At 71.5% G+C, this 230,686-nt stretch carries 182 protein-coding genes, 1 pseudogene and 2 riboswitches (2 of these 185 only partly in view); of the genes and pseudogenes, 75 read left to right on the plus strand and 108 right to left on the minus strand.

From position 1 onward, the window contains the following. Both Pma05_RS00765 and Pma05_RS00770 read right to left on the minus strand, forming a co-directional pair. Nucleotides 1–422, minus strand: partial view of a CbtA family protein gene (locus Pma05_RS00765; protein WP_203855269.1) — the 5' portion only. Its footprint begins 373 nt before the window's first position; the window shows 422 of its 795 coding nt (coding positions 1–422); its start codon is at nucleotides 420–422; its stop codon lies beyond the left edge, outside the window. Nucleotides 423–435: 13 nt separating this feature from the next. After that, nucleotides 436–639 (minus strand): CbtB domain-containing protein, encoded by a 204-nt coding sequence (locus Pma05_RS00770; RefSeq protein ID WP_203855270.1) that lies wholly within the window; start codon nucleotides 637–639, stop codon nucleotides 436–438. 34 nt (nucleotides 640–673) lie between these two features. Next, nucleotides 674–815: riboswitch (cobalamin riboswitch) on the minus strand. A gap of 141 nt (nucleotides 816–956) precedes the next feature. Between Pma05_RS00770 and Pma05_RS00775 the strand changes: the two genes are divergently transcribed. Then, nucleotides 957–1,709, plus strand: coding sequence for a cobalt-precorrin-6A reductase (locus Pma05_RS00775; RefSeq protein WP_203855271.1), 753 nt, complete (start codon nucleotides 957–959; stop codon nucleotides 1,707–1,709). 153 nt (nucleotides 1,710–1,862) lie between these two features. Here Pma05_RS00775 and Pma05_RS00780 read toward each other — a convergent pair whose 3' ends face one another. The 4 genes from Pma05_RS00780 to Pma05_RS00790 all read right to left on the minus strand — a co-directional run bounded on the left by Pma05_RS00780 (nucleotide 1,863) and on the right by Pma05_RS00790 (nucleotide 5,565). Beyond that, nucleotides 1,863–3,389, minus strand: coding sequence for a precorrin-2 C(20)-methyltransferase (locus Pma05_RS00780; RefSeq protein ID WP_239311462.1), 1,527 nt, complete (start codon nucleotides 3,387–3,389; stop codon nucleotides 1,863–1,865). Then, nucleotides 3,386–3,562 (minus strand): hypothetical protein, encoded by a 177-nt coding sequence (locus tag Pma05_RS42195; RefSeq protein ID WP_239311464.1) that lies wholly within the window; start codon nucleotides 3,560–3,562, stop codon nucleotides 3,386–3,388. Before Pma05_RS42195 ends, Pma05_RS00780 begins: the two co-directional genes overlap by 4 nt. 84 nt (nucleotides 3,563–3,646) lie before the next feature. Further along, nucleotides 3,647–4,276, minus strand: a complete 630-nt coding sequence (locus Pma05_RS00785; RefSeq protein WP_203855273.1) for a precorrin-8X methylmutase — start codon at nucleotides 4,274–4,276, stop codon at nucleotides 3,647–3,649. Then, nucleotides 4,273–5,565, minus strand: coding sequence for a ferredoxin-like domain-containing protein (locus Pma05_RS00790; protein WP_203855274.1), 1,293 nt, complete (start codon nucleotides 5,563–5,565; stop codon nucleotides 4,273–4,275). The genes Pma05_RS00785 and Pma05_RS00790 overlap by 4 nt, the downstream gene beginning before the upstream one ends. A gap of 68 nt (nucleotides 5,566–5,633) precedes the next feature. After that, nucleotides 5,634–5,707, plus strand: a riboswitch (cobalamin riboswitch). A 57-nt stretch (nucleotides 5,708–5,764) separates the two neighbouring features. Between Pma05_RS00790 and cobN the strand changes: the two genes are divergently transcribed. After that, nucleotides 5,765–9,520 carry a cobaltochelatase subunit CobN gene (gene cobN / locus Pma05_RS00795; RefSeq protein WP_203855275.1) on the plus strand — a complete coding sequence of 1,252 codons (3,756 nt, stop codon included), beginning with the start codon at nucleotides 5,765–5,767 and terminating at the stop codon, nucleotides 9,518–9,520. Between the two features lie 9 nt (nucleotides 9,521–9,529). Here cobN and Pma05_RS00800 read toward each other — a convergent pair whose 3' ends face one another. From Pma05_RS00800 to Pma05_RS00810, 3 genes are read right to left on the minus strand one after another with little or no spacing between them, the layout of a single operon-like run. After that, complete coding sequence (locus tag Pma05_RS00800) at nucleotides 9,530–10,924, minus strand: cobyrinic acid a,c-diamide synthase CobB (protein WP_372441407.1); 1,395 nt, start codon at nucleotides 10,922–10,924, stop codon at nucleotides 9,530–9,532. Next, complete coding sequence (gene cobO, locus Pma05_RS00805; protein WP_203855277.1) at nucleotides 10,921–11,535, minus strand: cob(I)yrinic acid a,c-diamide adenosyltransferase; 615 nt, start codon at nucleotides 11,533–11,535, stop codon at nucleotides 10,921–10,923. Before cobO ends, Pma05_RS00800 begins: the two co-directional genes overlap by 4 nt. Then, complete coding sequence (locus Pma05_RS00810; RefSeq protein WP_203855522.1) at nucleotides 11,535–13,715, minus strand: VWA domain-containing protein; 2,181 nt, start codon at nucleotides 13,713–13,715, stop codon at nucleotides 11,535–11,537. Before Pma05_RS00810 ends, cobO begins: the two co-directional genes overlap by 1 nt. Nucleotides 13,716–14,148: 433 nt before the next feature. On the opposite strand from Pma05_RS00810, the gene cbiE reads away from it, so the two are divergent. From cbiE to Pma05_RS42200, 6 genes are all read left to right on the plus strand, one after another. Continuing rightward, nucleotides 14,149–15,429 carry a precorrin-6y C5,15-methyltransferase (decarboxylating) subunit CbiE gene (cbiE, locus tag Pma05_RS00815; protein ID WP_203855278.1) on the plus strand — a complete coding sequence of 427 codons (1,281 nt, stop codon included), beginning with the start codon at nucleotides 14,149–14,151 and terminating at the stop codon, nucleotides 15,427–15,429. Then, nucleotides 15,420–16,172 carry a precorrin-4 C(11)-methyltransferase gene (cobM, locus tag Pma05_RS00820; RefSeq protein WP_203855279.1) on the plus strand — a complete coding sequence of 251 codons (753 nt, stop codon included), beginning with the start codon at nucleotides 15,420–15,422 and terminating at the stop codon, nucleotides 16,170–16,172. Before cbiE ends, cobM begins: the two co-directional genes overlap by 10 nt. Nucleotides 16,173–16,184: 12 nt before the next feature. Next, nucleotides 16,185–16,955: a precorrin-6A synthase (deacetylating) gene (gene cobF, locus Pma05_RS00825; protein WP_203855280.1), complete on the plus strand. Its 771-nt coding sequence runs from the start codon at nucleotides 16,185–16,187 to the stop codon at nucleotides 16,953–16,955. Between the two features lie 25 nt (nucleotides 16,956–16,980). Next, nucleotides 16,981–17,178, plus strand: a complete 198-nt coding sequence (locus Pma05_RS00830) for a hypothetical protein (protein WP_203855281.1) — start codon at nucleotides 16,981–16,983, stop codon at nucleotides 17,176–17,178. 76 nt (nucleotides 17,179–17,254) lie between these two features. Then, on the plus strand, nucleotides 17,255–17,881 hold the full coding sequence (locus tag Pma05_RS00835) for an SRPBCC family protein (RefSeq protein WP_203855282.1): 627 nt from the start codon (nucleotides 17,255–17,257) through the stop codon (nucleotides 17,879–17,881). 629 nt (nucleotides 17,882–18,510) lie between these two features. Next, nucleotides 18,511–18,873, plus strand: coding sequence for a transposase family protein (locus Pma05_RS42200; RefSeq protein WP_239311466.1), 363 nt, complete (start codon nucleotides 18,511–18,513; stop codon nucleotides 18,871–18,873). A gap of 137 nt (nucleotides 18,874–19,010) precedes the next feature. On the opposite strand, the pseudogene Pma05_RS43875 reads toward Pma05_RS42200, so the two are convergent. The 4 genes and pseudogenes from Pma05_RS43875 to Pma05_RS00860 all read right to left on the minus strand — a co-directional run. Then, nucleotides 19,011–19,193 (minus strand): annotated as a pseudogene (locus Pma05_RS43875) (DDE-type integrase/transposase/recombinase); the annotation flags it as partial. 154 nt (nucleotides 19,194–19,347) lie between these two features. Then, entirely contained in the window at nucleotides 19,348–20,712 is a 1,365-nt protein-coding gene (locus Pma05_RS00850; RefSeq protein ID WP_203855283.1) for a golvesin C-terminal-like domain-containing protein, read from the minus strand. Nucleotides 20,713–21,011: 299 nt separating this feature from the next. Continuing rightward, on the minus strand, nucleotides 21,012–21,155 hold the full coding sequence (locus tag Pma05_RS00855; RefSeq protein WP_203855284.1) for a hypothetical protein: 144 nt from the start codon (nucleotides 21,153–21,155) through the stop codon (nucleotides 21,012–21,014). Nucleotides 21,156–21,334: 179 nt separating this feature from the next. After that, nucleotides 21,335–21,640 (minus strand): hypothetical protein, encoded by a 306-nt coding sequence (locus Pma05_RS00860; protein ID WP_203855550.1) that lies wholly within the window; start codon nucleotides 21,638–21,640, stop codon nucleotides 21,335–21,337. Here Pma05_RS00860 and Pma05_RS00865 point away from each other — a divergent pair. The 3 genes from Pma05_RS00865 to Pma05_RS00875 all read left to right on the plus strand — a co-directional run bounded on the left by Pma05_RS00865 (nucleotide 21,606) and on the right by Pma05_RS00875 (nucleotide 22,926). Next, nucleotides 21,606–21,914: a hypothetical protein gene (locus Pma05_RS00865; RefSeq protein ID WP_203855285.1), complete on the plus strand. Its 309-nt coding sequence runs from the start codon at nucleotides 21,606–21,608 to the stop codon at nucleotides 21,912–21,914. The two genes, Pma05_RS00860 and Pma05_RS00865, sit on opposite strands and share 35 nt — an antisense overlap. Before the next feature lie 137 nt (nucleotides 21,915–22,051). Further along, nucleotides 22,052–22,573: a hypothetical protein gene (locus Pma05_RS00870; protein ID WP_203855286.1), complete on the plus strand. Its 522-nt coding sequence runs from the start codon at nucleotides 22,052–22,054 to the stop codon at nucleotides 22,571–22,573. A gap of 59 nt (nucleotides 22,574–22,632) precedes the next feature. After that, entirely contained in the window at nucleotides 22,633–22,926 is a 294-nt protein-coding gene (locus Pma05_RS00875) for an amidohydrolase family protein (protein ID WP_203855287.1), read from the plus strand. Nucleotides 22,927–23,952: 1,026 nt separating this feature from the next. On the opposite strand, the gene Pma05_RS00880 is transcribed toward Pma05_RS00875, so the two are convergent. From Pma05_RS00880 to glyA, 3 genes are all read right to left on the minus strand, one after another. Further along, entirely contained in the window at nucleotides 23,953–24,795 is an 843-nt protein-coding gene (locus Pma05_RS00880) for an aldo/keto reductase (RefSeq protein ID WP_203855288.1), read from the minus strand. A gap of 200 nt (nucleotides 24,796–24,995) precedes the next feature. Then, on the minus strand, nucleotides 24,996–26,174 hold the full coding sequence (locus Pma05_RS00885; protein ID WP_203855289.1) for an acetamidase/formamidase family protein: 1,179 nt from the start codon (nucleotides 26,172–26,174) through the stop codon (nucleotides 24,996–24,998). Nucleotides 26,175–26,213: 39 nt separating this feature from the next. Further along, nucleotides 26,214–27,665, minus strand: coding sequence for a serine hydroxymethyltransferase (gene glyA, locus Pma05_RS00890; RefSeq protein WP_203855290.1), 1,452 nt, complete (start codon nucleotides 27,663–27,665; stop codon nucleotides 26,214–26,216). Nucleotides 27,666–27,823: 158 nt separating this feature from the next. Here glyA and Pma05_RS00895 point away from each other — a divergent pair, with 158 nt between their 5' ends. The 3 genes from Pma05_RS00895 to Pma05_RS00905 all read left to right on the plus strand — a co-directional run bounded on the left by Pma05_RS00895 (nucleotide 27,824) and on the right by Pma05_RS00905 (nucleotide 30,783). Then, nucleotides 27,824–29,119, plus strand: a complete 1,296-nt coding sequence (locus Pma05_RS00895; RefSeq protein WP_203855291.1) for a PucR family transcriptional regulator — start codon at nucleotides 27,824–27,826, stop codon at nucleotides 29,117–29,119. 93 nt (nucleotides 29,120–29,212) lie between these two features. Then, on the plus strand, nucleotides 29,213–30,145 hold the full coding sequence (locus tag Pma05_RS00900; protein ID WP_239311468.1) for a helix-turn-helix domain-containing protein: 933 nt from the start codon (nucleotides 29,213–29,215) through the stop codon (nucleotides 30,143–30,145). After that, nucleotides 30,142–30,783 (plus strand): short chain dehydrogenase, encoded by a 642-nt coding sequence (locus Pma05_RS00905; RefSeq protein ID WP_203855292.1) that lies wholly within the window; start codon nucleotides 30,142–30,144, stop codon nucleotides 30,781–30,783. The genes Pma05_RS00900 and Pma05_RS00905 overlap by 4 nt, the downstream gene beginning before the upstream one ends. Here the strand turns inward: Pma05_RS00905 and Pma05_RS00910 are convergent. Then, nucleotides 30,771–31,916 carry a hypothetical protein gene (locus Pma05_RS00910; protein WP_203855293.1) on the minus strand — a complete coding sequence of 382 codons (1,146 nt, stop codon included), beginning with the start codon at nucleotides 31,914–31,916 and terminating at the stop codon, nucleotides 30,771–30,773. The two genes, Pma05_RS00905 and Pma05_RS00910, sit on opposite strands and share 13 nt — an antisense overlap. 287 nt (nucleotides 31,917–32,203) lie before the next feature. On the opposite strand from Pma05_RS00910, the gene Pma05_RS00915 reads away from it, so the two are divergent. Next, nucleotides 32,204–34,291 carry a right-handed parallel beta-helix repeat-containing protein gene (locus Pma05_RS00915; protein ID WP_203855294.1) on the plus strand — a complete coding sequence of 696 codons (2,088 nt, stop codon included), beginning with the start codon at nucleotides 32,204–32,206 and terminating at the stop codon, nucleotides 34,289–34,291. A 105-nt stretch (nucleotides 34,292–34,396) separates the two neighbouring features. Here Pma05_RS00915 and Pma05_RS00920 read toward each other — a convergent pair whose 3' ends face one another. From Pma05_RS00920 to Pma05_RS00930, 3 genes are all read right to left on the minus strand, one after another. After that, nucleotides 34,397–35,269: a hypothetical protein gene (locus tag Pma05_RS00920; protein WP_203855295.1), complete on the minus strand. Its 873-nt coding sequence runs from the start codon at nucleotides 35,267–35,269 to the stop codon at nucleotides 34,397–34,399. A 125-nt stretch (nucleotides 35,270–35,394) separates the two neighbouring features. Continuing rightward, complete coding sequence (locus Pma05_RS00925; RefSeq protein ID WP_203855296.1) at nucleotides 35,395–36,540, minus strand: phospholipase D-like domain-containing protein; 1,146 nt, start codon at nucleotides 36,538–36,540, stop codon at nucleotides 35,395–35,397. Between the two features lie 121 nt (nucleotides 36,541–36,661). Then, nucleotides 36,662–39,706: an AfsR/SARP family transcriptional regulator gene (locus Pma05_RS00930; RefSeq protein ID WP_203855297.1), complete on the minus strand. Its 3,045-nt coding sequence runs from the start codon at nucleotides 39,704–39,706 to the stop codon at nucleotides 36,662–36,664. A gap of 102 nt (nucleotides 39,707–39,808) precedes the next feature. On the opposite strand from Pma05_RS00930, the gene Pma05_RS00935 reads away from it, so the two are divergent. The 3 genes from Pma05_RS00935 to Pma05_RS00945 all read left to right on the plus strand — a co-directional run bounded on the left by Pma05_RS00935 (nucleotide 39,809) and on the right by Pma05_RS00945 (nucleotide 46,155). Next, on the plus strand, nucleotides 39,809–42,946 hold the full coding sequence (locus tag Pma05_RS00935) for a BTAD domain-containing putative transcriptional regulator (RefSeq protein ID WP_203855298.1): 3,138 nt from the start codon (nucleotides 39,809–39,811) through the stop codon (nucleotides 42,944–42,946). A gap of 130 nt (nucleotides 42,947–43,076) precedes the next feature. Next, nucleotides 43,077–43,700 (plus strand): peptidoglycan-binding domain-containing protein, encoded by a 624-nt coding sequence (locus tag Pma05_RS42205; RefSeq protein WP_239311470.1) that lies wholly within the window; start codon nucleotides 43,077–43,079, stop codon nucleotides 43,698–43,700. Between the two features lie 109 nt (nucleotides 43,701–43,809). Beyond that, nucleotides 43,810–46,155 carry a polysaccharide lyase 8 family protein gene (locus tag Pma05_RS00945; protein ID WP_203855299.1) on the plus strand — a complete coding sequence of 782 codons (2,346 nt, stop codon included), beginning with the start codon at nucleotides 43,810–43,812 and terminating at the stop codon, nucleotides 46,153–46,155. Nucleotides 46,156–46,272: 117 nt separating this feature from the next. On the opposite strand, the gene Pma05_RS00950 is transcribed toward Pma05_RS00945, so the two are convergent. Beyond that, nucleotides 46,273–52,557, minus strand: a complete 6,285-nt coding sequence (locus Pma05_RS00950; RefSeq protein ID WP_203855300.1) for an RHS repeat domain-containing protein — start codon at nucleotides 52,555–52,557, stop codon at nucleotides 46,273–46,275. 217 nt (nucleotides 52,558–52,774) lie between these two features. Beyond that, nucleotides 52,775–56,434: an RICIN domain-containing protein gene (locus tag Pma05_RS00955; RefSeq protein ID WP_203855301.1), complete on the minus strand. Its 3,660-nt coding sequence runs from the start codon at nucleotides 56,432–56,434 to the stop codon at nucleotides 52,775–52,777. Nucleotides 56,435–56,718: 284 nt separating this feature from the next. On the opposite strand from Pma05_RS00955, the gene Pma05_RS00960 reads away from it, so the two are divergent. After that, the gene (locus tag Pma05_RS00960; RefSeq protein WP_203855302.1) at nucleotides 56,719–57,042 is read left to right on the plus strand and encodes a hypothetical protein; all 324 of its coding nucleotides are present in this window, start codon (nucleotides 56,719–56,721) and stop codon (nucleotides 57,040–57,042) included. 71 nt (nucleotides 57,043–57,113) lie between these two features. Here the strand turns inward: Pma05_RS00960 and Pma05_RS00965 are convergent, their stop codons facing one another. Further along, on the minus strand, nucleotides 57,114–57,788 hold the full coding sequence (locus Pma05_RS00965; RefSeq protein WP_203855303.1) for a nucleoside/nucleotide kinase family protein: 675 nt from the start codon (nucleotides 57,786–57,788) through the stop codon (nucleotides 57,114–57,116). A 24-nt stretch (nucleotides 57,789–57,812) separates the two neighbouring features. Further along, nucleotides 57,813–58,094 (minus strand): hypothetical protein, encoded by a 282-nt coding sequence (locus tag Pma05_RS00970; protein ID WP_203855551.1) that lies wholly within the window; start codon nucleotides 58,092–58,094, stop codon nucleotides 57,813–57,815. A 102-nt stretch (nucleotides 58,095–58,196) separates the two neighbouring features. On the opposite strand from Pma05_RS00970, the gene Pma05_RS00975 reads away from it, so the two are divergent. After that, on the plus strand, nucleotides 58,197–59,384 hold the full coding sequence (locus Pma05_RS00975) for a phosphotransferase (protein ID WP_275414632.1): 1,188 nt from the start codon (nucleotides 58,197–58,199) through the stop codon (nucleotides 59,382–59,384). Between the two features lie 225 nt (nucleotides 59,385–59,609). Here Pma05_RS00975 and Pma05_RS00980 read toward each other — a convergent pair whose 3' ends face one another. The 5 genes from Pma05_RS00980 to Pma05_RS01000 all read right to left on the minus strand — a co-directional run bounded on the left by Pma05_RS00980 (nucleotide 59,610) and on the right by Pma05_RS01000 (nucleotide 63,619). After that, on the minus strand, nucleotides 59,610–59,837 hold the full coding sequence (locus Pma05_RS00980) for a hypothetical protein (protein WP_203855305.1): 228 nt from the start codon (nucleotides 59,835–59,837) through the stop codon (nucleotides 59,610–59,612). 190 nt (nucleotides 59,838–60,027) lie between these two features. Continuing rightward, nucleotides 60,028–61,116, minus strand: a complete 1,089-nt coding sequence (locus tag Pma05_RS00985; RefSeq protein ID WP_239311474.1) for a phosphotransferase — start codon at nucleotides 61,114–61,116, stop codon at nucleotides 60,028–60,030. 90 nt (nucleotides 61,117–61,206) lie between these two features. After that, the gene (locus Pma05_RS00990; protein WP_203855306.1) at nucleotides 61,207–61,713 is read right to left on the minus strand and encodes a winged helix-turn-helix transcriptional regulator; all 507 of its coding nucleotides are present in this window, start codon (nucleotides 61,711–61,713) and stop codon (nucleotides 61,207–61,209) included. A gap of 176 nt (nucleotides 61,714–61,889) precedes the next feature. Further along, entirely contained in the window at nucleotides 61,890–62,726 is an 837-nt protein-coding gene (locus tag Pma05_RS00995) for an SDR family NAD(P)-dependent oxidoreductase (RefSeq protein WP_203855307.1), read from the minus strand. Beyond that, entirely contained in the window at nucleotides 62,723–63,619 is an 897-nt protein-coding gene (locus Pma05_RS01000) for an SDR family NAD(P)-dependent oxidoreductase (protein ID WP_203855308.1), read from the minus strand. Before Pma05_RS01000 ends, Pma05_RS00995 begins: the two co-directional genes overlap by 4 nt. A 164-nt stretch (nucleotides 63,620–63,783) precedes the next feature. On the opposite strand from Pma05_RS01000, the gene Pma05_RS01005 reads away from it, so the two are divergent. The 4 genes from Pma05_RS01005 to Pma05_RS01020 all read left to right on the plus strand — a co-directional run bounded on the left by Pma05_RS01005 (nucleotide 63,784) and on the right by Pma05_RS01020 (nucleotide 70,794). Continuing rightward, the gene (locus Pma05_RS01005) at nucleotides 63,784–64,341 is read left to right on the plus strand and encodes a PadR family transcriptional regulator (RefSeq protein ID WP_203855309.1); all 558 of its coding nucleotides are present in this window, start codon (nucleotides 63,784–63,786) and stop codon (nucleotides 64,339–64,341) included. A 206-nt stretch (nucleotides 64,342–64,547) separates the two neighbouring features. Further along, nucleotides 64,548–67,202, plus strand: coding sequence for a hypothetical protein (locus Pma05_RS01010; RefSeq protein WP_203855310.1), 2,655 nt, complete (start codon nucleotides 64,548–64,550; stop codon nucleotides 67,200–67,202). After that, the gene (locus Pma05_RS01015; protein ID WP_203855311.1) at nucleotides 67,199–68,806 is read left to right on the plus strand and encodes a DUF2201 family putative metallopeptidase; all 1,608 of its coding nucleotides are present in this window, start codon (nucleotides 67,199–67,201) and stop codon (nucleotides 68,804–68,806) included. Before Pma05_RS01010 ends, Pma05_RS01015 begins: the two co-directional genes overlap by 4 nt. Beyond that, a complete protein-coding gene (locus tag Pma05_RS01020; protein ID WP_203855312.1) occupies nucleotides 68,803–70,794 on the plus strand; it encodes an ATP-binding protein in 1,992 nt (663 codons plus the stop codon). Before Pma05_RS01015 ends, Pma05_RS01020 begins: the two co-directional genes overlap by 4 nt. Nucleotides 70,795–70,927: 133 nt before the next feature. On the opposite strand, the gene Pma05_RS01025 is transcribed toward Pma05_RS01020, so the two are convergent. Both Pma05_RS01025 and Pma05_RS01030 read right to left on the minus strand, forming a co-directional pair. Beyond that, nucleotides 70,928–73,447 carry a hypothetical protein gene (locus Pma05_RS01025; RefSeq protein WP_203855313.1) on the minus strand — a complete coding sequence of 840 codons (2,520 nt, stop codon included), beginning with the start codon at nucleotides 73,445–73,447 and terminating at the stop codon, nucleotides 70,928–70,930. Next, entirely contained in the window at nucleotides 73,444–76,149 is a 2,706-nt protein-coding gene (locus Pma05_RS01030) for a hypothetical protein (protein ID WP_203855314.1), read from the minus strand. The genes Pma05_RS01025 and Pma05_RS01030 overlap by 4 nt, the downstream gene beginning before the upstream one ends. A 248-nt stretch (nucleotides 76,150–76,397) precedes the next feature. Between Pma05_RS01030 and Pma05_RS01035 the strand changes: the two genes are divergently transcribed. Continuing rightward, nucleotides 76,398–77,549, plus strand: coding sequence for a calcium:cation antiporter (locus Pma05_RS01035; RefSeq protein WP_203855315.1), 1,152 nt, complete (start codon nucleotides 76,398–76,400; stop codon nucleotides 77,547–77,549). Between the two features lie 202 nt (nucleotides 77,550–77,751). Here the strand turns inward: Pma05_RS01035 and Pma05_RS01040 are convergent, their stop codons facing one another. The 8 genes from Pma05_RS01040 to Pma05_RS01075 form a co-directional block, all read right to left on the minus strand. Then, nucleotides 77,752–80,115: a bifunctional diguanylate cyclase/phosphodiesterase gene (locus Pma05_RS01040; RefSeq protein ID WP_203855316.1), complete on the minus strand. Its 2,364-nt coding sequence runs from the start codon at nucleotides 80,113–80,115 to the stop codon at nucleotides 77,752–77,754. An 861-nt stretch (nucleotides 80,116–80,976) separates the two neighbouring features. Next, nucleotides 80,977–81,351 (minus strand): helix-turn-helix domain-containing protein, encoded by a 375-nt coding sequence (locus Pma05_RS01045; protein WP_203855317.1) that lies wholly within the window; start codon nucleotides 81,349–81,351, stop codon nucleotides 80,977–80,979. A gap of 234 nt (nucleotides 81,352–81,585) precedes the next feature. Beyond that, nucleotides 81,586–82,602: a TerC family protein gene (locus tag Pma05_RS01050; RefSeq protein WP_239311476.1), complete on the minus strand. Its 1,017-nt coding sequence runs from the start codon at nucleotides 82,600–82,602 to the stop codon at nucleotides 81,586–81,588. 40 nt (nucleotides 82,603–82,642) lie between these two features. Then, nucleotides 82,643–83,491 (minus strand): sugar phosphate isomerase/epimerase family protein, encoded by an 849-nt coding sequence (locus Pma05_RS01055; RefSeq protein WP_203855318.1) that lies wholly within the window; start codon nucleotides 83,489–83,491, stop codon nucleotides 82,643–82,645. Continuing rightward, nucleotides 83,488–84,864, minus strand: a complete 1,377-nt coding sequence (locus tag Pma05_RS01060; protein ID WP_203855319.1) for a Gfo/Idh/MocA family protein — start codon at nucleotides 84,862–84,864, stop codon at nucleotides 83,488–83,490. Before Pma05_RS01060 ends, Pma05_RS01055 begins: the two co-directional genes overlap by 4 nt. Next, a complete protein-coding gene (locus Pma05_RS01065; RefSeq protein WP_203855320.1) occupies nucleotides 84,861–85,799 on the minus strand; it encodes a carbohydrate ABC transporter permease in 939 nt (312 codons plus the stop codon). The genes Pma05_RS01060 and Pma05_RS01065 overlap by 4 nt, the downstream gene beginning before the upstream one ends. Then, entirely contained in the window at nucleotides 85,796–86,719 is a 924-nt protein-coding gene (locus Pma05_RS01070) for a carbohydrate ABC transporter permease (protein ID WP_203855321.1), read from the minus strand. Before Pma05_RS01070 ends, Pma05_RS01065 begins: the two co-directional genes overlap by 4 nt. Next, a complete protein-coding gene (locus tag Pma05_RS01075) occupies nucleotides 86,719–88,044 on the minus strand; it encodes an ABC transporter substrate-binding protein (protein ID WP_203855322.1) in 1,326 nt (441 codons plus the stop codon). The genes Pma05_RS01070 and Pma05_RS01075 overlap by 1 nt, the downstream gene beginning before the upstream one ends. 164 nt (nucleotides 88,045–88,208) lie before the next feature. Here Pma05_RS01075 and Pma05_RS01080 point away from each other — a divergent pair, with 164 nt between their 5' ends. After that, complete coding sequence (locus tag Pma05_RS01080; protein ID WP_203855323.1) at nucleotides 88,209–89,246, plus strand: LacI family DNA-binding transcriptional regulator; 1,038 nt, start codon at nucleotides 88,209–88,211, stop codon at nucleotides 89,244–89,246. Nucleotides 89,247–89,415: 169 nt separating this feature from the next. Then, a complete protein-coding gene (locus Pma05_RS01085; RefSeq protein WP_203855324.1) occupies nucleotides 89,416–91,239 on the plus strand; it encodes a S8 family serine peptidase in 1,824 nt (607 codons plus the stop codon). Between the two features lie 30 nt (nucleotides 91,240–91,269). Here Pma05_RS01085 and Pma05_RS01090 read toward each other — a convergent pair whose 3' ends face one another. The 13 genes from Pma05_RS01090 to Pma05_RS01150 all read right to left on the minus strand — a co-directional run bounded on the left by Pma05_RS01090 (nucleotide 91,270) and on the right by Pma05_RS01150 (nucleotide 105,430). Next, nucleotides 91,270–92,247: an NAD-dependent epimerase/dehydratase family protein gene (locus Pma05_RS01090; protein ID WP_203855325.1), complete on the minus strand. Its 978-nt coding sequence runs from the start codon at nucleotides 92,245–92,247 to the stop codon at nucleotides 91,270–91,272. Beyond that, nucleotides 92,244–92,549 carry a nucleotidyltransferase family protein gene (locus tag Pma05_RS01095; RefSeq protein ID WP_203855552.1) on the minus strand — a complete coding sequence of 102 codons (306 nt, stop codon included), beginning with the start codon at nucleotides 92,547–92,549 and terminating at the stop codon, nucleotides 92,244–92,246. The genes Pma05_RS01090 and Pma05_RS01095 overlap by 4 nt, the downstream gene beginning before the upstream one ends. A 79-nt stretch (nucleotides 92,550–92,628) precedes the next feature. Beyond that, entirely contained in the window at nucleotides 92,629–92,829 is a 201-nt protein-coding gene (locus Pma05_RS01100; protein ID WP_203855326.1) for an NAD-dependent epimerase/dehydratase family protein, read from the minus strand. Nucleotides 92,830–93,084: 255 nt separating this feature from the next. Continuing rightward, nucleotides 93,085–94,602 carry an aldehyde dehydrogenase (NADP(+)) gene (locus Pma05_RS01105; protein ID WP_239311478.1) on the minus strand — a complete coding sequence of 506 codons (1,518 nt, stop codon included), beginning with the start codon at nucleotides 94,600–94,602 and terminating at the stop codon, nucleotides 93,085–93,087. A 26-nt stretch (nucleotides 94,603–94,628) separates the two neighbouring features. Then, complete coding sequence (locus Pma05_RS01110) at nucleotides 94,629–95,219, minus strand: TlpA family protein disulfide reductase (protein ID WP_203855327.1); 591 nt, start codon at nucleotides 95,217–95,219, stop codon at nucleotides 94,629–94,631. 121 nt (nucleotides 95,220–95,340) lie between these two features. Then, complete coding sequence (locus Pma05_RS01115) at nucleotides 95,341–95,781, minus strand: hypothetical protein (protein WP_203855328.1); 441 nt, start codon at nucleotides 95,779–95,781, stop codon at nucleotides 95,341–95,343. An 80-nt stretch (nucleotides 95,782–95,861) separates the two neighbouring features. Then, nucleotides 95,862–97,904: a M6 family metalloprotease domain-containing protein gene (locus Pma05_RS01120; protein WP_203855329.1), complete on the minus strand. Its 2,043-nt coding sequence runs from the start codon at nucleotides 97,902–97,904 to the stop codon at nucleotides 95,862–95,864. A 338-nt stretch (nucleotides 97,905–98,242) separates the two neighbouring features. Next, complete coding sequence (locus Pma05_RS01125) at nucleotides 98,243–99,247, minus strand: proline racemase family protein (RefSeq protein WP_203855330.1); 1,005 nt, start codon at nucleotides 99,245–99,247, stop codon at nucleotides 98,243–98,245. Beyond that, the gene (locus tag Pma05_RS01130) at nucleotides 99,240–100,136 is read right to left on the minus strand and encodes a dihydrodipicolinate synthase family protein (protein WP_203855331.1); all 897 of its coding nucleotides are present in this window, start codon (nucleotides 100,134–100,136) and stop codon (nucleotides 99,240–99,242) included. Before Pma05_RS01130 ends, Pma05_RS01125 begins: the two co-directional genes overlap by 8 nt. Beyond that, nucleotides 100,133–101,548 (minus strand): FAD/NAD(P)-dependent oxidoreductase, encoded by a 1,416-nt coding sequence (locus Pma05_RS01135; protein ID WP_203855332.1) that lies wholly within the window; start codon nucleotides 101,546–101,548, stop codon nucleotides 100,133–100,135. The genes Pma05_RS01130 and Pma05_RS01135 overlap by 4 nt, the downstream gene beginning before the upstream one ends. Further along, nucleotides 101,545–102,105, minus strand: a complete 561-nt coding sequence (locus Pma05_RS01140; protein WP_239311480.1) for a 2Fe-2S iron-sulfur cluster-binding protein — start codon at nucleotides 102,103–102,105, stop codon at nucleotides 101,545–101,547. The genes Pma05_RS01135 and Pma05_RS01140 overlap by 4 nt, the downstream gene beginning before the upstream one ends. Beyond that, a complete protein-coding gene (locus Pma05_RS01145) occupies nucleotides 102,092–103,288 on the minus strand; it encodes an NAD(P)/FAD-dependent oxidoreductase (protein WP_203855333.1) in 1,197 nt (398 codons plus the stop codon). Before Pma05_RS01145 ends, Pma05_RS01140 begins: the two co-directional genes overlap by 14 nt. Before the next feature lie 108 nt (nucleotides 103,289–103,396). After that, nucleotides 103,397–105,430, minus strand: coding sequence for a metallopeptidase domain-containing protein (locus tag Pma05_RS01150; protein WP_203855334.1), 2,034 nt, complete (start codon nucleotides 105,428–105,430; stop codon nucleotides 103,397–103,399). Between the two features lie 362 nt (nucleotides 105,431–105,792). Here Pma05_RS01150 and Pma05_RS01155 point away from each other — a divergent pair, with 362 nt between their 5' ends. Continuing rightward, entirely contained in the window at nucleotides 105,793–107,025 is a 1,233-nt protein-coding gene (locus Pma05_RS01155; protein ID WP_203855335.1) for a PucR family transcriptional regulator, read from the plus strand. 132 nt (nucleotides 107,026–107,157) lie between these two features. On the opposite strand, the gene Pma05_RS01160 is transcribed toward Pma05_RS01155, so the two are convergent. After that, nucleotides 107,158–109,284, minus strand: coding sequence for a Xaa-Pro dipeptidyl-peptidase (locus tag Pma05_RS01160; RefSeq protein WP_203855336.1), 2,127 nt, complete (start codon nucleotides 109,282–109,284; stop codon nucleotides 107,158–107,160). Between the two features lie 496 nt (nucleotides 109,285–109,780). Here Pma05_RS01160 and Pma05_RS01165 point away from each other — a divergent pair, with 496 nt between their 5' ends. Then, nucleotides 109,781–112,705: a beta-L-arabinofuranosidase domain-containing protein gene (locus Pma05_RS01165; RefSeq protein WP_203855337.1), complete on the plus strand. Its 2,925-nt coding sequence runs from the start codon at nucleotides 109,781–109,783 to the stop codon at nucleotides 112,703–112,705. Between the two features lie 106 nt (nucleotides 112,706–112,811). Here the strand turns inward: Pma05_RS01165 and Pma05_RS01170 are convergent, their stop codons facing one another. Together Pma05_RS01170 and Pma05_RS01175 are read right to left on the minus strand one after the other, a co-directional pair. After that, nucleotides 112,812–113,216 carry a YbaB/EbfC family nucleoid-associated protein gene (locus tag Pma05_RS01170; RefSeq protein ID WP_203855338.1) on the minus strand — a complete coding sequence of 135 codons (405 nt, stop codon included), beginning with the start codon at nucleotides 113,214–113,216 and terminating at the stop codon, nucleotides 112,812–112,814. A gap of 130 nt (nucleotides 113,217–113,346) precedes the next feature. Next, nucleotides 113,347–113,685 (minus strand): hypothetical protein, encoded by a 339-nt coding sequence (locus Pma05_RS01175; protein ID WP_203855339.1) that lies wholly within the window; start codon nucleotides 113,683–113,685, stop codon nucleotides 113,347–113,349. Between the two features lie 271 nt (nucleotides 113,686–113,956). Here Pma05_RS01175 and Pma05_RS01180 point away from each other — a divergent pair, with 271 nt between their 5' ends. Then, nucleotides 113,957–114,301, plus strand: a complete 345-nt coding sequence (locus Pma05_RS01180) for an SH3 domain-containing protein (protein ID WP_203855340.1) — start codon at nucleotides 113,957–113,959, stop codon at nucleotides 114,299–114,301. Nucleotides 114,302–114,394: 93 nt separating this feature from the next. Here Pma05_RS01180 and Pma05_RS01185 read toward each other — a convergent pair whose 3' ends face one another. From Pma05_RS01185 to Pma05_RS01210, 6 genes are all read right to left on the minus strand, one after another. Then, nucleotides 114,395–115,345, minus strand: a complete 951-nt coding sequence (locus tag Pma05_RS01185; protein WP_203855341.1) for an ABC transporter substrate-binding protein — start codon at nucleotides 115,343–115,345, stop codon at nucleotides 114,395–114,397. Continuing rightward, nucleotides 115,327–116,142, minus strand: coding sequence for an ABC transporter ATP-binding protein (locus Pma05_RS01190; protein ID WP_203855342.1), 816 nt, complete (start codon nucleotides 116,140–116,142; stop codon nucleotides 115,327–115,329). Before Pma05_RS01190 ends, Pma05_RS01185 begins: the two co-directional genes overlap by 19 nt. Beyond that, nucleotides 116,143–117,201: a FecCD family ABC transporter permease gene (locus Pma05_RS01195; RefSeq protein WP_239311482.1), complete on the minus strand. Its 1,059-nt coding sequence runs from the start codon at nucleotides 117,199–117,201 to the stop codon at nucleotides 116,143–116,145. Beyond that, nucleotides 117,198–118,244, minus strand: a complete 1,047-nt coding sequence (locus tag Pma05_RS01200; protein ID WP_203855343.1) for a FecCD family ABC transporter permease — start codon at nucleotides 118,242–118,244, stop codon at nucleotides 117,198–117,200. Before Pma05_RS01200 ends, Pma05_RS01195 begins: the two co-directional genes overlap by 4 nt. Before the next feature lie 313 nt (nucleotides 118,245–118,557). Then, entirely contained in the window at nucleotides 118,558–119,580 is a 1,023-nt protein-coding gene (locus tag Pma05_RS01205) for a hypothetical protein (RefSeq protein ID WP_203855344.1), read from the minus strand. Then, nucleotides 119,558–119,926: a hypothetical protein gene (locus Pma05_RS01210; RefSeq protein ID WP_203855345.1), complete on the minus strand. Its 369-nt coding sequence runs from the start codon at nucleotides 119,924–119,926 to the stop codon at nucleotides 119,558–119,560. The genes Pma05_RS01205 and Pma05_RS01210 overlap by 23 nt, the downstream gene beginning before the upstream one ends. Before the next feature lie 112 nt (nucleotides 119,927–120,038). On the opposite strand from Pma05_RS01210, the gene eccCa reads away from it, so the two are divergent. The 3 genes from eccCa (at nucleotide 120,039) to Pma05_RS01225 (ending at nucleotide 124,927) form a co-directional block, all read left to right on the plus strand. Then, nucleotides 120,039–124,055, plus strand: a complete 4,017-nt coding sequence (gene eccCa / locus Pma05_RS01215) for a type VII secretion protein EccCa (RefSeq protein ID WP_203855346.1) — start codon at nucleotides 120,039–120,041, stop codon at nucleotides 124,053–124,055. 167 nt (nucleotides 124,056–124,222) lie between these two features. Further along, the gene (locus tag Pma05_RS01220) at nucleotides 124,223–124,540 is read left to right on the plus strand and encodes a WXG100 family type VII secretion target (RefSeq protein ID WP_203855347.1); all 318 of its coding nucleotides are present in this window, start codon (nucleotides 124,223–124,225) and stop codon (nucleotides 124,538–124,540) included. 90 nt (nucleotides 124,541–124,630) lie between these two features. Then, nucleotides 124,631–124,927, plus strand: coding sequence for a WXG100 family type VII secretion target (locus tag Pma05_RS01225; protein WP_203855348.1), 297 nt, complete (start codon nucleotides 124,631–124,633; stop codon nucleotides 124,925–124,927). Nucleotides 124,928–124,992: 65 nt separating this feature from the next. Here the strand turns inward: Pma05_RS01225 and Pma05_RS01230 are convergent, their stop codons facing one another. Genes Pma05_RS01230 through Pma05_RS01245 form a run of 4 tightly spaced genes read right to left on the minus strand, consistent with a single transcriptional unit; the run spans nucleotide 124,993 to nucleotide 128,125 of the window. Continuing rightward, on the minus strand, nucleotides 124,993–126,264 hold the full coding sequence (locus Pma05_RS01230) for a hypothetical protein (RefSeq protein WP_203855349.1): 1,272 nt from the start codon (nucleotides 126,262–126,264) through the stop codon (nucleotides 124,993–124,995). A 12-nt stretch (nucleotides 126,265–126,276) separates the two neighbouring features. Then, complete coding sequence (locus tag Pma05_RS01235) at nucleotides 126,277–126,687, minus strand: hypothetical protein (RefSeq protein ID WP_203855350.1); 411 nt, start codon at nucleotides 126,685–126,687, stop codon at nucleotides 126,277–126,279. Further along, on the minus strand, nucleotides 126,687–127,748 hold the full coding sequence (locus Pma05_RS01240) for a hypothetical protein (protein ID WP_203855351.1): 1,062 nt from the start codon (nucleotides 127,746–127,748) through the stop codon (nucleotides 126,687–126,689). The genes Pma05_RS01235 and Pma05_RS01240 overlap by 1 nt, the downstream gene beginning before the upstream one ends. Continuing rightward, the gene (locus Pma05_RS01245; RefSeq protein WP_203855352.1) at nucleotides 127,748–128,125 is read right to left on the minus strand and encodes a hypothetical protein; all 378 of its coding nucleotides are present in this window, start codon (nucleotides 128,123–128,125) and stop codon (nucleotides 127,748–127,750) included. The genes Pma05_RS01240 and Pma05_RS01245 overlap by 1 nt, the downstream gene beginning before the upstream one ends. Nucleotides 128,126–128,225: 100 nt before the next feature. Here Pma05_RS01245 and Pma05_RS01250 point away from each other — a divergent pair, with 100 nt between their 5' ends. The 5 genes from Pma05_RS01250 (at nucleotide 128,226) to Pma05_RS01270 (ending at nucleotide 131,317) form a co-directional block, all read left to right on the plus strand. Beyond that, nucleotides 128,226–128,681: a YbaB/EbfC family nucleoid-associated protein gene (locus Pma05_RS01250; protein WP_203855353.1), complete on the plus strand. Its 456-nt coding sequence runs from the start codon at nucleotides 128,226–128,228 to the stop codon at nucleotides 128,679–128,681. Beyond that, nucleotides 128,678–129,070 (plus strand): YbaB/EbfC family nucleoid-associated protein, encoded by a 393-nt coding sequence (locus Pma05_RS01255; protein ID WP_203855354.1) that lies wholly within the window; start codon nucleotides 128,678–128,680, stop codon nucleotides 129,068–129,070. Before Pma05_RS01250 ends, Pma05_RS01255 begins: the two co-directional genes overlap by 4 nt. Nucleotides 129,071–129,232: 162 nt before the next feature. Beyond that, on the plus strand, nucleotides 129,233–129,961 hold the full coding sequence (locus tag Pma05_RS01260; protein ID WP_203855355.1) for a hypothetical protein: 729 nt from the start codon (nucleotides 129,233–129,235) through the stop codon (nucleotides 129,959–129,961). 49 nt (nucleotides 129,962–130,010) lie between these two features. After that, a complete protein-coding gene (locus Pma05_RS01265; RefSeq protein WP_203855356.1) occupies nucleotides 130,011–130,379 on the plus strand; it encodes a hypothetical protein in 369 nt (122 codons plus the stop codon). Beyond that, nucleotides 130,376–131,317 carry a hypothetical protein gene (locus Pma05_RS01270; protein ID WP_203855357.1) on the plus strand — a complete coding sequence of 314 codons (942 nt, stop codon included), beginning with the start codon at nucleotides 130,376–130,378 and terminating at the stop codon, nucleotides 131,315–131,317. Before Pma05_RS01265 ends, Pma05_RS01270 begins: the two co-directional genes overlap by 4 nt. 97 nt (nucleotides 131,318–131,414) lie before the next feature. Here Pma05_RS01270 and eccB read toward each other — a convergent pair whose 3' ends face one another. After that, a complete protein-coding gene (eccB, locus tag Pma05_RS01275; protein WP_203855358.1) occupies nucleotides 131,415–132,887 on the minus strand; it encodes a type VII secretion protein EccB in 1,473 nt (490 codons plus the stop codon). Nucleotides 132,888–132,945: 58 nt separating this feature from the next. Between eccB and Pma05_RS01280 the strand changes: the two genes are divergently transcribed. Together Pma05_RS01280 and Pma05_RS01285 are read left to right on the plus strand one after the other, a co-directional pair. Next, complete coding sequence (locus tag Pma05_RS01280) at nucleotides 132,946–134,199, plus strand: type VII secretion protein EccE (RefSeq protein ID WP_203855359.1); 1,254 nt, start codon at nucleotides 132,946–132,948, stop codon at nucleotides 134,197–134,199. Between the two features lie 84 nt (nucleotides 134,200–134,283). Continuing rightward, nucleotides 134,284–134,991: a hypothetical protein gene (locus Pma05_RS01285; RefSeq protein WP_203855360.1), complete on the plus strand. Its 708-nt coding sequence runs from the start codon at nucleotides 134,284–134,286 to the stop codon at nucleotides 134,989–134,991. Nucleotides 134,992–135,046: 55 nt separating this feature from the next. Here the strand turns inward: Pma05_RS01285 and eccD are convergent, their stop codons facing one another. Next, on the minus strand, nucleotides 135,047–136,426 hold the full coding sequence (gene eccD / locus Pma05_RS01290; protein WP_203855361.1) for a type VII secretion integral membrane protein EccD: 1,380 nt from the start codon (nucleotides 136,424–136,426) through the stop codon (nucleotides 135,047–135,049). 193 nt (nucleotides 136,427–136,619) lie between these two features. Beyond that, complete coding sequence (gene mycP / locus Pma05_RS01295) at nucleotides 136,620–137,936, minus strand: type VII secretion-associated serine protease mycosin (protein ID WP_239311484.1); 1,317 nt, start codon at nucleotides 137,934–137,936, stop codon at nucleotides 136,620–136,622. 123 nt (nucleotides 137,937–138,059) lie between these two features. Between mycP and Pma05_RS01300 the strand changes: the two genes are divergently transcribed. Beyond that, on the plus strand, nucleotides 138,060–139,049 hold the full coding sequence (locus tag Pma05_RS01300; RefSeq protein WP_203855363.1) for a glutathione S-transferase C-terminal domain-containing protein: 990 nt from the start codon (nucleotides 138,060–138,062) through the stop codon (nucleotides 139,047–139,049). Between the two features lie 53 nt (nucleotides 139,050–139,102). Here Pma05_RS01300 and Pma05_RS01305 read toward each other — a convergent pair whose 3' ends face one another. From Pma05_RS01305 to Pma05_RS01330, 6 genes are all read right to left on the minus strand, one after another. After that, on the minus strand, nucleotides 139,103–140,140 hold the full coding sequence (locus tag Pma05_RS01305) for an aldo/keto reductase (protein ID WP_203855364.1): 1,038 nt from the start codon (nucleotides 140,138–140,140) through the stop codon (nucleotides 139,103–139,105). Between the two features lie 8 nt (nucleotides 140,141–140,148). Next, entirely contained in the window at nucleotides 140,149–141,501 is a 1,353-nt protein-coding gene (locus Pma05_RS01310) for an LLM class flavin-dependent oxidoreductase (protein WP_203855365.1), read from the minus strand. Beyond that, entirely contained in the window at nucleotides 141,498–142,334 is an 837-nt protein-coding gene (locus Pma05_RS01315; protein ID WP_203855366.1) for an ABC transporter ATP-binding protein, read from the minus strand. The genes Pma05_RS01310 and Pma05_RS01315 overlap by 4 nt, the downstream gene beginning before the upstream one ends. Then, nucleotides 142,310–143,218 (minus strand): ABC transporter permease, encoded by a 909-nt coding sequence (locus Pma05_RS43335; protein ID WP_275414624.1) that lies wholly within the window; start codon nucleotides 143,216–143,218, stop codon nucleotides 142,310–142,312. The genes Pma05_RS01315 and Pma05_RS43335 overlap by 25 nt, the downstream gene beginning before the upstream one ends. Then, a complete protein-coding gene (locus Pma05_RS01325; RefSeq protein ID WP_203855367.1) occupies nucleotides 143,215–144,306 on the minus strand; it encodes an ABC transporter substrate-binding protein in 1,092 nt (363 codons plus the stop codon). Before Pma05_RS01325 ends, Pma05_RS43335 begins: the two co-directional genes overlap by 4 nt. Before the next feature lie 65 nt (nucleotides 144,307–144,371). Then, entirely contained in the window at nucleotides 144,372–144,893 is a 522-nt protein-coding gene (locus Pma05_RS01330; RefSeq protein WP_203855368.1) for a flavin reductase family protein, read from the minus strand. Between the two features lie 658 nt (nucleotides 144,894–145,551). Here Pma05_RS01330 and Pma05_RS01335 point away from each other — a divergent pair. The 4 genes from Pma05_RS01335 (at nucleotide 145,552) to Pma05_RS01350 (ending at nucleotide 149,159) form a co-directional block, all read left to right on the plus strand. Then, entirely contained in the window at nucleotides 145,552–146,142 is a 591-nt protein-coding gene (locus tag Pma05_RS01335; protein WP_203855369.1) for a TetR/AcrR family transcriptional regulator, read from the plus strand. A gap of 24 nt (nucleotides 146,143–146,166) precedes the next feature. Continuing rightward, nucleotides 146,167–147,210, plus strand: a complete 1,044-nt coding sequence (locus tag Pma05_RS01340; RefSeq protein WP_203855370.1) for an alpha/beta fold hydrolase — start codon at nucleotides 146,167–146,169, stop codon at nucleotides 147,208–147,210. A 124-nt stretch (nucleotides 147,211–147,334) separates the two neighbouring features. Beyond that, nucleotides 147,335–148,459: an SdiA-regulated/phytase-like domain-containing protein gene (locus Pma05_RS01345; RefSeq protein ID WP_203855371.1), complete on the plus strand. Its 1,125-nt coding sequence runs from the start codon at nucleotides 147,335–147,337 to the stop codon at nucleotides 148,457–148,459. 127 nt (nucleotides 148,460–148,586) lie between these two features. Continuing rightward, the gene (locus tag Pma05_RS01350; protein WP_203855372.1) at nucleotides 148,587–149,159 is read left to right on the plus strand and encodes a S1 RNA-binding domain-containing protein; all 573 of its coding nucleotides are present in this window, start codon (nucleotides 148,587–148,589) and stop codon (nucleotides 149,157–149,159) included. Nucleotides 149,160–149,187: 28 nt separating this feature from the next. Here Pma05_RS01350 and msrB read toward each other — a convergent pair whose 3' ends face one another. Continuing rightward, complete coding sequence (gene msrB / locus Pma05_RS01355) at nucleotides 149,188–149,649, minus strand: peptide-methionine (R)-S-oxide reductase MsrB (protein WP_203855373.1); 462 nt, start codon at nucleotides 149,647–149,649, stop codon at nucleotides 149,188–149,190. A gap of 316 nt (nucleotides 149,650–149,965) precedes the next feature. Here msrB and Pma05_RS01360 point away from each other — a divergent pair, with 316 nt between their 5' ends. Then, nucleotides 149,966–151,549, plus strand: a complete 1,584-nt coding sequence (locus Pma05_RS01360) for an alkaline phosphatase D family protein (protein WP_203855374.1) — start codon at nucleotides 149,966–149,968, stop codon at nucleotides 151,547–151,549. 60 nt (nucleotides 151,550–151,609) lie between these two features. On the opposite strand, the gene Pma05_RS01365 is transcribed toward Pma05_RS01360, so the two are convergent. Continuing rightward, a complete protein-coding gene (locus Pma05_RS01365) occupies nucleotides 151,610–154,528 on the minus strand; it encodes an AfsR/SARP family transcriptional regulator (protein ID WP_239311486.1) in 2,919 nt (972 codons plus the stop codon). A 267-nt stretch (nucleotides 154,529–154,795) separates the two neighbouring features. Here Pma05_RS01365 and Pma05_RS01370 point away from each other — a divergent pair, with 267 nt between their 5' ends. The 3 genes from Pma05_RS01370 to Pma05_RS01380 are packed head-to-tail and all read left to right on the plus strand — an operon-like array spanning nucleotide 154,796 to nucleotide 157,067. Further along, complete coding sequence (locus Pma05_RS01370; RefSeq protein ID WP_203855376.1) at nucleotides 154,796–155,185, plus strand: GntR family transcriptional regulator; 390 nt, start codon at nucleotides 154,796–154,798, stop codon at nucleotides 155,183–155,185. Further along, on the plus strand, nucleotides 155,182–156,087 hold the full coding sequence (locus Pma05_RS01375; RefSeq protein WP_203855377.1) for an ABC transporter ATP-binding protein: 906 nt from the start codon (nucleotides 155,182–155,184) through the stop codon (nucleotides 156,085–156,087). Before Pma05_RS01370 ends, Pma05_RS01375 begins: the two co-directional genes overlap by 4 nt. After that, on the plus strand, nucleotides 156,084–157,067 hold the full coding sequence (locus Pma05_RS01380) for an ABC-2 membrane transporter-related protein (protein WP_203855378.1): 984 nt from the start codon (nucleotides 156,084–156,086) through the stop codon (nucleotides 157,065–157,067). Before Pma05_RS01375 ends, Pma05_RS01380 begins: the two co-directional genes overlap by 4 nt. 104 nt (nucleotides 157,068–157,171) lie before the next feature. On the opposite strand, the gene Pma05_RS01385 is transcribed toward Pma05_RS01380, so the two are convergent. From Pma05_RS01385 to Pma05_RS01395, 3 genes are all read right to left on the minus strand, one after another. Further along, nucleotides 157,172–157,558 carry a VOC family protein gene (locus tag Pma05_RS01385; RefSeq protein WP_203855379.1) on the minus strand — a complete coding sequence of 129 codons (387 nt, stop codon included), beginning with the start codon at nucleotides 157,556–157,558 and terminating at the stop codon, nucleotides 157,172–157,174. 285 nt (nucleotides 157,559–157,843) lie between these two features. After that, entirely contained in the window at nucleotides 157,844–158,173 is a 330-nt protein-coding gene (locus Pma05_RS01390) for a transcriptional regulator (RefSeq protein ID WP_239311489.1), read from the minus strand. After that, on the minus strand, nucleotides 158,170–158,670 hold the full coding sequence (locus tag Pma05_RS01395; RefSeq protein ID WP_203855380.1) for a hypothetical protein: 501 nt from the start codon (nucleotides 158,668–158,670) through the stop codon (nucleotides 158,170–158,172). The genes Pma05_RS01390 and Pma05_RS01395 overlap by 4 nt, the downstream gene beginning before the upstream one ends. Before the next feature lie 311 nt (nucleotides 158,671–158,981). On the opposite strand from Pma05_RS01395, the gene Pma05_RS01400 reads away from it, so the two are divergent. Next, nucleotides 158,982–159,491, plus strand: coding sequence for a hypothetical protein (locus Pma05_RS01400; protein WP_203855381.1), 510 nt, complete (start codon nucleotides 158,982–158,984; stop codon nucleotides 159,489–159,491). 73 nt (nucleotides 159,492–159,564) lie between these two features. Here the strand turns inward: Pma05_RS01400 and Pma05_RS01405 are convergent, their stop codons facing one another. The 4 genes from Pma05_RS01405 to Pma05_RS01420 all read right to left on the minus strand — a co-directional run bounded on the left by Pma05_RS01405 (nucleotide 159,565) and on the right by Pma05_RS01420 (nucleotide 165,638). Further along, nucleotides 159,565–161,859: a dipeptide ABC transporter ATP-binding protein gene (locus tag Pma05_RS01405; protein ID WP_239311491.1), complete on the minus strand. Its 2,295-nt coding sequence runs from the start codon at nucleotides 161,857–161,859 to the stop codon at nucleotides 159,565–159,567. Between the two features lie 14 nt (nucleotides 161,860–161,873). Then, nucleotides 161,874–162,797, minus strand: a complete 924-nt coding sequence (locus tag Pma05_RS01410; protein WP_239311493.1) for an ABC transporter permease — start codon at nucleotides 162,795–162,797, stop codon at nucleotides 161,874–161,876. Beyond that, nucleotides 162,794–163,753 (minus strand): ABC transporter permease, encoded by a 960-nt coding sequence (locus Pma05_RS01415; protein ID WP_203855382.1) that lies wholly within the window; start codon nucleotides 163,751–163,753, stop codon nucleotides 162,794–162,796. The genes Pma05_RS01410 and Pma05_RS01415 overlap by 4 nt, the downstream gene beginning before the upstream one ends. A gap of 79 nt (nucleotides 163,754–163,832) precedes the next feature. After that, the gene (locus tag Pma05_RS01420; RefSeq protein WP_203855383.1) at nucleotides 163,833–165,638 is read right to left on the minus strand and encodes a peptide ABC transporter substrate-binding protein; all 1,806 of its coding nucleotides are present in this window, start codon (nucleotides 165,636–165,638) and stop codon (nucleotides 163,833–163,835) included. A gap of 274 nt (nucleotides 165,639–165,912) precedes the next feature. Here Pma05_RS01420 and Pma05_RS01425 point away from each other — a divergent pair, with 274 nt between their 5' ends. The 3 genes from Pma05_RS01425 to Pma05_RS01435 are packed head-to-tail and all read left to right on the plus strand — an operon-like array spanning nucleotide 165,913 to nucleotide 169,550. Next, a complete protein-coding gene (locus tag Pma05_RS01425; protein WP_203855384.1) occupies nucleotides 165,913–167,061 on the plus strand; it encodes an ROK family transcriptional regulator in 1,149 nt (382 codons plus the stop codon). A 12-nt stretch (nucleotides 167,062–167,073) separates the two neighbouring features. Beyond that, entirely contained in the window at nucleotides 167,074–168,543 is a 1,470-nt protein-coding gene (locus Pma05_RS01430; protein WP_203855385.1) for a M81 family metallopeptidase, read from the plus strand. Beyond that, complete coding sequence (locus tag Pma05_RS01435) at nucleotides 168,543–169,550, plus strand: ROK family protein (protein WP_372441421.1); 1,008 nt, start codon at nucleotides 168,543–168,545, stop codon at nucleotides 169,548–169,550. The genes Pma05_RS01430 and Pma05_RS01435 overlap by 1 nt, the downstream gene beginning before the upstream one ends. A gap of 38 nt (nucleotides 169,551–169,588) precedes the next feature. On the opposite strand, the gene Pma05_RS01440 is transcribed toward Pma05_RS01435, so the two are convergent. Then, on the minus strand, nucleotides 169,589–170,320 hold the full coding sequence (locus tag Pma05_RS01440; protein ID WP_203855386.1) for a sulfite exporter TauE/SafE family protein: 732 nt from the start codon (nucleotides 170,318–170,320) through the stop codon (nucleotides 169,589–169,591). After that, the gene (locus tag Pma05_RS01445; RefSeq protein ID WP_203855387.1) at nucleotides 170,320–170,748 is read right to left on the minus strand and encodes a YkvA family protein; all 429 of its coding nucleotides are present in this window, start codon (nucleotides 170,746–170,748) and stop codon (nucleotides 170,320–170,322) included. Before Pma05_RS01445 ends, Pma05_RS01440 begins: the two co-directional genes overlap by 1 nt. A gap of 403 nt (nucleotides 170,749–171,151) precedes the next feature. Here Pma05_RS01445 and Pma05_RS01450 point away from each other — a divergent pair, with 403 nt between their 5' ends. From Pma05_RS01450 to Pma05_RS01460, 3 genes are all read left to right on the plus strand, one after another. After that, nucleotides 171,152–172,153 (plus strand): 2-dehydropantoate 2-reductase, encoded by a 1,002-nt coding sequence (locus Pma05_RS01450; RefSeq protein WP_203855388.1) that lies wholly within the window; start codon nucleotides 171,152–171,154, stop codon nucleotides 172,151–172,153. A 363-nt stretch (nucleotides 172,154–172,516) separates the two neighbouring features. Next, complete coding sequence (gcl, locus tag Pma05_RS01455; protein WP_203855389.1) at nucleotides 172,517–174,241, plus strand: glyoxylate carboligase; 1,725 nt, start codon at nucleotides 172,517–172,519, stop codon at nucleotides 174,239–174,241. Between the two features lie 259 nt (nucleotides 174,242–174,500). Beyond that, entirely contained in the window at nucleotides 174,501–175,262 is a 762-nt protein-coding gene (locus tag Pma05_RS01460) for a GntR family transcriptional regulator (protein WP_203855390.1), read from the plus strand. Between the two features lie 72 nt (nucleotides 175,263–175,334). On the opposite strand, the gene Pma05_RS01465 is transcribed toward Pma05_RS01460, so the two are convergent. After that, nucleotides 175,335–176,093, minus strand: coding sequence for a hypothetical protein (locus Pma05_RS01465; protein ID WP_203855391.1), 759 nt, complete (start codon nucleotides 176,091–176,093; stop codon nucleotides 175,335–175,337). Nucleotides 176,094–176,297: 204 nt separating this feature from the next. On the opposite strand from Pma05_RS01465, the gene Pma05_RS01470 reads away from it, so the two are divergent. Then, nucleotides 176,298–176,459 carry a hypothetical protein gene (locus tag Pma05_RS01470; protein ID WP_203855392.1) on the plus strand — a complete coding sequence of 54 codons (162 nt, stop codon included), beginning with the start codon at nucleotides 176,298–176,300 and terminating at the stop codon, nucleotides 176,457–176,459. Between the two features lie 33 nt (nucleotides 176,460–176,492). On the opposite strand, the gene Pma05_RS01475 is transcribed toward Pma05_RS01470, so the two are convergent. Beyond that, complete coding sequence (locus Pma05_RS01475) at nucleotides 176,493–177,854, minus strand: NAD-dependent succinate-semialdehyde dehydrogenase (RefSeq protein WP_239311495.1); 1,362 nt, start codon at nucleotides 177,852–177,854, stop codon at nucleotides 176,493–176,495. Between the two features lie 319 nt (nucleotides 177,855–178,173). Beyond that, entirely contained in the window at nucleotides 178,174–179,907 is a 1,734-nt protein-coding gene (gene oxc / locus Pma05_RS01480; RefSeq protein WP_203855393.1) for an oxalyl-CoA decarboxylase, read from the minus strand. Nucleotides 179,908–180,563: 656 nt separating this feature from the next. Here oxc and Pma05_RS01485 point away from each other — a divergent pair. After that, nucleotides 180,564–180,773, plus strand: coding sequence for a hypothetical protein (locus tag Pma05_RS01485; RefSeq protein WP_203855394.1), 210 nt, complete (start codon nucleotides 180,564–180,566; stop codon nucleotides 180,771–180,773). A 7-nt stretch (nucleotides 180,774–180,780) separates the two neighbouring features. Here the strand turns inward: Pma05_RS01485 and Pma05_RS01490 are convergent, their stop codons facing one another. The 5 genes from Pma05_RS01490 to frc form a co-directional block, all read right to left on the minus strand. After that, complete coding sequence (locus Pma05_RS01490; RefSeq protein ID WP_203855395.1) at nucleotides 180,781–181,806, minus strand: TerC family protein; 1,026 nt, start codon at nucleotides 181,804–181,806, stop codon at nucleotides 180,781–180,783. Further along, the gene (locus Pma05_RS01495) at nucleotides 181,803–182,387 is read right to left on the minus strand and encodes a hypothetical protein (protein WP_203855396.1); all 585 of its coding nucleotides are present in this window, start codon (nucleotides 182,385–182,387) and stop codon (nucleotides 181,803–181,805) included. Before Pma05_RS01495 ends, Pma05_RS01490 begins: the two co-directional genes overlap by 4 nt. A gap of 46 nt (nucleotides 182,388–182,433) precedes the next feature. Then, nucleotides 182,434–183,942 carry an Nramp family divalent metal transporter gene (locus Pma05_RS01500; protein WP_203855397.1) on the minus strand — a complete coding sequence of 503 codons (1,509 nt, stop codon included), beginning with the start codon at nucleotides 183,940–183,942 and terminating at the stop codon, nucleotides 182,434–182,436. A gap of 153 nt (nucleotides 183,943–184,095) precedes the next feature. Then, nucleotides 184,096–186,261 (minus strand): acetate--CoA ligase family protein, encoded by a 2,166-nt coding sequence (locus Pma05_RS01505; RefSeq protein ID WP_203855398.1) that lies wholly within the window; start codon nucleotides 186,259–186,261, stop codon nucleotides 184,096–184,098. A 113-nt stretch (nucleotides 186,262–186,374) separates the two neighbouring features. Continuing rightward, a complete protein-coding gene (gene frc, locus Pma05_RS01510; RefSeq protein ID WP_203855399.1) occupies nucleotides 186,375–187,604 on the minus strand; it encodes a formyl-CoA transferase in 1,230 nt (409 codons plus the stop codon). A 493-nt stretch (nucleotides 187,605–188,097) separates the two neighbouring features. Between frc and sucC the strand changes: the two genes are divergently transcribed. Both sucC and sucD read left to right on the plus strand, forming a co-directional pair. Next, nucleotides 188,098–189,276, plus strand: a complete 1,179-nt coding sequence (gene sucC, locus Pma05_RS01515; protein ID WP_203855400.1) for an ADP-forming succinate--CoA ligase subunit beta — start codon at nucleotides 188,098–188,100, stop codon at nucleotides 189,274–189,276. Between the two features lie 5 nt (nucleotides 189,277–189,281). Beyond that, nucleotides 189,282–190,157, plus strand: coding sequence for a succinate--CoA ligase subunit alpha (sucD, locus tag Pma05_RS01520; RefSeq protein ID WP_203855401.1), 876 nt, complete (start codon nucleotides 189,282–189,284; stop codon nucleotides 190,155–190,157). Between the two features lie 295 nt (nucleotides 190,158–190,452). Here sucD and fdhD read toward each other — a convergent pair whose 3' ends face one another. Together fdhD and Pma05_RS01530 are read right to left on the minus strand one after the other, a co-directional pair. After that, on the minus strand, nucleotides 190,453–191,301 hold the full coding sequence (gene fdhD / locus Pma05_RS01525; RefSeq protein WP_203855536.1) for a formate dehydrogenase accessory sulfurtransferase FdhD: 849 nt from the start codon (nucleotides 191,299–191,301) through the stop codon (nucleotides 190,453–190,455). A gap of 124 nt (nucleotides 191,302–191,425) precedes the next feature. Further along, nucleotides 191,426–192,799, minus strand: coding sequence for an OFA family MFS transporter (locus tag Pma05_RS01530; RefSeq protein ID WP_203855402.1), 1,374 nt, complete (start codon nucleotides 192,797–192,799; stop codon nucleotides 191,426–191,428). 153 nt (nucleotides 192,800–192,952) lie between these two features. Between Pma05_RS01530 and Pma05_RS43340 the strand changes: the two genes are divergently transcribed. The 3 genes from Pma05_RS43340 (at nucleotide 192,953) to Pma05_RS01540 (ending at nucleotide 195,680) form a co-directional block, all read left to right on the plus strand. Continuing rightward, entirely contained in the window at nucleotides 192,953–193,078 is a 126-nt protein-coding gene (locus tag Pma05_RS43340; RefSeq protein WP_275414626.1) for a hypothetical protein, read from the plus strand. Beyond that, a complete protein-coding gene (locus Pma05_RS01535) occupies nucleotides 193,075–194,334 on the plus strand; it encodes a molybdopterin molybdotransferase MoeA (protein ID WP_203855403.1) in 1,260 nt (419 codons plus the stop codon). The genes Pma05_RS43340 and Pma05_RS01535 overlap by 4 nt, the downstream gene beginning before the upstream one ends. A gap of 92 nt (nucleotides 194,335–194,426) precedes the next feature. After that, the gene (locus Pma05_RS01540; RefSeq protein WP_203855404.1) at nucleotides 194,427–195,680 is read left to right on the plus strand and encodes a sialidase family protein; all 1,254 of its coding nucleotides are present in this window, start codon (nucleotides 194,427–194,429) and stop codon (nucleotides 195,678–195,680) included. Nucleotides 195,681–195,769: 89 nt separating this feature from the next. Here the strand turns inward: Pma05_RS01540 and Pma05_RS01545 are convergent, their stop codons facing one another. The 7 genes from Pma05_RS01545 to Pma05_RS01575 all read right to left on the minus strand — a co-directional run bounded on the left by Pma05_RS01545 (nucleotide 195,770) and on the right by Pma05_RS01575 (nucleotide 204,234). Beyond that, nucleotides 195,770–196,963, minus strand: a complete 1,194-nt coding sequence (locus Pma05_RS01545; RefSeq protein WP_203855405.1) for a glycerate kinase — start codon at nucleotides 196,961–196,963, stop codon at nucleotides 195,770–195,772. A 21-nt stretch (nucleotides 196,964–196,984) separates the two neighbouring features. Then, nucleotides 196,985–197,869, minus strand: a complete 885-nt coding sequence (locus Pma05_RS01550; RefSeq protein ID WP_203855406.1) for a 2-hydroxy-3-oxopropionate reductase — start codon at nucleotides 197,867–197,869, stop codon at nucleotides 196,985–196,987. Between the two features lies 1 nt (nucleotide 197,870). After that, nucleotides 197,871–198,746, minus strand: coding sequence for a hydroxypyruvate isomerase family protein (locus Pma05_RS01555; RefSeq protein WP_203855407.1), 876 nt, complete (start codon nucleotides 198,744–198,746; stop codon nucleotides 197,871–197,873). Nucleotides 198,747–199,153: 407 nt separating this feature from the next. Continuing rightward, on the minus strand, nucleotides 199,154–199,369 hold the full coding sequence (locus Pma05_RS01560) for a formate dehydrogenase subunit delta (protein WP_203855408.1): 216 nt from the start codon (nucleotides 199,367–199,369) through the stop codon (nucleotides 199,154–199,156). 1 nt (nucleotide 199,370) lies between these two features. Continuing rightward, nucleotides 199,371–202,184 carry a formate dehydrogenase subunit alpha gene (gene fdhF, locus Pma05_RS01565; RefSeq protein ID WP_203855409.1) on the minus strand — a complete coding sequence of 938 codons (2,814 nt, stop codon included), beginning with the start codon at nucleotides 202,182–202,184 and terminating at the stop codon, nucleotides 199,371–199,373. Then, the gene (locus tag Pma05_RS01570; protein WP_203855410.1) at nucleotides 202,181–203,761 is read right to left on the minus strand and encodes a formate dehydrogenase beta subunit; all 1,581 of its coding nucleotides are present in this window, start codon (nucleotides 203,759–203,761) and stop codon (nucleotides 202,181–202,183) included. Before Pma05_RS01570 ends, fdhF begins: the two co-directional genes overlap by 4 nt. Beyond that, complete coding sequence (locus tag Pma05_RS01575) at nucleotides 203,758–204,234, minus strand: formate dehydrogenase subunit gamma (RefSeq protein WP_203855411.1); 477 nt, start codon at nucleotides 204,232–204,234, stop codon at nucleotides 203,758–203,760. The genes Pma05_RS01570 and Pma05_RS01575 overlap by 4 nt, the downstream gene beginning before the upstream one ends. Nucleotides 204,235–204,554: 320 nt before the next feature. Between Pma05_RS01575 and Pma05_RS01580 the strand changes: the two genes are divergently transcribed. Further along, nucleotides 204,555–205,109 (plus strand): Dps family protein, encoded by a 555-nt coding sequence (locus Pma05_RS01580; protein WP_203855412.1) that lies wholly within the window; start codon nucleotides 204,555–204,557, stop codon nucleotides 205,107–205,109. A 57-nt stretch (nucleotides 205,110–205,166) separates the two neighbouring features. Here Pma05_RS01580 and Pma05_RS01585 read toward each other — a convergent pair whose 3' ends face one another. Further along, complete coding sequence (locus tag Pma05_RS01585) at nucleotides 205,167–206,858, minus strand: glycoside hydrolase family 99 protein (protein ID WP_203855413.1); 1,692 nt, start codon at nucleotides 206,856–206,858, stop codon at nucleotides 205,167–205,169. A 134-nt stretch (nucleotides 206,859–206,992) separates the two neighbouring features. After that, on the minus strand, nucleotides 206,993–208,876 hold the full coding sequence (nhaA, locus tag Pma05_RS01590) for a Na+/H+ antiporter NhaA (RefSeq protein ID WP_203855537.1): 1,884 nt from the start codon (nucleotides 208,874–208,876) through the stop codon (nucleotides 206,993–206,995). A gap of 341 nt (nucleotides 208,877–209,217) precedes the next feature. Here nhaA and Pma05_RS01595 point away from each other — a divergent pair, with 341 nt between their 5' ends. The 3 genes from Pma05_RS01595 to Pma05_RS01605 all read left to right on the plus strand — a co-directional run bounded on the left by Pma05_RS01595 (nucleotide 209,218) and on the right by Pma05_RS01605 (nucleotide 212,087). Beyond that, nucleotides 209,218–209,340: a 50S ribosomal protein L36 gene (locus Pma05_RS01595; protein ID WP_030490864.1), complete on the plus strand. Its 123-nt coding sequence runs from the start codon at nucleotides 209,218–209,220 to the stop codon at nucleotides 209,338–209,340. 122 nt (nucleotides 209,341–209,462) lie between these two features. Beyond that, entirely contained in the window at nucleotides 209,463–211,262 is a 1,800-nt protein-coding gene (locus Pma05_RS01600) for a glycoside hydrolase family 15 protein (RefSeq protein WP_239311497.1), read from the plus strand. 96 nt (nucleotides 211,263–211,358) lie between these two features. After that, on the plus strand, nucleotides 211,359–212,087 hold the full coding sequence (locus Pma05_RS01605) for a MerR family transcriptional regulator (protein ID WP_203855414.1): 729 nt from the start codon (nucleotides 211,359–211,361) through the stop codon (nucleotides 212,085–212,087). Nucleotides 212,088–212,239: 152 nt separating this feature from the next. Here Pma05_RS01605 and Pma05_RS43345 read toward each other — a convergent pair whose 3' ends face one another. Further along, nucleotides 212,240–213,055 (minus strand): AraC family transcriptional regulator, encoded by an 816-nt coding sequence (locus Pma05_RS43345; protein WP_203855415.1) that lies wholly within the window; start codon nucleotides 213,053–213,055, stop codon nucleotides 212,240–212,242. Nucleotides 213,056–213,566: 511 nt separating this feature from the next. Between Pma05_RS43345 and Pma05_RS01615 the strand changes: the two genes are divergently transcribed. From Pma05_RS01615 to Pma05_RS01625, 3 genes are all read left to right on the plus strand, one after another. Next, the gene (locus tag Pma05_RS01615; RefSeq protein ID WP_203855416.1) at nucleotides 213,567–215,669 is read left to right on the plus strand and encodes a DUF1593 domain-containing protein; all 2,103 of its coding nucleotides are present in this window, start codon (nucleotides 213,567–213,569) and stop codon (nucleotides 215,667–215,669) included. Nucleotides 215,670–216,160: 491 nt separating this feature from the next. Then, complete coding sequence (locus Pma05_RS01620) at nucleotides 216,161–217,276, plus strand: type I restriction endonuclease (protein WP_203855417.1); 1,116 nt, start codon at nucleotides 216,161–216,163, stop codon at nucleotides 217,274–217,276. Between the two features lie 56 nt (nucleotides 217,277–217,332). Next, nucleotides 217,333–217,479 (plus strand): hypothetical protein, encoded by a 147-nt coding sequence (locus Pma05_RS01625; protein WP_203855418.1) that lies wholly within the window; start codon nucleotides 217,333–217,335, stop codon nucleotides 217,477–217,479. Here Pma05_RS01625 and Pma05_RS01630 read toward each other — a convergent pair. Both Pma05_RS01630 and Pma05_RS42230 read right to left on the minus strand, forming a co-directional pair. Next, entirely contained in the window at nucleotides 217,457–220,384 is a 2,928-nt protein-coding gene (locus Pma05_RS01630; RefSeq protein ID WP_203855419.1) for a helix-turn-helix transcriptional regulator, read from the minus strand. The two genes, Pma05_RS01625 and Pma05_RS01630, sit on opposite strands and share 23 nt — an antisense overlap. A gap of 430 nt (nucleotides 220,385–220,814) precedes the next feature. Further along, the gene (locus Pma05_RS42230) at nucleotides 220,815–222,140 is read right to left on the minus strand and encodes a hypothetical protein (protein ID WP_239311499.1); all 1,326 of its coding nucleotides are present in this window, start codon (nucleotides 222,138–222,140) and stop codon (nucleotides 220,815–220,817) included. Between the two features lie 181 nt (nucleotides 222,141–222,321). On the opposite strand from Pma05_RS42230, the gene Pma05_RS01640 reads away from it, so the two are divergent. Together Pma05_RS01640 and Pma05_RS01645 are read left to right on the plus strand one after the other, a co-directional pair. After that, on the plus strand, nucleotides 222,322–224,142 hold the full coding sequence (locus Pma05_RS01640) for a 3-oxoacyl-[acyl-carrier-protein] synthase III C-terminal domain-containing protein (RefSeq protein ID WP_203855420.1): 1,821 nt from the start codon (nucleotides 222,322–222,324) through the stop codon (nucleotides 224,140–224,142). After that, the gene (locus tag Pma05_RS01645; protein WP_203855421.1) at nucleotides 224,139–224,999 is read left to right on the plus strand and encodes a DUF6999 family protein; all 861 of its coding nucleotides are present in this window, start codon (nucleotides 224,139–224,141) and stop codon (nucleotides 224,997–224,999) included. The genes Pma05_RS01640 and Pma05_RS01645 overlap by 4 nt, the downstream gene beginning before the upstream one ends. 105 nt (nucleotides 225,000–225,104) lie before the next feature. On the opposite strand, the gene Pma05_RS01650 is transcribed toward Pma05_RS01645, so the two are convergent. After that, nucleotides 225,105–226,193, minus strand: a complete 1,089-nt coding sequence (locus tag Pma05_RS01650; RefSeq protein ID WP_203855422.1) for a toll/interleukin-1 receptor domain-containing protein — start codon at nucleotides 226,191–226,193, stop codon at nucleotides 225,105–225,107. Between the two features lie 310 nt (nucleotides 226,194–226,503). On the opposite strand from Pma05_RS01650, the gene Pma05_RS01655 reads away from it, so the two are divergent. From Pma05_RS01655 to Pma05_RS01665, 3 genes are all read left to right on the plus strand, one after another. After that, complete coding sequence (locus Pma05_RS01655) at nucleotides 226,504–227,082, plus strand: LURP-one-related family protein (protein WP_203855423.1); 579 nt, start codon at nucleotides 226,504–226,506, stop codon at nucleotides 227,080–227,082. Nucleotides 227,083–227,411: 329 nt separating this feature from the next. Then, nucleotides 227,412–228,707 (plus strand): fibronectin type III domain-containing protein, encoded by a 1,296-nt coding sequence (locus Pma05_RS43350; protein WP_203855424.1) that lies wholly within the window; start codon nucleotides 227,412–227,414, stop codon nucleotides 228,705–228,707. Between the two features lie 276 nt (nucleotides 228,708–228,983). Continuing rightward, nucleotides 228,984–230,686, plus strand: partial view of a fibronectin type III domain-containing protein gene (locus Pma05_RS01665; RefSeq protein ID WP_372441422.1) — the 5' portion only. It continues 928 nt past the right edge of the window; only the first 1,703 of its 2,631 coding nucleotides appear in the window; its start codon is at nucleotides 228,984–228,986; its stop codon lies off the right edge, out of view.

Here is a 230,686-nt window from a genome sequence, read left to right on the forward strand (position 1 = left end):
GTCCGCTGGTCGATGGTGTCCGGGTTGCCGACCGCCGGCGGGTTCGCCGGATACTTGCCGAACGGTACGACGACCGCGCCGAGCAGCGCCGCGCCGGCCAGCAGCAGCGCCGCCCGGCCGTCGTCGGAGGTACGGAGTCGACGGCGCAGCAGGACGTACCCGGTGGCGAGCAGGCCGCCCATCGCGGCGCCGAACAGCCCGGTGGCCAGGAACAGGCCGGCACGCTGACCGTCGCGCCCGACCAGTTCCTCGGCGTGGTGGTCGGCCTCGGCCTCGGGTACGGAGTGGGTCGCCTGTTCCTCGATCGCGATCGCGGCGTCGATCCGCGGTTCGCCGACGAGGTAGGCGAAGGTCCCGGCGATCAGACCGGCGACCAGACCTGCGAGCAGGCCACGCAGCAGTACGGACAGGAACGTCGGCACGGCGGGGAGTCGATCAGTGGCAGGGGACGCCGAGCAGGTGCCGACCGTCGTGCATCAGCTCGTGCAGGTACATGCCGCTGCGCGAGACCGCCCCCTGGTCGAAGGCGACCAGGTAGGTCAGCAGGGCTAGCACGGCGACGACGGCGAGAGCGGTCCACAGTAGCCGGGCGGTGACGACCGGCTGGGCGAGCGGACGGGCCGGGACAGGATTGGACATGCGCGTAGAACCTCCTCGGGGATGACGCGTCCCCGTCGACAGGCTGCGACGACCGAGCGTCCTGGCTCGCGGACCCCGACCGGGTCGGGACCGCTCACAGTGGCGCGACCGCGCCGGACTTTCACCGGCTTCCCTCGTACCGCCGCAGATGGCCAGTCGACCGTAACCGGGCGGTACCCACCGGTCAACCGGGGCACTGGTCGGGCGGCGGGGGTCCGGATCTGCCGGCACGGTGCGCCGTCGGGTCGGGTGTCGGAGGTCACGATCCGACGGTCGCCCGGTTGTCCCGGCCGGAGGCGGCCGATACCGTCGCGCCCGTGACGACCCGGGTACTGCTGCTCGGCGGCACCGCCGAGGCGCGGGAGCTGGCCGCCGCGCTGGCCGGTCGACCCGAGACCGTGGTGGTCTCCTCGCTGGCCGGCCGGGTCGCCGATCCCCGGCTGCCGGTCGGCGAGGTGCGGATCGGCGGGTTCGGCGGACCGACCGGACTCACCCGTTGGCTGCGCGAACACCGGATCGACGTACTCGTCGACGCCACCCACCCGTACGCGACCCGGATCCGGTCGTCGGCGGTCCAGGCGACCGGGGCGACCGGAGTGCCGTACCTGCGGTTGGAGCGTCCCGGCTGGACGGCGGGTCCCGGGGACCGGTGGCACCGGGTGGCGGATCTCGCCGCCGCCGCCGAACTGCTGCCCCGGCTGGGTCGCCGGGCCTTCGTCACCACCGGGCGGCAGGGACTGGGCGCCTTCCTGCACCTGACCGGCGTCCGGCTGCTGGTCCGGGTGGTCGACGAACCGACGATCCCGTTGCCGGAGAACGTCACCGTGCTCCGCGACCGGGGTCCCTATCGGGTGGCGGCGGAGCGGGAGCTGCTCACCGCGCACCGGATCGACGTGCTGGTGAGCAAGGACAGCGGCGGGACGTACACGATGGCGAAGCTGGCCGCCGCCCGCGACCTGGGGCTACCGGTGGTGCTGGTGGACCGGCCGGCGCCGCTCGCCCTGCCGGCGACGGTCACCGAGGTGGCCGCGGCGCTGGCCTGGCTGGAGACGGCGCCGCCGCGCCGATAGCGGCTCACGGGTAGTACTGGACGTACAGGTAGGTGGTCCACCAGCCGTTGTCCCGGCACTGGCAGGTCGGCGGCCGGGCCGAGCCGCCGTATGCCAGGCCGAGCCGCTACGCGCCTGGCGAACCGCCACGCACCTGGCGAGCCGCCGGCGCCGTCAGCCGGGGTAGGTCCGGGGCGTCCAGACCACTGTCGAACCGTCGGCCCGCCGGTCGGTCCGGGTGGTGGACGAGCCGACGATCAGCAGGCAGCGCATATCCACATCGGACGGATCGAGTTCGGCCAGCGGGACCACGGTGATCCGCTCCCCCGGCCGGCCCACGTCCCGGGCGACCACCACCGGCGTATCGGCGCTCCGGTGCCGGAGCAGCACCTTCCGGGCCGCGTCGACCTGCCACCGCCGGCTGGCCGAGGCCGGGTTGTAGAGCGCCAGCACAAGGTCGGCGGCGGCAGCGCCCGCCAGCCGCTGCTCGATCACGGCCCAGGGCTTCAACCGGTCGGAGAGCGAGAGCACCGCGAAGTCGTGGCCGAGCGGGGCACCGATCCGGCTCGCCGCCGCCTGCGCCGCGGTCAGCCCGGGGAGCACCCGTACCGGGACGGTGCCGAACCGGTCGTCGGTGGTGGCGACCTCGAGTACCGCCGTGGCCATCGCGAAGACGCCCGGGTCGCCGGAGGAGACCACCGCCACCCGGGCACCGGCCAGGGCGAGTTCCAGGGCGTGTCGGGCCCGGTCGATCTCGACCTGGTTGCCGGAGGTGTGCCGGTGCTGTCCGGGACGGTGTGGCACCCGGTCGACGTACGGGCCGTAGCCGACCAGGTGTTCCGCCTCGCGCAGCGCCTGGCTGGTCTCCGGGGTGAGCCAGCGGCTGCCGGCGGGACCGAGGCCGACCACGGTCACCCCGCCGGCCGGCACCCCGACCCCGGTCGACGCAGCCGGGACGGTCGACGCAGCCGGGACGGTCGAGGCGGTCGACCCGTCGACGCCGGGCGCCGGGTCGACACTGGCCGCCACGGCCGCGCCGGTGGGGCTGGTCAGCACGGCGAGGGAGAAGTACGGCACCCCGTCCGGGTCGACCTCGGCCAGCGGCAGTTCCCGGCCGGTCTCCGTGGTGGCCCGCTCGACGTACCAGGCGTCGGCCAGCCGCCCGGCGTCGGCGAACGCGGCGCGTACCTGCGGAAACGTCCGCCCCAGTTTGAGTACGGCGGCGGCGTCGGTGTCGGCCAGCCGGCGGGTCAGCTCGTCGGCCGACAGCGTCCCGGGCAGTACGGTGAGCACCTCGTCCCGCTCGACCAGCGGCCGGCCCAGTACGGCGGTGGCGGCGCTGATCGAGGTGACCCCGGGTACCACCTCGGCGGGAAATCGGTGTGCCAGCCGCTCGTGCAGGTACATGTAGGAGCCGTAGAACATCGGGTCGCCCGCGCAGATCACCACCACGTCCCGGCCGGCCGACAGGTGCGCGGCCAGCCGTTCGGCGCTGGCGTCGTAGAACTCGGTGATCGCCGCCTCGTAGCCGCCGGGATGGTCGGTGGTCTCGGTGGTGACGGGATAGACCAGCGGTTCGGTGAGTTGGCCGTCCCGGAGGTAGGGCTCGGCGGTGGACCGGGCGATGCTCCGGCCGTGCCGGGCCGAGTAGTAGGCGACCACGTCGGCGGCGCCGATCAGCCGGGCCGCCTTCACCGTCACCAGTTCGGGATCGCCCGGCCCGACGCCGACGCCCCGCAGCGTGCCCGGCCGCCGAGGTCCCGCAACGCCACCATCCACGCCCGCTCCACCACCACCCGCAGCCGGTCCACCACCACCCACAACCGGTCCACCACCGCCGGCCAGAGCCGATCCGCCACCCACAGCCGATCCACCACCGTCGGCTACAGCCGATCCGCCGCCGTCGACAGCCGGTCCACCACTGGCCAAATCCGATCCACCGTCGTGCCTGGTCGCGCTCATTCGATCTCGCTCGCGATCGCGTTGACGGCGGCGGCGGTGATGGCGCTGCCGCCGCGCCGACCGTGCACCACCAGGTACGGGATGCCGGCGCCGTGCCCGGCCAGCGCCTGCTTCGACTCGGCCGCCCCGATGAACCCCACCGGTACGCCGACGATCGCCGCCGGCCGGGCGGCGCCCTCGTCGATCATCTCCAGCAGCCGGAACAGCGCGGTGGGGGCGTTGCCGATCGCCACCACGGCCCCGTCGAGCCGGTCCCGCCACAGTTCGAGGGCGGCTGCGCTGCGGGTGGTGCCGAGCCGGCGGGCGAGGTCCGGCACCTCGGGGTCGCGCAGCGTGCAGAGCACCTCGTTGTCGCGGGGCAGCCGGGAACGGGTGATGCCGGCGGCGACCATCACCGCGTCGCAGAGGACCGGCGCACCGCCCCGCAGCGCGGCCCGGCCGGCCCGGACCAGGTCGGGTGCGACCTCGACGTCGTCGACCAGGTCGACGCTGCCGCTGGCGTGGATCATCCGGACCACCACCGGCGCGATCTCCGGGGGCAGCGCGGAGAGGTCGGCCTCGGCCCGGATGGTCGCGAACGACCGCCGGTAGATCTCCGCGCCGTCGCGGACGTACTCGTAGCTCACTTCTGCCTTTCTGCCCGTGCGGCCAGGGCGGTCGCCGGGGTGCCCGGTCGGCTGGTGCCGCCGGCCTCGATCCGGTAGTCGGTGCCGGTGGCGACCGCCAGCACGGCCGGTCCGGCCGGTCGGCCGCAGCGGCGCTCGCAGCCCACCACGTGCACCGGAAGCGCCGTACCGCCCGCCGGACCGGCGTCGGCCAGCGCCTCGGTGACGTCCCGCCGCACGTCGGCGAGGGCGCTGGCGCAGCCGGGTCGGCCGGTGCAGGCGGTCACGCCGAGCCAGCGCGACGCCGGGTCCACCAGCAGCCCGGCCGTGGCCAGCCGGCCGACGATATCGGGTCCGCCGGCGTCGAGCACCAGGCTGCGCCACGGGGTGACGATGATCTCGTCCGTGCCGGCGAGGTCGGCCAGCAGGTCAGCCTGGTCGGCGGTCAACCGGCCGAGCCGGGCTCCGGCCACCACGACACCGCCCGGGTGGGCACCCACCACCGGTGCCGGATCCGGCCTGGTCGGTGACGCGACACCGAAGGTCGTGGTCGACGAGGCGATGGTGGGCATCCCGGTCGCGGACCCGACCTGGGATGTCGCGGGCGACGCGGCGGCGGGCGTCCGGGTCGGAGGGTCGAGCGCTGCGGTGACCTGGAACGGGCCGTCCGGCAGGTCCGCCAGCCGCCACAGGTCCCGGCGCTCGCCCCGGACCCGCAGGAAGGCGCGGGCCGCCGCGATCAGCAACTCGACGGCATCGTCCGGGGCGGCCCGCAGCCCGGTGTCGGTGCCGGCCAGCCACAGGGTCTGCGAGCCGCCGGTCCAGCACAGGTCCGCGCCGAGGGCGGCGACGTCGTGCCGGCCGTCGTCGAGGGCGAACAGGAACCGGCCACTGAGCGACGCCAGGTCGGCGGCGCCGCGCAGCGCCGCGTCGAGGTCCCGCACCATTGGGCGTACGTCGAGCCGCCCGGCCCGGTCCCGTCCGCTCAGCGGGGAGGCCAGCAGGTTGCGTACCCGCTCGTGGGTGGCGGTGGGCAGCAGGCCGATCTCGGCGATCCGGTCGGCGACCCGGCGTACCGAGGTGTCGTCGGCGAGGCGGCGGAGTTGGAGGTTGGCCCGGGAGGTCAGCTCCAGCGCGCCGTCGGACTCGACCCGGGCGAGGTCGGCGAGGACCCGCAGTTGGCCGGGGCGCAGTTGACCGCCGGGCAGCCGTACCCGGACCAGCAGCCCGTCGGCGGCCCGATGGGCCCGCAGCGCGCCGGGACAGCGGTCCTCCGGCGGTCGGGGGGACGGGGTGGCGAGGGCGGACACGGGCTCATCGTAGAGTCGGAGTCCTCGGCGCCGGCCGGCGGCGAGAAGAGCATCACGCGGTGGACCCGGAGGAACCCGGTGCGAGTCCGGGGCGGTCCCGCCACTGTCACCGACCCAGGTACGGGTCGGGAGCCAGACACTCCGGACCACCGTCGACACGGACCACGACCACGGGCGCGGACCCGGGGAGGAGCCACCCATGCCTGCGGCGGACGCTGCTGCCACCATCCTGCTTCTGTCCACTTCGGACACCGACCTGCTCTCGGCCCGGGCCAGCGGTGCGGCGTACCGGCTGGCGAACCCGGCCCGCCTCGACCCGGCCGAGCTGACCGACCTGGTCGACGGCGTCGACCTGGTGGTGGTACGCATCCTCGGCGGCGCCCGGATCTGGGCCGACGGGCTGGCCACGCTGCGCGCCGGTACCCGACCGGTGGTGGCGCTCGGCGGCGAGCAGACCCCGGACGCGGAGCTGATGGCCCGGTCCACGGTGCCGGCCGGTACCGCCGCGCAGGCACACGCCTACCTGGCCCAGGGCGGGCCGGAGAACCTGCGCGAACTGCACGCCTTCCTCTCCGACACGGTGCTGCTGACCGGGCACGGCTTCGCCCCGCCGGCCGTGCAGCCGACCTGGGGCGTCCGGCCCCGCCCAGCCGGCTCGGCGGCCGGGCCGGTGGTCGGCATCCTCTACTACCGGGCGCACCAACTCAGCGGGAACACCGGGTTCGTCGACGCGCTCGCCGAGGCCGTCGAGGAGGCAGGCGGCCGGGCGCTGCCGGTCTTCTGCGCCAGCCTGCGTACCCCGGAACCGGAGCTGCTGGCGACGCTCGGTGCGGCCGACGCGCTGCTGGTCACGGTGCTGGCGGCCGGCGGCACCCGGCCGGCGGAGGCCGCCGCCGGTGGCACCGAGGAGTCCTGGGACGTCGGGGCGCTCGCCGCGCTGGACGTGCCGATCCTCCAGGCGCTCTGCCTCACCTCCACCCGACAGTCCTGGTCGGACAGTGCCGACGGGCTCTCCCCGCTGGACGCGGCGACCCAGGTCGCGGTGCCGGAGTTCGACGGGCGGCTGATCACGGTGCCGTTCTCGTTCAAGGAGACCGACGCCGACGGGCTGCCCCGGTACGTGGCGGACCCGGAACGCGCCGCCCGGGTGGCCGGCACGGCGGTCCGGCTGGCCCGGCTCCGGCACACCCCGGCCGAGCGGCGCCGGATCGCCCTGGTGCTGTCGGCCTATCCGACGAAGCATGCCCGGGTCGGCAACGCGGTCGGGCTGGACACCCCGGCCAGCGCGGTACGCCTGCTCCGGGCAATGCGCGACCTCGGCTACGACGTCGGCCCGGTCGACGGCCCCGACGCGCTGCCCGGCCTCGTCCCCGCCCCGCCCGACGAGGCCGCACCCGGCGAGACCAGAGGCGGCGAGACCGAACCCAGCGAGGCCGGGCCCAGCGACACTGGAGGCGGCGGGGCCGGACCCGGTGGCGGGCTGCCCGACGGTGACCGGCTGATCCACGCGCTGATCGCGGCCGGTGGCCAGGACCAGGAGTTCCTGACCGAGGAACAGCTCGCGGCGAACCCGGTACGGATCCCGCTGGCCCGCTACCGGCGCTGGTTCGACGCGCTGCCGGCAGAACTGCGCGAGGCGATGGTCGCACACTGGGGGCCGCCGCCCGGGCAGCTCTACGTCGACACCTCGCGGGACCCGGACGGCGAGATCGTGCTCGCCTGCCTGCGCGCCGGCAACGTGCTGCTGATGATCCAGCCGCCGCGCGGCTTCGGCGAGAACCCGGTCGCCATCTACCACGACCCCGACCTGCCGCCGACGCACCACTACCTGGCCGCGTACCGGTGGCTGGACGAGGAGTTCGGGGCGGACGCGGTGGTGCACCTGGGCAAGCACGGCTCGTTGGAGTGGCTGCCCGGCAAGACCGTCGGGCTCTCCGCCTCCTGCGGCCCGGACGCGGTGCTCGGCTCGCTGCCGCTGGTCTATCCGTTCCTGGTCAACGATCCCGGCGAGGGAGCGCAGGCGAAGCGGCGGGCGCACGCGGTGATCGTCGACCACCTGGTGCCGCCGATGGCCCGGGCGGAGAGCTACGGCGACATCGCGCGGCTGGAGCAGCTCCTCGACGAGTACGCCAACATCGCCGCGATGGACCCGGCCAAGCTGCCGGCGATCCGGGGCCAGATCTGGACGCTGATCCAGGCCGCCCGGCTCGACCACGACCTGGGTCTGGAGCAGCGCCCGCACGACGCCGAGTTCGACGAGTTCCTGCTGCACGTCGACGGCTGGCTCTGCGAGGTGAAGGACGCGCAGATCCGGGACGGCCTGCACGTGCTCGGCGCGCCGCCGACCGGCGAGGCCCGGGTGAACCTGGTGCTGGCGATCCTGCGCGCCCGGCAGGTCTGGGGCGGCCAGCGGGGCGCGGTCGACGGGCTGCGCGCCGCGCTCGGACTGACCGAGGGCGGCGACGAGCAGGGCACCGCCGAGGTGGACCGGGTCGAGGCGGTGGCCCGGACCCTGGTCGAGGCGCTGGAGGCGCGGGACTGGGCCGTCGACGCTCTCCCGGCCGTGCTGGGTGACGTGCTCGGTGCCGACGATCCGCGCGGCGCGGCGGTACGCCCGGTGCTGGAGTTCGCCGCCACCGAGGTGGTACCCCGGCTGGCCCGGACCACCGACGAGCTGACCCACCTGCTGCACGCGCTCGACGGCGGGTACGTGCCGGCCGGGCCGAGCGGGTCGCCGCTGCGTGGACTGGTCAACGTGCTGCCGACAGGCCGGAACTTCTACACCGTGGACCCGAAGGCGATCCCGAGCCGGCTCGCGTACGCCACCGGGCAGGCAATGGCGAACTCGTTGCTGGAGCGGTACCGGCGGGACACCGGGGAGTGGCCGCGCTCGGTCGGGCTCTCCGCCTGGGGCACCTCGGCGATGCGTACCGCCGGGGACGACGTGGCCGAGGTGCTGGCGCTGATCGGCGTGGCACCGACCTGGGACGAGGCGTCCCGCCGGGTGAACGGGTTCGAGATCGTCCCGCTGGCCGAACTGGGCCGGCCGCGCATCGACGTGACGGTGCGGATCAGCGGCTTCTTCCGGGACGCGTTCCCGCACGTGCTGCTACTGCTCGACGACGCGATCCGGGCGGTGGCCGCGCTGGACGAGCCGGACGAGCAGAACTACCTGCGGGCACACGTCCGGGCCGACACCGCGAGGCACGGCGACGAGCGGCGGGCCACCAGTCGGATCTTCGGCTCCAAGCCGGGCGCCTACGGGGCCGGGCTGCTGCCGCTGATCGACAGTGGAAACTGGCGGGACGACGCCGACCTGGCCGAGGTCTACACGGTCTGGGGCGGCTTCGCCTACGGGCGCGGGCTGGACGGGCGACCGGCCCGGGAGGAGATGGCGGACGCGTACCGGCGGATCGCGGTGGCGGCGAAGAACACCGACACCCGGGAACACGACATCGCCGACTCCGACGACTACTTCCAGTACCACGGCGGGATGATCGCCACGGTGCGGGCGCTGACCGGGCAGGCGCCGCGGGCGTACATCGGGGACAGCACCATCCCGGACGCGGTGCGGACCCGGTCGCTGACCGAGGAGACCGCCCGGGTGTTCCGGGCCCGGGTGGTGAATCCGCGCTGGCTGGCGGCGATGCGCCGGCACGGCTACAAGGGCGCGTTCGAGCTGGCCGCCACCGTCGACTACCTCTTCGGGTACGACGCCACCGCCGGCGTCGTCGCCGACTGGATGTACGAGGACCTGGCCCAGACGTACGCCCTCGACGCCGAAAACCAGGAGTTCCTGCGCCGGTCCAACCCGTGGGCGCTGCGGAACATCATCGAACGGCTCTCCGAGGCGGCCGACCGGGGCCTGTGGGCGAAGCCCGATCCGGCGACGATGGCGGCGCTGCGGGAGACGTACCTCCAGCTCGAAGGGGACCTCGAAGACGGCGGCCCGTGACCCTTTCGCTCACCTGACTCCGGCACGGTGGGCTGCCGCCGCGACGAAGCGGGTGGCGAGGGCCGGATGGCCGGCCCAGTGCACGTGCAGGTAGGAGGCGTGCACGTTGCCGTCGACCACGCCCTCCTCGACCGCCGCGCCGAGGCCGTGTGCCCGGGACGGTCGGGGCCGGAACCGCCACGCCGGAACCCGGCCGGGGCCGTACTCGACCTGGGTGCGGTGGAACTCGTGTCCGGTCACCACCGTTCCCGGCTCGGCCAGCGCGCCGGCACCGACCGCGACGCCGTCCCGGTAGCCGAGGGTGAGCCGTCCGGTCATCCGGGCGGACGCGTCGACCACTCCGGTCATCGGCTGGCCGTCGAGGTCACGACAGAGATAGAGCAGGCCGGCGCACTCGGCGAGCACCGGCATCCCAGCCCGGGCCGCTCGGGCCACCGCGTCGCGCAGCCGCGCGTTGGCGGCGAGTTCCGCCGCGTAGACCTCGGGGAAGCCGCCGCCGAGGTAGAGGCCCGCACAGTCGGGCGGCAGGTCCTCGTCGTGCAGCGGATCGACGGGTACGACCCGGGCGCCGGCAGCCGCGAGGAGTTCGTCGGCCTCGGCGTACCGGAAGGTGAACGCCGATCCACCGGCGACCGCGACCGTGGTCGGGGCCAGCCGGGGCACCTCGTCCTCGGGTCGCCACCGCCCGACGGGCAGTGCCGGGGCCCGGCGGGCGACGGCGAGCACCGCCGCCAGGTCCACCGCCCGGGCCAGGTGCTCGCCGAGCGCGTCGACGGTACGCCGCGCCTCGCCCCCGCGTTCGGCGGCGGGCACGAGCCCGAGGTGCCGGCTCGGGGTGTCCAGCGAGCCGTCCCGGCGCAACGCCCCGAGCACCGGTACGCCGGTCCGGGCGACCGCCTCCCGCACCTCCGCCTCGTGGGTCTCCGAACCGACCCTGTTCAGGATCACCCCGGCGATGGTCAGCTCGGGATCGTAGGAGGCGAAGCCGTGCACCAGCGCGCCGATGCTGCGGGAGGCACCGGAGACGTCGACCACCAGCAGCACCGGGCTGCGGGTCAGCCGGGCCACGTGTGCGGTGGAGGCGAAGCCGTCCCGGCCGATCGCACCGTCGTGCAGCCCCATCACGCCCTCGATCACCGCGACGTCGGCCGGCACCGGCACCTCCGCGCCGTGCCGCAGCAGCGGGACGATCCGCTCCTCGCCCTGTAGGTGCGGGTCGAGGTTGCGGCCCGGCCGTCCGGTCGCCACCGCGTGGTAGCCGGGGTCGATGTAGTCCGGGCCGACCTTGTGGCCGCTGACCGCCAGGCCCCGGGCGCGCAGCGCCGCCATCAGCCCGGTCGCCACCGTGGTCTTGCCCTGCCCGGAGCCGGGCGCGGCTATCACCACCCGGGGCAGCGGGGTCACCACTCGATCCCCCGCTGTCCCTTCTGGCCGGTGTCCATCGGGTGCTTCACCTTGGTCATCTCGACCACCAGGTCGGCGGCCTCGACCAGTCGCGGGTCGGCGTCCCGGCCGGTGACCACCACGTGCTGGCCGCCGGGCCGGTTCCGCAGGGTGTCCACCACCTCGTCGACGTCGACCCAGCCCCACTTCATCGGGTACGTGAACTCGTCGAGCACGTAGAGCTGATGCCGTGCCTCGGCGAGCCGGCGCTGTATCTCCCGCCAGCCTTCCAGCGCGTCAGCAGCATGATCGGCCTCGGTGCCGGGCTTGCGGCTCCAGCTCCAGCCCGAGCCCATCTTGTGCCACTCGACCGGGCCACCCGCGCCGGTCTGCTCGTGCACGCCGTTCAGCGCGAGCAGACCGGACTCCTCGCCGACCCGCCAGCGGGCCGACTTGACGAACTGGAATACCGCGATCGACCAGCCCTGGTGCCAGCCCCGCATGGCCAGCCCGAACGCCGCCGTCGACTTGCCCTTCATCGGACCGGTGTGCACCATCAGCAGCGGCCGGTTGCGGCGCTGCCGGGTGGTCAGCCCGTCGGCGGGTACCGCCTCCGGCTGTCCCTGCGGCATCAGGCGGCCCTCCGCCGCCGGCTCCCGATGCTGCCGGGTTCGACCGGAGCGGAGCCGCTGCGGTCGTCCGGCGTCGGGCCGCTTCGGGTACGCACAGCGGTGCGGAGACGTACCGCTCCGGTCAGGGTGCCGGCGGCGACGTGTGCCAGGGGCAGGTGTTCGGCACCGAGTGCTCCGGCCAGTTCGGCGGCCAGGCCGAGCCGGATCCGTCCCGCCTCGCAGTCGACCACCACCGAGCGGACGCTACTGCTGGCGAGCAGCCGGGCGGCGTATCGGGATCGGGGCAGCGCGTCCGGGCCGGCGGTGGCCCGGCCGTCGGTCAACACCACCAGCAGCGGGCGACGGCGCGGATCCCGGATCCGTTCCACCCGCAGCACGGCACCGGCCCGCAGCAGTCCCTCGGCCAGCGGGGTACGCCCCCCGGTCGGCAGCTCGGCGAGCCGGGTGGCGGCGACGTCCACACTGGACGTCGGCGGAAGCGCGAGTTCGGCGGCGTTACCCCGGAAGGTGACCAGGCCGACCTTGTCCCGCCGCTGGTAGGCGTCGAGCAGCAGCGACAGTACGGCGGTCTTCACCTCCCGCATCCGCTGCCGTGCCGCCATCGAGCCGGAGGCGTCGACGCAGAACAGGATCAGGTTGCCCTCCCGACCCTGCCGGATCGGCACCCGGACGTCCTGCGGTCGCAGCTCAAGCCCTGCGCCGCGCCGGCCGCGCGCCCGCTGGTGCGGCGCGGCTGCCCAGAGCGTGGCGACCAGGTGCGGCCGGTTGCCCGCACCCGCCCCGGGTGGCGTGGTCCGGATCGTCTGCCCGACGGCGGTGACCGCCGGTGACCGCCGCCCGGCGACGCCCGCCCCGACCCCCGGTACGACCAGCAGCCGAGCCCGGTACGGCCGCTCGGCGGCAAGCGTCCCGCTGCCGCCGATCGCCCCGCTCCCCGACCCGGCCGGCGCTGCCGAGCCGTGCGGTACGACCGGCACCCGGACCCGGTCCGACTGCTCCGGTCCGGCGCTGTCTCCAGCGCCGTTCGCCGTGCCGTCCGGCGAGGCGTCGACTTCCCCGGGAGAACCGGTGGCCGGCGGGGTTCCGGGTGCCGGGCCGGTGTCGTCGGGTGGCGGTGCACCGCCCGGCCCACCCGGGTCGGGCTGGTCCGGATCGGGGCCCTGCGGCGGGCCGCTACCCGAGGGCGGCTCGGTGCCCCGGTCGAGGCCGGCGTCGGCGAGCGCCTGGTCGAGCCGCTCCTGCTCGATGCCGGGCGGGTCGAACGGGTCACGCCGACGCCGGTGCGGCAACGCCAGCCGGGCGGCGGCCCGAACGTCCACCCCGTGGACCGTGGTACGCCCGCACCAGGCCGCGTGCGCCATCGCGGTCCGCGCGGTCACCAGGTCGGCCCGCATCCCGTCGACCTCGAACGAGGCGCAGACCACGGCGATCCGGTGGAGGGTGTCGTCGTCGAGTCGTACCTCGGGGAGCAGTCGACGGGCCTGCGCGATCCGGGCGGCGCGCTCGGCGTCCGCCGTCTCGTACCGGGCGGCGAACCCGTCCGGGTCGGCCTCGTAGCCGAGTCGGCGCCGGGTCACCTCGGCGCGTACCGCCGGGTCGCGGCTGGCCGCCACCTCGACCGTCAGGCCGAACCGGTCCAGCAGTTGCGGGCGGAGTTCACCCTCCTCCGGGTTCATCGTGCCGACCAGTACGAACCGGGCGGCGTGCGCGACCGAGACGCCCTCCCGTTCCACCGTGGCCCGGCCCATCGCCGCCGCGTCGAGCAGTACGTCGACCAGGTGGTCGTGCAGCAGGTTGACCTCGTCGACGTAGAGCAGTCCACGGTGTGCCGAGGCGAGCAGCCCCGGCTCGTACGCGGTGACACCGTCGCGCAGCGCCCGTTCCAGGTGCAGGGCACCGAGTACCCGATCCTCGGTCGCACCGACCGGCAGCTCGACGAGCCGGGCCGGCCGGGTGGTGGACGGCGTCGCCGGGTCGTGTGGCCCGTCCGGGCAGTCCGGGTCGGGTGCGGTCGGGTCGCAGGAGAACCGGCAGCCGGTGACGACGGTGACCGGTGGCAGCAGTCCGGTCAATGCCCGGACGATGGTGGACTTGGCGGTGCCCTTCTCGCCCCGGATCAGCACTCCGCCGATGGCCGGCGAGACGGCGCTGAGGGTGAGGGCGAGCGCCATGTCGTCCATCCCGACGACGGCGGAGAACGGGTACGACCGCACGGGCCAACCTCCTACCTCGCGGGTGTCCACGCCCGCGACCGGTCCGGTACCGGGCCGCCCGGAGGGCCGACCCGGGACGGGGGCGGAGTGTCTGGCTCCCGGCGCTTCGTACGCCAGTCACAGTGGCGGGACCGCCCCGGAGTCGCCGGTCCTGTCGGACCGACCCACCGGTGTTCCTCGCCGCACCGTCGCCGCCGATGATGACACAGCCGGACCGAAGCGGCACCGGCGGCGGCAGCGGGGCGGCCAGCTCTGCGACGACCCAGCCCGGCCAACCGGGCACCGGCGGCAGCGGGGCAGCCGGCGGCAGGGTGCGGACGGCGGCGCGGTGGGCGGCCGGCGATGACGCGGCTCACCCGGCGGGGCATCGGCGGTGGCGGGTCGGCTAACGTTCCGGCTCGTGACCGCGACGAGTGCCGGACCTGGGCTGACCGTGGTCGGCCTCGGCGCGGACGGTTGGGCCGGGCTCGGCGACGCTGGCCGGCGCGCGTTACGCGCGGCCGAGGTCGTGCTCGGCGGGCACCGGCAGCTCGACCTGCTCCCCGCAGACCTGCCCGCGCAGCGGGTGAGCTGGCCGAGTCCGCTGCTGCCGGCGCTGCCCGGCCTGCTCGACGGGTACGCCGACCGCCGGCTCTGCGTCCTGGCCAGCGGCGATCCGATGTGGTACGGGATCGGGGCGCGGATCGTCGAACTGGTCGGCCCCGACCGGGTGCAGGTACTGCCGCACCCGTCGTCGATCAGCCTGGCCTGTGCCCGGCTCGGCTGGCCGGTCGAACGGGTCACCGTGCTCAGCGCGGTCGGCCGGGACCTGGCCCGGGTACGCCGGGTGCTCGCCCCCGGCCGGCGGATCCTGCTGCTCAGCGCGGACGGGTCGACGCCGTCCGCCCTCGCCCGCCTGCTCACCGACACCGGCTACGGTCCGAGCCCGCTGACCGTGCTGGCCTCGCTCGGCGCCGGGCACGAGCAGCGGCTCGACGGAACCACCGAGAGGCGGCTCGACAGGACTGCCGAGAGGCGGCTCGACGGAACCGCCGAGAACTGGCCGCATCCGCCGGGCGACCCGTTGAACGTCGTCGCGGTGCACGCCGTCGCCGGACCGGAGGCCGTACTCCGATCGACGGTGCCGGGCCTGCCCGACGAGGCGTACGACCACGACGGGGCGTTGACCAAGCGGGAGGCGAGGGTGCTGGCGCTGGCCCGCCTCGCCCCGGCTCCCGACGAGCTGCTCTGGGACGTCGGCGCCGGTTCGGGCAGCATCGGCATCGAGTGGCTGCGGGCCGAGCCGAGTTGCCGGGCGGTGGCGATCGAGGCGAGGGCGGACCGGGCCGAGCGGATCGCCGGCAACGCGACGACGCTCGGGGTACCGGAGCTTCAGGTGGTGGTCGGCCGGGCACCTGCGGCGCTGGTCGGGCTGCCGACCCCGGACGCGGTCTTCGTCGGCGGGGGGCTGGCCACCGAGGGTGTGTTGGACGCGTGCTGGGCGGCGCTGGCCCCGGGCGGCCGGCTGGTCGCGCACGCGGTGACGATCGAGGGGGAACGCGAGTTGACGATCCGTGCCGCGCGGCTCGGCGGCGACCTGACCCGGCTCGGCGTGGAGCGGGCCGCACCGCTCGGCGGCTTCACCGCGTGGCAGCCGGCCCGGGCCCTGGTGCAGTGGGCGGTGGCCAAGCCATGCCGGTGACCTTCATCGGCGCCGGACCGGGCGCCGCCGACCTGATCACCGTACGCGGGCAACGGGTGCTGGCCCGCGCCCAGGTCTGCCTCTATGCCGGCAGCCTGGTCCCGCCGGAGCTGCTGGAGTCGTGTCCACCGGACGCCGACCTGGTGGACACCGCCGACCTCACCCTGGACGAGATCGTGGCCCGGATGGTCGACGCGCACCGGGCCGGTCGGGAGGTGGCCCGGCTCTGCTCCGGCGACCCGTCGATCTACAGTGCGGTGGCCGAGCAGTTGCGCCGGCTCGACGAGGCCGGCGTACCGTACGACATAGTGCCTGGCGTGCCCGCCTTCGCCGCCGCCGCTGCGACGCTGGGCCGGGAGCTGACCGTGCCGACGGTCGGGCAGACGGTGATCCTGACCCGGGCTCGGGCCCGGTCGACGGCGATGCCGGCCAGCGAGGATCTGGCCGTGCTCGGCGCGAGCCGGGCGACCCTGGTGCTGCACCTGGCGGTCGGCCGGACCCGGGAGCTGGTCGGGCAGCTCGTGCCGCACTACGGCGTCGACTGCCCGGTGGCGGTGGTCGCCCGGGCCAGCCGCCCCGACGAACTGGTGCTGCGCGGCACCCTGGCCGACATCGCCGACCAGGTCGAGCAGGCCGGGGTACGCCGGACCGCCGTGATCGTCGTCGGCCGGATACTCGCTGCCCAGGGCTTTCCGGACAGCTACCTCTACTCGGCCGGCCGGGACCGGTCGGCGAAACGCTAGGGGCGCCGAGTCATGCGGAAGATCCTGGTCATCGGCATCGGGGCAGGTGACCCGGAGCAGCTAACCCTGGAAGCGGTCCGGGCAATCGCCGAGGTCGACGTCTTCTTCGTACTCGACAAGGGTGCCGCGAAGCGGGACCTGCTCGGGCTGCGGCAGGAGATCCTGCGCCGGCACCCGACGAAGCCCGGGCACCGGGTGGTGGAGCTGCGGGACCCGGACCGGGACCGTACCGCGCCGGCCTATGTGGACGCGGTGGACGAGTGGCGCCGCCGCCGGGCCGAGCTGCTCCGGGTGCTGCTCCGCGACGAGGTACCCGAGGACGGTCGCGGCGCCTTCCTGGTCTGGGGCGATCCGGCACTCTACGACAGCACTCTCGGTGTGATAGAGGAGATGCTGGCCGACGGGACTGTCGAGTTCGACTACGCGGTGATCCCCGGCGTGAGCAGCGTCGCCACGCTGGCCGCCCGGCACCGGATCGGGCTGAACCGGGTCGGCCGGCCGTTCCAGGTCACCACCGGCCGGCTGCTGGCCGAAGGCTGGCCGTCCGGAGTGGACGACCTGGTGGTGATGCTCGACGCGCACTGCACCTTTGGCCAGGTGACCGAGCCGGACGTGGAGATCTACTGGGGCGCCTACCTCGGTACCGCCGACGAGATCCTGGTCGCCGGCCCGCTCGCGGAGGTCGCGGCGAAGATCGTCGAGGTACGCCGGGCCGCCCGAGAGCGCAAGGGCTGGATCATGGACACGTACCTCCTGCGCCGCCGTGCTCCTCGGATGGAATAGACAGGGTCGCGTTGGTGGATTCCTGATGGCGGTCGCGCTCGTCCTGGCGCTGGTGGCGGGGGCGGTCAGGGTTGGGCCTGGGGCCGTGCCCGGCGGCGCGGCCCGGATCCGCTCTCCGTGCCCGGCCCGGCGGCGTGCCAGTTGGCGGCGGGTGGTCAGTTACGCCGCGCAGGCGTACCGGCCGCGCCGACAGACACTCAGGCTTTATATAAGCTGCTACTGATATATTCGTCCGGTCGGGTTCCCCGTCGACGGTGGGCGAACCCGGCAGGCAACGCGACGACCAGGGAGGACAGCGGATGCGTGACATCGTCGAGCAGGTCAAACAGGTCCACCGTACGGTCGGCCGGGTCGACACCCCGGACGGCGAGGCCCGGACCGTCGTACTGCGCCGTGCCTATCCGGCGCCGGTCGAGGAGATCTGGTCCGCCGTCACGGATCCGGAGCGGATCGGCCGGTGGTTCCTGCCGGTCAGCGGCGACCTGCGGCTCGGCGGCAACTACCGGCTGACCGACAACGCCGAGGGCGAGATCCTGCGCTGCGAGCCACCGCACCTGTTCCGGATCTCCTGGATCTACGAGGGATACAGCGAGGTGGAGGTCCGACTCGCCCCCGGCGACGGCACGGCAACCATCCTCGAACTGGAACACAGCGCCGTGTACGACCCGCAGCAGTGGGCCGAGTACGGCCCCGGCGCTGGTGGCGTCGGCTGGGACATCGGGCTGCTCACCCTCGACCGGTACCTGCGCGGCGAACTCGACGGAGCACCCGAGGAATGGGAGGACTCCCCCGAGGCGAAGGAGTTTGCCCGGCTCGCCAGCGACGCCTGGGGTACCGCCTCGATCGCCGCCGGCACCCCGGCCGAGGAAGCCGCCCGAATGGTCACCAACACCACCGCCTTCTACGCCCCGGACCCGAACGAGTAGTTCGCACGAGATGCGTACGCCCGCCAGACGACGACCTAGAAGCCCGGGCGCACAGCGCAATGCCGGCGGTGGCCGGACCATCCCCGCGTGCGTGGGGGGCAGAGCCGGTCCAGAAGCCGCTGCCGGCCCCGGGCGGGATCACCCCCGCGTGCGCGGGGAGCAGGTCGGCCTGGAGCTCGGGTGGGGCTTCGTGATGGGATCACCCCCGCGTGCGCGGGGAGCAGACTTCCTGACCTGCGACTCACTCTCGCGCGCGTACCGGCGGGGAGCACTTCGCGCTGGAACAGGCGTTGTTGCGGCCGGTACCGAACGAGCCGTTTGAGACCGGCCGGGTCTTCCATCCTCGAGTGGATGTCCGCCGATCCGAGATCTGTGTCCGTATGGGCCGCCATTCGGTGCCGGTACGCCTGGCCGGCCGCATGGTCCGCGTCCTGCTGCACTCCTATGGCTGCTCGTCACATGTGACCGTGCACCCGGCAGGGGCTTTGCGTAGTCGCCTGGGGGTGTTCCTGGCCTGGGCGTACGCGGTGTCGCCGGCCTGACTGGAGGGTGACGTAGGACGGGTGCGGTCCGTCGGTGATCCTGGAGTTGCTGAGACAGCATGACACCGACAAGGACCACACCCGCTCATGCCATCATCGCTGATCGACGTGATCCGTCAGCACGCCCCCGCCCCGACCGACTCCTGGCCCGCTGGCCGCGAGGCGTATGGCCTGTTGACGGCTCTGGCGCGGGTTCCTGACCCGCGTGACCCGCGAGGGGTCCGGTATCCCCTGACGAGCGTGCTCGCGGTGGCGGGATGCGCGGTGATGGCCGGGGCAAGCACGTTCGCCGCGATCGGCGACTGGGTCGATGATCGCGATCCGCCGGGAAACGCAGCCGGGAAACGGTCTCTCTGGTGGCGTCGTTGCCCGCCGCCCACGCCCAACCGGCTGACCTGCAGTAATGGGCCCCCTGGAGTGGCATATCGAGAATCGGCACTGGGTCCGTGACGTGACCGTCGTCTTGACCGTGGCGAAGAACGTTTCGGCGACGGCGTTGTCCCAGCACTGACCCCGCCCACCGACCGACAGGAGCACCTGGTTGCGGTCGGCCAGGCGGGCGCACTGGACGCTGGTGTATTGCTTCCCCGGTCTCTGTGGAAGATCACCTCACCGGTGGGACGGCGGGCGGTGATGGCGTTGGACAACGCTTGGGCGGGCAGGTCGGTGCGCAGGTGGTCGGCGGTGGCCCAGCCGACGACCCGACGTGACGCGATGTCGATCACGGTGGCGAGGTACAGCCAGCCCTCCCATGTGGGGATGTAGGTGATGTCGCCGAGGTCACAGCGTTGTCAACCCCGAAACCGGCCAACCGTGGTCCAACTCGGGACGGTGAAGCTGCGCGCTGGCAGCAACACCATCACCTACCGGCGCCCGGGGTGTACCGGGTCGTGTTTTTGGACACGACCCCGTACACCTCTCTCCTCAGGAGACTCTGGTAAGCCGGATCGCGTCGGCGACGACGTACCCGGTGCCGGCCGTCCAGCGCGACACGCCGACCACGTCGTGTGTCCCGGCGGACATCGGGTACGTCCCCAGGTTCACCCACTTGCCACCGTTGGTCCGCTGGTTGACCTGTACCGTCTGGTTACCAGAGCTGGTCACCACGACGTATGGCGTGCGGTCGTTGTAGCCGGACGTCGCGGGGTACCAGACTTCCACCTTGTACGTTCCGTTACCCGGAAGGTCGGCCGAGTACCACGCCGGGTCGGAAATCGGTTCCGGGTTGGCGAACCCGTAGTCGGCACCGTACCGCTGGGTCGAGTAGCTCGAAACCTGCCAGTTGGCGCTGGCCCGGAACGATGTCGACGTGTTGTCGACAATGACCGACCAGGCGGGTGGGGTGCTGATCAGGTACTGGCTGTTCGCGACGTTCCAGTGGCTGGCCAGCCAGGTGCCGGCGGCCGGTCGCACGTTGTAGTAGTCATCGTGATTGCAGTCGAGCTGATTCTCCGGTGCTCCCGGGCACACCTTGACCAACTGCCCCGGCGGGTTCGGTATTCCGCCGTCGTCGTAGCACATGATGTCCTCGTCGTCCCAACAGTGGCCGTGGATGGTGGCATTCGGCGCCCCAGGCAGCACGGCACCGAGGGTGTGCAGCAGTTCGTGCGCGCTGGGCGCCCAACCCCAGCAGCCGGTACCCACGGTGGCCAGTTCCGGCCCTGAGTTGTACCGGTTCTCCGCACCCGGCCGGGAGTCGTTCGCCCCGGGGCCACCACCGCCGAGTCCGCACCACGAGGTGGTCTCGGCGTACGCGAGGTACTTGCGGCTCGTGCTGTTGTATCCCGCGCTCTTCAGGGCGTTGAAGGTGTTTCCGAAGCCGCCGAGCGTGCCGTTCGGCACTACGACACGGGTCACCGTCGGCACGCAGGATGCGTCGTGCGCCCACCGGACCCGCCGGTACCCGCCAGTGGCCTGCGCGTCAACGAAGAACGCCTCGTCGATCTGGTTTGCCCACTGCCGGAACGTGCTCTGGAACTCGGCGAGCCGGTCGGTCTGGGACGTCTCCCGAACGTACAGAATCTGGACGCGTTTGCCGCTGGTGCCGTCGCCGTCACAGACCACCGTGGCCGGGGCCGCAGTGCTCCGTCCGGCCGGTCCCACGCCGATCCATCGGCTCAGCGGACCAGGGTCCTCTACCGGATCGTCGACACCGGACGCGTTGACCGCGGTCTCGGCGGTGGAGCCATCGCCGGCTGGGCGCGCCACCGCGTTACCGGCGGGGCCCGCCACCGCACCGCCGGCAGTGACCAACCCGGCTACCAACGCCATCAGCGCTCTGCGTTTCATGCCACCACTGTCCTTTCGCTCCCCATCGACATCCATCTTGATCTAGCCTGACCCCGACCTACCATATATGTCGATTTCTCGTTAGACACGAACGAACTGAGCCTCCGGACCCACGCGAGCTTGGGCCCGGAGGCTCGTGGTGGTACTGAAGACCACCGGTGCTGTCCGTCAGCGGACCTGGAACCAGGAATCGGACAGCACCCGAACCTGCTTCCCGGTCAGCGATCCACGAAGCCACCGGTCCTGGTACGGCACCATGTTCGATGCCGCTGGCACGATGCCCTTGACCCGGTGCCGGGTCAGCCGACCTGCGCAAGCTCGTCGCTCCGCGCCGGCCCGGGATCGCGCAAGCCCCGGTGCACCCTGATGGAGAGCAGTACCGCCATCGCGATGCTGGGAAGGATCAGCGCGAGATGGTTCGCCCGGCCCAACGAACGAAGCACCGGGGTCGGTGATCGTGACCTGCAGGGAGCGGGAGTTTGAGGTGACAGTGCCACCGAACGGTGTGCCGGACTTTCGGCTGCCGTGGGCGGCGAAGGTCGACTACTGCACCTCAGAGGGTGGTTCTGGGGCCTTTGTCCATTGTGGGTCTGACTGTTTATGAAGGGCCCTGCTGGTGGGGCTACGGGGACGGCGTCGGTGAGGCGAGTGTGACCAGGCCGGCCTCGGCTTCGGTCAGGATCTGGCGCGCGACGAGGCGTTTGAGCTTGGCGCGGAGGCCTTCGGTGTTCTTCCTGGTGGTGCCGGTGCCGAGGGCGCGGCAGATGTCTTTGGCGCGCATCGGTGCGGTGGCGGCGTGGAAGACGGCGAGGATCTGCTGGTAGGCGGGGCTGGCGACGGTCGCGTCGGCGGGCGTGGCCGGGTCGGTGTGGCCGGTCAGGCTGCGTAGCGTTTTGCGGGGGGGCCAGAGCGCGGGCACGGTCACCATCGACGACAACTTCGACCCCGGCCGCTACCTCTACCGCGGCTCCGGCACGGCCCTCTCCCGCGCCGTCGGCGCCTCACGACAGGAGAAGACGTACACCGACAAGGCCGGCCAGATCATCAAGCAGTCCCTCATCGACAACAAGGGCCGCACCGATCAGCTCAAGGTCCAGGAGGACCTCTCCAAGAACTTCCCCTTCCAGGAGTTCCTCCGCCAGGACGTGAAGTACCCGGTGTACGACTTCTCGCTCTGGCTGGTTTACGCTCCAGCACTGTGACCGGTTCGACGGGAAGTACCCCCCGCCGATCGCGCAGGCGGACATCGAGATCCCCATCAGCGGCACGTTCTGACCTCGCCGACCTGATGCCCCACAGGCGCTCGCCGGGCCGGGTCCTGGTCGTCACGCTGCTCGTCGTGACGACCGGGTACCTGGCCTGGCGGGTCGCCGTCCTCGCGGGCCTGGAGGCCCACTTCGGCAGCGGCTTCGACGAGCAGCGCTTCAACCGGCTGCAGCAGGAGTACGACCGCCGCCAGGACGCCTTCGCCCGGGCCGACGCCCGGATGCGGAAGCTGATCGCGGAACACCCCCGCGCCGAACGCATCGACTGGAGCCGGTACCGGACCTGCGTCCGCGAGCCCGGCCGCCCCTCCGACACGTGCACGACGACGCCCCCGCGCGACCAGAAAGTGTACGACGCCCTCTGGGGCGTCAGCGTGATCCTCTACCAGCCCAAGGACGAGGGCCGCACGTTCTACCGCTTCTACCACGAGGACCCCCCGCGCTACACGATCATGCGCGCCCCCGAGGACACCGCGGAGGAGGCCGAGGAGTACGCGGACGCCCACGGCTTCCGCTCCACCCGCCTCCTCGGGCCCGGCTGGACGATCCTCGGCCCGATCGACGACATCGGCCGCGAGGAGAAGCAGTTCCCGTAGGAGGGCTCGCGGAACGCTTCGCCGGGAAGCAGCAGGCACGAGAGGAGACCCCCACCCCCGTGAACACGTTCCTGATCACCGCCGACCGTGTCATCGCAGGCCCCGCGGACCGGGTGACCGCCGACGGCGCCGTGCTCGTCGACGAGAGCACCGGCGCCGTATCCGCCGTCGGCCCCGCCGCCGAGTTGGACGCGACGGTGGACCCCCAAGTGCCCCGCCTGCGCTGCCCGGGCGCGACGGTGCTGCCCGGCATGACGGACTGCCACGTCCACCTCGCCTTCGACTCCGACCCCGACCCCATCGGCACTGCTCACCGGTCAGGTCACTCGGATACGCCGCACGCTCACCCATGATCAGCCCAACCCGGCCGGGACCCCACCGGTACGACCACGGCTCACATTCATATGCCGGGTCAAACCCACAATGGACGAAAGCTACCGAACCACCCTCTGACAGACGGTCGCGAAGAAGTTGTCCATCGGCCCCGAGTGGTGCGCGTCGGCCATGAGCAGGAGAGTCAGCGCGGCATCATCCTGCGTCACCGCATGCCTCGCGACGGGAGGACATCTCACGCCCGCCCAACAGCAACTCCTGGCCGCCGCGATCGATACACTCCAACACCGCGTTCAGGCCGACCTGTGGCAGGACGACCAGGCCGCCTACTTCCGGGCGCGAGATCTGTTGACGGTCGCTCGGTACGTCCGTGCCGCTGCCGATGCCGTGCGGGGTTCAGGGCCCCCGGATTCGGATCACAGGAGGTAGCGCAAGAAGTAGCGGTCGAAGATGGCCGTCTCCGGGGAATCACAACTGGCCACCAACACCTCCCGGCGTGGGCGGTCCCTGCTGAACCAACCCCAACCCAACCAGCCCCGGTTCCCGCCAACACGCCGACCCACAACACCCTCGGCCATTAGCTCAGATGCTTCCCCATCGGACATCAGTAGTGTCCAGTCGGGACACAACCCGAGCCGCCACCGAGGTGCTCACCCGCCACACACCGAGCATCCCGCCTACGCAGTGAGCAGTAACGGTCCGTAATCCCACCCAGGGCAGTTGCCCGGATCAGCCCGCATACGCGGGGAGCAGCCGGACGACGACGGGTCGGTTTGCTCCCTGCCGGGATCACCTCGGCGTGCGGGGAGCAGCCCGGGCCGTCCGCGCGGAACGGTCCCGGGCGAGATCATCCCCGCGTGCGCGGGGAGCAGCGCGGCGCCTCGCCCCGCTCGATGTCGGTCTCGGGATCACCCCGTGAGCCACTCCTGCCGCGCGGGTGAAGGGCATGAACCCGGACGTCCCGGAGACGAATGTGCGGGACAATCCCTGCCCGTACACCGAATGGGACGCCGGCTCCGCCCGGTGGAAGCGGTGAAGGGCCGGAGTCAGAGCGTCTCCAGCGGCTGCGGGCCGGTCGGCGGCGGAAAAACCGTGTCGAGTACGGCCAGGTCCTCCTCGCCGAGCCGCAGGTCGAGCGCGGCGGCGTTCTCCCGGGTGTGCCCCGGATTCGACGACCGGGGAATGGCGGCGATCGTGTCCTGCCGCAGCACCCAGGCCAGCGCCACCTGCACCGGTGTGACCTGGTGCCGGGCCGCGATCTCGGAGATCTGGGCATCGCCGAGCAGCCGGCCCTGCTCGATCGGCGAGTACGCCGTCACCGGAATCCCGTGCTCGCGCAGCCACGGCAGCAGGTCGTACTCCGGGCCACGCCGGGTCAGGTTGTAGAGGATCTGGTTGGTCGCGCAGGAGTCGCCACCGGCGTCCAGCAGGTCGACCATGTCCGACAGGTCGAAGTTGCTCACCCCCCACTGCCCGATGTCGCCCGCCGCCACCAGCTCGGTGAACGCCTCGATCGTCTCGGACAGCGGATGGCCGCCGCGCCAGTGCAGCAGATAGAGGTCGATGTGGTCGGTCCCGAGCCGTCGCAGGCTCCGGCGACACGCCTGCACGGCGCCCTGCCGGGTGGCGTTCGCCGGCAGTACCTTGTCGACCAGGAAGACCTCGTCGCGGCGCCCCGCGATCGCGGCACCGACCAACTCCTCCGAGAAGCCGCTGCCGTACATCTCGGCGGTGTCGATCATCGTCATCCCGAGATCCAGCCCGGTACGCAACGCCGCGATCTCGTCCTGCCGTTTCCCGGAACTCTCCCCCAGATACCAGGTCCCCTGGCCGAGGACCGGCATCGTCCGGCCCGACGGCAGGGTGATCGCGGGCATCACGACGGTCATCTCCGGCCTCCCGGCAGCGTGGGAAACGCGTGCAGACGATAGCGGGATCGCCACGCGGCGCCGCCCGCCTACCCGCTCTGCGACCGACCAAACCCGCCGAGGCGACCGACGTTTCCCAGATGTCCGCCGGTGCTACCGGAGGGTACGCGTCGGTTCGACCTTCCCGGCGGCGTCCTGACGAGCTGGCGAGGGTGGCCTGCTCATCGCGGCAGGATGTCCTTGTCGAAGATGTCGATCGGCAGGTAGAGGGTCACGGTCGGGTTCGGGATCGTGACGATGCAACTGATGCGTATCTCGACCGGCGCGACGCTGAGAATCGTGTACGCCTGCTCTCCGGAGTATCCGAGTGTCATCAGAAAATCGACGGCCCGGAGCATGGCCTCGCGTGCGGCGAAGCTGGCGTCCTGGTAGCCCTGTTCCTTGCCGGAGAAGCAGAAGCCGTTGAAGCCGAGGTAACGGTCAGCGCCGAAGCGGGCTTCGATCGGCCCGGGCCTGACCAGCGGCGTCGTTATTGCATACCGCTCCATGCCGCCCTTGATCACGTCGAGGCGCAGCCATGTTCGTCCGTCCATCTCCATCGCGTTGAAGCTGCACTCCCCGTCGCCGGCCGACAGGTGGTGGTCACCCAGGGAGAGCAGGCCGCCTTCCACGAAGACCGGGAAGTACACTTTCGCTCCTGGACCCAGTTTGTTGATGTCCATGTTGCCGCCGTTCTCCCGGGGCGGCTGGGTACGAGCGGCAGTGCGTCGAGCCGTCTCGCCCAGGCCCCGCAGCAAGGCGTTGCGGGGTTCCGGCGCGAACGCCCGGCCGTCCGCGAACAGCGGCTCCTCACGTTCTCTCCAGAGCTGCATGAGCGCCAGTGACGGCGCCACTCCCATCGTCCCGGGGTGGGGCTGGGCGGGGATCCTGATCCCAGGCAGGTCGGGAGATTCGGCTATGCCGCCGCGGGCGTGCCAGGTCGAGCGGTAACCATCAGGGAAGATTTCACCGAGTAGTCCGGGCGTCCCTGGCAGAATGTTGGAGAAGGCGATACCACTGAGTGGCTCGACTCCGAGCACCTCGGCGACCAGCAGATCTCCGGGCTCGGCACCATGGACGTGCACCGGGCCGGCGAGAGGGTGCATCCGGGAAAGGTCGACCCGTCGCAGTTCCTCAAGGCTCCCGTTGTCATGGATCTGATAGTCGTCGTAGCCGGGCGCCTCAAGAATCACCTCGCCCATTGGGTCGACGAAGACCGCAGCCGGGATCTCCGGGTGCCAGCGGTTGTGCCCTAGTTGGGGTTGGTGGGCGAGGGGCGATCCGACCTCGCACCTCAGTCGCGGGACATCCAGATAACGGTCACGGAACCGTGACAAGGGTTCGACGTTCTCCGCTTGCATCGTTGCCGCTCCTCGTATTGTGGTGACCGGTGGGACAGGTCATGCGGAAGGCGTGACCGCCTCGGCCGTGTCGGCCGTGAAATGGATACGGGTGAACTGCTTCCGCCAGGCGGTGACCTCTTCGGCGACGGCGGACGGCTCGACGTCGGGGTCCAGCCCGCGGGCGACAAAGGACGCCAGGGCGGTCATATCCTTCTCGGTCATGCCGATCCGGGTGATCTCCGGGGTACCGATGCGGAGCCCGTTCAGGTCGCCGTCGACAGGTTCGACCGGCAGACCGATACCGCTCGTCAGCAGGTTTGCCCGGCGCAACCGACGAGCGGCGCGCTGTCCACCTCCGTACCCGTTGGCGATGACGGCGAACTGGTGTGATCGGGTGCCGCCACGGTCGGCGGCGAAGACCGGTACGCCCAGCGACTGCAACTCCGCGGCCAGTCGGGCGGCGTTCGCGGCCATCGTTTGGGCGTATGCCGTTCCGGAGACCTTCCAGTCAAGCAGCGCGACGGCCAGCGCCGCGGTCTTGCCGACGTCGAAGTTCGCGGTCAGGCCGGGATAGGCGATGGCGTCGAGTCGCCGAGCCAGATCCGCGTCGTTGGTCACGACGAGGCCGCCAGGTGGACCACCGAGGCTTTTGTAGGTGCTCATTGTGACCAGGTGGGCACCCTCGACCAACGGTTGGGGCCACACTCGCCCGGCTATCATGCCGGACAGGTGAGCGGCATCGTAAAGTATTCGCGCTCCGACGGAGTCCGCGATGTGCCGTACCTCGCCGACCGGGTGCGGAAACAGGTTGAGGCTACCGCCGATAGTGATCAGCTTTGGCCGGATCCGCCGAGCCAGTCTCGCCAACTCGGCGACGTCCACCGTGTACGTGTCGGCCGCGACCGGTGCGGGGACGATGGTGAGTCCATAGCGGCCGGCCACCCCGTCGACGTGGTGCGTGACGTGTCCGCCGATGCTTTCCGGAGGAGCGATTATGGTGTCGCCAGGTCGACAGGCGGCCATGAAGGCATAGAGGTTGGCCATCGCTCCGGAACCGACCCGCACCTCGGCGTAATCCGAGTCGAAGACCTGGGCGGCGAGTTCGGCCGCGATGATCTCAATCTGCTCGATAGCCTCCAGTCCCATCTCGTACTTCTCGCCGGGGTAGCCCAGCGAGGCGCGAGTGCCCAGCCGTGCCGACAGCATCGCCTCGGCTCGTGGGTTCATGACGTTCGTCGCCGGGTTCAGATTCACCGACTCGACGTCGTGGATCCGGTGGTTCTCGGCCACCAACCGGTCGATTTCTTCGAGCGTCGCGGACGCGGATCGTCCGGCCAACGCATGCACCACTTCGCGGATTCGGTCCTGACTGCGCGAAGGAACCCACGAACGAGACAGTTGGCTTCGAATCATCACTTCGGCTCCGCATCTCCCGACAGCTCCACTGTGTCGTCGGCCGAGTCGCCAGGCCGTGCCGTACGACCATATGCGCAGGTCAGGGTCGTGCACATCGGATCGGAGCCGAGACCCGCCGACATGATCTACTACAGTTGTCGCAGCGAGGCCGCCGTTGCAGGGCAAACTCCGAATGACATGCCCCGCCGGTGGCTGTCGACTCGCCCGGAGTTTGCCGGGTGGCTCACTCCCAGAGCTATCAGGAGCAGCGCATGGGACCGTTGGATGTGACCCGCACGTTCGAGGAGGGTCTTGACGAGTTCGCCAACCGCATCGGGCACAGCGTCTCCGTCGACGCGCCGGACGGGCGTCTGATCGCGTACAGCGTGCAGGACGGTCACGCCGATCCGGCCCGCGTCGCGTCGATCCTCTCCCGCAGGGTCACGCCCGAGATCCAGGACTGGCAGCTACGGCACGGCATCGCCGAGGCGAGCGGGCCGGTACGCGTACCGGCCAATGTGGAGCTGGGCATGGTCGGGCGGGTCTGCATCCCGATGCGGTCCGGGGATCACTGTCTGGGCTATCTGTGGGTACTGGAGGGTGAACGCGTGCTGACGCCAGCCGCGCTCGACCGGGCCGTCGAGGCCGTCAGCGAACTGAGCCACCTCCTCGAGGCGCAGCAGGATCTTGCCGGGCTGGGCACGTACGACGTCAACACCCTGGTCCGGCTCCTCCTCGACGGCAGTGCGATGGCGGCGAGCGCCCGCGACCGGTTGGCGAGCGCGATGCCGTCGTTGCTCGGTGCCCGGCTGACCGTCTGCGTGGCGGTGCCGACCAACGCAGATCGTGGGGCACTGTCAACTCTCCCGGCCGCCGTCTTCCGCCGCCTCGACGCGTCCATTCCGTCGGCGCTCACGTCGAGTCCAGCCCATGTCGGCTCCTTCGTCGCCACGACTCACGTCGCCGTCCTGCTGTGTCACCGACCGGACCAGCCCCTGCCCACCGGTGCGGTCGACCTACTCGTCCGCACCCTGAACAGGTGCGCTCGACCGGCCAGTCGTACCTTCACGGTCGGAATCAGCAATCCCGGCCCCTTCGACGTCGACTCCGTTCGTGGCCTGTACGGGCAGGCCCGGTCCGCCGCCGACCTGGCCGCTCTCGACCCGGCACTCCCCCGGATCCTGCCCTGGTCGAAGGTGGGGCCCTACCGACTGCTGCTCCAGATGGCTTCGCCCGAGCCGGATCCGGTACTCCAGCGGCTGGATGAGTGCGGCGCCTCCGCCGAGATGTTGACCCGCACGCTGGAGGTGTACCTCGACCTGGGGTGCGACGCGCCACGCACGGCCGACAGTCTCCAGGTTCACCGGACCACGCTCTACTACCGGCTGGCCCGGATCGCGAAGATTCTGGACGTGGACCTCGCCGAAGGACTCGTCCGGCTGCATCTGCACGTCGCGTTGAAGAATCGTCGACTTGCGGCCCGGACCCCTCGTGCCGCGGGCCCGCCGAACCCGGATGTCCGGCCCACGGAAAGGAAACCCGGTTATCCCCGCACCGGAGTTGCCTGACCCGGCCTGCGCTGCGCGGTCCAGGTCGCCGCTTCCGCGAGGCGGTCGGAGCTGTTCGAGGTTTCCACGACAGCTCCGCGAAGGTATCCGTGTTTGGGGCAGGCGGCGGTCGGCGATGGGCGCGACGATGGGTTGGTGATCAGAACAGCAGCGAATGCTCTCGGCGGGTTTCTGCGCAGCCGGCGCGAACGCATGACGCCGGAGGCAGCGGGCATCGCGCCTGGCGCTACCCGTCGGCGAGTCCCGGGACTGCGTAGGGAGGAGCTGGCCGAGCTTGCCGGGGTCAGTGTCGGCTACTACACGCGACTGGAGCAGGGGGTCAGCGGTAGCGCTTCCAGCGCTGTCATCGACGCGCTGGCCGTGGCGTTGCGGCTCGACCCGGCCGAGCACGAACACCTGCGGATCCTCGCCGCTCCGCGACGACCGACCCGCCCGCTTTCCCGCAGAAGCAGGCTGAGGCCCTCGGTTCGCGAGCTGCTCGCCGCCATCCCGGGAACACCGGCGATCGTGATCGATCATCGCGCCGACGTCCTCGGGTGGAATCGCCTCGGTCACGCGCTGCTGGCCGGTCATGTCGACTTCGACGCCCCGGACACGCGGATTCGGCCGAACATCGCCCGGATGCTCTTCGTCGACCCGCACCACCGCGCGTTGTACCGCGACTGGCACGCCAAGGCGCAGGTCACGGTCGCAGCCCTCCACCAGGCGGTTGCCCGGCACCCGATCGATCCGGAGCTTGAACGGCTCGTTGGTCAACTCGCCGTCGACAGCCCGGAGTTCGCCCGAATGTGGGCGCGGCGTCCAGTCCGAACCTGCGCGTACTACCTACGCGAACTCGACCATCCTGTCGTCGGACGAGTGACCCTGGCGAACGAGACGGTCACCCTGCCCGACGACGACCAGCAGATCGGGCTGTTCTACGCGCCTCTCGGCACCCCTGACGCCGACGCACTCACCTTACTGGCACACAGCCTCGAAGAACGCCTCACGCCAGCGACCCCGTCGGAGCAGGAGAACGCACGATGAGGATTGTCGTCGTCGGCGGCGCGGGCACCATCGGACGACGACTGGTGCCCGCACTGCGATCCCGGGGCCACGACGTGGTCGTGGCCGGGCGCACCTCGGGCGACGTCCACGTCGACCTGACCTCGCCCGCCACGATCGAGGCCATGTACCGCAGGGTCGGGGCGGTCGACGGCGTCGTGAGCATCGCGGCGCACGGTGCACCCGACGAGTTCGGGACGCTGACCTCAGACGCGCTGTACGAGAACATGCGGGCCAAGTTCTTCGGGCAGGTCGACCTGGTTCTCACCGGCCAGCGTCACTGTGCCGACGGCGCCTCCTTCACCCTGACATCCGGCATCTTCGCCGACCAGGCATGGCCGCACGTCACCGGCGGCGGCGTCATCAGCGGCGCCCTGCACAGCTTCACCTTGTCAGCGGCGATCGAGCTACCCCGGAAGATGCGGATCAACGTGGTCAGCCCCACGATGGTCGGCGACTCCGTCGACACCTTTGCCGAACACTTCCCCGGCATGCGTCCGGTGCCGATGGACGAACTCGTCGACCACTACCTGCACTGCGTCGAAGACGACAGCACCGGCCGCATCATCCGCGCGTACGGCGGCGTCGGCGCACCCGGCCCGCGCGGTCAACTGTTGTAGCCGGTACGCAACCGCTGGTCCCCCTCCGGGATCGCACACGGCGCCCCGCCCGCGTTGGTGAGCCCTTCCGGCTTCAGCGACCAGGTCGGCAGGGTACCGGTGCCGGCGTAGTTGCTGCCGAGCTCGTTGTTGAAGAACCGGTTGTGGTACGACGCGCACTGCCGGTCCATGTCGTTCTCCACCGCGCAGGCCCGGTCGCAGAACTCGCCCCGGTAGTGCGAGATGCGGCCGGTACGGTTGAACCGGTTGTACTCGATCGTGTTGAAGTTGCTCATGTTACGCACCTTCACCGGGTCACCGCTGATATAGCTGAACGCGTTCCGGTTGATCTGGTTCGACGAGCTGAAGTGCGTCACGTACACCCCGTGGATGTGGTTGGGGTACGGGCTGACGTTTTCGAGGTTCACGAAGTGGTTGTTCTCGATGATGTTGTTTGACGAATTGGTCAGTACGATGGCGCCGTACCCGAAGTGGCCGCCCGTCCACTTGCTGCCCAGGTGCTTGAACACCATGCCGAACACGGTGTTGCCGTTCAACCCCGCACTGCCCTGTACGTGCAGTGGCGGGTCGTACCGCTCGTCGCTGACGTCACGCTCCGAGTTTCCGTAGATGGAGATGGCGCTCGACGAGTAGTACTCGATCTGGAGATAGTAGAAGCGCAGCCCGGAGGTGCCGCCGTTGTAGAGCGGATCCGCGGGGTCCGTGGGCAGCCGGGGTTGGAGCCAGGTGCCGTCCGGGTAGCTGCCGTCGGAGTTGCGCCGGTTCCGGAAGACCGGCAGGCCCGCGATGCCGTCGCGCCCGTCGCCGTACTCGTAGTCGACCGGCATGAACGAGACGGTGTGTCCGGGAACGTAGAACCGCCAGTTGTGCATGGGCGGCGCCTGGTACGTCCCCTGCGTGATCCGGACCTCCACGTCGGTCGCCGGTTTGGCGGCGACGAGCACCTGCTGTACCCGGACCAGGCTCACCACCGGCGTCGCCGGGCTCAGCCCGTCGTTGGCGTCGGAACCGGTCGGTGCCATGTAGACCGTGAAGACGTCGGCGTCGGCCGCCGCGGCCGGCACCCCGGGCAGGGCCGCCGCGAGACAGGCGACCACCGCGGTCACGGCGAGCGCCTGGACTCTGATCCTCATCTCCGCTCCTCATCAGCTCCGTGGGCGCCGGCTATTCCACCGCGACCGGCCGCCACCCGAGCGGGCGGACAGTCCGGATCGCGGGCACCCGTCGCACGAACGCTAGGCGCCCGGCTGCACAGAATCCGCACATGGAACCAGCGCGGAATCAGCCGGTGATATTGAATTGACGGCGGTCGCACCAACGGCATTGAACCTTTCAACCTGAGCCGCGCGGCGCTCACGCACCGCGTCCGGCCCTACGGTCCGCCGGACCGCAGGGGGAGGTTGAAAAGGTTCATTGCGAAATGACGCGAAAGGACGATCCGTTGCAGATGTCCACGACACGCACCGTACGCCGCCGAGGGCGGGCCAGTGCCGCTTTCGCGGCCGGCCTCGCCGTACTGGGTCTGGTCGGCGCGTCCGGCCCAGCGCACGCCGGCCCGGATCCGATTCCCGGGGCCGCCGCGGATGCGACGGACTCGCTCCGGGCTCCGGCGTACCCGATCCCACCCGGTGCGCTGTTCGTCTCGCCGGCCGGCAGCGACAGTGCCCCCGGCACGGAGAGCCAACCACTGCGTACGCTGACCGCCGCGGTCAGCAAGGTGGCCGCCGGCGGGGCGATAGTGATGCGTGGCGGCGTCTACCGGGAGGGGATGGGCGGCGTCAACAAGCGGATCACGGTGCAGCCGTACCCGGACGAGAGTGTGCGGCTCAAGGGCTCGGACGTGATCTCCGCCTGGGTGGCCGACGGCGGCGATTGGCGGGCGGCCACCTGGACCTCACCGCTCTGCCAGACCTGCTACGACGCGGATGCCATCGACCCGGCCTACCCGCTGGCCGGCAAGCCCGACCAGGTGTTCCGCGACGGCACGCCGCTGGACCAGGTGGGATCGCGGGCCGAGGTGGTGCCGGGCACGTTCTTCGTCGACCCGGGCAGCAAGGCGCTGTACGTGGGCGACAACCCGGCAGGCGCGGTGCTGGAGGCGTCGGTCCGGTGGCGGGCCATGCTGCTCAACCCGGCCGCCGCCGGCAGCGTCATCCGCGGCCTCACCTTCACCGAGTACGCGCCGCACTGGAACGAGGACCAGCTCGCGGTGCTGGTCGTGAACGCGCCGGACTCGGTGATCGAGGACAACGTCCTCACCCGCAGCGCGGGCCGGGCGCTCGGCGTCCACAACACCGGGATCACGGTGACCGGCAACCAGGTGGTCGACAACGGCGGCGCGGGCGGAAACTTCAACCGGGCGCATGGCGTGCTGGTCCAGGGCAACACGTTCAGCCGCAACAACACCGCCCGCTTCGCGGTCTCGACCTGCACCTATGCCTGCACCATCGCCGGGCTGAAGATGGCACACACCGCCAACCCGACCGTGCGGGACAACGTCTTCGCCGACAACCAGGGCACCGGCTACTGGTGCGACCTGGGGTGCACCGACGGAACCATCACCGGCAACACCGTCGTGAACAACCCCAACAACGGCATCTACTGGGAGGTCTCGGCCCGCGCCACGATCTCGGGCAACCAGATCGACGGCAACGGGCGGGGCGTCAAGGTGGCCGGCTCCGACCATGTGACGATCACCGGTAACCAGTTCGCCGGCAACCGGACCCAGCTCGGTGTCTACGACGACTCGCGGTCGCCGTCCACCGACTCGTACTCAGCAGGTCTGGGGTTGACCTGGAACACCACCAACACCGTGATCACCTCGAACACGGTGCACGGGACGTCGGCGACCACGCTGTTGATGGAGACGAACCGTACGGCACAGGTCAACGCCGCCCAGATGATCCAGCAGGCGACCGGGAACACCGTGTCGGGCAACCAGACCATCCACTGGTGCCCGTCGAGCACCTGCACCCGCTACCCCACGATCGCGGCGTTCGCCTCCGCCACCGGCATCCCGTTCGGATCCGTCGGCACCCCGGCGCCGACCAACCACCTGGCCGACCCCGGCTTCGAGGCGAACCCGCCGGTGTGGGGCACCTTCGGTCCGGCCACCGTGCTCACCCCGGTCGGCACCGCGCGCAGCGGCTCCCGGGCGCTCCAGATCGGCACCACCGGGACGCCCCCGGTCACCGCCGGGGCCACCAGCCCGAACCCGCAACTGCGGACGGTCGCCGGTCGGACCTACTCGGCGTCCTGTTGGATACGCTCGGCCAGCCCGGTCACCGCGCGCATCCGGGTGCAGGAGTACACCCCGAACTGGCAGTCGGTCACCGGGCCGACCGAGTCGGCGGGGGTGTCGCTGCGCGACCCGAACACCTGGTACCAGGTGACCCTGACGCATACCGCCACGACCAGCGACAATCTGCTGCCGCTGAGCGTCCTCTCGCACGGCCTCACCCCGGGCGGGCACCCGCTGCTCGCCGACGACTGCTCGCTGACCGGGTGATCACAGGCTGTGCTGGGCCGCGAGACCAGTTCCCGGCCCAGCACAGCCAGCCGGCCCGCCGGACGGGATAAGGTATCCCGGCCAGCGCGTCGGCGCCGGGCGGACTCAGGAGGCGAAGCGCTGGGCGAACCGGCTCCGCAGCGTGGTGCTGCCGGAGAGCGCGGGGCAGGACCATTCCGGCTGCACACCCCAGCTGTAGGCGACGTCGAAGACCGGCGAGGGCACCAGGCTGTCCCACCGGGCGAAGATCTGGTCCATCTCGGTCGCCGTGGGCAGCCGCCACTTGCGGTTCCCCGTCGGGATGCTCGAACAGGTCTGACCGAACGCCTGGTAGGTCGGCACGATCGCGGCGAGCGGAATGCCGTTGGCCAGCGTCTGCTGTACCGCCTGGTTGATCAGGCCGTACTCACAGGTCTCGCCGATGCGGCACGGATACGGGTCGAGTCCGATCAGGTCCACCCCGGACCGGGCCGGCGCCAGGGCGGCGGGCGCCGCCTCGCCGTCTCCGCCGCCTGACGCGACGAACGACTTCTGGACTCCACCTGTCCGGGTACGGATGTAGTTGGCCCGCTTGCTGATCAGCGCGAGCAGGGTGGGGCACGCGACGAAGTCCGGCTCGTCCCACAGGTACCAGCCGAAGACCTTCGGGTTCCCGGCCAGGCTGTCGACCAGTGCGTTGAACTGAGCGTCGGTGTACTCGGAACCGCATTGGGAGTTGTCCCCGCCGACCCAGAGGAGGGCCTGGTGGCCGGCCGGCAGCGCGTTGACGTCCCCCGGCCACGGGCCCAGGTCCCAGAGGTTGAAGCCGACGTCCCGAGGCGCCGCCGAGTACCCGATGTTGTTGGCGTAGTGCAGTGATGTCGTGGCCAGCGGTGCGGCCTCGACGGCCACGGCCGGTGTCGCGACGGCGGCCGGTGCCGGACCGGCCGACATCGCCGTCACCACGAGCACGGCCAGCAGTGCCTTTCTCCCGCGCATCTGCGCTCCTCTCCCGATAAGATTCCGCACCCGACGCCCGGGCCGCCGCAGAGCCGGTGACGACGGGCACCGCCGCGCCACCCGAGGCTGACCTCCGGCTGACCGCTCTCCCCTGACCGGCTCCGTCAGCTGATCGGGACGGCGGCGGCCCGCAGCGCCAGGAAGTTCGACCGGTACTGGTCGTGGATGGTTGCCGACTGGATCCGCAGCAGCGCCTCGTCGTTCTCCCGCAGCGCGGCGTTGGAGTAGTTGTGGCTGCCCGTCACCACCCACTTGGTGTCCCGCTGCCCGGCGTACGTCCCCTCGATCAGCAGGTACTTCGAGTGCACGATGTAGTCGCCGCTGATCCGGTACAGCTTGATCCGGCTGTGCCCGGACAGGATGCTCGGCACGTCGGCGTCGGAGTCGGTGTAGACGACCTCCACCCAGCACTTCCGGTTGGCCAGGTCGCGCAGCTTGTTGGCGATCGGGTTGCGGCTGAAGTACCACATGCCGATCCGGATGATGGTACGGCCGGTCCCGGTGCCGACCGAGGTGTTGCCCTCGCAGCTGACGTTCTCGTCGAGCATGTTGTAGATCGTGTCGGTGTCCTGGCTGGTGCCGGCGCGCGGAAAGAAGTACGACTTCGCGTTCCCGCTCGACGTGCTCCGGTAGTAGTCGTTGTTCTTCACCTGGGCGGCCAGGTCGTCGAAGTACTCGACGTACGAGTTGTAGACGGCGGCGTTGCCGACCAGCGTCACCGCGTTGTTCCAGTACCGCTCGGCGTTGCCGCTGGTCAGGTTGGACGAGCTCTGCACGAGCACGTTCGCCGTGCCGGAGGTGTTGGAGAAGAGGAAGAACTTGTTGTGCATGATCGGCGTACCGAGGTTGCCGATGCAGGCCCGCCCGGTGGTGCACACAGTCACCCAGGACGGGGTACTCCGGCTCGTACCCAGCTTGCCGATCAGGCTGGTCACCGCCGGGTAGTCCCGGGACTCGCTGTCGACGACGACCCGCACGTTCACCCCCCGGTCGTACGCCGCGATCAGATCGTTCGACACCCGGGTCAGGGAGAAGTGGTAGATCGCCACCCGAATCGTGGATCCGGCGGCGGCGGCCTGGACCAACCCCTGGATGTGCTCGATGACGGCGTACTGCTGGCTGGCCACGGTGGGGTTGTTGAAGACCGCGCCCGAGGTCACGGCCGCAGCCGCCGGGGCGGTCGGGGCCAGGAAGGCCGCGGTGGCGATGGTGCTCGTGACGAGCAGCCCGGCGATACGACGCAGAAGCATTCGGTCTCCTCGATCGGGTGGAAGTCCGGGACAACCTGGCATCGGCATTGACGCTGCACAGTGTGCCGGCGGTCCGCACAGTTTCCGCACAGGACCCGGCGAACGTCAGGTGGACGCGGCATCAGCTTTCGTCGAGCTGCTGGCGCAGTTCGGCCGCCTCGCGCCGGGCCTGCTCGGCGGCGACGGGGTCGCCGAGGGCGTCGTGCGCCTCGGCGAGGACGCGGAGGCCGGTGGCGAGCCAGTGCGGCGAGCCGATCCGGCGCCAGATCGCGACCGCCTGCCCGGCGCGGTGCAGCCCGAGCCGGGGCCGGCCGGCGGCGAGCTGGGCCACCGCGAGCGCCCACAGTGTGCCGGCCTCGCCCCACGCGTTGGCGAAGTCCCGGTGCACCCACAGGCACCTTGCCAGCAGCCGGCGCCCCTCGCCGGGTCGGCCCAGCCTGACCCGCGTCTCGCCCAGCCAGCACGCCGCATGCGCGGCGGCGAGCCGGTCACCGAGGTTCTCGCTGATCTGCTGGGCGCGCCGAAAGTAGTCGGCCGCGTCGGCGTACCGGTGATCGGCCCGGGCCACGTGACCCAGGCTGCGCAGGGCCTGTGCCTCACCCGGCCGGTAGCCAGCCTGCCGGCTCAGCCGCAGGCACTCGTCGAAGTACGCCGTCGCCTCGGCCAGCCGCCCGCGTTCCAGGTGGACCACGCCGATGCCGTTGGTCGCGTACACCCGCCCGTTGAGGTTGTCGGTGCGCAGGGCCAGCTCCCGGGCCCGGCCGAAGGTGTCCAGTGCGGCGGAGGACTGGCCGCGTAGCCGGTAGAGGTACCCGAGACCGGCGGTGATCGCTGCCTCGTACTCCGGATCGTGATTGGTGATGGCCGCCCGGGCCGCCTCGAAGTGGCCGATCGCCTCGGGATATCGGTCCTGGATCGTCTCCAGCTCGCCCAGGCCGCGGTACAGCTTCACCGCGGTCCGCCGGTCGCCGGCCCGGAGCGCGGCGGCCAGGGCCCGGCTCTGCACCCGCCGCCAGTCGTCGAAGTGGGTGCCGAGCTGGAAGAACGTGGTGAGCGCCGCGGCCAGGCTGCCGGCCAGGCCGGTCGCCCCGACGGCCAGGCCGTCGTCCACCACCGACATCAGGAGGTCGTGCTCCCGCTCGAACCAGGACCGCGGATCGGCGGTGATCCGGTCCACCTCGGCCCGGGGCAGGCTCCACCGGGCCAGCCGGTGCCGGGCCAGGCCGAGGAAGTCCGCGGACAGCCGCGTGTCGGCGCGTTCGGCCAGGGCCAGCGCGGCCCCGACCAGCCGGCGGGTGGCCGCGGTCCGGGCGGACGGCTCGTCCCCGGCGGACGCCTGCTCCTGGGCGAATGCCCGGACCAGGTCATGGAGGCGGTACCGGGTCTGGTCCGCCGCCGCCACCGGCTCCACCAGGTGCACCGCGACAAGGTCGTCGAGTACCTGGTCGGCTTGGGACAGCGGGGCGTCCAGCAGCGCGGCGAGCGCCCAGGACGGGAAGTCGCGGGTCCGCAGCGGGCCCAGCCGCCGCAACGCCAGCCGAGCCCGCTCGGTCAGCCCGCGGTACGTCAGGTCGAGGCTGGCCCGCACCGCCAGGTCGGCCACGGCCAACTCGTCCAGCCGGTGCTGGGCCGCCGCCAGCCGGTCGGCCAGTTCGGCGACGGGCGAGCCGGGCCGGGCCGCCAGTCGCGCGCCGGCGATGCGCAGCGCGAGCGGCAGGTGGCCGCAGAGCGCGGCGAGCCGGGCGGCGCCGGCGGGATCGGCGCGCACCCGAGGCGTACCGGCGAGCTGTTCGAGCAGGGATACGGCGTGGCCAGGGGAGAGCAGGTCGAGCGGGAGGCGGACCGCCTCGGCCAGGCCGGTCAGTACGCGCCGGCTGGTGACCACCGCGGCGCAGCCAGCCCCGCCCGGCAGCAGCGGGCGGACCTGGGCCAGCGAGGCGGCGTCGTCCAGGAGCACCAGCACCCGGTGCTGCGCCACCACGGAACGAAACAGCGCGGCGGCCTCGGCCTCGTCGTCGGGCACGGCCGACGGCCGGACCCCGAACGTCCGGAGGAACCGGCCGAGCACCTCGACCGGGCGCAGCGGTTCCAGGCCCGGGGTGGCGCCGCGCAGGTCCACGTAGACCTGCCCATCCGGGAACCAGCTCGCGCATTCGCGCGCCACCTTCAGGGCGAGAGCGGACTTGCCGACCCCGGCGACGCCGTCGACGGCGATCACCACCGGGCCGTCACCTACTCCGGCACCGCGCAGCGTCCGGGCCAGCCAGGCCAGTTCGTCGGCGCGCCCGCACAACTCGGTTGAGCCGGCCGGTAGCTGCCGTGGTGGCGCGGCGGGCACCGCCTGGCCCGAACTCGTGCCGCTGGCCAGGCTGTCGTCGCCCCGCAGGATGCGTTCGTGCAACCGGCGCAGCTCCGGTCCAGGGTCCGCGCCGAGTTCGCTGGCGAGCAGCGCACAGAGTTCGGCGTACGCGGCCAGCGCCTCGCCCGGCCGACCGGCCCGGCACAGCGCGACCATCAGGTGCACACACAGCCGTTCCCGCAGCGGGTGCTCCTTCACCAGCGCCCGCAGTTCGCTGACCACGCTTTCCGGCTGCCCCAGGGCGAGCCGGGCCTGCGCCCACTGCTCGGCCACGGCCAGCCGCCGCTCCTCCAGCCGTAGCACGGTCGCTTGCAGGGCCGGTCCGTACGCCACCCCGTCCAGCGCCCGGCCACGCCACAGCCGCAGCGCCCGTTCCAGGCAGTCTGCGGCGGCCGGCAGCCGGCCCGCCCGCAGCGCCCGCTCGCCCTCGTCGGCCAGCCTGTCGAACCGCTCCAGGTCCAGCTCGCCCGGGTAGACGTTGATCTGGTATCCACCGGCCCGCACGGTGCACAGCCGCGAGCCGCCTTCGCCCGGCACCTGGAGCACCCGGCGCAGACCGGCCAGGTACAACCGGAGGTTGGCACCGGCGGCAGCCGGGGGCTGCCACCACACCGAGTCCATCAGGCGTTCGGTCGACAACGCTTCGTTCGTGGACAGCAGCAGCGCGCCCAGCACGGTGCGTTGCTTGGGCGTGCCGATGTCCAGAGACTCGCCTTCGTAGTAGACGTCCGGTCGGCCCAGTACGCGGAACTCCACCTCGACCTCGTTCCTCCCCAGGGGTTCCATGGTCTGGTGCCGCGCTGGCATGATGCCGACATCCGTATGGTCCGCGACACGGGGTAGCGGTACTGCTCGGCGACGCTTCGGCGGGCCGTACTACGGGTTTGCTACGGGAAGCGGGATCGGCGAGTGGAGGGATCCGGCGAGAACGCCGTGCGCCTCGGCGCGCTGGTGCAGCGGTTTCGTCGCCAGGCCGGCCTGACCCAGCAGGAGGTCGCCGACCGGGCCGGGATGAGTGTCGGCGGGCTGCGGGACCTGGAGCAGGGCCGGGTAGGGCGACCCCGCCCGGCCACCCTACGCCGGCTCGCCGCCGCCCTGCGGCTCCCCGAGTCCGCCGCGACCGAGCTGGACCGGCTGCGCCTGCGCGACGCGGCCACCCCGTACGGCCTGCGGATCCAGGTACTCGGTCCACTCACCGTCGCGGTGAACGGGAACCCGGTCGACCCTGGCTCGACCCGCCAGTGCGCCCTGCTGGGCCTGCTGGCCGTCCGGGCGAACACGCCGGTCAGCCTGGACGCCCTGATCGAGGTGGTCTGGGGGACACAGCCGCCACCGGCCGCCGCCGAGCTGATCCAGAGCCGGATGTCGCGACTGCGCCGGCGCCTGGGGACGTCGGGGCGAGCGACGTCGCCGACCTGGTCACTGGACGCCACCAAGGGCGGCTACCAGCTCACCGTCAGCGACGAGCAGGTGGACCTGTTGCCGTTCCGCCGCCTGGTCGAACAGGGCCGCCGAGCCGGCGAGGCCGGGGACGCCGCGGCGGCGTACGCCTGCTACCAGCAGGCTGTGGCGCTGTGCCGGGGCGAGCCGCTGGCCGACGTCGGGGTGCTGCGCTCACACTCGGCGGTAACCGCGCTGGATCGGGAATGGCGCCGGGTGGTGGTGGAGTACGCGGACTTCGCCGCCGCCCTGGGGCAGCACGACCGGGTACTGCCGATGCTGCGCCAGGTGACCGAGGCCGATCCGCTGGACGAGCCGGCGCACGCTCGGCTGATCGCCGCGCTGGCCGCCGGCGGCGAGCCGGCCGCGGCGCTCGCCGCGTACGACCGGCTGCGCCGGCGGCTGGCGGACGACCTGGGCGTCGACCCGGTGCCCGAGCTGCAACGGCTGCACCAGACGATCCTGCGCGGCGAACCGGTCAGCGCCGCCACCCCGGCCCGCTCCCCGGCCAGCCCGCCTGCCGCTCCGGGAGCGATCTCTCCGGTGCTGGCCAGGCTGGACGTGCCGGCCCAGCTCCCGATCGAGGCGCCCGGCTTCACCGGCCGGCAGGCCGAACTCGCCCGGCTCGACGCGGCCCTGGCGGCGGTCGGCCCGGACCGGACCGCGGTGATCTGCGTCGTGTCCGGGACCGCGGGGGTGGGGAAGACCGCGCTCGCGGTGCGTTGGGGGCACCGGGTACGCGACCGGTTTCCGGACGGGCAGCTCTACTTCAACCTGCGCGGCTTCGGCGCTGCCGGCGGGTCGAACCGGCAGCCCGGCGACCCGACCGGCTCGGCGGTGAGCCCCGAGGAGGCGGTACGCGCGTTCCTGGACGCCCTGGCCGTGCCCGCCGCCCGGATCCCGGCCAACCCGCAGGCCCAGGCCGCCCTGTACCGCACCCTGCTGGCCGGCAGGCGGGTGCTGGTGGTGCTGGACAACGCCCGAGACGCCGAGCAGGTCCGGCCGCTGCTGCCCAGCACGCCGGGCTGCCTCGCCGTGGTGACCAGCCGGAACCCGCTTACCGGCCTGGTCGCGGCCGAGGGCGCGCACCCGGTGCCGGTGTCGCTGCTGTCCGTTGTGGAGGGCCGTGAGTTGCTCGCCCGCCGCCTCGGCGCCGACCGGACGGCAGCCGAGCCGGACGCGGTGGACGAGATCGTCGACAGGTGCGCCGGGCTGCCCCTGGCCCTGGCCGTGGTCGCCGCCCGGGCCACCGTCGATCTTCGACAATCGCTGGACGCGTTCGCCACGCAGCTACGGGACACCGTCAGCCGCCTGGACACCCTCGACGCCGGTGACCCGGCCACCGCCGTCCGGGCCACGTTCTCCTGGTCCTACCACTCCCTCACCGCACCGGCTGCCCGGCTGTTCCGGTTGTTGGGCCTGCATCCCGGACCGGAGGTCGCCCCGCCCGTCGCGGCCACTCTGGCCGGCGTACCCGTGGCCACGGTGCGCGCCCTGCTGGCCGAGCTGGCCCGCGCGCACCTGGTCGCCGAGGACGTGCCGGGGCGGTACGCGTTCCACGACCTGTTGCGCGCGTACGCCGGCGAGCTCGCGTACACGGTGGAGTCCGAGGCCGACCGCGTCGCCGCGGTACACCGGATGACGGACCACTACCTGCACACCGGGTACGCCGCCAGCATGCTGCTCGACCGGCACCAGGAGCCGGTCACGCCGGCCCCGCCGCTACCGGGCGTCGTCGTCGTGGAGCTGGCCGACCACCGGGCCGCGCTGACCTGGTTCAGCACCGAGCACCGGAACCTGCTGGCCGCCGTCCGGCAGGCGAGCGGCGCCGGGCTCGACCGGCACACCTGGCAGCTCGCCCACGTCGTGGACATGTTCCTGGACCGGCGCGGGCTGTGGCATGACCAGGTCGTGGCCTGGCAGGCAGCGCTGCGTGCCGCCGAGCGGCTGGCCGATCAGAACGGGCAGGCGGAGGCCCACCGCCGGCTGGGCCACGCCGATCTCCGCCTCGGTCGCCACCGTGACGCCGAAGCGCGCCTTCGGTCCGCCCTCGACGGGTTCACCGGGGCCGGCAGCCGGATCGGCCAGGCACACACGCACCGCTACCTGGCCCACCTGGCCGACCGGAAGGGGGAGCGGCAGCAGGCACTCGCGCACGCCCGGCAAGCGCTCGCGCACTACCAGGCGGCCGGGCACCAGCGCGGGCAGGCCGACGCCCTCAACGGAGTCGGCTGGCATCTGACCCTGCTCGGCGACCACGCGGGGGCGATCCGCCACTGCGAGCAGGCGCTCCCGCTGCTGCGGGGGCTCGGTGACCGCCGGGGCGAGGCCGCCACCTGGGACAGCCTCGGCCACGCCCACCACCACCTCGGCCAGTACGGGGAGGCGGTGGAGTGCTACCAGCGGGCGATCGCCCTGAACCGGGACCTCGGCGACCGCTACTACGAGGCGGTGTCCCTTGGCCATCTCGGCGACAGCCACCGGGCGACCGGCGAGCACGGCGCCGCCCGGGATGCCTGGCGGCGGGCACTGGAGATTCACGAGGCGCTCGGCCACCCGGACGCCGAGCAGGTTCGCGGCAAGCTCGACGAGCCTTACCCGTCGTGATCAGGGCGCCCGGCCCGGCATAAGAACGACGTGATGTGCGGATTATGTGCATGCCACTGCGAAAATTATCGCCGGTTGAACACATGTGGGTGGCAATCCGTTACGCGCTTCGGTCGCGGGGAGGACAGCGATGGGACTCAGGATATTGCGGTTCCGGCGGATGCTGCTGTCCGCGGCGCTCGCATGCGTCGGTGTCGGCGTCGTACCAGCCACTGCCAGCGCCGACCCGATCCGGCCGCTGAACATCGACCGCGACTACCTGGACGTCGCCGCCGGCACCCCTGAACCGCCGTCCGGGTGCGCCCCGGTCAACCTCGACTTCCCGGCCTACCCGGAGCTCACCGGCGGGGCCACCGGCGACGCCGTCCGGGCGGTCCAGTGCCTGCTCGACAACGCCGGTTTCTCACCCGGCGAGGGCTACCCGACCGGCACGTACGACGAGTCGACCAGCGCGGCGGTCCGGGCGTTCCAGCAGATCGTCGGCTTGGGGCCGAGCAGCGACGTCGACTCGCACACCTGGACCGCGTTGCTCGCCTTCGGTGACACGCCGACCCTGCGCAACGGGTCCGCCGGCGCCGCGGTACGGCGGCTACAGCGTGCCCTGACCGCCGCCCTGTCCCGCACGGTGGGCATCGACGGCCAGTTCGGAGCGATTACCGAACAGGCCGTCCGCGACTACCAGACCACCCGCGGCCTGGGCGCCGACGGCGTTGTCGGCCCGCAGACCTGGGCCGCCCTCCAGACTGGCAGGTAGTGGCGCCGGAAGTGTCTCCGACCCGGGCCGGGGCCGGCGAGGCGCTCCTCGCGGTCAACCGGCGTGGGTCCGTCCGCCGGTCCTGATCGTGCCAGATTGAGAGCCAGACATGAACGATCGACGCACTCCCGGATACTCCCGGCGCGCGTTGTTGGGGGCGGGTGCCGCCGTCGCGGCCGGTACCGTCGCACCCACCGTGCTGGCCACCGGCGGCTCGGCCGCACCCCGCCCGAGCGCCGCCGACGACTTCGCGCTGATGCGCCAGCAGTGGCGCGCGTTGCACGTCACCAGCGGCTACGACCCGGCCGATCCGGCGGTCGCCCGGGTGCTGACCAGGATCACCGACGACGGGCAGCGGTGGTGGTCGAGCATGGCGAAGGGGTCGGGCCGGACGTACCTGTGGTCGGATGCCCGACCTGCCGTCCACCGGTCGTTCGCGATCCGGGACTCGTTCGTCCGGCTCAGGGCGATGGCGCTGGCCTGGGCCACGCCCGGTGCGGGGCTGGCCGGAGACGCCACGCTGCTGGCGGACACCATCGGCGGCCTGGATTGGATCGTGGCGAACTGGTACGACGCCCCCCGTCCGCCGGACGACAACTGGTACGAGTGGGAGATCAGCGGCCCACGGGCATTCAACGACGCGCAGGTGATCCTCTACGACCGGCTGGCCGCCAGCAAGCTGTCGGCGTACGGCCGGGCGACGGCCCGGCACACGCCGAGGCCGGTGTACACCGCGGCCAACCGGGCGCTGACCGCGCACGTGGTCGTCGGACGGGGGGCGCTGCTCTCCGACGCCGCCACCGTCGCCTCCGGCGTGGCCGGACTCGGCGACGTCCTCGGCTACGTCACCTCGGGTGACGGCTTCTACCGGGACGGCTCGTTCATCCAGCACGACTACTACCCGTACGCCGGCTCGTACGGGGCATCCATTCTGGACGCCCTGGCGCCGGCGCTGGCGACGGTCGCGGGCACCGCCCGGCAGATCGACGGATCGATGGCGGTGAACTGGATCCGGGACGCGTTCGACCCGCTGATCTGGCGGGGCGCCTTCATGGACATGGCGATGGGTCGGGTGATCTCCCGGCCCGACGAACAGAACCACGCCATGGGCGGATACACCCTGACCGCGGCGCTCGGCCTGATCCCGGCCGTACCCGCCGGCGACCAGCCCTGGCTCCGCTCCGTACTCAAGGAATGGCTGCTGGCCGACGCCTCCGGTGACCCGCTGCCGGACCGGAACATTCCGGTCCGGCTGACCGCCGCCGCGCTGATGAACGACGACACCGTTGCGCGGCGTGGCCCGTTGGCCGTCAGCAAGGTGTACCCGAGACAGGACCGGATCGTGCACCGCAAGCCGACCTGGGCGCTGGGCATCTCGATGTTCTCCAGCCGGATCGCCAACTACGAGTCCATCAACGACGAGAACCTGCGCGGGTGGCTCACCGCGGACGGGGCGACCTACCTGTATGTCGGCGATGGCGGCGAGTTCGGCAACGGGTACTGGCCGACCGTCGACCCGACCCGGATCCCGGGCACCACGGCGGAGGTACGGTCCCGGTCGGCCGCCGAAGGCAGGGGCTATCGCAGCACGGTCAACTGGGCCGGCGGCGCCACCGCGGAGGGCCGGTACACGGCCGGCGGAATCAACCTCGCGGCGCAGGGCTCGACGTTGACCGCCAAGAAGTCGTGGTTCTGCTTCGACGAGGAGGTGGTGGCGCTCGGCGCCGCCATCACCGCCTCGGGCGGCGGGCGGATCAACACCTATGTCGAGAACCGCCAGCTCGGCGGGGCGGAGAAACTGCTCGTCAACGGCGCCGAGGTGGTCGCCGCGCCGGGCTGGACCGAGGTCCCGGGGACCCGGTGGCTGCACCTCACCGGCGTGGGCGGGTACGTCTTTCCCACCCCGACCCAGGTCGACTTCCGGCGGGAGGCCCGCACCGGCCGCTGGACCGACATCAACAAGCACCCGGTGTACGCCGGCCAGACCGGTGCGATCACCCGGACGTACCTCAGCGCGTGGATCGAACACGGCACCAGCCCCAGCAACGCCAGCTATGCGTACGTCCTGCTGCCTACCGCGACGCCGGAACGGACCGCCGAGTACGCCGCAAGCCCGAACACCCGGGTGGTGGCGAACACGCCGACGGTGCAGGCGGCCCGGGCGCTGTCCAGCGGCGTACTCGCGATCAACTTCTGGGCCGCCGGCACCGCGTCGATCGTCACCAGCCAGAACGCGGGGTCGGTCGTCCTGGTCGAGCGCCCCACCGAGCTGGTGCTGGCGGTAGCCGACCCGACCCACCGGGCCAGCCAGATCCGGCTGACCGTCAACACCGCCGCCACCAGCGTGCTGACACCCGACCCGAACGTGCAGGTCGTCACCCTCGACCCGTTGACCGTGCTGGTCAACGTCTCCGGAGCCGCCGGCGCCACCCGCACCATCCGGCTCACGCGCTGAGGCTCCACCAGCCGGCCCATTCCGGCTTGCCACGCGGTTCAGGTTGAAAGGTTCACTCCTCACAGCGAAAAGATCAGCGCCGCGAACCGCGGCGCTGATCTCATCTGAAGTAGGGCCTTAATGCATGTCGAAGAGTCGCTTCGCCTTGTCCCCCCATATCGCCTCGCTGCCGTTGGAGACGGCGTCCTTGACGAACAGCGCGGCGTCGGTGCCGACGAGTTTCCCCTCCGCCTCCCCGGCCGCCCTCTCGCGGTTGGCGACGCGGGCGTTGGCCCTGGTGAGCTGGTCGACCCGGCCGGGCGCGTCCCTCGGCATCGCACGGGCCGCCGTCTGGGCGCGGCGGGCGGAGTTGATCGCGAGTTGCGCCCCCCTGCCGAGGCCGAACGTCACCAGACCGGCCGCCTCCCAGCCGGCGGTTCTGATGTTCCCGTCCCCGAGGGCCACGCCCATGTCGACTGCGGTCATCGCGGCCGCGCCCAAGCCGCAGATGGCGGAGCAGAGGGGGATGAACGCCCCGAGGGCCAAACCCGTTTTGAGAATCTTCCAGCCCGCCCCACCCGGCTTCATCGCTGCCCCTGCCTTGGCAAGGCCCCTGCTGGCCGCCCCGGCCGCCTTTCTAGCCCCGTTGACGATATTCCTCTTCATTCGGTTGATGTGCGGGCTGGCCTTCTTCCATGCCTTCTTGACCTCGTCCTTGATCCAGGTCTTTATCCGCCGGACCTCTGTGACCCATTCCGTGATCTTTTTGGTGATGGTGCGCCAGAGCTGCTTGACCTGCTCCACCCACTTCGTGACCTGCCTCCAGGCCGACTTGATGAGGTTGCCGATGAACGGGATCTTTATGACCCATCTCACGGGTTCCCAGCTCGTGAAGGCCACCCAGGTTCTTTCCCAGTAGGGCTGCTTCTCCGTTACGGACTTGACCTTCATCTTCTTGACGTGCTGGGTGCTGATGGCCCACCGATCACCGTTCGGGTCGGCGTAGGTGACGGGGTTGTTGTTGGAGTAGGTGTAGCCGTTGGCCTGTTGCGGTTCGTTGTGGTCGGTCACCGGGTCGACCGAGATGAACCGGCCGAGCGCCGGATCGTACTCGCGGGCGCCGAGATGGACCAGACCGGTGCCGGGGTCGGCGGTGCCGCCGACGAATGCCTTCTCGCCGGGCCACGCCACCGCCGCGCCGCGGACCTCGCCGTACGGGGTGTGCCTGCGGCGCTTCACGTTCTGGCTGCTCGCATCGATGGCGATCTCCGGCGTCCCGTGATGGTCGAGCGCCAGCCAGTTCAGCGCGTTGTCGGCCGAGGTGCGTACCGCGATGGTACGGCCGCCGAATCCGTAGTACCGGGTGCCGGTCACGGTGCTGTTGGGCGCCAGACGCAGCTCGGTCTCGCCGAGGTAGAGGGTCGTGCCGTTGGCATCGCGCCGGATCAGCCGGGTACCCCCGGCGTCGTAGAGGAAGCTCGTGGTGGCTCCCGCCTTGGTGATGCTGCTGACGCGACCTTCCGCATCCCAGGTGAGAATCTGCTCGTCGGTCCCCTTCCGCCGGCTTGCCGTGTTTCCGGCGGCGTCGTAACCGAACTCCTCGACCTGCGCCGCGCCGTCGGGTCCGGTCGTGGTCACCCGGCTCACGGCGTGCGGCCGGGCCTGGCCCGCGGCCGGATAGCTGTACACGCTCGTGGTCCGAGCGCCACCCGGGGTGGTACGGGTCTCCGAGAGCCGGTTGCCGATCTTGTCGAACGTCCACGAGTGCCAGTACGGTGCCGGGCCGCCGAGCCCGCCCGCCGCTGGCGCTGCTTGGCAGTCACCCGAGGCCGGTGTCCACGCCTCGGAAAGCCGTCGAAGGTGGTCGTACCGGAAGCACTGGGTCTCCTCGGCTTTCTCGGCACGATCGGCGATCGACGTGATGTTGCCGGCCGGGTCGTAGCCGTAGACGAAATCGGCCACGCGTTGTGGCGCGGCGTCGCGGGAGACCACGGCCCGGGCCAGCCGATGGGTGCCGTACTCGTACTCGTATCCGAGCCGGGTGGCCGCTCCCCCGGCCGAGAGCGTCAACTGGCGCAGCTCACCGAACTGGGTGTACTCGGTGGCGGTGACGTAACTGCTCGCCCCGCTGAGCGTGACCGCCTGCCCGAGGCTGTCGTACCCGGTGGTGATCTGCTCGGCGGGGAGCCCACCGGCGGCGGGCAACCCCACCGTGGCCGACGATCCGTCCACCTTGTACGTCTGGCTGGACTCGTATCTACCGGCCAGCGCCCCTTCGCTTGCCGGGATGGTGACCCGCGTCCCGGTCGGCCGGCCGGCGGCGTCGAACCCGGTGACCTCGGAGATGTAGGCGCTGGTGCCGACGTACCGGGCGGCGGCGATCTGACTGCCGCGAGCCGGTGTGCCGTCGGGAAGCGTGTCGTAGGTCCGGCTGGTTAGTTTGGTGCCGCTCAGCGATCCCTCGAAAGTCGCCGTTTGCCGGCCGAGGATGTCGTAGGCATGGGCGATGGTGCTGCCGCGCGCGTCCCGGGTCGTGACGATCTCCCCGGCATCGTTGTAGGTGACATCGGTGGCGCCACGGTCCGGCTCCTCAGCGCGAATCCGGAGACCCCGCAGATCGTATTCGTACCGCCAGACGTTGCCGGCAGGGTCGGTGACCGTGGCAATTTCCCCGCGGTTGGTGTACGTGTACTTCGTCGCGTCGTACGTGCCGGTCGGCGAAGCGCCGTGGTACTCGCGGAGCTCGATCAGGTTGCCTTCCGCGTCCGTGATCCTTGTCGTCGGTGTCTCGCCGTCGGGCGGATCGACATCGTGCCGGTTGACGCCGTAGGTGTGCGTGGTGCGCCACTTCTCGAGTCCGTCGACCATCAACATGATGTTCGTCGGGCGTTCGTTCTCGTCGAACACGGTGCGCACTTGCGCCGGCATCATGTTCTCGTCCGCGAGGACCACGTCGGTGCCCGGTGGCGCATCGTTGTAGTACGGCCCGTTCTCCTTCACGACGAGGCCACGCGAGTCGTAGACCTTGTCGCTGAGGATGCGGCCGCCGCCGGGTGCGGGCTCCTGGGTCTGCCGTGGCCGCATCAGGCCGTCGTAGAGCTCGTACTCGGTTTCGTAGTCCCCGTTGGGTTGCAGCGTCCTTGAGGTCACCGCGTTGGCCCCGGTGGTACGCACCAGGTAGCTGTATTCCGCGCTGGGCGTCTGGGTGGTCGCCCGGCCCGGCAGCCACACCTTCGCGAGCCTGCCCAGCGGGTCGTAGCGCACCTCGGTCCGCCGGTCGTTCGCGTCAAGGACGACGGTGTCCTCGCCCCAGGCCGGCTCGTACATGGTTCGGAGGCGATGGCCGAGCGCGTTGGTGACATCGATCTGGGTGACGGGGCCATCGGTGGCCGGCGTGTAGGCCGTCGTCGTCCGGGCGCCCCTCGCGTCGTACTCCTCGATCTCGCGGCCGTGTACGTCGTAGCCCACCCGCCTCGTTGTCACGTAGGTCGGTGCCCCGTTCACCCAGCCCGACAGTCCCTCGGTCCGGGTGACCTCACCGCGCACCGGCGGCGCACCGAGCGTGCCGCTGCCGTCGTAGTAGTGCCGGACGTCGGAGATGAGGTCGTCCGGGTAGACGGGGGTACGGTCACAGTTCGCCGCGACCGTCTCGATGCGGTACGGCAGGTTGATGATCCATACCGACTCGTTCCTCGTGTACCAGTAGCGGGTGCAGGTGTCGTCGTCCGGGTTCGACACATCGTTGAGATCGTTGGACCGCTGCACCGTGCCGTCGGCGTCGTAGACGTTCTCGGCGCCCATGTTCTGCCAGCCGCCCGAGCCCGTGGCCTGGCTCTGCCGGACCTTCCCCTCCTCGACCCGGAACGCCTGGGTCGTGCCCCAGCTACGGGTCCGGGTGGCGGTGGCCGCCGACAGCCACGGGTCGGTGATCTCCTTCTCGTGCACCGCGCCGCCGGCGGTGTACCTGATGTTCTCCCGCGGGACGTTGGCGAACTGGTCGGAGTCGCGCAGCCGGGTACCGGCCGAGTCGGTGATCCAGACCTCCTTCTTCCCGCCGGCCGAGGTCCGGTCACCGTCCATGCCGCGGAAGTACAGCGACTCGGTCACGGACTGCGGGCCGTTTACCGGACCCTTGTGGACGCGAACCCGGTCGTACCCGCGCCACTGCGACCAGCTCTTCTTGTTGTCCGGCACCATCCCGTCGGCCTCGTCGAACCGCCAGGCCGGCTTGTTCGGGTACTCGATCCGCGTGATCACCGGCGGCAGGCCGGTGGTGCGATCGACCTCGGTCACCTCCGTGACCACGTACTTGTTGAACCAGTCAAGGCGTTCGGCGGTCAGCCCCTCCGGCGTCCATCGGGTCGGGAAGCAGCGCGCGGTGTTCGAGTCGGGCACTGGCACGTTTCCGGGTACGGCGCACTCCTTCGGCGAGTAGCCGATCGTGATCTTGCCGCCCGAGTCGAGATTGATCCCGCTGACGCGCATCCAGTTCATCGGCGGGATGCCGTCGACGCCGTCCACCCGGTTGGCCAACTGGGTCGCCTCGAAGCTGATCGGTGGCAGGCTCGCCTCGCCGCCGACGAGACCCTTGTGCTGGACCGAGGCCAGCCACATTCCGGCCCGGGTGCCGTCGCCGGGGCTGGGGTACGAGTGGATCAGCGTCCACGAGTCGACGTTGCGGTACGCGAGGCCGCCCCAGACCTGCGTCGTCACGGCGGCCAGGCGCTTCTGGGTCCAGAAGGTGGGGTTGAATTTGTTGTTGCAACTCGTGCTGCTCGTGCACGCCTGGTCCCACGGTACGTCCGGCCAGTTCGCCGGCGACGAAGCGGCGCAGGTGGTGCCGGGGATGCACCGGTCCGCCTCGGTGAACAGCACGCGGCCGACCGCCGGCTTCGCGTAGACCTCACCGTCGCGCTGCCCGTAGTCGATTCGCTTGAGCCAGCCGCCCCGGATGTAGCTCGACACCTTGCTGGCGGTGATGTTGCGGGCGTAGTTGTTCTTCTCGGTCCCGTAGAACAGGCTCATGGTGTTGCCGTTGCGATCCACGACGTAGTCGAGGTTCCACTTCCACGCCCGGTCGCAGTACGACGCGTCGAACGTCGACTTGTAGCACGGCTCACCGGAATGGTTGCCGAAGACCGGAACCGTCCAGACCGAGTTGGTGACCTCGTCACCCGACTCCCAACGGGTCAGCTTGTGCTTGCCGAAGTAGTACTGGGTGCCGTCCGGGGTGGTGATCCGCCAGTACTCCCCGTTGTCGTCGCCGTTGTCGCCGCCGGTCAGAAGCTCCACTTTCGTCCCGTCGTCGACGCGTGACTTCCACTGCCCGGTGGCGTCGTCACGGATCAGCTCACCGCCGCGCCCGCCGAGCACCATCACCGCGTTGTCGAAGCTTCCCCGGCGTCCGCTGTCGGTCGACCAGCACAGGTCGCCGGTCTTCCGGCCGCTGTTGTTGCCGCCGCTGGTGTCCTCGCCGCACGACTTGTACCGCCGCTCGATGTAGCCTCCCGGCTCGAACGCGAACCCCTCGCCGACCCACGACGGCTGGTTGTTCGTCGACGAGGTCCGGCCGTCCATGCCGCCGCTGGAGTAACCGAGCTCCAGGGCCGGCTGCGGCCCGCTGAGGCCCGGCACGGACTCCATCGGGTAGCGCCAGTTGAAGTCGCCGGAAGAGGTGCCGACCGACCACGTGGAGGAGGGCGACAGCGCGGTGGCCTTGAAGTCGCCCGCACCGGAGGACGCGGCGGCGATGACCGCGTACAAGCCGGACCCGCTCGTGGCCCGTACCTCGACATCCCCGCTCAGCCGGCCCGAACCGTCATTGCGGGTGGCGATCGGGGTACCGGCACACTCCGGAAGATCCGGCGTGGCGAGCGCACACTCGGGTACGGCCACCAACCGCAGCCGGGTCGCCCAGTCCGCACCGTAGGCGTCGCGGAAGGAGGAGTAGTCGACCTCCAGGCCGACCTGGCCGGCGGTGGCCACCCCGTCGGCGCGGTTCACCCGTAACAGCAAGCCGTCCGCGCGCCGCGGCAGCATCTCGACCCGTACCCGGCCGGGTGTTGCCGAACGGGCGGCGATACCCTTGGGCGCGCCGACCGACACGGGCAGCTTGCCCGCCTGGACATACGCGTTGCCGGCGGCGCTCGCGTCGGCCGCGGTGCCGGCCGTGTCCAGACTGATCTCCGCGTTACCCGGCGTGGGCCAGGAGACGGCAGGAGTGCCGCGCAGCGCCAACTTCTCGACAAGGCCCGGCTTGGCTTCCGGCACCGACACCGGCCGGACGGCCGCCGAGCGCTCCCTGGCGAGCGAGAGATCGTCCACCGGCGCGGCCTCCGCCCGCTCCGGGATACCGCAGACTACCGACGCTGCCATAACCGTCGCCAACGCCAGCCCCAACTGGCGACGCACCACGTGGTCCACGCTTCCTCCCGCTGCTCATCCTGCGAAGAGTAGGAATAGGTTCTGCGAAGAATAGGAATACGTTGATGCGCAGCATGACAGGCGGTATGCACAGAATTCGCACACGCCTCAACAGGCGCGCGTTACATATCACCCGGGCGTTGTGGTAGTCCCGTTTCCTCGTCCTGGCCGCGCACAGAAGGAGCGCACACGAAGCCGCCGACCCAGGTATCCGTGGTCACGGCTCCAGGCGGAGCGCGAACCGTTGATCGGACGGCGGTACGGCGGCACACGGAGCCTGCACGATCCGGGCTCCGTTGGCGATACTCGCGCCGCTGACCCGCAGGCACTTTTCGCTGTGTACGACCCGCAACTGCACCACGGGCTCGTATCCGCCGCCCGCCACCAGGTCCAGCCGGAACTGCTGATTGGACTTCGCCGCACCAGCCTCGTAACACGCGTACTGGAGCGTGTGTGCGTTGTCCAGCAGGCTGTACCCCGCGATGTCGAGGCACTTGTCGGCGGCGGTCCTGATCAGGTAATACGGTGAGCCGCCGACGCGTTCAAAGCGGAACGTCTCCCAGGTCGCCGTGGTGACGCAGTCCCACTGGTCCAGGATCGCGTCGTTCGCTGTGCTCCCGCCCGGTACGTCGAAGCACTTGTTGCTGTGCACGGGATGGATGCGGTACCTCCGGTTCGGGTCGACGTGCACGGTCGGCCTGGCCTCGCTGACGTACCCCTCCCAGTCCGCGCGCTTGTCGGCGAACCCGCTGCCGGTCGAGATGAAGGTGTAGAGGCGGCGCTTCCCGCCGCCGGTGTCGTACAGCGACGCGATGTCGGTCCGGCCGTCGGCGTCGAAGTCCCCGGCGGCGAGGGTGCCGCGGGTGGCGTCGAAGCCGCCCACGCCGCTGCTCCACCGGGTGGTCGGCGTCCAGACGGTACCGTCGCCCTTCCAGGTCACCAGCCGGGCCGTGGCGTTGCCGTCGTCGTAGAGCGCGACCACCTCGGCGCGGCGCAGGGCGTCCCCGTCGACGTCCCCGGCGACGAACCGGGCGCGCCGGGCGTCGAAGGCGCCGACCCCGCTGTCCCAGCGCGTCACCGGGCCGCCGAATACCCCGGCGGTGGCGTGGTGGATTCGCATGTGCGTCTGGGCGTTCCCCATGTCGTGCATGTCCACGACGTCGTCGTCGCCGTCTCCGTCGACGTCCGCGGCGACCAGGTTGGCACCGGCGACCCCGGCACCGGTGGCGCCGCTGTCCCAGCTCAGCGCGGGGGCGGCGAACCCGTTCCCGGTGGAGAGGTACGCCCAGAGCTTGAGCTGGCCGCCGGCGAGGCCCTGGAGCGCGGCGATGTCGTCGTCGCCGTCCGCATCGAAGTCCCCGGCGACCACCTTCAGGTGGCTGAGCCGGAAGATGTCGCCGGTCCACACCGGCTCGCTCACGGCCGAGAACCGGTTCCCGTCGGCGGGCAGCAGAAAGAGCCGGACCATCCGGTCGGCGTCCTCGCGGAAGATGGCGACGTCGGTGCGGCCGTTCCCGTCGAAGTCGCCGGTCACGCTCCGCACCAGCTCGGCCGGGAACCCGCCGGAAATGCCGGTGTCCCAGGCGACGTACCCGGGATGGAAGCCGCCCGGGGCGGAGAGCAGGTTCCACACCGCGGTCTGGCCGTGCCCGTGGTCCACCAGCGCGGTCACGTCGCCCCGCCGGTCGCCGTTGACGTCCGCGGAGACCGCGGGATCGCTGACCGTACGGCCCCGGGCGACCAGTTCGCGGCCGGAGCTGAGCCCGCTGTTGTTGCCGGCCCGGTCGACCGCCCGCGCCCAGAGGGTCCGGCGGACGTCACCGGTGTCGGTCGCGAACTGCGGCCACAGCGTCACCGGTACGGTGGCCCGACCGTCCGCCCCGGCGGCCACCCACATGGTGGTGACGTCCTGGCTGAACCCGTACCGGTAGCCGGCGACGTCGGTCTCCGCGCCACTTGGGGCGAAGGTGACCGTGCCGACCTCGCCGACCGCCTTCACCGGGGTAGGGCCGGGATAGTCCGTGGAGGTCAACGTCGGCGGCAACGGCCGACTGGCGTCCACAGTGAACCAGCAGCGCTCGCCGTATCCGCCGGGCGGCCCCGAGTCGCGGGTACGGGCGCGGTAGCTGAACACGGCGCCGGGCTGATCGGTCGGCAGGGTCCCGGCGGGGACCGGCGGCCAGCGCACCACACTGCCAGAGCCGACCGTGCCCGAGGACAGGCTGGTCAGAACCGTCTCTCCGGAGAGGATCTCCAGCTCGTTGGTGACGTTGTCGCTGTTCGGGTCGTAGCCCACCGCCGTGAAGGTCGGGGTGGCGGTGTTCAATGCGGTCGGCGCGGCGGCGGTGCCACACGGCGTCGGCGGCACGGTGGAGACGCTCGTCGGACTCTCCGGCGGCGTGTTGTACTCGATGTTGAGCCGCGCGGTGGCCGGGTTGAACCGTTTCCAGTAAAGTTCCTTGCCCTCGTGGTCATCCGGGATCTTCAGCCCGAACCCGATCGCCTCCTGCGGACCGTTCACCCCCCGCACCGCTTCCTGCACGACCGGGGTGACCGTGTCGGGGGTCAGGCCGAACTCCATCAGCATCGGCGGCTGGCCGCATCTCGACTTGTTGGCCTTGCCGTCGCGGGTCGCCAGGGCCGCCCCACCGAGCCAGTTTCCCGCACTGTTGTTCCAGGTGACACCTACCGCCGGGTCGATCGGTCTGGTGTGCCACAACTCGACGCTCGATTCCGCGCAGTTCGCGGTGTGCGTCATGGAGATCGAAAACCAGGCGCGGGACACCGTTGCCCGGGCCACCCGGGCGATGTTCATCTGGAAGAACGTCCGCCACGGGCCGTCGCCGCTGTCGTACACCGTACCGACCCGGACGTCCTCGCGGTAGAAGTCGTCGGTCCAGTAGGACTTTCCGGCCGCGTCCTTGTTGACCAGGGTCCACCGGTACTGGGCCGCACTGTACGACGGGTCGATGTAGACCGGGTACCGGGTGTCCGGGGCGGTGAGCATCTTCTGGTCCGGGACCACCACCAGTTCACCGGGGTTGACCTCCAGGTCCATCACCCGTTGCCGGCCCGGCGCCGGCCGCGCCTCTTCACCCCGGCCGCTCTCGGCGTCCGGCGCGATCCGGAGGGTGGCGCCGGTCGCCTCGGGTGGCTCCGGAGTGCTGTCCCACATCACCGGCGGGCCGGAGGCGAAGACCGCGCGGCCGGTGGCGTCCACGGCCGTGCTGCCGCCGTCCGCCCCGGCGCGCAGGGTCAGCTTCCGGGTGCTGGTGCCGAACCGAATGCGGCGCAGCGCCGGATTCGCCGCCGCTGCCGCGTTCTTGACGACGAGGAACTGGGAGAAGCCCACCCCGTTGACCCGGACTTGCAGGTCCACTCCGGGCAGCACCTCGGGATAGGTCGCCGTGTCACCGTCGAGCACCGGCGCCGGCAACGGCGCCGGCCAGGTCAATCCCAGCTCGGCGCCGTCCTGCTCGGCGGTGACCAGCGGACCGGAACCGCCACCGGAGAGTCGCAACCCGATGGGAGTCGCTCCCGGCGACACCCCGCCGGCCGCGTCGCGGACCAGCCGGGTGTCGATCGGAACCCACCGGCCGTCGCGCTGGGCCCGTACCGGCAGCACATACTGCTCGAGGGTGCGGGTCCCCGACGGATTCGCGAACACCCGCGCGGTCTCGGTGCGCTCGCCGACGATCTCGACGGGTACGCCGGTCCGCCGCGCGGTCTCGGCCGCCCGGGCAGCCTCGACCCCGCCCACCGGGTCGGGTGCCGCCGACGCGGTCGGCGGTCGGGACAGGGCAGCGTGGGCCGACGCCGGCCCGGCTGAGCCGGCCGGCGCGCCGGACCCCACCACGAGCGCCGTCAAGAGAGCCACCGACCAACCGGCAGCACCGAAACGAAGCGTCATCGCGGCCCCTCCGCTCCTTCACGCACACTCCACCGCTCGGGCCCGAACGAGTACGAGTCTGGAGTGCAAGCAAAGGATGCCCACAGGGCAGCACATTTTCCGCACAGCCCGTGAAGTCTCCGCCGAGGTAATGCCAACGCACCGCCGGTTCCGCCGGCGCCACCGGCCAGCCGAGGCAGACGCTGCGGACCTTCTGGCAGGTAGCGGCCACGACGGGAATCGTCCCCGACGCGCCAACGTATCCTCTGGGTATGGCCGCCTGTGATATCTGCAACGAGCCACCTGGCCCGAGCGCGAAACGATACTCCGCAGCGCAACTGCACTCGGCCGTCGACAGCGGCTACCGGCCGAAGGCGGCCATCGAGCACCACAAGCGCCTGTCCAGCCAGTTCGGTCTCGACCTGAGCGACGAACACTGGTTCGGGGAATGGGTCGCGCAGGTGCGCCGGGACCAGACAGACTGGCTGCTGTGCCGGTCCTGCGGGGCCGGACTCGAGGCGCACCTCCAGCGATCTGCTGACGCCCCGCCGCCGCAGCCGCGTCGGCGCCGCAGCCTGTTCGGCTGGCGCCGATAGCCGACGGGGATCTGAGACCCGGCCGCGGTAACCGAGCGTGGTCGAAGGAAGCCTCGTCTGTGTGACGGCGGTCAGTGTGTTCGGGTCTCCCAGACCGGCTGCTGGGGCTCGTCGTTGTGCACGATGAAATCGACGTGATCGGTCGGGTTGACGGTAGCGAAGTAGAACTGCTGGGAGGGGATGTAACGCTCGCGCCAGCGCCGTTCGACTTCGGCCCGGGACAACACCTGACGCTCTCGGAGTACGGCACGATCCACGGTCTTCTCGAGCGCGGTCGACACGAGGATGCGCAGATCCCACCGATCAATCAGTTCCGGGCGCATGAGGAAGACGCCGTCGAAGACCAGCACGGCGTCGGCGGGGACAGTCGTGACCGGCGGGGACAGCGCGGTATCCGTTGTGCGGTCGTAGACCGCGTGTTGGAAGTGCCGATCCCCGCCCGGGCCGAGCGGATCGAGCAGAACCCGGTTCAGCGCGTCGTGGTCGTGGGTGTCGAAGTAGCAGCCTTCGGCCGAGTACTCGCCGCGCGGATAGCGCTGTGCCCGGAGGAAGAGGAAATCGTCGATCGTCGCCCGGATGACGTCGCGGCCCTGTGTGCGCAAGACGACGGCCAGCTCGTCGGCGAGCGTGGTCTTGCCTGCGGCGGGCGGTCCGTCGATGGCAACCCGCGTCGGGTGTGCGACCGTGACGGACCCGACCGCCTCCGCCAGCCGGCCGAGCAACTCGTCGCGGGTGCCTTGGACCATCTGCTTCTCCGCTGTGATTCAGGGTCATCGGCGCCGGATGAGCCGCCAACCTACTGCGCCGTACCAGATCATGACAGGTAGTTGGAGTGCGTAGCAGAGTTGTTCCAGCGTTGGTGACATGCCGTCGGTCCCGGTGGTCCACGGCACGACGACAGCGGCGAGACCAGCCAGGGCAGCGAACCCACCGGCCCGACGAAGCCGGTCCGGCAGGTGGGCACCAATCGCGGTGACCACAGTGGCCGCGACCCACAGCAGCCCGGCAAGGTTGACCGCCCATTTGGCGGTAAGCAGCACCGCGCCGGCCACCTCGACGCCGTAGAAGCACGCCCACAAGTCGGGCGCCCGGGTTCCTGTCAGCCGATGTCATGCTGGGGGACGGTAGAACCCTGCCCCAGGGAGAAGGTCAAGATGTGGCGGATCGGGGAACTCGCCCGGATGACCGGCGTCACGGAACGTACCTTGCGTCACTACGACCGCATCCGCTCACCGCGCCGGCGGCCCCGCTGTCCACCCTGCTCGGCTACCACCGCCGGTTTCCCTGGCTGGCCACCTGGTCCCCTTGTAGGCTCACTCGACATGCGCGTGACCCACTCGCTCGTCCACGCCGGGGACCTCGCCCAGCTCGTGGAACGGGAGTACGCCGTCGCAGCGCCCGTCAATGTGAGCCTGCTGAACCGCGGCTTCAACGACACCTACCTCGTCACCGACGTCGAGGGCGGTCGCCGCGTGCTGCGGGTCTACAACCGAGAGAAGTACTGGATCCGTTCGGAATCCGACCTCCGCTTCGAACTCGACCTGCTTGAGCACCTGGCCGCGGCCGGGCTGGGCGTCATCCGCCCGTACCAGCGGACCGTCGGCGACCGGCTCGGCCGGCTGGTGGCGCCCGAAGGCGAACGATGCTTCGCCCTGTTCACCCACGCGCCTGGCACACCCTTGTACGAAGGCACGCTGACCGCCGAGCAATGGCGCGAGTACGGCTCCGGCATCGCCCGGATGCACCTGGAGATGGACACCTTCCTCACCAGCCACGATCGCTACCACCTCGACGAACACATCCTCGTCGAACGCCCGCTGGCCAGCCTGGCACCCTATGCCGGCTCGGGCCGGGCCGCGGCGGACCTCGCCGAGCTCGGCGAGCTCGGCGAGCGACTGACCGGCGAGATCCAGCGGCTCCGAGCGATCGGCGGCGCATACGGAATCATCCATGCAGACCTGCACCGGGGCAACACCAACATCGACGGCGACGGACGGTTCGTCACGTTCGACTTCGACCACTGCGGGTTCGGGTTACGCGCGTACGACCTGGTCGCTCTCTATCGCGGGCCGGACTCGCCGGAGGAGGATCGCGAACGCTGGGCAGCGGTCCTCGCCGGCTACCAGCAGGTCCGTCCGCTGAGCCAGAGCGAGGTGACCGGCTTTCCCGTACTGGCTGCCTGCCGGGCGATGTGGGACATCGGTGATTGGCTGGGTGCCGCCGACCGTACCGGCAACGCCTGGGTGACCGAAGCGGTGATCGCCAAGCTGCTGGCGGACGTCCGCAAAACAGAATCCGATCCCACACCCCGGCTGGCCGCCGAGGCGACATTGGAGCAATAGCCACCACACGTCGACTGTTCAGTGCCATGACATCTGATAGCCGGCCAGGCCGCAGCAGACCAGGCAGAGTACGAGCAGGACCCGCACCCTGGCCAGAAGCTCGCCAGGTAGCCGGTGGTGGCCTCGGACAGCCCGAAACACCGACCGCCCGCGTTCGGAATCGACGGGCGTCACGATCGGGATCGTAACGGCCATCCGCAGCGTCGCCCAAGTGCCGCAACCGCCTCAGGCTTGATCACGGGCTCGGGCCAGGATGTCGGCCCGCGCACGCAGGTCGGAGAAGTCGTCGCGGGGAAAGGTACGCGCAAGGAAGTCGACATCGCGGCGCAGGTCCGCCTGGGCGTAGCCGAACCCGGGATCGTTCGGATCGGCGTAGAGGTAAGGCCAGTGGATCAGACCCCGGGTGAGCAGCATCGCGTCCAGGTACTCGGGATAGGTGATGTCGAGCCGCACCAGGCTCGCGTCGGTGTTGACGGAGAACTTGTGATCGAGATGCCAGACTCCCCCGGAGGATGGCGGTGGAGTCAGACCGGCGCCACCGGCTCAGGTCGGCGGAGGTCGTCGGGGGGACTGGCGGCGGTGCTGATCTCGAAGCGCGGGTGGACGTTACGGCGGGGGGCGCTCGCTGAATTTTGTGCTGACGTTACGCATTAGCCCGGCGGAGGCGTTCAGCTGCCTGCGCCCGCAGCGCATCGGCGCCCGCCGGGCTGCCACCGCACAGTGCCATCTCCCGGGCGTTGTAGGCAGCCATCCACAAGCTGGCCGCCCATGCCATCTCCAGCTCCACGACCGTGAACCGGCGCCCTCGAATGTCTTGGTAAGCCACCAGGAACGCCTCGGAGCTTTCGATCGGCGCCAGTGTGGGCGGCCCGGAACTGGCGAACGACCCGCTCGCCGCTCCCACCAGCGCCGCCTCCGGCTGCCACGCCAGGCTGTCCCAGTCGTGCACCGCCCACACCTGCCAACCCTGCCACCGCAGGTTCTGCGCCTCGAAGTCGGCGTGGCCGAGCACGCACGGCAAGCCTGCGGCCAGCAGCCGCTCCCGGGCCCGCTCAGCCGTCTGGACGATGTGCTCGGACACGACACTCTGGTCCCGGCTGTCGAGAAAGTCGATCGCCGGCCACACCCCGGAATCGGTGTGGTCCCAGCGCACCCAGGGCGGATTCGGCAGCGGCGGCGCGACCGTCACGCCGGCAAGTTCGGCCGTCAGCCCGGCGTACGCCTCCGCACAGCGCACGGCTATGTCCGGCGAGTCCCCGTGCAACACCTCGCCGCCGGGCTGGTACTCCTCGGCGTGTACCGCCAGTGCACCGACACCGACCACCGGCGTGAGCGGCCGGGCACACGCAAACCCGCGCTCGGCCAGCCGCGCCTGCGCCGCGACACACGACGCGGCCCGGCCGTCGTCGGCGCGCGCCTTGACCACGACATCCCTGCCACCGGCCAACCGCAGACCGAACACCATCGAGACCTGTCGCGACTGGAACAGCACGCCGGCGGGCTCGCCGCCCAGATGGTCAAGACACCACGCCGGCAACCAGTCCGGCAGCTCGTCCAACAGCACACTCAGGATCGTGCCATAGGCACCGAACGCACCGGAGGCGAGATCGCGGGGATTGCACGATGATCGCAGCGGCCGTCCGATGTGACATTGATGGAATACCGAAGGGGTCGCATTACGTAAGATGCCCCTCCAATGAACCTTTTTCAACCTGAACCGCGCGGCGCTCACCCACCGCGTCCGACCTTGCGCTCCGACGGAGCGCAAGGGGAGGTTGAAAAAGGTTCAATGATAGGGCAGCCCAACCAAGAATGATCAGGGCTAGTCCTGGGTCGACTGCTCGCGCATCGCCGTTTCGTAGGCGGTTCGCAGTTGCTCGCTGGCGCGAGGGGCGTCGGGGTCCGGGCGCGGGATGCCCAGGTGGATCTCGCGCAGTTCGTCCATGAACCGTGTCAGGAGTTCGGGACCGCCGTCCCGCAGGAGTTCTGCGCGCACGCGCAGGCGGCGACTGCCGTCGCGGTGGATGAGGCCCCAGTTGCCGAGCGCCACCATGATGGGCAGCACCTGGATGCCCGCCTCGGTGAGCGAATAGGTCACCCGCTGTCCGCGCTGCGCGTCCTGGCGGGTGAGCAGTCCCGCCGCGGTAAGGCGCTTCAGCCGGCTGCTGAGGATGTTCGTGGCGATACCCTCCTCGGAACCCGCGATCAGCTCACGGAAGTGGCGACGGTTCCCGAAGATGATGTCGCGCAACACGAGCATCCCCCACGGGTCTCCCAACACCTCCACCGCCGCGTTGATCGGGCACCCCGAACGTGATGCGCTGTCCATGCGGCACCCCCCCGATTAGTGGTTGCAATCTACTACCACCGCCCCCAGCCTAGGGCAACCGATTGCAGCTTGCAACCACGGGAGAAGCATGTCGCAGGTCCGTGTCCACAACCTCTCGATCTCACTCGACGGAGCCGCGCTCGGAGACGGGGCGAGGCCCGGAGTCGGGGCGAGGCTCAAAGTCGGGGCGAGGCGGCGAAGGGACCGCGCAGCTTCTCGGTCTCCGCCCAGAGCCGGGCGGCGGTCTCCAGGTCGTACGAGGCCGACGAGGAGGCGATCGGGGTGAACCGGTCGTAGTAGGCGCCGCGCTGGACGTCCGGGGCGGTGGCCAGCCGGACGACGGGTTTCGCGCCGTGCGCGGCCGAGGACGAGAACGCGCCGACCAGCGCCACCTGGATCCGCGGGAAGTGCCGGCCCAGATCGGTACGGACCATGCCGGGGTGTACGGCGACCACCGCCAACTCGGGGTTCCGGCGCTGGAGTTCGTAGCTGAACAGCAGGTTCGCCAGCTTGGTGCGGCTGTACACCAGGAACGGGTCGTACGCCCGCCGCGCCTGGAGGTCGGCGAAGTCGATCCGCGCCGGACCGTCGCCGCGGAGCGGAGCCCGGTGCCCCTCGGAGTTGACGTTGACGACCCGGCCACCGGCCAGCAGCGGCAGCAGCCGACCGGTCACCGAGTACGGGGCGAGATGATGGACGGCGAAGTTCAACTCCATCCCCTCCGCCGTCTCCTGCCGGCGCGGCAGCATCACGCCCGCGTTGTTCACCAGCACGTCGACCCGGTCCGTCACCGCGTACACCTCTCGGGCCACCCGCTCGACGCCGTCCAGGGTGGCGACGTCCGCGACGACCAGGTGCGCGGCCGGCACCGCCCGGCCGAGGCGGGCGGCCCGGGCCGGGTCCCGGCCGACCAGGATCAGCCGGTGCCCGGCCGCCGCCAGCGAGCCGGCGGCCTGCCGGCCGAGCCCCGAGGTGGCACCGACCAGGACGATGACCTTCTCCCCGGTGCTCATCGGGCCGCCGGCCCCGAGACCGGCGCGGCCGGGGCGGGACCCCGGAGCCCCAGCGCACCCGCGACCAGCCGATCCCGTAACCCGGCCGGCAGGTGGGCGAGGAGTCCCATCGTCCGCGCGCCGCTGCCGACCACGTAGCGCCGGCGCGGTCGGTTGGCCCGTACCGCCTGGAGGATCGCCCGGGCGACCGGGTCGACCGACTCCAGTTTCTGCCGGGCCATCGCGTCGGCGACGGCGGCCAGCGGTCCGTCGTAGAGCGCGACGCGGGCCGGGTCCGCCAGGGCCAGGGCGGCCCGGGCCGCAGTGTCGGCCTTGGCGAAGATCGAGGTGGCGGTGCTGCCGGGTACGACCAGCACCACCGGGATCCGCCAGGTGGCGAGTTCGATCCGCAGCGAGTCGGAGAGCGCTTCGAGAGCCGCCTTGCTCGCCGAGATCGGGGCTAGGAACGGCATCCGGACCCGGGCCGTCGGGGCGCTGACGTTGACGAGCCGGCCGTTCCCGGCCCGCAGCAACGGCAGGAACGCCTGGCTCACATACACCGGGCCGAAGGTGTTGACCGCGAACTGGCGGTGCAGTTCCTCGGCGGGTACCAGTTCCAACGGCCCCTGCACGATGACGCCGGCGTTGTTGACCACCGCCCGTAGTCCCCGGGTCTCCCGGGCGACCAGCCGGGCAGCCTCGGCGACGCTGTCCGGGTCGGTCACGTCCAGCACCACGGTCCGTACCCCTGCTCCCCCGGACGGGCGGGCGACCGGTCCGGGCGGTTGGCCGCGGTCGTCGCGAACCCCGGCGTAGACGCGGTGGCCCTGCTCGGCCAGCAGACGGACCACGGCGGAGCCGATCCCGCCACCGGCGCCGGTCACCAGAACCGCAGGGCATTGATCGTCGGTCATTGCGGACACCTCACAGAAGTTGGCGCGATTGCGGAGGGATGGCGAGAAGGGAAGTCGAGGGCGACATCGCCCCAAGGACATGTCCCATGGAACATATCCAAGCACATGTCCCTTGGTACATGTCAAGATGGTGGCAGTCGACAACCACCCGAGGGAGATCCGCGATGTCGCTGCGCCACGGCCTGCTGGGCCTGCTCGCCGAGGGCCCGGCCAGCGGATACGACCTGGCCCAGCGGTTCCAGCAACTCCTGGGGGCGGTCTGGCCGGCCCAGCACCCGAAGATCTACGCGGAGCTGGGGCGACTCGTCGCCGACGGGCACATCGCCGTACACAGTGAGGGGCCGCGCCGGCGCAGGGCGTACCAGATCACCGACTCTGGCCTGGCCGAGGTACGCCATTGGCTGACCGCGACCGAGGTGGACCACACGGTCCGACTGCAACCGCTGCTGCGCTCGGTCTTCTTCTGGCTGATGGAGCCCGACGAACTGCGCCGGCACCTCGCCGAGGAGGCGCGGTACTACGCGGAGTCGGCCGCCCTCTACCGGCGGTACGCCGAGGCGAAGGACCGGGGCGAGGTCGGGACCAGCCCACAGACCCAGTCGATACGGGTCGCCGCCGAGGCCGCCACCCGACTGCACCAGGCACTGGCCGACTGGGCGGAGTGGGCCAAGACCGTACCGCCGGCCACCGGCACCGGTCCAGGGATCGACCGGGCGCACTGAGCCAGCCGACGCGGCGCCCGAGCCGGGCCAAGCCGACCCGGCACCGGGCGCCTGGCACCCGGCCTGCGTCGCTGATGGACGGTCATGGGTGGATGGGTCGACATGGGTGGATGGGTCGATCGGTCGGGAGCGGAAACTGTCGCCGTCGGCGGCTATGGTGCCTGGGTTCCACCAATCGGACGACTACGGCTGGAAACTGGAAATTCATGAGCAACGCCGACAACGGCCTGGCTGCCGCCGCACTGCTCGCGGTCGCGACGCCCGGAGACTGGGAGCAGTTCGTGGGGCGGGCGGACCCCGCACTGCTCACGGCATTGGCGCAGGCGCAGACGCCTCGGACGTTGCCGCCGCCACTGGTGAGCGCGGCGGTGGCCAGCGACCGACCGGCGCTGCGCGGCGCGGCGGCACAGAACGTCGAACTCGCCGGCCAGCCGTGGGTGCTGGACAAACTCGCCGAGCACGGTGATACCGCAACGGTTCGGGAGCTGTTCCTACACCGCCACTGGGACGCCCGGCAACGCCGGGCGATGCTCGCCGCCGCCACGCGTACGAAGGGTTGGACAGGCCCCGGCGGCCTGATTCCCGATCTGCTCACCCGGACCGAACCAGCCCTGCTCCGCAGCGCCGTGGTCTGTGCCTTCCCCGACCTGGTACGCCGCGCGCTCACCGTGGTCGGCCCCGACCTCAGCAGGGCGGAGCAGCTCCGCGCACTGCTCTCGCTGCACACACATGCCGGCCCGGACGCCGTACGATCCGTGCTGACAGTGGCCGACCTGGCGGCGGATGTGGTCGACCTGGCCCGAGCGGCACTGACGGATCCGGACGGGCGACGATCGCTGGAGCAGGCGGTCGACGCGGCCGAGAACACGGCCACCCTGATCAGCGAGTTGCGCCGGATCGACGCCGGCAGGCGGGGTACTGCCGCCACAAAGGCCGCCAGTGGCGGGAGCGCCGCGCCCAGCGCGGCGGAGCTGGTCGGCGCGCGTACGGGTCTCGACTGGGACCTGCTCTGCGCCGAGTACGCCCGGCAGCCGTTCACCCAGGAGAGCATCGCCGAGGCGTTGCTGAGCCAGTGGGACTCCCCACCCGAGCTGATGCGCGCGATGCTCGCGGCGCCGCCGCGTACCCGCAGCACGTCGAAGTGGATGGAGGGTCTGACGACGTATGCCCTGCACGCCGGCGTCTCGGGGGCGGAGCTGGTGACGCTGGCCCGACCGGCGGTCGCGGTGCTGGACGTCGCGCGGACCGAGCAGGAGTTCACCCGGTTCAGCGCCAGCGGGCAGCAACGACAACAGGCACGGCGGTTCGGGCCGGGCTGGTACCCGCGCTCCCCGAGGTGGTCGCTGGGTTGGGCGCAGTTCCGCACCGAACTGCAGGAGTTGGTCCGGGACCGGCTCGGCGCCGACGTGGCGCCCTGGCGGTCCCTGCGCGCCCGGCTGGCGGAGCACACCGGCAGCGTGGCGGAGCTGCTCGACACGGCGGTGGCCACCGCCGCCGAACACCGTACGACCGGAGCACCCTGGCCGGATTCCGGAGACCTGCCGGACCCCCGGCGTACGGTGTCCCGGCTGCCCGCCGTCCGGTCCGCGTTCCTGATGCTGCTGGAGGTCGCCGACCCGGCGGCCCATTCCGCCCTGCTGCCCCACCTCGACGACCGTACGGCCCACGAGCTGGTGGTCACGGGGTCGGCGAAGCCGATGCTGGCCGAGCGCATCGTGACCGCCGGTGGTGCCCGGGACCGGTTGGTGCTGGCCCGCCGGGCGAGCCTCGACCCCGGACATATCGACCGGCTGCTCACCGATGACGACCCTGAGCTGGCGACCAGCCTCTTCTTCCAGGAAGCGGCCACCGATCGGCAGAAGCTGGCGGTGCTGGTCGGCAAACCGTTCGGGGCGGGCCGCACCGGGCAACGTCCGCTGCCGCCCGGGCTGCGCGACTACCTGCTCGGCAAGCGGGCCAACTCGTGGACGACGCCGTTTGCCCTGGGCTGCGGCGATCCGCTGGTGGCCCGCAACCTCCTGCGGTACGTCGGGGTACGCCCCGGGGTCCGCCGCCTGCGGTTGATGGCCGGGCTGTGGCGCCGTGGTGGCCCCGACGCGGTACGCGCGCTGCTCGACGAGGACCTGGGCGCGGTGCCCGGCCAGCGGACCAAGAAGTTCGACGCCAAGCTGGTGAAACTGCTGACCGAACTGCTGGCCGAGGCCGACCCGAGCGCCGCGTTGGACCGGCTGCGGGCCCACTTCCTGGTGGCGCTGCTGCGCGGCTCGGCCGCCAGCGCGCGTTCGGCCGACCAGGAGGACCTCGCGACCGCAGACCTGATCGCGGTCGAGCTACCAAGTTGGAACTGGGACACGGTGCTGGCCGAACACCTCCGCGAGCCGCTGCCGCCCGGGTCGCTGCCCCACCTGGTCGACGTGCCGGCCTGTCCCGACGAACTGGCGAAGGCGGGTCGGTCGCGCCCTGGGCCGGCTTCGCCGCGCCGCCCGGCGACGGGGTTGGCGGCGTTGGCGAAGGGCCCCGCCCCGGACTACCCGCCGGGCCGCCTGGCCGCCGGTGTCGAGGCTCGGGAGGTGCTCACCGACACCCCGCTGGACAAGCGCCCCTGGCAGAACTGGGCGGACCGGGCGTTGCAGGACGGGCTGCTCCGGGCCGAGGACCTGCTCCGGTACGGCCACCCGGCGCGGAGAGTGCTGGGCCTGTTCCCGTCCGGTGTGGCCGAGCCGGACAACGCGCTGCTGACCGAACTGGTCGCCCCGATCGACGGCAACCTGGAGGCGTGGTTGCTGGCCCTGCGCCTCCTGCCAGACTTCCCCGGGACAATCACGGAGTTGATCGTCACCGCCGAGAGGGCCAACCGATGAGTCGACTCGACCACCCCCGGGCCACCGACACCGAGCCGGCGCGCCGTCCCGGGACACATCGGGTCCGTCGCGGTCCCGACCTGGCCGACCTGCGGGCACTGCTGGCCGAAGAGCCGGCCGAGCCGGAGGTGGTGGAGCGGGCCCGCCGGCTGAAGGAGTCCGCACTGCTGGACTTCGGCGTCGGGCAGAGCGTGCTGGCGTCCTGGCTGTACGCCAAGTGCCACCACCACATCGCCACCACCGCCGTACCCACCGCCGCCGTGGTGGCCACCGGTGACGGCGGGTGCGCCCTGCTCTACAACCCGTACTTCCTCACCGAACTGGACCTGGACGGGGTCAAGTTCGTGCTGTTCCACGAGGCGCGGCATCTGATGCACCGGCATCTGCACGTGGAAGAGGAACTGCGGGGCGACCCCGCGTTCGTGCTCGCCGCCGAGGTCGCGATCAACCACGTGGCGATGCGCCGGCTGGAGCGGAGCACGCTGCCGAACCAGACGACCCGCGACGAGGCGGGCCAGCCGGTGCCCAGGACGGTCGGGGTCGACCCCCGGCAGGTCCACCAGACATACATGGCGGACCTGCGGGCACAGAGAATGAACCCGCTGCCGTACGACGACTTCGTCTACACCGACCTCACGGTCTACGGGGAGCTGAGGCGGATGACCGATCCGGTGTGGCCAGAGGTGGTGGTCTGCATCCACCTGGATGGCGAACCGGACGGCGACGGAGAATCCGGGGGCGAGGACGGGGAGTCCGAGGGCCGGGACGGGGAGTCCAACCGCAACCCCGACGGCAGCCGGGAGGCGGGCACCGGTCGCGGCAGCGTTCGCGGACAGGGCCGGTGGGGCGTGCCGCTGGACGACGAGACCGTCGAGCGGGTGGCCGGCGACGTGTTGCAGGAGGTGATGCGGGGGGCGTTGCGCGGCAACCCGGCCGCCCGTGAGGAGCTGCTCGACCTGGCGGACCGTACGGCGGACGGCGGTGAACGGCTCACCCGGCTGTGGGGCGGGCTGGGCCTGGACAAGCTGCGCGGCAGCACCCCACAGACCCGCCGGATCGACTGGTGGCAGAAGTGGCTGACCGACGTACTGGCATCGAAGCTGACCGAGGCCGAGCGGCTGGTCTATCCGAAGAAGCACGGCGCGGTGCTGCTGGCTCTCGGGCACGAGCCGATGTTGCAGCGGCGCGGGCCCGAGCGCATGAAGGTGGTGCTGGTCGCCTTCGACACCTCGGGCTCGATGCCGGACCGGGTGGTCGAATGGCTGACCACGCTGGTCGGGCAGACCGACGGGGTGGAGAGCCACTGGCTCAGTTTCGACGGCCGGGTGACGCCGTTCGTGCCGGGCGAGCGGGTCACCGGAGGCGGCGGGACCAATTTCCAGAACGTCGTCGACTATGCCGAGGGCCGGGTCGAGGTCGACGGGAAACGGTTCGAGCTGGAGCCCGACGCGATCATCATGGTGACCGACGGGTACGCCCCCGCCGTCACCCCCGCCCAGCCCGACCGCTGGATCTGGCTGATCACCGACGACGGCGACGACTGGCCGGAACGGCACCACCCCCCGATGGCCTGCCACCGGGTCAGGTCAGGACAACAGGCATGAGGAGTCTGGTGGACACTGTGGACCTCGTTCGGACGGACGCCCCGGAGCAACCGCCCGCCAGCCGGAAATCCGGCGGACGCAAGCGGGGCGGCGGCGATCGGGCCAGCGGCTCCCGGGGGCGTGGCAGGGACGACGGTGGCGGGGACGACCGTCCGGACGCCGGACGGCGGTTCACGCCGAACGCCACCTATCCGAAGCCGCCGACGGACGGCCCGGCGGCACGGCTGGAGCAGTTCATCGACGCGATGATCGCGATCGGGCAGACCGGCCAGATCTTCGGCGACCACGGCATCGGCAAGACCTCGACGTTCGTGTCGTACGTGCCCCGGCGTTACCCCGACACCACGCTGGTGGTGGTGCCGGCGGCCAACCTGACCCCGGACGACCTGCTGGTCAACGCCCCGGTCCGGGACGCTCGCAGCGGCGAGCTGATGCTCCAGCAACTGGTCATGCGGCAGTTGGTGCCGGGCCAGCCGTTCGTGCTGCTGCTCGACGACTCGTTGCAGGCGGGCAACACGGTGCAGTCCCAGCTCATGCAGATCGCCTGCAACTGGACGCTGGGCGAGTATGACCTGCGGCAGCTCGGCTGCGTCGGGGTGTTCCTCACCGACAACGAGTCACTGGCCGAAACCAGCGTACGCCGCTCTGACCTGGCGATCCTGGACCGAATGGTCACCATCCGGCTCACCGCCAACGACACCGGCTGGCGGTACGCGCTGGCCGAGCGGTTCCCCGACTGGGACCTGCGGGAGGTGTTCCGGACCTGGGCCTCGCTGAGCCCGGCACTGCGGCACCTGCTCTCGCCCCGCACCCTGGAGCACGTGCTGTCCTGCGCTCGGCAGGGCTTTCCGCTGGCCTGGGGCCTGCCGTTGCAGAACGGCACCCGGCTGGCCCTGGTCGATCGGAAGGGCTCGACCAACCGGGACCGCACCAGCGAGATCCTCGACGGCATCGCGGCGGCGGTCGGGGTACGGAATCCGGGGACCGTGCCCGACCCGGTACGCCGGATCCTGCGCGCGGCGATCGCCAACCGCTGGGCGGTACTGCTCCAGGGGCCGCCGGGCTGCGGCAAGACGGAGATCACTCGGCAGATCGCCCGGGAGGAGACGGGCCGCGAGCCGGTGTACTTCTCGCTCCCGGTCACCAACGTCGAGGACCTCTGCGTGCCGGTTCCCACCCCGGACGGCCAGCTCGACGCGCTGCTGACCCGGTCGTTGCTGAGCCCGGAGCCGAAGGTGTTGGTCTGGGACGAGTACAACCGTCCCAAGGACAAGGCGACCTTCGCCAAGCTGATGGAGGTCACCCAGGAGTGGACGCTCGCCGGGCGGGTGATCCCGAACCTACGCGCCCAGGTGGCGTTGCAGAACCCGCCGTACCACCTGGGTCGGAAGCTCCTGGTGGCCAGCAACAACGTCGCCCAGGCGAGCCGGTTCACGGTGAGCTACGAGGTACGCCCGGAGGACATCCCGGCGAACGAGTGGCTCATCTCGACGTACGGCGAGACGGCCGAGACGGTGTTGGAGTGGTGGAAGAACGACATCGACGACGAGGGGCGGGACTGGATCACCAAGCGCACCCTGGAACGGTTGATCAAACTGCACCGGGTGGGCATGCCGCTCCAGCCAGCCCTGGTCTACCTCGGTGACGGCGAGTATGCTCCGGTGCCGCTCTCCGGGTTGGAGGCGCGGCTGGCCGAGCGTCCCGCGATCGGGCTCACCGAGGTCGCGCGGCACCGGGCGAGCTGGGAGGCACGGCTGGCGGCAGCCTCCGAGGCGTCGGACGAGGGCACCGACGACACCGACCTGGTGCACCAGGTCTTCTCCAACGCCGAGGTGTCGCAGTTGGAGAAGCACCTGGACGTGGTGGCCGCGCTGCTGCCGTACCTGCCGCCGAAGCTGCGTGCCACCTACCTGGTCGGGCAGAGCCCGGAACGGCAACGGTTCTGGGTCGCGGCGCTGGCCCGAATGGCGGAACTCACCGGACGCTGACCCCCCGCCCCGTGGCGGTACCCGCCGCTGGACTCGGTCCGGCCGGACTGAGCCCGGCGGCATACCCGGCGCCGGGCGCGTCTGCCGGTCCTGAGGTCGATGCCGGACCGGTCACCCCGACGCCGTGCCGTGGTCACCCCGACGCCGCCGGCATCGGGGTGACCACGGCTGCGGCGGTACGGAGTAGCTCGGGCAGAGTGTCGGGGAAGTCGTCGAGCAGGGTGACCACGAGCTGCCAGGCGTCCAGGTCCGTGCGGAGCAGATCGGCACAGAGCCGGGGCAGCGGGTTGTCCGGGCGCTGCCACCAGCCATTCCGCTCACCGATCCAGAGCACATCCCGGGCGGGCTGGGCGGCGGCCAGGATGTTGTCGAGCGTCGTCTCGCCCGCCGCCAGCGCCGCTGAGTGATCGCGCCAGCGCTCCAGCCAGCCGCCGTCGGTACGCTGCGGCAGTGGTGGGCACCCCGGCAGCTTCTCCAGGTATGTAAGAACGTCCGGCGGGAAGGTGGATCGCTCGTGCTCCCGCACCAGCAACGCCCAGTCGACGGTGTGGCGTTCCGCGTCGAGTTTCGCCTCGATCCCCGCCGCGGCCTGGGACGACACTTCGCGCAGCCGCGCGATCCAGCGCTCCGGGCCGCTCCATTCGACGACGATGTCGGCGAGCCGCCCGACCGCTACCGCGTCGCCGTCGGCCGCGGTCGTCGCCAGTGCGGTCTGGGCCGCCTGGTGGGCGTCCTTCTCCCAGGCCGCTCCCTTGTACTTCCGGTCGGAGAGGTCCGCCGCGAGCAGCTCGCGGGCCGCCGGCACGCCGTCGCGCCGCGCCACCGCGAGCAGCATCCGCAACTGGAGCAGCCCGCTGGGGATCCGGATGGCCTTGAGCAGCGCGATCGCGACATCGACCTGCCCCGATTCGAGCGCCGGGCTGAGCGTCGCCCACTGCCGTTTCGAGTCGAAATAGAAGAACCGAAGCACGTTGCCCAGCCGGACCGGGTCTGGATCGGCGAACATCGGGTCGCCGTCACCGACCGTGCCGAACCGGCGTACCCCGATGGCGATCTCGCGTTTCCTGGGGTCCGACACCCGGAAGTAGAGTTGCGCGTGGACGTCCGGGTCCCCCAGGGCGAGCAGTCGGGCCCGCTGCTCGTCGGTCAGGTGGCGGTTCGCCGCCAGGAGCCGCAGCAGGGGCCGGTCACCCCGGTTGAGCACCCCGTCGAACACCTCCGGCGCGAACCGGAGCCGGCTGAGCAGGTCGAACTGCGCCAGCTCGTCCAGCACCGGCAGCACGTCCAGCCGGATCCGGGCCGGGCAGGCGTTGAGCAGGGCATACAGGGCGGTACGCGGCACCGTCATCTTCGGCGCGGCCATGAACTGCTCCGGCGACGGGTACGGCGCCGTCTTCGGGCTGACCCACTCCGCCGTACGCCCCGCGTTCTCGACCGCGGCGGCGAGAAGCGGGGCGAGCGGCTCCTTCCACCGGGGCAGCAGCTTCCACAGTGCTCGCCAGGCGCCCGGATCGGAGCCGAGCGTCCCCTCCACCCGAGCACCCACCGCCTCGTTCAGCATGCCGTCGCCCTTGTGGAGGATGCCGCAGAGGGTGGACATCGGGGTGAGGATCGTCAGCACGTCGTCCACGGTGACGGTGCCCTGCTCCAGGCTGGCGCGCACCACCGAGGCGAACCTCGCGTCCGCGTCGCCACCCTCGCGGGGCGCCTGGACGAAGGCGGCCAACACCGCCAGGCTCACCCCGCGTTCGTGCTTGGCGAGCGGTGCCAGCAGGTCCCGGCCGGCCGGTACCGCCAGTTTCCGGTCGAGGATGCCGACCAGGAACTCGTCCGGGCACTCCTCCCGCCTCACCAACTGGGCCAACACGGAGTACGAGAACGGCTGTCTCCGATGCTCCGCGAGCACAGCCGGCCAGTCGATCCGCTGGTCGTCGGCGAGCTCCTGTCCGTGTCTCTCCTCGACCAGCCGAAGCATCCGTACCGACCACTGTGGTTCGCGAAGCGGCTCGACCTGCCGCCGAAGGGCCAGGTGGTCGTCGGTGCCCGTCTCCGGCTCCGCCAGCGCGGCGTCCACCAACTCGGCGACGAGCGGATGCCGTTGCGCCGCCTGGGCGAACACGGTCCGCACCTCCGCCCGGCCGTGGTGCCGCCAGAGATTCTCCAGCGCCGCCAACTGGAGGCGCCACCCGCCCAGCACATGCCGCAGAAAGGCCGCGTCGATCTCCGGGAACGGCGACCGTCCGACACAGTGCCACAGAGGCTGCTGTCTCCTCCAGTCCCGGTTGACCAGCAGGGCGACGAGGCCCCCGGGCGCCCGCCAACCCGGGTCGGTCGGATCGGCGGCCTGCCACACCGCCGTACGGATCTCGTCGTCGGTCTCCTCGTTGAGCAGCAGCGCCGTACCGGTCAGCGGATCACCGCCGGTGCGGGCCAGCTCCACCGCCCGCTCCCGGTGGTCCCGGAGGAAGATCCGGTTGCCGGCCAACGCCCTCCGCAGGACCATATCGTCGCTGGCCATGACGGCGTCGACCAGCGCCGTCGGGAGCAGATCGGCGTCAAGGGCGGTCCGGGCGCCGGCGCTACGTGCCATCAGGCGCCCCACCAGCACTGGATCCGCCGCACCGAGCAGTGCCGCCACCGCCGTCTTATTCATTCGGCTCCCTCACTCGTTCGTACCGCGCCGACCTGGCCAAACCTAGGGTGTTGTTCGACCACGGCGACGGTGGCCGTGGCGGGAGCAGCGGCGACGTCGACCGACGCGCGAGCGGCAGTGGCGGTGGCCGCCGACCCGAGCAGTTCCGGCACGGTCCCGGCGAACTCGTCGAGCAGCGCGCCCGCGAGCTGCCAGGCGTCGAGATCCGCACCGAGCAGGTCGGCACAGAGCCCGGGCAACGGGTTGTCCGGACGTCGCCACCAGCCGTGTTCGCTGCCGGCCCGGAGCACCCGGGCGGCGGGTCGGCCGGTGGCGAGGATCCTGTCCAGAGTGGTCTCGTCGGCCACCAGCGCCGCATCGAGGTCGTCCCAGGGGGTGTTCCACGGGGGTGGCAGGGCGGGGTCGTGAAGCGCCCTGAGGAAGTTGACCAGGTGGTCGTGAAACGGCAACCGTTCGTGCTCCCGCCCCAGCAGCGACCAGTCCATCGTGTACCGTTCGGCGCCGACCTCGAGCAGGTCGTCCTGGATCAGCTCGAAACCTCCGAACGACATGCCGCTGACGAACGAGGACAGCTCGCGAAGGCGCGCGATCCAGCGAGCCGGGCTGCTCCACTCGGCGACCACCTCCACGAGCCGGCGCAGCGCCTCGCCGTCGTCGGCGTCGCCCCCGGCCGCCCCGAGCGCCGCCCCGGCCGCCCCGAGCGCCGCCTCGGCCGCCTGGAATGCTGGTGGGTCCCAGGGCGGATCCCGGTACTGCCGATCGGACAGATCGGTGCCGAGCACCTCCCGGGCCGCCGGTACGCCGTCGCGGCGGGCAACGGCGAGCAGCAGTCGTAACTGGAGCAGCCCGGTCGGCACCTGAACCGCCCGGAGCACTTCGACCGCGATCTCGGCCTGTCCCGACTCGACCAACGGGCTCAGGGTGTGCCACTGGCTCACCCCGGGGTAGTCCAGATGGCTCCGGAAGACGTACCGGCGCAGTTGATCGCTCATTCGGACCAGATCAGGCTCGGCGAGTACGTCGTCGAGGTCGTCCCCGCTTCGCCGGCGTACCCCGATGGCAAGATCCCGGCGCCACCGGTCCAGCCGACCCCTCGGTATCGCCCACAGGTTGACGTAGAACTGGGCGTGGACGTCCGGGTCGCCCAGGGCGAGAAGCCGCGCCTTCTGGCTGTCGTCGAGGCCGCGGTTCGCCGCCAGCATCAGCTGGTCGGCCCGGTCACCGCCGGCGGCCACCCCGTCGGAGAACGCCGGCTCGACCTGGTGCCGGGCGAGCAGGTCGAACCGGGCCAGCTCGTCCAGGATCGGCAGCACGTCGAGCCGGACCTGTACCGAGCAGCAGCCGAACAGGGCGTACAACGCGGCCCGGGGCGCGGTGATCTTCGGCGCATCGGCGTGCTGCCGCCGTCCGGGGGACGGCGCCGGCTCCGGCTTCGCCCATTCCGGGGTACCCGGGCCGGCGTCGGCGGCGGCGGTCAGCAGTCGGGCCAGCGGTTGCCGCCACCGGGGCAGCAGCTTCCACAGTGCCCGCCAGGCGCCCGGATCGGAGCCGAGTGCCGCCTCCACCCGGGCACCCACGGCCTGGTTCAGCAAGCCGTCGCCCTTTTCCAGCACGCCGCAGAGGGTGGCGAGCGGGGTCAGCACCTCCAGGGCCTCGTCCACGGTGACCGTGCCCTGCTCCAGGCTGGCGTGTACGACCGAGGCGAGCGCGGCGTCGGCGTCACCCGACCCCCGAGGTGCCCGGACGAAGGCGGCCAGCACCGCCAGGCTCACCCCAGGTGACCGCTTGGCGAGCGGGGTCAACAGTTCCCGGCCGGCGACCTGCGGAGCCTTGCGGTCGACGAGGCCGAGCAGAAAGTGCTCCGGGCAGTCGGCGCGACCGACCAGGTCCCGGAGGGTACGCACCGAGAACGGGCGCTCGCGGTGTGCGGCCAGCACCTCGGACCAGTCGAGTTCGTACTTGTCGGCGAGCCGGGCGTGCGCCTCGTCGGCGAGCCGGAGCAGCCGTACCGACCACTGTGGATGGCGCAGGGCCTCGATCCGCTCCGTCAGTGCCAGTTGCTCGTCGACGTCGCGCTCCGGCTCGGCCAGCGCGGCACCCACCACCTCGGCGGCGAACGGGTGCGGTGTCACCTCGGCGAGCGCGGCGATCACCTCCGTACGGCCGTGGTGCCGCCAGAGGTTGCCCAGCACCGCCAACTGCCTGTCCCACGAGTCACGGCGAGTCCGCAGGTATTCCCGATCGATCTCGCCGAACGGCGACCTGCCCGCCCATTCGGCGACCTCGTGATCCACCCGGTCCGACATCCGTGCCAGGACTCCGGAGACGAACCCGTCGGGTGAGCGCCAGCTCGGGTCGGCTGGATCGATCACCTCGAATACGGTCGCGCGGAGCCGCTCGTCCGAGGCGGGGTTGCCGAGCAGGGCGGCACAGATCCGCGGCTCACCAGTCCCGGCCAGGTCCAGCGCCCGCTCCCGGTGATCCCGTACGAAAGCCGGGTTACCCGTCAACGCCAGGCGCAGGGTCTCGTCGTCGCCGGCCAGCACCACGTCCACCAACGCCGTCGACAGCGGGTCGCCCGCGACCGCCGCCCGGGCCGCCCCACCACGCGCCAGCAGCCGCTCGACCAGAGCCCGATCCGCCGTACTGACCAGGGCCGCCACCGCCCGCTCGCCCATCGGCCCCCACACCCCGTCCATCATGTACCGATCATGGCAAACGGTACGACATCCCCACGACACTCCCCGGAGCACCGAAAGGGCGCTCAGCCGCGCCGTCGACGATCTTGTGCACCGGGTACGGGAGCACCAGGCCGACATCATCCACGATCGCGACGGGTTCGACCGGGCCAGCAGGTAACTTCGTGCTGGTCAGGGCCACCGAGGCCACCGGGTAGGGTTGCCGTGGTGCCGGCTCACGCGGGCGTCGACCGCCATCGGAGGGGAATGCATTGACACCGCCACCGGCTACCGCGTCGGGTACGTCCGTCAACCGTCCGGCCACCGCTTTCCCGCTGCTCGCGGTGGTGGCCCTGATCGCGGTCTGGGGGCGTAGCCTGCCCGCCGCGGTCGAGGTCGTCGTGGTGATCCTGCTGGCCGGCTCGGTGCTCGCCGCGGTGCACCATGCGGAGGTCGTCGCCCACCGGGTCGGAGAGCCGTTCGGCTCGTTGATCCTCGCGGTCGCCGTGACCGTCATCGAGGTGGGCCTGATCATCACGCTCATGGTGTCCGGAGGGCCCGGTACGGCCTCGTTGGCCCGCGACACCGTGTTCGCGGCGGTCATGATCACCTGCAACGGCATCGTCGGGCTGTCGCTGCTGGTAGCCACCGCGCGGCAGCGGGTGACGTCGTTCAACGCCGAGGGGACCGGTGCCGCGCTGGCCACCGTCCTCACCCTCGCCGCGCTCAGTCTGGTACTGCCCACCTTCACCACCGGCACGCCGGGGCCGGAGTTCACCGGGGCCCAACTGGCGTTCGCCGCAGTCGCGTCGCTGGTCCTCTACGCCCTCTTCGTCGTGGTGCAGAGCGTCCGGCACCGGGACTACTTCCTGCCGGTGGACGACGGCACCACCCAGCGGAACCACAAGCCGGTGCCGCCGAGCGCCGACGCCGGCACGGTCGACGACGAGCACGCGGCGGCGCCGTCCACGCGTACCACGCTGTTCAGCCTCGGGTTGCTCGTCGCCGCCCTGGTCGCGGTGGTCGGCCTGGCAAAGGTGGAGTCCAAGACCATCGAGAACGCCGTCACCGGCGCCGGCCTGCCGCACGCGGTCGTCGGCGTGGTCATCGCCCTGCTGATCCTGCTGCCGGAGACCATCGCCGCGGTACGCAACGCCCGCCGCAGGCGGGTCCAGATCAGCCTCAACCTCGCCCTCGGCTCCGCCATGGCCAGCATCGGGCTGACCATTCCCGCCATCGCGATCGCCTCGATCTGGCTCGACGGTCCACTGATGCTCGGCCTCGGCCCGACCCAGCTCGTGCTGCTGACGCTGACCGCGGGCGTCGGCGTACTGACCGTCATGCCCGGCCGGGCCACGGTGTTGCAGGGCGCCGTACACCTCTCGGTCTGCGCGGCGTTCCTGTTCCTGGCCACCAACCCCTGACGGCTCACCGGGGTCAGCCGACCCTAGCCGCGTGGCTTGACCGCCCGGAGGAGTCGGCGAAGACCGACAGGTCGCGCATGTCGCCGAGGACGCCGCCGGTGCGGGGGTGCGACGCGACCTGCCCGGCATCGAGAAGCCCACCGTGGTCGACGGCCCGGCACACCGGTACGCGTGGAGATCACCCGCTCGGCCGTACCCCCGGTCAGCGGTGGCGTCCGGCCGCCGGGTCGACGCCCCAGCCACCCGGACCCGCCTGGGTGTGGTGGTGCTGCCCGGTGGCCGGCTGATACTCGACCGGCACCCGGTGCGGCGACGCCAGCCAGCTCTGGAGGCTGTCCGCGCTCATCGGCTCACCGGACAGGCCACCCTGGACGCCGAAACAGCCGGCGAGCGCCACCGCGTCGCGCAGGTCGGGCGAGGCGACCCCTTCCACGATGGTGGGCATGCCCAGGGATCGGGCCAGCTCGACGGTCGAGCGGACCACGACGGCATCCTGGGTGCTGTTGACCATGGGTTCGACGAACGACGGGTCCAGCTTCAGCTCGTCGACCGGCATGCTGCGCAGCCGGGTCAGGGACGGCGCGGAGCGGCCGTAGTGGTCCAGACAGAGCCGGACGCCGAAGTGGCGGAACTGGCCCAGCGCGGTGGCCGTCCGACGGGCATCGACGAGCAGCACCTCCTCGGCGATCTCCAGGGTCAACGCGGCCGGTGGCATGCCCACCTTGTTGATCATCTTGGCCACGTCGTACGGCAGGTGGGAGTCGAGCACGTCGGCCACCGAGATGTCCGCGGCGACCCCGAGGTCGTAGCCCTTCCGCCGCCAGGTGGCACAGCTCTGCATCGCGGAGAGCAGCAGGACCCGGGTGAGTTGCCGGGTCAGCCCGACCTGTGCGGCCAGTCGTTGCAGCGGTTCCGCCTCGATCCACCCGTAGACCGGGTGACGCCAGCGCAGCAGCGCCTCCAGGGCCACCGGGCGGCGCGTCGTCAGCTCGACCTTCGGCTGGTAGTACACGAAGAGCTGCTCGTTCTCGACGGCGCGCAACAGGTCCGGCAGCAGATGCGAACTCAGGTCGCCGCGAAGGCTCGGATCGTAGATCTCGACCTCCGAGCGGTTCGCCTTCGCCTCGTGCAACGCGTCGGCGGCGCAGTGGATCAGCTCGGCGGAGCTGGTCGCGTGCCCCGGCGCGATGGCGACTCCGGCGCTCAGCTCGATCTGCACCGGGACCGGCCCGGCGGTGACCGGGCCGCCCAGGCTGCGGAGCAGGAGTGCGGTGTCCCGGCCGATGCTCTCCGGGGTGCCCGCCGCGACCGTCCGCAGGATGGCGATCTCCGCCCCGCCGAGCCGAACCGCGACCGCGTCGCCCGGCAGCGCCGCACGCAACCGGGAGCCGACGGTGTGCAGGATCATGTCGCCGGCCGTGTAGCCGAGGGTACGGTTCATCTCCCGCAGATGGTCCACGCTGACGATGGTGAGCGGCAGCGCGGCGCCCGGCGGAAGACTGCCGAGCATGCCGGGCAGCGCGGAGTCGAGAACCCGTCGGTTGCCCAGGCCGCTCAACTCGTCCGTTGCCGCCTCGACCCGGGTACGGGTCAACTCGCGGGTCTGCTCGAAGGTGAGCGCCGTCCGGACACCGGCGGCGACCAGGCAACCGCTCGCCATGACGATCGACACCGGGTGCAGCGGGACCAGGGTGCCGACGATGAGCACGGCGAGCGCGCAGAGCGAGAAGAGGATCGGCACCAGCAGCGCGGCGAAGCCCTTCACCTCGTCGACGGGTCGACGGCGGAACAGCGAGCCGGCCAGCGCCATCAGGACCAGGCCGATCATCCACGTCCCGTCGATCCAGGTCCCGTCCTCGTACGTGTCGCCGGCCAGGCCGAACAGGTACGCCGTGTCGGCCACCGCGAAGGCCGCCGCGCCCAGCCCGAGCAGCCACCACACCGGGTCGGTACGCCACCGCACCATCGCCAGCGCCGCGACCGCGACGACCATGAGTACCAGGTCGCCGATCGGATAGCTGAGGTTCGTGACGGTCTCCCCCAGCGCCCCACCGGTGCTGGACGACAGCAGGTCGGTGAGCGTCACGGCGGAGAACACGGCCCCGACGGCCAGCGAGGTGACCACGCCGTCGAGCCACACCGAGGCGGGCAGGCGGCGTACCGTGGCCCGGGCCAGCACGATGAACCCGACGTACGCCAGCGGGTAGAGGCCCACGTAGAACACGTCCGCGAGCGACGGCACCGGGATCTCGCTGGCCTCGGCGCTGGCGAAGTTGGCCGACCAGTAGATGTCGCCGGCAGCCCAGGAGGCGATCCCCGCCCCGACGCAGGTCCACGCCGGACGGTTGTGCCGCACCAGGATCGGCCGAGCGAGCGCCAGCAGCGACGTGGCGACCAGCACCGCGGAGTAGAACCAGGTGTCCAGGAAGGCCGGTCGCTGGCCGTCGAACGGGATCAGGGTGCTGAGCGCGTACGCGACGCCGAGCGTGCCGACCGATATCTTCGCGGCCCGGTAGACGGGCGAACCCAGAACCGTCAGATCGGTGTCCGGGGCGGGATCGGCCACGCGGGAGGTCCTCACTGCTGTCCTCATTCCCATCCAACGGCGACGAGTCGACGGGTAGTGCGGCAGGCGGGCGGCGCGTCGGGACGGTGGTGGTCGGGACGTACGCCGGCGCCAGCCGGAAACCCTCGGCGGCGAACCCGCCCGGCGATTCGGGCGGGTGGGGACGAGGACGAGGACGGTGGCGGTGAATACGCTCGCGACACCGAGGAACGTGGCCGGAAGAGGCCGGTCGGCCCCGCCGCCCGGATCCGCAGCCCCATTGATCGCCCCGTGTGGCAGCGTCGGTCGCCATTGCTCTGCTCGCCCCGACCTGAGCATCGACGTCAATACCCGAAATCACGCACTCGCGGTGCGAGCCGTGCGCCTGCGCTGTGCCGGACCGTAAGCTATCACGGTCGCTTTCTGTCCACAATCAACGGATCGTCATCGTTCAGCGGTGCTGTAAGGGGCGACTCCGGACCGATTAATATGATCATCGGAAGCGAACGTGGGGGCGTCTCGTGCCGTTTTGTGCGGGACACCGAGTCCGTGGTCGACGATTACCCACTACCGCGCACACTCGCTCGGCTCGGTGAATGCCTTTCACGGTGCGGTACTTTCCGCGATAGGGAACGACCAGCGGGAGGAGCCGACCGTGGCCTCTCCGCGAAAAGTACTGGCACGTCGCGCGGGTCCTCGCTCCGTACCCGGCGTCCGGGCGCGGACGGCGGGCCTGGCCATCGGATCGCCACGTCCTCGGCGTCGGTGGCCGAGGCGGCGTGGCGCCGGCACTGTCCGCACATCGCCCTTGGGGGTGTCAGGACCGAATACGGCACCGGATCGAGGAACTGCCAGCCGCCTGCCGTGCGGTGGACCGGCCGGTCAGACGGGCGGTGGCAGCCCGGCGGTGAGGTCGAGGGCGGTCGCGATGAGGGCATGCGCGCGGGCGGTGAGCGCGGTGAGCAGGCCATGCGCGTGTTCGTCGCTCTGTCGCGCGGCGGCTTGCAGGGCGTGCAGCGCGTTGTCGAGTTGGTCGAGCCTGGCGTCGAGGTCGTCGGCCACGGGCTGGCGCAGCGCCGCCGCGATCTCCTGCAACGGCACGCCGTGCGTCTCCAGGGCACGGATCGTGGCGATCCGCTCGATCACCTCTGGGTGGTAGAGCCGGTAGTTCCCGCCGGTGCGGGCAGCGGGAGCGATGAGGTCGAGACTGGTGTAGAAGTCGACGGTGCGCGGTGAGACGCCGGCTTGCGCGGCCACCTCCCCGATCCGCAACAGGGTCGCGTCGACGGTCCACCTCCTCGCCTCGTCCCGATCCTGCCGAGACTGTACAGCGGCAGGTAGCGCCGCTCGGCGACCTACGCGCCGTCCGCCGGCCGGTGGTCCCGGGCCGGTGGTCCCGGGCCGCCGGCCCGGCCGTGCGTCCACTCCTGTTCACGGCCCTGGTCGGAGTCGTGGTCGCACCGCCGGTGAGGGTGGTCGCGCGGTCCGTTCTCAGTCGGCCGACGCGGTCGAGTTCTCCTTCTCGGGTGACTTCACGTAGGTGGGGTGCAGTTGCACGGGCTGCGGCGCCCTCCGCTGCTGACGGGCCCGTACCCGCAGGTTGAGGAACTCGACGAAGATGGAGAACGCGATCGGGCCGTACACGTATCCCTTGGGGATGTGCTGGTCGAAGCCCTCGGCGATCAGGCTGGCGCCGATGAGCAGCAGGAACGACAGGGCCAGCATCTTCACCGTCGGATGCGTGTTGACGAACCGGCTGACGGCGCCGGCCGACACCAACATGATCACCATCGCGACCACGACGGCGGCCACCATGATGAACAGTTCGTCCACCATGCCGACTGCGGTGATCACCGAGTCCAGGGAGAAGACGATGTCGAGGACGAGGATCTGGACGATCACCGCCGCGAACGACGACGTCGCCCGGGCCGCGCCGCCGTGTTCGGCGCCCTCGAGATGCTCGTGGATCTCGTATGTCGCCTTCCCGAGTAGGAACAACCCACCCAGCAACAGGATCAGGTCGCGGCCGGAGATCTCCTGCCCGAAGACCGTGAACAGTGGCGCGGTCAGCCCGATCACCCAGGACAGCGACGCCAGCAGCAACAGCCGGGTCACCAGGGCCAGCGACAGGCCGATGGTGCGGGCGCGTGCCTGCTGGTGCTCGGGCAGTCGACCGGCCAGGATCGAGATGAACACCACGTTGTCGATGCCCAGTACGACCTCCAGCAGCAGCAGCGTCGCGAACGCGATCCACAGCTCGGGGCTGCTCAGGAACTCCATCTCACCCTCGACATCTCGGCATGCCAGCGCCGGACCGCCAGCCAGGTCCGCAAACCATACAGTGTCACGTGCTGGTGAAGGTGAGACGCCGTCGGGTCCGGCGAGCGCGTCGCGACCACCGGTCAGGCCGACGGGGTACGCCGAGAACCGGATCGCCGTCGCGGGTACGACCTCGTCCTCGTCGATCCGGCCGAGCAGGTAGCGGCTGGTGTCGTCGAGCCGCAGCACCCGTTCAGGTAAACCGTACGGCTGCCGCCGAGAGCGCGGGTCAGCGGAGGCGCTGCCGGATCGCCCGCAGGTAGGCGAGATTGTCCCGGAGCCGGTCCTCCAGCGGCAGGACGGTCGAGAAGTCCTCCACGGTCACCCACCCGTCGTAGCCGTGCCGGTGCAACGCCCGCAGGTACGCCTCGACGTCGGCCTGCCCGTCCCGCAGCGTCGCCCACTCCTCGGCCCAGACCGACGAGCCGTCCGGCGTGTAGCCGGTACGGTGCCAGGCGGCGTTCTTCACGTGCACGTGCGCGAGGTACGGGCCGAGCATCTGGAAGCCGGCGAGGTAGTCCTCCCGCCCCTCGATGACGAGGTTGCCGAGGTCGTGGATGACGCCGACGCTGGCCGGGTCGAGTCCGTCGACCAGCCGGATCGCGGCGGAGGCCGAGGCGACGACGGTACGGTGGTGCAGTTCGACCAGCGCGGTGACGCCGTGCCGGGCGGCGCGTCCGGCCACCCACTCCAGGTCCCGGCGGGTGGCCTCGAACAGTTCCCGGTAGTCGCCCCGGGACAGGGCCGGCATGGTCACCCGGACCCGTCCGGCCCCGAGCCGCGCGGTGGCGGCCAGCATCCGTTCGACGCCCGGCCGGTCGTGGCAGGGGACATAGCCGCCGATGCCGGAGAAGTCCAGCCCCGCCTCCCGGGTGAGCCGGGCGATCGCCGGCAGGCTCTCCTCCAGCCCGGTCAGCGGCCAGGTCGCCCGGTTGCCGGCCCAGAAGCCGGGGTCGGGTGCGTCGTCCTGGTCGGTGACCCGCCACTCGACGCCGTCCCAGCCCTGGTAGGCGAGGATCGCCGTCACCTCGGCCGGCGTCCACTCCGGGGTCGACGCGGTGAAGACCGAGAACCTCATCGCCGCCCCTCCCGCTCCCGCCGCTCTCCGGCCGACTCCGCCGCCCGCCCCGGCCGCTCCCCCGGCGCGGCGCGCCCGCCGACCGGATCGTCGGACCCGCCGATCGGATCGCCGCGCCCGCCCACCGGATCGCCGGGGTCAGCGTCTGGATCGCCGGGCACGGGCGACGCACCGCCGGTGCCGTGCGTCAACCTGCCCGGTGGTCCCGTCGCCACCGGTACGTCGTCGAAGGCTCCCCGGGCCACCTCGTCGACGGAGATCGGCCGGCCCAGGGTCGCGGCCAGATAGACCGCCCTGACCAGGGCGAGAGCGGCGAAGCCGTCCGCCACCCGGATGCTGGCCCGGCGCCCGGCGTCGATCGCCGCCACGATGTCGGCGTACTGGCGCAGGTGTCCGAGGACGAAGGTGTCCGGCGGCTTCGCCGCGCCGCGCAGTTCCGCCGCCGGCAGCAGCTCGGCCGCCTGGTTGACCGGGTCGGTCGGGTCGTCCGGGCCGGTCCCGCCGGCCGCGTGCAGGTACTCCAACTGGTCGTCGTCGAGGATCGCCGAGCCACGGGTCCCGTGGATCTGGAGCCGGGCCGACAGTCCCGGATAGGCACCGGTGCTGGCGTGCAGTACGGCGAGCGCGCCGGAGGCGAACCGGACGGTGGCGACCGCCACGTCCTCCACCTCGATCCGCCGATGGGCGAGCCGGGACGTGTAGCCGAACACCTCGGTCGGCCGACCGAGCAGCCAGATCAGCAGGTCGACGGTGTGCACCGCCTGGTTCAGCAGGGCACCGCCGCCGTCCAGCGCCCAACTGCCGCGCCAGTCCGCCGAGTCGTAGTAGCGCTGGCTGCGCCACCAGGCGACGGAGGCGACCGCCGAGGTGATCCGGCCGAGCCGGCCCGCCGTCACCGCCCGGTGCACCGCGAGGCTCGCCGGGTCGAAGCGGTGTTGGCTGATCACCGAGCAGACGAGTCCCCGGGCCTCGGCCTCGGCGGCCAGCCGGGCGAGTCGGCGGGCCCGGGACAGCGAGACGTCCAGCGGCTTCTCGATCACGACGTGCCGGCCCGCGCCGAGCGCCTCCTCGGTGAGGTCGGCGTGCGTACCGCTCGGGGTGCAGACCACGACCAGGCCGACCTCCTGCTTGGCGAGGGCGTCGGTCAGCGACTCGTACCGGGCCGGCGGCTCGGCGCCGGTCTGCGCCGCCACCTGTTCGGTGAGCGCCCGACCGGCCAGCGGGGCCGGGTCGACGACGCAGCCGACCCGTAACCGGGGGTGCCGGAGGATGGCGGCGGCGTGGTTGCGCCCGATGACACCGCCGCCGACGATGGCGATCGGGATCGGCGGGACGGTCGGGGTCGGATCGGCACCGGCATCTCTGGTCGTCACTTGACCCCTCCTGCGGTGAGTCCGCTGATCAGGTAGCGCTGGAAGACGAGGTAGAGCACGACGACCGGCGCGGCGCAGACCAGCGCGGCGGCCATCATCTGGCCGTACACCGGGATGGCACCGCCCTCCTGGGTGGCGCCGAACACCTGCAACGCCACCGCCGCCGTCCGGCTGTCGGGGTTGGTCAGCACCGACGCGAAGAGCACGTCGTTCCAGCCGAGCAGCAGCGCGAAGATTCCGGCGACCACCAGACCGGGCCAGCTCAGCGGCAGGATGACCCGGGTCAGCACCTGCCAGGCGGAGGCGCCGTCGACCCGGGCGGCCTCGTCCAGCTCCGGTGGCAGCCCGCGCAGGTAGGTCACCATCACCCAGGTGGAGAACGGCAGCGCGAAGGTCAGGTAGGTGACGAACAGCGCCCACCGGGTACCGATGACCGGCACCCCGAGCAGTTGCGCGGCGCTGGCGAAGAGCACGAAGACCGGCAGCAGCATCAGGGTGCCCGGGATGCTCTGTAGGGCCAGCAGGCCGCGCAGGATGGCCAGCCGGCCCCGGAAGGCGTACCGGACCAGGACGTACGCGCTGCCGAGTGCGACGAACGCGCAGACCGCGGCCACCGCTCCGGCCACCAGCAGGCTGTTCACCAGTCCCCGGCCCAGCTCCACCGTCGACCAGATCCGCAGGTAGTTGCCGAGGTCGAGGCTGGTGGGCAGGAACGCACCCTCGGCCACCGAGAGGTCGGAGCTGACCGAGGCGAAGAGCATGTAGAGCACCGGGGCGAGCACGACGACCAGCAGTACGCCGAGCACGAGTACCCGCAGTGGCGCCGGCAGCAGCCGGGTGACCGTGCCGCGCCCGGACGTGGCGGTGCCCCGGCCGCCGGGCCGCGGTGCCGGACCGGCCGCGCCTCGGGTCGGCGCGCTCTCCCGGACCGTCATGGCCGGCTCCCCTCGGCCGCGCCGTCCGGGCCGACGTCGAGCCGGACCGCGCGCAGGTACGCGGCCAGCGGGACGGCGATCAGCACCAGCGAGAGCACCGCCATCGCCGCGCTGAGCCCGAACCGGAAGTTCTGGAAGCTCTCCACGTAGGTCAGCACCGGCAGCACCTCCACGTCCCGGGGGCTCGGCACGCCGAAGAGCACGAACGGCAGCGTGAAGTTGTTGATGTTGTGCAGGAACGCGATGATCACGGCGAGCGAGACCGGTCCGCGCAGGTGCGGGAAGATCACGTACCGCAGCTTGGTCCACCAGCCGGCGCCGTCGAGCGCGGCGGCCTCGTGCAGCACCGGGTCGACCGCCTGGAGGCCGGCGAGGGCGAGCAGGTAGAGCAGGGGCCAGCTCGCCCAGATCTGCACCACGACCAGGGCCCAGAAGCTGCGTGGCCCGTTGAGCCACAGCCCGCCGTCGAGGCCGAGCCGGGCCAGCAGCCCGTTGGCCACCCCGTCGGGCTGGAGGATGATCCGCCAGACGGTGCCGACGACGAAGGCCGGCAGGACGTACGGGACGAGGAAGATCGAGCGGACCAGTCCCCGGCCCCGGAACCGGTCCTGGGTGGCGAGGGCGGCGGCGACCCCGATCGGCAGGGTCACCACGGTGACGATCGCCGCGTACGAGGTGCTGAGCACGATCGCGTGCACCGTGCCGGACGCCCGTACCGCCTCGGTGTAGTTGGCCAACCCGACGAAGGGCGCCCGTACCCACTGCCGGAACGAGTACTGGTCGAGGTCCAGCAGGGAGATGTGCAGCGCCACCACCAGGGGCACCACGACCACCAGGATGGTCAGCACCGCCCCGGGTGCGAGCATCCACAGCGGACGGTGCCGCTGCACCCTTCGGTACGGCGGGACTGCTCCGGGCATCACTTCGCCTTGTCGAGGGCCGCCTGCGCGGACGACTGCGCCTCGGTCAGCAGCGTGCCGAGCCGGGCGTCGTCGACCCGGCCGGCCGACAACCCGGGTACGGACTGCACGACGACGTTGACCAGGGCCAGTTGCACCTGGCTCCACGCCCCGCTGAACGGCGTCGCGACCGATCTCGCCGACGAGTCGACCATCGCGGCCAGCGCCGGGTCGGCCTGGAGCGCCGCCGCCGCGCTCGCGTCGGTGGGCAGCTCGCCGAAGGTCTGGTAGTAGTCCCGCTGCTGCTCCGGGCTGGTGAGCAGCTTCACCAGGGCGAGGGCCAGGTCCCGCTGCCTGGTGTACTTGGCCACCACCAGGTTGTCCCCGGAGAGGATGCTGGTGGCGTCCTGCCCGCCGCCGGGCCGGGCGGTGGCGCCGGGCGGGATGGTCGGCATGACCGCGTAGCCGTACTTGCCGGCCACGGCGGAGGCGTCGAGGGTGACCTTCGAGGTCGCCGAGACCATCGGCAGGAAGGCGGCCCTGCCGGCGCCGAAGGCCGCGATCGCCTGGGCGTTCTTCCAGCCGACCGCGGCCGGGTCGACCACCTTGTCGGTCGCCAACCAGCCCAGGTACGTCTGGTAGGCGGTACGCACCACGGGCTCGTCGAGCCGGGCCTTCCCGTCGCCGACCAGCGGGTTGCCCGCCTGGAGGCTCATCGCCCAGATGAACTTCCACGGGTCGAAGCTGTCGGCGTAGCCGATCGCCATCCCGTACCGGCCGCCGGTGCTGAGCCGCTTCGCCTGCTCGCGCAGCCCGTCCCAGCTCTCCGCCGGCTTGTCGATCCCAGCCGCCGTCAGCAGTTCCCGGTTGTACGCCATCACGAACGGCCGGGTGGTGAACGGTACGCCCACCTCGTGGTCCCGGTCCGGGCCGGAGATGCCGAGCGTGGCCGGCAGGAACCTGTCCCGGCCGCCGAGCTTGGTCCAGTCGTCCGGGGTGAGTTCGAGGAACGCCCCGGTGGCGTAGACGGTCGGGGTGAAGGTGGTGCCGATGGCGTAGATGTCGGGGCCCTGGCCGGAGAGCACCGAGGTCTGTATCTTCGTCAGTTCGTCGTTGGGCGAGGCGAACGTCTCGAATTCGACGGTGGCCCCGGACTCCCGTTGGAACCGGGCGGAGATGTCGGCGAACCATTTCCGCTGCTGTTCCGGATAGATCGTGTTGGCTCCGATGAGGACGTTGAGGGTCTCTCCCCCGCTGGTCGAGCCGCTGTCGGAACCACAGCCGGTCAGGGTGGCGGCCAGGACGATCGCGCCGGACAGCACGCTGAGGACTCGTTTCGCTGTCATGTGCCTGCTCCTCGGGAGGAAATGCAGATAGCCGAATGCCGGGCGGCGCGGGCGGCCGGGCATCCAGGTATTTACATAGACGGCGGACTAGGGCGACCGTAACAGTCTGGCAATCTGGCGGCAACCGTTTGCCAACTTTTGCCACGTGTGCTTGTCTGTGCCCCGTGGACAACCCTGGGTCACCGAAGCGCGCCCGCCCGGTCACCATCACCGACATCGCCGCGCTCACCGGGGTGGCACCGTCCACGGTCTCCCGGGCCCTCACCCGGCCCGGTCGGGTCAACCCGGCCACCCGGGAGCGGATCGAGGCGGCGGCCCGGGAGCTGAACTACGTACCCAACTCCCAGGCCCGGGCGTTGACCTCCGGCCGGACCCGGACGGTCGCCGTACTCGTCTCCGGGGTCACCAACCCGTTCTACTTCGGCATCATCCGCGGCACCCAGCAGGAGTTGAAGGCCGCCGGGTACGCCCACCTGCTGATCGACGTCGAGGACTCCGGTGAACTGGAGACCCAGATGCTGCACCGGATGCGGCAGTCCCTCGACGGCGCGATCCTGGCCGCGTCCCGGCTCTCCGAGCGGGAACTGATCGGCCTCGCGGCGGAGATTCCGCTGGTCACGGTCAACCGCGAGGCGCGCGGCGTGCCGAGCGTGGTGATCGACACCCCGGCCGGGATCGGCCAGGCCGTGGAGCACCTGATCTCGCTCGGGCACCGCGACATCGTCTACGTCTCCGGCCCGGAGCGGTCCTGGCCCAACGAGGCCCGCTGGCACGCCATGCGCGCCACCGCAGCCGGCCACGGCCTCCAGGTACGCCGGGTCGGGCCCTTCCCGCCGGAACGACCCTCCGGATCCGCCGCCGCCGACGCCGTGGTCAACACCCGGGCCACCGCCTGCATCGCCTTCAACGACCTGCTCGCCATCGGCATGCTCACCCGGCTGCGCGACCGGGGTGTCCGGGTGCCCGACGACCTCAGCGTGGTCGGCTGCGACGACATCTTCGGCGCCGACTTCTGCCACCCGCCGCTGACCACCCTCACCGCCCCGATCGACCAGGCCGGCCGGGTCGCGGTGGCCATGCTGCTGTCCCGGCTCACCGAACGGAGCGCCCCGCACCCGCTGCGCCGCTCGGTGGTGCTCCCCACCCACCTCACCATCCGGCAGTCGACCGGACCGGCCCCGGCCGGCACCGACCGCCCCTGACCGGCCGTCCCGACCACCTGACGCGGCGACGCCGGGCCGCGCCAGTCGCGCGTACAACAGGAGTTCGATGCCGGATCGTCGATGTCGCGACACCTGTAGATAGACCGATTTCACTGGAATCAGTACCTTTTCACTGCTGCCCGCTATCGGTCTACCTTGGAGGTTCGGTATGTCCAGGCGGTTGACCGCCCTACTCGCACTGGGCGCCCTCGTCGTGACAGGTCAGGCGGTCGGCACCGCCGCCGCACACGCCGGCGAGCCCCTGATCAGCATCGTCGACATCCCGTTGGACGCACCCGAGGCCCCCAATCTCGCCGGCCAGGGACAACTGGCGGTGACCCTGTTCAGTACCGCCACGGTGGACGCCAGCCGAATCGACCCCGGCACCGTCCGGCTCGGCCCGATCACCTCGGTCGACGCCCGCAACGGTGCGGCGGTCGCCCAGTGGGTCGGCGGCGGATTCCTCAGCACCGTGACCGACGCCAACTCCGACGGACGGTCCGACCTGCGGCTCTTCTTCGACAAGGAGGCGCTGCGGGCCACCGGGCACCTCAGCGCCGCCACCACCGCGCTGACCGTCTCCGGCCAACTACCCGACGGCCGGCTGGTGCGCGGCTCGGACACCGTGGCGCCCGCCGTCGTACTCGAAGTCAAGTTCGCCGAGACGGCGGCGGTACGCGGCACGGACCGCGCGCTGCGCAGCGAGCGTGGCCGGGACCTGGGCCCGGTCCGGGCGGTCCTGGACCGGCACCGCGCCGTGGAACTCGGCCCGCTGCTGCCGGAGCAGACCCTCGGCCAGCTCTCCGGACTCGCCGCGACCGCGAAGGCCCGGTCCGGTCGGGCCACCCCCGACCTGGCCTCCTGGTATCACCTGACCCTGCCCGCCGGGGCGGACGTGTCGGCGGCACTGCGCGACCTGCTGGCCCTGCCCGACGTGGCGTACGCCTATCCGGCGCCGGAGGCGGCGCCGCCACCCGCCACCCCCGACTTCACCTCGATGCAGGGCTACCAGCGGCCGGCACCGCAGGGCGTCGACGCCGACTACGCGCGCCAGGACCCGCGCGCCCGGGGCGCGGGAATCCGGATCGTCGACCTGGAGTACGACTGGAACCCGTTCCACGAGGACCTCCAGCTCGACTGGTCCAGCGACCTCGGCGGTACCCAGTTCCCCCGCAACACCAGCTTCGCCGACGAGCACGGTACGGCGGTCTTCGGCGAACTGGTGGCCCAGCCGAACGGGTACGGGGTGACCGGCGGCGTGCCGGACGCCGACATGTTCGGCATCTCGCCGATGCAGCGGCTGAGCAGCGGCCAGACCAGCTACCGGCCGGCGGCCGCGCTGTCGCACCTCGCCCAGTTCCTCCAGCCCGGCGACGCGGTACTCATCGAGCAGCAGACCGTCGGCCCGAACGGCGGTACCCGGTACGTCCCGGCCGAGTGGGTGCAGTCGGTGTTCGACGCGACGCTCCTACTCAGCCAGCTCGGCGCGGTCGTGGTGGCCACCGGCGGCAACGGGGGCGAGAACCTCGACGCTCCGGAGTTCCAGGGCCGGTTCAACCGGTCGGTCCGGGACTCCGGTGCGATCATGGTCGGCGCCGGCTCCAGCACGAACCGGTCCCGGCTGAGCTTCTCGGTCTACGGCTCCCGCCTCGACCTCCAGGGCTGGGGGCAGAACATCACCACCACCGGCAGCAACGGCAACCTCCAGGGCGGCACCAGCCCGGCGAACCTCAACATCCGCTACACCCGGTCGTTCGGCGGTACCTCCGGTGCCGGCCCGATCGTCACCGGCGCGGTGGTCGCGATCCAGTCCTACCTCAAGGCGACCGGCCGCCCGGTGATGACCGCCACGGCGGTGAGCAACCTGTTGAAGAGCACCGGCACCCCGCAGGGCGGCGACACCGCCCAGCGGATCGGGCCGCTGCCGAACCTCCGGGCCGCCCTCGCGGCCGTCCCGCCGTCGCGGGCGGTCTCGACCTCCCCCGCCGGCTGACGGCAGGCGGTCGCCCGACGTAGCCGAGCCCTACAACGCCGATTCATGGATACCCGCCGACTCCTTTGGCTGTGCTGGCGGGGTGACGGACGGGCCCATGCCCCGGTCCGGAAGCTCGATACCGGCCGTGGCGTACCACAACGCCGAGACGGAGGCCGGGAGGTCATAGCCGGGTCGCCAGCCGAGCAGGCCGGCCGCGGCGCGGGTGTCGGCGCATGCCCAGGAGGCGCCGCCCGATCGGGAGGTACCGGGCGGGCCCGGCTCCTCGACGATCCGACCGGTGAAGCCGGCGGCCCGGGCCAGCAGTTCCACCGCGGTCCGGGTCGGCACGGCACGGCCGCTGCCGATGTTGAAGACTCGTCGGGGCAGCGCCGGGGTGCGTACCGCAGCCCGGACCGCGAGCGCCACGTCGCGGACGTCGACGAAGTCCCGGTAGGCGTCCAGGCTGCCCAGCACGATCCGGTCCTCGTCCCGGGCCAGCGCCTGGCGCAGCAGTACGGCGGCCCGGCCGAGGACGTTGCCGGTGGGCAGGCCGGGGCCGACGGCGTTGAACACCCGCAGCACCACCCCGTCGACCCGGCCGGCCTGGGCGGCCAGCTCGACGAGCCGGGTACCGGCCAGATGGCTGACCCCGTGCGCGCTGCCCGGCCGGGCGGCAGCGGATTCCTCGACCACCGCACCGACCGGCATCGGCCCGTACTCGCCGGCGGACCCGATCCGGACCAGCCGGGCGCGGGGCGCGCCGACCGCGACCGCCTCGACGAGTTTCGCCGTCACCAGGGTGTTCGCCAGCACGAGTTGCTCGTCGGTGCCGTCCAGCGCGCCCGTACAGTTCACCACCGCGTCGGGTGCGACGGTCCGGACCAGCCGGGTCAGCTCACCGGGCTCGACGGCGCCGAGGTCGCATTCCATGCGTCCGGGGCAGCACAGCTCGGCGTCGGGCGCGAGTACGGCCCGGACCTGCCGCCCGACGAATCCGGACGCTCCGAACAGGAGTACGGTGCTCACACCGGCTCCGGCACAGTCGAGGGCAGCAGCGGCGGCCGGAGCGTCTCGAAGGACCGGTTGGCCTCGTCGTAGTCCTCAGGCCAGCCGATGTCCAGCCAGTAGCCGTCGAAGGCGTAGCTGGCCGGCAGCCGGTCCTGGGCGATCAGGTCGAGCATGAGCTGGTCGAAGCCGAACGCGAGTCCGGCCGGGTAGGACTCGATCGCTGCGGCGGAGAGGCCGTAGACGGCCATGCTGACCCAGTAGTCGAGGGTGGGCTTCTCCTCGAACCGCACCACCCGGCCCCGCTCGGTGGCCAGCACCACAAAATCGATCTTGATCGTACGACCGTCCCGGGGAACACCACCGGTTCGCCGGAGATGGCCGCGTGGATGAACCTCGGGTTCACCGCCCCGCCCGATCCGGTGCCGCCGGATCCAGGATGGACGACTCGACGAGTTCGACGTCCTGCCCGCCCAGGTTGCCGCCCCGGCCGGTGGACAGGTCATCGACGACCCGAACCTCGGTGATCGCCGGATCCCGCAGGGCGGACTCGACCAGGTTGGAACCGATGAACCCGGCCCCGCCGTTCACCAGAAGTCGCATCCCGACCCCCTCCCTCTCCACAGGCGCAGCACCGGCGCGCGGTGTGGTCGGTTTCCGGCTCCCGGGCGGAGGGGTGAGGTACCGGGGAGCGGCAGCGCTTGACGAACGCCAGGTTACCGGCCTAATTACCCCTTCACGGTATTTTTGAGCCTTTTTTCGGTGTTTTCCGGCTCGGCGCCTGCCCGTCCGTCCAGCCGCCACCGCAACAGTGTCCAGGCTCCGATCGAAAGCGCACGGCGGGGCCGGCCACCGAGGTCAGGTCAGCGGTTCCCCGTTGACCCGGCGCGGAATGCCGAGCGGGTTCGCCGCGCGCAGCGCCGCCGGCAGCAACTCGTCGGGCATCCCCTGGTAGGCGACGGGACGCAGGAAGCGGCGCAGCGCGGTGACCCCGACCGAGGTGTGCAGCGAACCGGTGGTCGCAGGCCACGGCCCGCCGTGCTGCATCGCCCAGGTCACCGCCACCCCGGTCGGCCAGCCGTTCCAGATCACCCGGCCGGCCCGCCGGGCCACCAGCTCGACCACCCGGGCCGCCACCGGATCGCCGGCTCCCTCGCCGTGCACGGTGGCGGTCAGCGCGCCGGGTACGACGGCCAGCGCGGCCAGCAACTCCGCCTCGTCGGCGTACTCGACGAGCAGGGCGGCCGGGCCGAAGCACTCCGCCAGCAGCTCGTCGGCGTGCCGGACGAGGTCACCGGCCGAGACCGCCAGCAGTTGTGCACCGGCCCGGTAGCCCGGCTGGTCGACCGGGGCGCGCGGCACCACCGTGCGTACCCCGGGCACCTGGGCCAGGGCGGCGGCATCCTCCTGGTACGCGTCGCGGATCCGGGCGTTCAGCAGCGGGCCGAACGACGCCGCGGCGACCGCCTTGCCGAGTACCCCGTCGAGTTGGTGCCCGGCGGGCAGGAAGAGCAGGCCGGGCTTGGTGCAGAACTGGCCCGAGCCGAGGGTGACCGAGCCGACGAACGCCTCGGCGATCGGGTTGCCCCGGGCGGCGAGCGCCGCCGGGGTGACCACGGTCGGGTTCAGCGAGCCGAGTTCGCCGTAGAACGGGATCGGGTCGGGCCGGCCGGCGGCGAGGTCGGCCAGCGCCCGCCCACCGGCGGCGGAGCCGGTGAAGGCGCCGGCCGCGATCGCCGGATGGGTGATCAGGGCCCGGCCGGCCGCCATCCCCCGGACCACGGCGAACGTGCCGACCGGGGCGCCACCCTCGGCGAGCGCGTTGGTGACCAGCGCGCCGCACAGGTCGGAGAGCCCGGGATGGCCGGGATGCGCCTTCACCACCACCGGGCAGCCGGCGGCCAGCACGCTGGCCGTGTCGCCGCCGGGCACCGAGAAGGCGAGCGGGAAGTTCGACGCCGCGTAGACCGCGACCGGACCGACCGGGACCAGCATCCGGCGCAGGTCCGGTCGGGGCGCCGGCAGCGCGCCCGGGTCGGGCAGGTCGATCACCGCCTCCAGGAACGACCCGTCGAGTACGGCGTCGGCGAACATCTCCAACTGCACCCGGGTCCGGGTCAGCTCGGTGTGCAGCCGGGCGGTACCGAGGCCGGTCTCGGCGTCGCCGAGCGCGACGATCTCGTCCCGGGAGCCCTCCAGCGCGGCACCGATCCGGCGGAGCAGTTCCGCGCGGGTGGTCAACGGCAGTGCCGCGTACGCCGGGGCGGCGGCGGCCACCAGCCGGCAGACCGCGTCCAGTCCGTCGGTACCGGTGTGCGGCACCGGATCACCGGTCGGCGCGCCGGTGTACGGGTTCATCGGCTGGTCGGTGTCCATACCAGTCTCCGTCGGGGCAGTCGGGGTCACGGGGCGAGTACCAGTTTCCGCAGCATGCTGTCGAGGGTGGCGGCGTCCACCCCGCCGGGCCAGCCCCGCAGCAGCGTGCCGCCCTTGGCGACGAGCACCACCGCCGGTGGCTCCCGGACCGCGTACGCCCGCGCGACGCGCTGGTCCGCGTCGACGAGTACCGGATATTCCACCCGGTGCTGGCGCAGGTATTCCTGGAGGGCGTCCGGCTCGTCCTCGCCGGCCACCCCGACGAAGACCACCCGGTCGCGGTGGCTGCGGGCCAGCTCACTGAGGCCGTCCTGCCGTTCGACACAGGTGTTGCACCAGGAGCTGAAGAAGGTCAGCACCACCGGCCGGTCGGCCCACAGTTCCGCCGTCGCCAGCGGGCTGCCGTCGGTGAGCGTACCGGTGACCTTCGGCGCGGCCGGCAGGTCGGTCGGGGCCGGTCGCAGCGCCAGGTCGGCCGGCACCGGACCGGGCAGTACGGCGGCGCCGCCGGCCACCGGGGTCGGCTCGGGGTCGGCGCCGTCACCGGTGCAGCCGGCCGCGACCAGCGCGACCAGCGCGGCGATCCCGACCACGGCGGCGAGGCGACGTCGGCGCATCACGCCTCCCCACCGCGCTCGTCGGCCCGGTGCGACCACGCGCGGCACCGACGACCGGGGGTCACGACGGCACCACCGCTGTCGGCCCGGTGCGACCACGCGCGGCACCGGCGTCCGGGGGTCACGACGGCACCACCGCGACCAGCGCGGGTCCCTCGCTGTCGTCCCTGGTCAGCGGGATCGGCCGGCGGTCGTCCACGATCAGCCGGTACGCGTCCCGCTCGGCCACCGAGACCGGGACGGCGAACTCGCAGAACGTCGGGATGCGCGGCACTTCCAGGTCCTCCTCGAAGGTGCGGACCGACTTGCCGGCCGGCAGTTCGCCCTCGGCCAGCGTCGCGCCGTCGCCGTCCACCACCCGGTAGGCGGCCCTGTTGTGGAAGTAGGTGTACGGCCCGGTGCCGGCGCACTCGACGCCCTCGGGCCGGATGTTGATGTCCCGGACCAGCACCCGGACGGTCATCGCGGCGCGCGGCTCCTCGTCGTCGCCGCAGCCGGCCAGCGGTGCGAGCAGCAGCAGCGGCAGTGCGGTCAGCAGGTGGCGGTAGCGGAGCCGCCGCATCGTCCCTCCGGGATGGTCGGAGCGAGGTGCCCGGGAGGTGGCGCCGTGCGCGCCACTCCCCGGGCGTCCCGCCGAGCGCGTCAGGACTTCTGGACGCGGCACTGCTTGGTCACGGTCTTCGTCGGGTCGCTCTCCGAGGTGGCGGTGAGCTTGACGACGCCGGTCTGGGTGGCCGACGGGGTCGCCCCGACCGAGACCCGGACCGTGCTGGACTTGCCGAACCCGGCCGTGGCCAGTGCGTTCGGCACCTCCACCCGCCAGCCCTTGCCGCCCACCGAGGCGGAGAGCCGGTACACGTCGGACTTCAGGTATGCCGTCGCGTTCTCCGGGTGCGCCTGACCGCCGGCCGCGTACGAGCCGGTGTTGGTCAGGGTGAAGGAGCAGGTCACGCCCCGGTTGGTCGGCCGGGTCGCGGTGGTAACCTCCCCGTTCGACAGCGCCACGCCGTGACTGCTCGGCCCGGCGCCGTCGAGCGACCGCACCGCGACCGTGTACGACAGCACGCCGTCGGCGTTCCGCTTCAGGTCGAGTACGTAGAAGTGCAGCCGGTTGGCCTCGTCCACGTACTCGTACTCGCTGCCCGACCGGGTGCCGGCGTGGAACAGCGCGTCGGAGAGCTGCCGGTAGTCCCCCATGGTGATCTTCTGCGGGGTGCCGTCCGGCTGGTAGAAGTCGATCATGTCGATGTCCTGCGGGTTGGCGTCGACCACCCAGACGAAGGGAGCGCTGTCGGCGTTCTTCGTCTTGGAGACCAGCACGCCGCTGTCCGGGGTGAACGAGTCCGCACCCATCCGGTCCACGACCTCGACCGTGTAGTTGTTGTACGCGCCGCCGTCGCAGAGCGGGTTGGTGCTGGTGTCGCAGGCCGGCGACCGGTCCCGGTTCATCGCGATGTTGATCCCGGTGAGCCCCTTCGGACCGGCGTCCACCGCCCGGGCGGTCACCGTCGCCACCACCATGCCGGAGGTGGCCAGCGCCTCCCGGCTCAGCCGCAGCAGGTTCTCCTCACCGAGCAGACCGATCTTTATCTTGTCCCGCACGGTGTGCAGCGAACCCATCGAGCCGCCGTTGACCGGTGGGATCTGCCACCGGGTGTGCGGTCCGCCGGGCCCGTTGAACGAGCCGCGCGACATCATGCTCCAGATGCCGGTGTACGCCCGCCGCAACGGCGTGCCGTACGGGTTGTTGTAGTTGTCCCCGATGCTGAGCAGGTGGCTCAGCTCGTGCGCGTACACGCCCATGCCGGAGCTCTCGGCCTGGGTCGAGGAGCCGCCACCGGCGTTCGGCCAGATGGTCGACGCCGCCTTCCAGGAGGTCCACTCGACATACCGGGTACGCGCGTGGTTCGGCAGGTTCGGGTCCGGCGGACCCCACGCGTCCGGTACGTCCTCCTTGGTCTGGAACATCATCTGGCCGAACTCCTGCCAGGTGGACGACTCGTCCTGCCCGGCGGAGAGGATGAAGACCAGCTCGAACGAGTTGGCCACCTCCTCGCCGACCGCCGCCCGCCAGGCACCCAGCCCGTCGGTCCGGATGTTCTTCGCGCACTGCTCGCCACTCGGGCAGGCGCCCGGGTTGAAGCCGTTGTCGATGCCGTACTGGTAGGACTTCGCCGGCATCTCGTACGGGCCGAACCCGGTCAGGTCCACCCCGTACCGGCCGTTGGAGTCCTGCATCCAGTACTCGTGCAGGGTGTGGCCCTTGTTCAGGCCGTTCGGCTTGTTGAGGAAATCGGTGTAGAAGGTCGACACCTGGTCACGCGGGATGTTCGCCGCCGTCGACTGGGGGTTGCCGAAGACCGTCGACCGGGCCCGCTGGGTGACCACGAACGGCTGGTCCGGGTAGTCGAGGGTGACCAGAGCGATCTTGAAGTTGCGGACCGAGCCGGCCACGGTCGGGTCGGCCCAGTTCGTGTTCGGCGGGGTGACGTAGTCGTCCCAGGTCATCCCGTCCGGGTTCACCCACGCCTGCGGGTCGAGTACGTCGAACGGGCCGTTGCCGCCGGCCGGGTTGCCCGGTGCGGCGGCGGCCGGCGTGCTGGCGGCGCCGACGATCAGCGCTGCCGCGAGCGTCGCGGCCAGCGTCGACCGCCACGCCGTGCGTCTGGTGGACAGTAGGTGCATCCAGTCACCTCTCGTTCTCCTTCGGGGCGCCGGCGGCGCTCCACTCAGGTGCGCGGGACGCTGGCCTGGTCGTCCGGCCAGTTGGGGGTTCCGTCCCGACACCTCGGGCCCGATCATCCATGATCACGCCGACGCGAATCTATGCGGCGCGACCCGCGGCGTCACCCTACAGATGTCGCCGGGTACCCCGACCGGTTCCGACACCTGCCGAAGCCGGTCCGGCCCGGACCAGCCGAAGCCCTCCGGCCCGGACCAGCCGAATCGGGCGGACCGGGCCGGGTGGGCCGGATCCGGATCGGACCGATCAGATCCGGATCGGACGGACCAGGCCGGGTGGGTCAGATCTGGAAGCCCTCGGGGAACGGGTCCTCGGGGTCGAGCAGATATTGCGCGGTGCCGGTGACCCAGGCCCGGCCGGTCACCGTCGGCACCACCGCCGGCAGCTCGCCAACCGTGGTGGTCTCGACCAGCCGGCCGGTGAACCGGGTCCCGATCACCGACTCGTTGACGAACGGCGTGTCCAGGTCGAGCAGGCCCCGGGCGTGCCGCTGGGCCATCCGGGCCGACGTGCCGGTGCCGCACGGCGACCGGTCCACCCAGCCGGGATGGATCACCACCGCGTTGCGGGCGTCCGCGCCGTCGGTGCCGTCCTGCACCACCTGGACGTGCCGGCAGTCGTCGATCGCCGGGATCGTCGGGTGCCGGGGCGGCGCCTGCTCGTTGATCGCGTCCATGATCCGCAGCCCGCGCCGGATCAGCTCCGGCACCGCCGCCGGCTCGACCGGCAGTCCCAGGTCGGCGGCGTCCACGATGGCGTAGAAGTTGCCGCCGAACGCCATGTCGTAGCGGATGGTGCCGATCTCCCCGCCCACCTCGACCTTCCGGTCGGCGGCGAGCAGGAACGACGGCACGTTCCGCAGCGTCACCCCGGTCGCCCGGCCGTCCCGGACCGCGACGTCCACGCTGACCAGCCCCGCCGGGGTGTCCAGCCGGATGGTGGTGACCGGCTCGACCACCGGCACCATCCCGGTCTCGACCAGCACCGTGGCCACCCCGATGGTGCCGTGCCCGCACATCGGCAGGCAGCCGGATACCTCGACGAACAGCACCCCGACGTCGGCGTCCGGCCGGGTCGGCGGCTGGAGGATCGCCCCGGACATCGCCGAGTGACCGCGCGGCTCGAACATCAGCAGCCGGCGCAGCCCGTCCCGGTCCCGCTCGAAGAGCCGCTTGCGCTCCAGCATGGTGTCGCCGGGCAGCACCCCGACGCCACCGGTGATCACCCGGGTCGGCATCCCCTCGGTGTGCGAGTCGACGGCGTGCAGCACCAGCCGGCTACGCATCGGCGTCGGCCTTCAACGCCCGCTCCATGTCCTTGGTCACCTGAATCCGGGCCGGCTCGGCGAGGCTGCCCCGGGGCGGCCGGCACGGGCCGCCGTACCGGCCGGCCAGCTCCATGCCGAGCTTGATGGCCTGGACGAACTCCGGCTTCGAGTCCCAACCGAAGATCGGGTGCAGTTCGGTGTAGAGCGGCAGCGCCGCCGCCAGGTCACCGGCCCGGCACCGCTCGTAGAGGCGTACGGAGAGCCGGGGCAACGCGTTCGGGAAGCCGGCGATCCAACCGGTGGCCCCACAGACCACCAGTTCCAGGAGTACGTCGTCGGCGCCGGCCAGCACGTCCAGGTGCGGGGCGAGGTCGCGGATCCGGTGCAGCCGGCGTACGTCCCCGCTGAACTCCTTCACCGCCACCACGCCGTCCGTCTCGGCGACCGACGCCAGCAGTTCCGGGGTGAGGTCCACCTTGGTGTCGAACGGGTTGTTGTACGCCACCACCGGCAGCCCGACCGCGGCCACCTCCCGGTAGTGCGCGAGCACGTCCACGTCCCGGGCCGCGTAGGTGTTCGGCGGCAGCGCCAGTACGGCGTGCGCGCCGGCCGCCCGCGCCTGCTCGGCCCAGTGCCGGGACTGCCGGCTGCCGTACCCGCCGACGCCGGGTACCACCGAGAAGCCGGCCGGGGCCGCCTCGACGGTGGCGCGTACCACGTCCGCCCGCTCGGCGTCGGAGAGGTTCTGGTACTCCCCCAGCGAGCCGCACGGGGTCACGCCGTGGCAGCCCTCCTCGGCCAACCACCGGACATGCTCCTGGAGCCGGTCGAAGTCGACGGAGAGGTCGTCGCGGAACGGCGTGGGGATGGCGACGACGACACCCTGCCAGGGTTTGCGAGCAGTCAACGCGGTGGTCCTTCCTCGGCGACGATACCCAGCGGTACCGGCATGACAATCTGACGCTTGGCGAAGTCTTCGAGCGGCTGGTCCCGGCCGGAGGCGGCGGCGAGCAGGCAGGCGGCGGCCCGGCCGCACACCCGGCCCTGGCACAGCCCCATCCCGACCCGGGTGACGAGTTTCAGCGCGCGGATGTCGTCGAGGCCGTACCCGGCGACGTCGGCGCGGAGTCGGCCGGCGGTGACCTCCTCGCACCGGCAGACCACGGTCTCCGGACGGAGCCAGTCGGTCCAGCCGTCCGGCACCCGGTGCACCCGGTGCATCGCGGCGGCGAACCGGCGCTGCCGGGCGGTCCGGCGTACGACCGGTGTGCTGGCCCGGGCCAGTCCGGCGTCGTCCAGCAGGCCCAGCCGGTGTGCGGCGGCGAGTCCGGCCAGCCGGCCCTCCTCGACGGCCAGGTCCGCCCCGCCCACCCCGGTCGCCTCCCCGGCCACCAACACCCCCGGTACGCTGCTGCGACCCAGCTCGTCCACGCTGACCACCAGGCTGCCGTCGGCCGGGTCGGTCCGGGTGGCACAGCCGAGCGCGACGGCGAGGTCGACCGACGGGGTGAAGCCGTATCCGACGCAGACCGCGTCGACCTCGACGTTCCGGGTCAGCTCGCCGGCCCACCAGTCGGCGTCCACCCGGCGCACGGTGGCGCGCAGCCCGCTGCCGTGCTCGGCCACCTCGGTCACCGCCTGGCCCCGCCACAGCGGTATCCGGTGCCGGCGCAGCGCGGCGAAGTGCCGGGCCGCCTCGGCGAGCTTGCCCGGTGCCCCGGCGACCGCCAGCGGGTGCCGGGACCAGCGGCGCAGCGGCGCCGCCTCGACCACACCGGCGACCTCGGCTCCGGTCGAGGCCAGCCCGGCCGCGACGACGAGCAGGAACGGGCCGGTACCGGCGACCAGCACCCGCCGGCCCACCAGCACGCCCTGGCCCTTGGCGAGCGCCTGGGCGGCCCCGGCGGTGACGACGCCGGGCAGGTCCCAGCCGGGGAAGGGCACCACCCGGTCGTACCCGCCGGGGGCCAGCACCACGACGGGCGCCGCCAGGGTGCTCGGGCCGGCCGGGCCAGACAGCCGCAGGGTCGCCCCGCCGGTGCCGTCGTCGGCCGGTTCCGCCGACCAGACCTGGTGCCCGGAGCGGACGGTGACCCGGGGGTGTGTGCCGACCCGGCGCAGCAGGTCGGCGAAGCGGGCCGGGTGCGGGGCCGGCCGGACGCCGTCGACGGTGGGCTGGCGCAGGTACTGTCCGCCGGGCCGCTGGCCCAGGTCGAGCACGGTGACCTCGGCACCGGCCTCCGCTGCCGCGAGCGCGGCGGCGAGCCCGGCCGGACCGGCACCCACGACCGCCAGCCGACCCGTTCCGCCGCCGCTCATCCGGCTACCTCCCCTTCGCTCGGCCCTGGACCGAGCACATCCTCGGACCCGACCCCGTTTCCGGCACCGACCCCGTTGCCTCCCGGCTCCTGTCCGGCGGGCGCCGCGCCCGGTGGTGGCTGTCCGGCGGGCGCCGCGCCCGGTAGGCGCCGGCCGGCGGGGGCCGCGCCCGGCGAGGGCTGGCCGGCGTGGACCGCGTCCGCAGGATGCTGGCCGGGTTCGGCCGTGCCTGCGGTGGCCCGACCGGTGTCGACGGTGTCGCCGGGCGCGGCCGGGCGCAGGCAGGCCCGCACGCCCGGCTCACCGTTGCAGACGACCAGGCAGTCGAAGCAGATCCCGATGCCGCAGAAGACGCCGCGCGGCCGGTCGGCGAACCGGGTCCGCCGGGTCGTCCGGCGGCCGGCGGCCAGCAGTGCCGCCGCCAGGGTCTGGCCGGCGCGCACCGGTACGGGTTCGCCGTCGACGGCGATGGTGAACTCCGCCGGCCGACTCGGGTCGGGCCGTGGTAACCCACCCGGAACGTCGGCGCGGCTGGCGACGGGCTCAGGCGGCGGCACCGGCGGTCTCCACTTCGGACGAGAACCGGGCCGGGTCGAACGGCTCCAGCGGCAGGTCGGGCCGCTCACCGGTCAGCACCTGGGCGACCAGGTGCGCGGTGGCCGGCGCCAGCCCGATCCCGGCACCCTCGTGCCCGTGCGCGTGTACCAGGCCGGGTATCCGCGGGTCGGTGCCGATCACCGGCAGGTGGTCCGGGGAGAACGGTCGGAAGCCGTGGTAGACGCGCATCGCCCGGACCGCCGCCAGCGCCGGGAAGAGCCGTACCGCGCCCTGGGCCATCCGGCGTACCGCCTCGGCGTTGTGGCGCCGGTCGAAGTCGACCAGTTCCCGGGTGGCGCCGATCAGGATGGTGCCGGCCGGGGTGCCCTCGACGACCGTCGAGGTCTGCAACCCGGCGTCGCCGCTGGCCACGTTCGCCAGGTAGTCGGCCGAGTAGACCTTGTGCCGGACCAGCGGCGGGACCGGCTCGGTGACCAGGATGAAGCCCCGGCGCGGCGCGACCGGGGTGTCGGCGCCGGCCAGCCCGGCGAGCTTGCCGGCCCAGGCCCCGGCCGCGTTCACCACGTGTCCGGCTGCCACCGGACCGGCACCGGTCCGCACCCCCACGACCCGGCCGTCGTCCCGGAGCATCCCGGTGACCTCGGTGCGCAGCCGTACCTCGGCACCGTGGTCCCGGGCGGCGGCCAGCAGTGCAGCGGTGGCCTTCGCCGGCATGAGCTGCATGTCCTGCGGGTAGTAGAGGCCACCGGCCAACTCCGGGGTGATCGCCGGTTCGCGCTCACGCACCCCGGCCGGGTCCAGCAGTTCGACCAGCACGCCCGCCGCCGACTGCGCCCGGGCGGTCTCCCGCAACCCGGCCAGCCCGGCCGCGCCGTCGGCGCCGGGGCCCACCCCGGTGACCACCAGGCCGCCCTTGGCCTCCAGCTCGATGTCGCCGTACCGGTCGCCGAGTTCGGCCGCCCAGCGCCGCCAGAGACCGTTGCTGAACAGCGCCAACTCCAGCTCGGGGCCGGGCAGCTTGTCCGAGACCAGCAGGTTGCCCTCGCCGGAACCGGTGGCCCCGGCGACCAGGCCGGCCCGCTCCAGTACGACGACCGTCAAGCCCCGCCGGGCACAGGCGTACGCGCAGGCCGCGCCGACGATACCGGCGCCGACCACCACCACGTCGAAGCTGCCCGCCATGCCCTTCCCTCCCGTGAGCCGGCTGGACCACCTCCGCGCACCGGTCGGGGCGCGGGAGGCGGTCCAGCGGTCCGTTCCTCCGCTACCGGTTAACCCGGCAGGGCTCCGCTAGCGGTTCACCCGGCAGGTGGCCGTCGCCGTCCGGCTCGGATCGCTCTCCGAGCGGGCGGTCAGGGTGACCCGGCCGACCTGGGTCGCCCCCGTGGTGGCGGTGGCCACCGCCTTGACGTTCACGGTCCGACCGAACTCGGCCGTGGTCAAGGCGTTGGGCAGGGTGACCGTCCAGCCCGCCCCGCTGACCGTGGCGGAGAGCCGGTAGACGTCCCCGCGCAGGTACGCCGAGGCGTCCTCCGGGTGCGCCTGCCCACCGGCGACGTACCGGCCGGTGTTGGTGACGCCGAAGGTGCAGGTCGCGCCGCCGCCGGTCGGGCTGCCGGTGGGGCTGCCGGAGGAGGCGGCCGTGACGCCGCGTACCGAGTTGCCGGCCCCGTCCAGGTGCCGGACCCCCAGGGTGTACGACAGCACCCCGTCCGCGCCGAGCTTCCGGTCGATGACGTAGAAGTGCAGCCGGTTGGCGGTGTCGACGTACTCGTACTCGCTGCCGGAGCGGGTACCGGCGTGGAACAGCGCGTCGTTGAGCTGCCGGTAGTCGGCGACGGTCCGCTTCACCGGGGTACCGTCCGGCTTGTAGTAGTCGACCATGTCGATGTCCTGCGGGTTGGCGTCGACGACCCAGGTGAAGCAGGTGTAGCCGCAGGTGTTCGTCTCGGCGTCCTTGTTCTTGGCCAGCAGTACCCCGTTGTCCGGGGTGAACGAGTCCGCCCCGATCCGCTGCACCGTCTCCAGGCTGTACCAGTTGTAGACCGGGCTGCCCGGGCAGAGCGGGTCGGCGTTGCTGTCACAGGCCGGGGTCAGGTCCCGGTCCATCCCGATCCGGACGCCCTGGATGTCCCGGGCCGCCGGTACCGCCGTCCGGGCCTTCACGGTGACCACCGCGACGCCGGTGGTGCGCAGCGCCTCCCGGGAGAGCCGCAGCACCTGCGCCTCGTCGATGTGCCCGAGCTTGAGCTTGCTGCGCAGGGTCTGCCCGGCCGGCATCGCCGCGCCCTGGGCCGCCGGCACCACCCACCGGTTGTGCGGGCCGCCCGGCCCGTTGAACGAGCCCCGGTCCATCACGTCCCAGGTCCCCGACCCGACCCGCCGGTACGGCGACACGTACGGATTGTTGTTGTTGTCGGCGATCCCGAAGGTGTGCGCGATCTCGTGCGTGATGGTGCCGGAACTCTCGCCCTGCCGCATGCTCGACGAGCCCCAGAGCTGCGCGCCGGCCTTCCAGGAGGTCCAGTCGACATAGCGGGACCGCACCCAGTTCGGCAGGTTCGGGTCCGGCGGGCCCCAGGCGTCCGGCACGTCCTCCTTGGTCTGGAACATCATCTCGCCGAACTCCTGCCAGACCGACGTCTCGTCGTAGCCGGCGTAGACCCGCAGCACCAGGTCGAACCGGCTGCGCACGTCCGAGCCCTCGGCGGCCCGCCAGAGCGTGTCCACGTCCGCGTCCAGGTTGCCGTTGCAGGTCGAGCCGGCCGGGCAGCCACCACCGTTCTGCCCGATGTCGTTGAGCCCGTACTCGAACTGCTTGCGGGGCAGCCGGTACGGGCCGAACGGGGTGAACTCCACCCCGATCCGCCCGTTGGTCTGCTCCATCCAGTACTCGTGCACGGTGTGGCCGTGGTTGAGCGTGCTCGGCTTGCCCCAGAAGTCGGCGTAGAACCGGGACACGTCGGCCCGGGCGACCGGGGCGACCTGCGGGTTGCGGAACGGGTCCGAGCCCCGGTTCTGGGTGATCACAAACGACTGGTCGGGATAGTCGGCGGCGACCAGGGCGATCCGGAGCTTGCGCTGGCTCGGCTGCCGGGTCGGGTCGGCCCAGCTGGCGCCGGGCACCGCCCGGTAGTCGTCCCAGGTCATCGTCTCCTGGTCCTGCCAGGTCTGCGGGTCGACCGGGTCCAGTGCGGCCCGGGTACCCGGCCCGGCCTGGGCCGGTCCGATCCCGGGTCCGGTCAGCAGGGCGGTCGCGGCGACGACCGCGACGACCGCGGTGAACGCCCTGCGGAGCTGGTCTGTGCGGGTAGCGCGGCGCAACGCATCTCCTTCGGGTCGGGGTGCTCGAATCCGTGCTGAGCAGGCTGAGGAGGATGGGGCGGATCGGATCGGGTCGGGCGGCTCGGCTCAGTCGGGGCGGGGCGGGGCGGGGCGCGGGAGGTGGCGCCACGGTCGGTGGATGTCGCAAGCACGGTAAGGACATCGACGTTTCCGGGTCTTCGGACAGATGCAGGAAGCCCGCTGGGCGGATCAGGACTTCTGTCGGGACTTGTGCCGTACGCCCCGAACCACTTGCGTACCGGGCCGGTGTCGTCGGAGGGTAAGGACCGGTGGTGCCCGACGTCGGTGCCTCCGGCGGAGCAGGCCGCCCGGCCCCGGCCACGAGGAGGATCAGCGAAGGCATGCACACGGAGCTGCAACGCATCGTCGACGCGGTGGCGGCCCGGGTGGGCCGGCCGGCGCTGATCGAGGACCGCCGGCAGCGGGTGGTCGTGTACAGCGAGCACACCGGACTGATGGACGACGTACGCCGAACCTCCATCCTGCGCCGGCACACCACGCCCGAGGTCATCTCCTGGTTCCACGACGTGGGCATCATGAAGGCCCGTACGCCGGTCCGCACCCCGGCCTGCCCCGAGCTGGACCTGCTGCCCCGGCTCTGCGTACCGATCACCCACCACGACCTGCTGCTCGGCTTCGTCTGGTTCATCGACGCCGACGGCGGCATGACCGACGCCGACATCGAGACCGTCACCCGGGCGATGTCCGACCTCTCGCTCGCCCTCTACCGGGAGAACCTGCTCGGCGAACTGGCCTCGCAGCGGGAGGCGGAGGCGGCCCGGACGCTGCTGGTGGACAGTCCGGAGATCCGTGCCGAGGCGGTCCGTTCGCTGCTCGCCGAGGGTGTGGTCGCGGCCGACGGGCCGGCCAACGCGGTGGTGGCGCAGCTCGTCCCGGCCCGGGGGCAGGTGCTCGACGAGGTGGCCCGGATCGCCCTGGAACAGATGCTGGTGGCGACCCGCCGCTGGATCGGGGTACGCGAGGCGCTGCACCTGATCCGGCACGACCAGGGCGTACTGCTGATCTCCGGTGGTCAGGGCGCCGGCCGCCCGTCCGCCGAGGCGACCGCCAAGCACCTGAGCGAGGCGCTGCACAAGGCGACCCGGAGCCTGCCCTCGGTGGCCCGGGTGGTGGTCGGGATCGGCGAGCCCCGCCCCCGGCTCGCCGACGTGGTGCACGCCTACGACGAGGCGCTCCAGTCGGCCCGGGTGGGTGGGCAGCTCTCCGCGCTCGGGCCGATCATCGCCTGGTCGAACCTCGGCATCTATCGGATGCTGTCCCGGATGAACGGCCAGCATCTCGACGTCGCGGGCGTGCACCCGGGGCTGGAACGGCTACTCCGCGACGACTCCAACCAGGTACTGCTGGAGACGCTGGAGGCGTACCTCGACCTTGCCGGGAACGCGCACGCCACGGCAGAGCAGCTACGGCTGCACCGGACCACGCTCTACTACCGGCTGCACCGGGTGGAGCAGCTCGCCGAGACCGACCTCAAGGACGGCAACGAACGGCTCTGCCTGCACCTGGCGCTGAAACTCGGCCGGCTCACCGGCCACTACCGACCGGCGAACTGACCCCCGGCCCGGCCCGCGCGCCGGGCGGCCCGGGTCACCCGCACACTGCGGGCGGTCACCCGCGCACTGCCTGAGGGCACCCGCGCATTGCCGGAGGGCACCCGCGCACTGCCGGACGGGCGACCACCTGGTTCACCGGCCGACCGGGGAGCGGGCGGCTGCCCGGACCAGGGCGGAGCGCTGCCGGGCGGTGATCACCTCGGCGGCGACGAGCCGGTCGGCGACCTCGGTCACGTGCCGGACGAACCGGCCGTGGTCCGGCCACTCCTCGGTGTCCAGGACGTGGTCGTTGACGGTGCAGGTGCCGGCCAGCGCCCGGTTCGGCACCCCGCTGTCGATCCCGCCGACCACCACGGTCGGCCGGGTGTCCGGCTGGGCGCAGACCGGCATCGCCAGCGGCCCGCCGACGACGGGCAGCTCGACCGAGGTCCGGGCCAGGTCGACGGTGAGCACGGTGCCCGGCGCGGGGTGCAGGGTGAACTCGTGGTCGGTCGACCAGATCATCAGCCCGATCCGCGCTCCGGCGGGGACGACCTGGTCGTCCGGCTGCAACGGTACGGTCAGCTCGACGAACCTGCCCGGCTTGAGCGGGGTGCCGTGTCGCAGCGAGCGGTGGTTCTGCGGGTCGGCCCAGCCCCGGGTGATGATGCTGGTCGTCGCGCCCCGGGTGCTGGACTCGCAGTCGGCGGCACCGGTCCAGGGCAGCCGGACCAGTGCCACCGACAGGTTCGCCGCCGGCCTGCTGGCCGCCAGCCGGAGCCGGACCTGCGGGGTGCCGGAGATGTGCACCGGGGCGCTGAGTTCCGGGGTGACGTAGAGCAGCCGGTTCGGCGAGACCTGGCTGGCCAGGGTGCCGGCGTTGCAGGCCAGGTTGCCGGCGTCGACGAGCTGCTCGGTGCCACTGTCCGCCCGGGCCAGCGAGGTCAACCCGCCGGCCGTGTCGCCACCGCGTTGCAGCGTCAGGCTGACCGGCGCCGCCGCCGGGTTCGGATAGTCGGCGTACGGGGTGAGCTGGCTCGTTCCCGTCTCGTTGCGGACGATCCAGGCGCGCGGATCGTCCTCGACACCGTTGCGCACTCCGTAGAGATAGCGGGTGAACCACCGGTTGCGCAGGTCCAGCGGTGGCGCCCCGCCGTGCCCGCCCTGGTGGAAGTACGCCTGCGTCGGGGTGCCCTGTGCCTTCAGCGCGTCGAGGATCCGGACGCTGTGCTCGGGTACCACGTTCCAGTCGTTGAAGGCGTGGGCCATCAGGGTGGCCGCCCGGACCCGGCGTACCGAGGGCAGGTAGTCCCGGCTGGCCCAGAAGTCGTTGTAGTCGCCGGTCGCCCGGTCCTGGTACCGGTTCATCTCGTCGACCCGGACGTGCTGGGCGCAGTACTCCCGGCGGTCCGGATAGCCGCTGCTGATGTAGTCGAAGAGGTAGTCGATGTCCTCGCCGACCCAGCCGCCCGGGTTCCGGACCAGCCCGTTCGACCGGTAGTAGTGGTAGTAGGAGGTGTTCGGCGCGATCGGGATGATCGCCTCCAGCCCCCGTACCCCGGTGGTCGCGGCGGCCAGCGGAAGCGTCCCGTTGTACGACGTACCCGTCATCCCGACCCTGCCGGTCGACCAGCCGGTGGCCGAGACCCGCTGCCCGCCCTCGACGCTGGTGTAGCCGCTGGCCCGGCCGTTGAGCCAGTCCACGACCGCCTTCGGGGCCAGCGACTCGTTGGCGCCGCCGACTGTCGGACAGCCCTGGGACAGCCCGGTGCCGGGCGAGTCGGAGTGCACCACCGCGAAGCCGCGCGGTACCCAGGTGTTGACCTCGCTGGTCGACACGGCGGTCCGGTCCGCCCGGTGCGGGATCGGCGGTGGTGAGGTCCGGGCCGGTGGCCGCTGACCCAGCTCGGTGTTGACGTTCCAGAAGTACTGCCGCTGGGTCGAGGCGGTGCCGGCGTAGTACGGGCTGCTCTCGTAGACGACCGGGACCTTCAGCCCGGCGGCGGTCGGCGCCGGCCGGGTGACGTCCACGTGCATGCGGTCGCGCCGGCCGTCGCCGTCGGAGTCGAACTCGGTCTCGACCCAGAGCCGCTCCCTGATCCAGGTCGCGGGGTCGGCGAACTCGGGAACGACCTGGGCCTGCCCGTCGACGAAGACCGGCCCGACCGGGGGCGGATCGGCGGCGGCGGGCCCGGCGATCCCGGTGGCGGCGGCGAGCGCCACCAGTGCCGGTACGACCAGCAGGGCGCAGGTCCTGCGCCGCGTGCTCCCACGTGTCATCGTCCATCACCCCAGGTCAACGCGGCGCCCGGCGAGTACTCCGGACGGCGCCGACGCGCGTCGGTGCACTGTGGAGCGTGCGGTGCCGACGAGCGGGGCGAGCTGCCGTCCGGTGAGCCGACCGTATCGGGCGAGATCATTCCCCGAAACCCGACACCTGACGGAACTTCGGCCGTCGCGGCCCGTCAGACCGTCGGGGTCCGGTGCCGACGGTGCACCGCGTCGACGCGGTTGATCCGCATCCGGCTATTGACCCGACGCGACCTGTGAGCGCTAACATGCTCTGCACCGCCGGATCTTCCGGCTTCCCGCCACGAGAGTTCGACGTCGACGCGCCGCCGCCCGACGCACGGCGGCGCCCGTCCCCTGACCCGGCGTACCCGATCGATCGGGCGCGTCGGAGCCCGCCCGGACCTTTCGTCCACAACGGATCGGGGATGTCCGGCCACCCGTCCCGGCCGCGACCGCGAGCGTCGGCAGCACAGAGGAGGCCACCGTGACCAACCACCTCTCCCGACGGGACGCCCTGCGCCTGGGCGCGCTGGCGACCGCCGCACCCGCCGCCGCGTCGGTCGTCCCGGCCCCGGCCGCCGCAGCGCCGCCGCCCGCTGGCACCGGGACCGGCGGCCACCCCGGACCGGTCCCCCGGCCCGGCTGGGTCGCGGAGAACTGGGTGGTCAAGCCGTTCGCCCTCAACCAGGTGGCGCTGCGCGACGGGATCTTCCAGCAGAAGCGCGACCGGATGCTCAACTACGCGCGGAACTATCCGGGCACCGGCGGCGTCCTCGACGGCCCCGACCGGATGCTGCACCTGTTCCGGGCCAACGCCGGACTGCCCGCCCCCGGCACCTGGCCCGGCGGCTGGGACACCCCGAACCACCTGCTCCGGGGCCACTTCACCGGGCACTACCTGACGATGCTGGCGCAGTGCTACGCCGACACCGGCGAGGAGATCTTCCGCCAGAAGCTCGACTACCTGGTGACCGAGCTGGGCACGTGCCAGCGGGAACTGGACCGGCGCAACCCCGGCCGGGTCGCCGGCCGCTCCGGGCGGGCCGTCCGGCTCGGCGACCCGCACCCCAACCAGTACGTGCTGATGCCGGCCGGCATCCTCGACGGCGTCACCGACCTCACGGTCGCCACCTGGGTGAACCTGGCGACCGCGCAGGCCGCCGCCCGGATCTTCAGTTTCGGCGCCGGACCGCAGTCCTACCTGTCGCTGACCGCCCGGATCGCGGCCGGCGGCGGCCCGAGGTTCGCGATCACCACCGGCGGCAGCGGCAGCGAGCAACGGGTCGACGCCACCGTGCCCGTCCCGGTCGGCGAGTGGGCGCACCTGGCGGTCACCCTCTCCACCGCCGATGCCACCGCCCGGATCTACCTCGACGGCACCGAGGTCGGCGCCGGGCCGGTGACGCTCGGCCCGGCCAGTCTCGGCCGGACCACCGCCAACTGGATCGGCCGCTCCCCCGCCACCAACGATCCGCTGCTCAACGCGACAGTGGACGACCTTCAGATCTACGACCGGGCACTGAGCGGGGACGAGGTCCACGCGCTCGCCGCCCCGGACGGGTCGCCGGCCACTACTCCGCTGGCGTGGTACCGGTTCGAGGAGGACGGCGAGACCGCCGCCGACCACTCCGGCCACGGGTACGCCGGCACGATCGTCGGCACCGCCCACCCCGGTTTCCTGGCCGCGTTCCCGGAGGGCCAGTTCAGCCGCCTCGAACCGCCGACCTTCCAGCCGAACAACGGGCCGAACGCCGTCTGGGCGGTCTGGTACACCTGCCACAAGATCATGCGCGGCCTGCTGAACGCGTACCAGTTGGCCGGCAACGAGGAGGCGCTGGGGATCGTCCTGCGGATGGGCGACTGGGTGCACAGTCGACTCAGCCGGCTCAGCCGGGCCGACCTGGACCGGATGTGGGACATCTACAGCGCCGGTGAGGCCGGCTCGATGAACGAGGTGATGGCCGAACTCTCCGCCCTCGCCCCCGACCGCGAGCGGCGCAGACGATACCTCGACACGGCGAAGGCGTTCACCTTCAGCACCCTCTTCGCCGCCTCGCTGGCCGAGCGCGACGAACTCAGCGGCCGGCACGCCAACCAGTACATGGCGCCGAACATCGGCTATCTGCGGATCTTCGAGCGGACCGGCGAGCGGGACTACCAGCGGGCGGCCCGGAACTTCTGGTCCATGGTGGTGCCGCACCGCATCTTCAGCAACGGCGGCGCCGGGCAGAGCGAGCACTTCCGGGCGCGCGGCATCATCACCTCCGGGTTCACCTCCGGCAACGACCCCCGGCACGCCGAGACCTGCTGCGCCTACAACATGCTCCGGCTGACCCGGAACCTCTTCTTCCACGACCCGGACCCGGCGTACATGGACTACTACGAGAAGGCGCTGCACAACCAGATCCTCAGCTCCCGGCGGGACGTCGACAGCGTCACCAGCACCGAGGTCACCTACCACCAGAACATGTGGCCCGGCCGGTCCCGGCGGATCGGCAACGTCGTGGAATACAGCCGGTACGGCGGCAACGGAAGCTGCTGCAACGGCACCGGCCTGGAGAGCCACACCAAATACCAGGAGTCGATCTACTTCCGCTCGGCCGACGACTCGGCGCTCTACGTCAACCTCTTCATCGCCTCGGTGCTGAGCTGGCCGGAGCGGGGCTTCGTGATCAGCCAGGAGACGGCCTATCCGACCGAGGGCACCAGTACGCTCCGGTTCGACCGTGGGCACGGCCGGCTCAAGGTCAGGCTGCGGGTGCCGTCCTGGGCCGGCCCCGACCACACGGTACGGGTCAACGGGGTTCGGCAGCGGGTCAAGGCCGTACCCGGCAGCTATCTCACCCTGGACCGGCGGTGGCGCGAGGGCGACCGGATCGACATCTCGATGCCGCTGCGCTTCCGGGTGGAGAAGGCCCTCGACGACAGGTCCGTGCAGTCCATCATGTACGGCCCGACCCTGATGGTCGTCCGGGACGCCACCCCCAGCTACCGCGAGTTCACCTTCTTTCCCACCGTCAAGTTGGACGGCGACCTCGGCAGGACGATCCAGCCCACCGAGACACCGATGCACTTCAGCACCCACGGCTACCTGCTGGCCCCGTACTACGTCTCCGACCCGGTGCCGGGCGAGTTCAACGCCTACCACCCGTACGTCCGGCGGGTCGAGCCGGAGGTGGTGTTCGGGTCGGTCGGCACCGGCGTACCCAACGACGGGCTGCGCGACGCCGACGGCGAGACCTTCCTCGACCGGGTCTGGGCGGCGGCACCGTTCGAACGGCACGGAGACTTCCTCCGTACCGTCGAGGAGGTCTCGGACGAGTGGCTGGCGGCCGGCCGGCACACCGCCGAGCAACGCCGGACCATCCTCGTCGCGGCGGCCCGGTCCCGCCCGGACCTGGAGCCCTGACCTGCCGCAGGCCGCCCGTCGGCGAGGACAAGCGTCGGACTGGGCGTGACGCTGCCCGTGTCACGCCCGGTCGCCGCCCCGACGGTCGAGGTGACCCGGCACCTCCTCAACCAGCGTTGTCGGGCGGTCCAGGGTCCGGCACCGCCAGCCGGCCACGGTACGAGTCGATCAGCGCCCGACCGCGCGGGTCGTCGGCACCCAGCAACTCCACGGTCGCCTCGGTGACCCGGTGCAGCAGTTCCGCCCGGGCGGCCCGGACGGTGGCCAGGATCTCCTCGGCCATCCGGGCGGCGGGCTGCTGCCGGGTCCGCTCGTCCAGCCGGAGGTCGACCAGCGCGCCGGTCGAGTCGAGCGTCGCCTCGACCAGCCCGTCGGCGCCGCACGCCGTCACCCGCAGCCCGGCCAGTCGGCGGGACAGCTCACCGGTCCGCTCCGCCCGGTCGGCGAACGACGCCTGCCAGGCGTCGACCCGTTGCTGCGCCGCGTCGAGTTCCGCCCCGTTTTCCCACATGTCGGCATCCTCCCTGCCCACCCGGGTAACCACCGACAAGTCTGCCCCGTACGGCGTACCAGACCGGGTCGAGGCCGGGCTGCCCGTCGACCGCCCCAACCGGCGAACCGCTCCGAGAGACAGCCCCTAGCTAGTAGCTGGAGAACCGCTTTGCGAGGCCCCGGTGCCGCTGCCCGACCTGGCTGGCCTGGTCGCTGGTGATGGTGCTGCCCGCCATCCGGCTCAACCGCTCGACCCGGCCGGCGAAATGCAGGTGCTCGCGGTGGGCATGTTCGCGGCAGGGCAGGCAGGTGACGCTCTCCGGGCGGGCAGAGGTCATCGCGTACGGCACCTCGAGTCCGCAACCGGTGGAGACGACAGCGGGTGCGTCGGTCACCAGCCCGAACGCCGAGGCCATCACGTCGCGGAGGCCGGCGCTCGCCTGCACCACCTGCCGATCGACGTGGATGTGCGGATCGATCTCGCTCATCTACGCCCACGCCTCCCTCCGGGTGTGCCGGAAACAGGCTAATCCGTCGGCAACTCCCGCCGGCGCGGCCCGCTGGACCACATCCCGCCGGGACGACAGGGGCGCCGGGCAGCCGACCGTGCGGGGTCGGATGAAGCCGTCGTGAAACACCCGGGTGGTTCGGTGGGTGGCAGCCGCCCCGGCGGACCACCGCCGACCGGGGTCGGGATCCGTCAGGCCGGCACGGCTCGTCCGGCCGCTGCGGCCCGAGCCGTCGAGGAGAGGAAACCGCATGCGTATCGAGTCCACCGTCGCCGCACTCACCCTCGGCGCCGCCTCGCTGGTCGCGGCCGTCGTCCCCGGTACGCCCGCGCTGGCGGCCCCCGCCGCGACCTGCCCCGACAACGGTTGGAGCATCAGGGACGGCGGCACGGGCTATCTCTTCGCCGCCTCCGGCGTGAACATCCGCACCGGTCCGAGCACCGACTGCACCTCGGTCGGGCTCGGCTACCCCAGCCACCTGGTACGGCTGGACTGCCAGAAGGCCGGCTGGTCGCACATCTACAACCACACCACCGGCCGGCTCGGCTGGGTCCGCAACGACATGCTCACCAACCTGCCGCTGCGCACCTGCTGAACCCGCCGAGCCCTCGGAGAGTGCGCTGCCCAGGCGACGCGTCGATCGCGAGCACGCCTGGGCAGCGGAACCGGTGTCGGTCGGTCGGGCTGGTCAGGCGGCCGGGACGTACTTCTCCAGGTCGTCGAGGATCTTGCCGGCGGCGGTGACGCCGATCCCGGTCATCCAGGTCTCGTCGGCGACCACGTACGCCTTGCCGGCCTGCACCGCCGTGAGGTTCTTCCAGAGGCTGCCGCCGGTCACCTTCGCCTGCTCGGCGGCGGCCTTCTCGCCGAACGCGGTGACGAAGATGATGTCCCCGTCGACCTCGGCGATCCGCTCCGGGCTCACCTTGTCGAACCGCTTGTCCTCCTTGCCGGCCAGCAGTTGGCGCTCCGGCCGCCCCAGCCCGACGTCACCGAGGACGAGGCCGGAGAAGGACTCCGGACCGTACACCCGGATCTCGGTGGGGCGGAAGCGGACGATCGAGATCTTCCGGGCGGCGGCGTCGCCGAGCGTGGCGCCGAGGTCCTTGGCCCGCTTCTCGTACCCGGCGAGCAGGTCCTTGGCCTCCTGCTCCTTGCCGAGCGCCTGCCCGTCGAGGAGGAAGTTCTCCTTCCAGGTGATCCCGACCCGCTCGGTGAAGACCGTCGGGGCGATCGCGGACAACTCGTCGTAGAACTTCTCCTGGCGGAATTTGCTGCCCAGGATCAGGTCCGGCTGGAGCGCGGTGATCGCCTCCAGGTCCGGCTCGGTGAGCAGCCCGACCTGCTTGATCCCGGCGACCTTCTCCGCACCGAAGTACGACGGCCAGCCGGCCACCTCGCCGGCCTGCGCGGCGCCGATAGGCACGACACCGAGCGAGAGGGCGGTGTCGATCTTGTCGGAGTCGAGTACCACGACCCGCTTCGGCTGCGCCGGCACCTCGGTACTGCCCATCGCGTGGGTGATGGTCCGGGTGTCTCCGCCGGCCCCCTCGCCGGCCACCGGATCGCTGCTGGTGCAGCCGGTCAGGCCGGCGCCGAGGGCGGCGACGGTGAGCAGGATCAGGACTGTGCGGCGCATGAGGAACCTTTCTCCAGGGACAGCGTGCCGAGGGCCGGGACGACCAGCGGTGCCCCGGTCACCGGGCAGGGCACGACGACGCAGTCGAGCCCGAACACGTCGCGGACCAGGTCCGCGGTGAGAATCTGCCGGGGCGGCCCGGCCGCGACCACCGCGCCGTCCCGCATCGCGACCAGGTGGTCGGCGTACCGGGCGGCCTGGTTGAGGTCGTGCAGGACGGCGACGACGGTACGGCCACGTTCGGTACGCAGCCGGTGCAGCAGGTCAAGCACCTCCACCTGGTGCGCCAGGTCGAGGAAGGTGGTCGGCTCGTCGAGCAGCAGTGCTTCGGTGTCCTGGGCCAGCGTCATGGCGATCCAGACCCGCTGCCGCTGCCCGCCGGAGAGGGTGTCGACGGGCCGCTCGGCCAGCGCCGCGACGTCGGCCAGCACCATCGCCTCGCGGACCGCGACCTCGTCCTCCGGCGACCACTGCCGCCACCACCGCTGGTACGGCTGCCGCCCCCGGCCGACCAGGTCGGCCACGGTCACCCCCTCGGGCACCAGCGGGCTCTGCGGGAGTACGCCCAGCCGGCGGGCGACGGCACGGGTCGGCAGGTCCCGGATCGCCTCCCCGTCCAGCAGTACGGTGCCCCGGCGCGGGGTGAGCAGCCGGGCCATGGTGCGCAGCAGGGTCGACTTGCCGCAGGCGTTCGGCCCGACGATGACGGTGAACGCGTCGGACGGCAACTCCAGGTCGAGCCCGTCGATGACGGTCCGGTCCTCGTACCCGACCGCGAGATCGCGTGTGGAGAGCATCTAGGAGACCTTCCGTCGGCCACGGATCAGCAGGTAGATCAGGTACGGCCCGCCTAGCGCGGCGGTGAGTACCCCGGCCGGAAGCTGGGTGGGGGCGAAGAGTCGGCGGCCGGCGAGGTCGGCCAGGACGACCAGCAGGGCCCCGACCAGGGCGGCGCAGAGCAGTGGCGGCCGTTCGGCCCGGACCAGCCGGCGGGCCATCTGCGGGGCGGCGAGGGCGACGAAGTCCACCGCGCCGACCTGGGCGGTGACCATCGCGGCGGCCAGTACCCCGGTGGTGGCCAGGCCGATCCGGCGGGCGACCGGACGCAGCCCGATCCCCCGGGCCGTGTCGTCGTCGAGCGCGCTGCCGTTCAGCGCCCAGCCGGCCCAGAGCAGCACCGGCAGCAGCACCAGCAGGGTCGCCCCGAGGTACGCCGTCTCCCGCCAGCCCTTGCCGGCCAGCGTGCCGACCAGCCAGAGCTGCGCCCGGATCCCGTCGATCGGGTCCGCCGACAGCATCACCACCTCGGTCAGTGCCCGCAGCGCGACCGCGACGGCGACCCCGGCCAGCACGAACCGCTGCGCGGCCAGCCCGTGCCGCAGGCCGAGCAGCAGCACCGCGACCGCCGCGAGGAGGCCACCGGCGAGCGCGGCCGGTGCGATCAGCGCGGCGCTCACCCCGGTGGTCAGCGCCACGGTGGCGGCGAGTCCGGCCCCCTGACTGACGCCGACGACGTCGGGGCTGGCCAGCGGGTTGCGGGCGACGCTCTGGATCAGTGTGCCGGCGATGCCGAAGACCGCCCCGACCGCCACCGCCAGTACCACCCGGGGCAACCGCAGTTCGAGTACGACGAGGTCGTACCGGGTACCGGTGCCGGTGAGCGACCGGAGCACGTCCTGCGGGGCGACGTACGGGGTGCCGAGGGAGAGCGCCAGCACCACGGCGGCGGCGAGCAGCATGACCAGTACGCCGCCGACCAGCAGCGGCCGGTGGCGTACGACCAGTCGGGTGGGGCCGAGCCGGAGCCGGGTCCGGCCGGTCGCCGACGCCGAGAGCAGTTCGCTTTGCGCGGTCACGCGGTCACCACCCGGGCCCGGCGGATCAGCAGGACCAGCAGTGGTGCCCCCAGCAGCGCGGTGACGATGCCGGCCGGTACCTCGCCGGGCGGCGCGACCAGCCGGCCGATGATGTCGGCGGCGAGCAGCAGCGCCGGCCCGAGCAGCGCGGCCACCGCGAGGGTCCAGCGATGGTCGGCGCCGACCAGGGCCCGGGCCAGGTGCGGCACGGCGAGCCCGATGAACGCGATCGGCCCGGCCGCCGCGACCGCCGCCCCGATCAGGAGTACCGCGCCCGCTCCCCCGGCGGCCCGGACCAGCCCGACCCGGTGCCCGAGGCCACGGGCGACGTCGTCGCCGAGGGCGAGCGCGTCCAGCCCACGGGCGGCGAAGACGGCCAGCAGGATGCCGGCCAGTACGAAGGGTGCGACCTGCCCGGCGACCGCCGCGTCCCGCCCGGTCAGGCCGCCGACGACCCAGAACCGGTACTCCTCGAAGGTGCGGGCGTCGGCGGTGAGCAGGGCGATGACGATCGCGCCGAGGCTGGCGTCCAGTGCGACGCCGACCAGCGCCAGGGTCACCGGACTGGCACCCTCGCGGGCCCGGTTGGCGATGCCGAAGACGAGCAGGCCGGCGAGGAGGGCCCCGACGACCCCGAACCAGACGTACCCGGCCAGCGTGCCGACCCCGAACACCGCGATCGCCAGCACCACGCCGAGGGACGCGCCGGCGCTGACCCCGAGGATCCGGGGCTCGGCCAGCGGGTTGCGGGTCAGCGCCTGGAGGAGTACCCCGGCCAGCGCCAGCGCGGGACCCACCACGAGGCCGAGCAGGGTACGCGGCACCCGCAGCTCCCGGACGATGGTGCTCGCCTCGCCGCCGTCCGGTGCGACCAGCGCGCGCCATACCTCGCTGGGTGCAAGCGGCTTGCTACCGAGCGCGAGACTGGCCAGTACCGCCAGCACCAGGAGTACGGCCACCGCGCCGGTGACCGCCGCCCGCCGGCCGACCCGGCGGCGCGGCCCGGCTCCGGGCCTGGTCACCTCGGCCGCTACCGTCGTCACGATCTTTCCCCGTACCCCTCGAATTAGGTTCGGCTAACCTTACGGCCGACGATTCGCCGCACCTAACCGGGATGACGGATCTCACCGCCGCGACCTGGGCAGGAGTCCGGGAGCGGACACCGAGGCCCGGCCCGCGAACTGACTGCAACGATGAAATCGTCCACCGCGACGAGGACGCGTCTCGCTCGAGGCCGACCGGGACAGCCCGCCGCACGGCGACACCCACCGTCGTGGCGACACCCATGGAACGACGGCAAGCCGGCAACAGCGGTCGCTTCGAACGGCGGTCGGGCGGCAGTCTGGTCAGGTGGTGCTACGCGTCGTCGCGACCGAGGATCGGCGGCGGGGCGTCGGCCTCGCCACTCCACTCCAGCTTCCCGTCGGCGGACCACGCAGTGCCGTCGGCCGCCAGCCGCGGATCGATGATCGGGTAGCCGTCGGCGGGCCGACCCGCCAGCCCGGCAGCGCCGGCCGCGCCCATCATCGGCACCCCTCCGGCAGCCGCGGCCCCACCCTGGCCCGCGGCACCGGAACTGGATCGGCCCTCGGTTCCGGCAGCGCGGGTGATCAGGTGGCTGCCGAGCCCGGCCAGCGCCGGCCCGGCACCGCTCAGCGAACTGGCCGGCTGCGGTGACGCCGAGGGCGCGGCGGCGGCCAGTGCACCGACGCCACCCGGTGCCTCGCCGAAGGCCCCGGCACCGGCGAGCGCGGTGGTGCTGGCCGGCACCTCCGGAGCGAGCTGCGACGGATCGGGGTCGGTGACCGCCGGAGGAAGGCGGAGGTCACCGACCAGGCCACCGACCACCGGCAGGTCGCTCGGTGCGACCGGGATCGTCGCCGGCCAGCTCCGGTGGTCGGTGACCGCGTACTCGGCGGCCAGCCGGGCAACCAGCACCGAAACCCGTTCCCGCGCCTTGACGCGCTCCTCTTCGGACATGACATGACCGAAGAACGTCTCGTCGTGCCGCCCCCGGGACGCCTCCGGCCGGTCGGGTTCGACCTGACGCTGAGTCTCGGCGAGCGAGCCGGCCATCACGGCGAGCCCGGTACGCATCGCCGCCGCCTCCTCGGCCAGCTTCGCGGCATAGCTGATGATGAGACCCAGCCGGTAGTGGAACTCCCGACTGCCCGGCCCGGTCCAGGTCGGTAGCACCCGGGCGAGGTCGTCGCGCAGCGCGGTCGCGACCGACCCGACCGCCTCCTCGACCGTGTGCCAGGTGTCGGCGACGCTGTCGACCTGTACCGGGAGGCCCGCCATCAACTGGCGGTAGAGCTCCTCGTGGGTCTGCTGCCGATAGCGCTCGTGGTAGTCGTCAACCATTGCGTCGGCCACCATGCAGAGCCTCACTCACCGCGCCCACGGCGCCTGCGATCTGTTGGGCATTCGTCCGGCTGAGCTCGTCGACGTCTCGGTAACTCTCGATGATCTGGGTGGTGGCCGACTGCGCCACCGCCAGTGCGGTGACCAACCGGCGCAGCCGGGCAACGTACTCGTCGTGCAGCTCCTGGTGCCGGTCGGCGGTCCGCTGCGCGTCGTGGAACCCGCCCAGCGCGGGCCGGTCGCTGCCGGGAGCGGTGGTGAGCGCGGTCAGCGCCGCGAACGCGGCCTCGACGCGGGGCTGGAGCCTCTGCTGAAAGTCCTGCAACGACAGGAGATCGACGGCGAACTCATCCGCGGCCATCGCACCCTTCCCAACACCCCGAAACGAAGGATGGTCCAAAGTCCAGCAACCGCCACGCAAGGTCTACCACTACCCACGGTGCCCGGGAGCCGTCCGTATAGTATCGCGCCTCGTGGAGGTTACCGAGGCCCAGTCTCGCCTTCCGGGCACCCGCGAGGGCGCCGCAGGCACCGTCCTGTTCCGCCGTCCGCCCCGCCAGCCGTCACCACCGCTGCCCCGAGGCGAACTCGTCCTGGAGGCGCCGCCGGAGCTGTCGGAGCCGCTTCCCCGCAGCCTGCTCCAGGTGCTGATGCTGGTGCCGATGGTGGCGGGCGTCGCCGCGATGGCGATCCTCTACTCCGGCCGGGGCGGCGGCGTACTCACCTATGTGGTCGGTGGCCTGTTCGGGCTCTCCATGCTGGGCATGGCGGCCACCTCGATGGGCGGCGGGCACGGCAACAGCCGCGCCGAGGTGGACGTGCAGCGCCGTGACTACCTGCGCTACCTCACCCAGGCCCGGCGGAAGGCACGCAACGCGGCCGCACAGCAGCGCACCGCGCTGCTGTGGCGCCATCCGGCGCCGGCCGCGCTCTGGTCGGTCGGCGCGTCCCGGCGGATGTGGGAGCGGCGGAGCACCGACGACGACTTCGCCGAGATACGGGTCGCGGCGGGGACCCAGAAGCTCTCCGTGGCGATCCTGCCGCCGGAGACCAGGCCGGTCGAGGATCTGGAACCGTTGACCGCGATCGCGTTGCGCCGCTTCGTCCGGGCCCAGTCCGTGGTGCCGGACCTGCCGCTGGCGATCCAGCTCCGCTCGTTCAGCCGGCTGGTGCTGCGCGGTGACCGGGATCCGGTGCTGGGCCTCGCCCGGGCGCTCCTCTGCCAACTCGCGACGTTCCACTCGCCGGACGACGTCCGGATCGCGGTGGTGGCGGCGGCGCCGCGGCGGCCGGACTGGGACTGGGTCAAGTGGCTGCCGCACGCCCAGGACGACCGGATCACCGACGGCGCCGGGGCGACCAGACTCGTCTTCGAGTCGATGACCGCGCTGGAGGAGGCGTTCCGCGAGGAGTTCACCACCCGCCCGCGACACTCCCCGGACGCCAGGCCGTTGACCACGGCGCCGCACGTGCTCGTCGTCCTCGACGGCGGTGAGGTGCCGGCCACCTCCCAGGTTCACGGCGCGGGCGTACTGGGCAGCACCGTGCTGGATCTGTCCGGGATGGTCCCCCGCGACGCCGGCCGCTGGCTGCTCTGCCTCGACGTCGCCCCGGACGCCCTGTCGGCCGACCGGGGCGACCGGACCCTGACGCTCGGCGTCCCGGACCGGCTCACCGTCGAGGAGGCGACCGGGCTGGCCCGCCAGCTCGCGCCGTACCGGCTCTCCCGGCACGTGGAGACCGAGGAGGCCACGGCACGGGTCACCGAGCTGCCCGAGCTGCTCGGCTTCGGCGACGCCGGCGCGGTCGACCCGGCCCGGAGCTGGCGACCCCGCCCCGAGCGGGACCGGCTGCGCATCCCGCTCGGCATCGGCGTCGACGGCTCGGTGGTGGAGCTGGACTTCAAGGAGGCCGCACAGGACGGTATGGGCCCACACGGGCTGATCATCGGCGCCACCGGTTCGGGCAAGAGCGAGCTGCTCCGGACCATCGTGGTCTCGCTCGCGGTCACCCACTCCTCCGCAGAGCTGAACCTCGTCCTGGTCGACTTCAAGGGCGGTGCCACCTTCGCCTCCCTGGACGTGCTGCCGCACACCAGTGCGGTGATCACGAACCTGGCCGACGAACTGGCCATGGTGGACCGGATGGAGGACGCCGTCGCGGGCGAGCTGGTCCGCCGGCAGGAACTGCTGCGGGCCGCCGGCAACTACGTCTCCCGGTACGAGTACGAGAAGGCCCGCCGCGCCGGTGAACCGCTCGCCCCGCTGCCCAGCCTGCTGATCATCTGCGACGAGTTCAGCGAGCTGCTGGCGGCCAAGCCCGACTTCATCGACCTCTTCGTGACGATCGGCCGGCTCGGCCGCTCGCTCGGGGTGCACCTGCTGCTGGCCAGCCAGCGCCTGGAGGAGGGGCGGCTGCGCGGGCTGGACGGCCACCTGTCGTACCGGATCGGTCTGCGGACGTTCTCGGCGATGGAGAGCCGGGTGGTGCTCGGCGTGGCCGACGCGTACGAGCTGCCGAACGCGCCCGGACACGGCTACCTGAAGGCCGGCACTGCAACCATGCTGCGCTTCCGGGCCGCGTACGTCTCCGGCCCGTACCGCGCGGCCGTGGTGACCGGCCCCCGGGCCCAGGCCCTGGTACGCCGCCGGATCGCCCTGTACGGCACCTGGTACGCGCCGATCCCTCCCGAACTGCCGGCCGAGTCCGAGGAGCCGGCGGGGGCGGCCGGTGAGTCCACCGAGGCGGGGCGGCAGACCACGATGCTCGACGTGATCGTGGACCGGCTGCGGCAGGGCCCGCCGGCACACCAGGTCTGGCTGCCCCCGCTGGACGTCGCGCCGAGCCTGGACGCGCTGCTCGGCGAGCCGGTCGTCGACGAGCGCCGGGGCCTGGTCGCCGCCACCTGGCCCGGCGTCGGGCGGCTCGTCGTGCCCGTCGGTATCGAGGACCGCCCCTACGAGCAACGCCGCGACGCGCTCCTGGTGGACCTGGCAGGGGCCGGCGGCAACGTGGTGATCGTCGGCCGCCCCCGGACCGGCAAGAGCACGCTGCTCCGATCCATGCTGTGTGCGCTGGCGCTCACCCACAGCCCGCGCGAGGTGCAGTTCTTCTGTCTCGACTTCGGTGGCGGCGCGCTGCGGTCGCTGGAAGGGCTTCCGCATCTGTCCGGGGTGGCCGTACGCCGCGACATCGAGGCGATCCGACGTACGGTCGCGGAGGTCCGGGTGCTGCTCGACGAGCGCGAGGCGCGCTTCGCCGAACTCGGCATCGAGTCGATCGACGCGTACCGGGCGCGCCGGGCCAGCGGTGAGATCACCGACGATCCGTTCGGGGACGTCTTCCTCGTCGTCGACGGCTGGGGCACGGTACGGGAGGAGTTCGACGAGCAGGAGGAGATCATCACGCGGCTCGCCGCCCGCTGTCTCGGGTTCGGCATCCACATCGTGCTCACCGCCACCCGGTGGTCCGAGGTCAGGTACAACGTCCGGGAGCTGTTCGGCACCCGGCTCGAACTGCGGCTGGGCGACCCGACCGACTCCGAGATCGACCGGCGGGCCGCCGAGAACGTACCCGAGAACACGCCGGGTCGCGGCGTCACCCGCGACAAGTTGCAGTTCCTCGCCGCCGTGCCCCGCGTCGACGGCCGAGAAGGCGACGCGGAGCTGCCCGCCGGCACCGCTGATCTGGTACGGCGTGCCCAGGCCGGGTGGCGGCACGAGCCGGCGCCGAAGCTCCGGCTGCTGCCCCGGATGCTGCCGGTGGCGCGGCTGCACGAGGTCGTCGACCCGGCCGCGCCGGGAATTCCGATCGGGCTGAACGAGACCTATCTCGCCCCGGTGCAGTTGGCCTTCGAGGCCGAGCCGCATCTCATCGTGCTCGGCGACGCCCAGTGCGGCAAGACGAACCTGCTCCGGCTGATCGCCAGGACGATCGTGGAACGCCACCCGCCGGGCGAGGCGAAGCTGGTGATCGTCGACTACCGGCGTACCCTGCTGGGCACGGTCGAGGGAGAGCACCTGCTCGACTACACGCCGTCCGCTCAGACCACGACGGCGATGGTGGGCGGCATACACCAGGCGTTGACCGCGCGGCTGCCCGGCCCGGACGTGACGACCGAGCAACTGCGTAACCGTTCCTGGTGGACCGGTCCGGAGATCTACATTCTGGTCGACGACTACGACATGGTCGCCAGCAGCAGTGGTAATCCGCTTAACGGGCTGGTTGACCTGCTGTCGCCCGCCAGGGACATCGGGCTGCACCTGATCCTGGCCCGCCGGTGCGGTGGGGTCGGGCGATCGATGTACGAGCCGATTCTCCAGCAGCTCACCGACTTGAACACACCGGGGCTGCTGATGTCCGGCAATCCCGACGAGGGCGCGGTGCTCGGACACGTACGCCCCAGCCAGCAGCCACCGGGGCGCGGCACCCTCGTCCGGCGCAGCGACGGCGTCAACCTGGTGCAGACCGCATGGCTTGATCCACAATGAGCGGCCACGAACGGCGTACGGCGCAAGCGGTGTGGAAACATCCGGTTACGGCTTCGCATATCGCCAATGTGGACGGCGCGCACCGTCGCGGCTATCGGCTAGCCTGACCGAGTGGGAGACGCCGACGAGATGGCGTCCCGACCTCTGCCTAGTTTCCGGAGGGTAGCGTGGCGCAGCAATTCACCCACGAAGAGGGTAACGCCCGGCAGGCCGCACAGCTCGTGGATCAGGCCCGTGGCGCGATCGAGTTCCAGGTCAAGAACATCGACCAGACGGTGCAGCAGCTCAGGGCGAAAGGCTGGGAGGGCGATTCGGCAAACAAGTTCTACGAGGTCGCCCAGGAAATGGTCGCCGGCGCCCGCCGCCTCCAGAACAAGATGGACGAGATGCGGGGCGGCCTGGAGGACGTGAACCGCACGTACGCCGAGGCGACCGACATCATGACCGACTCCGTCAACAACATCAACGTCTACAACATCGCGTAGTCGCTACTCGCCGGGCAGCCACCCGGTCGGTGGGCGATCCGACCCGGCGACATCCACGCGGATGACCCAACGGTTCGAGCGGAGGAAGTCATGAGCAACCAGATCCGTATGGTCCACAGCGAAGCCCACGCTGCGGCCGAGGCGCTCAAGAAGCACGGCACCATCATCGAGACCACCACCAAGGACTTCGTGGGTGAGCTGGCGAAACTCCCGTGGGAGAGTGACGCCCGGACCGAGTTCGATGCCTGGAAGCTCCAGATGGAGCAACTGTGGACCGATTTCCACCAGGTGGTGCTGAAGGCGGGCACGGTGGTCGTGGATGCGAGCACCGCCCTCCAGGACGCCGACCGTCGGGCCGCCTCGGTGATGGGAAACAGCGGCCGCTGATCGATCGTTCCGCGCTCGGCAGCACGATGGACGGTGCCGAGCGCGGAACGCCCGGAGCACCGCCGTCAGGCGATGACCCCTGGCGGCGTAGACCGGTCCGGGCCGAACGTCTCCGCAGGCTCGTTCGTGAGCCACTCGTTGTTCGCCGTCTGTTGGTCTCCCTGCGGCCCGAGACCCGGGGCGCCCATCATCGGCATCATTCCCTGCATCGCCCCCATCCCGGCCGCTCCGCCGCCGACGGCGGGGGTGGCGAGGCGCCGGTCACGGGCGGCTGCGGCGGCCGCCATCACCCCCTCCGGCAGGGTCACCGCCGGCCCTATCGGCGGCAGCTTGCCGCCACCCAGCCCACCGAGGCCGGCAGCGCCGCCGCCGATCCCGCCACCCAGCCCGCCACCCAGGCCCGGGCCGCCGATCCCGCCGCCGGAGCCGAGATCGCTGCCGACCCCGGCGAGACCGAACTTCGAGTCGTCTGGATCGAAGCCGCTGTCCGGGTCGATATCCGGGAGCGGGTCGGGGCTGTAGCCAGGATCCGTGCTCGGATCGGTGACGCCCGGCGTGGCGACCGGCGGTGTCTCCGGTGTCGTGGTGGGTGTCGTCGTGGTGGGCGTCGTCGTGGCAGCCGTTGCGGCCTGCTGCTGGGCCTGCGAATTCTGCGCCGTCTGCTGGGCCGTGCCCGGCTGCTTGCCGGTGGCCTTGTCCGCGCCGGCTCCCCTGCCCGAGCCGTTTCTCGCCGCGCTCTGCGCCGAGTCCGCGCCGGGCACGGCCGCCCTGGTGCCGCTCTCCGGGAAGTGGGTCATCGCACTGCCGTAGCCCTGGCGCAGCACCCGGTACGCCTGTTGGGCCTGCTCCTCGTGGTTCCGGATGAACTCCTCGACGTCCTTCCTGAGCTCGTTGGCGATCGGGTAGCCGCCGGAGACCCACCGCTCCAGGCCCTGCCAGAACGACCCCGGCGCCACCTCCACGAAGACGCCACCCTGGTCGAAGCTCTGCCGCTCCGCCTGTACGGTCTCGTACATCCAACTGGGGATGGGGATCGTCCGGACCGCCTGTCGCAGGTAGGCGGCGGTCTCGTTCAGCCCGTGGACGATGGTGCGGTGCCGCTCACTCGTCACCGCCAATGCGCGGATCAACGCCCCGAGGTGCGCCCGGAAGGCGTCGGCTCCGCCACCCTTCCAGTCGGTGGTCTTTGCCGAGAGATCGGCTAGCCGGTCGCGCAGCGTGTCGATCTGGGTGAACGCGGCGGTCCATCGCTGCTCCGCCTCGGCCACCATGGCGTAGTTACTCGCGATGGTGACCCAGCTGACGATCTCTTCCCAACTCGGTGCCGGCTTCGACACGGGGTGCCCTCCTCAGCGCGGAAGTCGCTTGAGAACGTCGGCCGCGGCGAGCCGGTTGCGTTCCTCCACGGTGTCGTAGAGTTTCGCGATCGCCGCGACCGCCTGCGCGGTGTCCCGCAGGCAGCTCTCCAGATCAGCGAGGTTGCCCGCGACCGCGTCGTGCGTACGCCGTAGACGCCGCACGAGACCGTCCATCTCGGGATGGTTCACCTCGTCGATGTTGAAGCTGCCGAGGGCGCTGTGCCGGTGCTGGCCACCTGAATCGACCACCTCGTGCGCCGACTGGACCGTCTGCCGCACGTGTGGAATCTGGTCCTGGAGGACCCGGAGGTACTCGCTGACCCGCTCCAGGTGAGCGACGTCGACCTGCAACTCGCCGACCTGACGCATCGCCGTGTCGAAGCCGGGCTGGCCAGCCGCCATCAGCCGATCACCCCGTCCGGCGCGTCGCCCGGGTGCCATGAATCGCCATCCTCGACCAGCCAGCCTGTGGCCTCGTGCTCGTCGGGCTCACCGGCACTGGCATGACCACCGAAGCCACCGACGCCCATCATGGGCACACCGGCACCGGCGACCGCCCGGCCGGCTCCAGCCGACGTGCCGGCCCCCGGGGCGCCGATCCCGGCCATGCCGACGCCGACCCCGGCGGCACCACCCTGCATGGTCGCGGCGGAGTTGCCGGCCGGCGCCCCGCTCAGGCTCACCCCGGCCAGGCTGGCGCCCGCGCCACCGAGGGGACCGCCCGCCCCGGCCAGGGCGGTCGCGCCCGGCAGACCGGCATCGGCGGTGATGACCGGCTCGGCGACGGCGGGAAGCGTCGTCGGCATCTGGCCGATGCCGGGGCTGATCGGTGTCGGAAGGGTCGGTGTCGGGAGGATCGGTGCCGGCTGGACACCTGGCACGGTCGGCAGCGACGTGGTCGCCGCGCCGGACTGCTTCGTGAACAGGCTGGTGAGGTAGTCGGTGGCCAGCTTCACCAGCGCCGCGGTGAGCTGTGTGTCCAACGTCGACGCCTGCGTGGTGGTGGCTTGGATCTGCGCCGTGTACTGCGCCGCTCTCGCCTGGTACATCGCCCACTTGGCGGCGCCACCGTGCGACCAGGTGGCCACGCAGTGCGCCCGCTGGGCCGGGCCGGGGACCACCTGTCCGGTCGGCAGCACCTGATAGCCGCTCGCGGTCGCGCTGGCGACGATCGCGTCGAGCTGTGTCTTCGTGGTCTGCAACTGGGTGCCGCTGGTCTTGGTGGTCAACTGGGCCTGCGCGACCGCGCCGATGACCTGCTGCAACGCGTTCAACGCGATGGTACGGCGATCCTGTTGGGCGGTGCCGGTCGCGCCGACCAGGTTCGGCAGTGTGGACGCGGTGCCGAAGTTGGTCGTGGTGTTGGTCATGCTGTTGACGAAGGACTGGACAACGGGGGTGAGAAGTGAACTGATCACGGCCGGGTTCGACAGTTGCAGGCCCATGAAGGTCACCGTGCCCATCACGCCACCCCCGGTCCCGAGCCCAGTCGGGGGTCGAAGTGCAGCGCCGCGGCCCGCTGCCGCTGCTCCAGGTCGACCTCCTCGAAGTGCTGCGCCGCCTGCCGGACCTGCACCGCCTGCGTGTCCAGCTCGTCGGCGACGGTCCGGATCGCGGCCGAGACGACGGCGGTGTAGAAGTGAGACATCGTGCTGAAGCTGGGCAAACCCGCGTTGCCCGCCACTGTGCCCTCGACCGCGCCGATGATCGGTGTGAAGGAGCCACGATAGTCATCGGCGAGGCTCGCGATCCGGGTGGCCGCCGTCTGCAGCTCCGGCAGGTCTGCCCGGAACTCGGGCCCGCCGACAGAGCCGGAACCATCCAAAGTGCTCAACGCCATCCTCCAAGTATGTGACCGTGCATCGTGCGGAGGAACATCGAGATTGTCTCGGTAAAATATAGTGCCGACCGGGCCGACTCCCAACGCTGCGGAGGTTGCGATGTCGACAGACCAGCCGCCCGATCCGAGCGCCTCCACCGTGGAGATGCCCGCCACCGAACTGGCAGCGCTGGAGGCGTCGATAGCCCGGACGGAGGCGGAGTGGCAACGGCTGCTGGCCGGCACCTACCAGGGCACCGATTCCGCCCGTCTCGTCACGGCCGTGGTCGACGGCCAGGGCATCGTGGTCACCGTGACGTTCGCGAAGACGATCGCCCGACACGAACCGGCGGTGGTCGAGGAGGCGGTCCTGGCCGCGGTCGCCGCCGCGCAACAGGTCCTCGGCGACGCCCTCGGCGCACTCGCCGTCGAGGTGGCGGCGCCCGCGCCGCAGCACGCCGGGCCGGGTCGGGAGCGGGCCGGCGCGGACGACTGGCGAACCGCCGACCTGGCACCGGATGCCGGGGCGGAACTGCCGGGTCTGCCCGGCGGAGTGGTGGGGAGGGCCGACGGGTGAGCGGGCACGACGACGCGGACGACCTCGAACCGCTGGTGTACTCACCGCACGACGAGACACGATACGAGGAGATGGCCCGACGGGCGATTGCCGCGCTCGACGGGATGGACGGCGCACTGCGCCGCCTCGCCGCGACCGAGGTGGAGGGGCACAGCCGGGACCGCCGGGTGAGTGTCCGAGTGACCGGGTCGGGTTCGGTCACCGAGGTCCGGCTGCGCGGCGGCGCGCTGCGTCAGTACAACCACGTCCGGCTCGGCGAGGTGGTCACCCGGGTGCTCCGCGCCACCCAGCTACAGGCCCGCGAGGCGTACGGGCAGGCGGCCGGCGACCTGACCCCGCCCGAGGTGGCCGAGTGCGAGCGGCTGATCCGCCGGGCACGGCGCTCGTGACCCTGGGATCCGCATGGCTATGCCACCGCGAGTCTCATCCGCGAGGTCGATGCTGCCGGCTTGCTGGCTCCGCACCGTACGCTACCGACTCTTGACCAAAGGCCCGCCGTCTAACGCGGCCCCCGGTGTTAGGTTGCCATTCACCCGACGAGGAGATCGCCGATGGCTGACAACTTCCCGCCCGAGCTTCGAGAGATAGCGCAGGACCTGGCATGGGTGGAAATGACCGCCGCCGCCATCCGGGCCACGGCACCCGGGCGGGTCGAGACCACCGATCGCAGCGGAACTGTACGGCTCGTACTCGGCCCGGACGGCCTGCCCGAGTCGATCGACGTCGGCCAGGACTGGCAGCGAACACTCGGGTCGGAGTCGATCGGTGCGGCTGTCACCGAGGCGGGTCGGGCTGCGGTCGAAAAGCGGGCGGAACACTGGTCCGAGGCGCTCGATGAACGTACGAAATCGGAGACCGGCGAGTCGACTGGGACACCCGATGAGCTGGAGCCCTACGCCGACGCGCTGCGGCAGAGCGTCAACTCGATGATGGAAAGCGCCGCACGGATCACGCCGCGCCCGCTCGACGCGGTGCTGCGGGAGTTCAACGATGTGCTGAGTGAGCCGTTCGACCCCGCCGACATGGAACCACCCCAGGGCACCGGCGTCACCGGGTTCGGCAAGTTGACGCTGACCCTGCGCTCCGACGGCACCCTGTCGTGCGCCGTGGACCCGCACTGGGCGGCCGAGCTGTCGGCCGAGGAGCTGACCGAGGAGCTCAACCGGGCCCTGGCATCCGCCCGAGCCGAGCTGCCCGACGGCATCGCCGCGCCGACGGCGGCGACCGTGCGGCTCCAGGCGCTGACTGCGGAGTTGCTGGCCATGATCCGGCCGACCTGACCGCCTCCATCCAGCCTCCCACCCGCCAGGACCGAAGGGATCCTCACCCATGGCCGATCGCGACACCTTCGCGTTTAACGCAGAGCGAGCACAGAGGCATAGCAAGAAGTGGCAGGAAGAGTCGAAGAATCTGGCCGACGCCGGCTCCTTGCTGAGCCGGTCCCGGTTCCGCAGTCTGAGCGAACCCGGCATCTTCGCTGAGTTGATGCCCCAGCACGAGGCGCTCGTCGCGAAGATGACCGCACGCTACTCGGAGGGCGCGGCGGTCTGGTCGACGATCGGCGAGTTCCTCCTGATCGCCAACGACAAGTTCCAGGCCGAGGAGCAGCAGGCCGTGCAACGCCTCCGCAAGCTACAGGACGCGATCACCGCCAACCCTCAGCATCCAGCCGGCAACTCACCGGGGATGAAGCGATGATCATCCCAGGCGTCCCAGTCCTGCTGCCCAGAATCGAGCGTCTGCTGCGGGAGTCCTGGGCGAACAACAAGGGGCTGATACCGGACATCGGGAGCCTCGGTGTGCCCGAAACGCGCGAGCAACTGCAACAGCTGCTGCGGAAGTTGTCCGAAATCCTGGGGGAACTCCAGAAGGAGGCCAACAGGATCAATACAAGCAGCTGGAAGATCATCATCCCCGCGCACGTCCGCGGGCTGCTGGAGCTCGCGGAACGGGTGTTGGCCGAGTCCACGCGGTTCATGAGGGAGGCGTCGACGGTGCCGTTCGCCGTACTCGACGACATCCAGATGTGGCAGAAGATCCAGATGGCGAGCGACAAGGTGCGGGACAACATGGGCCCGCGCGGCTTCGACCGCGACCTGGACTACGCGGGCAGGGCGGCGGACAAGAGCTGGGAGGGGAAGTTCTACGACGCGTACACCTCCCAGATCGCGAACCAGTCCAATGCGGTGGCGGTCACGGCGACGATGGCGAACCGGGCACACACCTACCTGTCCACCGCGTTCGTTTCGGCGTGTTTCAGCTACGCGGCCTGGGTGAACCTGGCGTACAGCCTAACGATGTTCCTATCCCGGATCGGACTCGGCAACCCGACTCTCCTCATCGACGGCGGCCAGTACTCGCAATTCATGAACCTGTATCTGAACGCGAAGTTCACCGAGGGGCTCTCCAAAACGAACATCGGGTTCCAGGCGCTTCTGATGAAGGCGCTGATCGACTCGCGAGAGGGACTGACCCAGGCGGGGCAGCCCGAACCGGGGCAGTACGGCGTCGACCGCGAATGGCCGAACCCGTTCAACGACCGGCTCTACATGCGGGTCCGGGAGGAGAACAATCGGGTCGTTCTCGACGGTGGGGCCGGGACTGGCAAGAACGAGTACCGTCCCTCCCCCAGGTAGTGCCGCACCGGCCGGCGCCGGTCCCACACACCCAGACACGGCGGCGGGGACCGGGGCCGAGTTCACGCATGGCGCGGCCCCTGGTCCTCGGCGCGCGTCAGCTCGGCCCTGGCGTTGGGTCCGGCGCCGGGGCAGCGGACCCGGCTGTAGGGCCTGCCGGGCCGACCGTCGGCAGTGGTGAGAGTCGCAGTGCGGCCTCCGGGTCGAGCGCGACCCCGGTCGGCAGCAGTGCCAGGATGCTCGCCGGCACCTGCACCGGCCGGGCACCCGCATAGCCGAGCGAGGTCTGCACCTTCTCCAACTCCGGGCGGGACAGCGGAAACTTCAACCCCTGGTCGGTGACGAGATAGACATTGCCGGCGGCGTTGGCGCCGATCGGGTTGGCGGCCCGCACCAGGGCCGCGTGCCCGCCCGGCAGTGCGACCCGGTCCGCCGGCCGGACCCCGTCCGCCCCGGCCCGCACCTCCGTCGCCGGCTCGTCGATCGGCGGGACCTCCTCGGGGACCCTGCCGAAGGCTTCGACGGTGACGGGATGCTCCGCCGCACCGCCGTCGTCCCGGTAGCTCGCGCACACCATCGGGGTCGAGATCTGGGCGCCCCGTACCTCGGGGACCTCGTCTGGCAGCCCGGGCGGTTCGGCCGGGGTGTCCACGATCACCCGGCCGGCCTCCTGCGCCGGGATCTCCCTGGCCGTATGCCCGACGGCTTCGAGGAGCCGGGCGGTGACCGCGCCGACCGGGGCGAGCCCGTCGGCGAGCATCACATAGGACTTGCCGGCCGCCCGGAACAACTGGCCGACCCGGGTCGCCTCGCCCGCGACCGACTGCCGGGCCGGTGTGCCGGCGCCCGGCGGCGCAAGCGCCGTTAGGTCCGGCCCCGGCGGTACGGAGTTGAGGAATGCCTCGCCCACCGCCACCGGGGCGATCCCGGCCCAGCCCAGCGCGGCGAGTACGCCGTTGCCGCGTACCCGCAGCCGGTGCCCGTCCCAGAGCAGGTAGCGCTCGCCGCCGTCGACGCTGACCAGCAGGCCCTGCCGGCCGACCGGCGTGCCACCGCTGGGCGCCCAGCCGACCAGCACATGCGTGGCGCGGGCGACCGAGGTCAGCGAGCGGGGCGCGCTGCACACACTGACCGGCAGGCCCAGCAGGGCCGACTTCGCCGGCAGCGAGTCGGGTGCGCCGGGTATCCCGATCGGCAGCCCACGCGGCACCATCCGAAGTGAGCTCTCCGCCATCGTCCGCACGGCCGGCTCCGGCTGACCCAGGATGAGAAGTGCGGACGTCCAGTTGAGCACCGGGTGCAGCCGACCCTGGGTGTAGATGAACTTCGCTCCGGTGTTCCGCTCCACGATGATCGCGTTCTCCACCGGCTGACGACCGCCCGGCCTGAGCAGCCCGTAGACGCCGAACCCGGCGAAGAGCAGCACCGCGACCAGCAGGCTGCCGAGCATCGCTAGGGCGAACCGCCGCATCGGCAGCTCGTTCGTCTCCGGTTCGCCGGAGAGTAGTGCGGAGACGATCCGCCGGATGAGAAACCGGTATGCCTGGACCTGTTCCCGACGACTGCGCATCGCCACCCTGCCTTCGACCCGATGCGGCATCATACCGCTGGGCCGTACAGTGTGGACCATGCCGGAGTTGATGGCTGTCGGTCGACCCACGGGCCGGTTCGGCACGGTACAGCTCGTCGCGGTCGAGCTGACGCTCTTCGCGGTCGGCACGGCCGTCTACGCACTCTCGCCGGGGCAGGGTGCGCTGACCGGGGCCGTCGCCGCCGTCCTGCTCGTCGGCACGTTCGGTCGGTCCGGCGGACGCTGGTGGTACGAGGTCGCGGGTGCTCGGCTCCGGCTGGCCCGCCGACGCCGCGCCAGACTGCGCTCGCCGCACCGCGCCTGGGCGTACGATCCACTGCTGGCCATACTTCCGCCGGGGCCGAGCACCACCACCGTCACCGACCGGTCCGGCACGATCGGGGTGGGCCAGGACGCGCTGGGCTGGTTCGCGGCGATCGCGGTGCGCCACCCCGACGCGCTCTCCGGCGACCACCGCGCGACGCTGCGGCTCGACTGGCTCGCCGGCCTGGCGGCCGATCCGGCACTGCCGGCCAGTACCCTACAGGTCGTCGTGCGGCACTCGGCCCTGCCGGTCGCCGACGTCGACCCGCGCACCGCTGCCACGCAGTCCTATCTGGAGCTGTGCCGGATGCTCTCGGTCCCGGCGCACCACGATGTGTGGATCGCGACCCGGCTCGCCGCCCCCGACGCGGTGCCGATGGCGGCGGATCGCGGGGGCGGGCCGGCAGGCGTACACCGCGCGCTCGCCGCCGCGCTCGCGCGGGTGGGCACCGGGTTGACCAACCTCGGCATCGAACACACCGTGTTGGACGGGGACGGCCTGCGCCAGGCGCTGGCGTACTCGTGCGGCCTGGACGGCGTGGCAGCGCCCGTACCGGCCCAGGAACGGTGGTCACGCTGGCAGGGACAGCACCGGGTGCAGGTCTGCTTCGCGGTACGCTCCTGGCCGGCGAAACCACCAGGAAACCCGCCAGCGAAACCCTCGGCGAACATTTCGGTGGGCAAGGCGGCGAACACGTCGGTGGACCTGCTGCGGGCGCTGACGCAGGTTCCGTCCGCTGTCGACGTGAGCGTCGCGGTGGTGTTCGGTCGCCGCCATGACTCGGGCACCCCGCACCGCGGAGCGGCAACGGCCCGGACCCTGGTACGCGTCACCGCGGCACCGGAGTCGGTCGATGCCTGTGTCCGGCAGTTGCTGGCCAACGCCGCCAGCGCGGGCGTCCGACTCGTCCGACTCAACGGTGAGCACGCCACCGGGGTGTACGCGACCGCACCGACCGGCGCCACGCTGGGACTGGTTTCCCGGTGATCTCGACCCGTCGACCGGCGCGGCCGGACCCGGCCTTGTCCGGGACCGCGACCGGAACAGCACCGGATGCCTCGGGGAGGTGCGATGCCGACCGGTGATCCGAAGACCGTAGCCCCGGAGCGCCGGCTCGTCGGCGACCTGCTCGGCCGGCTCGCCGTCGACGTCGACGCCATCGGCGTGATGTTGGGCCGGGACGGCGCGAACCAGCCGGTGCCGCTGCGCCTGTTCCGCCCCGAGCCGCTCACCGTGGCGTTCGTCGGCGACTGGTGGACCGCCCAGGTGCTGCTGTTCCGCTGTCTCGGCCATGGCGCGCGCGTCGCGGTCGAAGCCGTGGACGCGGTCAATCCGGCGGCGGTCGGCACGATTGCCACGATGGCGCACTGGCTCGCCCTGGACAGGGCCGCCGGTGGCGCCGGTGACCGGGTGTGGCGCTCGGCCTATCCCGGTGGCGACGAGCCGGCCGCCCTGGCCCGACCGCTGCTCCGGCTCCGCGACGTCGGCGTGCACGGCCCGGAACGGCGGCCACCGACCCGGGCTTGGGAGACCCAACTCACCGTGCTGCCCCGGCTGACTCCGGCCGGCGTACCGGTGCTGGCCGGCGCCGACGTGGTGCTGGTGCAGCGGCTGACCCAGCCGGAGGCGGCGCTGGTCGGTTCGGCGCTCGACCTGCCCAGGGAAGGGTGGTCGACGCTGTGCACCATGCGGAACGAGATGGTCGCCGCGTTCGGCGGCGGATCCACCCGGTATGTCTGGCTCACCCCGACCCGATTCGAACGCCAACTCTTCGGCTGACTGCCCCCGCCGCCATGGCGCCGAGCACAGCCGAGCGGCGGCCGACGTCGGGCGGTCAGCCGCGGATGGCGCGGATCCAGCCGAGCAGGCCGCCGACCCAGACCGCCAGCGGGAAGATGGCAAGGATCAGTACCACCTCAAGGATGTCCAGGGTGCGCCCCCAGACCGGTGAACTCGGCCGGCGTCCTCCGGCGAGCGCGAAGCCGATGCTGATCGCGGCGATCACCAGCAGCACCCCGAGGAGGAGCGTGAGGCGCCACGCGAGGCCGAGGTCGTCGTAGGCGGCGACCACGGCAGCGGCCAGTGCCACGGCGCCGCCGCCCAGCAGCGGCAGCCGCTGCGCCCGGCTCAGGAACCAGCGGGCCCGGGCCATCATCGTCAACCCCAGTACGACGCAGAGGGCCAGCCCTCGGATGCCGTCGGAGGAGACGGCGACGGCGGCCACGGCACCGATGATCGCCAGCGCGCTCAGCATGCCGGCCAGGAACGCGGCGGCCCGGTCGGAGCGGGTGAGCGTCTGGCGGCCGTCGACGGAGTGCTCGTCCTGGCGGAGATGCTCGGGATCGCTCGGCACCGACGGATCCGGCAGCCGGCCGAGCCGGTAGGCGAACATCGGCAGCAGCGGAAGCGTCGCGAAGACCAGCGTCACGGTGACCGCCGCCGCGGCCGGGGTGCCCACGTCGAAGAGCACCCGGATGGCGGCGGCGACGAGCAGCGCCGCCGCGCAGGCAGCGCCGCACAGGAAGACCGGTTCGGCGTCGCCGACACCGATCGCGGCGGCCGCCACCGCCAGCACCACCGCGGTCGCGGCGACGAGCACGTGCGGCGGGGCGAGTTGGCCGACGGTCCGGTCCTCGGCCACCACCAACAGGCCCCCGACGGCCGCGTAAACGAGCGCCACCAGCGCGAAGACCGTGGCGCTCCGCGCGTCGCCGACCGCCCGGGCCAGCACCACCGCGCCGAGCAGCAGCGCGGCGGAGAGGCCGAGCCCGACCAGGCCGCCCGGAAGCTGCGGCGGGCCGGCGAGCAGCACTGCGACCGCGCCGCCGACCAGTGCCAGCACCCCGAGGGTGAGGCCGAGCGCCCGGGTCGCGGCCGGACTCCACCGGCCGGTGCGTTCCCGGGCGGCCGTGGCGACGGCGTCGACCACGTCGTCGAAGACCGGTAGCGGCGCCTCCTCACCCCGGGGCCGCAGGTAGAGCAGCTCGCCGTCGCGTACCTCGAGCTGGGCGGGACTGCGCGAACTGTCCAGCGCCGCACCGCCCATCCGGGACAGCGTCCAGCCGTTGCGCGCCGCCGGGTCGTCGGCCAACTCGTCGCCGGCGTAGCCGAGCACCGTCGGCAGCAGATCGGCCAGTGGTACGTCCGCAGGCAGCGCGAGATCGACGCGACTGCGTGGCGCTACTACCGTGACCCGGCTGAACCCACTGGCCACGCCTCAACCTCCAGGTCGACGATGCCGGGACATTATCATCCGCGACGCCCGGTCGTGGCGGCGACCGGACGCTGCCGAAAGCCCTGCTCGGCACCGGTGGCGGCGCCCGCTCGTTCGAGAATGGACAGTGTGCCGGCCGGCAACCGCCGCCGTGCACCATCTGGGCGAGACGTCGACGTTCGTGCTGCCGCGGTCACTGCCGGCCCGTCCGGGACGGTTCGGCCGCGGCCTTTCGCGCCGTCCGCCAGCCACGGCGCCGTCCCCGTCGGATGACCGGTACGGACGCCAGGAGCAGTAGCGCCAGCGCGACGCCGACCACGGCGATCACCCCGGATGCGACGCTCACCGCGCGCAGTGGGGACGGGCGGGCGACCGGGCGCGACACACTGCCGGCGGCTCCCGGGTCCGGTGCGTCGGCCGGGCGCAGGGCGCCGACCGCGCGTACCGGATTGATCAGCCCGTGCCCGACCTGGGAGTTCCACAGCCCGTCGGGGTGGTCGGCAGTCTGGGTGATCCGGTCCGCCACCTGGCCGGGTGACAGCGTCGGGTCGTACGCCCGGATCAGCGCGGCCAGCCCGGAGACGTACCCGGTGGCGAAGCTCGTGCCCCCCTCGGCGGTGAACAGGTAGCCCCCGCCGGCCGCCGCCGGGCCGGCGATCCGCTCGCCGGGTGCCGCCACGTCCACGAAGTCGCCGCTGGTCGACGACTGCACGTGCGCGTCGGCGGCGTTCACCCCGGCGACCGCGATCACCCCGGGATAGGCCGCCGGAAAGGTGGGCTGGCCTGCCTCCACACCCGACTCGCCGGTGTTGCCGGCGGCGGCGACCACCACGACCCGCCGGGCGATGGCGTGCGCGATGGCCGCCTGCAACTGCTGGGTCGGCGGGGTGGTCAGCGACAGGTTGACCACGTCGGCGTCGGCGTCGGCGACCGCCCACCGGATCGCCTCGGCGATCCGCCCGGAGAGGTCGGCCTCCTCCGACCTGCGCTGGTCGCGGAGCACGCGTACCGGCACGATCTCGGCTCCGGGTGCCACGCCGTAGAAGCGGAAGCCGGCGCTGACCGCCTCCCGGCCGGCGATGATTCCGGCGATCAGGGTGCCGTGCCCGTTCTCGTCGCACTGGCCGTCGCCGCCGGAGCCGGAGAGCAGGTCCCGGCCGGGCAGCACCTTGCCGGCCAGGGTGGGGTGGTCGGCGGAGACGCCGGAGTCGACGACCGCGACCCTGACTCCCACTCCGGTGCTCAACGGCCAGGCCAGATCGGGGCGGAGCCGGGTCAGTGGCCACGGGGCGGCGGAGAGCGCGTCGGTGACGCTCGGGCCGCAGCGCGCGGCAGCGTACCGGCTCGACGGGGTGGCCGCTGCCGGGGCGCCGGCCGGGGCGACCAGGCCGACTGCCAGCAGCGCGGCCACTGCACGCACCGTACGCCGCGCCGGGAACCGCCTCGGTCGGCGCGGCGCCGCGACCGCCACCGGAGACCGGTTCCGGCGCGCGTCCAGGTCAGCTCGCACCCCCGCATTATGCCGCCACGCGCGGCCGGAGCGACTCCACTCGTCCCGGGGATCTGGACGCATATCCTACTTCCCACATAGGATTAGGTCGGCTAGCCCGCGCCGAGCCACCGGAGGTCTCCGATGCCGAGACTGTCGCGCTTCAGTCGGCTGGCCAGCCCGGTCGACACCGCCACCTACGGCGAATACCGGATCGCCACGCGGGCCGACGACCCGCGCCCGCGCTACCGGTTCACCGGACGGATCACCGAGGAGAGCCCGGCCGGTTTCACTCCCCGGGTCGGCCGCTACCACCTCTACGCCGGCTGGTTCTGCCCGTGGTCGCAGCGGGTCACCATCACCCGGGCCCTCGCCGGGCTCACCGACGTGCTCAGCGTCTCCTATGTGGACAACCATCGGGACGGGCGCGGCTGGGCGTTCCGGGAGCAGCACGGGCCGGACCCGGTGAACGGGTTCGCCCTGCTCCGCCAGGCGTACGAGGCGACCGAGGAGGGCTTCGACGGCCACGTCTCGGTACCGATGCTGTGGGACCGGGCCACCGCCGGGGTGGTCAGCAACGACTTCCGGACGATCGGCATCGACCTCGCCACCGCGTTCCGCCGGCACGCCACCCCGATCGTCGAGACGTACCCGGAGGAGTACCGCGACGAGATCGAGGAGTACGACGCCTGGCTCGGCCCGGCGGTCAACCACGGAGCGCAGGCCGTCGCCCGGCCGGGTACGGAGGGTGCCGCCGCCCGAGCGACGCTGCTCGACGCGTTCGCCACCCTCGACGCCCGGCTGGCGACCCGGCGCTACCTGGTCGGTCCGCACCTGACCGAGGCGGACATCCGGCTCTGGGTGACCCTGGTCCGGTTCGACGTCGGACCGAACTCCCGCCGGACGATCTGCCCCGGCCTGGCGGCCTACCCGCACCTGTGGGCGTACGCGCGGGATCTCTACACCCTGCCGGCCTTCCGGCGGACCACCGACTTCAGCTCGTTCACCGTCGCCGATGCGGTGCTGCCGGACTGGCACGCCCCGGCGGACCGGCCAGGCCAGGCCGCGCCGGCCGGACCGCCCCGGGGTCGCGACCGACGCCGCTCCGGCCCGGCGTCCGGCATCCCCGTCTGACGGCAGGCCGAGCGGGCCGCCGACAACCTTCCCGGATGGTCGGTGCGGCCGGGTCAGCCGGCCGACCGGCGACGCGCCGCCGGATCGGCCAGCGCCGGCGGCTGGTAGCCGGTGTCGGCCGGGTTCAGCGTGGTGCCGGGCGGCACGATCTCGTCGATCCGGTCGAGCACGTCCCGGGAGAGCGTCACCTTGGCGGCACCGAGTTGGGACTCCAGGTGCTCCAGCGTCCGGGGACCGATGATCGCGGAGCTGACCGCCGGATGCTCCAGCACGAAGGCGATGGCCAGGTGGATCAGCGAGAGTCCCGCCTCGGCGGCGAGGGTGCCGAGCGCCTCCACCGCCGCCAGCTTGCGCACGTTCGCCGGCAACCGGGGGTCGAACCGGCCCGGGAAGCGGTCCGCCCGCCGGGAGATCGGCTCGGTCAGCCCCCGGTGGTAGCGGCCGGCGAGCCAGCCGCCGGCCAGCGGGCTCCACGGGATGACCGCCAGGCCGTACCGCTGGGCCACCGGCAGCACCTCGCGCTCGACCGCCCGGGCCAGGATCGAGTACGGCGGCTGCTCGCTGACCACCCGCTCCCGCCCCCGGCGCTGCGCGATCCACTGCCCCTCGACGATCGCCGACGGCTCGAAGGTGGACGTGCCGATGTACCGCACCTTGCCCTGGTGCACGAGATCGCTGAGCGCGCCGAGGGTCTCGTCGAAGTCGGTCTCCGGCTCCGGCCGGTGCACCTGGTAGAGGTCGATCCAGTCGGTACCCAGCCGGCGCAGGCTCTGCTCCACCTCCCGGACGATCCACCGCCGCGAGTTGCCCCGGTGGTGCGGGCTGTCGCCGATCTGGCCGTGGAACTTGGTGGCCAGGAAGACCTCGTCCCGGCGACCGTCGGCGAGCGCCCTGCCGACGATCTCCTCCGACTCGCCCTGCGAGTAGACGTCGGCGGTGTCGATCACGTTGATGCCCTCGTCCAGGGCCCGGTGGATGATCCGGATGCTGTCGTCGTGGTCCGGGTTGCCCCGGCTGCCGAAGTTCATCGCGCCCAGGGTCAGCGGGCTGACCAGGACTCCGGTACGGCCAAAGGGCCGGTAGTCGACCATGTCACTCCTTAGGAGACGGACGTCGCGAGGGCGTCGGCGCGAAACTGGTTGGCCGGGCGGGGCAGGCCGTAGTTGTCCCGGAGGGTACGACCGGCGTATTCGGTGCGGAACAGCCCGCGCCGTTGCAGGATCGGCACCACCTGCTCGACGAAGGCGGCCAGCCCGGAGGGGAGCACCGGCGGCATCACGTTGAAGCCGTCGGCGGCCCCGTTCTGCCACCAGTCCTCGACAGCGTCGGCGACCTGCTCCGGCGTACCGGCGAAGGTGCGGTGCCCGCGACCACCGCCGAGCCGGCCGATGAGCTGGCGTACGGTCAGCCGCTCCCGGCGGGCCAGCGCGACGACCAGGGTACGCCGGCTCTTCGCCCCCTCGATCTGCTCCTCGGCGGGCAGCTCGGCCGGCAGTTCCCGGTCCAGGTGCAGGTCGTCCGGGGAGATGCCGAGCGTGATGGCGAGCTGCCGCTTGGCGTACTCCGGCACGATCAGCCGGTCCAGCTCGTCGGCCAGAGCGTGCGCCTCCGCCTCGGTTCCGCCCAGCACCGGCACGATGCCGGGCAGGATCCTGATCCCGTCCGGGTCCCGGCCGAGCGCTCGGGTGCGGGCCTTCAGGTCGGTGTAGAACGCCTGCGCCTCGGCCAGGGTCTGCTGGGCGGTGAAGACCGCCTCGGCGTACCGGGCGGCCAGCTCCTTGCCGTCCTCCGAGGAGCCGGCCTGGACCAGCAGCGGATAGCCCTGCGGCGGGCGCGGCACGTTGAGCGCCCCGGCCACCTTGAAGTACCGCCCGACGTGCCGGGGTGGGTAGATCCGCTCCTGGTCGCCCCAGACCCCGGCCGCCTTGTCCCCGAGCGCCGCGTCGTCGGCCCAACTGTCCCAGAGTTTGCGCGACACCTCGATGAACTCGGCGGCCCGCTGGTAGCGGTCCCGGTGCGCGGGCAGCTCGTCGAGGTTGAAGTTGCGGGCCGCGTCCGCGCCGGCCGTGGTCACGATGTTCCAGCCGGCCCGGCCGCCGCTGACATGGTCCACCGAGGCGAACCGCCGGGCCAGGTTGAACGGCTCGTTGTACGTCGTGGACGCGGTCGCGATCAGTCCGATGTGCTCGGTCACCCCGGCCAGCGCGGTGAGCAGTACGGTCGGCTCCAGCGCCCCGGACGGCCGACGGCCGACGTTGTTCCACAGCACCGGGCTGTCGGCCAGGAACAGCGAGTCGAGCTTGCCACGCTCGGCGATCCGGGCCAGTTCCTGGAAGTGCCCGACGTCGGTGTGCGCGAACGGGTCGCTCTCGGGCAGCCGCCAGGCCGCCTCGTGGTGCCCGACTCCCATCAGGAACGCGTTCAGGTGCAGCGTGCCCGGTCGCCGGCTCATCGGGAAGTCTCCTCGGTCGCGGGGCGCCCGCCGGGCGAAGCCGGTTCCTGGGTGACGCCCAGGGCGGCGAGCAGCCGCTCGCGGTGTTCCAGGAAGCGCGGATGCCGGTGCTGGCGCGGCGCCGGCAGCTCGATCGGGGTGTCCACGGTGATCCGGCCCTCCTCCAGCACCAGTACCCGGTCGGCGAGCGCGACCGCCTCGTCCACGTCGTGGGTGACCAGCAGCACCGCCGGCCGGTGCCGCTCGCACAGCTCGCGGAGCAGGCCGTGCATCCGGATCCGGGTCAGCGCGTCCAGCGCGCCGAACGGCTCGTCGGCGAGCAGCAGTCTCGGCTCGCCGACCAGCGCACGGGCCAGCGCGACCCGCTGCTGTTCGCCGCCGGAGAGCTGGTTGGGCCAGGCCCGCTCCCGCCCGGCCAGCCCGACCTCGGCAAGCCGCTCCTGGCCGCGCCGGACCGCCGCCGCGCCGCTGGCACCGAGGACCACGTTGGCCAGTACCCGCTGCCAGGGCAGCAGCCGGGCGTCCTGGAAGATCACCGAGGAGTTCGCCGGTACGTCGACCTCCCCGTCGCCGGCCACGTCCGGGTCGAGCCCGGCGAGCGCCCGCAGCAGGGTGCTCTTGCCCGAGCCGCTGCGCCCCAGCAGCGCGACGAACTCGTTCTCGCCGATCTCCAGGTCGAGCCCGTCGAGCACGGTACGCCCACCGAAGCGCCGGGTCAGGCCACGCACCCGGACCACCGACCCGGTGCCGGCGTGCCCTTCGATGTCGACGTGTACTTCGGTGTCGACGTGTACGTCCGTGTGGACGGTCAGTCCGCCAGGGTGCGGCGCCATGACAGGGCCCTCCTCTGCACGAGCCGGACGGCGCCGTCGGAGAGCAGTCCGAGGATGCCGTAAAGCACCAGGCCGACGATGATGATGTCGGTCTGGCCGTACTGTCGGGCCAGCTCCATCATGTAGCCGATCCCGCTGGTCGAGTTGATCTGCTCGACCACGACCAGGGCGAGCCAGGCGGAGACCACCGCGAACCGGAGGCCGAGCAGGAAGCCGGGCAGCGCGCCCGGCAGCACCACCCGGCGGACGAACTGGGTGGGGCGGAGCCGCAGCGACTCGGCCAACTCCACGTAACGCTGGTCGATGCTGCGCAGCCCGTTGTGGGTGTGGATGTAGACCGGTACGAAGACGCCGAGCACGATGGTGACGACCTTCATCCGCTCGTCGATGCCGAGCCAGAGGATCAGCAGCGGCAGCAGCGCCAGCGCCGGGATCGCCCGCTTGATCTGCACCGGCCCGTCGATCACCGCCTCGCCCCACCGGCTCAGCCCGGCGACCAGGGCCAGCACGGTGCCGATCAGCACCCCGAAGGCCAGGCCGAGCCCGGCCCGCTGGGTGGAGATCAGCAGGCTCTCCTGGAGCCGCCCGCTGGCGATCAGGTCACCGGTGGTGGCCAGCACCGTCCACGGCGCCGACAGGGTCCGCTCGTCGAGCAGGCCGGTCAGCGAGCCGAGCGACCAGACCGCGAGCAGCAGCAGCGGCCCGACCGCCGCGCCGAACGGGATCGGCCGGCCCGGTCCGAGCCGCCGTCGACGGCGGGCATCCGGTCGCCGCGCCGCCGGGCTCGCCGACTTCCGCTCCGGAGCCGGAGACGGGGTCGGGGGCGGGGACGGGGACGGGGACGGGGACGGCCGGGTGGTCACCGGATCAGCCTGGGTGGTCACTTCAGCCCCTCCCCGAACGCGGCGGCGCCGAGCGGCTCGTAGCGCCGGTCGTACAGGTCGACCGCGTTCAGCGGCTTGTTTCCGGTCTCCCTGGCGAGCAGGTCGATGGTCTGCTGGTGCCGGGCGATCACCTCGGACCAGTCGGCCGGGATCTCCGGCACCCCGGCGTTGTCGACCAGCCACTGACCGTCCTCTCGGGACAGTCCCTGGTCCTGGACGTAGTACCGGTCGATCCACTCGTCCGGGTTCTGCTCGATCCACACCCAGGCCCGCGCCCAGCGCTGGACGTACTCGCGGATCGCCGCCGCCTTCGCGGAGTCCTGGAGGATGCGCTCCGGGGCGTAGAGGTGGCCGGGGTCGTCCCGCAGTCCGTGCGAGATGGTGGTGCCGCCGTCCCGGCCGTACTTGGCCAGGTAGCGCTTGATGTTGATGCCGCCGATCGGTGCCGCGTCGACCTGGCGGCTGGCCAGCGCGGTCGGGTACACGTCGCCGGTGCTGGCCAGCTCGACCAGCTTGACATCCTCCTTGGCCAGTCCGGCCTGGTGCAGTACCCGGAGCACCAGCGCGCCCTGCGCCTGCCCGGGGCTGTAGGCGATCCGCTTGCCGCGCAGGTCGGCCAGGCTGCCGACGCCGGCACCGGGAGCGATGCCGAGCTGGTAGATCGGGTGGTTGACCGGGTCCTGCCGGAACTTGGCCGCGACGATCCGGGTGGGCAGCCCGGTCCAGGCGGCGTGGATCGGCGGGATGTCGGCGACCGAGCCGATGTCCAGCGCGTCGGCCCGGAACGCCTCCAGAGTCTGTGGACCGCCGCTGATGTTCGCCCAGGAGACCTCGAAGCTGAACTTCCCCGCCTCGCCGGAGAACTCGATCGCCTTCTGGAGTTCCTTGTCGCCGACCCGCAGCACCGTGCCGTCCGGTACCTCCGCCGGCAGTGGCGCGTCGAAGGCCAGCCGGACCGTGGGGGCCGCGTCGTCGGCACAGCCGGCGAGTCCGGCCACGGCGACCCCGAGGGCGGCGCCGAGGAAGGTACGCCGACGGAGCACCGGCGGCCCCGAACGGGGCAGGGCGGAAAGGGGCGGAGATGACATGGCGGACTCCTGCACGAATGGCCCGACGGGCCGGCGGACTGGATCGAAGGGAGGGACGTGGGGGATCAGGCGGCGAGCGAGGCGTACCGGCCCATGTGGTAGAGCAGCGGCGCCCCGCCGTCCTCGGTCTGCTCGCCAGCCAGCGGCTCGGCCAGCACGATCGCGTGGTCACCGGCGATCACGCGTTCGACGACCCGGCACACCAGCCAGGCCACCGGCCCGTCCAGCAGCGGCACCCCGTACGGGCCGGGCTGCCATCCGGGGTGCCGGGCGAACCGGTCGATGCCGCTGGTCGCGAACGTACGGGCCACCTCGTGCTGCCCCTGCGCCAGCAGGTGTACGGCGACGTGCCCGGTACGGGCCACGGTCGGCCAGCTCGACGACGTCCGGGACAGGCAGAACGAGACCAGCGGCGGATGCAGCGAGACCGAGGTGAACGAGGTCGCGGTGAAGCCGACCGGCGGTTCCCCGGCGGCGGTCACCACCGTCACCGAGGCGGCCTGCCGGCGCAGCAGTGCCCGGAACCGCCCCGTATCGATCGGGGCGTCGGCCGGGGTGTCGATCGGGGTGACATCGGTGATGGTCATGGCGTCTCTCCTAACCATCGGAGAACTGCCGCCGGCGGCGGCGCGGCTGGGCGTCGACGATCTCCGCTGCGGGTCCACCGTGGAGGGTGGAGCGCCCGCATCGGCGGAGCGGTGCGTGAGGTCGCCAACACGACGGTGTGCGGCGGGATACGGCGGGGTGCCTTGTGGCGGGATCAGCGGGCGGTGGCCCGGCGACGCGACCGGCAAACGGCCGGGACGGTCGAGGTCAGCGGGAACAGCCCGCGTTGGCGTGCCGCGCCAGGTCGACGCGTAGGCGGCGGCACCGGTTGGCGCGGCGGATGGCCCGAGGTGGATCCCACGGTCGGCAGGTGCCGGTTACGGCGTGCCGACGGGAGGGGTGGCAGCCGGTCAGCTCAGACAGGAACTCGACCACACCCGACCGAAGTCGATGTGGCCGCGGATCGTCAGCCGCAGCTCGCTGGACATGAGTCGAGTTCACCCGGCGGCCGTCGTGGTGTCAACGTCTGATGCCTTCGATGTCGTTCTTCGCACGTCGGGGCGCGATTCCGTTGACCTAATACCTACTTTGACGGTAGGATTTCTAGGTTAATCCGGCCCACGGTCGGCTCCGACCCGATCGCCCTCGGGCGGCGGGGCGACCTTGGCGACATGCGAACGGTCGTGCTATCAATACCGGGTGAGCAAGGGCGCGGCCACCCGACAGGCGGTGCTGGCGGAGGCGACCGAGGTCGCGAGTCGGCTCGGTCTCGGCGGCCTCACGATCGGTTCGCTCGCCGCCCGGCTCGACATGTCCAAGAGCGGCCTCTTCGCGCACTTCCGCTCCAAGGAGGCGCTGCACCTCCAGGTGCTCGGCTACGCCCGGGACGCCTTCACCGCCGAGGTGATCCGGCCGGCTCTGCGCGCACCCCGGGGCGAGGCCCGGATGCGGGCGCTCTTCGACAACTGGTACCGCAGTGTCAGCCTCCCCTCGGCCTGCCTCTTCGTCTCGGCGTCCACCGAGTTCGACGACCAGCCCGGCCCGGTCCGGGACCAACTGGTGGTCGACCACAAGGACCTCTTGGACGTGATCGCGCAGATCTTCCGTACCGGCGTCGCGGAGGGGCAGTTCAGCGAGGCCGCCGACCCCGAGCAGTTCGCCCACGACCTTCAGAGCGTCATGCTCGGCGCCTTCCACGCGAAACGCCTGCTGGACGACCCACGCGCCGAGACCTGGACCCGACGGGCCTTCGAGGCCCTGCTGGACGCCGCCCGAGCCACGTCCGACTGAACGTACCCAACCCGAGGAGTCGCCATGACCAGCCCACACGCCCGACGCAAAAAAAGCACGATCGTTCGTTCCTTTCGCCGCGCCGCCGCCAGTGGTGGACTACGGGTCGTCTTCCGTGCCCTCGAACACCTGGCGCCGGAGGCCGGTGGCCGGCTCGCGCTGCGGCTCTGGTGCACCCCGCCCCGCCGCCGCGGCACCGCCCCCACGGTGCCGGCCGGACCCGCCGCCACCTTCACCGGACCGTACGACGGCGCCCCGTTCACCGTCGACGTCAACGGCGGTACGGTCACCGGCCGGGCCTGGGGCAGCGGCCCCTTCGTCTACCTGGCGCACGGCTGGGGCGGCTCCGCCACCCAGCTGCACGGATTCGTCCCCACCCTGGTGGCGGCCGGCTACCGGGTGGTCGCCTGGGACGCGCTCAGCCACGGCCGGTCCGGACCGGGCGCGCTCGGCCCGCACCGCGCCACACTCAGCGAGTTCGCCGACGCGCTGACCGCGGTCGTCCGGGCACACGGCCCGGCGCACGCCGTGATCGCCCACTCGCTCGGCGCCAGCGCGACCGGGCTCGCCGTCCTCGACGGGCTGCCGGTACGCCGGCTGGTGATGATCGCCCCACTGGCCGACCCGCTCCCCTACATCGGGGCGTTCCGCCGCACCCTGGGCATCGGCCCGGTGGTCGGTGACCGGCTCGTCGCGATGATGGAGTCGCTGGTCGGCCGTTCGATCACCGACTTCGACCTGGGCACCCGGGCCCGACAGGCCGGCGAACTGCCGCCGCTGCTGGTCGTGCAGGACCGCAACGACCGCGAGGTGGACCCCGCCGACGGCGCCACCATCGCCACCGCCTGGCCGGGCCGGCTGCACCGCACCACCGGGCTCGGGCACGGCCGCATCCTGGCCGACCCCGAGGTCGTACTCCGGGCGGTCGACTTCGTCCGCGAGACCGGAACCCGGCCCGAGGTGCGCCCGGTAACGCCGGCGGATGCGCTTCCGGCACCGCAGAAGCAGGAAGACACCCTCCCGGTAGCACCGGCGGATGTGCTGCCGGCACCGCAGGAGGTGGCCTGACCCCGGGCGGCAGCGGCGGCACGACGGACCGGACCACGCTCGGCACCACCGCCGACGTCCCGCGATGGGCTGACCCTCGCCGGGTACCGGCCCGGAACGTGAAACCCCGTGCCACACTTGCCGGATGCGGCGCCTGGTGACCCTCGTGGCGGCGGCGGTGCTGGTCCTCCCGGTCGGCGGCGCCGCAGGCCGGCCGGCCGCCGCCGGGCAGCCCCCCGGGCAGGTGGCGGTCGGCGTCCGCGCCGCCGCCGGTACCCCGGTCTGCACCGTCGACGACGAACGGCTGCCCGAGGTCTCCGGGCTGGCCGCCACCGAGGACGGCTACGTGGTGGTCAACGACAGCTCCGATGTGGACAACCGGCGGCGGATCTTCTTCCTCGACCGGAACTGCGCGGTGACCCGCGCCGTGCGCTACCCGTCCCGGCCCCGGGACACCGAGGACCTGACCCGGGCGCCGGACGGCACGATCTGGGTCGGCGACATCGGCGACAACGACCGGGTACGCGAGACCGTGGCGCTCTGGAAACTGGCCCCGGGCGCCGAGTCGCCGGTGCTGCACCGGATCAGCTATCCGGACGGCGCGCACGACGCGGAGGCGCTGCTGCTCTCCGGCGACGGCACCCCGATCATCGTCACCAAGGACCCGGGTACACCCGGTCTCTACGCGCCGGCCCGGGCGCTCCGGGCCGGGCAGACCACCCCGCTGCGCAAGGTCGGCCAGTTCACCCTGCCCAGGAGCACCACCAGCAATCCGTTCTCGATCTTCGGACGGCAACTCGTCACCGGCGGCGCCGTCGCCCCGGACGGCAGCCGGGTGATACTCCGCACCTACGCCGACGCCCTGGAGTTCGACGTCACCGGCGGCGACGTGGTCCGCGCCGTCACCGAGGGGACGCCCCGGGTCATCCCGCTGCCCGACGAACCGCAGGGCGAGGCGATCACGTACGGCCCGGACGGGACGGCGCTGTTCACGCTCTCGGAGAAGGCGCAGGGCGAGTCTGCGGCCGACCCGGTGCTGCTGCGCTATCCGATAGCGGACCGGGAGCCGAAGTCCTCCCCGTCGCCCAGCGCCAGTCCCCGCGCCACTCCCGCCAGCACGGAATCCGACCTGGACCGGGTAGCGGAGTCGAGCCGGGACGTCACCGGCCGGTTCGTCGGCGCGGTGGCGCTGACCCTGCTGGTCCTGGTACTGGCCGGCGGATTCGCCATCTGGCGAGCCCGCCGCCGGCCGTCCGGCCGAGGTCGCTAGTGCCGTCGCCGAAGAGGTACTCGCCGGTTCACGAGGAAGGCATCCGCTGAGGCGGCCATCCCCTCAAGAGCGCAGGGTGACGAGACCTCCTGTCCGGAAAAGAGCCTCTCGTGAGAGGTTGGACAGCATGGGCGGATCGTCTGAGCACCCCGAACTCTGGGCGTACCTGGAATCACTGCACCGCGGCGAGCTTCTTTCCGGCACCGTCACCGCGATCGAACGGTTCGGCGTATTCGTGGCACTGGACGACGGCCCCGACCATCCGGTCTTCCCCGGCGTCGGGTTCATCACGCTGCCCGAACTGTCCTGGCGACGCTTCGAGGCACCCTCCGACGTCGTGCGGGTCGGACAGCGCGTCTCAGCCGAGTTCCTCCAGTTCGACGACTGGAACCTGGAGGCCAGACTGTCGCTGCGAGCGACACAACCAGACCCGTTCCGGGCATTCGCCGACGGCACTGCGGTGGGGCAGAAACTGCGTGGACGGGTCACCAAGCTGGTGCCGATCGGCGTCTCCGTCCAGGTCGCCGAGGGAATCGAGGGACTGGTCCACCTATCGGAACTCAGCTGGACGCCCGTTGAAGCTCCGTCGGATGTCCTCCAGGTCGGCGACGAGGTCACGGTCGTCGTCACCGAAATCGACCGAGAACGACGCAGGGTCGCGCTCTCCCGCCGGCAGGCTCATCCGACCGCCGGCAGCTAACCGAGCCCCACCGACTGCCTGGCCCGGCTCAGCTTCCGGTGGCGCCGTCGAAGAGTCGGCGGTAGTCGCCGTAGCCCTCGCGTTCCAGGTCGGTCAGCGGGACGAAGCGCAGCGCGGCGGAGTTCATGCAGTACCGCATCCCGCCCCGGTCCCGTGGGCCGTCGTCGAAGAGATGGCCGAGATGGCTGTCCCCGTGCGCCGACCGCACCTCGGTACGGACCATCCCGAGACTCGTGTCGTCGATCTGGACGACGTTCGCCGGTTCGATCGGGGCGGTGAAGCTCGGCCAGCCGGTACCGCTGTCGAACTTGTCGACGGAGGCGAACAGCGGCTCGCCGGAGACGACGTCTACGTAGATGCCCGGCTCCTTGCTGTCCCAGTAAGCGTTCCGGAACGGCGGTTCCGTCCCGCTCTCCTGGGTGACGTGGTACTGCTGCTGGGACAGCCGGGAAACCGCCTCCGGGTCCTTGCGGTACTCCTTCGACACCACCGGTCCTCCTTGCCCGGATCCTGCCCGCCACTGGTGCGCCGGGCACTGGCTGCCACCGGAAGGCACTGGTCACGCGGGCGGCAGAGCCGGACTTCCCTACCCGGCCGGGGCGACCGGAAACCCCGCGAGGCGGACCGTGGTGGGTCTGGTCGGGCGGCCCCGGGCTTGCCTCCTCGCGGGCGATCTGCATCGGCGATGCCCCGGGACAGCCGTTCGTGTGCGGTTGGGCCGATGGTCACCGGAGCCGGGTGGTCAGGCAACGTCCGGTCGGTAGACCTCGGACCGACCGGAGTTGACGTGAAGATTCGGAGGACCGATGAGCGCACTTGATCGGCGTACCCTGCTCCGCGCCGGCCTGACCACCGGGGCCGGACTCGCCAGCGGCGTGCTGCTCGGCGGCGCCGCCGCGTCCGCCGCCCCCGACCGGCCCGCGCCTTCCGGCGCGCCCGGCTGGCGGCCCGGCGGACGCCCGGTGCTGACCCACGGGGTGCAGAGCGGCGACGCGACCGCGCACTCCGCCGTGGTGTGGACCCGGGCGGACCGGGCCGGACGGCTGCACCTGGAGGTCGGCCGCCGTCCCGACCTGCGCGGGGCCCGCCGGGTCCGCGGCCCGGTGCTGGACCCGCGCGGCGACTTCACCGGCAAGGTACGCCTGACCGGCCTGCCCGCCGCAGAACGGCTCTACTACCGGGCCCGGGTGGAGAGCCTGGACCGACCCGGCCTGTTCAGCGAGCCGCTGGACGGCATCCTGCGCACCGCTCCCGGCCCCGGCGACCGGGGCCACGACATCCGATTCGTCTGGACCGGTGACATCGCCGGCCAGGGCTGGGGCATCGCACCCGACCTCGGCGGGATGGGCATCTTCCGCGCGATCCGGAACGTACGCCCCGACTTCTACCTGTGCAGCGGCGACACCGTCTACGCCGACGGCCCGCTCGCGGAGACCGTGACACTGCCCGACGGGCGGGTCTGGCGCAACATCGTCACCCCGGAGAAGAGCAAGGTCGCCGAGACGCTGGCCGAATACCGGGGACAGTTCGCCTACAACCTGCTCGACGAGCACTTCCGGGCGTTCGTCGCCGAGGTGCCGCAGGTCAACCAGTGGGACGACCACGAGGTGACGAACAACTGGTACCCGGGCGAGATCCTGGACGACGCGCGTTACACCGAGCGCCGGGTCGACGTACTCGCCGCCCGGGCCCGCCAGGCGTTCCACGAGTGGGTGCCGACCCCGTCCGACGGGCGGCTCTACCGGCGGCTGCCGTACGGGCCGCTGCTGGACCTCTTCGTGCTGGACATGCGGACCCACAAGGATCCCAACGACGGCAACACGTACGCCGACCCGAAGCGCGGGCTGCTCGGCCGGGAGCAGCGGGAGTGGCTGGTCCGGGAACTGAAGCGGTCGAAGGCGACCTGGAAGGTGATCGCCGCCGACCTGCCGATCGGCCTGGTGGTGCCGGACGGCGCGACCGCACAGGAGGGCATCGCCCAGGGCGACGGCGGGGCACCGGCCGGCCGCGAGTTGGAGTTCGCCGAGATCCTCCGCGCCACGCACCGCGCCGGGGTACGCGGCATCGTCTTCCTCACCGCCGACGTGCACTACACGGCGGCGCACCACTACGACCCGGCCCGGGCGGCGGTCGCCGACTTCACCCCGTTCTGGGAGTTCGTCTCCGGCCCGGCGCACGCGGGCGCGTTCGGACCGAACGCCCTGGACGGCACGTTCGGACCCCGGGCGGTCTTCGTGCACGCCCCGCCCGCGGCGAACACCTCGCCGGCCGACGGGTTCCAGCACTTCGGCGAGGTGTCCATCGACGGCCCCTCCGGCGCGCTGACCGTGCACCTGCGGGACCAGGACGGCCGTTCACTCTGGACGACCACCCTGCCGGCGCCACACTGACCGGAGAAGTAACGGGACCGGTCGAGGGCCGGGCCGGGCAGTTGCCGCCCCGGCCCGGCCTCACCACCGAGCTGACCCGGGGCCTTCGGCGCCGACCCCGGTTCCGACCACCCGGCCCGGATGGTCGAGCGCGGCGAGCTTGGTACGCACCTTCCCCGCCTCGACGTGGTCGACCTCGCCGAGCACCTCCAACGCCGCCCGCCAGACGTCCCCGGCGGCGCGCGGGTCCCCGAAGGTGTGGTGGGTGTCGCCGACGTGCGACAGCGTGATGCCCTCCAGGTGGCGGTCGCCGATCGCCCGGTAGAGCCGCAGCGCGTGGTCGTAGCAGCGCAGCGACCGGGACCGGTGCCCGAGATGGTGGTGTGCCCGTCCCAGACTCTCCCAGGTGTTGGCCTGGCCGTTGCGGTCGTCGAGTTCCTGGAGCCGCACGAGCGCCTGCTCGCAGTAGGCCAGCGCCGAGGCGTGGTCCTCCAGCAGGGTGTGGTACCAGCCGACCGCGTTCAGTGCCCGCGCCTCCCCGTGCCGGTTGCCGGCGGCCTGGAGCAGCCCGAGCGCCCGCCGGGCGTGGTCGAGCGCCTCGCCGAGCCGACCCCGCCGCTCCCACATCAGCGACATGTTCAGGTGCGTGTGCCCCTGCCCGGCCTGGTCACCGGAGTGGCCGTACAGCTCGAGGGCGTTGCGGAGCTGGGCGTCCGCGTCGTCGAGACGGGCCAGCCGGGTGTAGGCCCGGGCGAGGAACCGGTGCGCGACGGCCTGGGCCGTCGGGTCGGCCAGCCGGCGGGCGGCGGCCATCGCGGCGCGCTGGGTGCCGATCAGGTCGTACCAGTGGCTGCTGCGGTCCAGATAGGTGCCCAGGGCCCAGCCGAGCTGCCAGGTCTGGACGTCGCGTCCGGTACTGGCGGCATGGTCGAGGACGGAGAGCAGCACGACGCGTTCGGCGGCGAACCAGTCCAGCGCCCGCTGGTGGTCGGCGGGACGCTCGGCGGTGACCCCGGGACGGATCCGGCCGAGCGGACGGGGACTCCGCTCGGTCCGCAGCAGCCCGTCGGCGGCGTCCGCGCTGTGCAGGTAGTGGTCGAGCAGCCGGTCGGTGGCGGCCCGACGCCGCCGCTCGGAGTCGACCCGCTCGGCCACCTCGGCCGCGTACGCCCGCAGCAGGTCGTGCGGGGCGTACCGGCCGGCGGAGCGCTGCCCGACCAGGTTCGACCGGGTCAGCTCGGCCAGTGTCTCCCGGGTCTCGGCCAGCGGCCGGCCGGCGAGACTGGCCGCGGCGACGGCCGAGAGGTCCGGCCCGGGATGCAGGCCGAGCAGCCGGAACAGCCGTGCGGCAGCCGGGCTGAGCGAGCGGTACGACCAGGAGAAGACCGCGCGCAGGTCGGTGGTCGGGTCGCCGGTGCTCAACGCGTCGAGCCGGTCGGCGCCCCGACGTAGCTGGCCGGCCAGGTCGGTCAGCGAGAGGTCGGGGCTGGTGGCGACCCGGGCGGCCACGATCGCCAGCGCCAGCGGCAGTCCGGCGCACCGGGCCAGGATCTCGGCCAGCGCCTGCGGCTCGTCGCCGGCCCGGTGCCCGCCGATCCGCCGCAGCAGCAGTTCGCGGGCCTGCCGGGCCGCCAGTGGGTCGAGCGGTACCGGCCGGGCGCCCTCGACGGCGACCAGGTCCGCCAACCGGGCCCGGCTGGTGACCACGACCAGGCAGCCGGGACCGCCGGGCAGCAGCGGCCGGAGCTGGGCGGCGTCCCGGGCGTTGTCCAGCAGTACCAGCATCCGCCGGTGGAACATCTGGCTGCGGTAGAGCGCGGCCTGCGCGTCGAGGTCGGTCGGGATCCGTTCGGCCGGCACTCCGAGCGCGTCGAGGAACCGCCGCACCGCCTCGGCCGGGTCCACGGCCGGGCCGGCGGGGTCGAAGCCGCGCAGGTTGACGTAGAGCTGGCCGTCGGGAAAGCGGTGCGCCACCTGGTGCGCCCAGTGCACCGCCAGGGTGGTCTTGCCGACGCCGGCCGTGCCGGAGACCACCGCGATCACCGTCGCGGCCGGTCCGGGCGGCCGGGTCGCCCGGTGGTCGCCGGACCCCGCCCCGCCGCGCTCCAGCAGCCCGTCGAGCCGGGCCAGTTGGGCCGTCCGGCCGGTGAACTCCGCCAGGTCCGCCGGGAGCTGCGCCGGCTTCGGCGCGCTCCGGGCCACCCCGACGGTCACGGTTTCCGGTCGGGTCGGGCCGGCGGCGGTCGGCTCCTCGTCGTGCAGCAGCGCGCCGTGCGCGGCGGCCAGCGCCGGCCCGGGGGCCACCCCCAGGTCGTCGGCGAGCCGCCGGCGCACCTCGTGGTACGCGGCGAACGCCTGCCCCCGCCGCCCCGCCGCGTGGTACGCCCGGATCAGCCGGGCGTGTGCCGCCTCGTCCAGCGGCGCGGCGACCGCCGCCTCGGCCAGGATCGGCAACCCTTCGGCGGCCCGACCGGCGGCGATCATCACCTCTCCGTACCGGCCGAGGGCCGCCTGCCGCTCGCCGGTCAGCGCGACCACCTTGGGATGGGTCGCCAGGGTGAGGACGTCGGCCAGCGGTGGACCGTGCCAGAGCGCCAGTGCCTCGCCGAGCAGTTCCGCCGCCCCGTCGAGTTGCCCCCGCCGCTGCGCGGTCACGGCCGCGTCGATCCGCCGCCGGAACTGGGTGACGTCCAGCCCGGTGTCCGGCAGGTGCAGCGCATAGCCGTCGCCGACCAGCCGCAGCACGGTGCCCTGGTCCCGGGGTCGCCGCTCCGGCTCCAGCAGCCGGCGCAGGTGTTTGACGTGGGTCTGGATGACGTTCGCCGCGCTGGCCGGCGGCTCGCGGTCGTACCAGAGCCCGCTCATGAGTTCGCCGCGCAGCAGCGGCTTGCCGCCGGCCAGCGCCAGCAGGCCCAGCACCACCCGTCGGGCCGCCGGCCCCAGGTCGAGCGGTTCACCGTCGCGCCAGGCCCGCACCGGACCGAGTAGCTGAATCCGCACGAGCGCCCCCCGCTGTCCGCCCACCACTACCACCGCCGCCGCCGCGAGCAGGGTGATCCGGGTACGACGGCCAACTGCCGTCGAACTTAGATCAGCGTCGGTTGATGTGCCTATCGGACCAACGGCGGTTTCCGAACGTACGCCCGACAACCGGTCCGGTGTGCCGCGCACCCGCCCAGCTCGGCGCACGGCACCGCGTCGACGTTCTTGACAACCGTCAGTGCTGTAGCCCTATAGTGCTAGGAGACTAGATAAATAGAGGTAGCAGTGATCGACTTCCACCTGGACGCCCGCTCGGGCCTCTCTCCGTACCTCCAGTTGGTCCAGCAGGTCCAGCAGGCGCTGCGGCTCGGCCTGCTCTCCGCCGGTGACCAGCTCCCGACGGTCAAGGAGGTCGTGGCGCGGTTGGCGATCAACCCGAACACGGTCCTCAAGGCCTACCGGGAGCTGGAGCACCAGGGGCTGGTCTCACCCCGGCCGGGGGTGGGGACGTTCGTGACCCGGACGTTGACCGACGACTCCCTCGCCGCGCACGAGTCGCTCCGCGCGGAGCTGGTCGCGTGGCTGTCCAGGGCGCAGCGCGCGGGCCTGGACGCGGACAGCATCGAGGCCCTCTTCATGACCACATTCCGAAAGGCCACAGAGGTGACACCATGACCCCGGTCCTGCGGACCGACGCACTCGGCAAGCGCTACGGCCGGCGCCAGGCGCTCACGGACGTGACCCTGAGCGTCCCTGCCGGCCGGGTGGTCGGCCTGGTCGGCCCCAACGGCGCCGGCAAGTCCACCCTGCTCAACCTCGCCTCGGGCATGATCGCGCCGACGACCGGCACCATCGAGGTCCTCGGATCCCGGCCCGCCGCGAACCCGGCGCAACTGGCCAGGGTCGGTTTCGTCGCCCAGGACACCCCGGTCTACCCGGGCCTGTCCGTCGGCGACCACCTGCGGCTCGGCGCCCGGCTCAACCCCGGCTGGGACGACGGGCTGGCCCAGCAGCGGGTCAGCCAGGTCGGCCTCGACCCGACACAGAAGGCCGGGCGACTCTCCGGCGGCCAGCGCGCCCAACTCGCCCTGACCCTCGCCGCCGCCAAACGGCCCCAGCTAATGATCTTCGACGAGCCGGTGGCCGCGCTCGACCCGCTCGCCCGGCGGGCGTTCCTCCAGAGCCTGATGGAGTTCGTCGCCGAGCTGGAGGTCAGCGTCCTGCTCTCCTCCCACCTGCTCGGTGACCTGGAACGGGTCTGCGACCACCTGATCGTGCTGGCCGCCTCCCGGACCCAGCTCGCCGGGGACGTGGAGGACCTGCTCGCCGCGCACTACCGGCTGGTCGCCGCGCGCGGCGACCTCGATCCGCCGCCCCCGGGGATCGAGGTCATCCAGGCGACACACACCGCCCGGCAGACCACGCTGATCGTCCGGGACACCACCGGTACGCTGCCCGACCGCCTGCCCGCCGCCGAACACCTCGACCTGGAGGAGATGGTCCTCGCCTACCTGGGCCGGGCCGCCGAACCCGCCGGCACCGCCAACGCCGTACAGCCCCTGGAGGTCTCCCGATGATCTGGCTGACCTGGCGTCAGTTCCGTGGCCAGGCCCTGGTCGCCGTCGCCGTACTGGCCGCCCTCGCCACCTACCTGGTCGTGCTCGGCCTGCGGATCCGCACCGCGTACGAGGTGAACGTCGACTGCGCCGGGTGCTCCGTCGAGGCCGCCAAGGACGTCTTCGAGAGCGCCTACTTCACCCCACTGCTGCTGACCGGCTTCCTGGTCGTACTGGTGCCCGGCATCGTCGGGGCGTTCTGGGGCGCGCCACTGCTCGCCCGCGAGTTCGAGACCGGCACCCACCGTCTGGTCTGGAACCAGAGCGTCAGCCGTACCCGCTGGCTGGCCGTCAAACTGGGCCTCGTCACCCTGGCCGGCGTGATACTCACCGGCGCGCTGAGCCTGCTGCTGACCTGGGCCGCCAGCCCGTACGACAAGCTGTTCGACGGCCGGTTCGACCCGTTGCTCTTCCCCACCCGCAACATCGCCCCGCTCGGCTACGCCGTCTTCGCGGTCGTCGCCGGGGTCACCGTCGGGTTGCTGGTCCGCCGGACCGTCCCCGCGATGGCCATCCTGCTCGCCGGGTTCGTCCTGCTACAGATCCTGATGCCCACCCTGGTCCGCCCGCATCTGCAACCGGCCGTCACCGAGAGAGTCGCCTGGACCGCCGCCAACGCCAAGGGCCTATTGATCAACGGGGCAGGCGAGGTCTGGACCGAGGAGGTCGCCGTACCGGGCGCCTGGGTACTGACCAGCGGTCCGCAGATGCTCGACGCCGCCGGCAACCCGGCGAGCCAGGAGCAGATCGAGAGCTGCCCGCGCGCCGAACCCAGCGCGCACATGGCGTGCATCGAGACGAAGGGCTTCCAGATGACCCTGTCGTACCAGCCCGCCGACCGGTACTGGACCTTCCAGTGGCTGGAAGTGGGGATTTACCTGCTGCTCGCTGGGCTGTTGGCCGGATTCGTCTTCTGGCGGATCCCGCGCGGACTCAACTGACGCGGCTCGCCGGGGCGGCGGCCGGTCCCGCCTGGACCGGCCGCCGGAGACGCGGGCGTGGCCCGCCGACACGTGCCGGCGGGCCACGGCCGGGTGGTTGCGGCCTACTGGCCGGAGCCGTTCCAGTCGACCAACTGGACGATGACGCCGTTGGGGTCGCGCACCTGGAAGGCCCGCTCGCCCCACTCCTCGACGGTGAGCGGCATGGTGATGGTCACACCCTCGGCCTGGAGGCGGGCGAGTTCGCCCTCCAGGTCGTCGACGACGAAGGCCAGGATCAGGCCACGGGCGTGGTCGTCGCGCTGGTCGGCCGGCAGCGTCGGCAGGCCCTGGCGGAGGAAGACGACGTTCATCCCGGCGTCGTCCCTGGTCAGCGATGCGAATCCGTCGGCGGCCATCGCCTGGTGGAACCCGAAGTGCGTGACGAGGAACGCGCTGGAGGCGTCGACGTCTGCCACGTTCAGCGAGACGGCGGACGAGGTGATCTTCATAAGCGGCTCCCTAACGTTCGAACTAACTCCTTACATTGTACAACGTAGGGCGTACGGATATTCCCGAGACCCGGGTGCGCCGACCACGGCCGGCGCACCAGCTATCACCCGCTCGGCAATCCGGCCACGTCGACCGCTGCCCACGCTGAACCGCCGCAACCAGTCAGCAACTACTGCCGTGGGGGCGGGTCGAGTTCGACCCGGTCGTGCCGCCCTCGGGGAACCCGCAAGTCGCCGGCAACAGTGTGGCGCCAGCACGCCGTACCAGCCATGGGACCTCGGGGGTCAACCCGGCGCGTCCGCACGTGGCCAGCCCTCGACGATGGCGCGCAGAGCGGCGACATGGCCCCGGTAGGCGGCGCGGCCGGCGTCGGTGAGGTGCAGCCACACCCGTTGCCGGGTGTCGCGGACGGCTTTGCGTTGGGCCACGTAGCCAGCGTCGACAAGGACGGCCACCTGCTTGCTGAGCACCGGAGCGGAGACGTCGAGGTGTTCGCGGACCACACTGAACTCCGCCTCGGCGGCGGCGTCGAGTAGCGCGCAGATCCGCAGCCGGTGCGGCGCGTGGATGGTGGCGTCGAAGCCGTCCACGGCCTCGTCGATGGGACGGGTCACGACTGCTTCCGGCGGTGTACGCGTCCATGCACAACACGCAGGCCGAGTACCAGCCCGACACCCGCGACGGACGGCGGCACCATGACGTAGACGCTGCCGGTGACCAGGAACGCGATTCCCGCGGCGACGAGCAGCCCCGCCATGCCGGCGGCCAGAAACACCACGCCACGCAGGGACACCTCATGCGGCCGTGGTGTCATCCCCGTCCGGTTGCGCCAGACGAGCGCAGCCAGGGGAAACACCACCGCGCACACAAAGAGCAGGCCGATCATGACCAGCGTCCAGCCATAGTTCGACAGCAGCCAGGCGGGTTCGGCCAACGCGCCGGCCATCGTGAACGGCAACACGGCGACGACGAAGGTGACACAGGCGTAGTGCCACCACGGCCACGGGGCCGTCATCGCCGAGTTGGCGACGGTCTGGACCTGCGCGACGTCGGCGAGCGCGGCGCGCGCTTCGTCCGCGGTGGGGCGAGGGGTTCTCGCGTCCGTTTCCATGACGGAAACTCTAGCCTTCTGTTTCCGACATGGCAACTATAGACTTGCCGATACGGCAACTGTCGGATAGCGCAAGCACGGAGACAACCCGGGTGGCCGGGCCAGCTCCGCGAGCCGGAGGCGTGGTCTGGCCCTGGCGGATAGGGATGCGCGGGTAAGGTTCCCCGGCCGCCATCGACACATTGACTCCGGACACGCCCCGCCCCCTCCCGGGCGGTTCGCACACCTGTCCGGTAATTTCTGTTGCTGGCCGTCGCCCGCCGAGGAGCTGGCGTCAGGCGGCTCCCGCTCGGACAGGAGATAGCGCAGGCATGGGTAAGCGGACGGTTCACGTCTCCGATTTCAGTGGCAAGGTGGTCCAGTCCGCCGCCGAGGTGGTCCGGATCGTGGTGCTGGACCACCCCGACCTGGTCGCCGGGCCGGTGCGGTTGGAGGCCGAGCCGAGCGAGGTCGAGAGCATCGACGACGCGGCACTCGACGTAGCGGTCGTGGAGATCCACGACGGCCAGGCGGGCGAGGCGCCCCGCCGGGTGGTGCTCACCGCCAGCGAGTTCGACGCGCTCGCCACCGACGTGCCGATGGCGCAGTTGCTGCGCACCGCCGAACGGGTACGCCCGGCCAAGGCCAGCCGGGAACGCGTCGACTACGCCACTCTGGAGCACGCCGGCAAGCCGCACCGGGGCCGGGTCACCGAGGAGGAGGCGCAGGTGGTGCGTGACCACCTCGACGAGGTCAACAAGCGGCTCGCCGACGACGGGCTCCGGCAGATCGACCCGGCCGACCCCGAGCAGGCCACCCGGTACGGCTTCCCGACCGCCTGACGCGCGCCGGGCGGCCCGACCGCCCCGACCCGCCCCGACCCGATCCGGCCACGGGGACCGGGTCGGGGTCCGGCTATCCGGCCGCGCCGGACCGTACGGTGGCCGCGCTCGACTCCGGGCGCAGTGGGAAGTGGCACGCCACCTGGTGCAGGTCGCCGGTCAACGGCGGCTCCGTCCGGCAGATCTCGGCCACGATCGGGCAACGGGTACGGAACCGGCACCCGGTGGGCGGGTTCAGTGCGCTCGGCAGCTCGCCCCGGATCGTCACGCTCTCCCGGCCCGTGCCGGCAGCATCGGGGCTGGCGGACGGGACCGCGTCGATCAGCGCCTGGGTGTACGGGTGCCGGGCGGACCGGACCACGTCGTGCGCCGGACCGACCTCGACGAGCTTGCCCAGGTACATCACCCCGATCCGGTCCGACATGTAGTCGACGACGGAGAGGTCGTGGCTGATGAAGACGTACGCCAGGCCGAGTTCGCGTTGCAGGTCCCGCATCAGGTTGAGCACCTGCGCCTGGATCGACACGTCGAGCGCGCTGACCGGCTCGTCCCCGACGATCAGCCGGGGTCGCAGGGCCAGCGACCGGGCCAGCCCGATCCGCTGCAACTGCCCACCGGAGAACTCGTGCGGATAGCGTTCCAACACCCGGCGGGAGAGCCCGACCTGGTCGAGCAGGGTGCCGATCCGGGCCCGCCGGGCCGCCCCGTCACCCACCTGCTGGATCTCCAACGGCTCGGCGAGGATGGCGTCGACCCGCATCCGAGGGTTCATCGCCGCATAGCTGTCCTGGAACATCAACTGGACCTGTCGGTGCATCCGGCGACGTTCCCGCCGGTCCAGGCCCGCGATGTCGGTACCGTCCAGCACGATCTGCCCGGCCGTGGGCCGCTCCAACCCGACCACCAGCCGGCCCACGGTCGACTTGCCGCACCCGGACTCGCCGACCAGCCCGAACGTCTCGCCCGGCTGGACGTCCAGCGACACTCCGGCGACCGCGCTCACCCGTCCGGCGGCGCGGCGGAACAGCCCGGCACCGTTCGCCGGGTAGTCCTTGACCAGTTCGCGGATCGACAGGATCGGTGCGACCGGCCGGGACTCCGTCGTCCCGGCAGGCCCGACCGGACGCGGCGCCGACACCGGCTCACCCGTCCGGGGCTCGGCCGCTACGGACGACGCGCTCGCCCCGACCTGGCGGACGGTCGGCGGCGTGACGGCGGCGACGGCAGCCGGCGGTGCGGAAGTACCGGCAGTCGTCGGCGCGGTGCCGGTGGCCGTCGGCGTTGCGGACGTGATGGCCGGCGGCGAGGCGGATGTGGGAGCAGCCGGCGACGCGGTGGCCGAGGCTGGTGACAGGGCCACCGGGTGCAGGCAGGCGTACTGGTGCGGCTGCACGGTCAGGGCGACCTCGGTGGTACGGCAGTCGTCGGTGGCGTACCGGCAGCGGGGTGCGAACCGGCAGCCGGTCAGCGGTCGGGACAGGTCCGGCGGCAGGCCGGGGATGCTGTAGAGCCGAGCGTCCGGCTCCCGGGTCGCCGACTCCGGCAGCGCCTCCATCAGCGCCTCGGTGTAGCGGTGCCGGGGCGACCGGAACAGTTCGGCGGTACTGGCGGTCTCGACCACCCGGCCGGCGTACATCACCGCGACCCGGTCGGCCCGACCGGCGATCACGCCCAGGTCATGGGTGACCAGCACGACCGCCATGCCGAATTCTTCCCGCAGGTCGTCGATGAGTTCGAGGATCTGCCGCTGGGTGGTCACGTCGAGCGCGGTCGTCGGCTCGTCCGCGATGAGCAGCCGGGGCGAGCAGACCAGCGCCATCGCGATGGCGACCCGCTGCCGCATCCCGCCGGAGAGTTCGTGCGGATAGTTGTCGACCACCTTCTCCGGGCGGGGCATCCCGACCCGGCGCAGGATGTCGACCGCCTGCTCCCGGGCCTGCGCCCGGCCGACCCCCTGGTGCACCCGCAGCGGCTCGGCGACCTGGGTACCGATCCGCATCGTCGGGTTCAGCGAGGTCAGCGGGTCCTGGAAGACCATGCCCATCCGGACGCCCCGGATCCGGCGTACCTCCTCCGGTGGCAGCGACCGCAGGTCGCGGCCCTCGAAGCGGATCTCCCCGCCGACCACCTCGCCGCCCGACGGCAGCAGGCCCATCACCGACAGCGCGGTCATCGTCTTGCCGCTGCCCGACTCGCCCACGATGCCGAGGGTCTCCCCCGGCCGGACCTGGAGGCTCACGTCGTCCAGGGCGTGCACCGTGCCGCGCCGCAGCGCGATGTCGGTACGCAGGTGCCGCAGCTCCAGCAGCGGGCTGGACCGGCCGGGAACCTCCACGGTTCCGGCGGTCGAGTCGATCGGTGCGCTCACTTTCCCCACTCCCCCTAACGGCGCCGGAGGCGGACCTCGAAGGCGTCCCTCAGCCCGTCGCCCATGAAGTTGAAGGCGAGCACGATGAGGATGATGGCGATTCCGGGCGGGTACAGCAGCCACCAGTGGCCGCTGTAGGTGTCCGCGAGCCCGTCGGAGAGCATCCCGCCCCAGTTCGCGGCCGGTGGCGGGACACCGAGGCCGAGGAAGGAGAGGTAGGCGACGTAGAGGATCGCGTCGGCGATCTGGAAGGTGGCGTTCACGATCACCGTGCCGATGGCGTTCGGCACGATGTGCTTGCGTACCGCCCGGCCGCCGGTGCCGCCCATCGCGCGCATCGCCTGGACGTACTCCCGGGAGCGCAGGCTCAGCGCCTCGCCCCGGACCAGCCGGGCCGGGCCGAGCCAGGCGAAGGCGCCGATGATGAGGATCAGCATCGGTACGCTCGGCGTGACGATCGCGGCCAGCAGCATGAAGAGGAAGAGCGACGGGATCGACATCATCGCGTCGACCACCCGCATCATCGCGGCGTCCACCCAGCCACCGGCGAAGCCGGCGACCGCGCCCCAGAGTGTGCCGAGGAAGGTGGCGAGGATCCCCGCCGCCAGCCCGACCACGATCGAGGTCTGCCCGCCGAGCATCAGCCGGCCGAGCTGGTCGTAGCCGACCCCGTCGGTGCCGAGCGGATGCCCGGCGCCGGGTGCCAGGTGCACCTGGGTGAGGTCGGTGTGCACCTGGTCGGTGTGGTAGAAGAGCGGGCCGAGGAAGCAGACCCCGGCGAGCAGGACGAACAGGCCGAGGCCGACCAGGGCCAGCCGGTTCTCGCAGAAGACGGCCACGCCCTGCCGCCACAGGCCGCGTACCGGGGGCTCGTCGGGGGCGGCCGGCTGCGGTACGCGTACCGGTGGGGTGGCGGGCAGCTCGGAGAGGGTGCTCACGAGGTGCTCCCCCGGAGGCGTACCCGCGGGTCGACCGCAGCGTAGAGCAGGTCGGCGAGGAGTGCGCCGAGTACGGTCGCCACCGAGATGATCAGGGTGACGCCGAGCAGGATCGGGAAGTCACGCTTGAGCGCCGCCTGCCAGAAGAGCTGCCCCATGCCGGGGAAGTTGAACAGCGACTCCACCACCAGGGCACCGCTGAACAGCGCCGGCAGGTACATCCCGAGCAGGGTGATCACCGGGAAGAGCCCGTTGCGCAGGGCGTGCCGGACCACCACCCGCCGCTCGGAGAGGCCCTTGCCGCGGGCCGTCCGGACGTAGTTCTCGTTGAGGTTGTCGACCATCGAGGAGCGGACGTAGCGGGAGTAGACCGCGATGGTGACGATCGCCAGCGTGACGGTGGGCAGCACCAGCCCGGCCGGGTCGGCCAGCACCTCGCCGACGGTGAAGCCCTGCGGCGCCTCCGGCGGCAGGATCGGCCAGACCTGTGAGAAGAGGATGATCAGCATCAACCCCAGGAAGAAGATCGGGGTGGCGTACGCCAGCAGCGACAGAGAGGTGATGGTGTAGTCCGGCCAGCGGTTGCGGCGTACCGCCTGGATCACTCCGAGCGGGATCGCCAGCACGATCGCCAGCAGGGTCGAGAGCAGCGACAACACCATGGTCTTGGGCAGCCGTTGGCTGATCGCCTCGGTGACCGACTGGTTGAGCTGGAACGAGTAGCCGAGGTCGCCGTGCAGCAGGCGTTGCACGTACATGCCGTACTGCTGGATCCAGGGCCGGTCGTAACCCATCTCGTGGTTGAACGCCGCCAACTGTTCCAGCGTCGCCTCCTTGCCCAGGGTGGCCCGGGCGGCACCGCCGGGCAGCAGGTGCAGGAGCAGGAACGCGATCACGGTGACGAGTACGACGACGATGAGAGCCTGGCCCAGGCGGGTGACGAGGTACCGGACCACGGGCGGATCCTCCCCGGTCGGGGGCTCCGGCGGCGCTCGGGAGGGCGCCGCCGGAGCCGGGACGGTCAGTTGCGGCCGACTACTTCCAGGACCAGTCCTGGAAGTACATGTTGTTCATCGGGTCCTGCGGCTCGACCCCCTGCAACCCCGACTTGTACGCCGAGATCTGGAACACCGGGTTCGGCATCCACAGCACCGGCAGGTCCTTCGCGAGGAACTCGTTGTACGCCTTCAGCGCCGTGTCGTCCCCGGAGAACTGGGTCGCCTCGATGAGCTGGTCGGCCTGGACGTCGCTGTAGCTGCCGAGGTTGACCGGCGCGTCGGTGGCGAAGAGCCGCTCGCCGCTGGCGAAGGCGGGGTAATACCAGCTCCCCTGGGAGCCGAAGAAGGACATGTCCCACGAGCAGGTCGCCTCGGTCGGCTTGCAGGCCGGGGTGACCGCGACCGAGTCCGGCACCTCCTTGATGGTCAGCTCGATGCCGAGCTTGGCCATCTGCGACTTGATCTCGGCGAACATCTTGGTGGTGGCGGCGAACCCGCTCTGGCTGGTGACCGTGAAGGTCAGCGGGGTGCCGGCGGCGATGCCCGCGCCGCACTGGTTCGCCCCGGTGCCCGCGCTCTGGCAGGTGGTCTGCCCGTCCGGGGTCACCTTCCAACCGTGGGTCTCCAATAGTTCTTTCGCTTTGGCCGGGTCGAAGGAGTAGACGCAGCCGTTCTCGGCGGTGCCGCCGGTGCCGGGCTTGGGCGGTACCGGGCCGCAGGTCGGCTCCGCCATGCCGGACCAGATGACCTTGTTGATGGTCGGCTGGTCGATCAGCATCTGCATCGCCTGGCGCAGGTAGTCCTGGGTGAACAGCACGCCCGTCTTCGGGTTGTTGAAGTTGAGCTGGAGGTAGGTGATGGACCAGCCGTACCAGGGTGCGATCTTGTAGTCCTTGGACTCCAGGTAGGACTTCTGGGAGAGGTTCGCCGCCGGTACGTAGCCATAGTCGATCTCACCTGCCCGGAGCACGTTGAACTCGGCGTCGTCGCTGGTGAACGGCCGCAGCACGATCTTGGACAGCTTCGGCTTGTCGGTGCCGGAGTAGCTCGGCTGGGCGGCGAGCACGACCTCGCCGTTCGGGACGTACTTCTCCAGCTTCCACGGACCGCTGTTGACCTTCCACAGGTCGTTCGTCGCGTACGTCTTGGGGTCCTTCGACGCCGCCATCAGGAAGTCGAAGACCTTCTTCGCGCCTTCCGGGGTCTTGTCCAGGTCACTGACGCTCGCGGTCGCGGAATCCCGGTCCCAGACGTGCTGCGGCATCGGGGTGATCCGGTTGAGCTGGTTCCCGACGAACCAGGCGGTGTTGTAGACCTGGGTGGTCGTCACCGAGAAGGTCTTCTCGTCCTTGATCGTCCAGGCGGCGATGTTGTCCGGGAAGCCGCCCTTGCGGTACGACGCCCACTTGTCCTTGTTCGCCGTGACGACGTTCCACCAGAAGTCGATGTCCCGGGTGGTGATCGGCTTCCCGTCCGACCAGGTGTTGTCCTTCAGCGTGATCGTCAGGGTCTTGCCGCCGTCGCTCACCTCCGGCGGGTTGGCCAGCGAGCGCTCGGCGTCGATGTTGTACTTCGCCGACCCGTCCAGCCGGTACTGGTACAGCGGCCGGTACTGCGCCAGGCCGAAGATCTGGTTCTCGCCCTGGGTGAAGCCGGGGGCCGAGATCGGCAGGATCCAGTTCGGGGTCCGGAAGGCGACGGTCGCGGTGTCCTTGCCCTGACTTCCGCCCTTCCCCGCCGAACCGCTGTCGCCGCTACAGGCGGCGAGGCCCAACCCGAGGGCGAGCGCACTGGCCACGGCCACGGTGCCGCGGAGTGCGCGCCGGTGGAATCTGCTCCTCATGAGTCTCCTCGATCGATATGCACGTGCCCCGCGTCGCCGGGCGCGAGCGGCGCCACGTCCAGCCAGCCGGCGCTTCCCGAGCGATCAATGCGGAGAATGTATAGCCGATTAAGTTTCGCGTCAACGAAATTAACCTACTTCCTTCGAGGACTTCCGTCAGGTTAGGATCAAAGCCGCCGAAGCATCGTCCGCTACCCTTCGCGGTGATCCCCCGTCCCGTACCTCCGGTAGCCGCACCGGGAATCCGGACGACCCGGCTGGAAGAAGGAGAGGTATGTCGGACCCGTCGATCTCCGCCACCCTGCGCGACCAGACGCTCAACCTGCTCGCCAACGGCGAGGCCACCTCCCGGGCCGACCTCGTCGAGGCGTTGCGGGTGGCCCCGTCCACCGTCACCGGGGTGGTGCGCCGACTGCTGGAGGAGGGCGCCATCCTGGAGGAGGGCGTCGGCCGCTCCACCGGCGGGCGGCGGCCCCGGATCCTGCGGCTGCGGGAGCCCGAGGGCGTCCTCGCCGTGGCCGAACTCGGCGCCCGGCACGCCCGGGTCGGCCTCTGCACCCCGGACGGCCGGCTGCTCGCGGCCGAGGAGGTCGCCATCGACATCGCCGCCGGCCCGGGCGAGGTCTTCGAGGTGGTCGGGGCCGCGTTCACCCGGCTCCGCGCCGCGACCGCCCCCGGACAGGCCCTGCTCGGGATCGGCGCCGCCATGCCCGGTCCGGTCGAGTTCCCCCGGGGCCGGCTGGTCGGCCCGGCCCGGATGCCGGGCTGGAGCGGCGTCGACGCCCAGGCCGAACTCGGGACGCGCTTCGACGTACCGGTGGTGGTCGACAACGACGCCAAGGCGGCGGCGATCGGCGAGTACGTCACCCGGGGCCGGGACACTGGCGACATGATCTACGTCAAGGCCGGTACCGGCATCGGCGGCTGCCTGGTCAGCGGCGGCCAGATCTACCGGGGCGGCCGTGGACTCAGCGGCGACGTCACCCACGTACGGGTGGCGGACAGCGGCGAACGGCAGTGCTCCTGCGGCAGCCGAGGTTGCCTGGAGACCGTCGCCAGCGGCGCGGCTCTCGCCGCCCAGTTGGCCGAGCAGGGCCAGCCGATCAGCACCACCCGGGACGTCATCGCCGCGGTCGTCGACGCCGAACCGGCCGCGGTGACGCTGGTCCGGCGGGCCGGCGGGCTGCTCGGGGTGGCCCTCTCCGGCCTGGTCAACTTCCTCAACCCCGACGCCGTGGTGATCGGCGGAGCCCTCTCCAGCCTCGACGTCTACGTCGCGGCGGCCCGGGGCATGCTCTACGAGCGGTGCCTGCCGTCGATGACCCAGTCCCTTTCCATCGAGGCCAGCGTCGCCGGCCCGGATGCCGGCCTGGTCGGCCTCGGGCATCTGGTCCGCGCGGTGGCCGACGCCCGACCCGCCTGAGGAGCTCCACCCGTGCACCGTCCCCTGCGGATCGCCATCGGCGGCATCCACATCGAGTCCAGCACCTTCTCGCCGCACCTGAGCACCGCCGACGACTTCGAGGTCACCCGGGGCGACGCGCTGCTGGCCCGCTACGCCTGGCTCTCCCCCACCGAGCCGTGGGCCGCCGACGTCGAGTGGCTGCCCCTGGTACACGCCCGGGCGCTGCCCGGCGGTGCGGTCGACGCCGCCAGCTACGACACCTGGACGGCCGAGATCGTCGACGGGCTCGCCGGCCTCGGCCCGGTCGACGGCGTACTGCTGGACATCCACGGCGCGATGAGCGTGGTCGGCCGGGAGGACGCCGAGGGTGACCTGATCACCGCGATCCGGTCGGTGATCGGGCCGCAGCCGTACGTCTCGGCCGCGATGGACCTGCACGGCAACGTCTCGCCGGTGCTCTTCGCCGGCTGCGACCTGCTCACCTGCTACCGCACCGCGCCACACGTCGACGTCTGGGAGACCCGCGAGCGGGCCGCCCGCAACCTGGTCGACGCGCTCCGCCGGGGGCAGCGCCCACACAAGGCCCTGGTGCACGTGCCGATCCTGCTGCCCGGCGAGATGACCAGCACCCGGGTCGAACCGGCTCGCGGACTCTACGCCCGGATCGCCGAGATCGAGGCCCGGGACGGCATCGTCGATGCGGCGATCTGGATCGGCTTCGCCTGGGCCGACCAGCCCCGCTGCCGGGGCGCGGTGGTGGTCACCGGCACCGACACCGACGCCACCACCGGGGCCGCCCGGGAACTCGGCGAGCACTTCTGGGCGGCCCGCGACGAGTTCGGCTTCGTCGCACCGACCGGCAGCATGGACGAGTGCCTCGACACGGCACTGGTCGCCGTCGAGGAGCCGGCCCGGCGCCCCTTCTTCGTCAGCGACTCCGGCGACAACCCGGGGGCCGGCGGCGCCGACGACGTCACCTACGCGCTGGCCAGGATGTTGGCCCGCCCGCAGATCCGGGACGGGTCGGTCCGCGCGGTGTACGCCTCGCTGGTCGACCCGGACGCCGTGGCGCAGGTCGCCGACCAGCCGCTCGGGGCGCCGGTCAGCGTCTCGGCCGGTGGCCGGATCGACTCCCGGGACCCCGGTCCGGTACGCCTGGACGGCGTACTGGAGGCGGTCGCCGACGATCCGGACGGCGGGCGGTGCGTGAGCGTACGGGTCGGCGGGCTGAGCGTCTTCGTCACGTCACGGCGGATGCAGTACCGCCAACTGGCCTCGTACGCCCGGTTGGGCATCACGGTCGACGCCGTCGACCTGGTGGTGGTGAAGATCGGCTACCTCGAACCCGAACTCTTCGAGGCGGCCGGCGACTGGCTGCTCGCGCTCACCCCGGGCGGGGTCGACCAGGACATCGAGCGGCTGCCCTACCAGCGCCTGCTGCGGCCGATCTTCCCGCTGGACCGCGACTTCGTCGCGGACCTGACCGTGGTGACCCGGTGATCCCGCCCGTCATCAGCGCCCGGTCCGACACCTCGCCACCCGGGGAACCGCCCACCGGTCGCTCCGTCCTCGCGGTCGACGTCGGCGCGACGACCATGAAGGGGGCGGTCTTCGGCGAGGACGGTCAGGTCCGCCACTCGATCGTGGTGCCGTCCCGGGCCGACGGCGACCCGGTCGGCGCACTCCGGGAACTCTGCCGGCGGTTGCGCGCCGAGGCCCTCGCCAGTGACGTCGCACCGGCCGGGATCGGGGTGGTCACCCCGGGCATCGTCGACGAGGCCGCCGGCCTGGTGCGGTACGCCTCGAACATCCGGTTCCGCGACGTACCGCTGCGCGCGCTCGTGCACGACGACCTGGCGCTGCCGGTGGCGATCGGGCACGACGCCCGGGCGGCGGGGGTCGCCGAGGCGGTGGCCGGGGCCGGCCGGGGACTGGCCAACTTCGTGCTGCTGCCGCTCGGCACCGGCATCGCCGCCACGGTGGTGCTGGACGGCGATCCGGTACCGGGTACCGCCTGGTCGGCCGGCGAGGTCGGGCACATGCCGGTGTACCCCGGCGGCGAGCCGTGCAGCTGCGGACAGCGCGGCTGCCTGGAGGTGTACGCCTCGGCCGGCGGCCTGGCCCGGCGCTACGCCCGACTCGGCGGTACCCCGGGGCTGGACAGCCGGGCCATCGCGGCGGCGACTGCGACCGATCCTCTGGCCGGCTCGGTGTGGGACACCGCGACCCAGGCACTGGGCATCGCCCTGGCCACCCTCACCCTGACCCTGGACCCGGCCCGGATCGTGCTCGGTGGTGGCCTCGCCGAGGCCGGTACGCACCTCTTCGACCCGGTACGCGACGCGCTGCGCGCGGCACTGGCCTGGCGGACCGCGCCCGAGGTGGTGCCGTCCGCCTTCGGTGTCCAGGCCGCCCAGGTGGGCGCCGCGATCCTGGCCCGCCGCGCCGCCGGACTGCCCGTGCCGGACGGCTGGGCGGCACCGGTCTCCGCACCCGTCGGCTCCTGAACCCCGGCCGGTCGTCCCGAGGCACCGACGGCTTCGTCTCAGGCGAGACCAGTGAGGAACAGCAGGCCGGCAGCGACGAGCCCGGCTTCGACGAGGACGACGAAGGCGCGGTCGCTGATCCTGGCCACGATCTTCTTGCCTGCCCAGGCGCCGGCCAGCGTGGCCGGGGTCAGCGCGGCGCCGAGCAGCAGCACCCGGCCGGTCAGCAGGTTCGCCGTCCCGTAGGCGCCGATCTTCGCGGCGTGCATGAGCAGCGCACAAGCGGCCTCGGTGCCGATGAACACCGCGCGGGTGAACCCTTTGGCGAGGAAGAACGGCGCGGTCAGCGGGCCGACCGAACCCAGCAGGGCCGAGCCGAGCCCGGAGGCGGCCCCGACGCCGATGAACGCGTTGTCCGAGGGCGCCGTCGGATGCGGTCGCAGGTGCCGCCACACCACCACCGCGATCAGGAACACCCCGAGTAGCCGTTTGAGCGGCGAGAGCGGGGCTTGGGCCAGCAGCAGCCCACCGGCGACGGCCAACGGGACGGCACCGAGGCTGAACCGGGCGATGATCCGCCATTGCAGGTGCCGGCGGTTGAACCAGACTCGGCCGCCGTTGCTGGCGATCTGCGTCAGCGTGAGCACCGGCACCGCGACCCGCAGCCCGAACAGGCCGGTGAACACCGGCAGCAGCAACGTCCCACCGCCGAATCCGGCGACCGCCGACAGCAACGCCAGCGCGAACGCGGCCACCGCCGAGATGGCCAGCGCCGCCCACGCGTTCGACATCAACGCTCCACGGGGCTGTCACTGCCGGTCGGGCGGATGCCGGTCAGCCGGCACAGGGCGGCGAAGCCATCCTCGGTGCCCGGCCAGTGCCGGCGCACCGCGCCGATGCCCGCGCGGCGGACCACCGAGCGCAGCACCGCGGCGACGATGATCGCGTCGTCGGCGTAGCCGATGACCGGGATGAAGTCCGGGATCAGGTCGATCGGGATCGCCAGGTAGGCCATCAGCAGGCCAAGGCGCACCCGCACCCCTCGCGGCAGGGTGGCATCACCGGCCAGACGGCGCAGCAGCCGCAGCAGATCCGGCAGAATGCGCAACGCTTCTTTCAGCAGCGGCCCGCTGGGCCGCACGATCAACAGACCGATCAGCAACGCCATCCACGAGGCCACCACCGCGACGGCGACACCGATCAGGATGTCCCAGAGCATCTACGCAGTCTCCTCCTCGCCGCACGGCACTCGTGCAGGCAGGGCCGCAGCCACGAGCCAGGTCGCCGGACGCAGGCAGGGGCGCGGTCGTCGCAGAGTTCACCGTGCCACGCCCGCACGCCCTCGCTGACCGCCACCGCCCCGACCACCAGCGCTGCGATGGTATTCCGCTGTGGCGATGTCGGGAATCCCGGTCGCACGCCGGGCTAACGGGCGTCCTGGCACCTCCGCACCCGCTGGTGGACCCGTCGGCCGGGCGCGGTGAACCGACGCCGGTAACGGACCAGGCTTGTCAGCGTCAGGTGAAATTGCATACTGTAGTCAGCATAACGCATACGGAAAGGCACGCCGCTGCTGCGTCGCCTCGACGCCGCGCGGACGTCGTACGAGAAGGGAGCAGCCCGTGCGAGTTGCAGTGCTCGGAGCCGGCGCCATCGGCGCGTACGTCGGTGCGTCCCTGTGCCGGGCCGGGGTGGATGTCCAGTTGATCGCTCGCGGCGCACACCTGGCCGCACTACGGGCAGGCGGAGTACGCGTACTCAGTCCCCGGGGCGATTTCGCGGCGCATCCGCACGCCACCGACGACCCGGGCGAGGTCGGGCCGGTGGACTACGTGTTCCTCGGCCTGAAGGCGCATTCCTATCCCTCGGCGGGGCCGCTGCTCGAACCCCTGCTCGGCCCGGAGACCGCCCTCATCGCCGGGCAGAACGGCATCCCGTGGTGGTATTTCCACAAGCTCCCGGGGCCGTACGAGGGTCAGCGGATCGAGGCCGTCGACCCCGGTGGGGCGACCTCGGCGGTGATGGCCCCGGAGCGGGCGATCGGCTGCGTGGTGTACCCCGCCACGGTGATCGAGTCGCCCGGGGTGATCCGGCACCTGGAGGGGACCCGGTTCTCCATCGGAGAGCCGGACGGCACTGTCTCGCAGCGGTGCCAGCGGTTCAGCGACGCGATGGTGGCCGGCGGGCTGAAGTGCCCGGTCGAGCCACGGCTGCGGGACGACATCTGGATCAAGTTGATGGGCAACGTGTCACTGAACCCGATCAGCGCCCTGACCAGGGCCACCATGGCGGAGATCTGCGAGAGCCCGGGCACCCGCCGGGTGGTCGAGCAGATGATGGCGGAGACGCTCGACATCGCCAGCCGGGTCGGCAGCACGCCGGAGATCTCGATCGGCAAGCGGGTCGAGGGCGCCCGGCGGGTCGGCCACCACAAGACCTCGATGTTGCAGGATCTCGAGGCGGGCAAGGAGATGGAACTCGACGCCGTCGTCGCCGCCGTGGTCGAGATCGCCGACATCACCGGTGCGCCGGCACCCACGCTGCGCACCATCTACGCCGCGACCGAGTTGCTGGCCAAGACCATGGCACGACCGGCGCCGACCCCGAGCATGACGGCGGCCTGACCGGCTCGCCATCGCCATCGCCACCGCCACCGCCATCGCTACCGCCATCGGCGTACCGGCGAGGCATCGGCGCAGGTATTGCACTCGGTCTGCCGACAGAATACTGTATGCAGACTTCCTAACTGGTCCTTCCAGGCACCGGGATCCGGTGCCGGTCAGCCGTCGACGGGACGCAAGACCCACCGCCCCCGTCCCCGGCCCGGCGATTCGCCAATCCACAGGACACCCGACGCCCTGGAGGCTCCCGTGCCCCTGATCCGCAAACCAGGTACCGCCTGGGGCGACGTCTCCGCCCGCTGCCGTGAGACCCCACCCGAGGCCTTCGCCGACGACCGCGCCCGCAACTACCCGGAGGTCTGAACCATGGCCAAGATCCCCTGCATGGACGCGGTCGTCTCGGTGCTCGCCTCCGAGGGCGTGGACATCGCGTTCGGCTGCCCCGGCGCCGCGATCCTGCCGCTCTACGCGGCCCTGCGGCGCAGCGACATCCGGCACCTCATCGTCCGACACGAGGAGGGCGCCACCCACATGGCCGACGGCTGGGCCCGGACCAACGGCCGGGTCGGCGTCGCGATCGGCACCTCCGGTCCGGCCGGTACCAACATGATCACCGGTCTCTACACCGCGCAGGCGGACTCCATCCCGATGGTCTGCGTCACCGGCCAGGCCCCAACGGGCAAGCTGCACCAGGAGGCGTTCCAGGCGGTCGACATCGTCGAGATCGCCAAGCCGGTGACGAAGTGGGCGGTGCAGGTCAAGGAGGCGGCCCAGGCGCCGTGGATCTTCCGGGAGGCGTTCCGGATCGCCCGCTCCGGCCGACCCGGGCCGGTACTGATCGACCTGCCGATCGACGTAGCGCGACAGGAGATCGAGTGGGACGCCTCGATCGACGCCCCGCTGCCGGTACCCCGGGTCGAGCCGCACCTGCCCCGGGTCGAACGGGCCCTGGACATGCTGCTCGCCGCCGAGCGGCCACTGATCCTGGCCGGCGGCGGGGTGATCATCGGCGAGGCCACCGACCTGCTCCGGGAGGTCGCCGAGACACTGAACATCCCGGTCCAGGTCACCCTGATGGGCAAGGGTGCGATCCCGGAGGACCACGACCTGTTCGCCGGGATGACCGGCATCCAGACCACCCAGCGCTTCGGCAACGCGTCCTTCCTGGAGTCCGACCTGGTGCTCGCGCTTGGCGCCCGGTTCGGCGACCGACACACCGGCGACCTGGAGACCTACCGGGGCGACCGGAAGTTCATCCACGTCGACATCGAGCCCACCCAGCTCGGCAAGGTGTTCGGCCCGGACCTCGGGGTGGTCTCGGACACCGGGGCGTTCCTCGCGGCGCTGCTCGACGCGGTACGCCGCCGGGGAGTCGCGCGGGATCGCGGGGAATGGGTGTCGCTGGTCCGGAAGCTGCGCGAGACGCTGCGCCGCCGGGACGACTTCGACGCCGTACCGGTCAAGGCGCCCCGGGTCTTCAAGGAGATCAACGAGTACTTCGGCCCGGACACCTACTTCGTCACCGCGATCGGTCTCTACCAGATCTGGTCCGGCCAGTTCCAGAAGGTCTTCAAGCCCCGGCACTACCAGGTCTGCGGTCAGGCCGGTCCACTGGGTTGGGAGATCCCGGCGGCGATCGGGGTGAAATCCGCCAAGCCCGACGCCGAGGTGGTCGGGGTGGTCGGGGACTACTCGTTCCAGTTCCTGGTCGAGGAACTCGCGGTCGCCGCGCAGTACAACATCCCGTTCGTACTGGTGATGTTGAACAACGAGTACCTCGGGCTGATCCGGCAGGCGGAGATCGGCTACGAGATGAACTACGAGGTGGACATCCACTACGACGAGTACGGCACCGACAACGTCAAGGTGATGGAGGCGTACGGCTGCTCCGGCCGCCGGGTGCTCCGACCCGACGAGATCGCCGACGCCCTCGCCTGGGCCAGCAAGGAGGCCCGCCGGACCAGCCGTCCGGTACTGGTCGAGGTGATGATCGAGCGGGAGGCGAACACCGCGCACGGGCTCTCCATCGCGCAGGTCAACGAGTTCGAGCCGGTGCCGGAAATCGAGTACCGGGACACGGTCTCGGGCTGAGAGATCCGGTGTGCCGAACCAGCGGCGGGGTGGGTGGCCGGGTGCCGCCCGCCCCGCCACACCGCTTTGCCCAGGAGCTGGCGACTCCAGGTCTACAGGTCGTGACCGCGATCGATGCCACGTCGTCGGCCGCGACATCCGGTCGATCGGTGCACTTCCCCGTCGCCCGCAGGGCAGCGGACGATTGCATCTAGACGACTGTATGCTATAGCCAACAATCGGAACGCCCGATCGGGTTCTTCGCAGCCGGAGGTAGTCCATGACCGAATGGGGGGGCTCGGCCTCACCTGCCGGCGCCGATGGTGGTCGACGACGACTCACCGGGGCCCGCCGCGAGCCTCGGGCCGCGCGGCAGCCCCTGGAACGGCCCGCGCCGCTGCGGCAGGCGGTCTACGACGTCATCGCCGAGATGATCATCAACCGCGAGCTGCGCCCCGGCGAGCACCTGGTGGAGAACGAACTCGCGGCCCAGCTCGGCGTCAGCCGGCAGCCGGTGCGGGAGGCACTGCAACGGCTGCAGAGCGAGGGCTGGGTCGACCTGCGCCCGGCGCTCGGCGCGTTCGTGCACGTGCCGACCGAGGAGGAGGCGGACCAGCTCCTCGCCACCCGTACCCTGCTGGAGTCCGAGTCGGCCCGGCTGGCCGCCCGGCAGGCGACTCCGGAGCAGGTCGAGCGGCTGCGCGAGCTGCAACGCGCCGGCGAGAAGGCGCTGCACGACGACGACCAGGTGGAGCTGGTCGCCGCGAACGCGGCCCTGCACGCGTACGTCGTCGAGATGTCCGGCAACAAGGTCCTCGCCGAACTGATCGCGATGGTCGACCGGCGGGTGCGGTGGTATTACGCCCCGATCGCCCGGTCCCGGGGCCGGGAAGCCTGGGACGAGCACGCGGAGCTGATCGAGGTGATCGCCGGCCGCAACGGTCGGCGGGCCGGCGAGCTGATGCGCCGGCACACCGAGCGCACCCGGGAGAGCTACCACCAGCGCCGCAAGGAGGCCGCCGAGCGGGAACCCCTGGGCTGACTCGGTGACAGCAGGACACACCTCAGCGGTTCGACCGCGGTAGCCGGTCGGGTCGCCGCCTCGGTCCCGACCTCACCCGGTGGCGTCGAGGCCGAGCCTGCCATCGGTCCAACGGTTCATCGCCCGGTCGAGGGTGGGCAGCGCCGGTCCCCGAACCTGGTGCAGATAGAGGGCGATCGGGGTGCCGAACCACTGAAGACGGTACAGCTCCCTGATGGCGTACCCGTCAATCTCGCCACCGTGGACGATGCTGGCCGCCGTCGACCCCGCCTCGGGGAAGACGCACAGCGTTGGTCGACCGTTGCGGTCGGGATGCAGTTCCACGGCGCGGACCTCGGGCCAGTCCAGGTGTACGACGGGAGAGCGGCGGTGGGCCGCCTGGTAGTCGACCCCGGCGGCGCTGAACCTGATGGCCGGGCCTTCGCCCAAGCCGCGCCGACGCCAGACCATCAGGTCGGTGGTGCTGTCCATGGTCAGCCAGGTGCCGGCGGCGCAGGCTGCCAGGCACGCCAGGAGCGTGACCGCCAGTGCGCCGGGAACGGGGATGGCGAACTCGGCCGACACACCGGCGACGACGGCAACCAGCAGGAGCGTCCAGGCGTGCGGCCGGAGCCGGGGAAGCCTGGTTTCGAGCGTCTCGACGAACCCGCCACTCCACCCGACGGCCAAGGCCCAGACGAGGACAACCGGCACGAACCCGTCCGTCCGTTCCAGGACCAGGCTGGTCATCCGGACGCCCGCGACCACCAGGGCCAGCACCCCGACGCCCCACTTCGCCACGGTGCGGGTAACCGGGCGAGGGCGGTAGGTCAAGGCACGTTCGTCAGCCACGCCGGACATCCTCGCAACCTGTGGCTGGCCGGCGAAAGGCCGACGGATTCCATTGGCGCCGATTCTCTCGTTGCTGGCGTCCGATATGGACGTTGCGCTGTGGGTGTTGCAGTGGGTTCTCGCCGGCAGCCTCGTGCTGTCGTTTCTGGCTACGCCGTTCACCGTGCGCCGAGAAGACGTCGACCGCGAGAGAGGTGGGGTGCGATGGGTACGTTGCTGCCCTGGGCGATGATCGGCGGCGGTCTGCTCCTCGTCCTGCTCGCCATGGTGGGCCATCGGCACCAGTCCACCGCCGTCAGGGCCCTCCAAGCCGTGACCGGTTTCGCCGGTATCCTGGCCGGCCTGTTCAGGCTGGTTACTCCCTGACCAAACGCTTGATCGACACTCGGTCGACACGCTTCACAGGCGGATGGACTTCTTGTTCATGAACTCCTCGATGCCGGCCGGGCCGAGCTCCCTGCCCATCCCGGAGCGCTTGATCCCGCCGAACGGCAGGTCCGCCTGCGACCCACCGGCGCTGTTCAGATACACCATGCCGGACTCGATCTGCCCGGCAACCCGGCGCAACCGGTGGGGATCGGTGCCCCATACGCTGGCGCCGAGCCCGAACGGCGAGTCGTTCGCGATCGCGACCGCTTCCTCCTCGGTCTCCGCGCGGAAGACCAGCACGACAGGGCCGAAGATCTCCTCGTAGTAGGCGTCCATCTCGGGGGTCACGTCCGTGAGTACGGTGGCCTCGAGATAGGCGCCGGGCCGGTCGACACGATGCCCACCGGTACGTAGCGTCGCGCCCTGCCGGACCGCCTTCTCGACCTGACCGGCCACCTCGTCGGCCGCCGCGGCCGACGCCAGCGGCGGCAACTTCGTGGCGGGATCGCCGGGGTCGCCCGGCACGAAGGTCTCGGCCACATGCTTGGTCAGGCGGTCGACGAACTCCTCGTAGATGTCGGCGAGCACGATCATCCGCTTCGGCGAGTTGCACGACTGGCCGCAGTTGCGCATCCGGGCAGTCGCGGTGGCCTTCACCGTCTTGTCCATGTCGTCGGTGTCGAGCAGGATCAGCGGGTCGGAACCGCCAAGCTCCAGGACGACCCTCTTCAGGTTCTTTCCGGCCTCGGCGGCGACCGAGATGCCCGCCCGCTCGCTGCCGGTCAGGGAGACTCCCTGGATGCGGGGGTCCGCGAGCATCCGGGGGACCTGCGCGCTGGAGGCGAAGATGTTCACGTACGCGTCCTCAGGCACCCCGGCGTCGTGCAGTATCCGCTCGATCGCGGCTGCCGACCGGGGGCAGATCGAAGCATGCTTCAGCAGGATCGTGTTGCCGAGGACCAGGTTCGGCGCCACGAACCTGGCGATCTGGTAGCAGGGGAAGTTCCACGGCATGACGCCGAGCAGCGCTCCGATGGGGTTCTTGGTGATGACGGCCCTACCGCCCCTGATCTCCAGCGGCTCGTCGGCCAGCAACGCAGGACCGTGGTCGGCGTAGTACCTGAAGATGTCGACGACGACGCCGACCTCACCGCGGCCCTCGTTGATCCGCTTGCCCATCTCCAACGTCATCGTCGCCGCCAGCTCGTCGGCGCGCTCGGCGAACAGGTCCGCCGCACGTGACACGATCCTGGCCCGCTCGGCGATAGGCCGACGCCGCCACGACGAGTACCCGTGGTGGACGCGGTCGATCGCCGCCCGGACCTCTCCGTCGGTCGCGTTCTCGATCTCCTCGATCAGTTCACCCGTCGCTGGGTCGGTAACTGTGTACATCGGGATCCAAGCCTCCGTTCTCTACCAACGCCGCGCCGGGCGGCGACCCGTCAGCCGCCCGGCGGATTCGCACGGGGAGTCGGCACCCCGGGCGGCAGATCGCCGGGCGGCCCGACCACGATGCGGGGGGACGCGTCGCGTACCACGGCGAGCACGCGGTCGCGCATCGACGGGCCGCCCACCCACACCACGGGTGTCTCGGAACGGCGGCTGGTGTCGCTCAGGATTCGTGAGCCGGCCGAGGCACCCGGGCGAGATGTTCGACGCCCTCCTCAAGGTTCGTTGACGCACACCGTGGGGTGCGGGGTGGCGCTCGTCCTCACCGCTGCACTGTGATGCCCTTGGGGTTGAGGTGGGAGATGTTGCCGCTCTCGGTTCCGTCGGCGGGGTCGATGACGCAGTCGATGAGCGCGGGCTTGCCCGCCGCGAGGGCCTCGCGCAGGGCGGCGGCGACCTCCACCGGCGTCGTCGCCCGATAGCCCCTGCCGCCGAATGCGGCGATCATGAGGTCATGCCGGGCCCTGAGGGCGGTTGGTGCCGGGTCACCGGAGGTTGACGCATCGTCGCCCCGGTAGACGCCGCTGTTGTTCAGCACGACCGTGACGACGGGCAGGCCGTAGCGGCAGATCGTCTCTATCTCCATGCCGCTGAACCCGAACGCACTGTCGCCCTCGATGGCGACGACCGGGTCTCCGGTCTCAACCGCGGCGGCGATCGCGTACCCCATGCCGATGCCCATCACGCCCCAGGTACCACTGTCCAAGCGGTGTCGCGGCACCTGCATACCGATCGTGTTGCGCGCCAGGTCCAGCGCGTTCGCGCCCTCGTTGACGACATACGTCCGCGGGTTCTCCCGCAGGACATCGCGGATGGCCTGGAGAGCGCCCAGGAACTTCATCGGATGTGCCGTTTCGGCGGCCGTGAGGCGCTTGGCCATCTTGCCGACGTTCTCCGCGGAGCGGGCCGAAAGCTCGTCCCGCCACTGGGCGGGTACCGCGATCTGGCCAGGTCCGGTCCGGTCGATCAGGGCCTGCATCACCGAACCGACGTCACCGACGAGCGGCGCCGCAATGGGCTGGTTGCTGTCCAACTCGGTACTGGCGATGTCCACCTGGATGAACTTGGCGTCGGAGTTCCACTGCGGTGCGTCGCCATGTCCGAGCAGCCAGTTCAGGCGCGCACCGACGAGCATCACCACGTCGGCCCGGCGGAGGGCCAGTGATCTGGCACTGGCTACCGACTGCGCGTGGTCGTCGGGCAGCAGGCCCTTCGCCATCGACATGGGCAGGTAGGGCACACCGGTAAGCTCGACGAACTGGCGGATCTGATCGTCCGCCTGCGCGTACGCAGCGCCCTTGCCGAGCACGACGAGCGGGCGCTGGGCGGTCGCGAGCAGTTCGATCGCGCGGTCCAGGGCGGCGGGTTCGGGCACCTGACGCGGTGCCGGGTCGACGACCCGCCACAGTGACGCCGCGCCCAGATCCGCGTCGATGACCTCGCCGAGGACCGCGGCCGGGATGTCGAGGTAGACCCCTCCCGGTCGTCCGGACACGGCGGTACGGATCGCGCGGGCCACACCTCGGCCGATGTCTTCCGCCCGTTGTACGCGGTATGCCGCTTTGGCAAACTGTCGAGCCGCCGCGAGCTGGTCCATCTCCTCGTAGTCGCCCCGCTGCAAGTCGACGAGGTGCCGCTCGCTGGACCCGGAGATCTGCACCATCGGGAAGCAGTTCACGGTGGCGTTGGCCAGGGCCACCAGCCCGTTGAGGAATCCCGGAGCGGACACGGTCAGGCAGATTCCCGGCTTCTTCGTCAGGAACCCGGCCGCCGCCGCCGCGTGTCCGGCAGCGCTCTCGTGCCGGAAGCCGATGAAGCGGATGCCGGACGCCTGCGCCAGGCGGGCCAGGTCGGTGATCGGGATGCCGACGACGCCGTAGATGGCGTCGATCTCGTTGAGCTTGAGCGCGTCGACGACCAGATGGATCCCGTCGGTGAGTTTCTGCGCACCTACGAGGCCGCCAGCTTCTGACTCCCGGAGGGAAGCGATGGTCATGATCAGAGTCCTCCATCATTCGGCGACGGCGGGGCACTGCGCGCAAGCGCGCACGGGAAGCGACTTCCTTCCCCCTCGCTGTCCCTAGAAGTGCATACCGTATGGGGTAGGCAATAATCGTGGACCATGTAACAGCGGGGTGTCTAGGGGTTGGCAGGGACGTTTTCCGGGCAGGCCGGCCCGTACCAGCGCCGAGCTGGTGGTCGTGGACCGGGTCAGCGACGCGGTGGCCTTGGTCACTGGATCGTTTTTTGTATACCGAAGGCGGTATCCTGGAACCCGTCGAACAAGAACCTGTCGCCGGACAGGACGAGCACGAGGGTTTGTGGTGGCGCGGCACCGGGGTAGGTCCACACAGGAGACGCCGGCGTACCACCGTTCACACCATGGTCCGGGCCGCGAGATCTACGGCCCCGCACGGCCACCGCGGGCGACCCCCGCCGGTCAGCCGGCGACCGACATAGCTCCGGCCGCCACGCGACGAGGCGTGCCGGCGGAAGATCCGGCGACCCGGGGTGTGCCCGGCCCCACCAGGCACATCCCGGGTGTCCTGCCGGACCACCGTCCCGGACGGACCTCGTGTCGTCCGGTCCGGTGCGCACGGTCCCGGGAAGCGTCGTTTCCCGGGAAGCCCGACAAGCAGGAGTGATGCTGTCATGACCACCTGGCGAACGTTCTCACGTTCCCTGACCCGACTCTCCGACCGGCTGGCGCTGCCGACCGGGTTCCCGGCCGACGGCCGCCCCCTCGGGCTCGGCCTGGCGGCCGCGCTGGAGAACCAGCGTCGGGCCGCCCGGCCGAGCGACGAGGAGATCGAGCGCTTCCTCCGTGGCTCCGCCCCGGACGAAGACCTGATCAAGGTCTGACCACCGGTCAGACCGCGTCCCGGTCCGCCGTCACGGTGTCGTGGGTACCGGGGGTCTCGGCTCCCACTCCCTCCGTGGCGGCGGACGGCCGTTGCGACTCGTCCCGTCGGGACTTCGCCAGGCTCGCCACGGTGGTGACCAGCAGCGTACCGACGATGACCCCGAGCGAGACGGTGATCGGCACCGACGGCGCCCAGGAGACCCCGTCGTGGTGCGCCGCCTCCAGCACGAGCTTGACGCCGATGAAGGCCAGGATGAACGCCAGGCCCTTGCTGAGGTAGACCAGCCGGTCGAGCAGGCCACCGAGCAGGAAGTAGAGCTGCCGCAGGCCCATCAGCGCGAACGTGTTCGCGGTGAAGACCAGGTACGGCTCCTGCGTCAGTCCGAAGATCGCCGGGATCGAGTCGAGCGCGAACAGCAGGTCGGTGGTGCCGATGGCGATCATGACGATCAACATCGGGGTCACCATCCTCCGCCCCTCCACCCGGACGAACACCGACGCACCCCGGTACGACTCCGTGGTCGGCAGGATCCGCTTCGCCGTACGGAGGGCGAAGTTCTCGGAGAACTCGTCCTCCTGCTGCGGACCGACCAACTTGATCGCGGTGTAGACCAGGAACGCGCCGAACAGGTAGAAGAGCCAGTCGAACCGGGCGACCGCCTGGGCGCCCGCCGCGATGAACATGCCCCGCATCAACAGCGCCAGCACGATGCCGATCAGCAGCACCTTCTGCCGGTACCGGACCGGCACCGCGAACCGGCTCATGATGATGATGAAGACGAACAGGTTGTCGACGCTGAGCGAGTACTCGGTGAGCCAGCCGGCGAAGAACTGGCCGCCGTAGCTGGCCCCGGCCGTCGCCATCAGGAGGAACCCGAAGGCGACCGCGGCCAGTACGTAGAAGCTCACCCAGGCCACGCACTCCCGGAAGGCCGGCTCGCGCGGATTGCGGGCGACCAGGTAGAAGTCGAAGGCGATCATCACGATGAAGCCGACGATCGTCACGGCCCATACCCAGACCGGCAGGTTCATGACTCTCCCTTGGATCGCAACAGGGTCGGTCGACCGCCACCGGTTCCCCGAGCGGCGGCCCGGGCCCGCCTACGGCTCTCCCTGGCCGTCCACTGCGCCTCGGCGTGTTGCAGGTAGAAGGCGTACAGCCGGTCGGCGGCCGGGTTGCGGTGCCGGATCCGGCGCAGCCAGCCCGGCGCGATCCGCTCGTGCAGCCAACTGAACCCGATCGCGAAGCCGAGGCTGACGATCGCCTGGTAGGCGAGGAAGCCGAGCAGGTCCGGCGGCAGCGCCGGCCGGCCGACGACCATCAGGCCGACCAGCATCTCGTGGACCACCCGGGCGACCGGGAACCCGAGGAACCAGTAGAGCGCCGCCGGGGCGAAGACGCCCGGCGACACGACGCCGGAGCCGAGCAGCAGCCCGAAGCCGCCGCCGAGCAGTACCAGCGGCAGACCGAGCCCCAGGCCGGTGGCCAGGGCCCAGCCGATCGGTTGGCCGGCGAGCAGGGCGAGCCCGCCGGCCGCCACCCCGGCGGTCGCCCCGATGCCGGCTCCCGGCAGGGCGAGCTCACCGAGGTGGCGTACTTTGTTGCCGGTCACGGCGTTTCCTCACTCCGCTTGGTCATGACAACTCCTCCCGGCCACCTCAGTCGATGACCACGCCGAACCGGATCAGGCTGTAGGCCAGCATGCCGAGGTAGAACACCGCGCCGAACCCGATCACCACGTTCTGCACGATGCCCGGCCGGATCGGCTTGGGCAGCATCCGGTTGTTCACCAACAGCAGCACGACGCAGTACGCGCCCATCGCGAAGGTGGAGAGGAAGGCCAGTACGTCGAGGATCGCGCCGGGGCCGTCCGCCGGACCGAAGTTCAGGATCAGGATGCCGAAGGTGATGACACCCCAGAGGAACCCGGCGTACAGCTTCGACATGCTGAACCGCTTGGCCCCGGGTACGAAGTGGTAGGTCATGTCCGCCTGGCCCCGGGAGAACGAGTCGAAGAGGCCGAGCGTGGCGTTCAGACCGATCAGCGCGATGAAGCCGAGGAAGACCCCGTGCAGCACCGGCGCCCCGGCCGAGGCGAAGGCGTCGGCCATCGCGGTCAGCGCCACCTCCCGCTCACCGTCCCGGATCACGTCCCCGACGTTCGGGTTCTCCCGGACGGCGGTCTGGGCCAGCACCGTGAACGAGACGGTGACCAGCATCGTGACGCCCCAGAAGAGCAGCAGGGCGTCGAAGGTGACCCAGCGCCGCCAGCCCTTCCACTTCTTCATCTCCTCCGGGCTGTCGGTGTCGAACATGAAGCCGCGGGACGGCATCTCCTCCTGCTCACCCGCGTGCCGCAGGCCACGGATCTTCGGGATGTGCGCGCCCATACCGGCACCGGAGTCCCGCAGGTGCAGCGTGTACCACATCTGCTGCATGCCGGACGGGCCGGCGAAGGCGATCGCACCGACGATCACCGGGAACCAGGCCGCCGACATCGCCTCGCTGGGCAGGTAGCCGAAGTGGAACATCCCGGCGAGGGTCGAGGTGACGTCGCTCCACTGGCCGACGATCGAGGCGACCACCGAGGTACCGACCACCAGTACGCCGATCAGGAGACCGAGCAGGCTCTCCAGCAGCGGATAGATCACCTTGGCCAGGCTGAACACCACGCCGACGAGGATCAGCCCGACACAGGCGCTGACCGTCCAGGGTATCCCGGTCACCTCCTCGAAGGCGGCGGCGCCGGTGGAGAGGTGTCCGGGCCAGATATAGACCAGGATCGCCACGCTGAAGAAGAACCACATCAGTGGTTTGAAGACCCGGGCGGCGCCGAAGAAGATGCTCTCCCCGGTGGCCATCGCGTACCGGGCCATCTCCAGCATCACGAAGGCTTGCAGGGTGACACCGATCAGGAAGAGCCACCGGATCTCCGGCCCGAAGATCAGGACCAGTCGGGGCCACATGTACGACTCGCCCATGCCCACGCCGAGCGCGACGAGGAAGACGGTCGGGCCGAGCAGGTGGATCGAGGGCGGAGCCTTGGGTAGTTCCCGGATCGGCATCGGTTCGAGCCGTCCGGCCCGCCACACGCGCTCCTCGGTGGGCGGGGCCGGCGGGGCGGTACCTGTCGGCTGAGTGGGATGGGGGCTGTTCGAAGCGTCCACGCTGGACCTCCTGGGGGACTGTGACGTCGTACGGAGCCGGAGGACGGGCCGGTTCCGACGCTTGTGTCCGTTGACCCTTGGCCGCGGAGCGGGTCGCCGTGTCGCTTAGTGGCCCCTCCCACCGCCTGGTCGGGTGGAACTGTCGTGCATTGCTCAGCGGCCGTCCGGTTGGCCGCCGAGCAGACCGGCGGAACGTGCCCACCGGTACTTGGCGCCGAGCACCGCGACCGGCTTCTCCGTGGTGTACGGATAGGCGACGATCCCGTGCCGGTACAGGTGCTCGCTGGCCTCCTCGACCTCGACGTCCCCGGCGAGCGAGGCGACCACCGGCTTGTGGATGCCCTTGGCCCGGAACTCCTCGACCACGTCGACGACCAGCTCGGCGAAGACCATCGGCGGGGTGACGATGGTGTGCCAGTAGCCGAGGATCAGCGAGTGGATGCGGGGGTCGGACAGGCCCAGGGCAATGGTGTTGCGGTAGGTGGACGGCGGCTCGCCGCCGGTGATGTCCACCGGGTTGCCGGCCGCGCCGAATGGCGGGATGAACTTGCGGAACGCCTCGTCCAGGTCCGGCGGGATCTCCATCAGGGTGAGCTTGTTGTCCACGCAGGCGTCGGAGAGCAGCACTCCGGAGCCGCCGGCGCCGGTGATGATGACGACGTTCTCGCCCTGCGGGGTGGGCAGCAGCGGAATGCCCCGGGCGTATTCCAGCAGGTCGTTGAGGCCGGGGGCCCGGATCACGCCGTTGGTGCGCAGGATGTCGTCGTAGACCTTGTCGTTGCCGGCCAGCGCCCCGGTGTGCGAGCTGGCCGCCTTGGCGCCCTGGTCGGTGCGGCCGGCCTTGAGCACCACCACCGGCTTGGTCTTCGAGACCCGGCGGGCGGTGTCGGCGAACGACCGGCCGTCCTTGAGGTCTTCCAGGTGCATCGCGATGAGCTGGGTGTTCGGGTCGCTCTCGAAGAAGGTCAGCAGGTCGTCCTCGTCGATGTCGGCCTTGTTGCCGACGCCGACGATCGCGGAGACGCCCATCCGGGCGGCCCGGCTGAAGCCGAGGATCGCCATCCCGATGCCGCCGCTCTGCGAGGAGAGCGCCACCCCGCCCTTGACGTCGTACGGGGTGCAGAAGGTCGCCGACAGGTTCTCCGGGGTGTAGTAGTAGCCGTAGATGTTCGGCCCGAGGATGCGTACGCCGTGCTCGCGGGCGACCTTGACGACCTCGGCCTGCAACTCGTGGTTGCCGGTCTCGCCGAAACCGGACGGGATCAGGATCGCCCCGGCGACTCCCTTGGCCCCGACCTCGGCCAGCGCCTGCGGGACGAACTTGGCCGGGATGGCGAAGACCGCCACGTCGACCGGGCCGGGCACGTCAGTGATGCTCCGGAACGCCTTGCGGTCCAGGATCTCGCTGGCCTTCGGGTTGATCGGGTAGATCTCGCCCTGGTAGCCGCCGTTGACCAGGTTCTTCATCACCGAGTTGCCGATCTTGCCGACCTCGGCCGAGGCACCGATCACGGCGACCGAGGCGGGCCGCATGATCCGGTTCATGCTGGCCAGGATCTCCTCGTCGGTGAACCGCTCCGGCTGCACGGCGGCGGCCGGGTCGACCAGGATCCGCACGTCGACCGCGGTCGCGCCGGCGGCGGTGGCCAGCACCGGGTTGAGGTCCACCTCGGCCAGTTCCGGGAAGTCGGTGACCAGGTTCGACAGCCGGACGACCAGGTCGGCCAGCACCTCGCGGTTGGCCGGCTCGGCGCCGCGTACGCCGCGCAGGATCTCGGCCGCGGCGATCCCGTCGATCATCGACAGCGCGGTCTCGGTGTCGGTCGGGGCGAGCCGGAACGTGACGTCCTTGAGCACCTCGACGAGTACGCCGCCGAGGCCGAACGCGACCACCTTGCCGAAGGTCGGGTCGGTGACCGTACCGACGATGACCTCGTGACCGGAGTCGAGCTGCTGCTGCACCTGCACCCCGACGATCGTGGCATCCGCCTTGTACGCCCGCGCGTTGGCGAGAATGGTGTCGTACCCGGAAGCCACCTCCTCGGCGCTGCGCAGCCCGACCAGTACGCCACCGGCCTCGGTCTTGTGCAGGATGTCCGGCGAGACGATCTTCAGTACCACCGGCAGGCCGATCCGCTCGGCCAGCGCCACCGCCTCGTCGGCGCTGCCGGCCAGGCCCTCACCCGGGGTGGCGATCCCGTACGCCTCGACCACCAGCCGCCCCTCCGGAGCGGTCAGCGAACTCCGGCCCTCCGCAGCGGCCCGGTCCAGCACCCGCCGCACGGCCTCGCGGTCGTAGCTGCTGTCGTTGGATGGCATTACGTCGTCTCCTTCAGGAACGCCGGTCCCGGTGGGGCCGGGCCGGGGAACGTGCTGGTTCTGATCGGACGGGACCGGTGGTGGCGGTGCGGGTCGAGGCGGCGCTTGGCCGCTCAGACGGCGCCGGCGGCGCGCAGCTCGCCGACCTGCTCCTCGGAGTAGCCCAGCTCGCCGAGGACCTGGCCGGTGTGCTCGCCGAGCAGCGGCGAGCGCTCCACCTCGACGTGCGAGTCGGAGAGCTTGATCGGGTTGCCGACGGTCTTGTACGCGCCCCGGTCCGGGTGCTCGACCTCGACCACCGAGCCGAGCTGGGCGAGGGTCTCGTCCTCGATCAGCTCCCTGGTCGACATGATCGGCCCGCACGGGATGTTGTACGCGTTGAGCTTCTCCATGACCTCCTGCTTGGAGTGCCGCTCGGTCCACTCCTCGATCAGCGCGAACGCCTTGTCGAGTTTGTTCAGGCGCACCTGCGGCGTGCTCCAGGCGGGGTCGTCGGCCAGTTCGGGCTTGCCGATCAGCTCGCAGATCGGCTTCCAGCCCACCGGCTGGATGATCACGTAGATGTAGTCGTTCGGCCCGCCCGGGGCGCACCGCACCGCCCAGCCGGGCTGGCCGCCGCCGGAGGCGTTGCCGGAGCGCGGCACCTCGTCGCCGAAGCTCTCGTTCGGGTACTCCCCCAGCGGTCCGTACGCCAGCCGCTGCTGGTCGCGCAGCTTGACCCGGCAGAGGTTGAGTACCGCGTCCTGCATGGCGACCTGCACCCGCTGGCCCCGCCCGGTGTGGGTCCGCTGGTACAGCGCGGCCAGGATGCCGGCGACCAGGTGGATGCCGGTACCGGAGTCGCCGATCTGCGCTCCGGTGGCGATCGGCGGCCCGTCCTCGAAGCCGGTGGTGCTCATCGCCCCGCCCATCGCCTGGGCGATCACCTCGTACGCCTTGAAGTTGGCGTAGCGGCCGGGGCCGAAGCCCTTGATGGAGGCGTAGACCAGGCCGGGGTTGATCTCCTGGAGCCGCTCCCAGGGGAAGCCGAACCGCTCCACCACGCCGGGGCCGAAGTTCTCCACCAGGATGTCCACTCCGGACACCAGTCGGGTGAAGACCTCCTTGCCCTGCTCGTGCTTCATGTTCAGGGTGATGCTGCGCTTGTTGCCGTTCAGCATCGTGAAGTAGAGGCTGTCCACGTTCGGGATGTCGCGCAGTTGGGTGCGGGTGATGTCACCCTGGCCCGGTGCCTCCAACTTGATCACGTCCGCGCCCAGCCACGCCAGGATCTGCGTGGACGAGGGGCCGGACTGTACGTGCGTCATGTCGAGGACCCGTACGCCCTCCAGTGCCTTACCCATGCCAACCTCCTGTGCGCGCCCTGCCGTGCACTGCCGGCCATCGAGCTGATGCCTCGGTTGCCGTTGCCCTTGCCTTGCCATTGCCGTTGCTTCGTTGCCGTCGTCGTTGCTTCGTTGCCGTCACGGTCGTCGTTTCCGTCGTCGTTTCCGTCGCGGTTGCGATTGCCGTCGCGGTTGCCGTGGACCGGTCGCCCGGTCCACCCCTTCCTCGGGATTGCATACCGTATGGGGTAGGCAATATCGTGGCGCATGTAACAGCGGAGTGTCTAGGGGGTAGCGGGGACGTTTTCCGCCGAAGCCAGCGAGGCCCAGGCGGTACGACCCCCGCTCGTCGGCCCGGGCCAGAGTCCGGTTTCCGCTGCCCACACCCCTCCCGGTCCGATCTCCACGTCCGGTCCGATCCGCACTCCCCCGTCTCTCCGCCCGCCCGTCCGGGACAGCCCACGCATCGGGTGGAGGCAACCCACCGAAGGTCGAGAAGAAGGGAGGCCCGGTGGACCTGTTGGAGCACCAGGCACAGGAACTCTTCGCCAAGCACGGCGTACCGGTCAGCCGCAACCGCGTCGCCAGCACCCCCGACGAGGCGCACGCCGCCGCCGCCGAGATCGGTGGACGCGTCGTGGTCAAGGCCCAGGTCAAGACCGGCGGCCGGGGCAAGGCCGGCGGGGTCAAACTGGCCGACGGACCGGAGGCGGCCCGGGAGGTCGCCGCCCGGATCCTCGGCATGGACATCAAGGGCCACACCGTGCACCGGGTACTGGTCACCGAGGCGAGCGACATCGCCGACGAGTACTACGTGTCGTTCCTGCTCGACCGGTCCAACCGGTCGTTCCTGGCCCTCGTCTCCGGGCAGGGCGGCGTCGAGATCGAGCAGGTGGCGGCCGAGAACCCGGAGGCGCTGGCCCGAACCTGGGTCGACCCGGCCGGCGGGTTCGACCTGGACGCCGCCCGCCGGCTGGCCGCCGCCGCCGGCCTGCCCGACGACGTACGCGAGGACGTGGCCCGGGTACTCGTCCGGCTCTGGAACGTGTTCCGGTCCGAGGACGCCACCCTGGTCGAGATCAACCCGCTGGCCCGGCTGGCCGACGGCAGCGTACGCGCCCTGGACGGCAAGGTGACCCTGGACGACAACGCCCGGTTCCGCCAGCCCGGGCACCCGCAGTACGCCGACGTCAGCGCCACCGACCCGCTGGAGGTCAGGGCCGCCGAGAAGAACCTCAACTACGTCAAGCTGGACGGCTCGGTCGGAGTGATCGGAAACGGCGCCGGTCTGGTGATGAGCACCCTCGACGTGGTCGCCTACGCCGGCGAGCGGTACGGCGGCGTCAAGCCGGCCAACTTCCTCGACATCGGCGGCGGCGCCTCGGCCGAGGTGATGGCGAACGGCCTGGAGATCATCCTCGGCGACCCCGACGTACGCAGCGTCTTCGTCAACGTCTTCGGCGGGATCACCGCCTGCGACGCGGTCGCCGACGGCATCGTCGCGGCGGTCGCGCTGCTCACCGACCGGGGCGAGACGATCACCAAACCGCTGGTCGTCCGGCTGGACGGCAACAACGCCGCGCAGGGGCGGCAGATCCTCACCGAGGCGGCGCTGCCCGGCGTACGGCTGGTGGACACGATGGACGGGGCGGCGCGGCTCGCCGCCGAACTCGCCGGCAAGGGGGCGTGACAGCCATGGCAATCTTCCTCACCGAGAAGAGCAGGGTGCTGGTCCAGGGCATCACCGGCACCGAGGGCACCCGGCACACCCGCCGGATGGTCGCCGCCGGCACCAACATCGTCGCCGGGGTCACCCCGGGCAAGGGCGGCCGGAACGTCGACGGCATCCCGGTCTTCGACACCTGCGCCGACGCGGTCAGGGCGACCGGGGCGGACGTGACGGTGGTCTTCGTACCGCCCCGGTTCGCCAAGGCGGCCGTACTGGAGGCGGTCGACGCCGGACTCGGCCTGGCCGTGGTACTCACCGAGGGCATCCCGGTGCACGACACCGCCGAGTTCTGGGCGTACGCCCGGGGCACCGGCAACCGGACCCGGATCATCGGGCCGAACTGCCCCGGACTGATCAGTCCCGGTCAGTCCAACGCCGGCATCATCCCGGCCGACATCACCAAGCGGGGCCGGATCGGCCTGGTCAGCAAGTCCGGCACCCTGACCTACCAGATGATGTACGAGCTGCGCGACTTCGGCTTCTCCACCTGCGTCGGGATCGGCGGTGACCCGATCGTCGGCACCACGCACATCGACTGCCTCCAGGCGTTCGAGAACGATCCCGAGACCGAGGCGATCGTGATGATCGGCGAGATCGGCGGGGACGCGGAGGAGCGGGCGGCGGCGTACATCGCCGAGCACGTCAGCAAGCCGGTGGTCGGCTACGTCGCCGGCTTCACCGCACCGGAGGGGAAGACGATGGGGCACGCCGGGGCGATCGTCTCCGGCTCGTCCGGTACCGCACTGGCCAAGCAGGAGGCCCTGGAGGCGGTCGGGGTCCGGGTCGGCCGGACGCCGTCCGAGACCGCCGCGCTGATGCGCGAGACGCTGCTGGCGCGCTGATCCGGGGAGACGTTCCCGGCGCGCCGATCCGCGAGGCGTTACTGATGCGCTGATCGTCGACGGACACGCCGGGTGCCGGGTCGGGCGGACGCGACCGGTGCCCGGCGGCCGTCGTACCCGAAGGTCGGCGCCGGTCCGGGCGGAGTCCGACACCTCCGCCCGGACCTCTCGCGCCGCTGGGCCCGACCGGGGCCACCCCACGTCGACGCGCATCCCCAGCAGACCGCCCGGTGGTCCGGACGGCGGGCACGACGAACCCGCCGCGGCCGGACGGCGGCGGCGAGTTGGTCGGGGGTCAGGCCGAGAGGCTGGTCGGGGTGCGCTGGGTCAGCCGGTGCGCTCCGGCGTAGACGTTCATCGAGCTGCCCCGGAGGAAGCCGACCAGGGTGAGCCCGGCGTCGTCGGCCAGGTCGGCGGCGAGCGAGGACGGCGCGGAGACCGCGGCCAGCACCGGGATGCCGGCCATCACCGCCTTCTGCACCAGTTCGAACGAGGCCCGCCCGCTGACCATCAGCACGGTGCCGCGCAGCGGTGCCCGCCCGTTGCGCAGCGCCCAGCCGACGACCTTGTCCACCGCGTTGTGCCGGCCGACGTCCTCACGCAGGCAGTGCAGCCGCCCGTCGGCGGAGAAGAGCGCCGCCGCGTGCAGCCCGCCGGTGCGGTCGAAGACCCGCTGCGCGGCCCGCAGGCTGTCCGGCAGTGTGCTGAGCACGCCGGGGTCGAGCCGCACCGGATCGTCCCGCACCGACCAGGCCGCGACGGTACGCACCGCGTCCAGGCTGGCCTTGCCGCAGAGTCCGCAGGACGAGGTGGTGTAGAAGTTGCGCTCCAGTGACGGGTCCGGTGGCGCCACTCCGGCCGCCAGCACCACGTCGACCACGTTGTAGGTGTTGACCCCGTCGGCGGTGGCACCCGCGCAGTAGCGGATGCCGGCGATCTCACCGGCGGCGCGTACCACGCCCTCGCTGACCAGGAAGCCGGCCGCCAGGTCGAAGTCGTCGCCCGGGGTCCGCATGGTCACCACCAGGGACCGCCCGTTCACCCTGATCTCCAGCGGCTCCTCGGCCGCCAGCGTGTCCACCGGCTCGCTGACCACACCGTCAACGATCCGGACCAGCCGACGTCGACTCGTCACCCGTCCCATTCCACCCACCACCGATCCTCGCTCGGTCTCACCCCGTCCGGTCGGCCTCTCCTCCACGGTAGGCCGACCCGACCCCGTCCGCACCAGGTCGGCACGCCGGTTCCGCCCGGGTCGACACATACTTCTAGAGCCGGTCGACGCCGAGCGGCGACGGCAGCCGGACCACCGCCAGGCCGGGCTGGCGCATCCAGCGGGTCAGCGCCGCGCCGAACAGCCCCAGCGAACCGGCCACCAGGAACGGCACCACCGAGTCCGGAGTGGTCACCACCAGCCCGGCGAGCACGATGCCGAGCAGTCCGCCGACCGCCTTGCCGGTGTAGACGATGCCGTAGTTCGGCACCGTGGCGGCGTCACCGAACCAGTCCCGGACCAGGCTGACCAGCAGCGAGTAGCCGGCTCCGGTACCCGCGCCGGCCAGCGCGGCGAATCCCACCACGGCGGCCGGGTGGTTGTCGTTGGCCGCCGCCGCGAGCAGGCCGAACTGGGCGATCCCGCCGACCAGCAGGGAGAGGCCGAGGGTGCCGCGCCGGCCGATCCGGTCGGAGAGCGAACTGGTCACCGCCCGGCCGATCCCGTTCGACGCGGCCAGCGCGCCGATCCCGGCCACCAGGGTCAGCGCCGGCAACCCCTGGGTGTACGCGGCACCGGCCAGGTACGCGATGTCGAACAGCGCCATCGTCGCGGTGAGTACCACCACCACGAACATCAACGGCAGCATGCCGCTGCGCAGTGCCGCGCGGGGCGGGTAGGGCCGGGCGGCGGGACGGTTGTGCGGGATGCTGCGGTTGAGCCGCCGGTCGACCGCCCAGCGCTGCGGGTCGATGTGCGCCGGCCACCAGTTGCGGGGCGGCTTTCGCATCAGCGTCCCGCAGGCGGCCACCACCGCGAAGACGACGACGGCGGTCCCGGTCAGCACGGCCGCCCGGTTGCCGGCGTCCAGGCCGTAGCCGGCGAGGACGACGAACGGGATCGACCCGTAGCCGAACGCGGCGCTGACCACCGCCACCCGACCGGCGATCCGCTCCGGGAACCACTCGGTGACGCAGGCGATGCAGGTCATGTAGACGAGTCCGGCACCGATGCCGCCGAGTACCGAGTAGCCGAGCAGCACGGTACCGAGGTCGGCGCGGTACGCCAGGGTGAGCAGCGCGGCGAGGCAGCAGACCGCCCCGACGAGCATCGGTACGGCCAGCCGCCCGCCCAGCCGCTGGTACCACCACCCGGCCAGGGGTGAGCTGGCCGCCTGGCAGACCACCCAGAGGCCGAGTACGCCGAACGCCTGCCACAGGCTCCAGCCGTTCGCGTCGAGCAGGGTGGGCAGAGCGGCGCCGTAGCCGTACTGGAACAGGCTGATCGCCAGCATCGCGGCCCAGGGCAGCAGCAGCATCCACGCCCGGGACCGGCCCAACAGGGCGCGGTCGGTCTCGCCGACCCGGTAACGGCGGCCGTAGAGGTCGCTGATCTCGCGCACCGCCGTGTCGTTGCTGGAGTCCGTCATCTGGTGCCTCCAACTGGCCACTGTATACTGTATGTTGAGTGCACTATTCTCTACCACCGACGGGCGGCTGTCCAGGTCGATCCCACCGCCGAGCGGATCGGCTGGCCAGGTTCTCCGAGGTCATGACGTCGACGGCGCAGCGAGGAGATGGCCATGAGCGTGCTGGACGAGTGGACCCGACAGACCATCGACGAACTCGGTCCCGACCCGGCGGCGCCGGACCAGCGACTGGTGCGGGACCTCCTCCCGGGACGACGCCCGAGCGGCGCCGGACGATGAGCGCCGTCACCTGGCCCGAGGCCCGGCGGTACGCCCGGGACACCGCCCGACCCCTGGGCCCCGTCCCGAGGCCGCTACCCGAGACCGTCGGCTCCGCCCTGGCGGTGCCGCTGGTCGCGCTGGCTCCACTGCCGGCGTACCACTCCGCCGCGATGGACGGGTACGCGGTGGCGGGACCCGGCCCGTGGCAGCTCACCGGGCGGGTACTGGCCGGAGATCCGGGTACGCCCACACCGCTGACCACTGGGGACGCCGTCGAGATCGGCACCGGTGCCGTGGTGCCGGCCGGGGCCGACGCGGTACTGCCGTACGAGCGGGCCACCCGGACGGGTCGGACGGTGCACGGCGAGATCGAACCCGGCCGGCACGTACGCCGCCGGGGCGAGGACTGTCCGGTCGGCCAGCAGGTGCTGCCGGCCGGTACGGTCGTCAACCCGGTCGTGCTCGGGCTGGCCGCCAGTCTCGGGCACGACACACTGACCGTGCACCGGCGACCCCGGGTCGGCATGGTGGTCACCGGAGCCGAGCTGCGTGCCGCCGGCATCCCGACGGCGGGCCAGGTCCGGGACGCCATCGGGCCGATGCTGCCGGGGCTGGTCCGGGCGGCCGGAGCCGAGCTGGCCTGGTCCAGCCGGATCGCCGACGACGCGTCCGCGCTGGTCGCCGCGTTGCTGCGCTCCGACGCCGACGTGCTGGTGGTCTGCGGAGCCACCTCGGCCGGGGCCGCCGACCACCTGCGCCGGGCCCTGGACACGCTCGCCGCCGAAGTCCCGGTACGCGGCGTCGCCTGCCGCCCGGGGCACCCACAGTTGCTGGCCAGCCTGCCGGACGGCCGGTTCGTGGTCGGGCTGCCCGGCAACCCGTACGCCGCCCTGGTCGCCGCGCTGACCCTGCTGTTCCCGTTGCTCGGCCGGCTGGCCGGGCGTACCGAACCGGCGACCCTGACCGCGACGCTGGCCGGGCCGGTGAACCCGCACGACCGGGACACCCGGCTGGTTCCGGTGGCCCGGGTCGGGTCCGCCGCACTTCCGGTCGGGCACGACCGGCCCGGCTCGCTCTGGGGCGCCGCCGGAGCGGACGCGCTCGCGGTCGTGCCGCCGGGCTGGGCCGGCGCCGAGGTCGAACTGCTGCCGCTGCCCGCCGCCGAGACCGCGCTCCCGCTGCCGGCGACGGTCCCCTGGCGGCCGGGCGTCGCCGCCCCGCCGACCGGACCGGCTCGGCGCTCCGGCGAGATCGCCAGCGTATCGGCACCGTAGTGGTCATCGATCCTTGACGACTCCGACAGAGATCGTTAGCGTCCCGGGAGACAGTGGACATCCCATGTCTGATTCTCCCGAGAGGGGCACATATGTCGGCAAGGACAAACCGCAGGAGCCGGCTCAGCCAACCCGCGATCGCCACCAGTTGCGCCGTACTGGTCGGAACGTGCGCCGTACTGGTGGCCACGGTGACCGGCGCGAGCGCGCCGTCGGTCGCCGCGGACCGAACCCCGGCCGACGAGACCGCCCGCTGTGCGGTCTCCACACCCTTCACGTCCGGCACCGAGGGATACAACGGCTTCCGGATCCCGGCGATCGTGACGGCCCGGTCCGGCGCCCTGCTCGCCTTCGCCGAGGGACGGCTCAGCTCGCTCGGCGACGCCGGCAACATCGACCTCGTGCTGAAGCGGTCGACCGACGGCGGCTGCACCTGGGGACCGCTACAGGTGGTACACGACAGCGGCGCCAACACCGCTGGCAACCCGGCCCCGGTGCTCACCGCGAGCGGACGGGTGGTCCTGCTGACGACGTACAACGGTGGAGAGGCGTCGGAGGCCGAGATCATGCGCGGCGAGGTCCCGGCCGAGCAGAGCCGGCGGGTCTTCGTCCAGTACAGCGACGACGAGGGCGCCCGATGGTCGGCGCCGCGTGAGATCACCGCGCAGACCAAGGCCGGAAACTGGCGCTGGTACGCCACCGGACCGGGCCACGCCATCCGGTTGACCCGTGGACCGCACCGGGACCGGCTGGTCGTCCCCGCCAACCACTCCGTCGCGCCGCCGGCCGGCTCAGCCGACCTCGGCACCGAGGCCAAGTACTACGGCGGACACGCGCTCTACAGCGACGACGGTGGCGAGAACTGGCGGATCGGGTTCGTCGACGACAACGCCGACGGCTATCTCAACGTCAACGAGAGCACCGCCGCCGAACTCCCCGACGGCCGGCTCTATTTCAACACCCGCGAGCACAACGGCAGCGCCCCGGGAAACCGGGCCGACGCCTACAGCCGAGACGGCGGCCAGAGCCTGGAACTGCCGTACCGTCCACAGGCGACCCTGGTCGGACCGGTGGTGCAGGCGAGCGTACTCCAGGTGTCCGGGTCGGACGCGCCGCTGCTGTACTCCGGCCCCGCCGAACCGACCGGCCGGGCCGCGCTGACGCTGCGGCTCAGCACCGACCAGGGCGCCACCTGGCGGCCGGCGCTCGCTCTGTCCGGTCTCCCGGCCGGCTACTCGGACCTGGTCCAACTCGACGCCAGGACCGTCGGCGTGCTCTACGAGACGGGCAACTTCGGCCCGTACGAGACGATCACCTTCCGGCGGATAGCGATCCGCCAGCTCTGATGGCGCGGTACCAGCCCGGGCGCGAACGCCTGGGCTGGCCGCGGTCGGACGAGCCGCGAGGGGCGTTGGCGACACCCGGGCGACCTGCCTCAGCGACGGCGGGGCGGGCCGGCCGGGTCCAGCCAGTCGGCGGCCAGCGTCTCCGCGACCTTCTCGACCAGCTCGGCGGCGCGGTCCAGGCAGGCCGCCGGGTCCGGTTCGAGATCGGTCAGCGGATACCCCGCCTGGATACCCGCCTCCCGGAGTTGGTCCGGGTCGACACTGACCTGACCGGCGACCGCCACCGTCGGTACGCCGGCCCGAACGGCGGCCCTGGCCACCCCGACCGGCGCCTTGCCGCGCAGGCTCTGGGCGTCCAGCGATCCCTCGCCGGTGACCACCAGCTCGGCCCCGACCAGCGCCGCCGGGAAGCCCAGCAGGTCGAGCAGCAGCTCGATGCCGGGCCGGAACCGCGCCCCGAGGAAGCCGAGCGCGGCGAACCCGACCCCGCCGGCCGCACCGGCACCCGGCCAGGCGCTGACCGGCTGCCCCGGGCCAACTCCCACCGAGGCCGCTGCCCCGAGTGGGTTCACGTCCCGTACCGCCGCCTCGGCCAGGTCGGCCCAGCGGGTCAGGCCAGCCTCCAGCAGCAGTACGTCGTCGTCGGTCGCGCCCTTCTGCGGGCCGTACACGGCGGCGGCGCCGGTCGGGCCGAGCAGCGGGTTGTCCACGTCGCCGGCCACCACGAACCGGGTACGCCGGACCGCCGGATGCAGCCCGGTCAGGTCGATCCGGCGCAGGTGGCGCAGCGCCGCACCGCCGGGCGGCAGCTCGTGGTCCCGCTCGTCGAGCAGGCGTACTCCGAGCGCGCCGACCAGCCCCGCCCCGCCGTCGGTACTCGCGCTGCCGCCCAGCCCCAGCACCACCTCCGCGCAGCCGTACTCCAACGCCGCCCGGATCACCTCACCGGCCCCGCGACTGCTGGCCCGCAGCGGCTCGGGTACCCCGGCCGGCAGCCGGCGCAGCCCGCAGGCGTCGGCCAGCTCGACCACCGCCACGCCGTCGGCGTACCCGAAGGCGGTGTTCACCGGGGCGCCGGTCGGGCCGGCGACGGAGACCGGGATCCGGCGGAAGCCGGCCGTGACCGCCGCGTCGAGGGTGCCGTCGCCGCCGTCGGCGACCGGGAAGCCGCGTACCTCGATGTCCGGGGCGGCCCGGCGCAGCCCGGCGGTCAGGTGGTGGACGACCTCGGCGGCGGTCAGCGAGCCCTTGAACTTGTCCGGTGCCAGCAGTACGTGCCCCATCGGCGCGACGGCCCGGCCGGGTCAGCCGGCCGACCGGCCGGAGAGCTGCTCGACCAGTTTGAGCAGGGCGCTGTGGTCGAGGCCGCCGTCGCCCTGCGCCTTGACCGCGGCGATGAGCTGGGCGACCGCCGCACCGAGCGGGATCACCACCCCGGCCTCCCGGGCCGCCGAGGTGACGATGCCCATGTCCTTGTGGTGCAGATCGATCCGGAAGCCGGGCTGGTACTGCCGGGCCAGCATCCCGGCCGCCTTGCGGTCCAGGATCCGGTTGCCGGCCAGGCCGCCGGCCAGCACCTTGACCGCCGCCTCGGTGTCCACCCCGTACGCCTCCAGGAAGACGATCGCCTCGGCGACCAGCTCGATGGTGCCGGCCACGATGAGCTGGTTGGCCGCCTTCACCGTCTGGCCGGCGCCGGCCGGGCCGACGTGCACGACGGTGCCGCCGAGCACCTCCAGGATCGGCAGCGCCGCCGCGAAGTCCTCCGCCGCGCCACCGACCATGATGGAGAGGGTGCCCTCGATCGCGCCCGCCTCGCCGCCGCTGACCGGGGCGTCCAGCACCCGCACCGAGAGGATCCGGGCCGCCTCGGCGACCTGCCGGGAGGTGCCCGGCGAAATGCTGGTCATGTCGACGTAGAGCTGGTCCGGGCGGGCGTTGGCCAGGATGCCCTCGTCGCCGAGCGCGACCGCCTCGACGTCGGCCGAGTCGCGGACCATCGTGATCACCACGTCGACCTGTTGCACCAGTTCGCCGATGCCGGCGGCGACCTTGCCACCGGCCTGCTCCAGGGCGGCGTTGCGGGCCGGGCTGACGTCGTACCCGACGACGTCGTGGCCGGCCTTGATCAGGTTGACGGCCATCGGGCCGCCCATGATGCCGAGGCCGATCATCCCGATGCTGGTCATCTCAGCGATTCCCTTCGTTCGTCCGGTCCGGAGCGCCTTCGTTCGTCCGGTCGGTGCCGCCGCCCCGGCGGTGCCGGGGCAGCCACTCGAGGCTGTCCTCGGTCGGCCCGCCGGCCAGGTATTCCAGGCCGACCCAGCCGCGGTAGCCGGCCTGTTCGAGCTGGTCGAGGTGGCCGTCGAGGTCGATCTCGCCGGTGCCCGGCGCGTTCCGGCCGGGCGCGTCGGCGATCTGCACGTGCCCGATCCGGTCGGCGTGCTCGGCGAGCGCCTTCGGCACGTCGTCGCCGTTGACGGTGAGGTGGTAGATGTCGGCGAGGAAGGCCAGGTTCCGGATGTCGCGTTCGACCAGCAACTGGTCGAGCACCGCGACCACGTCGGCGGCGGTACGCAGCGGATAGGGCTGCGGGCCGCTGACCGCCTCGACGAGTACGGTGCCGCCGAGCCGGGCGACCGCGGAGGCGGCGAAGGCCAGGTTGGCGACCGCGGTCTCCTCCTGGGTGGTCGGATGCACGTCGGCGACCCGGTTGCCGTAGAGGGCGTTGAACGACCGGCAGCCGGTGGCGGCACCGATCATCGCGACCAGCTCCACGTTCTCCCGGAACTCGGCGGACCGGGCCGGCCAGGAGACCACTCCCCGGTCGCCGCCGGGCATGTCCCCGGCGAAGAAGTTCAGCCCCACCAGATGGACGTCGGCGTCGTGGATGGCGGCGAGGAACGCCTCCACCTCGGAGGCCGGGGGCACCGCCTCGGCGAACGGCCACCAGAACTCGACCGCGTCGAATCCGGCCGCCTTCGCCGCCGCCGGCCGCTCCAGCAGCGGCAGCTCGGTGAAGAGGATCGAGCAGTTCACGTCGTAGCGGAGCTGGTGTCCGGGCACGGGCCCTCCCTGGCGGCTCGGCGACACTGCTATTACCTACAGAATTCTGTATGCAGTATGGGACCGAGTCAAGACACACTCCCCCGCCGACCCCGCCCCCGACCCGACACCCGACACCCGACCCCGCCCCCGCCCCCGACCCGACCCGGCTCCGGCTCCGGCTCCGGCTCCGGCTCCGGCTCCGGCTCCGGCTCGCAGTTCACCCGCCCGCCTCACTCACCTGGACGTTAGAGGCGTTAAACGCCGGGCGTAACGCCTCGGATGTCCAGGTGAAGGTCCACGGTCGCGTTGGGACGCGGCGAAGAGGCTGGGGTGGCAGGGGAGCAGCAGCTGCGGTGGTGACAGGTGGGTCGTGGCCCCTGCGCGGGGTGCGCGGGGCCACGACGGGGGAGAAACAGTGGGTGCGGCTAGAGCAGCCGGGCGGCGGCCAGGGCCAGCGGGTCGAGCGCGTCCGGCTCGGCCTCGGCCCGGCGTAGCAGCTCGGCCCGCATCCGGGGATCCCAGAACGCCCGGATGTGCTCGGCGATCGCCGCCGCCGCCTGCTCCGGCGCCTGGTGGTGGAACTGCACGGCGATCTCGTTCACGAGCCTGACCTGCGGGGACAGTCCGGTGTGCGTCGACATGTCAGTCCGCCATCGCCGGCAGCCGGTTCTCCGAGGAGGCGACGTCCGCCGGTGCCGGCGGATTCTTCAGGCCGACCTGCACCGCCGTCACCTTGTATTCCGGGCAGTTGGTCGCCCAGTCGGAGTTCTCCGTGGTGACCACGTTCGCCCCGGTGACCGGGTGGTGGAAGGTCGTGTAGACCACCCCGACCGGCATGCGGTCGGAGAAGACCGCCCGCAGCGAGGTGGCACCGACCCGGCTGGCCAGGGTGACCTCGTCACCGTCGTTGATGCCCCGGACCTCCGCGTCGTGCGGGTGGATTTCGAGTACGTCCTCCGGGTGCCACGCCACGTTCCCGGTCCGCCGGGTCTGCGCCCCCACGTTGTACTGGCTGAGGATCCGCCCGGTGGTCAGGATCAGCGGGAACTTGCGGGTACTCCGCTCCCGGGTAGGTACGAACGGCGTCTGCACGAACCGGCCCTTGCCCCGGACGAAGCCGTCCATGTGCATGATCGGGGTGCCCTCGGGAGCGTTGTCGTTGCAGGGCCACTGCACGCTGCCCAGCTTGTCGAGCTTGTCGAAGGAGACTCCGGCGAAGGTCGGGGTGAGCGCGGCGATCTCGTCCATGATCTGGCTCGGGTGGTCGTACCGCATCGGGTAGCCCATCGCCTGGGCGATCTCGGCGACGATCTCCCACTCGTGCTTGCCGGTCTTCGGCGCCATCACCGGGCGTACCCGGTTGATTCGGCGCTCGGCGTTGGTGAACGTGCCGTCCTTCTCCAGGAAGGAGGTGCCGGGCAGGAAGACGTGCGCGAACTTCGCCGTCTCGTTGAGGAACAGGTCCTGCACCACGACCAGTTCCATCGCCGCCAGCGCGGCGTGCACGTGTTTGGTGTTCGGGTCGGACTGCGCGATGTCCTCGCCCTGTACGAATATCGCCCGGAAGGTGCCCTCGATCGCCGCGTCGAACATGTTCGGGATCCGCAGGCCGGGCTCGGGCAGCAGGGTGCTCCCCCACATGTTCTCGAAGACACCGCGCACCACGTCGTCGGAGACGTGTCGGTAGCCGGGCAACTCGTGCGGGAAGGAGCCCATGTCGCAGGAGCCCTGCACGTTGTTCTGCCCACGCAGCGGGTTGACCCCGACGCCCTCCCGGCCGATGTTGCCGGTCGCCATCGCCAGGTTGGCCATCCCCATCACCATGGTCGAGCCCTGGCTGTGCTCGGTGACGCCGAGGCCGTAGTAGATCGCCCCGTTGCCGCCGGTGGCGAAGAGCCGGGCCGCCGCCCGCAACTCCTCGGCCGGTACGCCGGTGAGTTCCTCGACCGCCTCGGGGCTGTTCTCCGGGCGGGCGATGAACTCGGCCCAGCCGTCGAAGTCCTCGCAGCGCTCGTTGACGAAGGAGCGGTCGACCAGCCCCTCGGTGAGCACCACGTGCGCCATCGCGTTCACCACCGCCACGTTGGTGCCGGGGGCGAGTTGCAGGTGGTGTTCCGCCTCGATGTGCGGTGACCGGACCAGGTCGATCCGGCGCGGGTCGACCACGATCAGCTTGGCGCCTTCGCGCAGCCGGCGCTTCATCCGGGAGGCGAAGACCGGGTGCCCGTCGGTCGGGTTCGCCCCGATCACCATGATCACGTCGGACTGGGCCACCGAGCGGAAGTCCTGGGTACCGGCGGAGGTGCCGAAGGTCTGCTTCAGGCCGTACCCGGTCGGCGAGTGGCAGACCCGGGCACAGGTGTCCACGTTGTTGTTGCCGAACGCGGCCCGGATCATCTTCTGCACCACGTAGACCTCCTCGTTCGTGGTACGCGAGGAGGTGATGCCGCCGATCGCCCCGACCCCGTGCCGGGCCTGGATGTCCTTGAGCCTGCTGGCGGTGTGGGAGATCGCGGTCTCCCAGTCGACCGGGCGCCACTCGTCGGTGATGCTCTCCCGGACCATCGGAGTGAGTACCCGGTCGGGGTGGGTGGCGTAGCCGAACGCGAACCGGCCCTTGACGCAGGAGTGCCCCTCGTTGGCCCCGCCGTCCTTGTAGGGCACCATCCGGACCAGCTCGGCGCCGCGCAGCTCGGCCTTGAACGAGCAGCCGACGCCGCAGTACGCGCAGGTGGTGACCACGCTCCGGGTTGGCATGCCGAGCTGCACCACCGACTTCTCCTGCAACGTCGCCGTGGGACACGCCTGCACGCAGGCGCCGCAGGAGACACACTCGGAACTCATGAAGTCGGTGCCGCCGGCCGACACCTTGGAGCCGAAGCCGCGCCCCTCGATGGTCAGCGCGAACGTCCCCTGCACCTCACCACACGCCCGGACGCAGCGGGAGCAGGCGATGCACTTGGACGCCTCGAAGTCGAAGTACGGGTTGCTGGAGTCGGTCTTCTCGTCGAGGTGGTTGGCGCCGTCGTAGCCGTACCGGACCTGGCGCAGCCCGACTACACCGGACATGTCCTGCAACTCGCAGTCGCCGTTGGCGGAGCAGGTGAGGCAGTCCAGCGGGTGGTCGGAGATGTACAGCTCCATCACGCCCTGGCGCAGCTTCTCCAGTTTCGGCGACTGGGTGGTCACCTTCATGCCCTCGGCGACCGGGGTGGTGCAGGACGCCGGGGTGCCGCGCCGGCCGTCGATCTCGACCAGGCAGAGCCGGCAGGAGCCGAACGCCTCCAGGCTGTCGGTCGCGCAGAGCTTCGGGATGTCGATCCCGCTCAGCGCCGCCGCCCGCATCACCGAGGTGCCCTCGGGGACCGCGACGGGATGTCCGTCGACCTCGACGGTGACGGTCGCCGGTCCGGGCTTGGCCGGCGTACCGAGGTCGGGTTCCTTCAACAGGCTCACGAGTTGGCCTCCTCGTATCGGCCGGTGGACTTCTCACCCCGCGCGGTGAAGTCGTCCGGGAAGTGCAGCAGTGCGCTGCGTACCGGCATCGGTGTCAGGCCGCCCATCGCGCACAGCGACCCCTCGGTCATCAGCTCGCAGAGATCACCCAGCAGGGCCAGGTTTCCGTCCGGGTCCTGGCCGGCGGTGATCTTGTCGATCACCTCGACGCCCCGGACCGCGCCCACCCGGCACGGGGTGCACTTGCCGCAGGACTCCTCGGCGCAGAACTCCATCGCGAATCTCGCCATCGCCGCCATGTCGACGGTGTCGTCGAAGACCACGATGCCACCGTGGCCGAGCATCGCGCCAGCCGAGGCGAAGGCTTCGTACTCCATCGGCAGGTCCAGGCCGTCCGCCGGCAGGTACGCCCCGAGCGGGCCGCCGACCTGCACGGCGCGGACCGGCCGGCCGGTGCGGGTGCCGCCGCCGTAGGTGTGGATCAGCTCGCCCAGCGTCATCCCGAAGGCGGTCTCGAAGATGCCGCCCCGGGCCACGTTGCCGGCCAACTGGAACACCTGGGTGCCCCGGGACCGCTCCACCCCGAGCGCCTGGTACGCCGCCGCGCCGTCGGCGAGGATCGTCGGCACCGAGGCCAGGGTGAGTACGTTGTTCACCACGGTCGGCTTGCCGAACAGGCCGGTGATCGCCGGGATCGGCGGCTTGGCCCGGACCATGCCGCGCTTGCCCTCCAGGCTCTCCAGCATCGCGGTCTCCTCGCCGCAGATGTAGGCGCCCGCGCCGACCCGGACGTGCAGGTCGAAGCGGAGCCCGGAGCCGAGGACGTCGCCGCCCAGCCAGCCCTGCTCCCGGGCCACCGCGATGGCCCGGCGCATCGTCCGCACCGCGTCCGGATATTCGGAGCGGATGTAGAGGTAGCCCTCGGTGGCCCCGACCGCGTACGCGGCGATGGTCATCCCCTCGATCAGGGTGAACGGGTCGCCCTCCATCAGCATCCGGTCGGCGAAGGTGCCGCTGTCGCCCTCGTCGGCGTTGCAGCAGACGAACTTCAACTCGCCGGGAGTCTCCAGCACGGTCTTCCACTTGATCCCGGCCGGGAAACCGGCGCCGCCCCGGCCGCGCAGCCCGGACTCGGTGACCTGGGCGACCACCTCGGCGGGAGTCAGCTCCAGGGCGCGGCGCAGCCCGGTCAGGCCGCCGTGCCCGACGTAGTCCTCCGGGGAGAGCGGGTCGGTGACGCCGACCCGGGCGAAGCAGAGTCGGGTCTGGTCGCGCAGCCAGGGCAGTTCCGCCACGACACCCTGGCACAGTTCGTGGTCGGCGCCGTCGAGCAGCCCGGCGGCGACGAGATCGGCGACCGCCTCGGGCTCGACCGGCCCGTACCCGATCCGGCCGCGCTCGGTGACCACCTCGACCAGCGGTTCCAGCCAGAGCATGCCGTGCGAGCCGTTCCGGACCACCCGAACCGACCGGCCCGCCTCGGCCGCCGCCCGCTCGATCTCGGCGGCGACCAGGTCCGCGCCGACCGAGAGCGCGGCCGAGTCGCGGGGTACGTAGACCGTCACCGGGGTCGTCATGCGTCCACCGCCTTCGTCACCAGGGCGTCCAGTCGGGCGGGGGTGAGCCGCCCGTGCACCCGCTCGTCGATCTGACCGGCCGGGCCGAGCGCGCAGTTGCCCAGGCAGAACACCTGCTCCAGGGTGACCGAACCGTCCGGTGTGGTCTGCCCGACCTTGATGCCCAGGGTCCGCTCCGCGTACGCGACGAGCTGTTCGGCGCCGACCGACTGGCAGGCTTCGGCCCGACAGAGCTTGACCACGGTCCGCCCGGCCGGCTCGGCCCGGAAGTCGGTGTAGAAGGTGACCACGCCGTGCACGTCGGCGCGGGAGATGTTCAGCTCGGTCGCCAGCACCGGCACGACGTCGGAGTCGACGTAACCGAACTCGGCCTGGATCCGGTGCAGGATCGGCAACAGGGCACCACGGTCACCGCGATGCGCCGCGACGAGCGCGCGCACCCGATCCGTCACCGAGGGGTCCGGACTGGCCACGGCGATCCCACCTCCACTCGCGCCGACTGGACCTCCACCATACGTCGCCTTGGATACCGTATGCAATATCGCCAGGAGGCCCCGGCAGGTCACCGGCGAGCCCGCTCCCAGTTGATCAATATCCAGTATCGCCTGCGGAAACTCGTTCCGACAGGGGGCGTGCCACCCGGGACGGCGGTACCCGGCGTACCGGGCCGGGTCGGAGGCGCCACGACAGGGGCGGGCCTGCGGGTTTGCCGGCGCGGCGCCGGGGTAGCCGCCTGTCTGCCAGCACCGTCGCCGGTCGGAAGGGGCGTGCGATGAGCGGTCCGGGGCAAACCGTGGGAAGTCAACCGTGGCTGCATCAGCACGACGGGCGGATCCAGGAGTTCGGCACCGTACGGCAGTTTCCGCTCGGGCTCTCCTCGGACGCCCGGATGTACTCCTGCCAGCGACTCAACCAGGTCCTGGCCGACACCCAGATCCTGCACGCCCTCTACAAGAAGCACCACTGGTTGATGCGCGGGCCCACCTTCTACCAACTCCACCTGCTGCTCGACAAGCACGCCGGCGAGCAACTGGAACTCGTCGACATGATCGCCGAACGGGTGCAGACGCTCGGCGGGGTGGCGGTCGGCGACCCCCGACACGTCGCCGAGATCACCCGGGTTCCCCGCCCGCCGAACGGCGCCGAGCAGGTGCCGGTGATGCTGTCCCGGCTGCTGGAGGCACACGAGATCATCCTGATCGACGTACGCGACGCCGCCCGGCGGGTGGCCGAGCAGGGCGACGACGGCAGCAACGACCTGCTGGTGTCGAACGTGCTCCGGACCGGTGAACTACAGGCGTGGTTCGTCGCCGAACACCTGGTCGAGGTGCCGCTGGCCCGGAGCTGACCCGGGGCGGGGCTAGCTCGGGACGTGTTGCTGGCCCGGAGCCGACCCGGGGCGGGACTAGCTCGGATAGACCTCCAGCTCGGAGAGCTGGCCGGCGGGCCAGCCGGTGTTGCCGGTGAACTCCAGCCGGACATACCTGGTCGGGGCGGCCGGGAAGGTGACGCTGACCGTGTTGCCGCTGGCCGGGTCGAACCGCCGCCCGGCCGACGCCGAGAGGGTGCCGAAGGAGGCGCCGTCGGTGCTGCCGCGTACCGCCAGGATCTGGGTGCGGGCGCCCCAGGCGGGCAACGGGGGCAGCTTCAGCACCACCCGCCCGATCGCCGTAGCGGCGCCGAGGTCGACCTGCACCCACTGCGGGAAGGCGTGGTTGGGACTCTCCCAGTAGCTGCCCTGGTTGCCGTCGACGATGTTGCCCGAGCCGTAGTTCTGGACGTGCCCGCTCTCGCTGGTCGGCCGGCCGGCGGCCAGGTTGCGGCCCGGCTCGGGGCCGGGCCCGCCGGTCACCGGCGGGGTCGGCCGGACCGGGGTCAGCGCGAGCTGGCCCTTGAGCATCCGGCCACCGTCGGCGGTGATCCGCAGGTAGTAGTCGGACGAGCAGAAGGTGCCGTCCTCGTCCAGGGCCCGGATGCCGGCCCCGGCCGGGGTGGTCGCCTGGGTCTCGCTGGTCTTGGCGATCTGGTTGCCCTCGTTGAACTCGTCGAACATCGAGACGTAGAGGCCCTGCGCACCGAGCCGGATCATGTTGTAGAGGTGCCGCCAGTAGAAGTCGCCGTGCCGGCGGTGCCCGGACGAGAGGTCGCCGGGCATCACGCACGGCTGGTAGTCGATCCCCCGGGCATTGCAGTCGGCCCGGTCGGGCTGGTTGACGTTGGTGTAGAACCAGTCCAGCCCGTCCAGGGTGCCGGTGCGGCCGACCATCCACGGCGAGATCATGTTGAACGCGTGGTAGACGTCGAGGAACCCGGGCCGGGAGTCGTTGATCCCCTCCCGCCAGTACGTCGGCACTCCGCCGATCACATAGCAGCCCTGCGCCTTGAACCAGTTGACCACGTCCAGGCAGGGTGCCGGCGGGAACGGGCGCCCCGGGTCGTTGAAGCCGAAGCCCCAGACGCAGACCACCGGCCTGCCGTTCTGCCGGGCGTACGCCGCCGAGGCGGTGTGCGCGGACATCTTCGTCGACCAGTCGGTCTTGATCTCCGTCTGGAAGTTCGTCCAGCTCGTGACGTCGTACATGATGTAGTACTTCCGGCCGAACCGCTCGGCCGCGTCCCGGACCTTGGCCGCCATCGCGTCCCGGGTCGGTCCCTCGTCGCCCATCGGGTTGAAGCGTTGCAGCGCGGCGGTGTCGCAGTTGTGGTCGCGCATCCACCGGAAGTGCGTGTCGACGGTCTGCTGGTCGTAGGAGGAGAAGAGCTCGGCCGGCGCTCCGGTGCCGAGGTTCGGGTATGCCGTGGGATAGCCCCGGCTCAGCTCGCGCATGTCCGGCCAGGAGACGATGGTGGTGTTGCTCGGCGAGGGCGGCTGGAACCGGTCACGGCTCCAGTGCCACCAGCCGCCGATCGGTGCGCCGTCGCCCGGGCAGGCGAACCAGCCCTGGTAGCCGACCGAGATCTTGCCGACCACGTCGCCGGGTGGGCTGGCCGCGCTGGCCGGTCCGGTCAACGCCGCCAGCAGTTCGGTGGTGGAGACGGCGGCCAGGGCTGAGCCGGCCGCTGCGGACATCAGAAGTCGTCGGCGTGCTACCGCCATGGCTGCCGCTCCTCGGGGGGAAGGGATGCGGGTCGATACCTTAGCCTGCCAGTAGCCGACACATTCTCGCAATACTTCGACATCAGCCTGAAAGATTCAGGACACATAGCGGAAAGAAGAGAACTCGCCCCCGCTCAGTCCCGGCCCGACCGGCGGTCCCGGCGCGGCTGCATCCGGGCCCGCGCCCGGGCCACCTGGACCGCCCGGGTCAGGGTCTCGATGTCGTACGCCCCGTAGTGCCGCCGGTCGTTGATGAAGAAGCTCGGGGTACCGGAGACCCCGCTGAGGTCGGCCGAGTCCACGTGCTTGGCGACCCGGGCCGCGTACTCGTTCGTCATCAGATCCGCCTGGAACTGCTCCTGGTCGAGGCCGAGTTGTCCGGCGTACCCGATCAGGTCGTCGGTGCGCAGCCGGTCCTGGTGGTCGAGCAGCAGGTCGTGCATCTCCCAGAACGCGCCCTGGGCAGCCGCCGCCTCCGCCGCCTCGGCCGCGAGCTGTGCCTGCGGGTGTACGTCGGTCAGCGGCAGGTGCCGCCAGACGTAGCGCAGGTCGAGATCGGTGAGCAGCTCGCGTACCGCGGGTTCGGCCTGGCCGCAGTACGGGCACTGGAAGTCGCCGTACTCGACCACCGTGACCGAGGCGTCCGCCGGACCACGGACATGGTCCCGGCGGGGGTCGACCGGCGGCACGAGGTCGACGAGCTGGTCCGCGTCGCCGAGCAGTGCACGGGTCCGCTGCGGCTTCGGCAGCGCGGCGGTAATCCGGAAGACGACCCAGGTGAGCACGGAGGCGACCACCAGGGCGGCGAGTACCCCGATCTTCGCCTCGGCGAGCTGGTCGCCACGGAAGGCCAGCGTGGCGATCAGCAGCGACAGGGTGAAGCCGATGCCGGAGATGGTGCCGCTGCCGAGCACTCCGGCCCAGCCCACCGCCGGCCGGATCCGGCTCCCGGTGACCCGCTCCACCAGCCAGGAGACCCCGGCGACCGCGACCGGCTTGCCGACGACGTAGCCGAGGAAGACGCCGAGGGTCACCGGGGCGGTGACGGCTCGGGCGAGGAACTCGGCGTCGAGCACGATCCCGGCGTTGGCCAGGCCGAACAGCGGGACGATGAGATAGCTCGACCACGGGTGGTACATCCGCTGGAGCCGGTCGTTCGGCGACAGGGTACGGGTCAGGCCGAGCGTGGCACTGCGGGCCAGTTCGGCGGTGGGCTGCTCCCGGAACAGCTTGAACAGGCCACTGGCGTACTCCAGGGCACCCCGGGCCGGCGAGTACGCGGTCGCGGTAAGGCCGATCGCGAGCCCCGCCACCACCGGCTCCACGCCGCTGGCCAGCAGCGCGGCCCAGAGCGCGACACAGAACGGGAGGTAGACCAGACCGCGCCGCACCCCGAGCGCCCGCAGCCCGAGCAGTGCCGCAAAGAGCCCGATCGCCACGCCCAGCGGCACGATGTCGACGTGCTCGGTGTAGACCACCGCGATCACGACCAGCGCCACCAGGTCGTCGACCACGAAGACGGTCAGCAGGAAGATCCGCACCTGGTCGGGTACGCCGCGCCCGAGCAGCGAGATCAGGCCGAGCGCGAGCGCGGTGTCGGTGGACATCGCCACACCCCAGCCGTGCACGCCGGGACCGCCCCGGTTGACCAGCAGGTAGATCCCGACCGGGATCGCCATCCCGAACACGCCGGCCGCGAGCGGGAGCACGAAGCGCCGCCGGTCCCGCAGGTCGCCGAGGTCGAACTCCCGGCGCGCCTCCAGGCCCACCACCAGGAAGAACAGGGTCATCAGGCCGCTGTTCACCCAGGTACGCAGGTCGTACGCGACACCGACGCCGTCGAGCCGGATCGACAGCTCGGTGCCCCACACCGCCTCGTACGACGAGTTGTCGACGTTCGCCCAGACCAACGCCGCGACGATGGCCGCCACCAGCACCCCGGCGCTACCCGACTCGGTACGCGTGAACCGGCGCAACGGTGCGGCGATGTCCTGGGCCCAGGCCGTCCGGCCGGACATCCGGGACGAAGGCGAGTCGGTCACCGGTATCCCCCGTCCGGTCAGCCAGTTCCGGCCCCGGCCGACCACCGCCACCTCGGCGCCGCGCAGCGGCACGTCGTGCCGGCGGAGCAGCTCGACGACCGGGGCACGAACCCGGCAGACGGGCCGCCCGGGCGGAAACCCGACCGCACCGTCGTCCACGCCGCGCCGGGTCTCGACCTCCCGAGATTTACCACGTTCCGCCCGGTCGGCTGGGCCGGTCCGCCGAAACCCGGCGGGGAATCCGCACTCCGTGCCCGGCGTTGTGCTCGGCGGAAACGGCGGAGAAGCCGCCGCTTACGAGGCGGAGGGGAGCAGTCATGAAGGTCCGCAGCTCGCTCCGGGCGTTGAAGCAGAAGCCGGGCTCGGTGGTCGTACGCCGGCGTGGCCGGGTGGTCGTGGTCAACCGCGCCAACCCGCAGTGGAAGAGCCGCCAGGGCTGATCCGTCCCGGGATGGGCGGTGTCGCGCCCCGTGCGGATGGGTAGTCCGTCGGGCCGGCCGACCCGCGACACGCCGCCCAGCCCGGGCGCGGGGCGGTAGCGATGCCGGAGTGAGGAGCGCGGGTGCGGTCCGGCGACCCTGACGAGCAGCGCCCGACGGCGGACCGGCGGCGGCCCGGCCCGTACGCGCTGCGCGAGTACGCGCTGCTCGCCGACGGTCACCGAGGTGCGCTGGTCGACCCGGCCGGGAACGTGAGCTGGCTCTGCGCACCGCACTGGGACAGCCCGGCCGTGTTCAGCAGCCTGCTCGGCGGCGCCGGCCGGTACAGCGTGGTCCCGACCGATCCGCGCTTCGTCTGGGGCGGCTACTACGAGGCCGACTCCCTGATCTGGACCAGCCGCTGGGTGGGCACGGACGGGATCATGGAGTGCCGGGAGGCGCTGGCCTTTCCCAGTACCCCGTCCCGGCTGGTCCTGCTGCGCCGGATCCGGACACTGGACGATCCGGTCGAGTTGTCGGTGTGGCTGGAGCCCCGGGCGGACTTCGGCCGGGAGCCGCTGCGCGACCTGCGTACCGTCGACGGGTCGTGGACGGCCCGGACCGGACCGCTGCACCTGCGGTTCACCGCCGGTGCCCCGCTCCGGCCGGGCGGCGACGGCGCGCTCGACGGCCTGCTGAGCCTGCCGGCCGGTGGCCGCCACGACCTGGTGCTGGAGATCTCCACCGAGCCGCTCGACCGGCCGGTGCCGGACGCGGACGAGGCATGGCAGTCCACCGAGCACGCCTGGCGGTCCACGGCGCTGCCGCTGGACGGCTGCCTGGCCCGCCGGGACGCCCGGTTCGTGCACGCCCTGCTGCGCGGCATGACCCGGCCCGGCGGCGGCCTGGTCGCAGCGGCGACCACGTCACTACCGGAACGGGCCCGGGCCGGCCGCAACTACGACTACCGGTACACCTGGATCCGCGACCAGTGCTACGCCGGCCGGGCCGCCGCAGCCGCCGGTGCCGACGACCTGCTGGACGGCGCGGTCGCCTTCGTCCGGGACCGGCTGCTCGCCGACGGCCCACGGACCACCCCGGCGTACACGGCCGCCGGCGCACCGGTACCGGCCCAGGAGTCGCTGCCCTGGTTGCCCGGCTATCCGGGCGGCACGGTGCACACCGGCAACCTGGTACGCGACCAGTTCCAGCTCGACGTCTTCGGCGAGTGCCTGCTGCTGCTCGCCGGGGCCGGCCGTCGACAGCGGCTCGACCTCGACGGATGGCGGGCCGTCGAGACGGCCGTCGAAGCCGTCGAACTGCGGTGGCGGGAACCGGACTCCGGAATGTGGGAGCTGGAACCGAGGCAGTGGACCCATTCCAAGCTCACCTGCGTCGCCGGGCTGCGCGCGGTGGCCCGACTGGCGCCGACGGCTCAGGCCGGCCGGTGGGCGGGACTCGCCGACGCCGTACTGGCCGACACCGCGCGGCACGGCCTGCACCCGTCCGGCCGCTGGCAGCGCTGCTACGACGACAACCGGGTGGACGCGGCACTGCTGCTGCCGATGATCCGGGGTGCCGTACCGGTCGCCGATCCGCGCAGTGTCGCGACCCGGCGCGCCGTGTTCGAGACCCTCGTCGAGGACACCCACCTCTACCGGTTCCGCCCGGACGAGCGCCCGCTGGGCCACGCGGAGGGGGCGTTCCTGCTCTGCGGGTTCCTCGCCGCCCTCGCCCTGCACCAGGCCGGGGACCCGGTCGGCGCGGCACACTGGTTCGAGCGCAACCGCGCCGGCTGCGGCTCGCCCGGCCTCTACAGCGAGGAGTACGACGTGGCGCAGCGGCTGCTCCGGGGCAACCTGCCGCAGGCGTTCGTACACGCGCTGCTGCTGGAGACGGCGGTGACGCTGAGCGGCCCGACCGGGAAAGTCGACGACTCCTGACCCCGCTGAGCGCCGGACGAGGGCAGTAATTTCACCAATACCCCGGGCCAGGTCGCATCGGTAGGTTCGAATCGCCCCAGGACGTGAGGAGCGGCCGTGACGGTTACTGTGCCCCAGCTCGGCGACCGCGCCGGCCCGGCAGCGGCGACCCCGCGGTACACCATCGACAACCTCGCCCGGCTGGTCGGGATGTCACCGCGCAACATCCGGGCGCACCAGGCCCGCGGCCTGCTCGCACCACCCGCCCGGTACGGCCGGACCGCCTACTACAGCGCCAGCCACGTACGCCGGCTGGAGAGCATCAAGTCGCTGCAACGGCAGGGCTTCAACCTGGTCGCCATCGAGGCGATGCTCGGGGTACGCCACCCGGCGCCCCGGCCCGGCGAACCGCTGACGACCGCGCTGAACCGGCTGGCCACCGAGCACCCCGCCCTGCTGCACAGCCTCGCCCGACACGGCGTGCTGGTACGCGCCGAGGACGGCTCGGTCACCGCGGCCCGCCCCCGGGCCGTGCAACCGGCCATCGACCTGCACCAGGCCGGCGTACCGGTGCTGGTCGCGCTGCGGCTGCTCGGCGAGGTACTGGACCGGCTCCGCCCGGTCACCGACGAACTGGTACCGGCCGCCGGCACCCGGTTGGCCCAGTTGCGCCGGACCGGTGTCCCGGCCAGTTCGGGGCAGCAGCCCGAGCAGGAGGCGGCGGTGCTGACCCAAGGGCTGGCCCGGCTGCTCAGCGAGGCGTTCCGGGTCGTCGCGGAGAACGCCTGCACGGCGTCGGCCAGCGGAATCGGTCCCGACCCCTCGTCGTCAGCGCCGACCCCGTAACCGTCGTCAGCTTCCGCCGTGTGGCCCTCGTCAGCCTCATGTCGCGGGATCGTCGTCAGCTTCCGTCCCCGTGACCCTCGTCAGCTTCCGCCGTGGGATCGTCGTCAGCTTCTGTCGCGGGATCGTCGTCAGCTTCTGTCGCGGGATCGTCGTCAGCTTCGGTCCCGTCGACGTGCGTAGCGGGCCGGGGTGGTGCCGAGGTGCCGGACGAAGTGCCGGTGCAGGTGCGCCTGGTCGTGGAAGCCGACCGCCACGGCGACGCCGGCCGGTCGCTCGCCGGCCAGCAGCAGCCGGCGGGCCCGGTCGACGCGCCGGCCGGTCAGGTAGGCGTGCGGCGGCAGGCCGTAGCGGCGGGTGAAGCACCGGATCAGGTGGCTGGGATGCGCGTCCAGGACCGCCGCCGCCTCCCGCAGGGACATCCCTACCGAGATCCTGGAGTCCAGCAGCTCCCGCAGCCGGCCGGCCAGCCGGTCCGACCGGCCAGCCGACGGTACGGGCGCCAGCGTGTCGAGATGTTCGTGCAGCCGTTCCCGGATCAGGGCCAGCCGGGACTCGGCCTCGAACGCGTCACCGGGATGGCCGAGCGAGGTGTGCAACTGGTGGACCCGGTGCCGCAGCAGTTCGTCGTCCAGGACCGGCCCGTCCACCGCGCTGCCGACCAGATGCTCCGGAAGTACGGTCGTGTCGAGGTAGAGCACCCGCTTGCGGAAGCCGGCCGGGGTGACAGTCCGGCCGTCGTGGGTGACCCCGGGCGGGAGCAGCAGCACCGTGCTTCCAGCGGTCATCCCGTGCCGGTGCCGGTCGAGGGCGAAGTCGACCGATCCCCCGTCGAGGATCATCAGGTCCCAGGTGTCGTGGGTGTGCGCCGGATAGGCGTGCTCGGTGAAGTGCGCGTGAAAGACCTCGGCGATCCCCGGCACGGTCGGCCGCCAGGCGCTGATCGTCGTACCGGGCCGCTCACCTGCCATCTCTGGAACGTACAAGACCGGCGGGAGCGGGGCGCGGCACGCTGGGTGGGGCCGGCGACCAGGACCCCGACCGAACCTCCGGAGGATCTTCGTGGTCGAGATCCGGGAGCAGAATCTTCACGTCACGGATGCTGGTTGTCCGCATGAGTCCTCATTCTGTTTGGATGCGGGGCGGCGGCGCCATCCCGCAATTCGAACGCCTACTTCTGTGTCAGCAGGTCACTTCTTCTTGTTCCAGTTGTCCGCTGGTGGGCGAGGCCCACCCGGATGGCCGCACATCACTGACGCTCGCCGTAGTCGAGTCGACGCGGTCGTCACGGGAGCCGTTGCGGCGCCGAGGGTCGAGGGATCAGCTCGCACCGCGCCGCGCGGCGGCGGGGAGGACTCCCAAGGCACGTTGCCGTCCTGCAACGAGACCATTTCCAACCGTTGACAACAGGAAGCTCGTCGCCGCAAGATACCCTTGCATGTTTATTTGTGATTGAATAGATATTCAGGGAGTTGACGCCACATGACCACGTTTAGCAGTCGAAGAAGGCTGCACCAGCGCCTTGTCGGACTCGCGCTCGTCAGCGGGCTCCTCGTCGGCGCGAACGGAGCTGCGGCGTTCGCCGCAGCCGGCGCGGGTCCGAGCAAGTCGGGCCTGAGTGAGTCGGACCGGCGAACCATTGAAGGGCAGTCGCAAAAGAAGAAGATCAACACGATCCTCACGACTGACGGTGAGCACGACGACATGGCCTCGATGGTCCGCTATCTCGCCATGGCCGATGAGTTCAACACCAAAGGAATAATCCTGGGATCCTCTGCGGCGGGACACCACTCCGGTGGAACCATCTATTACCCGCACGGCGCAGAGATCATGACGCCTCAGCAACAAGGTCCAAACCCGAGCAAATGGACCAAGAATTTTCAGATCGATGAGACGCACTACGACGACGGCACGGTAAAATCGAGAACCTACAGCCAAAACAGGTGGACTGGATCTACGTGGATCCCGTACTACATCGATAAGTACGCGGAGGTCTATCCCAACCTGGTCAAGCACGATCCTGGTTACCCGAGACCCGAGTACCTTCGTAGCATCTACAAATACGGCAACATCAAGGTCGTTGGCGAGATGGACGAGGTCACTGAAGGCTCCGAGTGGATTAAGAAGACCATTCTTGAAAACCCGAACGGCCAGCCGCTGTATATTCAGCACTGGGGCGGGACGAATACTACTGCCCGAGCTCTCCGGAGCATCAGGGATGAATACGAGAACACGCCGGAATGGCCGAGGATTCTCAACAAGATCAACAAGGAAGTCACGCTCTACCTGATTTGGGGCGACCAAGCGCCCACGTACGACTACTATATCGCGCCCAATTGGCCGGGCATCCGGACCATCATGAGTCAGGACCTGTTCTTCAGCCTCTACAGGACTTGGACGCAGCCCCAGAGACATGACGCGCAAACACAATCCACGTGGTTCAGTAAGGCGTGGACTGACACGATCACGCAGATCGGAAGCCCGTTGACCAGCGAGTCCAGCATTAGGACTCCGTACTGCTACAACAACGCAAATCTTCAAAACCCCACCCACAAGTTCTACACTCCACCCGTCTACACCCCTCCCTTTACGCCAGCGGACAATTTCCCGTTCGCCACGTGGGGTGACTCGGGAAGTTGCCAAACGGCCACCGATGGGAAGTTCGACGCAGAGGGCGACACTGGGTCGTATCTTTACTTGATCGACAACGGTCTGAGGAGTTATGGCCAACCGTCTTGGGGCAGCTTCGCTGGCAGGTTTGGACTGAGCGACCCGAACAGGCCGAACGAGTACAGGGACGTTAAGGAACGGTCAGGGAGCCCGAACGCAGGCGGTAGCGGCTTTACCCCCGTTGTGGCCGATGTTCCTCCTGCCGGATCGACAGTTCTGCCGAAAAACTGGACGTTCTCTCGATGGGTGCCGGATATCCAGGCCGAATACTCCGTCCATGCACAGTGGTCCGTTGCAGACAAGTATGAGGACGCGAACCACTACCCAAAGTCGGGTGTAACGAGCGGGCTTGATGTTCCGGTCGTGCCCGGCCGGACAGTCAACCTGAACGGCGTCGCTTATGACCCGGACGGAGACAACCTCACTTACAAGTGGTGGCGGTATGCCGATGTGGATACCCTTGCCGGCACCGGGACTATCGACTTGGCTAACACAAGGAACGCCAAATTCACAGTTCCGGCGTACGCCAAAACCGGCGACACCATCCACTTGATCTTCGAAGTTTCGGATTCTCCGAGCAATCCAACGTATACGAGCCTGAAGACCTATAAGCGCGTGGTATTGACGGTCATCTCGTACGCCGAACTGTCCGTCGCCGTTCAGAGGTGGGCGCACGACGGTCAACTGTCGGCGGATCTCGCCGAGAACCAGCTCGCCTTCGTGGACAAGGCGCGCGAGCAGACCGCCGCGGGCAAGGTCCAGCCGGCAGACAGCGCGCTGCGGGCGTTCCTCAACCGAATCGGCAACGCCAACCCCAAGCGCGCCTCGGCCGAGGCGAAGGCCGACCTGGTCGCCCTCGCCACCACGCTGCAAGGCGTGCTGAGAGAAGCCGGAGGAATCCCAGCGGATCGCTGAGCCGGGGCAGCAGGAAGGACCGCGAGGAAGTAGCTCCCCTCGCGGTCCTGGCCTACCTCGGTCGTTGACCGGTCAGAGTGGTACGTCGCGGGGCCCGTGGAGCGCCCGGCCACGGCGCGGGACACGAAAGGCGACGTGCTGGAGTAACGGTCCACCCCGGCCATGGGGAAGCCCGCCAAGAATCCCCGCTGTTGGGGCCGTCGTCGCCCAGCTCAGCGGTGCTATACGGGTCGTTCTGCGCAGCGATGGGTACGGCCTCGTGCACCTCCAGTCGGTAGCGCATCTTACTCACGACCGAGACACTGCGAACCTGCCCTTTCGTCGGATCGGACCGGGCGAAAGGAGAGATTAGTCAGCCTTTTTCGCGGCTTCGCGCTACACGGCAGCTCGGTAGCATCCGGTCGTTGCCCTGGATTTCCGACTCGCCAACAGCAGGGCATGCAGGCAGTGTACGGCGCCTTTTCGCCTATTCGGAAGAAGGAGTGTGCTTAATGGAGTTCGATGAACGGGTCGCTGCGCTCGCCACGAAGGTCCGGAATCAGCGGGACGCGATTCAGACGGAAGAAGCTGCCAAGAATGCTTTCGTCATGCCGTTCATCTCAATGATCCTCGGCTACGACGTCTTTGATCCACTGGAGGTAATACCGGAGTTCAACGCCGACGTTGGGGTCAAGAAAGGCGAAAAGGTCGACTACGCGATCGTACGTGCCGGCGAGGTGCAGATCCTCATCGAATGCAAGCAGCCGCGCGACCCCCTGAAGATTGAACACGCGTCTCAGCTTTATCGATACTTCTCGGTTACGAATGCACGGATCGGCGTCCTCACCAATGGGCAGGTCTACCATTTCTACACCGATCTCGACGCTCCCAACAAGATGGATGCCAAGCCCTTCCTCGTGCTGGACTTGGAAGATATCGACGACGCCCTCTTGCCAGAACTACGTAAGCTCACAAAGGAAGTGTTCGATCTCGAGTCCATCATCAGCGCGGCCGAAGAGCTGAAGTATCTCGGTCAGATCAAGCGTTCGATGGCGACGCAGTTCAAGGAACCCGAGGATGAGTGGGTCAGGTTCTTCGCGACGAGAGTGTACGATGGTTCGCTCACTCAAAAGAGGCGCGAACAGTTCAGGTCGCTCGTTGCCAAGGCTGCCTCACAGTTCGTCAGAGATCAAGTGAACGAACGCCTGAAGGGCGCACTCTACGCAAGCCTTCCAAAGCAGGCTACCGAGGCGCCCTCCGAAGTGCTCGAGAGCGAAGAGGTCGCACTGGGCGATGTCGCCCGTGACACGGAGGTGGAGACCACGCTTGAAGAACTTACCGGCTACCAGATCATCAAGGCGATCGCGTGTAGCGAAGTCAAGCCTCAACGCATTGTTGGCCGTGATGCCAAGTCATACTTCGCGGTCATTCTCGACGACAATAACCGCAAACCCATTGCGCGACTGCATTTCAACGGAAAGGCCAGAAAGTACGTTGGAACCTTCGACGCCGACAAGACGGAGACTCGCCATCTGATCGGCTCTATTGACGATATCTATCTTCACGCCGACGCGATACGGAATGCGGTAAAGGCTTTCATGGGCGAGGGGGGCCGCAAGACCCTTTGAGAAGCTTGCTGGCCATTTGACACCTGATTCAGTCTGCCATCTCATCGTGACCGAAGGTGGTTGAGCATACAGGTGAGTACAAGATCCTGCTGGTCGAGCCGGCCCGGACGATCAACACCAGTACGGTGGGCGGGCCGATGACCTGGGCGGCCGGGACCTTCGACGGAGCCGCCGACCGGGTCACCCCCGAGCCAGCAGGCTGACCAGGGCGGTACGGGAGGTCACCCCGAGCTTCCGGTAGATCCGCATCAGGTGCGCGTCGACCGTACGCGGGCTGATCTGGAGTTGTCGGGCGATCACCCGGGACGTGGCACCGGTGACGGTCAGCTCGGCGACCTCCCGTTCCCGCGCGGTCAGTAGCGCCAACGGATGCGCCGGGTCCGGTACCGCCCCGGGCTGGTCCGTCGGCACCGCACGCCGGGACAGCCGGGCGGCCAGCCGGCGCTGCGCCCGGTCCGCCTGCCCGGCCAGCCAGCGCGCGCCGCTGGCGGCGAAGAGCCGCTTGGCCCGACCGAGCTGCTCGCGGGCCGAGCGCGGATCCCCGGTCGCCGCCCGCGCCTCGGCGAGCACCATCCGGGCCTGCCCCTCGGCCACCGGCATGCCGGCCGCGCCGAGCTGGCCGATCGCCGGCGCCAGCTCCGCGACGGCGTCGCCCGGGTCGCCGTGCGCCAGGGCCAGGGTCGCGCCGGCCAGCCCGACCAGCCCGAGCCGCCCGGGCAGGTCACCGGCGGCATCCGCGGCCCGATCCAGCCAGCGCCGGGCCTGCGGCGATACTCCAACCGACCCGTCCCCCGCCGAGCCGGCCCGACCGGCTCCGGCGGCGGAGAGCGCCCGTACGACGAGGACGCCCGCCTCGGCCGGTCCGAGGCAGCGGTACGTCTCCACGTCGGCCAGCAACTCCTGGCAGCCGGCGTCGTCGCCGATCGCGGCGCTCGCCTCGGCCAGGTGCAGCCTCACCACCGCTCGGTACAGTGTGGACCGTGGGGCGGCGCTGCCGCGCAGCCGATCCAGCGCTGGGCGTACGGCGTCCGGCCCGGCGAGCCAGAGCAGCGGCCGGAGTCGTACCGCCGCCGCCAGGGTCGCCGCCTCGGCACCGCCCTGCCACCGGGCGATCTCCTCCGCCTCCTCGGCGTCCCGCAGCGCGTCGTCGACCCGGCCCACCGTGCCGTAGAGCACCGACCGGGCCGCGTAGAGCAGCGGATGCACGTGGATCCGCCCGTACCGCAGCCCCACCTCGATGCCCCGCTCCGCGTGTGCCAGTCCGTCGTCGACCCGGTCCAGCATCGCCTCGATCCAGGCGAGCAGGGCGATCGCGCCCAGTTCGTCGCGGAGTGCCACGTCACCGAGGGCGTCGATCATCCGGGCGGCGTACGAGACCCGCAGCCGGGCGGTGGGCAGCGGTTCCCGGGCGACCGCGCAGGCGGCCAGTACGGTGCTCGCGGCGGCCTCGATCCCCCAATGCCCGCCCTGCCGCGCCCGGTCCATCGTCTTGCCCGCGTGCCTGGCCCCGGCCCGCCAGCGCCCGGCCAGCATCTCTGTCACGGCGAGTTCCAGCCGCAGCATCGCCTGCGGCGTGCCGGTGGCGCCGAGCCGTTCCAGTTCGGTGCTGAGCAGCGCGCTGGCCACGTCGAGCCGACCGGCCAGCCGTTCCAGCACCGCGAGTTGCTCGACCGCCGCGTGCCGGTGCAGGCCGGCGACCGCGACGAGATCGTGCAGCACGGTCCGCGCCTCGTCGAACTGGCCGGTCACCCCGAGCGCCTTGGCGAAGAGCAGCCGCAGCTCGGCCCGACGATCCGCCCGACCGGGACCGTCGGGCAGCGCCGACAGCGCGACCCGCAGCCAGGCGGCGCTGGTGCTCGGTGCCGTACCCATGGTGGTGATCGCGGCCGTGGCGAGTACCCCGGCGGCGGCCTCGTCGCCCGGCTGGATCGCCTTGGCCAGGTGGTGGGCCCGGAGCGTCAGCGGGGCGCCGCCGCGTTCCAGGTGGGCCGCGGCCCGGCGGTGCGCGGCCAGCCGCCAGGCCGGACCGGCCAGCCAGTACGCCACCGCCCGCACCAGCGAGTGCCGGAAGTCCAGCTCCGCGCCGACCTGCCGGAGCAGGTTCCGGGTGACCAGCGCGTCGAGCGCGGTGGTGGTGCGGTGCGGGTCGATCCCGGCCGCGGCGGCGACGGTGCCGATGTCGAGGCCGGGTCCGACCACAGCGGTGGCCTGGAGCACCAGCCGTTCGGTCGGACCCAGCCCACGGATCTCGATCGCCATCGCGCCGTGCAGCGCCGTGGTCACCGGCTCGTCCGGAAAGTCGCCGCGACGCAGCGCGCCGAGGACCTGCGTCGAGGTGCCGGCGAGCAGTTCCAGATAGAGCGGGTTGCCGCCGCTGACCTGGTGCAGCAGCCGACGCCGGGACGCCGGCTCGGCCGACAGCAGTTGGTCGACGTCGGCGCCGGTCAGCGGGTCGAGCCGGAGCCAGTTCGGCAGCGGCGCGAGGTGGGCGAGTTCCTCGGCCAGCCTCGGCGGGCACTGCTCGGACCGGAACGCCAGCACCACCGTGATCCGGGCGTCCGGCGGATGCCGCAGCAGATAGCCGAGGAACTCGACGGAGGCGTCGTCGGCCCACTGCACGTCGTCGAAGACCAGCAGCGCACCGGCGGGACGGGCGGCGGCGGTGACCAGGCTACGCAACCGCCGGTGCCGCTGGTGCCGCTCGACGGCGGCGGTGGCCGGCCCCGGCCCGTCGGGGTCACGCACCGCGAGGGTGTCGAGCAGCGCGTGCAGGTCCGCCCGATGATCGGGTACGCCGGCCAGCGCGTCCAGCAGCACGCCGTACGGGAGGGAGCGCTCGAACTCGGTCGCCCGACCGAGCAGCACGGTACGACCACGGTCGCCGGCCACCTGCGCCACCTCGGCGACGAGTCGGCTCTTGCCGATGCCCGGTTCGCCGTGCAGCACCAGGAACCGGGGCCGTGACCTGTCCTCGTCGAGCATCGCGACCATCCGGGCCAGCTCGACAGCGCGGCCGACCAGGGCGGCGACGGTCCGCGCTGCCGCCGGTCGCGGTACGGCCGTCGGCTCCGATGGCGATGTGACCGGCACCCGGTACCTCCAGGACATGGGTTGATCCTGTCCCGAGGTAACCGCGTCGACCGTTGTCCATGCCAGAGGAGATCGGGCCGAACTATAAGCAGTCATCAGTCCATTGACACCGCAGCGCCGAGAACCTATGGCCGACCGCTTCGGGACGTCCCCGGACACTGGGGACGTTTCCGCAGGTCAGAGCGGCCGGACGGGTTGCTCGTCGGGATCGGCTGCCGTGGTCACGGTGCCGGTGGACGGCGGCTGCGGAGGCGGGCGGAATCGTGGATCGGGCCCGCTCCCGCCCCCGGTGTCGCGCCCGCTCTTCCCGGAGTACGGGACACGTCGGTCCCGCAGGTAGGACCCGTCCGTCGGCGCGGACATGGCGTAGCGGCGTACCGGACAAGGGTTTCCGGAGGGTTCCCGCCGGGTTCCGTTCCGGACCGGCGGACCCCGCCGCGACCGGCCGTCAGTGCCGGAGCATCGCGACCGCCTGCCGGGCGATCCGCAGACCGAGCATCCCCGGCATCGCCCTGGTCGCCATCTCCCGCACGCCCTTGGCCGGCATGCCCCGCATACCCATGTCGCCCATCCCGCGCATGCGCCTGGCCGCCATCCCGCCCATGCCCTTGCCGGCGGCCATGCCGTGCATGCCCTTCCCGGCCATCCCGCGCAGGTGCCTGCCGGCCATCCCGCGCATGCTCCTGGTCCGGTTCGTGATCCCGCTCATCCGGGTCAGCACGCCCCGGGCCACCTGGCCGGGCTTCTGCTGCTCGCCGGCGAGTGCGGTGACCACGATCAGCCCGCCGGTCAGGGCCGGGATCACCCACTGCAACACCCGCAACTGCCGCTGCCGGGCCGCGACGCCCGCGGGCGTGCCGTTCTCCGGTGCGGTCGTCGCCACCACCGGCACCTCGCTGCTCTTCTGCAACTGCATGCCGAGCAGCCGGCTGTAGCCGGTCACCGCGAGCGCGGCCACCGTCAGCCCGGTCTTGACGGCGCTCATCCGGCCCACCCCGGACTGGACGAGCATCCGCGGACTCTCGGTGATCAGCTCACCGGCGGCGCCGGCCACGTGGGTGCCGATCGCCGCCGCGTTCACCGGGGTCCACCTCGCCCAACCGGCCGAGGCCACCCCGAGCCGCTGCCTCGAATCGCTCACCTTCGCCGCCGCGCCGTTGACCCCGATCGCCCCCATCAGGGAGCCGCCGAACCAGGCAGCCAGGCCGAGATCGTGCATCGAGCGCAGTACGGTATGCCGCTCCGACATCTGCCAACCTCCGTGGTAGGAGATCCGCCGGGTACCCGCCCTGGAGGGTTCCAATCCCGTTGTGGAGGCCGCCTGGGCGTTCAACTCCGAGTCGACCCTGGCCCGGATCTGCTTGGCCAGCGCTACCGCGTCGTTCACCTGGCTGGTTTCCTGCTCGTTGGCGGGATGGAAGGTCAACTGGCCACCGGGGTGGTCGGAACGGATCTTGGACAGCTTCTCCCGCTCGCGGGTCAGCATCTCCTGGTTGTGGCGGAGCGTCTGGGCGCACTCGCCGAGCGCCCTGGCGACCTTGCCGGCCAGTTCGGCGCAGTCCTCAAGCTCGGCGACGAGCTTCCGCCGGTGCTGGTCGTATCGGTCGGCTGTTTCGCCCGTCCACGCCTCGGAGCCGATCACCTGGCTGGCCACGCTGTCGACGGTGTCGGCAGCCCAGGACAGTTGTGTGGTTTGCAGCTTCCAGGTGGTTTCGAGAGCATCCAGGGCAGCCGGATCGGCTCGCAGGTCCGACAGGTCGGCCACGTTTCCCATGCCGGAAAATCCTAGCGTTGACGTCAATGGCCGCGAATGGGCTCATCGGGAACATGCGCCCGCATGGCCAGGTGCGGCCTTCGTAGTGGTCCAGGCCGAGGCCGGATGAGTATCGCCTACCAGGGCGGCTGAGTTCGCGCAGGGATTGCGCCGGGTCGTCCCGGGTGGCCTGCTAGTTGGTATGGCTGACGCGTACCTCACGGCTGCTGGCGCGTACCTGCCCGGCCAGCCCGTGGACAACGACGAGATGGCGGCACGGCTGGGCAGCGACGGCACCGGAGCGGCGTGGCGGCGCCGGGTGCTGGCGGCCAACGGAATTCGTACCCGGCACTACGCGCTCGACGAGCGCGGCGAGCCGACGATGCTCAACGAGGAACTCGCCGCAGAGGCGGTACGGCGGGCCCTCAAGCACCGCGACCTGCCGCTGGAGTCACTACGGATGCTCGCCGCCGGGACCACCCAGGGCGATCTGCTGGTACCCGGCTTCGCCTCGATGGTGCACGGCAGGCTCGGCGGCACCGAGTTGGAACTCCTGGCCGCCGGAGGAGTCTGCGCGTCGAGCATGGCGGCCCTGACGGCGGCCGTCCGGGCGGTGCGCCTCGGCGAGCACGACAACGCCGTGGTGGTCGGCTCGGAACTGGTCAGCCGGTCGCTACGGCAGCGCCGGTACGGCGGCGGCCGGCCGGACTTCGACGCGGAGTTCCTGCGCTGGACGCTCTCCGACGGTGCCGGTGCGGTCGTGGTGGAACCGGCACCCCGCTCGGACGGGTTGAGTTTGCGGGTCGACTGGACGCACCTGGTCTCGCACGCGCACCAGTACCCGGTCTGCATGTCGGCGGGCGGCGCCGGCGGTCGGAGCTGGCTGGAACTGCCCGACGCCGCCGAGGCCGACCGGGAGGGCATGCTGCGACTGCGCCAGGACGTACGCGCGCTGCCCCGGCTGTTCCAGTTGGGGCTGCGCGAGTTCGTGCAGTTGGTACGCCAGGGCCGGTTCCGGCCGGGCGACGTCGACCACGTGCTGTGCCACTACAGCGCGGAGCACTTCCGCGGCGAGATCTTCGACCTGCTGCGGGGTGCCGACCTGTTGATCCCGGAGGAGCGCTGGTTCACGAACCTGCACACCAGGGGCAACACCGGAGCGGCGAGCATCTTCGTGATGCTGGAGGAAGCCTGGCACGGCGGCCGGTTCCGGCCCGGTGACCGGATCCTGCTCATCGTGCCGGAGTCCGGCCGGTTCTCGTTCGCCTTCGCCCATCTGACCTGTGTCGGGGCCGCCCCGACCGGGCGGACCGCCCCGATCGTCACCCGGTCGCCACTCGGCGAGCCGGACACCGCGGACACCGACACGGTGCGCTGGACCGTCATGGAACTGGCCCGGGTCTGGTCCGATTTCGAACGCCGGGTCCGGCAGACCCCGCTGGTCAGCCGGATCGACGCCGGCACCGCGACCGTCGACGACTACCGTGCGCTGCTGCTGCACCTGCGGCAGCAGGTGGTGGAGGGCGGCCGGTGGATCAGCCGGGCCGCGTCGAACTTCTCGGCGGAGCTGTTCGACCTGCGCAGCGCGGCGATCCGGCACGCCGCCGAGGAGCATCGCGATTTTCGCCTGCTGGAGCAGGACTTCTGTGCACTCGGCGGCGACCTGGACGAGATCCGCCACGGTCGCAAGAACCTGGGTTCCGAGGCGCTGTCGGCGTACATGTTCCACCAGGCCAGTCAGCCCGACCCGGTGGACCTGCTCGGCGCGATGTTCATCATCGAGGGTCTCGGCGCCGCACTCGCCGCCGACTGGGCGGCCCGGCTGCGCGAGCAGTTGGATCTGGGGGAGGACCAGACACGGTTCCTGCGGTACCACGGTTCGGCCGACGACGAGCACTTCGCCGAGCTGGCCCGGATGCTGCGCTCCGACATCGTCGACCGCGCCCGCGCGGAGCGCATCGTGCGGACAGCCGAGGTCGTGGCGCGGCTCTACGCCTGGCAGTTGGCGGAGGTGACCGGATGACCGGGCCGAGCATCTGGACGGTGGTGCTGGCTGATCCGACCGTACCGTTCGACCGGGCCACCCTGGCGCTGGTCGTGGCGGACCAGCGCCGGCCCTCGCGACGGTGGCTCTATCCGGTGGTACGCCCGCTGTCCCGGCTGGCCGTCACGCTGATCCGGATCGGGAAGCGACTCCTTCCCGTTCCGGTGTCCGGGCACTCCGCGATGGACACCCTGTGCGTCTGGTTCCTTCGCCGGTTCGTCTCGCCGACCGCGGGGGCGCTGCTGATCCGGCACTTCGTCGTGGAGACCAACCTGCTCAACTTCGTCGTACGCAACGCCGCCCCGGCCGGCGTCGACGAGGTCACCCTGCGCCCGACAACCCTCGCCGGACTCGGCGACTCCGCCGTCATCGAACACGACCTGAACGTCTACGCCGTGCTCACCGGGCTCGGCCTCGGCGGCCGGTCGGCCCGACCGGAGGTGCTCGACTTCTCCATGCTCACCGTGCCGGCGGTCGACGCGTCGCCCGGGGTGCCCCGGCTGGCGCGGCTCGACATCCAGACGGCACTGTGCTTGATGAACATCCCGTTCGCGCTCTGCCTGACCGACGACGAGTACCGGCGCGCGGTGCACTCGCTACGGCTGGACGACTCGCTGCTCGCCGTCCTCGCCGAGCTGACCGGAGACGCGACGTTCCTGCGCTGGTGCTCCGGCACCCCGGCAGTACGCGTGGACAGCAGCGTCGACGTACCGCAGGCGGTTTACGAGCACGCGGTCGTCTGCGAGTACGCCCACGAGCGACTCAGGCAACTCGCCGCACGGCAGGAGCCGGCACCCCACCCCGACCCGGCGCCCCAGGTGTTCACCTCCGGGTGAACCTGGTCCGTAACCACGAGGTCAGCGGCTTCGGCGGCAGGTTCGCCACCCCCCGCCCACGACCACGCCATCAGTCTTTGTCTACCACCATAAACTCGAAAACCTCTAGTCCAGCACGACGTCGTCGTCGGGTACGCCCAGGTCCTGGACCTGGTAGTCGATGCTGTGCAGCGGCAGGTTCCGGACGAAGAAGATCCGGGACGGCAGCCCGCTCGACTTCCGGGCCCCCTGGGTGATCCCGGTACCGGTGAAGCAGAGCCAACTGATCCCCAACACCTCCCGGATGAAATAGTCGGTCCCCTTCGGGGTGTACCTGCGCTCCCGGGTCGTACAGCTCGAATACCACGCCTGCTGGTCGTCGGAGTAGTAGTTCCGGGGTGGGCGGCCGAGCAGGGTGCGTTCCTCGTCGGTCGCCTCGAAGCACGCCGCCCGGGTCGGATCGGAGAGGATCCGGAACGCCGCCTTCCAGGTGGCCGGCAGCAGGTCCATCTTGCGGCGGTTCAGTTCGCCCAGTTCGAAGGTGAGGGCCAGCCAGGGACCGTTGGAGTTGTCGACCTGCTCGAAGGCGTCGCCGATCCAGAGGTTGGAGAGGATCTGCCGCAGGGTACGGTGCCGCTGCTCCTCGTAGTCGCCGACGAAGACGTACCTGCGGCTGACCAGGCCGAGCCGTCCGGACGGATCGAAGCCGTCCCGGGGTACCAGCCGGACGGCCCGCTCGACCGTCGTCCGCTCCTCGTACCGGCGCACCAGTTCGGCGGGCGGCAGCGCCAGGCGGTGCCGGAGCGTGTTCCGGAGTCGCTCGGCGACCTCACACAGACCGCCGACGGTGGTGACCGGGATGGCCTGCTTGAGCCGCAGACCGTAGGGAAGCTGGGCGGCTCCGGCCGTCTCGTCCAGCAGGATCGGCACCACCCGGTGCAGGCCGTCGTCCCGACGGGACAGCTCGACGGCCTGGGCTATCTCCTCCCGCTGGTAGTAGGCGCGGTCCGTACCACCGGAAATCAACACCAGGGTGATCGCCGCCCCGCGCTGCGCCTCGGGCAGCGAGCTGTCCCAGTCGTCGCCGGGCAGTAGGCTCCGCTGGTCGAGGAAGACCCGGAAGGGCGGGCTGAGCAGGTCGAACAGTTCCTCCGCGGCGGCGCGGTCCGCGGTCGCGTACGCGATGAAGAAGTCCCAACGGTCATCGTGGGTCATTGTTGCCCTGCTCCCTCTTCACGGCTGCGCTGCCGACCGGGATCGCACCGACGCCCCATCCAAGCAGGCCAACCGGCGTCCGTCGATGGGAACCACTGGCACGATGGTCGCCGGTTCGGCGACGTTCGCAGCCGGCCCGGAGCCGTTCGTCGGGATCGGTGCCGCAGGGGTCGCGCACTCGCCTCCTGGGCGGGCAGGCGGACGGTCGCTCCGCTGTGCCACACTCCGAGGCTGCGCCACCGCGCACCAGGTGGCAGTTCACCCCGGCCGCACCACGCCGGACACCCCCACAGAAAAAGGAAACCCAGTCATGCAGCTCGATGTGCTCCAGTCCCAGCGCCAGTTCCACGTCCGGCAGCGGATCCGGTTCATGGTCAACCAGTACGAGGTGCACGCGGTCAACCCGGACGGGTCCGAGGGCGGACTGCTGGCCTTCGCCCAGCAGAAGCGACTCGCCTTCAAGGAGCAGGTGACGCTCTACACGGACGACACCAAGCAGCAGCCGGTGCTCGGCTTCAAGGCCCGTCAGGTGATGGACCTCGGCGCGACGTACGACGTGACGGACGCCGCCGGTACTCCCGTCGGGCTGTTCCGCAAGGACTTCAAGGCGTCGCTGCTCCGCTCCACCTGGCACGTCGAGCAGCCCGGCCTCGGGCAGGCCACCGGCCAGGAGCGCAGCCTCCCGGTCGCGCTGCTGCGCCGGTTCATCGACTCGCTCTCCTGGCTGCCGTACCACTTCGACTTCACCATCGGCGGCCAGCCCGCGTTCTCGGTGGTGAAGAAGTGGGGCCTGCGCGACCGGTACGTGGTCGACATCCACCTGCCGCAGCTCGACCGCCGGCTGGTCATCGCGATGGCGGTCGGCCTGGACGCGTTGCAGAGCCGCTGACCCGGCGAGCCGACCGGGCGAAACCCGCCGGTGGGGCCGACGTGTGCACTCCGGCCCCACCGGATCCGGGTCACGGCCCGATCCCCGTACGCCCCGATCCCGTCCGCCCCGATCGGCGTCGACCGCCGGCGACCGGAGCTGACCGGCGGCCGAGGGACGGGATGCCGAGCGGGTGGCGCGAAACTTCGACCAGAACCGATCTGCGTCCTCATCTGCCCTGGTCAGCGGCGTTCACCCGGCGGGACGGGATCCGACACCGGTTCGGAACGGCGCGGCGGAACGGGGTCCCGGCTGGCGCGGCACCCCGTCCAGGGGGCAGCATGGCGGGCGTGTCTCAGCCTCCACAACTTGCCGCCGTACAGGGCCGCGCCCGGGCGCTTCGCGACGGCGGTGACGATCCGGGTGCCCGACGGCTGCTCGCACAGGCACTCGACGCGGCCCGGCCCGCGTACGGCAAGGACCATCCGGAGGTGCTCGGCACCGTCGGGGTACTCGCACAGTGGCACCGGGAGGCCGACGACCCGGCCGCGGCCCGACGACTGCTCGAAGAGGCGCTCGTCGACGGTCAGCGCCGGTGGGGCGAGGCCGATCCGCTGATGCTGGCGCTCACCTTCGAACTCGGTGTCGTCGCCGAGGAGCTGGGCAACCGGCACGAGGCACGCCGCAACTTCGGTCGGGTCGCCTCGCTCGGGCCGGGTGTGCTCGGCGACGACCACTGGCAGGTCCGGGCGGCCCGGGACTACCTCGGCGAGGCACCCGGCGGAGCCGCCCCGGAGCCGGTCGCGCCGGCACCCGCCGCACCACTGTCAGCACCGCCCGCGTCGCTCTCGGCACCGCCCGCACCACTGTCAGCACCCCCCGCGTCGCTCTCCGCACCGCCCGCACCACTGTCGGCACCACCGGCGCCGCTCTCGGCACCGCCGGCGCCGCTCTCGGCACCGCCACTGTCCGCACCGCCCGGGCCGGCCGGTGGTGGTGGCGGTGGGCTGTACCAGCCGGTGGCCACCTCACCGGTGTCCGGCCAGCCGGCCGAACCGCTGGCCTCGCCGTACGCCCCGAGCCCCGCCGAGCGGGCGTCGTCGACGTACCCGCCGTACTCGGCGCAGTCGGTCGCGCAACTCGAGTCGTACCCGGTGATCGCGGCAACCCCGCCCCCGGCCGCGCCGGCACCGGCCGCCGAGCCGAACCGTGGTCGCGGCTCGACGGTGGCCGCCGCGATCGCCGCCGCCGCGGCGGTGGTGGCCGCGATCGTGGTGGTGGTCGCGGTGCTGGTGGACAAGAGCGGCTCGCCGGATCCGGGGCCGACCGACGAGCGCGGCGAGCCGATCGTCGCCGGTGAGCCACCGACCGACGTGAAGCTGCGCGACGAGGGCACCGCGATCACCGTCAGCTGGACCGACCCGAGCGGCGGGACCGTGCCGTTCGTCGTGGCGGGCGCCCGGGCCGGCCAGCAGACCAAGCCGATGATTACGCTCAGTGCCGGCGAGACCACATACAAGGTGAACGCCCTGAACCCCAAGCTCGATTACTGCTTCTCGGTGCTCGCCGTCTATTCGACCAACGAATTCGCTCCCTCGGATCTTGCCTGCACGAAGCGGGACGGTGCCGGGGCGACGCCACGCTGATCACAATTCGACAACCGTTCCTACTGCGCCGACCCGCCCAGGCCGACCGCATCTACCTGCGGAAACGGTGACGGGCAGCCGGGCTTATCCACAATTCGCGCCGCGTCCGTCCACAACGGCACGTTCCGGGTACCCGCAGACAAAGCCCGGGCCCTATGATGGCACGCGGTTTCGGGAAAGATTCGCTGACGACGGCGGTCGGACACGACCGCCCACGGGGTGGGGAGGCGGCCGGCTGTGGTCACCACAGGCAACGGCTTGACAGGCAGTGACGGCATCGGCGGGGCCGACCCCGCCGGGGTGCCGCCGGGCGCGCCCCCGGCCCGCCGCCGGTCCCGGCTCCGGGGTGGACTGGTCACCATCGCCACCGTGGCCGCGCTGGCCGCCGCGATGGGGCTCACCGTGCTCGGCCTTGGCGCCGCCGACAACGCCGTGGCCAACTTCGACGCCAGTTCCTGGCTGTGGAGCATGACCAAGAGCGAGGTGGCCCGGGTCAACGGGGTCACCGGCCGGGTCGACACCAGGGTGCAGATCCCGCAGGGGCGCAGCCACCAGATGCAGGTCGTGCAGACCGACCGGCTGCTGATCCTGCGCGACCTGAACACCGGCCAGGTCAGCTCGCTCGACCTGGCCACGCTACAGATCGTGGCGACCACCAAGACCACCGCCGGGCTCGGGGTGAACGTGGCCCTGCACGAGGACGCGGCGTTCGTCGTCGACGCCGTGCAGGGGATCGTGCGCCAGCTCGACCCCCGGTCACTGACCCCGGTCGGCGAGCAGATCCACTATCCGCCGGGCATCACCGGCGGCCAGTTCGACGGTACGGGGCGGCTCTGGATCGGCGTGCCGAGCGAGGGGACCATCTCCGCCATCACCGCCGCCACGCTCCCGGAGTCCGACAGCGGCGGCGCCGGCGGCAGCGTCAACCCGGAGCAGGTCTTCAACGACGCGGTCGCCGACCCGAGCCACGAGCTGGTCCTCTCCACTCTGGACGACGGCGTGGCGGTGCTCGACCGGACCACCAGCACGCTGACCACGCTGCGCGGCAAGGACAAGCGGCCGGTCAAGCTGCCGCTCACCGGCCCGGGCGCGATGCCGCCCCGGACCACCGGCCTCCGGGTACCGGTGACCGTGCTGGACGACCGCAACATCGTGGTGGCCGACAACGGCGCCGTCGGGCAGCAGTTCAAGGTGCCCGGCGCCGGCACCCGGCTCAGCCCCGCCGTCGCCTGGGCGGACCGGTTCTACTGCGCCGACGAGGACACCGGCACGGTCTACTCGTTCGACCCCGCCGGCAAGCTGCTGGAGAAGATCGAGATCCCGGGCGCCAACGGCCCGCTGGAGCTGGAGGTCCGGGAGAACCGCCTCTTCATCAACGCCCCGAACTCCGCCGTCGCCCGCGTGATCGACGACAAGCACCAGGTTCAGGAAGTCAACAAGTACGCCAACGACGTTCTCGGTGGTGACCCGCCGCCGAACCCGCCGCCGCCCCCGCCGCCGCCGAAGCCGGTGATCAGCAAGCCGAGCGCACCGAAGTCGGTCACCGCCGCCGCCGGCAACGCCCAGGCCCGGGTGAGCTGGCGACCCGCCGCGGCCAACGGTGCGGCCATCACCCGCTATGTGGTGGAGGGCGCCGGCCGGACCTTCCAGGTGGGTGCCAACCAGCGCTCGCTGGAGGTGACCGGCCTGACCAACGGCGAGACCTACCAGTTCTCGGTGCACGCGGTGAACGCCAAGGGCGCCGGTCCGGCGAAGAAGAGCAACCCGGTGGTGCCCACCTCCGAGGTGCCGGATCCGCCGGCCAGTGTCACCGCCGAGGAGCGGCCGGACGGCACGGTGGTGGTCAAGTGGCCGGCCGCCAACGGCCAGGGCTACAAAATCAACAAGTACGCCGTGACCGCGATCTCGGCCGGCGCCAACGCCCCGGTCGGCGAGTCGACCAAGACCGAGCTGGTGATCCCGGCCGGCGAACTCGACTA

The sequence above is a fragment of the Plantactinospora mayteni genome (assembly GCF_016862935.1).
Taxonomy (GTDB): domain Bacteria; phylum Actinomycetota; class Actinomycetes; order Mycobacteriales; family Micromonosporaceae; genus Plantactinospora; species Plantactinospora mayteni.

What these genes read in the sequence shown, in the direction of transcription:
- Pma05_RS01170 (WP_203855338.1), bottom strand. Translation starts at nt 113,216, where the DNA reads ATGTGGGAAAACGGGGCGGAACTCGACGCGGCGCAGCAACGGGTCGAC.
- Pma05_RS01270 (WP_203855357.1), top strand. Translation starts at nt 130,376, where the DNA reads ATGATCATCCCAGGCGTCCCAGTCCTGCTGCCCAGAATCGAGCGTCTG.
- Pma05_RS42230 (WP_239311499.1), bottom strand. Translation starts at nt 222,140, where the DNA reads ATGGGAAACGTGGCCGACCTGTCGGACCTGCGAGCCGATCCGGCTGCC.
- Pma05_RS01570 (WP_203855410.1), bottom strand. Translation starts at nt 203,761, where the DNA reads ATGACGACCCCGGTGACGGTCTACGTACCCCGCGACTCGGCCGCGCTC.
- Pma05_RS00930 (WP_203855297.1), bottom strand. Translation starts at nt 39,706, where the DNA reads ATGCCAGCGCGGCACCAGACCATGGAACCCCTGGGGAGGAACGAGGTC.
- Pma05_RS01055 (WP_203855318.1), bottom strand. Translation starts at nt 83,491, where the DNA reads ATGAGGTTCTCGGTCTTCACCGCGTCGACCCCGGAGTGGACGCCGGCC.
- Pma05_RS01145 (WP_203855333.1), bottom strand. Translation starts at nt 103,288, where the DNA reads ATGGCGGGCAGCTTCGACGTGGTGGTGGTCGGCGCCGGTATCGTCGGC.
- Pma05_RS01540 (WP_203855404.1), top strand. Translation starts at nt 194,427, where the DNA reads ATGTCGGCAAGGACAAACCGCAGGAGCCGGCTCAGCCAACCCGCGATC.
- Pma05_RS01340 (WP_203855370.1), top strand. Translation starts at nt 146,167, where the DNA reads ATGACCAGCCCACACGCCCGACGCAAAAAAAGCACGATCGTTCGTTCC.
- Pma05_RS01100 (WP_203855326.1), bottom strand. Translation starts at nt 92,829, where the DNA reads ATGCGACTTCTGGTGAACGGCGGGGCCGGGTTCATCGGTTCCAACCTG.
- Pma05_RS01360 (WP_203855374.1), top strand. Translation starts at nt 149,966, where the DNA reads ATGAGCGCACTTGATCGGCGTACCCTGCTCCGCGCCGGCCTGACCACC.
- Pma05_RS01445 (WP_203855387.1), bottom strand. Translation starts at nt 170,748, where the DNA reads ATGCTCTGGGACATCCTGATCGGTGTCGCCGTCGCGGTGGTGGCCTCG.
- Pma05_RS01240 (WP_203855351.1), bottom strand. Translation starts at nt 127,748, where the DNA reads ATGGGCACGGTGACCTTCATGGGCCTGCAACTGTCGAACCCGGCCGTG.
- Pma05_RS01380 (WP_203855378.1), top strand. Translation starts at nt 156,084, where the DNA reads ATGATCTGGCTGACCTGGCGTCAGTTCCGTGGCCAGGCCCTGGTCGCC.
- Pma05_RS01650 (WP_203855422.1), bottom strand. Translation starts at nt 226,193, where the DNA reads ATGACCCACGATGACCGTTGGGACTTCTTCATCGCGTACGCGACCGCG.
- Pma05_RS01460 (WP_203855390.1), top strand. Translation starts at nt 174,501, where the DNA reads ATGACCGAATGGGGGGGCTCGGCCTCACCTGCCGGCGCCGATGGTGGT.
- Pma05_RS01025 (WP_203855313.1), bottom strand. Translation starts at nt 73,447, where the DNA reads ATGAATAAGACGGCGGTGGCGGCACTGCTCGGTGCGGCGGATCCAGTG.
- Pma05_RS01115 (WP_203855328.1), bottom strand. Translation starts at nt 95,781, where the DNA reads ATGCGGCGGCTCCGCTACCGCCACCTGCTGACCGCACTGCCGCTGCTG.
- Pma05_RS01375 (WP_203855377.1), top strand. Translation starts at nt 155,182, where the DNA reads ATGACCCCGGTCCTGCGGACCGACGCACTCGGCAAGCGCTACGGCCGG.
- Pma05_RS01490 (WP_203855395.1), bottom strand. Translation starts at nt 181,806, where the DNA reads ATGAACCTGCCGGTCTGGGTATGGGCCGTGACGATCGTCGGCTTCATC.
- Pma05_RS00960 (WP_203855302.1), top strand. Translation starts at nt 56,719, where the DNA reads ATGGCCGCCTGTGATATCTGCAACGAGCCACCTGGCCCGAGCGCGAAA.
- Pma05_RS01350 (WP_203855372.1), top strand. Translation starts at nt 148,587, where the DNA reads ATGGGCGGATCGTCTGAGCACCCCGAACTCTGGGCGTACCTGGAATCA.
- Pma05_RS42205 (WP_239311470.1), top strand. Translation starts at nt 43,077, where the DNA reads ATGGGACTCAGGATATTGCGGTTCCGGCGGATGCTGCTGTCCGCGGCG.
- Pma05_RS01205 (WP_203855344.1), bottom strand. Translation starts at nt 119,580, where the DNA reads ATGGTGGCCGACGCAATGGTTGACGACTACCACGAGCGCTATCGGCAG.
- Pma05_RS01135 (WP_203855332.1), bottom strand. Translation starts at nt 101,548, where the DNA reads ATGAGCGGCGGCGGAACGGGTCGGCTGGCGGTCGTGGGTGCCGGTCCG.
- Pma05_RS01475 (WP_239311495.1), bottom strand. Translation starts at nt 177,854, where the DNA reads ATGTACACAGTTACCGACCCAGCGACGGGTGAACTGATCGAGGAGATC.
- Pma05_RS01120 (WP_203855329.1), bottom strand. Translation starts at nt 97,904, where the DNA reads ATGCACCTACTGTCCACCAGACGCACGGCGTGGCGGTCGACGCTGGCC.
- Pma05_RS00880 (WP_203855288.1), bottom strand. Translation starts at nt 24,795, where the DNA reads ATGACCGTCGTGATGCCCGCGATCACCCTGCCGTCGGGCCGGACGATG.
- Pma05_RS43345 (WP_203855415.1), bottom strand. Translation starts at nt 213,055, where the DNA reads ATGGCAGGTGAGCGGCCCGGTACGACGATCAGCGCCTGGCGGCCGACC.
- Pma05_RS01260 (WP_203855355.1), top strand. Translation starts at nt 129,233, where the DNA reads ATGGCTGACAACTTCCCGCCCGAGCTTCGAGAGATAGCGCAGGACCTG.
- Pma05_RS01530 (WP_203855402.1), bottom strand. Translation starts at nt 192,799, where the DNA reads ATGACGGACTCCAGCAACGACACGGCGGTGCGCGAGATCAGCGACCTC.
- Pma05_RS01075 (WP_203855322.1), bottom strand. Translation starts at nt 88,044, where the DNA reads ATGACAGCGAAACGAGTCCTCAGCGTGCTGTCCGGCGCGATCGTCCTG.
- Pma05_RS01420 (WP_203855383.1), bottom strand. Translation starts at nt 165,638, where the DNA reads ATGAGGAGCAGATTCCACCGGCGCGCACTCCGCGGCACCGTGGCCGTG.
- Pma05_RS01655 (WP_203855423.1), top strand. Translation starts at nt 226,504, where the DNA reads ATGCAGCTCGATGTGCTCCAGTCCCAGCGCCAGTTCCACGTCCGGCAG.
- Pma05_RS01550 (WP_203855406.1), bottom strand. Translation starts at nt 197,869, where the DNA reads ATGACCAGCATCGGGATGATCGGCCTCGGCATCATGGGCGGCCCGATG.
- Pma05_RS01225 (WP_203855348.1), top strand. Translation starts at nt 124,631, where the DNA reads ATGAGCAACCAGATCCGTATGGTCCACAGCGAAGCCCACGCTGCGGCC.
- oxc (WP_203855393.1), bottom strand. Translation starts at nt 179,907, where the DNA reads ATGACCATCGCTTCCCTCCGGGAGTCAGAAGCTGGCGGCCTCGTAGGT.
- Pma05_RS00830 (WP_203855281.1), top strand. Translation starts at nt 16,981, where the DNA reads ATGGCGGTCGCGCTCGTCCTGGCGCTGGTGGCGGGGGCGGTCAGGGTT.
- Pma05_RS01180 (WP_203855340.1), top strand. Translation starts at nt 113,957, where the DNA reads ATGCGTATCGAGTCCACCGTCGCCGCACTCACCCTCGGCGCCGCCTCG.
- eccB (WP_203855358.1), bottom strand. Translation starts at nt 132,887, where the DNA reads ATGCGCAGTCGTCGGGAACAGGTCCAGGCATACCGGTTTCTCATCCGG.
- Pma05_RS00920 (WP_203855295.1), bottom strand. Translation starts at nt 35,269, where the DNA reads ATGCGCGGGAGAAAGGCACTGCTGGCCGTGCTCGTGGTGACGGCGATG.
- Pma05_RS01105 (WP_239311478.1), bottom strand. Translation starts at nt 94,602, where the DNA reads ATGGACACCGACCAGCCGATGAACCCGTACACCGGCGCGCCGACCGGT.
- Pma05_RS00835 (WP_203855282.1), top strand. Translation starts at nt 17,255, where the DNA reads ATGCGTGACATCGTCGAGCAGGTCAAACAGGTCCACCGTACGGTCGGC.
- Pma05_RS00895 (WP_203855291.1), top strand. Translation starts at nt 27,824, where the DNA reads ATGGGACCGTTGGATGTGACCCGCACGTTCGAGGAGGGTCTTGACGAG.
- Pma05_RS00770 (WP_203855270.1), bottom strand. Translation starts at nt 639, where the DNA reads ATGTCCAATCCTGTCCCGGCCCGTCCGCTCGCCCAGCCGGTCGTCACC.
- frc (WP_203855399.1), bottom strand. Translation starts at nt 187,604, where the DNA reads ATGGGTAAGGCACTGGAGGGCGTACGGGTCCTCGACATGACGCACGTA.
- Pma05_RS01010 (WP_203855310.1), top strand. Translation starts at nt 64,548, where the DNA reads ATGAGCAACGCCGACAACGGCCTGGCTGCCGCCGCACTGCTCGCGGTC.
- Pma05_RS00850 (WP_203855283.1), bottom strand. Translation starts at nt 20,712, where the DNA reads ATGAAACGCAGAGCGCTGATGGCGTTGGTAGCCGGGTTGGTCACTGCC.
- Pma05_RS00905 (WP_203855292.1), top strand. Translation starts at nt 30,142, where the DNA reads ATGAGGATTGTCGTCGTCGGCGGCGCGGGCACCATCGGACGACGACTG.
- Pma05_RS01425 (WP_203855384.1), top strand. Translation starts at nt 165,913, where the DNA reads ATGTCGGACCCGTCGATCTCCGCCACCCTGCGCGACCAGACGCTCAAC.
- Pma05_RS01440 (WP_203855386.1), bottom strand. Translation starts at nt 170,320, where the DNA reads ATGTCGAACGCGTGGGCGGCGCTGGCCATCTCGGCGGTGGCCGCGTTC.
- Pma05_RS42200 (WP_239311466.1), top strand. Translation starts at nt 18,511, where the DNA reads ATGCCATCATCGCTGATCGACGTGATCCGTCAGCACGCCCCCGCCCCG.
- Pma05_RS01535 (WP_203855403.1), top strand. Translation starts at nt 193,075, where the DNA reads ATGAGCGCCGTCACCTGGCCCGAGGCCCGGCGGTACGCCCGGGACACC.
- Pma05_RS01175 (WP_203855339.1), bottom strand. Translation starts at nt 113,685, where the DNA reads ATGAGCGAGATCGATCCGCACATCCACGTCGATCGGCAGGTGGTGCAG.
- Pma05_RS01250 (WP_203855353.1), top strand. Translation starts at nt 128,226, where the DNA reads ATGTCGACAGACCAGCCGCCCGATCCGAGCGCCTCCACCGTGGAGATG.
- Pma05_RS01300 (WP_203855363.1), top strand. Translation starts at nt 138,060, where the DNA reads ATGCCGAGACTGTCGCGCTTCAGTCGGCTGGCCAGCCCGGTCGACACC.
- Pma05_RS01235 (WP_203855350.1), bottom strand. Translation starts at nt 126,687, where the DNA reads ATGGCGGCTGGCCAGCCCGGCTTCGACACGGCGATGCGTCAGGTCGGC.
- Pma05_RS01020 (WP_203855312.1), top strand. Translation starts at nt 68,803, where the DNA reads ATGAGGAGTCTGGTGGACACTGTGGACCTCGTTCGGACGGACGCCCCG.
- Pma05_RS01315 (WP_203855366.1), bottom strand. Translation starts at nt 142,334, where the DNA reads ATGGCGCCGCACCCTGGCGGACTGACCGTCCACACGGACGTACACGTC.
- cobF (WP_203855280.1), top strand. Translation starts at nt 16,185, where the DNA reads ATGCGGAAGATCCTGGTCATCGGCATCGGGGCAGGTGACCCGGAGCAG.
- Pma05_RS01545 (WP_203855405.1), bottom strand. Translation starts at nt 196,963, where the DNA reads ATGGGGCACGTACTGCTGGCACCGGACAAGTTCAAGGGCTCGCTGACC.
- gcl (WP_203855389.1), top strand. Translation starts at nt 172,517, where the DNA reads ATGGCCAAGATCCCCTGCATGGACGCGGTCGTCTCGGTGCTCGCCTCC.
- Pma05_RS01210 (WP_203855345.1), bottom strand. Translation starts at nt 119,926, where the DNA reads ATGGCCGCGGATGAGTTCGCCGTCGATCTCCTGTCGTTGCAGGACTTT.
- Pma05_RS01310 (WP_203855365.1), bottom strand. Translation starts at nt 141,501, where the DNA reads ATGAGCCGGCGACCGGGCACGCTGCACCTGAACGCGTTCCTGATGGGA.
- Pma05_RS00990 (WP_203855306.1), bottom strand. Translation starts at nt 61,713, where the DNA reads ATGGACAGCGCATCACGTTCGGGGTGCCCGATCAACGCGGCGGTGGAG.
- sucD (WP_203855401.1), top strand. Translation starts at nt 189,282, where the DNA reads ATGGCAATCTTCCTCACCGAGAAGAGCAGGGTGCTGGTCCAGGGCATC.
- Pma05_RS01385 (WP_203855379.1), bottom strand. Translation starts at nt 157,558, where the DNA reads ATGAAGATCACCTCGTCCGCCGTCTCGCTGAACGTGGCAGACGTCGAC.
- Pma05_RS01065 (WP_203855320.1), bottom strand. Translation starts at nt 85,799, where the DNA reads ATGACGGTCCGGGAGAGCGCGCCGACCCGAGGCGCGGCCGGTCCGGCA.
- Pma05_RS01030 (WP_203855314.1), bottom strand. Translation starts at nt 76,149, where the DNA reads ATGATGGACGGGGTGTGGGGGCCGATGGGCGAGCGGGCGGTGGCGGCC.
- Pma05_RS01000 (WP_203855308.1), bottom strand. Translation starts at nt 63,619, where the DNA reads ATGACCGACGATCAATGCCCTGCGGTTCTGGTGACCGGCGCCGGTGGC.
- Pma05_RS00910 (WP_203855293.1), bottom strand. Translation starts at nt 31,916, where the DNA reads ATGAGGATCAGAGTCCAGGCGCTCGCCGTGACCGCGGTGGTCGCCTGT.
- Pma05_RS01595 (WP_030490864.1), top strand. Translation starts at nt 209,218, where the DNA reads ATGAAGGTCCGCAGCTCGCTCCGGGCGTTGAAGCAGAAGCCGGGCTCG.
- Pma05_RS01645 (WP_203855421.1), top strand. Translation starts at nt 224,139, where the DNA reads ATGACCGGGCCGAGCATCTGGACGGTGGTGCTGGCTGATCCGACCGTA.
- Pma05_RS01070 (WP_203855321.1), bottom strand. Translation starts at nt 86,719, where the DNA reads ATGCCCGGAGCAGTCCCGCCGTACCGAAGGGTGCAGCGGCACCGTCCG.
- Pma05_RS01485 (WP_203855394.1), top strand. Translation starts at nt 180,564, where the DNA reads ATGACCACCTGGCGAACGTTCTCACGTTCCCTGACCCGACTCTCCGAC.
- Pma05_RS01505 (WP_203855398.1), bottom strand. Translation starts at nt 186,261, where the DNA reads ATGCCATCCAACGACAGCAGCTACGACCGCGAGGCCGTGCGGCGGGTG.
- nhaA (WP_203855537.1), bottom strand. Translation starts at nt 208,876, where the DNA reads ATGTCCGGCCGGACGGCCTGGGCCCAGGACATCGCCGCACCGTTGCGC.
- Pma05_RS01265 (WP_203855356.1), top strand. Translation starts at nt 130,011, where the DNA reads ATGGCCGATCGCGACACCTTCGCGTTTAACGCAGAGCGAGCACAGAGG.
- Pma05_RS01400 (WP_203855381.1), top strand. Translation starts at nt 158,982, where the DNA reads ATGGGTAAGCGGACGGTTCACGTCTCCGATTTCAGTGGCAAGGTGGTC.
- cobO (WP_203855277.1), bottom strand. Translation starts at nt 11,535, where the DNA reads ATGCCGCAGGGACAGCCGGAGGCGGTACCCGCCGACGGGCTGACCACC.
- Pma05_RS43340 (WP_275414626.1), top strand. Translation starts at nt 192,953, where the DNA reads ATGAGCGTGCTGGACGAGTGGACCCGACAGACCATCGACGAACTCGGT.
- Pma05_RS01620 (WP_203855417.1), top strand. Translation starts at nt 216,161, where the DNA reads ATGGAGTTCGATGAACGGGTCGCTGCGCTCGCCACGAAGGTCCGGAAT.
- Pma05_RS01190 (WP_203855342.1), bottom strand. Translation starts at nt 116,142, where the DNA reads ATGCTCTCCACACGCGATCTCGCGGTCGGGTACGAGGACCGGACCGTC.
- Pma05_RS01330 (WP_203855368.1), bottom strand. Translation starts at nt 144,893, where the DNA reads ATGACCATCACCGATGTCACCCCGATCGACACCCCGGCCGACGCCCCG.
- cobN (WP_203855275.1), top strand. Translation starts at nt 5,765, where the DNA reads ATGCCTGCGGCGGACGCTGCTGCCACCATCCTGCTTCTGTCCACTTCG.
- Pma05_RS00995 (WP_203855307.1), bottom strand. Translation starts at nt 62,726, where the DNA reads ATGAGCACCGGGGAGAAGGTCATCGTCCTGGTCGGTGCCACCTCGGGG.
- Pma05_RS01560 (WP_203855408.1), bottom strand. Translation starts at nt 199,369, where the DNA reads ATGTCGACGCACACCGGACTGTCCCCGCAGGTCAGGCTCGTGAACGAG.
- Pma05_RS01585 (WP_203855413.1), bottom strand. Translation starts at nt 206,858, where the DNA reads ATGGCGGTAGCACGCCGACGACTTCTGATGTCCGCAGCGGCCGGCTCA.
- Pma05_RS01345 (WP_203855371.1), top strand. Translation starts at nt 147,335, where the DNA reads ATGCGGCGCCTGGTGACCCTCGTGGCGGCGGCGGTGCTGGTCCTCCCG.
- Pma05_RS00915 (WP_203855294.1), top strand. Translation starts at nt 32,204, where the DNA reads ATGACGCGAAAGGACGATCCGTTGCAGATGTCCACGACACGCACCGTA.
- Pma05_RS00885 (WP_203855289.1), bottom strand. Translation starts at nt 26,174, where the DNA reads ATGCAAGCGGAGAACGTCGAACCCTTGTCACGGTTCCGTGACCGTTAT.
- Pma05_RS01305 (WP_203855364.1), bottom strand. Translation starts at nt 140,140, where the DNA reads ATGGTCGACTACCGGCCCTTTGGCCGTACCGGAGTCCTGGTCAGCCCG.
- fdhD (WP_203855536.1), bottom strand. Translation starts at nt 191,301, where the DNA reads ATGGGACGGGTGACGAGTCGACGTCGGCTGGTCCGGATCGTTGACGGT.
- Pma05_RS01280 (WP_203855359.1), top strand. Translation starts at nt 132,946, where the DNA reads ATGCCGGAGTTGATGGCTGTCGGTCGACCCACGGGCCGGTTCGGCACG.
- Pma05_RS01470 (WP_203855392.1), top strand. Translation starts at nt 176,298, where the DNA reads ATGGGTACGTTGCTGCCCTGGGCGATGATCGGCGGCGGTCTGCTCCTC.
- Pma05_RS00860 (WP_203855550.1), bottom strand. Translation starts at nt 21,640, where the DNA reads ATGGTGACCGTGCCCGCGCTCTGGCCCCCCCGCAAAACGCTACGCAGC.
- Pma05_RS01085 (WP_203855324.1), top strand. Translation starts at nt 89,416, where the DNA reads ATGTCCAGGCGGTTGACCGCCCTACTCGCACTGGGCGCCCTCGTCGTG.
- Pma05_RS01125 (WP_203855330.1), bottom strand. Translation starts at nt 99,247, where the DNA reads ATGCGTAGCCGGCTGGTGCTGCACGCCGTCGACTCGCACACCGAGGGG.
- Pma05_RS00965 (WP_203855303.1), bottom strand. Translation starts at nt 57,788, where the DNA reads ATGGTCCAAGGCACCCGCGACGAGTTGCTCGGCCGGCTGGCGGAGGCG.
- Pma05_RS00945 (WP_203855299.1), top strand. Translation starts at nt 43,810, where the DNA reads ATGAACGATCGACGCACTCCCGGATACTCCCGGCGCGCGTTGTTGGGG.
- Pma05_RS01110 (WP_203855327.1), bottom strand. Translation starts at nt 95,219, where the DNA reads ATGCGCCGACGTCGCCTCGCCGCCGTGGTCGGGATCGCCGCGCTGGTC.
- Pma05_RS00925 (WP_203855296.1), bottom strand. Translation starts at nt 36,540, where the DNA reads ATGCTTCTGCGTCGTATCGCCGGGCTGCTCGTCACGAGCACCATCGCC.
- Pma05_RS01015 (WP_203855311.1), top strand. Translation starts at nt 67,199, where the DNA reads ATGAGTCGACTCGACCACCCCCGGGCCACCGACACCGAGCCGGCGCGC.
- Pma05_RS01640 (WP_203855420.1), top strand. Translation starts at nt 222,322, where the DNA reads ATGGCTGACGCGTACCTCACGGCTGCTGGCGCGTACCTGCCCGGCCAG.
- Pma05_RS00810 (WP_203855522.1), bottom strand. Translation starts at nt 13,715, where the DNA reads ATGGACGACATGGCGCTCGCCCTCACCCTCAGCGCCGTCTCGCCGGCC.
- cobM (WP_203855279.1), top strand. Translation starts at nt 15,420, where the DNA reads ATGCCGGTGACCTTCATCGGCGCCGGACCGGGCGCCGCCGACCTGATC.
- Pma05_RS01005 (WP_203855309.1), top strand. Translation starts at nt 63,784, where the DNA reads ATGTCGCTGCGCCACGGCCTGCTGGGCCTGCTCGCCGAGGGCCCGGCC.
- Pma05_RS01395 (WP_203855380.1), bottom strand. Translation starts at nt 158,670, where the DNA reads ATGGAAACGGACGCGAGAACCCCTCGCCCCACCGCGGACGAAGCGCGC.
- Pma05_RS01245 (WP_203855352.1), bottom strand. Translation starts at nt 128,125, where the DNA reads ATGGCGTTGAGCACTTTGGATGGTTCCGGCTCTGTCGGCGGGCCCGAG.
- Pma05_RS01285 (WP_203855360.1), top strand. Translation starts at nt 134,284, where the DNA reads ATGCCGACCGGTGATCCGAAGACCGTAGCCCCGGAGCGCCGGCTCGTC.
- Pma05_RS01185 (WP_203855341.1), bottom strand. Translation starts at nt 115,345, where the DNA reads ATGCGCCGCACAGTCCTGATCCTGCTCACCGTCGCCGCCCTCGGCGCC.
- Pma05_RS01325 (WP_203855367.1), bottom strand. Translation starts at nt 144,306, where the DNA reads ATGTCATCTCCGCCCCTTTCCGCCCTGCCCCGTTCGGGGCCGCCGGTG.
- Pma05_RS00975 (WP_275414632.1), top strand. Translation starts at nt 58,197, where the DNA reads ATGTGGCGGATCGGGGAACTCGCCCGGATGACCGGCGTCACGGAACGT.
- Pma05_RS01630 (WP_203855419.1), bottom strand. Translation starts at nt 220,384, where the DNA reads ATGTCCTGGAGGTACCGGGTGCCGGTCACATCGCCATCGGAGCCGACG.
- Pma05_RS01155 (WP_203855335.1), top strand. Translation starts at nt 105,793, where the DNA reads ATGCACACGGAGCTGCAACGCATCGTCGACGCGGTGGCGGCCCGGGTG.
- Pma05_RS01615 (WP_203855416.1), top strand. Translation starts at nt 213,567, where the DNA reads ATGACCACGTTTAGCAGTCGAAGAAGGCTGCACCAGCGCCTTGTCGGA.
- Pma05_RS01160 (WP_203855336.1), bottom strand. Translation starts at nt 109,284, where the DNA reads ATGACACGTGGGAGCACGCGGCGCAGGACCTGCGCCCTGCTGGTCGTA.